At 46.4% G+C, this 230,686-nt stretch carries 182 protein-coding genes, 2 tRNA genes, 1 other RNA gene, 7 pseudogenes and 1 riboswitch (2 of these 193 cut by a window edge); of the genes and pseudogenes, 101 read left to right on the top strand and 91 right to left on the bottom strand.

What is annotated here, in order from left to right; all coding sequences use genetic code 11:
* From BBC0122_RS00785 to BBC0122_RS00820, 7 genes are all read left to right on the top strand, one after another.
* Positions 1-362, top strand: the 3' portion of a protein-coding gene (locus tag BBC0122_RS00785) for a response regulator transcription factor (RefSeq protein ID WP_077990411.1). 361 nt of this gene lie to the left of the window's left edge; only the last 362 of its 723 coding nucleotides appear in the window; its start codon lies off the left edge, out of view; the stop codon is at positions 360-362.
* Positions 363-503: 141 nt separating this feature from the next.
* A complete protein-coding gene (locus BBC0122_RS00790; RefSeq protein WP_077990412.1) occupies positions 504-2,291 on the top strand; it encodes a sensor histidine kinase in 1,788 nt (595 codons plus the stop codon).
* A gap of 29 nt (positions 2,292-2,320) precedes the next feature.
* Positions 2,321-2,788 carry an HPr kinase/phosphorylase gene (locus BBC0122_RS00795; protein ID WP_077990413.1) on the top strand — a complete coding sequence of 156 codons (468 nt, stop codon included), beginning with the start codon at positions 2,321-2,323 and terminating at the stop codon, positions 2,786-2,788.
* A 154-nt stretch (positions 2,789-2,942) separates the two neighbouring features.
* Positions 2,943-3,350 carry a PTS sugar transporter subunit IIA gene (locus BBC0122_RS00800; RefSeq protein ID WP_077990414.1) on the top strand — a complete coding sequence of 136 codons (408 nt, stop codon included), beginning with the start codon at positions 2,943-2,945 and terminating at the stop codon, positions 3,348-3,350.
* Positions 3,351-3,373: 23 nt separating this feature from the next.
* The gene (locus BBC0122_RS00805) at positions 3,374-3,652 is read left to right on the top strand and encodes an HPr family phosphocarrier protein (protein ID WP_077990415.1); all 279 of its coding nucleotides are present in this window, start codon (positions 3,374-3,376) and stop codon (positions 3,650-3,652) included.
* Positions 3,653-4,233: 581 nt separating this feature from the next.
* A complete protein-coding gene (locus BBC0122_RS00815; protein ID WP_077990418.1) occupies positions 4,234-4,857 on the top strand; it encodes a trimeric intracellular cation channel family protein in 624 nt (207 codons plus the stop codon).
* Between the two features lie 96 nt (positions 4,858-4,953).
* Entirely contained in the window at positions 4,954-5,973 is a 1,020-nt protein-coding gene (locus BBC0122_RS00820; RefSeq protein ID WP_077990420.1) for an NADP-dependent oxidoreductase, read from the top strand.
* A 78-nt stretch (positions 5,974-6,051) separates the two neighbouring features.
* Here the strand turns inward: BBC0122_RS00820 and BBC0122_RS00825 are convergent, their stop codons facing one another.
* The 5 genes from BBC0122_RS00825 to def form a co-directional block, all read right to left on the bottom strand.
* A complete protein-coding gene (locus tag BBC0122_RS00825; protein ID WP_077990422.1) occupies positions 6,052-6,921 on the bottom strand; it encodes a transporter substrate-binding domain-containing protein in 870 nt (289 codons plus the stop codon).
* 71 nt (positions 6,922-6,992) lie between these two features.
* Positions 6,993-7,925 (bottom strand): polyphosphate kinase 2, encoded by a 933-nt coding sequence (gene ppk2, locus BBC0122_RS00830; RefSeq protein ID WP_077990424.1) that lies wholly within the window; start codon positions 7,923-7,925, stop codon positions 6,993-6,995.
* A gap of 636 nt (positions 7,926-8,561) precedes the next feature.
* Complete coding sequence (gene truA / locus BBC0122_RS00845) at positions 8,562-9,305, bottom strand: tRNA pseudouridine(38-40) synthase TruA (protein WP_077994384.1); 744 nt, start codon at positions 9,303-9,305, stop codon at positions 8,562-8,564.
* 1 nt (position 9,306) lies between these two features.
* Complete coding sequence (gene fmt / locus BBC0122_RS00850; RefSeq protein ID WP_077990427.1) at positions 9,307-10,236, bottom strand: methionyl-tRNA formyltransferase; 930 nt, start codon at positions 10,234-10,236, stop codon at positions 9,307-9,309.
* Positions 10,236-10,766: a peptide deformylase gene (gene def / locus BBC0122_RS00855; RefSeq protein WP_077990428.1), complete on the bottom strand. Its 531-nt coding sequence runs from the start codon at positions 10,764-10,766 to the stop codon at positions 10,236-10,238. Before def ends, fmt begins: the two co-directional genes overlap by 1 nt.
* Positions 10,767-10,867: 101 nt before the next feature.
* Here def and BBC0122_RS00860 point away from each other — a divergent pair, with 101 nt between their 5' ends.
* Positions 10,868-12,058: a DNA recombination protein RmuC gene (locus tag BBC0122_RS00860; protein WP_077990430.1), complete on the top strand. Its 1,191-nt coding sequence runs from the start codon at positions 10,868-10,870 to the stop codon at positions 12,056-12,058.
* Between the two features lie 287 nt (positions 12,059-12,345).
* Here the strand turns inward: BBC0122_RS00860 and BBC0122_RS00865 are convergent, their stop codons facing one another.
* A complete protein-coding gene (locus BBC0122_RS00865; RefSeq protein ID WP_077990431.1) occupies positions 12,346-13,806 on the bottom strand; it encodes an autotransporter domain-containing protein in 1,461 nt (486 codons plus the stop codon).
* A gap of 47 nt (positions 13,807-13,853) precedes the next feature.
* Positions 13,854-14,840, bottom strand: coding sequence for a hypothetical protein (locus BBC0122_RS00870; protein ID WP_149866624.1), 987 nt, complete (start codon positions 14,838-14,840; stop codon positions 13,854-13,856).
* 249 nt (positions 14,841-15,089) lie between these two features.
* Between BBC0122_RS00870 and BBC0122_RS00875 the strand changes: the two genes are divergently transcribed.
* The gene (locus BBC0122_RS00875; protein ID WP_077990434.1) at positions 15,090-15,677 is read left to right on the top strand and encodes a transglycosylase SLT domain-containing protein; all 588 of its coding nucleotides are present in this window, start codon (positions 15,090-15,092) and stop codon (positions 15,675-15,677) included.
* 117 nt (positions 15,678-15,794) lie between these two features.
* Here BBC0122_RS00875 and BBC0122_RS00880 read toward each other — a convergent pair whose 3' ends face one another.
* A complete protein-coding gene (locus BBC0122_RS00880) occupies positions 15,795-16,412 on the bottom strand; it encodes a hypothetical protein (RefSeq protein WP_077990436.1) in 618 nt (205 codons plus the stop codon).
* 469 nt (positions 16,413-16,881) lie between these two features.
* Between BBC0122_RS00880 and BBC0122_RS00885 the strand changes: the two genes are divergently transcribed.
* The 4 genes from BBC0122_RS00885 to BBC0122_RS00900 all read left to right on the top strand — a co-directional run bounded on the left by BBC0122_RS00885 (position 16,882) and on the right by BBC0122_RS00900 (position 20,008).
* Entirely contained in the window at positions 16,882-17,802 is a 921-nt protein-coding gene (locus BBC0122_RS00885) for a DMT family transporter (protein WP_077990437.1), read from the top strand.
* 182 nt (positions 17,803-17,984) lie between these two features.
* Positions 17,985-18,569, top strand: a complete 585-nt coding sequence (locus BBC0122_RS00890) for a hypothetical protein (RefSeq protein ID WP_077990439.1) — start codon at positions 17,985-17,987, stop codon at positions 18,567-18,569.
* Between the two features lie 251 nt (positions 18,570-18,820).
* On the top strand, positions 18,821-19,414 hold the full coding sequence (locus BBC0122_RS00895; RefSeq protein ID WP_225868131.1) for a DUF992 domain-containing protein: 594 nt from the start codon (positions 18,821-18,823) through the stop codon (positions 19,412-19,414).
* 225 nt (positions 19,415-19,639) lie between these two features.
* A complete protein-coding gene (locus tag BBC0122_RS00900; RefSeq protein WP_077990441.1) occupies positions 19,640-20,008 on the top strand; it encodes a hypothetical protein in 369 nt (122 codons plus the stop codon).
* 8 nt (positions 20,009-20,016) lie between these two features.
* On the opposite strand, the gene BBC0122_RS00905 is transcribed toward BBC0122_RS00900, so the two are convergent.
* From BBC0122_RS00905 to BBC0122_RS00930, 6 genes are all read right to left on the bottom strand, one after another.
* Complete coding sequence (locus tag BBC0122_RS00905) at positions 20,017-21,387, bottom strand: hypothetical protein (protein ID WP_077990443.1); 1,371 nt, start codon at positions 21,385-21,387, stop codon at positions 20,017-20,019.
* 325 nt (positions 21,388-21,712) lie between these two features.
* Positions 21,713-23,071 carry a hypothetical protein gene (locus BBC0122_RS00910; protein ID WP_077990445.1) on the bottom strand — a complete coding sequence of 453 codons (1,359 nt, stop codon included), beginning with the start codon at positions 23,069-23,071 and terminating at the stop codon, positions 21,713-21,715.
* 222 nt (positions 23,072-23,293) lie between these two features.
* Positions 23,294-23,779: a hypothetical protein gene (locus BBC0122_RS00915; protein WP_077990446.1), complete on the bottom strand. Its 486-nt coding sequence runs from the start codon at positions 23,777-23,779 to the stop codon at positions 23,294-23,296.
* A 34-nt stretch (positions 23,780-23,813) separates the two neighbouring features.
* Entirely contained in the window at positions 23,814-24,275 is a 462-nt protein-coding gene (locus tag BBC0122_RS00920; protein WP_077990448.1) for a hypothetical protein, read from the bottom strand.
* A 753-nt stretch (positions 24,276-25,028) separates the two neighbouring features.
* A complete protein-coding gene (locus BBC0122_RS00925; protein ID WP_077990449.1) occupies positions 25,029-25,277 on the bottom strand; it encodes a BQ00720 family protein in 249 nt (82 codons plus the stop codon).
* Between the two features lie 17 nt (positions 25,278-25,294).
* A complete protein-coding gene (locus tag BBC0122_RS00930; RefSeq protein WP_077994386.1) occupies positions 25,295-25,723 on the bottom strand; it encodes an Hsp20 family protein in 429 nt (142 codons plus the stop codon).
* Between the two features lie 116 nt (positions 25,724-25,839).
* Here BBC0122_RS00930 and nth point away from each other — a divergent pair, with 116 nt between their 5' ends.
* The 10 genes from nth (at position 25,840) to glpK (ending at position 37,847) form a co-directional block, all read left to right on the top strand.
* A complete protein-coding gene (gene nth / locus BBC0122_RS00935; protein ID WP_077990451.1) occupies positions 25,840-26,580 on the top strand; it encodes an endonuclease III in 741 nt (246 codons plus the stop codon).
* Between the two features lie 210 nt (positions 26,581-26,790).
* Positions 26,791-27,843 (top strand): bifunctional transcriptional activator/DNA repair enzyme AdaA, encoded by a 1,053-nt coding sequence (locus tag BBC0122_RS00940; RefSeq protein ID WP_077994387.1) that lies wholly within the window; start codon positions 26,791-26,793, stop codon positions 27,841-27,843.
* A gap of 137 nt (positions 27,844-27,980) precedes the next feature.
* The gene (gene rpmI / locus BBC0122_RS00945; RefSeq protein WP_075869939.1) at positions 27,981-28,184 is read left to right on the top strand and encodes a 50S ribosomal protein L35; all 204 of its coding nucleotides are present in this window, start codon (positions 27,981-27,983) and stop codon (positions 28,182-28,184) included.
* Between the two features lie 26 nt (positions 28,185-28,210).
* The gene (gene rplT, locus BBC0122_RS00950; protein ID WP_075869652.1) at positions 28,211-28,612 is read left to right on the top strand and encodes a 50S ribosomal protein L20; all 402 of its coding nucleotides are present in this window, start codon (positions 28,211-28,213) and stop codon (positions 28,610-28,612) included.
* 87 nt (positions 28,613-28,699) lie between these two features.
* Entirely contained in the window at positions 28,700-29,521 is an 822-nt protein-coding gene (locus BBC0122_RS00955) for a BUD32 family EKC/KEOPS complex subunit (RefSeq protein WP_077990453.1), read from the top strand.
* Positions 29,522-29,536: 15 nt separating this feature from the next.
* On the top strand, positions 29,537-30,622 hold the full coding sequence (gene pheS, locus BBC0122_RS00960; protein WP_077990454.1) for a phenylalanine--tRNA ligase subunit alpha: 1,086 nt from the start codon (positions 29,537-29,539) through the stop codon (positions 30,620-30,622).
* Between the two features lie 42 nt (positions 30,623-30,664).
* Positions 30,665-33,079 carry a phenylalanine--tRNA ligase subunit beta gene (gene pheT, locus BBC0122_RS00965; RefSeq protein WP_077990455.1) on the top strand — a complete coding sequence of 805 codons (2,415 nt, stop codon included), beginning with the start codon at positions 30,665-30,667 and terminating at the stop codon, positions 33,077-33,079.
* An 845-nt stretch (positions 33,080-33,924) separates the two neighbouring features.
* Positions 33,925-35,427, top strand: a complete 1,503-nt coding sequence (gene glpD, locus BBC0122_RS00970; RefSeq protein WP_077990456.1) for a glycerol-3-phosphate dehydrogenase — start codon at positions 33,925-33,927, stop codon at positions 35,425-35,427.
* 56 nt (positions 35,428-35,483) lie between these two features.
* The gene (locus BBC0122_RS00975; protein ID WP_077990457.1) at positions 35,484-36,245 is read left to right on the top strand and encodes an MIP/aquaporin family protein; all 762 of its coding nucleotides are present in this window, start codon (positions 35,484-35,486) and stop codon (positions 36,243-36,245) included.
* A 93-nt stretch (positions 36,246-36,338) separates the two neighbouring features.
* A complete protein-coding gene (gene glpK / locus BBC0122_RS00980; RefSeq protein ID WP_077990458.1) occupies positions 36,339-37,847 on the top strand; it encodes a glycerol kinase GlpK in 1,509 nt (502 codons plus the stop codon).
* A 769-nt stretch (positions 37,848-38,616) separates the two neighbouring features.
* On the opposite strand, the gene BBC0122_RS00985 is transcribed toward glpK, so the two are convergent.
* From BBC0122_RS00985 to BBC0122_RS01020, 8 genes are all read right to left on the bottom strand, one after another.
* Positions 38,617-38,898, bottom strand: a complete 282-nt coding sequence (locus BBC0122_RS00985) for a hypothetical protein (RefSeq protein WP_077990459.1) — start codon at positions 38,896-38,898, stop codon at positions 38,617-38,619.
* A 557-nt stretch (positions 38,899-39,455) separates the two neighbouring features.
* Positions 39,456-40,475 (bottom strand): complex I NDUFA9 subunit family protein, encoded by a 1,020-nt coding sequence (locus BBC0122_RS00990; protein ID WP_077990460.1) that lies wholly within the window; start codon positions 40,473-40,475, stop codon positions 39,456-39,458.
* A gap of 115 nt (positions 40,476-40,590) precedes the next feature.
* The gene (locus BBC0122_RS00995; RefSeq protein WP_077990461.1) at positions 40,591-41,910 is read right to left on the bottom strand and encodes a bifunctional folylpolyglutamate synthase/dihydrofolate synthase; all 1,320 of its coding nucleotides are present in this window, start codon (positions 41,908-41,910) and stop codon (positions 40,591-40,593) included.
* 11 nt (positions 41,911-41,921) lie between these two features.
* The gene (gene accD, locus BBC0122_RS01000; RefSeq protein ID WP_077990462.1) at positions 41,922-42,818 is read right to left on the bottom strand and encodes an acetyl-CoA carboxylase, carboxyltransferase subunit beta; all 897 of its coding nucleotides are present in this window, start codon (positions 42,816-42,818) and stop codon (positions 41,922-41,924) included.
* Positions 42,819-42,856: 38 nt separating this feature from the next.
* Entirely contained in the window at positions 42,857-43,687 is an 831-nt protein-coding gene (gene trpA / locus BBC0122_RS01005) for a tryptophan synthase subunit alpha (protein WP_077990463.1), read from the bottom strand.
* Between the two features lie 16 nt (positions 43,688-43,703).
* The gene (trpB, locus tag BBC0122_RS01010) at positions 43,704-44,870 is read right to left on the bottom strand and encodes a tryptophan synthase subunit beta (protein ID WP_077994388.1); all 1,167 of its coding nucleotides are present in this window, start codon (positions 44,868-44,870) and stop codon (positions 43,704-43,706) included.
* Between the two features lie 64 nt (positions 44,871-44,934).
* Positions 44,935-45,585, bottom strand: a complete 651-nt coding sequence (locus tag BBC0122_RS01015) for a phosphoribosylanthranilate isomerase (protein ID WP_077990465.1) — start codon at positions 45,583-45,585, stop codon at positions 44,935-44,937.
* Between the two features lie 59 nt (positions 45,586-45,644).
* On the bottom strand, positions 45,645-46,358 hold the full coding sequence (locus BBC0122_RS01020; protein ID WP_077990467.1) for a sulfate transporter family protein: 714 nt from the start codon (positions 46,356-46,358) through the stop codon (positions 45,645-45,647).
* A gap of 111 nt (positions 46,359-46,469) precedes the next feature.
* Between BBC0122_RS01020 and BBC0122_RS01025 the strand changes: the two genes are divergently transcribed.
* Entirely contained in the window at positions 46,470-47,474 is a 1,005-nt protein-coding gene (locus tag BBC0122_RS01025) for an adenosine kinase (RefSeq protein ID WP_077990468.1), read from the top strand.
* 313 nt (positions 47,475-47,787) lie between these two features.
* Here BBC0122_RS01025 and BBC0122_RS01035 read toward each other — a convergent pair whose 3' ends face one another.
* Positions 47,788-49,092 (bottom strand): serine hydrolase domain-containing protein, encoded by a 1,305-nt coding sequence (locus BBC0122_RS01035; protein WP_188318058.1) that lies wholly within the window; start codon positions 49,090-49,092, stop codon positions 47,788-47,790.
* 152 nt (positions 49,093-49,244) lie between these two features.
* The gene (gene coaBC, locus BBC0122_RS01040; RefSeq protein WP_077990472.1) at positions 49,245-50,624 is read right to left on the bottom strand and encodes a bifunctional phosphopantothenoylcysteine decarboxylase/phosphopantothenate--cysteine ligase CoaBC; all 1,380 of its coding nucleotides are present in this window, start codon (positions 50,622-50,624) and stop codon (positions 49,245-49,247) included.
* Positions 50,625-50,896: 272 nt separating this feature from the next.
* On the opposite strand from coaBC, the gene BBC0122_RS01045 reads away from it, so the two are divergent.
* Positions 50,897-52,150: a trypsin-like peptidase domain-containing protein gene (locus BBC0122_RS01045; protein WP_077990475.1), complete on the top strand. Its 1,254-nt coding sequence runs from the start codon at positions 50,897-50,899 to the stop codon at positions 52,148-52,150.
* Positions 52,151-52,437: 287 nt separating this feature from the next.
* On the opposite strand, the gene ubiB is transcribed toward BBC0122_RS01045, so the two are convergent.
* The gene (gene ubiB / locus BBC0122_RS01050; RefSeq protein WP_077990476.1) at positions 52,438-54,018 is read right to left on the bottom strand and encodes a 2-polyprenylphenol 6-hydroxylase; all 1,581 of its coding nucleotides are present in this window, start codon (positions 54,016-54,018) and stop codon (positions 52,438-52,440) included.
* Positions 54,019-54,801, bottom strand: a complete 783-nt coding sequence (ubiE, locus tag BBC0122_RS01055) for a bifunctional demethylmenaquinone methyltransferase/2-methoxy-6-polyprenyl-1,4-benzoquinol methylase UbiE (protein WP_077990478.1) — start codon at positions 54,799-54,801, stop codon at positions 54,019-54,021.
* A gap of 162 nt (positions 54,802-54,963) precedes the next feature.
* Here ubiE and upp point away from each other — a divergent pair, with 162 nt between their 5' ends.
* The 3 genes from upp to BBC0122_RS01065 all read left to right on the top strand — a co-directional run bounded on the left by upp (position 54,964) and on the right by BBC0122_RS01065 (position 56,520).
* A complete protein-coding gene (gene upp, locus BBC0122_RS01060; RefSeq protein WP_077990479.1) occupies positions 54,964-55,590 on the top strand; it encodes a uracil phosphoribosyltransferase in 627 nt (208 codons plus the stop codon).
* Between the two features lie 169 nt (positions 55,591-55,759).
* Positions 55,760-55,891 (top strand): hypothetical protein, encoded by a 132-nt coding sequence (locus tag BBC0122_RS13280; protein ID WP_257788080.1) that lies wholly within the window; start codon positions 55,760-55,762, stop codon positions 55,889-55,891.
* Between the two features lie 356 nt (positions 55,892-56,247).
* Positions 56,248-56,520, top strand: coding sequence for a PepSY domain-containing protein (locus BBC0122_RS01065; protein ID WP_077990480.1), 273 nt, complete (start codon positions 56,248-56,250; stop codon positions 56,518-56,520).
* On the opposite strand, the gene BBC0122_RS01070 is transcribed toward BBC0122_RS01065, so the two are convergent.
* Positions 56,521-57,039: a Fur family transcriptional regulator gene (locus BBC0122_RS01070; RefSeq protein ID WP_077990482.1), complete on the bottom strand. Its 519-nt coding sequence runs from the start codon at positions 57,037-57,039 to the stop codon at positions 56,521-56,523.
* Positions 57,040-57,198: 159 nt separating this feature from the next.
* Here BBC0122_RS01070 and BBC0122_RS01075 point away from each other — a divergent pair, with 159 nt between their 5' ends.
* From BBC0122_RS01075 to BBC0122_RS01095, 5 genes are read left to right on the top strand one after another with little or no spacing between them, the layout of a single operon-like run.
* Positions 57,199-58,119 carry a metal ABC transporter substrate-binding protein gene (locus tag BBC0122_RS01075; protein WP_077994392.1) on the top strand — a complete coding sequence of 307 codons (921 nt, stop codon included), beginning with the start codon at positions 57,199-57,201 and terminating at the stop codon, positions 58,117-58,119.
* Complete coding sequence (locus tag BBC0122_RS01080; protein ID WP_077990483.1) at positions 58,116-58,937, top strand: manganese/iron ABC transporter ATP-binding protein; 822 nt, start codon at positions 58,116-58,118, stop codon at positions 58,935-58,937. Before BBC0122_RS01075 ends, BBC0122_RS01080 begins: the two co-directional genes overlap by 4 nt.
* A gap of 5 nt (positions 58,938-58,942) precedes the next feature.
* Positions 58,943-59,794: a metal ABC transporter permease gene (locus BBC0122_RS01085; RefSeq protein WP_077990485.1), complete on the top strand. Its 852-nt coding sequence runs from the start codon at positions 58,943-58,945 to the stop codon at positions 59,792-59,794.
* Positions 59,791-60,699 (top strand): metal ABC transporter permease, encoded by a 909-nt coding sequence (locus BBC0122_RS01090; protein WP_077990487.1) that lies wholly within the window; start codon positions 59,791-59,793, stop codon positions 60,697-60,699. Before BBC0122_RS01085 ends, BBC0122_RS01090 begins: the two co-directional genes overlap by 4 nt.
* A gap of 60 nt (positions 60,700-60,759) precedes the next feature.
* Positions 60,760-61,536, top strand: coding sequence for a glycosyltransferase family 25 protein (locus tag BBC0122_RS01095; protein WP_077990489.1), 777 nt, complete (start codon positions 60,760-60,762; stop codon positions 61,534-61,536).
* A 42-nt stretch (positions 61,537-61,578) separates the two neighbouring features.
* On the opposite strand, the gene BBC0122_RS01100 is transcribed toward BBC0122_RS01095, so the two are convergent.
* Positions 61,579-61,890 (bottom strand): hypothetical protein, encoded by a 312-nt coding sequence (locus BBC0122_RS01100; RefSeq protein WP_077990491.1) that lies wholly within the window; start codon positions 61,888-61,890, stop codon positions 61,579-61,581.
* A gap of 553 nt (positions 61,891-62,443) precedes the next feature.
* On the opposite strand from BBC0122_RS01100, the gene BBC0122_RS01105 reads away from it, so the two are divergent.
* Positions 62,444-63,064: a L,D-transpeptidase gene (locus BBC0122_RS01105; protein WP_077990492.1), complete on the top strand. Its 621-nt coding sequence runs from the start codon at positions 62,444-62,446 to the stop codon at positions 63,062-63,064.
* A 340-nt stretch (positions 63,065-63,404) separates the two neighbouring features.
* Here the strand turns inward: BBC0122_RS01105 and BBC0122_RS01110 are convergent, their stop codons facing one another.
* Positions 63,405-63,788 (bottom strand): YbaN family protein, encoded by a 384-nt coding sequence (locus BBC0122_RS01110; RefSeq protein ID WP_077990493.1) that lies wholly within the window; start codon positions 63,786-63,788, stop codon positions 63,405-63,407.
* 293 nt (positions 63,789-64,081) lie between these two features.
* On the opposite strand from BBC0122_RS01110, the pseudogene BBC0122_RS01115 reads away from it, so the two are divergent.
* Positions 64,082-64,357 (top strand): annotated as a pseudogene (locus BBC0122_RS01115) (septal ring lytic transglycosylase RlpA family protein); the annotation flags it as partial.
* Between the two features lie 52 nt (positions 64,358-64,409).
* Here the strand turns inward: BBC0122_RS01115 and BBC0122_RS01120 are convergent.
* Positions 64,410-64,982, bottom strand: coding sequence for an HdeD family acid-resistance protein (locus BBC0122_RS01120; protein ID WP_077990497.1), 573 nt, complete (start codon positions 64,980-64,982; stop codon positions 64,410-64,412).
* A 190-nt stretch (positions 64,983-65,172) separates the two neighbouring features.
* On the opposite strand from BBC0122_RS01120, the gene BBC0122_RS01125 reads away from it, so the two are divergent.
* On the top strand, positions 65,173-66,633 hold the full coding sequence (locus BBC0122_RS01125) for a phospholipase D-like domain-containing protein (RefSeq protein ID WP_077990498.1): 1,461 nt from the start codon (positions 65,173-65,175) through the stop codon (positions 66,631-66,633).
* A 211-nt stretch (positions 66,634-66,844) separates the two neighbouring features.
* Here the strand turns inward: BBC0122_RS01125 and BBC0122_RS01130 are convergent, their stop codons facing one another.
* On the bottom strand, positions 66,845-67,732 hold the full coding sequence (locus BBC0122_RS01130) for an endonuclease/exonuclease/phosphatase family protein (RefSeq protein ID WP_077990499.1): 888 nt from the start codon (positions 67,730-67,732) through the stop codon (positions 66,845-66,847).
* Between the two features lie 292 nt (positions 67,733-68,024).
* On the opposite strand from BBC0122_RS01130, the pseudogene BBC0122_RS01135 reads away from it, so the two are divergent.
* A pseudogene (locus tag BBC0122_RS01135) lies at positions 68,025-68,315 on the top strand (DUF2794 domain-containing protein); the annotation flags it as partial.
* A gap of 177 nt (positions 68,316-68,492) precedes the next feature.
* On the opposite strand, the gene BBC0122_RS01140 reads toward BBC0122_RS01135, so the two are convergent.
* The 3 genes from BBC0122_RS01140 to BBC0122_RS01150 all read right to left on the bottom strand — a co-directional run bounded on the left by BBC0122_RS01140 (position 68,493) and on the right by BBC0122_RS01150 (position 72,666).
* The gene (locus BBC0122_RS01140) at positions 68,493-69,263 is read right to left on the bottom strand and encodes a Bax inhibitor-1/YccA family protein (protein WP_077990500.1); all 771 of its coding nucleotides are present in this window, start codon (positions 69,261-69,263) and stop codon (positions 68,493-68,495) included.
* A 167-nt stretch (positions 69,264-69,430) separates the two neighbouring features.
* Positions 69,431-71,980, bottom strand: coding sequence for an ABC transporter permease (locus tag BBC0122_RS01145; RefSeq protein ID WP_077990502.1), 2,550 nt, complete (start codon positions 71,978-71,980; stop codon positions 69,431-69,433).
* Complete coding sequence (locus tag BBC0122_RS01150; RefSeq protein ID WP_077990504.1) at positions 71,977-72,666, bottom strand: ABC transporter ATP-binding protein; 690 nt, start codon at positions 72,664-72,666, stop codon at positions 71,977-71,979. Before BBC0122_RS01150 ends, BBC0122_RS01145 begins: the two co-directional genes overlap by 4 nt.
* A 70-nt stretch (positions 72,667-72,736) precedes the next feature.
* Between BBC0122_RS01150 and BBC0122_RS01155 the strand changes: the two genes are divergently transcribed.
* Positions 72,737-73,456 carry an arylesterase gene (locus BBC0122_RS01155; RefSeq protein WP_077990505.1) on the top strand — a complete coding sequence of 240 codons (720 nt, stop codon included), beginning with the start codon at positions 72,737-72,739 and terminating at the stop codon, positions 73,454-73,456.
* A 133-nt stretch (positions 73,457-73,589) separates the two neighbouring features.
* The gene (locus BBC0122_RS01160; RefSeq protein WP_077990507.1) at positions 73,590-74,093 is read left to right on the top strand and encodes an MmcB family DNA repair protein; all 504 of its coding nucleotides are present in this window, start codon (positions 73,590-73,592) and stop codon (positions 74,091-74,093) included.
* 183 nt (positions 74,094-74,276) lie between these two features.
* Here BBC0122_RS01160 and BBC0122_RS01165 read toward each other — a convergent pair whose 3' ends face one another.
* The 3 genes from BBC0122_RS01165 to hrpB all read right to left on the bottom strand — a co-directional run bounded on the left by BBC0122_RS01165 (position 74,277) and on the right by hrpB (position 78,790).
* Positions 74,277-74,837: an ActR/PrrA/RegA family redox response regulator transcription factor gene (locus BBC0122_RS01165; RefSeq protein ID WP_077990508.1), complete on the bottom strand. Its 561-nt coding sequence runs from the start codon at positions 74,835-74,837 to the stop codon at positions 74,277-74,279.
* 72 nt (positions 74,838-74,909) lie between these two features.
* The gene (locus tag BBC0122_RS01170) at positions 74,910-76,211 is read right to left on the bottom strand and encodes an ActS/PrrB/RegB family redox-sensitive histidine kinase (RefSeq protein WP_077990510.1); all 1,302 of its coding nucleotides are present in this window, start codon (positions 76,209-76,211) and stop codon (positions 74,910-74,912) included.
* Positions 76,212-76,306: 95 nt separating this feature from the next.
* Entirely contained in the window at positions 76,307-78,790 is a 2,484-nt protein-coding gene (hrpB, locus tag BBC0122_RS01175; protein WP_077990512.1) for an ATP-dependent helicase HrpB, read from the bottom strand.
* Positions 78,791-78,910: 120 nt separating this feature from the next.
* Here hrpB and BBC0122_RS01180 point away from each other — a divergent pair, with 120 nt between their 5' ends.
* Positions 78,911-79,255: a RidA family protein gene (locus BBC0122_RS01180; RefSeq protein ID WP_077990513.1), complete on the top strand. Its 345-nt coding sequence runs from the start codon at positions 78,911-78,913 to the stop codon at positions 79,253-79,255.
* Positions 79,256-79,726: 471 nt separating this feature from the next.
* Positions 79,727-82,156, top strand: a complete 2,430-nt coding sequence (gene gyrB, locus BBC0122_RS01190; RefSeq protein WP_077990516.1) for a DNA topoisomerase (ATP-hydrolyzing) subunit B — start codon at positions 79,727-79,729, stop codon at positions 82,154-82,156.
* Positions 82,157-83,316: 1,160 nt separating this feature from the next.
* Here the strand turns inward: gyrB and pncB are convergent.
* The 3 genes from pncB to BBC0122_RS01210 all read right to left on the bottom strand — a co-directional run bounded on the left by pncB (position 83,317) and on the right by BBC0122_RS01210 (position 95,960).
* On the bottom strand, positions 83,317-84,621 hold the full coding sequence (gene pncB, locus BBC0122_RS01200) for a nicotinate phosphoribosyltransferase (RefSeq protein WP_077990519.1): 1,305 nt from the start codon (positions 84,619-84,621) through the stop codon (positions 83,317-83,319).
* 116 nt (positions 84,622-84,737) lie between these two features.
* Complete coding sequence (locus BBC0122_RS01205) at positions 84,738-93,332, bottom strand: glycoside hydrolase family 94 protein (protein ID WP_077990521.1); 8,595 nt, start codon at positions 93,330-93,332, stop codon at positions 84,738-84,740.
* A 333-nt stretch (positions 93,333-93,665) separates the two neighbouring features.
* Positions 93,666-95,960: an NADP-dependent malic enzyme gene (locus tag BBC0122_RS01210; protein ID WP_077990522.1), complete on the bottom strand. Its 2,295-nt coding sequence runs from the start codon at positions 95,958-95,960 to the stop codon at positions 93,666-93,668.
* A gap of 301 nt (positions 95,961-96,261) precedes the next feature.
* Between BBC0122_RS01210 and mutS the strand changes: the two genes are divergently transcribed.
* Entirely contained in the window at positions 96,262-98,973 is a 2,712-nt protein-coding gene (gene mutS, locus BBC0122_RS01215; RefSeq protein ID WP_077990524.1) for a DNA mismatch repair protein MutS, read from the top strand.
* 323 nt (positions 98,974-99,296) lie between these two features.
* Here the strand turns inward: mutS and BBC0122_RS01220 are convergent, their stop codons facing one another.
* From BBC0122_RS01220 to BBC0122_RS01255, 8 genes are all read right to left on the bottom strand, one after another.
* Positions 99,297-100,469 (bottom strand): thiolase family protein, encoded by a 1,173-nt coding sequence (locus BBC0122_RS01220; RefSeq protein WP_077990525.1) that lies wholly within the window; start codon positions 100,467-100,469, stop codon positions 99,297-99,299.
* A 2-nt stretch (positions 100,470-100,471) separates the two neighbouring features.
* Positions 100,472-102,067, bottom strand: a complete 1,596-nt coding sequence (locus BBC0122_RS01225) for an AMP-binding protein (RefSeq protein ID WP_077990527.1) — start codon at positions 102,065-102,067, stop codon at positions 100,472-100,474.
* Positions 102,068-102,216: 149 nt separating this feature from the next.
* A complete protein-coding gene (ilvD, locus tag BBC0122_RS01230; RefSeq protein WP_077990528.1) occupies positions 102,217-104,055 on the bottom strand; it encodes a dihydroxy-acid dehydratase in 1,839 nt (612 codons plus the stop codon).
* A gap of 143 nt (positions 104,056-104,198) precedes the next feature.
* Positions 104,199-104,834: a 5,6-dimethylbenzimidazole synthase gene (gene bluB / locus BBC0122_RS01235; RefSeq protein WP_077990530.1), complete on the bottom strand. Its 636-nt coding sequence runs from the start codon at positions 104,832-104,834 to the stop codon at positions 104,199-104,201.
* Positions 104,835-105,092: 258 nt separating this feature from the next.
* Entirely contained in the window at positions 105,093-106,073 is a 981-nt protein-coding gene (locus tag BBC0122_RS01240; RefSeq protein ID WP_210188145.1) for an AvaI/BsoBI family type II restriction endonuclease, read from the bottom strand.
* Complete coding sequence (locus BBC0122_RS01245; RefSeq protein ID WP_077990534.1) at positions 106,058-107,506, bottom strand: DNA methyltransferase; 1,449 nt, start codon at positions 107,504-107,506, stop codon at positions 106,058-106,060. The genes BBC0122_RS01240 and BBC0122_RS01245 overlap by 16 nt, the downstream gene beginning before the upstream one ends.
* A 187-nt stretch (positions 107,507-107,693) precedes the next feature.
* Positions 107,694-107,769: transfer RNA gene (locus tag BBC0122_RS01250), tRNA-Ala, on the bottom strand.
* 138 nt (positions 107,770-107,907) lie between these two features.
* Positions 107,908-108,309, bottom strand: a complete 402-nt coding sequence (locus tag BBC0122_RS01255) for a TIGR02300 family protein (RefSeq protein WP_077990535.1) — start codon at positions 108,307-108,309, stop codon at positions 107,908-107,910.
* Positions 108,310-108,610: 301 nt separating this feature from the next.
* Between BBC0122_RS01255 and aroA the strand changes: the two genes are divergently transcribed.
* The 3 genes from aroA to rpsA all read left to right on the top strand — a co-directional run bounded on the left by aroA (position 108,611) and on the right by rpsA (position 112,432).
* Positions 108,611-109,939, top strand: coding sequence for a 3-phosphoshikimate 1-carboxyvinyltransferase (gene aroA, locus BBC0122_RS01260; RefSeq protein ID WP_077990537.1), 1,329 nt, complete (start codon positions 108,611-108,613; stop codon positions 109,937-109,939).
* Entirely contained in the window at positions 109,936-110,583 is a 648-nt protein-coding gene (gene cmk / locus BBC0122_RS01265; RefSeq protein ID WP_077990539.1) for a (d)CMP kinase, read from the top strand. The genes aroA and cmk overlap by 4 nt, the downstream gene beginning before the upstream one ends.
* Before the next feature lie 148 nt (positions 110,584-110,731).
* Positions 110,732-112,432, top strand: coding sequence for a 30S ribosomal protein S1 (rpsA, locus tag BBC0122_RS01270; protein WP_077990540.1), 1,701 nt, complete (start codon positions 110,732-110,734; stop codon positions 112,430-112,432).
* A 677-nt stretch (positions 112,433-113,109) separates the two neighbouring features.
* Here the strand turns inward: rpsA and secB are convergent.
* A complete protein-coding gene (gene secB / locus BBC0122_RS01275) occupies positions 113,110-113,589 on the bottom strand; it encodes a protein-export chaperone SecB (protein WP_077990542.1) in 480 nt (159 codons plus the stop codon).
* Positions 113,590-113,714: 125 nt separating this feature from the next.
* Positions 113,715-114,236, bottom strand: coding sequence for an FxsA family protein (locus BBC0122_RS01280; protein WP_077990544.1), 522 nt, complete (start codon positions 114,234-114,236; stop codon positions 113,715-113,717).
* 184 nt (positions 114,237-114,420) lie between these two features.
* Here BBC0122_RS01280 and BBC0122_RS01285 point away from each other — a divergent pair, with 184 nt between their 5' ends.
* Together BBC0122_RS01285 and BBC0122_RS01290 are read left to right on the top strand one after the other, a co-directional pair.
* Positions 114,421-115,110: a Tim44/TimA family putative adaptor protein gene (locus tag BBC0122_RS01285; RefSeq protein ID WP_077990545.1), complete on the top strand. Its 690-nt coding sequence runs from the start codon at positions 114,421-114,423 to the stop codon at positions 115,108-115,110.
* Positions 115,111-115,173: 63 nt separating this feature from the next.
* On the top strand, positions 115,174-115,731 hold the full coding sequence (locus BBC0122_RS01290) for a Smr/MutS family protein (protein WP_077990546.1): 558 nt from the start codon (positions 115,174-115,176) through the stop codon (positions 115,729-115,731).
* Between the two features lie 467 nt (positions 115,732-116,198).
* Here the strand turns inward: BBC0122_RS01290 and BBC0122_RS01295 are convergent, their stop codons facing one another.
* The 5 genes from BBC0122_RS01295 to BBC0122_RS01320 form a co-directional block, all read right to left on the bottom strand.
* Positions 116,199-117,164 (bottom strand): DUF1402 family protein, encoded by a 966-nt coding sequence (locus BBC0122_RS01295; protein WP_077990547.1) that lies wholly within the window; start codon positions 117,162-117,164, stop codon positions 116,199-116,201.
* A 128-nt stretch (positions 117,165-117,292) separates the two neighbouring features.
* Positions 117,293-119,365: a transglycosylase domain-containing protein gene (locus tag BBC0122_RS01300; protein WP_077990549.1), complete on the bottom strand. Its 2,073-nt coding sequence runs from the start codon at positions 119,363-119,365 to the stop codon at positions 117,293-117,295.
* A gap of 517 nt (positions 119,366-119,882) precedes the next feature.
* Entirely contained in the window at positions 119,883-120,908 is a 1,026-nt protein-coding gene (locus tag BBC0122_RS01310; RefSeq protein WP_077994394.1) for an Hsp33 family molecular chaperone, read from the bottom strand.
* A gap of 195 nt (positions 120,909-121,103) precedes the next feature.
* On the bottom strand, positions 121,104-122,027 hold the full coding sequence (gene argF / locus BBC0122_RS01315; RefSeq protein ID WP_077994395.1) for an ornithine carbamoyltransferase: 924 nt from the start codon (positions 122,025-122,027) through the stop codon (positions 121,104-121,106).
* 10 nt (positions 122,028-122,037) lie between these two features.
* A complete protein-coding gene (locus tag BBC0122_RS01320; RefSeq protein ID WP_077990552.1) occupies positions 122,038-123,237 on the bottom strand; it encodes an aspartate aminotransferase family protein in 1,200 nt (399 codons plus the stop codon).
* Between the two features lie 561 nt (positions 123,238-123,798).
* On the opposite strand from BBC0122_RS01320, the gene BBC0122_RS01330 reads away from it, so the two are divergent.
* Both BBC0122_RS01330 and BBC0122_RS01335 read left to right on the top strand, forming a co-directional pair.
* On the top strand, positions 123,799-124,362 hold the full coding sequence (locus tag BBC0122_RS01330; protein WP_077994396.1) for a GcrA family cell cycle regulator: 564 nt from the start codon (positions 123,799-123,801) through the stop codon (positions 124,360-124,362).
* 157 nt (positions 124,363-124,519) lie between these two features.
* Positions 124,520-125,626 carry a PLP-dependent cysteine synthase family protein gene (locus tag BBC0122_RS01335; protein ID WP_418214876.1) on the top strand — a complete coding sequence of 369 codons (1,107 nt, stop codon included), beginning with the start codon at positions 124,520-124,522 and terminating at the stop codon, positions 125,624-125,626.
* Between the two features lie 519 nt (positions 125,627-126,145).
* Here BBC0122_RS01335 and BBC0122_RS01340 read toward each other — a convergent pair.
* Positions 126,146-126,757, bottom strand: coding sequence for a transglutaminase-like cysteine peptidase (locus BBC0122_RS01340; protein ID WP_077990559.1), 612 nt, complete (start codon positions 126,755-126,757; stop codon positions 126,146-126,148).
* A gap of 360 nt (positions 126,758-127,117) precedes the next feature.
* Between BBC0122_RS01340 and BBC0122_RS01345 the strand changes: the two genes are divergently transcribed.
* Positions 127,118-128,218, top strand: coding sequence for a GNAT family N-acetyltransferase/peptidase C39 family protein (locus BBC0122_RS01345; protein WP_077990564.1), 1,101 nt, complete (start codon positions 127,118-127,120; stop codon positions 128,216-128,218).
* A 6-nt stretch (positions 128,219-128,224) separates the two neighbouring features.
* Positions 128,225-129,700, top strand: a complete 1,476-nt coding sequence (locus BBC0122_RS01350; RefSeq protein WP_077990567.1) for a RimK family protein — start codon at positions 128,225-128,227, stop codon at positions 129,698-129,700.
* A 378-nt stretch (positions 129,701-130,078) separates the two neighbouring features.
* On the opposite strand, the gene BBC0122_RS01360 is transcribed toward BBC0122_RS01350, so the two are convergent.
* From BBC0122_RS01360 to ccmA, 5 genes are all read right to left on the bottom strand, one after another.
* Positions 130,079-130,684, bottom strand: a complete 606-nt coding sequence (locus BBC0122_RS01360; RefSeq protein ID WP_077990571.1) for a DsbE family thiol:disulfide interchange protein — start codon at positions 130,682-130,684, stop codon at positions 130,079-130,081.
* A 5-nt stretch (positions 130,685-130,689) separates the two neighbouring features.
* Positions 130,690-130,905, bottom strand: coding sequence for a heme exporter protein CcmD (gene ccmD, locus BBC0122_RS01365; protein ID WP_077990572.1), 216 nt, complete (start codon positions 130,903-130,905; stop codon positions 130,690-130,692).
* Positions 130,902-131,672 (bottom strand): heme ABC transporter permease, encoded by a 771-nt coding sequence (locus BBC0122_RS01370; protein WP_077990574.1) that lies wholly within the window; start codon positions 131,670-131,672, stop codon positions 130,902-130,904. The genes ccmD and BBC0122_RS01370 overlap by 4 nt, the downstream gene beginning before the upstream one ends.
* A gap of 91 nt (positions 131,673-131,763) precedes the next feature.
* Complete coding sequence (gene ccmB, locus BBC0122_RS01375) at positions 131,764-132,429, bottom strand: heme exporter protein CcmB (protein WP_077990576.1); 666 nt, start codon at positions 132,427-132,429, stop codon at positions 131,764-131,766.
* Positions 132,429-133,052, bottom strand: a complete 624-nt coding sequence (gene ccmA, locus BBC0122_RS01380) for a heme ABC exporter ATP-binding protein CcmA (protein ID WP_077990578.1) — start codon at positions 133,050-133,052, stop codon at positions 132,429-132,431. The genes ccmB and ccmA overlap by 1 nt, the downstream gene beginning before the upstream one ends.
* 298 nt (positions 133,053-133,350) lie before the next feature.
* Between ccmA and acnA the strand changes: the two genes are divergently transcribed.
* From acnA to cyoD, 10 genes are all read left to right on the top strand, one after another.
* Positions 133,351-136,044 (top strand): aconitate hydratase AcnA, encoded by a 2,694-nt coding sequence (gene acnA / locus BBC0122_RS01385; protein ID WP_077990582.1) that lies wholly within the window; start codon positions 133,351-133,353, stop codon positions 136,042-136,044.
* Positions 136,045-136,235: 191 nt separating this feature from the next.
* A complete protein-coding gene (rpsT, locus tag BBC0122_RS01390) occupies positions 136,236-136,502 on the top strand; it encodes a 30S ribosomal protein S20 (protein ID WP_077990583.1) in 267 nt (88 codons plus the stop codon).
* Between the two features lie 946 nt (positions 136,503-137,448).
* Complete coding sequence (dnaA, locus tag BBC0122_RS01400) at positions 137,449-138,909, top strand: chromosomal replication initiator protein DnaA (RefSeq protein WP_369805686.1); 1,461 nt, start codon at positions 137,449-137,451, stop codon at positions 138,907-138,909.
* Positions 138,910-139,100: 191 nt separating this feature from the next.
* Complete coding sequence (dnaN, locus tag BBC0122_RS01405; RefSeq protein WP_077990591.1) at positions 139,101-140,219, top strand: DNA polymerase III subunit beta; 1,119 nt, start codon at positions 139,101-139,103, stop codon at positions 140,217-140,219.
* Between the two features lie 6 nt (positions 140,220-140,225).
* Complete coding sequence (locus BBC0122_RS01410; protein WP_077990595.1) at positions 140,226-141,533, top strand: DNA replication/repair protein RecF; 1,308 nt, start codon at positions 140,226-140,228, stop codon at positions 141,531-141,533.
* Between the two features lie 29 nt (positions 141,534-141,562).
* Positions 141,563-142,000, top strand: a complete 438-nt coding sequence (gene aroQ, locus BBC0122_RS01415) for a type II 3-dehydroquinate dehydratase (RefSeq protein ID WP_077994398.1) — start codon at positions 141,563-141,565, stop codon at positions 141,998-142,000.
* A gap of 271 nt (positions 142,001-142,271) precedes the next feature.
* Positions 142,272-143,252 (top strand): ubiquinol oxidase subunit II, encoded by a 981-nt coding sequence (gene cyoA / locus BBC0122_RS01425; protein WP_077990602.1) that lies wholly within the window; start codon positions 142,272-142,274, stop codon positions 143,250-143,252.
* A gap of 79 nt (positions 143,253-143,331) precedes the next feature.
* Positions 143,332-145,350 carry a cytochrome o ubiquinol oxidase subunit I gene (cyoB, locus tag BBC0122_RS01430; protein ID WP_077990604.1) on the top strand — a complete coding sequence of 673 codons (2,019 nt, stop codon included), beginning with the start codon at positions 143,332-143,334 and terminating at the stop codon, positions 145,348-145,350.
* Positions 145,347-146,036: a cytochrome (ubi)quinol oxidase subunit III gene (locus BBC0122_RS01435; RefSeq protein WP_077990608.1), complete on the top strand. Its 690-nt coding sequence runs from the start codon at positions 145,347-145,349 to the stop codon at positions 146,034-146,036. The genes cyoB and BBC0122_RS01435 overlap by 4 nt, the downstream gene beginning before the upstream one ends.
* Positions 146,036-146,470, top strand: a complete 435-nt coding sequence (gene cyoD / locus BBC0122_RS01440; RefSeq protein ID WP_077990611.1) for a cytochrome o ubiquinol oxidase subunit IV — start codon at positions 146,036-146,038, stop codon at positions 146,468-146,470. Before BBC0122_RS01435 ends, cyoD begins: the two co-directional genes overlap by 1 nt.
* A gap of 652 nt (positions 146,471-147,122) precedes the next feature.
* Here the strand turns inward: cyoD and dps are convergent.
* Entirely contained in the window at positions 147,123-147,611 is a 489-nt protein-coding gene (dps, locus tag BBC0122_RS01450; protein WP_077990620.1) for a DNA starvation/stationary phase protection protein Dps, read from the bottom strand.
* A gap of 742 nt (positions 147,612-148,353) precedes the next feature.
* On the opposite strand from dps, the gene tsaB reads away from it, so the two are divergent.
* From tsaB to truB, 16 genes and pseudogenes are all read left to right on the top strand, one after another.
* Positions 148,354-149,022 (top strand): tRNA (adenosine(37)-N6)-threonylcarbamoyltransferase complex dimerization subunit type 1 TsaB, encoded by a 669-nt coding sequence (gene tsaB / locus BBC0122_RS01455; RefSeq protein ID WP_077990623.1) that lies wholly within the window; start codon positions 148,354-148,356, stop codon positions 149,020-149,022.
* Positions 149,019-149,513 carry a ribosomal protein S18-alanine N-acetyltransferase gene (rimI, locus tag BBC0122_RS01460; protein WP_077990626.1) on the top strand — a complete coding sequence of 165 codons (495 nt, stop codon included), beginning with the start codon at positions 149,019-149,021 and terminating at the stop codon, positions 149,511-149,513. The genes tsaB and rimI overlap by 4 nt, the downstream gene beginning before the upstream one ends.
* A 230-nt stretch (positions 149,514-149,743) precedes the next feature.
* Entirely contained in the window at positions 149,744-151,108 is a 1,365-nt protein-coding gene (gene miaB / locus BBC0122_RS01465; RefSeq protein WP_077990628.1) for a tRNA (N6-isopentenyl adenosine(37)-C2)-methylthiotransferase MiaB, read from the top strand.
* Positions 151,109-151,266: 158 nt separating this feature from the next.
* Positions 151,267-152,346, top strand: coding sequence for a PhoH family protein (locus BBC0122_RS01470; RefSeq protein WP_077994400.1), 1,080 nt, complete (start codon positions 151,267-151,269; stop codon positions 152,344-152,346).
* Entirely contained in the window at positions 152,343-152,816 is a 474-nt protein-coding gene (gene ybeY / locus BBC0122_RS01475) for an rRNA maturation RNase YbeY (RefSeq protein WP_077990631.1), read from the top strand. Before BBC0122_RS01470 ends, ybeY begins: the two co-directional genes overlap by 4 nt.
* Before the next feature lie 118 nt (positions 152,817-152,934).
* A pseudogene (locus BBC0122_RS01480) lies at positions 152,935-153,941 on the top strand (hemolysin family protein).
* A 144-nt stretch (positions 153,942-154,085) separates the two neighbouring features.
* Positions 154,086-155,696, top strand: a complete 1,611-nt coding sequence (gene lnt / locus BBC0122_RS01485; protein WP_077990634.1) for an apolipoprotein N-acyltransferase — start codon at positions 154,086-154,088, stop codon at positions 155,694-155,696.
* 132 nt (positions 155,697-155,828) lie between these two features.
* Positions 155,829-156,242: a helix-turn-helix domain-containing protein gene (locus BBC0122_RS01490; protein ID WP_077990636.1), complete on the top strand. Its 414-nt coding sequence runs from the start codon at positions 155,829-155,831 to the stop codon at positions 156,240-156,242.
* Positions 156,243-156,564: 322 nt separating this feature from the next.
* On the top strand, positions 156,565-157,830 hold the full coding sequence (metK, locus tag BBC0122_RS01495; RefSeq protein ID WP_077990637.1) for a methionine adenosyltransferase: 1,266 nt from the start codon (positions 156,565-156,567) through the stop codon (positions 157,828-157,830).
* The gene (trmB, locus tag BBC0122_RS01500) at positions 157,830-158,546 is read left to right on the top strand and encodes a tRNA (guanine(46)-N(7))-methyltransferase TrmB (protein ID WP_077990639.1); all 717 of its coding nucleotides are present in this window, start codon (positions 157,830-157,832) and stop codon (positions 158,544-158,546) included. The genes metK and trmB overlap by 1 nt, the downstream gene beginning before the upstream one ends.
* A gap of 195 nt (positions 158,547-158,741) precedes the next feature.
* Positions 158,742-159,365, top strand: a pseudogene (rimP, locus tag BBC0122_RS01505) (ribosome maturation factor RimP); the annotation flags it as partial.
* Between the two features lie 117 nt (positions 159,366-159,482).
* A complete protein-coding gene (nusA, locus tag BBC0122_RS01510) occupies positions 159,483-161,114 on the top strand; it encodes a transcription termination factor NusA (RefSeq protein ID WP_077990643.1) in 1,632 nt (543 codons plus the stop codon).
* A 17-nt stretch (positions 161,115-161,131) separates the two neighbouring features.
* A pseudogene (locus BBC0122_RS01515) lies at positions 161,132-161,765 on the top strand (RNA-binding protein).
* Positions 161,762-164,410 (top strand): translation initiation factor IF-2, encoded by a 2,649-nt coding sequence (gene infB / locus BBC0122_RS01520; protein WP_077990644.1) that lies wholly within the window; start codon positions 161,762-161,764, stop codon positions 164,408-164,410. Before BBC0122_RS01515 ends, infB begins: the two are co-directional and overlap by 4 nt.
* Before the next feature lie 184 nt (positions 164,411-164,594).
* A complete protein-coding gene (rbfA, locus tag BBC0122_RS01525; protein ID WP_077990645.1) occupies positions 164,595-164,993 on the top strand; it encodes a 30S ribosome-binding factor RbfA in 399 nt (132 codons plus the stop codon).
* 6 nt (positions 164,994-164,999) lie between these two features.
* Positions 165,000-165,962, top strand: a complete 963-nt coding sequence (gene truB / locus BBC0122_RS01530) for a tRNA pseudouridine(55) synthase TruB (protein WP_077990647.1) — start codon at positions 165,000-165,002, stop codon at positions 165,960-165,962.
* Positions 165,963-166,570: 608 nt separating this feature from the next.
* Here the strand turns inward: truB and BBC0122_RS01535 are convergent.
* Positions 166,571-168,202 carry an MFS transporter gene (locus BBC0122_RS01535; protein ID WP_077990648.1) on the bottom strand — a complete coding sequence of 544 codons (1,632 nt, stop codon included), beginning with the start codon at positions 168,200-168,202 and terminating at the stop codon, positions 166,571-166,573.
* A 504-nt stretch (positions 168,203-168,706) separates the two neighbouring features.
* On the opposite strand from BBC0122_RS01535, the gene rpsO reads away from it, so the two are divergent.
* The 3 genes and pseudogenes from rpsO (at position 168,707) to BBC0122_RS01555 (ending at position 172,930) form a co-directional block, all read left to right on the top strand.
* Positions 168,707-168,976: a 30S ribosomal protein S15 gene (gene rpsO, locus BBC0122_RS01540; RefSeq protein WP_077990649.1), complete on the top strand. Its 270-nt coding sequence runs from the start codon at positions 168,707-168,709 to the stop codon at positions 168,974-168,976.
* A gap of 209 nt (positions 168,977-169,185) precedes the next feature.
* Positions 169,186-171,321 (top strand): annotated as a pseudogene (gene pnp / locus BBC0122_RS01545) (polyribonucleotide nucleotidyltransferase); the annotation flags it as partial.
* Between the two features lie 607 nt (positions 171,322-171,928).
* Positions 171,929-172,930, top strand: coding sequence for a class I SAM-dependent methyltransferase (locus BBC0122_RS01555; protein ID WP_077990651.1), 1,002 nt, complete (start codon positions 171,929-171,931; stop codon positions 172,928-172,930).
* A gap of 527 nt (positions 172,931-173,457) precedes the next feature.
* Here BBC0122_RS01555 and fabI read toward each other — a convergent pair.
* From fabI to fabA, 3 genes are all read right to left on the bottom strand, one after another.
* Positions 173,458-174,276 (bottom strand): enoyl-ACP reductase FabI, encoded by an 819-nt coding sequence (fabI, locus tag BBC0122_RS01560; protein ID WP_077990653.1) that lies wholly within the window; start codon positions 174,274-174,276, stop codon positions 173,458-173,460.
* A gap of 47 nt (positions 174,277-174,323) precedes the next feature.
* A complete protein-coding gene (fabB, locus tag BBC0122_RS01565) occupies positions 174,324-175,544 on the bottom strand; it encodes a beta-ketoacyl-ACP synthase I (protein ID WP_077990654.1) in 1,221 nt (406 codons plus the stop codon).
* A gap of 77 nt (positions 175,545-175,621) precedes the next feature.
* Positions 175,622-176,131 (bottom strand): 3-hydroxyacyl-[acyl-carrier-protein] dehydratase FabA, encoded by a 510-nt coding sequence (gene fabA / locus BBC0122_RS01570; protein ID WP_077990655.1) that lies wholly within the window; start codon positions 176,129-176,131, stop codon positions 175,622-175,624.
* Between the two features lie 284 nt (positions 176,132-176,415).
* Here fabA and irrA point away from each other — a divergent pair, with 284 nt between their 5' ends.
* A complete protein-coding gene (irrA, locus tag BBC0122_RS01575; protein ID WP_149866625.1) occupies positions 176,416-176,844 on the top strand; it encodes an iron response transcriptional regulator IrrA in 429 nt (142 codons plus the stop codon).
* A gap of 321 nt (positions 176,845-177,165) precedes the next feature.
* Here irrA and BBC0122_RS01580 read toward each other — a convergent pair whose 3' ends face one another.
* From BBC0122_RS01580 to ffs, 6 genes are all read right to left on the bottom strand, one after another.
* The gene (locus tag BBC0122_RS01580; RefSeq protein ID WP_077990656.1) at positions 177,166-178,143 is read right to left on the bottom strand and encodes a cation diffusion facilitator family transporter; all 978 of its coding nucleotides are present in this window, start codon (positions 178,141-178,143) and stop codon (positions 177,166-177,168) included.
* Positions 178,144-179,388 carry a lytic murein transglycosylase gene (locus tag BBC0122_RS01585; RefSeq protein WP_077990657.1) on the bottom strand — a complete coding sequence of 415 codons (1,245 nt, stop codon included), beginning with the start codon at positions 179,386-179,388 and terminating at the stop codon, positions 178,144-178,146.
* Positions 179,389-179,391: 3 nt separating this feature from the next.
* Entirely contained in the window at positions 179,392-179,997 is a 606-nt protein-coding gene (gene recR / locus BBC0122_RS01590) for a recombination mediator RecR (protein ID WP_077990658.1), read from the bottom strand.
* A 496-nt stretch (positions 179,998-180,493) separates the two neighbouring features.
* Positions 180,494-180,817, bottom strand: coding sequence for a YbaB/EbfC family nucleoid-associated protein (locus BBC0122_RS01595; RefSeq protein ID WP_077990659.1), 324 nt, complete (start codon positions 180,815-180,817; stop codon positions 180,494-180,496).
* A gap of 5 nt (positions 180,818-180,822) precedes the next feature.
* The gene (locus tag BBC0122_RS01600) at positions 180,823-182,823 is read right to left on the bottom strand and encodes a DNA polymerase III subunit gamma/tau (RefSeq protein ID WP_077990660.1); all 2,001 of its coding nucleotides are present in this window, start codon (positions 182,821-182,823) and stop codon (positions 180,823-180,825) included.
* Positions 182,824-183,013: 190 nt separating this feature from the next.
* Positions 183,014-183,111, bottom strand: an RNA gene (gene ffs / locus BBC0122_RS01605) — signal recognition particle sRNA small type.
* A 68-nt stretch (positions 183,112-183,179) separates the two neighbouring features.
* Here ffs and BBC0122_RS01610 point away from each other — a divergent pair.
* Complete coding sequence (locus BBC0122_RS01610) at positions 183,180-183,590, top strand: HIT family protein (protein WP_077994405.1); 411 nt, start codon at positions 183,180-183,182, stop codon at positions 183,588-183,590.
* Positions 183,591-183,608: 18 nt separating this feature from the next.
* Entirely contained in the window at positions 183,609-184,523 is a 915-nt protein-coding gene (nudC, locus tag BBC0122_RS01615; protein WP_077990661.1) for an NAD(+) diphosphatase, read from the top strand.
* A gap of 384 nt (positions 184,524-184,907) precedes the next feature.
* On the opposite strand, the gene BBC0122_RS01620 is transcribed toward nudC, so the two are convergent.
* Together BBC0122_RS01620 and BBC0122_RS01625 are read right to left on the bottom strand one after the other, a co-directional pair.
* A complete protein-coding gene (locus BBC0122_RS01620) occupies positions 184,908-185,768 on the bottom strand; it encodes a prephenate dehydratase (protein WP_077990662.1) in 861 nt (286 codons plus the stop codon).
* The gene (locus BBC0122_RS01625) at positions 185,765-186,505 is read right to left on the bottom strand and encodes a 3-deoxy-manno-octulosonate cytidylyltransferase (protein ID WP_077990664.1); all 741 of its coding nucleotides are present in this window, start codon (positions 186,503-186,505) and stop codon (positions 185,765-185,767) included. The genes BBC0122_RS01620 and BBC0122_RS01625 overlap by 4 nt, the downstream gene beginning before the upstream one ends.
* A 118-nt stretch (positions 186,506-186,623) precedes the next feature.
* On the opposite strand from BBC0122_RS01625, the gene BBC0122_RS01630 reads away from it, so the two are divergent.
* From BBC0122_RS01630 to BBC0122_RS01655, 6 genes are all read left to right on the top strand, one after another.
* Positions 186,624-187,169 (top strand): c-type cytochrome, encoded by a 546-nt coding sequence (locus BBC0122_RS01630; RefSeq protein ID WP_077990665.1) that lies wholly within the window; start codon positions 186,624-186,626, stop codon positions 187,167-187,169.
* 59 nt (positions 187,170-187,228) lie between these two features.
* Positions 187,229-189,052 carry an extracellular solute-binding protein gene (locus BBC0122_RS01635; protein WP_077990668.1) on the top strand — a complete coding sequence of 608 codons (1,824 nt, stop codon included), beginning with the start codon at positions 187,229-187,231 and terminating at the stop codon, positions 189,050-189,052.
* A 168-nt stretch (positions 189,053-189,220) separates the two neighbouring features.
* Positions 189,221-190,327: a microcin C ABC transporter permease YejB gene (locus BBC0122_RS01640; RefSeq protein ID WP_075869757.1), complete on the top strand. Its 1,107-nt coding sequence runs from the start codon at positions 189,221-189,223 to the stop codon at positions 190,325-190,327.
* Positions 190,327-191,487 carry an ABC transporter permease gene (locus tag BBC0122_RS01645; RefSeq protein ID WP_077990670.1) on the top strand — a complete coding sequence of 387 codons (1,161 nt, stop codon included), beginning with the start codon at positions 190,327-190,329 and terminating at the stop codon, positions 191,485-191,487. The genes BBC0122_RS01640 and BBC0122_RS01645 overlap by 1 nt, the downstream gene beginning before the upstream one ends.
* On the top strand, positions 191,484-193,109 hold the full coding sequence (locus BBC0122_RS01650) for an ABC transporter ATP-binding protein (RefSeq protein WP_077990672.1): 1,626 nt from the start codon (positions 191,484-191,486) through the stop codon (positions 193,107-193,109). Before BBC0122_RS01645 ends, BBC0122_RS01650 begins: the two co-directional genes overlap by 4 nt.
* Before the next feature lie 549 nt (positions 193,110-193,658).
* Positions 193,659-193,892 (top strand): hypothetical protein, encoded by a 234-nt coding sequence (locus BBC0122_RS01655; RefSeq protein WP_077990674.1) that lies wholly within the window; start codon positions 193,659-193,661, stop codon positions 193,890-193,892.
* A gap of 162 nt (positions 193,893-194,054) precedes the next feature.
* Here the strand turns inward: BBC0122_RS01655 and BBC0122_RS01660 are convergent, their stop codons facing one another.
* Positions 194,055-194,822, bottom strand: coding sequence for a molybdopterin-synthase adenylyltransferase MoeB (locus BBC0122_RS01660; protein ID WP_077990682.1), 768 nt, complete (start codon positions 194,820-194,822; stop codon positions 194,055-194,057).
* An 85-nt stretch (positions 194,823-194,907) separates the two neighbouring features.
* Between BBC0122_RS01660 and gshB the strand changes: the two genes are divergently transcribed.
* The 7 genes and pseudogenes from gshB to BBC0122_RS13375 all read left to right on the top strand — a co-directional run.
* Positions 194,908-195,846, top strand: coding sequence for a glutathione synthase (gshB, locus tag BBC0122_RS01665; protein ID WP_077990687.1), 939 nt, complete (start codon positions 194,908-194,910; stop codon positions 195,844-195,846).
* Positions 195,847-195,987: 141 nt separating this feature from the next.
* Positions 195,988-197,037: a PstS family phosphate ABC transporter substrate-binding protein gene (locus BBC0122_RS01670; protein ID WP_077994407.1), complete on the top strand. Its 1,050-nt coding sequence runs from the start codon at positions 195,988-195,990 to the stop codon at positions 197,035-197,037.
* Positions 197,038-197,093: 56 nt separating this feature from the next.
* The gene (pstC, locus tag BBC0122_RS01675; protein ID WP_077990688.1) at positions 197,094-198,578 is read left to right on the top strand and encodes a phosphate ABC transporter permease subunit PstC; all 1,485 of its coding nucleotides are present in this window, start codon (positions 197,094-197,096) and stop codon (positions 198,576-198,578) included.
* Positions 198,575-199,867: a phosphate ABC transporter permease PstA gene (gene pstA / locus BBC0122_RS01680; protein WP_077990689.1), complete on the top strand. Its 1,293-nt coding sequence runs from the start codon at positions 198,575-198,577 to the stop codon at positions 199,865-199,867. The genes pstC and pstA overlap by 4 nt, the downstream gene beginning before the upstream one ends.
* A gap of 68 nt (positions 199,868-199,935) precedes the next feature.
* Positions 199,936-200,694, top strand: a complete 759-nt coding sequence (gene pstB / locus BBC0122_RS01685) for a phosphate ABC transporter ATP-binding protein PstB (RefSeq protein ID WP_077990690.1) — start codon at positions 199,936-199,938, stop codon at positions 200,692-200,694.
* A gap of 17 nt (positions 200,695-200,711) precedes the next feature.
* Positions 200,712-201,434, top strand: coding sequence for a phosphate signaling complex protein PhoU (gene phoU, locus BBC0122_RS01690; RefSeq protein WP_077990691.1), 723 nt, complete (start codon positions 200,712-200,714; stop codon positions 201,432-201,434).
* Positions 201,435-202,500: 1,066 nt separating this feature from the next.
* Positions 202,501-203,076 (top strand): annotated as a pseudogene (locus BBC0122_RS13375) (cell wall hydrolase); the annotation flags it as partial.
* Between the two features lie 957 nt (positions 203,077-204,033).
* On the opposite strand, the gene BBC0122_RS01705 reads toward BBC0122_RS13375, so the two are convergent.
* From BBC0122_RS01705 to BBC0122_RS01715, 3 genes are all read right to left on the bottom strand, one after another.
* A complete protein-coding gene (locus BBC0122_RS01705) occupies positions 204,034-206,403 on the bottom strand; it encodes a membrane-bound PQQ-dependent dehydrogenase, glucose/quinate/shikimate family (protein WP_077994410.1) in 2,370 nt (789 codons plus the stop codon).
* A 409-nt stretch (positions 206,404-206,812) separates the two neighbouring features.
* A tRNA-Gly gene (locus tag BBC0122_RS01710) sits at positions 206,813-206,886 on the bottom strand.
* 55 nt (positions 206,887-206,941) lie between these two features.
* A complete protein-coding gene (locus BBC0122_RS01715; protein WP_077990703.1) occupies positions 206,942-208,036 on the bottom strand; it encodes a 2'-deoxycytidine 5'-triphosphate deaminase in 1,095 nt (364 codons plus the stop codon).
* Positions 208,037-208,115: 79 nt separating this feature from the next.
* Positions 208,116-208,181: riboswitch (SAM riboswitch) on the top strand.
* A 148-nt stretch (positions 208,182-208,329) separates the two neighbouring features.
* Here BBC0122_RS01715 and BBC0122_RS01720 point away from each other — a divergent pair.
* The 3 genes from BBC0122_RS01720 to BBC0122_RS01730 all read left to right on the top strand — a co-directional run bounded on the left by BBC0122_RS01720 (position 208,330) and on the right by BBC0122_RS01730 (position 212,355).
* Positions 208,330-209,523 (top strand): O-succinylhomoserine sulfhydrylase, encoded by a 1,194-nt coding sequence (locus BBC0122_RS01720; protein WP_077990704.1) that lies wholly within the window; start codon positions 208,330-208,332, stop codon positions 209,521-209,523.
* Between the two features lie 155 nt (positions 209,524-209,678).
* Positions 209,679-211,544, top strand: a complete 1,866-nt coding sequence (mutL, locus tag BBC0122_RS01725; RefSeq protein WP_077990706.1) for a DNA mismatch repair endonuclease MutL — start codon at positions 209,679-209,681, stop codon at positions 211,542-211,544.
* Between the two features lie 571 nt (positions 211,545-212,115).
* A complete protein-coding gene (locus BBC0122_RS01730; protein ID WP_075869960.1) occupies positions 212,116-212,355 on the top strand; it encodes a DUF2093 domain-containing protein in 240 nt (79 codons plus the stop codon).
* A 63-nt stretch (positions 212,356-212,418) separates the two neighbouring features.
* Here BBC0122_RS01730 and lpxK read toward each other — a convergent pair whose 3' ends face one another.
* From lpxK to BBC0122_RS01780, 10 genes are all read right to left on the bottom strand, one after another.
* Complete coding sequence (gene lpxK / locus BBC0122_RS01735; protein WP_077990707.1) at positions 212,419-213,441, bottom strand: tetraacyldisaccharide 4'-kinase; 1,023 nt, start codon at positions 213,439-213,441, stop codon at positions 212,419-212,421.
* Positions 213,431-214,753 carry a lipid IV(A) 3-deoxy-D-manno-octulosonic acid transferase gene (waaA, locus tag BBC0122_RS01740; RefSeq protein WP_077990709.1) on the bottom strand — a complete coding sequence of 441 codons (1,323 nt, stop codon included), beginning with the start codon at positions 214,751-214,753 and terminating at the stop codon, positions 213,431-213,433. The genes lpxK and waaA overlap by 11 nt, the downstream gene beginning before the upstream one ends.
* An 11-nt stretch (positions 214,754-214,764) precedes the next feature.
* Entirely contained in the window at positions 214,765-215,520 is a 756-nt protein-coding gene (locus BBC0122_RS01745; RefSeq protein ID WP_077990714.1) for a lysophospholipid acyltransferase family protein, read from the bottom strand.
* A gap of 225 nt (positions 215,521-215,745) precedes the next feature.
* A complete protein-coding gene (locus tag BBC0122_RS01750) occupies positions 215,746-215,991 on the bottom strand; it encodes a DUF4170 domain-containing protein (RefSeq protein ID WP_077990715.1) in 246 nt (81 codons plus the stop codon).
* A 46-nt stretch (positions 215,992-216,037) separates the two neighbouring features.
* A complete protein-coding gene (locus BBC0122_RS01755) occupies positions 216,038-216,838 on the bottom strand; it encodes a 3'(2'),5'-bisphosphate nucleotidase CysQ (protein ID WP_077990717.1) in 801 nt (266 codons plus the stop codon).
* Positions 216,825-218,156: a TldD/PmbA family protein gene (locus BBC0122_RS01760; protein ID WP_077990720.1), complete on the bottom strand. Its 1,332-nt coding sequence runs from the start codon at positions 218,154-218,156 to the stop codon at positions 216,825-216,827. The genes BBC0122_RS01755 and BBC0122_RS01760 overlap by 14 nt, the downstream gene beginning before the upstream one ends.
* A gap of 433 nt (positions 218,157-218,589) precedes the next feature.
* The gene (locus tag BBC0122_RS01765) at positions 218,590-219,918 is read right to left on the bottom strand and encodes a M16 family metallopeptidase (protein ID WP_188318061.1); all 1,329 of its coding nucleotides are present in this window, start codon (positions 219,916-219,918) and stop codon (positions 218,590-218,592) included.
* An 8-nt stretch (positions 219,919-219,926) separates the two neighbouring features.
* A complete protein-coding gene (locus tag BBC0122_RS01770) occupies positions 219,927-221,279 on the bottom strand; it encodes a M16 family metallopeptidase (protein WP_225868134.1) in 1,353 nt (450 codons plus the stop codon).
* 146 nt (positions 221,280-221,425) lie between these two features.
* Positions 221,426-221,983: a 16S rRNA (guanine(966)-N(2))-methyltransferase RsmD gene (rsmD, locus tag BBC0122_RS01775; protein ID WP_236823791.1), complete on the bottom strand. Its 558-nt coding sequence runs from the start codon at positions 221,981-221,983 to the stop codon at positions 221,426-221,428.
* Positions 221,964-223,892: a pseudouridine synthase gene (locus tag BBC0122_RS01780; protein ID WP_077990725.1), complete on the bottom strand. Its 1,929-nt coding sequence runs from the start codon at positions 223,890-223,892 to the stop codon at positions 221,964-221,966. The genes rsmD and BBC0122_RS01780 overlap by 20 nt, the downstream gene beginning before the upstream one ends.
* Positions 223,893-224,067: 175 nt before the next feature.
* On the opposite strand from BBC0122_RS01780, the gene BBC0122_RS01785 reads away from it, so the two are divergent.
* Positions 224,068-224,517: a nucleoside deaminase gene (locus BBC0122_RS01785; RefSeq protein ID WP_077990726.1), complete on the top strand. Its 450-nt coding sequence runs from the start codon at positions 224,068-224,070 to the stop codon at positions 224,515-224,517.
* Positions 224,517-225,350 carry an aldo/keto reductase gene (locus BBC0122_RS01790; protein ID WP_077994414.1) on the top strand — a complete coding sequence of 278 codons (834 nt, stop codon included), beginning with the start codon at positions 224,517-224,519 and terminating at the stop codon, positions 225,348-225,350. Before BBC0122_RS01785 ends, BBC0122_RS01790 begins: the two co-directional genes overlap by 1 nt.
* 874 nt (positions 225,351-226,224) lie before the next feature.
* On the opposite strand, the gene BBC0122_RS01795 is transcribed toward BBC0122_RS01790, so the two are convergent.
* From BBC0122_RS01795 to BBC0122_RS01805, 3 genes are all read right to left on the bottom strand, one after another.
* Complete coding sequence (locus tag BBC0122_RS01795) at positions 226,225-226,854, bottom strand: hypothetical protein (RefSeq protein ID WP_077994415.1); 630 nt, start codon at positions 226,852-226,854, stop codon at positions 226,225-226,227.
* A 261-nt stretch (positions 226,855-227,115) separates the two neighbouring features.
* On the bottom strand, positions 227,116-230,031 hold the full coding sequence (ileS, locus tag BBC0122_RS01800; protein WP_077990728.1) for an isoleucine--tRNA ligase: 2,916 nt from the start codon (positions 230,029-230,031) through the stop codon (positions 227,116-227,118).
* A gap of 242 nt (positions 230,032-230,273) precedes the next feature.
* On the bottom strand, positions 230,274-230,686 hold the 3' portion of the coding sequence (locus BBC0122_RS01805; RefSeq protein WP_077990730.1) for an outer membrane protein. It continues 328 nt past the right edge of the window; 413 of the gene's 741 nt are visible here — the last part of the coding sequence; its start codon lies beyond the right edge, outside the window; the stop codon is at positions 230,274-230,276.

Raw genomic sequence — 230,686 nt, forward strand, 5'->3', positions numbered from 1 at the left:
CGGTTCTAAGACGTGCGGCGGCTCGCGGCGAACCGGTCAAGGCCAATACCCAGGCCGCTACTTCGATTGAACGCGGCGATCTTGTTATGGATCAGGAGCGCCACACGTGCACATGGAAAGGTGAACCGGTTATTTTGACGGTTACCGAGTTTCTTATTTTGCAGGCACTTGCACAGCGCCCAGGAGTGGTTAAAAGCCGGGATTCGCTCATGGATGCTGCTTATGACGATCAGGTTTATGTCGACGATCGCACCATTGACAGCCATATCAAAAGGTTGCGCAAAAAGTTCAAGCAGGTTGATAACGATTTTGAAATGATTGAAACTCTTTACGGAGTTGGCTACCGGTTTCGTGAGGTATAAAGCCGGTAATGAGATATAACGATTGTCCCGCCGATCAAAACCGGTTTATTTGGTGATTGGCGGGATCGTTACGGTTATTAACAGTCGGCAAAAGCATGTGTTCCGGCATATGCCTTTGCTCTGAAAGGTGCGGGCGACCGGATGGTTTCCGAGGAAGCAACAGCGGGTAAAGACGAAAAAGCAGAACAGGTAAAGCGTTCTCGCAAGACCTCCCGTTTCGGGCGCTTGCGCAGGCGTGGCCATTATCTTTTCGAGCAACTTCTCTTTTCAAGTCTGACACGTCGTATCGTTATTCTCAACCTTGCAGCACTTTGTGTGCTTGTTGTCGGCATTATGTATCTTAATCAATTCCGTGATGGGTTGATTGATGCAAAAATAGAATCCTTACGCACACAAGGGAAAATTATTGCCGGTGCCATTGCCGCTTCGGCAACGGTTGACACCAATTCTATTCTGATTGATCCGGAAAAGCTGATGGAGTTGCAGGCAGGCGAAAGTATAACGCCGAAAGCGGAATCGACAGAAAATTGGGATTTTCCGATCAATCCGGAACGTGTTGCACCATTATTGCGCAATGTCATTTCGCCAGAGACAACGCGTGCCCGCATTTATGATAGAGATGCCAACCTGCTTCTTGATTCAATGGTGCTCTATTCGAGCGGTCAGGTTTTAAGTTATAATCTTCCTCCCATTGCAGAAGACAAACCCGGTATTCTGGAACGGTTCAGAAATTGGCTCACCAATACGATTTATGGAAACGATATTGTTGTCGATAAAGATCAGTTGGGTGGAAATGGCGCGGTCTATCCGGAAGTTGTCAAAGCAATGAACGGAATTCTGGCAACCGCACAACGGCGCAACTCGCAAGGTGAACTGGTTGTTTCCGTTGCCGTACCGGTGCAACGCTATCATTCTGTGGTCGGTGTCTTGTTATTGTCGACAGCGGGATCCGATATTGACAATATTGTAACGGCGGAACGGCTTGCAATTTTCAAAGTTTTTGCGGTTGTTGCGGCTGTGCTTCTCGTTCTCTCGCTGTTTCTTGCATATACGATTGCAAATCCCTTGCGCAAATTGTCGGCGGCGGCTGACCGTGTTCGTCATGGCACCAACAAACGTGTTGAAATTCCGGATTTTTCCGACAGGCAAGATGAAGTCGGGCATCTGTCAACATCAATCCGCGATATGACCGATGCGCTCTACACTCGTATCGAGGCAATCGAACAATTTGCAGCCGATGTCAGCCACGAATTGAAAAATCCGCTCACGTCGCTTAGAAGTGCAGTGGAAACCTTGCCACTTGCCAAAACGCATGAGGCGCGCGAACGGTTGTTCGATATTATCCAGCAGGATGTGCGCCGTCTTGATCGTCTCATTACCGATATTTCGGATGCATCGCGGCTTGATGCGGAACTTGCACGCGAGACATCCGATAAAGTGGATATGGTTGCTTTGCTTGATAATATTGTAAGAGCATCGAGAGAAGTGCGTCGCAACAAGGTTTCGGCAACCATCGAACTCGAAATAAAGCCGCGTAATGGAGGCAAAAAATATATCGTCGCAGGCCATGATCTCCGTTTGGGGCAGGTGGTATCCAATCTGATTGAAAATGCACGTTCTTTTATTCCTCCCGAAAACGGAAAAATAAAACTTGCTATGCATGCCGAAGGTTCAAAACTGATATTGACGGTGGAAGATAATGGTCCGGGAATTCGTGCCGAAAAAATCGACCGGATTTTTGAACGCTTTTATACAGATCGTCCGGGTGCCGAGTCATTCGGTAAAAATTCGGGGCTTGGACTTTCGATAAGTCGCCAGATTATTGAAGCGCATAATGGGACTTTGACAGCGGAAAATATCTATTCCGACAAAGACCCTGATAAAAAACTGGGCGCACGTTTTATTATCGTCTTGCCACTCGAAAAATAATAATTCCCTTTTAAAACAAGGAACAGATTGTGTCCGAAAGCGCTGAACATCCCCTCACACTTCACGCAAATTGTCTTATCCTTGGGGAGAAAGGTGTTTTACTTACCGGAGCTTCCGCATCCGGTAAATCGGCACTTACTCTCGCTTTGATTGAACGCGCCTCATGGGCGGGGCATAATGGCTGTCTTGTCAGTGATGATTATACGCGATTATTCCCGCAAGACGGAAAGCTTTACGGACAAGTGCCGGAAGAACTTGCCGGTGGCATAGAAATCAGGGGAGCCGGTCTTTATCAAATGCCTTTCCGCAGAGAAACGGCAATAGACTTCATAGTTTTATTATCAAATGATGGCGAGCGCTATCCTTCGGGTAAGACAATAACCTATTGTGGTATAAAACGCCCGCTTTATACTCTTCCGACTTTCGATCGTGCAGATGCGATCACCATTTGTCAGGCGATTGAAGCATTTTGTTTCAAAACAGCTTGGAAGAAATGAATTTAGCCAGTTAAATCATGTTGAAAAACAATATTTTTCTTGCGTGGATAAAGATTTTTCTTGGCAGGGAAGAAAACCCCTGCCACAATAAAGAACTTACTGTTGATTTCCAAGTGACAAAACAGTTGGGGCGCTGGTGACAGGAGCATTGTGAATGATCGGACTCGTGCTTGTAACGCACGGCAGATTGGCTGAAGAATTTTTACATGCGGTCGAGCATGTTGTAGGTCCTCAGGAGAAATTTGCCACCGTGTGTATTGGCCCTGATGATGATATGGATCAACGTCGAAATGATATTGTAGAAGCTGTCGCCTCGGTCGATGGTGGACAAGGTGTCATCATTCTGACTGATATGTTTGGTGGAACGCCTTCCAATCTTGCTATTTCAATCATGCAGGAAGGCAAGATTGAAGTGATTGCCGGTGTCAATTTGCCAATGCTTATCAAACTCACATCAGTGCGCCAATGTAATGATATTGAATTGATCGACGCATTGAAAGCCGCTCAGGATGCCGGAAGAAAATATATCAATGTTCCAAGCATGTTGTTATCGGACGAATAGATAAACAGTTCTGTGCGGGAAAAATGGACATTTCTTTCAAAAGACAATTGGTTATCTCTAACAAACGCGGTCTTCATGCGCGTGCATCGGCAAAGTTTGTCCAGACCGTCGATGCATTTGATGCTGTTGTGGAAGTCGAAAAAGACGGGCAGACAGTCGGCGGCAATTCGATCATGGGGTTAATGATGTTGGCTGCTTCTCAAGGCAGTCATATTGACGTTACAACCCATGGTAAGGAAGCCGTCGAAGTGCTTGATGCACTTGAAAAACTCGTGAATGACAAATTCGGCGAAGAGAGCTGAAAATTTTGGTTCAACGTTTGGAAATCGGATCATTGATGTAAAATCCGGCGAATGGACATATCGTGGCGGTCAAAACATTTTCATCAGTTCACTTGCTTATATAAAACAGGCCGAATGCTTATATATTTTGTTTCCTGAATTTATTTTCTGGTAGATCAAAACATTCACGTAAAAACATTCATTTCAAAAAAACTACTTCGACATTTCTATTCTGCTCCGGTCGTGGCTGGTTCTTTGTGAAAATTTCATGACGCCCCGATCTCCAATTTCCATGTTGGGGGGAAGAGAATTTATCTTTCAGGATATATTCGGGGTTAATTAAACACAGTCATGATAACGGGTGACCGTTTGGCAGATTTGGGCAGAAAATTCTCCAACTCTTGTTAGCGAGTGCCGGCAATAGAAGGGGTAAGAATTTTCGGGGTCATGACCTTCGTTTGAAGCTTTGGTTATCAATCATGGGGCCTCTTGCATGAAACGGAAAAGGCGGGGAAATTGCTACCAATCAGGCGAATGTGCATTAAATGGAAATCGTTATAAGATAACTTAAAACAGCAATGCGATTTTTAAAAGGTTGACGGATGCTCCTTCATTCAATTGATGTTATCGGCACTTTTGTTTTTGCGTTGAGTGGTACCAGTGCCGGTATCCGGCGAGGTTTCGATTTTTTTGGTGTTTTTGTCGTTGCAATGGCTACCGCTTGCGGTGGTGGAATCATGCGCGATTTGTGTCTGGGGGCAACACCACCTGTCGGACTGACCGATGTCGAATATCTGCTCGCAATTATCGGTGCAGTATTGCTCGGCATTTTTTGTCAGGAACTGATTATGCGTATGGAAAAACCCACTCTTTGGCTTGATGCTTTGGGTCTCGGTTTTTTTGCCGCATTCGGTTCGGACAAAGCCTATCAGATAACCGGCAATATCCAGATAGCAATCATTCTCGGATGTGCGAGTGCTGTAGGAGGGGGGTGTGTACGCGATATTTTGACCGGTCGCACACCGATAATTTTTAGCAAGGAAATTTATGCAAGCGCCGCGATTGTCGGCTCGACTATTGTTCTTTTAGGGTCGGCAAGGCTTATATCGCCAACCATTGCCATATGGGCAGCAATTGCGGTTTGTACCTTTATCCGCATTATATCAATGCATTATCAGATCAATCTTCCACCGATTACATTGAAAACGCCAAATCGCCCGAAATAGACTGCATGTCGTGGACAGATTCCAACTTGACGTTTGTTGACAGCCGGCTTTCCGAAGTCCATCTTTTGATTGGAAAATACGAAAGGAAAATCAGTAATGGAAGAAATCCGTTCAACACGCATTGTGCTCTCGTCCCGTCCGCACGGACTCCCTGTTAAAGACAATTTTGCTTTTGAAACAGTCAAGCTTCCGGAACCGAAGAGTGGCGAAGTGTTGATAAAGATCATTTATCTTTCACTGGATCCTTATATGCGCCAACGTATGTCGGATGAGCCTTCCTATGATAAGCCGGTTGCTATCGGTGATGTCATGATCGGTGGTACTGTGGGGGAAGTTGTCATTTCCAACCACAAAGATTTCAAGAAAGGCGACAAGGTTCTCTCGGCAAGCGGCTGGCAGAGTTACAGCATAGAAAAAGGTGAAAACTTAAAAAAACTCGACAATTTTGACGCGCCACTATCAACCGCTTTGGGTATTCTTGGTATGCCGGGTTTTACAGCCTATGCCGGAATGCGTAACATCGGTAAACCGAAAAAGGGCGAGACGGTGGTTGTTGCCGCAGCAACCGGAACTGTCGGGTCCATGGTCGGGCAACTCGCGAAAATCGCTGGTGCCAAGGCAGTCGGCATTGCCGGTGGTCCGGAAAAATGTGCTTTTGGCCATGATGTGTTGGGTTTTGATGTCATGCTCGACCACAAAAGCAGCGATTTTGCCGAACGTCTCGCCAAGGCCTGCCCGGAAGGTATTGACGTTTACTATGAAAATGTCGGCGGAAAGGTGTGGGACGCAGTGTTTCCCCTTTTAAATCCTTTTGCCCGTATACCTGTTTGTGGTTTGATCGCCCAATATAACGGCGTCAAGAATGCGAGCCACGATGTTGACCGCTTACCGGAATTGATGAGAACGATTCTTATAAAAAGCTTGCTTGTTCGCGGTTTTATCGAGCGGGAATTCGAGCAGCAAAGACCTGAATTCATTGTTCAGGCACAAGAATGGTTGAAAAAGGGTCACCTTAAATATCGTGAAGATATTACTGAAGGTTTGGAAAACGCACCGGAAGCATTTATCGGCCTTCTTCAGGGTAAAAATTTCGGTAAAGTCATCATCCGTTTATAGTAGCGCTTGAAGCTTGATAATGGTGCTGCCAGATAGCACCATTATTCGGGGACTTTTCAAAATCCTTTTGAAGAGCCTTCAATAGAAACCGATCGGGAAATAACGCAGATAAAGTTCGGTGAGCTTTCCTTTGCGCTCCAGTGATTTCAACGCATAATTCAACGCTTCGGCAAGTTGCGGATTATTTTTTTGAACCGCTATTCTAAGGCCGCTTTGTAAAAATTGCGGAGCAATATAAGCGCCTCCAACAAATTGGCAGCAATTTTCCGATTGAGGGTCATTCAACCATTGCGAGAATGCCATACCGTCGCCGAATGCAAGATCAATGCTTTTGGCTTTCAAAGCAGCTTGCAGGCTTTCATTATTTACGAATGTTTGCCATTTAACTCCGGGAAAATAGGCAGCAAAAAGTGCTTCGTGAGCGCTCTTTTCCACGATACCGATTTTGTATTTTTTTAAGCTTTTTCCTACCGGTTCGGTAAGACTTACATTTCCGGAGCCAATAAAACGGGCAGGAAAACGCAAATAACTTTGGGTAAAAATCAGGCTTTTGGCTGTTTCAGGTGTTTCGTTCATGCCGGCGATAATGGCTTCCCCCCCATTGTTATTGATATGGGGGATAAGTTCGTCCCAAGGCACAGCCTCTACTTCGCAAACCTGTTCGAGCTTCAATTCCGTGCAAATGGCACGAAAAAGATCAATATTATATCCGGAGAGTCGCCCCGTTTTATCAACAAAATTGAACGGCGGAAAATCGACAGTTGTAAGAAATCTAAGGCGCGGAAGTGTGCCAAGATCAGGGTGATTGAGCCGTTCCTGAGCATCAAAAAAATGTGGCAAGGCCACGCTATCGGCAGCTTCCCCCGTTGTCGAGAAAACAACGAGACACAAAAAACCGAACATTGCGGATAATGACTTTTTATGATGCAGCATAGTGATTATCCGCATAACATAAATATTCCGGCATCAATATGAAAAAATAGGCATTGTTGCCGTCAATGCCTATTCTGTTTCATTCTTCAGATGAGATTTTCACTGGCGTGGCGCAAAAAATCCGGACCGACGCCAATAATTTTTTCATCCTCCGGACCGATTGCCGAAATATTACGATCAGCATAAGGGATAGAGAGAAGAACACGGCGGATCACCGCAAGGCGTGCACGTCTTTTATCGTTGGATTTGACAATTGTCCAAGGAGCCATGGCGGAATGGGTACGTTCTATCATGCGGTCGGCAGCTTTTCCGTATTCATCCCAAAGCGTAATCCCCGCTTCGTCCATTTTCGAGAACTTCCAGTGTTTTAGCGGGCTATGGCGGCGTTCATGGAAACGTTTCAATTGCATTTCCTGCCCGATGTCGAGCCAGATTTTGAAAAATCTTATACCGTCCGAAACAATCAATTTTTCAAAGGTCGGGGCTTCGGCAAGAAATGTTTCAACCTGGGCGGGGCTGGCAAATTTCATCACCGATTCGACACCGGCGCGGTTATACCATGAACGGTCGAATGTGACGAATTCTCCGTGTGTCGGAAAATGACGTACGTAACGCTGGAAATACCACTGACCACTTTCTGTTTCGTCGGGTTTCGGCAAAGCGACGTTGCGCGCAGTACGGGGGTTCATATATTGGCGGAGTGTAAAAATTGTACCGCCTTTACCGGCAGCATCACGCCCTTCAAACAGAGCAACCACCCGCTCGCCGGTTTCAAGAAGCCAGGACTGCAATTTGACAAGTTCGATTTGTAAAGCTTGCAGTGTTTCTTCATATTCCTTACGGGGCATTTTTTTGTCGTAAGGATAGTTGCCTGATGTCAAAGCATTTTTTTCAATCCATTCGGGAAGCTTCGGTTCGTTAACATCGAAGACGCGCTTTTTTCCCGCAACTGTTAATTTGATGCCCGCATCATCTTTTTCGTGTTTTGACTGGTCTGTTTTTTTCGATTTCTGAGCCACAATAATTCCCTTATTAATAGACAACCGTTTCCGAACAGAAAGTTGAAAAACAATTATTGAAACCGGTTGGAAGCCTTGTACAAAATAAAAATCCCTCTGAGCGAAATGTGCCGGGCACAAAAAAACACCCAATGGAAGGACTATAAAACTTCATATTCAAAAAAGAAAATGCCTTTTGGTCTTTTTGTTGAAAAATATAGACTGTTTTCACAGATTGCGGTTAAAGTCGCCTGAGGAGGTAAAAACTATACTGGAAATGTTATGTTATTTTCTTGGAAGAAGTGGCTGTTTTTTTCAAAATTGCTTCAAAATAATCGGCTATCGTCGATTGAATGCTATGTGGGTGAGGCGGCTATTTGAAGAAAACTATTTTTGGCAAGCGTTCCGGTCAATGAATGATCGGCACCGACAGGTGAAAGATCAGCACCGACATATGATAATTTCGGGAAACAAAATTTTCGAGGCCGCCATTTTCGCTCATAAAAAGAGTTTTTCGCCTGAAAACCGGAGGCTCTTTTTTAAAAAAATATTGTGACAGGTATTTCTGTTGAACAAACGAAAAATTTTACCGGATTTGATTTTTTAAAAACACATATGATTATCTGGCAATCTTGTAAAAACCGCCTTCTGTTGAAATCAATAATCCACTTTCGTCAGATAAAGGCCGGAAGGTGGAGCAACCATGCCGCAGCGGCTGCGATCTTTGGCATTCAATGCATCTTCAAGGTCATCTGCCGTCCAACGGCCAACGCCCACTTCCATCAAACTTCCGGCAAAAGATCGTATCTGGTTATGAAGGAATGAACGTGCGCTTGCATAAATATGGATTTCATCGCCAATGCGTTTGACATCAAGCTGATCCAGCGTTTTGACCGGACTCTTGGCCTGACATTCGCTTGAACGAAATGTGGTGAAGTCGTGAAGTCCCAGAAGCCGTTTTGCCGCCTCGTCCATTTTTTCCGCATCCAGTTTTTTAGGAAACCACCAGACCCGGTTTGCTTCAAGAACTGCGGGTGCGCGCCGGTTCAAAATGATGAAATGATAATGGCGTTTTCGGGCAGAAAAACGTGCATCGAAATCCTGACTTGCACTTTCCGATTTTAAAATCGCGACATTTTCCTTGTTTAGCGTCAAATGTGCATTGATGGCATCCCGCACCCTGTCGGGTCTCAAATCTTTTTCAAGATCGACATGGGCAACCTGACCGGTTGCATGAACGCCCGCATCGGTGCGTCCGGCTCCAAAAACGGTTACCTTTTCTCCGGAAAAAGCAAAAACAGCCTCTTCAATGGCGGCTTGAACAGTTCTTAAGCCATCCTGTCTTTGCCACCCGCAATAATTGGTTCCATCATATTCGATTGTTAATTTGTAGCGCGCCATATCAATAAACTTGAGTGACATGAAAGCCATGCAAGAAAGTACCGGCATCCATGGCTTTTCCGCCGGATTTTTGCAAGCGTGTAATTTGTAAACGTCCCTCGCCACAATGGATTGTCAAGGTTTCAGGGTCGACATGGCCGACACCAAGAGAAGAACCATCAACAAGTTTAGCTTTTAATAACTTGACGCGTTCTTTTTTGCCGGAAAATTCCATTTCGCACCAGCTTCCCGGAAAAGGCGATAGCCCGCATATACGTTTTTGCAGCTCTTTTGCCGGTTTTGACCAGTCAATGCGGGTTTCATCCTTGGTGATTTTTTTGGCATAAGTCGCCCCTTCCGATTTCTGGGGGGTCAATGCGAGATCACCTTGTTCCAGTTTTTCCATGGCTTCAACCATGAGAGGAGCGGCAATTTTTTCCAACTCGTCATAGAGTTCGCCTGCAGTCATATCGGGGGCAATGTCGATTGATTTGGAAAGTGCAACCGGGCCGGTATCAAGGCCTTCATCCATTTTCATAATCATCATACCGGTTTTTTTATCACCGGCCATAATTGCGCGCTGGATGGGAGCAGCACCACGCCAACGTGGCAAAAGTGAAGCATGTCCGTTAAAACAGCCAAAGCGCGGCGCTTCAAGAATGGCTTTTGGCAATAAAAGTCCATAAGCCACAACAATTGCTGCATCCAGCTTGAATGACGAAAAACGTTCCTGTTCTTGCCGGTCTTTCAAACTTTTGGGAGTGAGAACCTCAATGCCGAGTTTTTCGGCAGCAGAGGCAACCGGTGTAGGGGTAAGCTCCAATCCGCGCCGGCCTGCCGGACGCGGCGGCTGACTATAGACAGCCACAATCTCGTGGCCTGCTTTATGAAGAGCTTCAAGGACAGGAACCGAAAATTCCGGCGTTCCCATAAAGGCAAGCCGCAAAGACATTACAATCGCGCTCCGCTTTGTGCCTTTTCTTTGGCCAGTTTTTTAAATTTGCGAATGACCATATCACGTTTCAATCTGGATATATGGTCGATAAACAGAACGCCATTGAGGTGGTCAATTTCGTGTTGCAAACAGGTTGCGAGCAATCCGTCCGCCTCGATTTCATTCTCTTGACCCTCGCGATCAAGATAGCTTACGCGCACACGTTTCGGCCGCTCCACTTCCGCATAATAGTCGGGAATGGAAAGGCAGCCTTCTTCATAAACATTCGGCTCGTCGGAGCGCCACAAAATTTCCGGATTTATGAAGACTTGTGGTGCCTTGGGTTCATCTTTACCGGCAACATCAATCACCAATAAACGTAACGGTTCACCAATCTGGATTGCTGCCAATCCGATGCCGGGCGCTTCATACATTGTTTCCAACATATCATCGGCCAATTTTTGCAACGGCTTATCGACGCGCTCGACCGGTTTGGAAACCTTGCGCAAAATAGGATCAGGGAGAATAACTAAAGGTTTTATCGACATAAAGAAGAGGTAATCAATCACATTTCATACGTCAATGTGATATTGTTGATTTTCTCAGCCTTTTGATCGCTTTGTGACCGGAAAACCGCTAATCTTGAAAAATGTTTGATTCGACTTCACAACCTTTAATCACAATTGCAGGTTTTGCTTTTAATCTGATGGATAGCCTGCTTGTGATCCTTGCTGCCATTCTCGTTATTCTGGTTATTACAATTATTGGCGCTAACAGGCGGCGATCGGTTCTTGATACACAGGTTGCAGAACGGGCAAGAGACGCCGAAATCCACATGAACGAACTGTTGAAAACACAAGCCGAAATGCAAGGACGCATGCAAACAATGGCAGAGATCTTCGGCCGCCGTCAGGCCGAACTCAACCAGTCGATTCGTGAACAATTGACCGGCATGAGCAATAATCTCGGCCAGACAATCAATGCCCAGACAAAATCGACACACGAAAATCTTGCCAGATTACAGGAAAGATTGGCCGTTATTGACACGGCGCAAAACAACATCCAGTCGCTTGCCGGTCAGGTTGTGCAGTTGCAGGCGATTTTGAGTAACAAACAAACCCGCGGAGCATTCGGGCAGGGCAGGATGGAAGCCATTATTTCCGATGCTTTGCCCCCCAATGCCTATGCTTTTCAAGCAACGCTTTCCAATGGCACACGGCCGGATTGTCTGGTTTTTATGCCAAATCATGCCCCGTCATTGGTTATTGACGCAAAATTTCCGCTGGAAGCGTGGAACAATATGCGCGAGGCGCCGACGCCTCAGGAAAAACAGGCTGCCGAACGCCAGTTCCAGACCGATATGGATACGCATATAAAGGCTATTTCCGGAAAATATCTTATTTCCGGAGAAACGCAGGATACAGCCTTCATGTTTGTGCCTTCGGAATCAATCTTTGCAACAATTCATGAAGATTTTGAAGGAATCGTACAAAAGGCCAATCGTGCGCATGTCATTATTGTTTCACCATCTCTTCTGATGTTATCGATTCAGGTGGTACAAGCCATTATGAAAGATGCCCGTATGCGTGAACAAGCGCATTTGATACAAAAACAAGTCGGGAGCTTGATGGAAGAGGTTGTGCGGCTCGATGATCGGGTCACCAAATTGCAAGGTCACTTTAAAAACGCTTGCAAAGATGTCGAGGATATTCTCACGACAGCCGGAAAAATCAAAACTCGCGGAGACCGGATCGCACAACTCGATTTGAAAGAGCCGGATAAAACCGATATGCCATCAGCAGAGCCGGCTCCGCAACTGGGGCTCGATATTCAAAAATAGCTTTATCTTTCACGGCAATCTAGCGAAGCAAGCTGTTAGAACTCTATCAACAAAACTGCCAGAGTTTAAAAAAAATCAATATAGAGAGATTTCGCCCCGTTCGGCACTGACATATCGCCAGTGACATATCGGCACTGACATATCGGCACTGACATATCGACAATGACATATCGCCAGTGACGCGTATAGCGGCAATATTAAGAGGTCGCATTCAAAAGTTGCGGCATAGACAGTGATTATTCTGTGCCGCAACCTTGTATTTTATTCACGAACACCGGTTCTCAGTGTTACCAACGATAGCCAACACCGACTTTACCGGAAATTTCATCACGTTTGCCGGCAACGCCTTTGACACCGGCATTGGCAACCCAGCCCTGCATTCCCTGATTTTGCTCGTATTTGCCACCGACTTCAAAGACGGCACTTGCACCGCTGAAGTCGGGCTTGTCAACGCGATAACTGTCGAGTTTGCCTTCGATCTCGCCATCAAGTTCCTGTTCCCATGCCGCACCGGCATAAAGTTTTGCCTGTTGGGTAACACTATGGTCAACTCTCGCCCCCAGATGTGTGCGGACAGAGCGGGCACTGTCGAAGCCGAGATGTTCATGAGCTTTCGATACAGTAGAGAAATCCTCTATTTCGGTCCACAACAAACGACCATTCAAAGTCAGTTTATTATCGGTCGAAATTTCAAGCTCTTTACCGCCACCGATATGGAAGCCGTAATAGTTGGAACTTTTATCATCAAAGCCGCCATTCACGATGTCACCGCTCTTGAAATCCCGTTTGACACGTCCTGCGCGTCCCGAACCGTCGATAAACCAGCCATTATCCCACGTCTGTTTGGCATAAAGGCCACCACCGGTATAACTGAAATCGCCTTTGCCATGAATTTTTTGATGGTAGGTGTCAAAATCGCCATCGCCGTGTTCGATAAAGACAGTTGCAAGAAGATTGCCTTGATCTTCATGGTAACGGATGCCGCTGCCACCCATCAAATGATAACCTTCATTCTTGATATGGCTTCCGGTTTCGACTTTTTGCTTGAAACCGCTGCCTTGCAGGAAAACAACGCCTTCAACAGTCTGACCGAATTTTTTGACATCCATCGGTAGAACATAATCGTCAATCGAAGCAATCTGGTCAGCACCATAGTTTAGAGCGTTGAGTGCTGCCGCGTTGCTCTGGAAATAGGCGTTTGCTTTAGCGCGGTTAATTGTTACCGCACCATAGTCATCGGTATAAATATTACCTTTGCCATCATCTTTTCCGATAAGACTCGGACGGGGGGCATTGTTGCCTTTTCCATCGTTCGGATTGTTGCTATCAGGTTTGTTATTTTGGTTATTCGAGTTTTCGTTATTTGAACCGTTGTTGCCGGAACCGCTATCGGTGTGCTTATCGGTATCATTTTCTTTTCCGGAATTATTATCTTTACCCGAATCACTATTGTTTCCGGATTGGTCACTTAGTCCCGAATTATCCCCCTTACCCGTTTCGTCACCGGTATTTGTAGGAGATGTCGGCCCTTTCAGCGAGGCAATCAGATTTTCTCTCTGTGTGGCAATATCAAAGTTCCAATTTTTTGCACCATTTGAAACTGTCTGTTTTGTCGTTGACGAATTTCCAATAACGTCACCATCAATCAATCTGATCTGGTCACCAGGGTTCAAACGGCGCAAATCGGTGCCGGCAAGTCTGAGCGCAACCGCGGCATTATTGATTGAAACTTTGCCATCGCCTGTCATCTTCAATAAAGAATCGCCATTTTGAATGTTTTCAGGGAGATAGAAAATTAATTTAGGAGCTGAATCGTCTGGGGTCGGATCTTTTGAATTTGGATCTTTTGGTTTGAATCTAAAATCAGATCTTTGTTAATCCAAAATTTTGCAGGTTGAATAACAGCGCTGTCGTCTTCATCTTCGGTGCTTGGGCCCTCTACTTTATTTCCGATTGTCAATGACGAAATATCATATTCGCCATTTCCGGAAATTGTTACTTTGCGCCCCATACCGATTTTCAGATTGCCTAATTTGACGCCATAATTATTATTGTTTCCCGCTGCTTCGGTGTTAGTCAGATTTATAGTTGCATCGCCCTTTGTTGCGTCAAATTCCCCGGTTCTGAATAAGAGTTGTCCATCGTTGCGTTCAAGATTTATCTTCGCTTCTTTGTCCGCACCTACGATAATTTTATCCGTCCTAAAACGAACATTACCGCCATGGCTTTTTTGTTCACCAGAACCACCGGCACGGCCACTCGTCAGGCTTATAGTATCATTGATAGTAATTTTTCTATCGTCACCGTTCAGTATCACATCGCCGCCGTCTCCGCCGATGCCTAAAGCACCCGTTGTGTTGTCTTGGGCATGTCCCGGTTCGCCACCGTTACCGGCTTCAAGAATAATACTTTCAACTGTTATATCTTTTGATAACGTTGCAGTGATTGTTCCGCCTAGTCCGCCTTTGCCGTTATTGTCTTGATCATTTGAACCTTTTGTAGGGGAGGGCATTGTAACTCCGAGCGATTCAGTCTCTTCCGGAGTCAGATTGTTTTTTCCAGAAATGCTGTCAGAACCGCCTAATCCACCTTTGCCGCCGGTTGTTCCGTTTCCGGAACCACCGTAATTTGGAGTGTCAGGTTTAGTAGAAGTGATAAGAGCACCCGCACCATTGCCACCAAGTCCCGTTAGCGACCCGCCGCCGCCACCACCACCGGAAAGATAAAGCGATTGTGCCATAACAGGTTGAATAGCTGTCAGGGAAAGAATGCTAATTCCCAAAGTTCCTGCGAGTGCCGTAGCCCCCAAACCATTCGTGTGAACTTTCAGATTGAAGCACTTCATGAGAAATGTCCTTAAATTGAGTAGAATTTTGGGACAATTCTCATTTTCAAGTCTAAATAAATAGTTGCAATGGGCGTCGGTGATGCTCGTTAACGGCGAGAAATCTGGAATTATAGTTAACAAACATCTTAACAATCTGTTAAGACGACCACTATATCCTCGTTAGTTAAAACAGAGGTATTTATCATGAAGCGCATAGTGTTTCTCGTGGCGCTCGTAACGGTGTTGGGTGGTTGCGCATCAAAAGTTCCCACGCACACAAGTAATGTTTGCGCCGTTTTTGACCAAAAGGACGGTTTTTTCAATAATTGGGAAAAATCGGCCAAAAAGGCAGAAAGCCGTTACGGTATACCGATGCCGATTATCATGGCAACGATGAATACCGAATCCGGCTACAAACATAATGCCCGTCCGCCGCGCAAAAAACTGTTCGGCTTTATTCCATGGAAGCGTCGGTCTTCAGCCTATGGATATTCACAAGCTCTTGACGGAACGTGGGAGCATTATATCCGTGCGACCGGCAATCGTGGAGCAAAGCGCACCAATTTTGCCGATGCTGCCGATTTTATCGGCTGGTATCATAGTCAAAGTGTAAGACTTAACGGCATCAACCCTAACAATGCTTATGCACTCTATCTCAATTATTATATGGGACATAGTGCTTATGCGCGGACCGGTGGTCGGGCAAGCGGAGCTATTTTGTCGGCGGCGGAGCGAACCGACCAGATGGCACGTCGTTATGACCAGCAATTGCGCCGGTGTGGCCGTCGCTGAAACCACTTCTTATATAATAAGACCGATCTTGGTAAACGGCTTTAAAAAATATGGCGCATGATGAACCGCAATCATGCGCCTTTTGGCATAAAGGAGAGAGAAAAAGACTTCAGAGATTTATTTATATTTTTTCATTTCCAGTTTATGGCGGGCAATTGCAGCATTGCGATATTTATCAAGTTCGTTAATTAATTTATCGCGATTGGTTTCAAGCCGGAAATTGAAGCCGGAAATCATCAATTTCTTTTTCGCTGTATCATAATACGAACCGCCGCGACATTTCGTGTTTTCTTCGGGCAAAAATTTATCGTCGATCAAAAATTCCATGTCGACTGCAATATTCATCGAATTGCTTTTTGAAGAGTTGATCTGGAAATCTGTTATACCGCGCCACGGAACAGGAGTTTTGAAGACTGTGGTTTCCAAACCCTCCGGTGTCAGCACCATATAGGGTATGCGTCGGCGTATCATTGTCCGGATGAGAATGATAAATAATAAAATTGCCAAAGCTCCCAGAATGACCATTGTCATCATTTTGCCTATTTGAAAATTCTGGTAGGCGGTGCCGATCAGGGCTATTCCCAGAACAAGAAATGCAAGCGGTATGAATACACCGCCTTCCCATACGGGTATTTGACCATTTGCCTCATTGATGATGGCTTTCAGGCTTTTTTCATCGTTGGGAAGTTTGACATCGCTTATAAGATGGGTTTCTTCGAGTTTTTTATCGGCCATTTTTTTCTCCCGATCTTGAAGCTGAAAATGATGCGATCATTGGTGGACGTTAAATGAAATGTTGGTTTATCATTTTATACGACGATGAGCATAAGTTTATAAAGCGATCTGTCATTATTTACTATAATTTTATAGGCTGGAGTGATTGATTATCCGGCCGTGTCTTCCGGAATTCATCATAAACGATAGCAGGACGTATAAATTTCCGATTTAAGCACTATATAGATTTCAGACGTTTCACCTTTTGACATTGTTATCTGTTTTGAAAAAATGTGATTAGGTCTACCGTGATTTATGAAGATTTATTTTGGTCAGGAAGCGCTGTTAAACAAGTTTCCGACATTCCGGTTTATAGTCTGCCTGCTTATTGTAAGCGGAGAAAATGCAATGGACAAAATTTTACTTATCTGTCAATTCTGCTTTCCGATCTGTGATTCCTTGAATGACTTATAATGCGTGAGACAATCCTATGAATTGGTTCAAAGCGGTGAAAATGTCCGATCACATTGTGCTTGTCGGCATATTATTGATGTTGTTGGGCGACTTCATGTTTGCTGCCAATGATGCCATGGGCAAGTGGCTGGTGGCGACATTTTCGGTGGGACAAGTTCTTTTATTACGCTCGATTGGCGCATTTCTGATTTTAGGGCCAATGCTTACGACCGTCTCGACGAACGATTTGTTCAAACCCAAAAAACCTTTTCTTATTTTTCTGCGTGTAATTTTCGCAACAATGGATACAGGGCTGTTTTACGCAGCCGTGGCTTATTTGCCGTTGGCAGACGTTGTTACGTTTTATATGGCAGGACCCATTTATGTGGCGGCGGTTTCGCACTTTTTCCTGAACGAGCGCATTGGATGGCGGCGTTGTCTTGCGATTTTTGTCGGTTTTATCGGGGTTATTATCGCTCTTCGTCCATCGTCAGCCATGCTTTCATGGCCATCAATTTTTGCGCTTCTCGGCAGTTTCGGTTTTTCGATGGTCATTGTTTTCAGCCGCGTGTTAAAAGATATTTCCGACACGGTGCTTGTTACCTGGCAAACTATAGGCGCTCTTATCGTCGGTCTGGTTCTGACGATCGCCCACTGGAGGGAACCGACAATGTTGCAATGGGGTGCTATGGCGCTCCTCGGCATTGTTTCCTGCTGTGGCCATCTTTTAATAGCAAGGTCGTTGAAGCTTGCTCCGGCTTCCGTATTGGCTCCGTTGCAATACACACTTTTGCTTTGGGGCATTATCTTCGGGATTATGTTTTTCAACAATTATCCGGATCGCTATATTATCATCGGAGCAGCTATTATCATTGTTGCGGGGCTGTTTATTTTCCATCGCAAGCAGGTGGTCGATCATAAAATACCGAAAGAAGATATTGCCCGAATCAAACAGTGAACCACATTTATGGTTTGGCAATGAAACGGGAAGTTTTTCCAACATTGCCAAGAATTAATGAAAGATCGTAGAGTTGCTCGATTTTTACCGTAATTTTGCCTTTTTGTGTGGCCAGATTATTGGTTAAGCAATATGTTTAATAACGGTAATTCTATTACTTGTTCTATAAAAGGGAGTGTAAAATGAAAAAATTACTGCTTGCTTCAGTAGTTGCTTCGTCATTGCTTGCACCTGCTGTCGTTTCTTCTGCTTTGGCAGAACCGACACCACCACCTCCGCATGGCCAACATAATCCTAAACCGCCCCATCATCCGAAGGGGCCAGATGATAAAGGGCCAAAAGGACCTGAAAAAGGGCCGGGGCATTTTAAAGGACCACATGCAGGCATGCATATGGCAGAAAAGCTTTCCGCTATGGAAACGGCTGTCGGCATTCGTTCAAACCAGTTGGATGCTTGGCGCAAATACACATCAAGTCTGGTTGATCTTGTAGATGTCACTCCCCCGCCGCCACCCGCACCCGATGCAAAACCGGATCCCGATGCTGTAAAACCGATTTTTGGCGAACCGATTGCAGACAGAACACTTGATCGCGCTGAAAAAGCCAAGAAATTCAAAGCTGCCGCAGGTGAATTGCGTAAAGTTCTGGATGCTGACCAATTACAGAAACTGGAACGTTATGCTTTGCCTCATCCGGGTCCGAAAGAAGGTCCGGAAGGTCCGAAGGGGCCGGATGCACCGGAACCTCCGGCAGAGCCGCATCCTTGATAAATGGGCTAAACAGATTTTAGTCACAAAGATTGAAGAGTTCAGAAACCCCGCTCGCAAGGTCGGGGTTTTCTTTTTGCTCGTGCTCTCTCATCCTTGATTTTCCAGAAAAACGTTTATTTAAGTTCACACCTTTGTAATAATTTATTAAAACATTTCAGTTTCGGCGCGTGATGCCCTATATTTCAGTCGAAACTACGTTTTGTAATTTTCGTTGTTGAACGGATTTAGCGTTTTAGGAAGGAACGTAAATGATGAAACATCAGAAAACACTCTTGGCATCCTTGGCATTTGCAGCTACAGCGCTTTTATCTTTGCAAACACAAGCCGGTGCAACAGGTCTCGTTTCGGGCACACTCACTTGCGATAGCAAAGGCGGAATCGGGCAGTTTGTAAGCTCTTCAAAAGAGCTTAATTGCGAATTTATCCCGATTAGTGGCCATTCGATCAACGATCATTATGTCGGTCGTATTGAAAATTACGGTCTTGATCTTGGCGTAACAGGCCGCACGAAAATGACCTGGTGGGTTCTTGCAACTTCTCCCAATGCCCATTCCAATGGTTCGTTAGCAGGAAATTATGGTGGCGTCGGCTCAAGCATCAGTCTGGCAGCAGGTGCCGGCAGCCAGCTTCTCGGCTTTGGTCCAGCCAACGGACTTACGCTCCAGCCATTAAGTGTTGATGCACATGAAGGTTTGAACCTTGCTCTTGGCGTATCGAAATTGTCGCTGGCTCCTGCCTATACAGCGCAGCATGCAGTTTATCACCACAAGAAAGCAGTTGCCCATCATAAGAAGGCCAATGTTCATCACAAAAAGGCAAATGCTCATCACAAAAACCGCTGATAGAGGTGAAAGCCTTGCGAATTGCGAAGCGATAACAATATAGGTGCAACGCAGGAAAGGCTATTTCACGCTTTAGAATGTGAATTTTCTTTCATTTTTTAAAGATTTTTCAGCTTTTGATTTCGATTCGGCCGGTGAACTTCACCGGCCGTCTTTTTTATGATCCATCCTCGCACAAGTTTTGCCGTTTAAAAGAGCATTATAAATGCTGCGAGGTAGATAAAGATGGTCAAACTTGATCTTTATGAAAATGATAATTTTGGAAACCCGATTATTTATGACGATACGGATTCTTCCGCTATTCATCGTGAAAAGAAAGAAAACGCCGCTTGTTTAACGGCACTCGCTTTTTGCGTACCACTTTTCATGATTGCGGGACTCTACGGTTTGTCCGATTTGATTGTTTTTATCAAAACCGGAGTTTTCCATCTGACAACAATGGCCGAGATGTTCATGCTTACACAAGGACCGGTCAATGAAACCGGATGGGTGAGTGAAATACTGGGTAGATTGCCAGTCGCAATCATATTTTTTCTTTTAGGTGTTTTTGTACCGTTTGCAATTCTTGAACTTTTTTTCAAATTGGAAAAATAGGAATTTTGTCAATGTGATGCTGAAGGACAGTTGGCCATAACAAAACGGGCAGATTGTTTAAGCCCCGGCATATCGGAAAACTCGATATTGAAAATGCCGTTCAAAGCATCCGGTGCATTATCTCCTCTCAGAAATGGTGCGTCGACATGCCAATCTTGCAACGGATTTTTAGGAAGTTCGACCGTGTAAACCACGCGTCCATCGGATAAATTGGCTTGTAGATTGCTGATATTTACCGGCATTCCCCAGACATTCAATGTCGAGACAGTCTGCTGATATGTCTCGTAATTTTGAGCGCTGTAGCGCGTTGGGGCACTTATTTCCAAAAACGTCGTTTTATGACTGTCGCAATAAAGCCGTGCCGAAGTTTTTTTGTCATTGCTGGATGCAATCGCAACGAGCGCGTTATTTGTCGGGACGAGTTGCCATTGTCCGATAATGTCCGGTGAAAAATCAATATTATAGTTTTGTATTTCATCGCTTGAAAAAGCATGGGGATTGGCATTGTCCCAATTCAAAAATGCGATCAACGGGTTAAATCCCATTTCCTGGGAATAATCTGCAATATAGGCAATGTCGGCCAGTTGTTGTTGGCGCACACTGACTTCCTGACCCGAAGATGTACCAGCACCGTCAAGTGGCGGGCGATAGGTGCGCAATTCCAATTTTCCATTGCCTACATTTCGTGCCCGCCCGCCGAGAAAGGCCCAAACGCAAGCTTCACGGCAAATTCCTTCAACGCGTTCCGAGGTTGTTTTATTTTCGCTGTTTTCTTTAGCGGCATTGTTGTTATTGTTCTCGTTGTTTCCCGCATTGGCGGTACCATCCCCACTGTGGTTTTCGGCGGCTTTATCCTCAACCGGTTTTACAATCGTTTCGCCGATTGTTGTATCGAAATGATGTTTTCTGATCTCTCTTCCCAAAGCGATTGCCGCCAGAATATCCCCGCCGTCGGAATGAAAAGAAACCAACACATCATCAGGGTATGAAAGAGGATCGCCAAGACTGTTATCGTCAAGAAAACGGTTAAAAAGTGCAGGCGTATCGGGAACGATGTTCCCTTCGGCACTGATCCAGCGACATGTCGGACATTGACCATCAGCAATTTTGTGAAGTGTAAAAGCCATGGGCTTTCCCGGCGGCTCGGTCATTGTATTTTGTGTCGCAGATTGATTTTCAGTTGCCTGATTATTCTCGTCCTTCTGATTATTTTCGCTCTTTTGGTCGTTCCCGTTCTTTTGGTTATTCTCGCTGTTTATTGCTTCGGTTGTGCTTTCGGCGTGCGAGTTTGTCGGCTGGTCATTGTCGGGAACTGCCTGCCCATTGGCGAGCGAGCAAAAGGGAAGACAAAAAATGAACGCAGCCACAATAGGTTTCATAAACACCACTCCGCCCGGCAATTTTAATAATCTTGATGAATAACTTGATAATTTGTACCACCGGCAGCGGTGTTCTGCAATGTGCAGCAAGGATGAGACGCAAGCTTCATCGCCGAATAACCGGAATTATCACCAATTATGAAGTTAAACAGCCATTCATTCCCATTTCTGTGTCTTAACCGGTCAATTTGACCAATCAGTCAATTTCCCCAACCATTTGAATCAAGTCAGGCTGACGGTGGCATTTATCTGACAAGATTTGAAAATAAGGATCTGATGACGAGACGGGATTTTCTTTGTTGCCGGTTTAAACCGGTGCAAGTTTCTAACGATTTCCCGACGTGGTTACAATCTGTTTGCAGAGGCTCAAAACGTAAAATCCGAAGGCCGAACACGGCGCGAGAAGGAGCATGGACCAGTCGATAAAGTTAAAAATAATGCCGAAATTGACGCCAAGATAACTAATCGGCAAAAACAGGCTGCAAAGAGCACAAATGAAAGCTGCAAAAAATACCGAAGTGAAGTTGATTTGTTGCGAGATGAACGCGATCGCACCGACACAGCCGGAAAACACCAAACCTGCATTGATGTAGGCAAGCGGAAGGCTTGCGGTAAAAAACGAAATCGGTGGAAGTGAAAAGAGCAATGCGCGCCATAAAATTGTTCCCGATTGCCATACCGGCGGGGCACAGACAAAAAAGATGAAGAATACGAATATAGCAAAAAAGCTTCGGCTACCGTGATGGAAACGCGGTGAAGGTCGAACGATTGTCTGATAGCGTTTTCCATTAAATGGTACGCCCAGCAAATATAAAAGTCCGCCGCCAATGATCGTGAGACTGATGGCCGTTATAAGATAAACTGCCAAAACATAAAATCCGGTTTCCTGCCAATCGGATTTTGTCACGAAAATACTGTCGGTAATCCAGAAAATCAAAGAAATGGCGATTGTTACAATAAAAAGCCAACGCCATGTGAGCGAGCCTTGAAGGCGTAATCTGCGCACGCCGCAAAAGACAGTAAGGCTTACGAGCATGAGTCCGGCCGTATTGATTTCGCCCGAAACCGACCCGCGTGCTCCAAGATAGCTCAAACTGTCACCCGCCATAATCCATAATGTAATGATGATATAAAGTACGGGGCCATAGATGGCATAAACAATTGCAAGTTTCACCGCATCGACAAGGCGCGGACGTTCCATTTCCTTATAGCGACGGCTAAGGCCACTCGAATTCAGGATGAGCCAGAATACTAGACCGGCGAAAAACCAGGCTATCACCCAATAGAAAAACGATTCATTGGAAATGCCGACATTGGCGAGAAGTTCGGGGAAAAATGTCTTCATGGCGCGAATGGAACCGTCGAAAACAAGCGCCATGATTATCGAAGTGATTAAAGAAAAACGCAGAGAAATACTTCCCCAGCTTGCGCTTCTCAAAGCAAGGATGACAGCAATCATACAAGCGGTCATAAAACTTGGAAGATAAATTTGGTAAGGCCTGAAAAAAGCTACAGTTAATGAAAAACCGAATGTTTTAAACCAGCCACCAAAAAGCAGGAAAAAAAACGACCATGCTGTAGGTAAAATGATAATGGCCGCAACGCCCACAAGCAAAGACTGGAGAATGCGGGCTTGCAAAAAACCGACGGAATGGAAGTTTATGTCGGCTTTCTTACCAATCAAGATAAATATCCTTTTTTCTTCTTCCCGTTATCAGAGATAGCACAAGTTTTTCTACCCATTCGAGTTTTCTTTTTGGCAAGGTAACAGGAAAACGGCTTTTACGCGGTTTCCGGAGCCTCCGGTGTTCCAAATATTAGGGTGTCACTTTTGTCCCTGTCGATATGTGGGGCTATTATAAATCAATAACGGGTTTCTTATAAAGTATGGGCCGGTTGGCTCAAATCAATCAACAACAGGTTTATCAAGTCTGAAACCGGTTGCAAGAATCCAGCAAACCCAGCCGACAAAGATCCATTGGATAAAGCCATAAGAAAGGTTGCGAAGAATATTTTCACTCGTCATATGCTGCATATAGGGGCGGGACATAATAATGTAGAATATTTCAACGCAAAGACTGACCAGAATTGTACGCCAGATAGCAGACGAAAGAGAAAGACCTAATCCCCGTGAAGGCGGGAGAGAACAAAATACACCACTTAAAAACACCGACGGCATATAATAGGAATATCCGGCCAAAAGTTTCGGGCAGGCATCATCACTAAAAACATCGAAAATTTCGACAAGCAAATTTGAACCGCCTACCCAAGGATGAAGAAGATAAGTTCCTACTATTGTTTGAACGGCCGGTCCCAGCACCAGAAAAATTGTAATAATGCCAAACCCACGCATAGGGTAGCTATAAAGAGTTGATTTATTACGATCTGTCATAACGTTCACAAGTCATTGCTTTGATAAATGACTTTTAAGGTCTCGTTCCGGTGTGTGCAAGCCAATAAATACAATAGACAAGATAAGCAAAAAAGATCGGCAAAATTATATAGAGGAATGGTGTGAGCAACACATAGACAAGAATAGAGCCGAGCGGCAACGTAACACGTGCAAGATTAAGATAAAATGCAATCGAAATAGCACCCACCAGATAAATTGCCACGGAATAGGACAGAACAAAAACGAGCGGCAGCTTTTTCAACTGGTAAAGATAGACTGCCGGAAAAATTGAAAAAACAGCGGCAAACAATAGATTTTCAGCAAAGAACAGAGCGAACGCCACAACACCGTTGAAATTTTCCATCATCGCAAGGATGAAACGATCATTGAAAAACCGTGAATATAGAAAATAATTTGTCAAATAGCGACAAACGAATAATCCTATACCCCCGACGAGCGAAAAAATAAGAAAAGCTTTAATTGCCTGACTGCGCAAGACCGATCCCCCTGCTCGCATATGTGATGCTCATAAAGTACCTTTCTTATGAACATAAACGAGTAATATATTAAAAGTTGTTAACAACGATTATGCTTTCGTAATTTTTTACAATAAATCTATCAGTTAACGTCAAAACTCTTAATTTTTTTAAATTTAAACTATTTAATTAGATATTTAAAGTTAAAAAGAAATAGATAACATAAATTTAAATATTTATTGGCAAACCGGTTATAAATATAATTCTTGAAACCTAAATTTTAAATTTTGAACGATAGCGAAAAATTTATAGTTATTGAATTTACGAGAGATAAAATGTGCCAAAAATATTCATTATTAAGTTTGAAAATAGAAGGCATAAATTTTTAAAAAATATAAACATATTATTAATAATTTAAAATCGGCAGGTGAGACTGATAATGCAGTTACCGGCATTTTTATGCGCGCATTTAAAAACAAGCGGGTCTTTTAAATAATATATAATTGAAAACGTGTATCAAATATCGGATATATCGGTTTACTTGAGGTGGCAGCTTATCTTTTTAAAATTTCCTCACGAAAAGGAACACGAAAAGGAAAATGAAAACGGCTGCTCACCGACCCCGAAGAGAAGGCGATTTTAACTCGTCAACGCTGTTGAATAACACCCGCGCCCGTTCGGGGAATGGCAAATACCCCTTTTATCCGGTGGCTCCGGAAAAGGGATTAGCTCCGCATAGGACAAGTATCATATCCTCATGCGAAGCATTATGATTATTGTAATGTAACGGTTTTCAATTCCTGATCGTTAGCGCCTTCAAGGGCTTTGGCGCGAACATCGGAAAGAATAATGGGTTCACCGCCGGCACCGAACAGTCCCCAAAGAGAAATTCCCGGTGTCATTGGCGGCATATTCGGAAACTTTTTGCTTAATTCATCGGTCCGGATTTTGCGCAGATAAGCGATCTCGCCTTCTCCGAGTAAGGCAAATTCTTGCATAGACAAAGATTTTTCGTTTTTCATTTTGTTCTCCTGTCGCATTACTCGTCTTCAATGGCACTGATCGTAATGCGTTTGACGCGCTTCTCGGGGGCTGGTCGTTCAAGATCTATTGAAAGTAGACCATTTTTAAGCTCTGCGGCTCCCACCTTTATACCATCCGCCAGCACAAACGCCCGCTGGAATTGACGTGAAGCAATACCCCTATGCAGATATTCAAAATCCTCATCGTCGGTTTGCCGCCCGCGGATAATCAATTGATTATCTTCTACTGTTACATCAAGGTCTTCCGGCGTAAAACCGGCAACTGCCAATGTAATTCGCAGCCGTTCGTTTGGTTCCTCACCGGACAAACGCACAATGTTATAAGGAGGATAACCCTCGCCCGACTTGCTTAAACGGTCGAGCGTTTTTTCCATTGTTTCAAAGCCTAACAGCAACGGGTTGGAAAATGGTGTCATGCGTGTCATAAGGTAGCCCTCTTTGAAGCGACTATTAAACAGAAAACCCGTTTTGGCATTTTCTGTCATTAGCTATTATATGGAAAGTCGAACAACGAACTTCAAGATAGGGGCTTTAAAAGGTGATGACGGGCGCAAGGGCTAGAAACCGGAAAGCAGAAACAGTAAAGGGAAGCGCCTATACGGACGAAGAAATCGAAGAAATTTTTCGCCGGTTTTCGGTTCAGCGACCAAATCCCAGAAGCGATCTTATCTATGAAAGTCCGTTCACTTTGCTTGTGGCAGTGGTTTTGTCTGCACAAGCAACAGACGCAAGTGTAAACAAGGCAACAAAGCCGCTTTTTGCTGTTGCCGATACAGCAGAAAAGATGGAGGCTCTCGGAGAAGACGGCATCGCCCGCTATATCCGCACGATCGGTCTATGGCGGGCAAAAGCCAAAAATGTCTATGCGCTTTCAAAAATATTGAACGAAAAATATGCCGGTAAAGTGCCTGATACCAGAGAAGCTCTAATGGCACTTCCAGGTGTCGGACGCAAAACGGCAAATGTTGTGCTTAATGTTGCTTTCAACCAGCCGACAATGGCCGTCGACACCCATATTTTCCGGTTTTGTAACCGGACAGAACTGGCGCCGGGAAAAACGCCCGAAGAGGTAGAAAAGAAACTTGTCAAAATAATACCCGAAAAATATATGGCTCACGCCCATCATTGGCTGATTTTACATGGTCGTTACATCTGTAAAGCCCGTAAACCGGATTGTGTGCATTGTATTATTGCCGATATTTGCAAGGCAGCCATTAAGACAAGTTCTATTCCGGCACCGCTTGTTGAAGTGAAAGGCAATGGTGCTCCGGTTCCCCTTTAACGGAAAAAAGGTTAATCCTGTTTGCGGCAATCCGGATAGCCAATGAAATGAAAGACAAAAATTATACTTTGTCGGAATAGCAGGATCGGCATTGTTGGAAAGTCTAGTGAAATGACAGACAGCCCTGATCGGCTATGGGGGTAACTTTTATAAAAATGTGCGCCCGATTTTCGGCGCACAATTGTTTTTTTGGGGCTTATATAAATGGCCATGACACTTCTAACCAATAATACAGACCAGCTTTATGAAGCTCTGATAAACCGCGATCGCTCCTATGACGGGCATGTCTTTGTCTGCGTGACAACGACAGGTATTTTTTGTCGGCTGTCGTGTCCGGCGCGAAAGCCCAAGCGGGAAAATGTCTTTTTCTGTGACAGTGTGGCTGCATGTCTCGAAGAAGGCTATCGGCCTTGCCAGAAATGCCACCCGCTGGAAGCAGGCGGCCACGTTGATCCGCTTTTTCGTCATTTGATGGCAAGACTTGATGAAAATCCCGATCACATATGGTCGGAAGACGATATTGTACGACTGGGATTTGACCCTTCCACTGTGCGGCGCATTTTCAAGCGACGTATAGGCATGACATTTCTGGAATTGGCACGCTTGAAAAGAGCAAGCCGTGGTGCAGAGCTGCTTTCCCACGGTCAACCGGTGATTGAAGCACAACTTTCCGCCGGTTACGATTCCGGCAGCGGTTTTCGCGAGGCAATTCTCAAGCTCATTGGTCATCCACCAAAAGCCATACAAAACCGCACTCTTTTAAAAGCGGCATGGATTGAAACGCCGATCGGTGAAATGCTTGCCGTCAGTGATCAACATGTCTTGCATCTCTTGGAGTTTTTCGACCGCAAGGGGCTGTTGACAGAGCTCAAGAAATTGCAGGCAGTCACCCGCTCGTCTATCAGTTTTGAAAGAACCAGTGTCATCGACAAAGTAGAAGCCGAATTGGGCGATTATTATCAGGGAAAAAGCTGCCATTTTGAAACACCGCTTGCCAAAGTTGCAGGTGGTTTTGCCCCCCTTGTCTGGGAGGCTTTGCGTCAAATACCGGCAGGAGAAACACGCTCTTACAGTGAATTGGCGCGCGCATTGGATAGACCGACAGCAGTGCGGGCGGTGGCACGGGCTAACGGGCAAAACCAGATTGCCATTATTATCCCCTGTCATCGGGTGATCGGGGCGGATGGTACGCTTACCGGTTATGCTGGCGGTTTATGGCGCAAAGACTGGCTTTTACGCCATGAAAAAAAGTATTTTGCATAAAAGTCTGCTTGCTATTTTTGAGGCCGTGTTTTAAGAGAACCCAGTTCAAGCCGTCCGGCAGGGCATGCCGTGACGACTTTTATGCTTGTTCGCACTTTGGTCAGTGCGAACATCAATCACAACAATGGAGAAGCAAAATGCCCAAAATGAAGACCAAATCGGCTGCCAAAAAGCGGTTCAAAATTACCGCTACAGGCAAAATCAAGGCGGCTGCCGCAGGCAAGCAGCATGGCATGATCAAACGTTCCAACCAGTTTTTGCGTGATGCACGTGGCACCATGGTTCTTGGTGCACCCGACGCCAAGAAAATCATCAAAAACTATTTGCCGAACGGCCTTTGAAAGTTAGCTCTTAAGGAGATTATGACATGGCACGCGTAAAACGCGGCGTAACTGCACACGCCAAACACAAAAAAGTTATCAAACTTGCTGAAGGTTTTTACGGACGTCGTAAAAATACAATCCGTACAGCCAAAGCTGCTGTCGACCGTTCACGGCAATATGCCTATCGCGATCGCAAAAATCGCAAGCGCAGTTTCCGCGCATTGTGGATCCAGCGTATCAATGCCGCTGTCCGTCTTGAGGGCTTGACCTATGGCCGTTTCATTGACGGTCTTGCCAAGGCAGGAATCGAGATCGACCGCAAGGTTCTTTCAGATATTGCTATTCATGAGCCTGCAACATTCTCCAAGCTTGTTGCTTCGGCAAAAAAGGCATTGGAATATTTGAAGAAAACCACACCGAATGCTTTTGAAGGCGCCGTCAAGTAAGCCGGTCGCGTTCCTTTAAAAAACAGAACATTCTTTCGGAACCCGCACTGGTTAAAACCGGTTGCGGGTTTTTGTTTTCGAGGCGTTATGAGCGAGATAAATCCTTTGATATCCAAGCCATTGAGCGATTCTGACAAGAAGCTTTTTCAATCTTGTGAGGGTAAGCGCATTGCCAGCGTCATGCGTGAGGGCAAAAAGGTCTGGGTCAAACGGCAGGGAATCGAAAAGCGCCCGTGGGGCAAGCGGCTTCATAGCGGTTTATCGTTTTTATTACCGGCAGCTTTTATGAAATCTTCGCCTTTGCGTGATCCGCTTGCCATGAACGGGCAGGAAATACGCAAAATTGAAAAGTTCAGGAAGGCAGGTATCGCTGTTCCCGAAATTCTTGCTGTCGACGGACCTGCTTTGATGATTTCCGATGTCGGACAAACGGTGCAAAAACGCCTTGATTTTTTGAAAAAGAACGATGTTGACGCACACGAAAAATTATTGGTTCAATGCGGTGAAGCTTTGGGCAGAGTACATCACGCCGGACTTGTCCACGGCAGGCCGCATCCGCGTGATATGTTTATGGCAGGAAACGAGTTGGGGTTTTTCGATTTCGAGGAAGAGCCGGAAGCAGTGATGCCAATTGCCGCAGCTCAGGCGCGTGACGCGTGGTTGTTATTTTTTCAAGTGTCGGCACAATCACTTGAAAAAAACAAAACCGATAATGCGGCTTTTGACGCGTGGAAAAAACAGGTTTCTCCTGAAACCTTGAAACAACTTGAAAAAATTGTCCGGTTTTTTTCTATTTTTATTACTCCGTTAAAGTTGGCCAGGTTTATTTATCTTGGTGGCGATGGCAAACGTATGTTAAGCGCTATGGAGTTTCTTTCTTCCAATTTGAAAAACAGACATCCACTTTAAAGAACAGGCAAAGACATGAACGATATTGATAGTCTGGAAAAAGAAATCTGTGCGGCAATCGACGCTGCACAAGACGAGCAGGCACTGGAAGCAGTGCGTGTCGGTGCCCTCGGTAAAAAGGGTAATGTTTCGGAAAAACTTAAAAGCCTTGGTGGTATGAGCGCAGAAGAGCGCCAGAAAGCCGGACCGGTGATAAATGGTTTGAAAAATCGGGTTTTAGAGCTTCTGGGTGAAAAACGCACGGCACTGAAGCGTGCAGCAACGGAGGCGCGGCTTAAAAACGAAACAGTCGATGTTACATTGCCGGTTCGCCTTTCCCCCGAAGCGCGTGGTCGTATCCATCCTATTTCGCAGGTGATTGACGAGATCACCGCAATTTACGCCGATATGGGCTTTTCTATTGCCGAAGGGCCGGACATCGAGACCGATTATTATAACTTTACCGCACTCAACTTTCCGGAAGGCCATCCCGCCCGCGAAATGCATGATACTTTCTTTTTCAATCCCGACGGGAAAGGCGAAAAGCGGCTTTTGCGCACGCATACATCGCCTGTTCAGGTTCGTACGATGGAAAAGCAAAAACCGCCAATCCGCATTATCATTCCGGGGAAAACCTATCGTATGGATTCGGACGCCACCCATTCGCCGATGTTCCATCAGGTAGAAGGGCTGGTTGTCGATAAAAAGTCGACCATTGCCAATATTATGTGGGTGCATGAAGAATTTTGTAAGGCGTTTTTTGAAGTGCCTTCGTTGAAGATGCGTTTTCGCCCTTCGTTCTTTCCATTCACCGAACCTTCTATGGAAGTCGATATTCAATGTGACCGCTCCGGTACAGAAGTAAAATTCGGCGAGGGCAATGACTGGCTCGAAATATTGGGCTGCGGCATGGTGCACCCGAATGTGTTGAAAAATGTCGGTTTCGATCCTGATGAATATCAGGGCTTTGCCTGGGGAATGGGAATCGACCGTATCGCCATGTTGAAATATGGCATGCCGGATTTGCGGGCATTTTTTGATGCCGATATACGTTGGATCCAACATTACGGTTTCCGTCCGCTTGATGTGCCGACGCTTTTTGGCGGTCTCAGCAATTCATAAACTCACACCCGCGTCTTGCGTTTTGAAAAGAGGTTTTGAACAATGAAATTTACTTTGTCCTGGTTGAAAGATCATCTGGAGACAGACGCATCGCTCGGCGAGATTTGTGACCGGCTTACCGATATAGGCCTTGAGGTTGATAGCGTCGATGACCGCAAAAGCTTTGATGTTTTTGTAATTGCCAAAGTTTTGACAGCCAAAAAACATCCCGATTCAGATCATTTACAGATTTTGACTGTCGACACGGGTCAGGATAAGCCACTTCAGGTGGTTTGTGGTGCACCGAATGCAAAGGCCGGATTGATCGGGGTTTTTGCCCCTCCGGGAGCTTATATTCCGGGGCTTGATGTCACATTGTCGGTTGGAAAAATTCGCGGTGTTGAAAGTTTCGGCATGATGTGTTCGGAACGCGAGCTTGAACTTTCAAATGAACATAACGGTATTATCGAACTCGGCTCCGATGCACCGGTCGGCAAAGCATTTGCGGCCTATTATGGTCTCAACGATCCGCTTATTGATGTCGGCCTCACACCCAACCGGCCGGATTGTACGGGTGTTTATGGCATTGCCCGCGATCTTGCAGCAAGTGGCATTGGCAAATTGAAGCCGCTTGAAGTTCCTTCTATTTCCGGCGAAGGAGAGCCATCGGTAACCGTGTCGCTCGATTTTGGTGATACAGCACCTTTGTGTCCCGGCTTTTCGTGGCGGGAAATTCGTGATGTTAACAATGTGCAGTCGCCCAAATGGATGCAACGCCGTCTCACTGCTATCGGGTTGCGTCCAATCAATGCGCTTGTCGATATGACCAATTACATCACGGTCGATCTCGGCCGTCCGCTTCATGTTTTCGATGCCGATAAGGTTAAAGGAAAACTCACTGTCCGTCGTGGGCAAAAGGGAGATAAACTCCTTGCCCTTAACGGCAAAGAATATGATTTGGGGCCGGATAATTGCGTCATTGCCGATAATAATGGCGTCGAATCCATTGGTGGCATAATGGGCGGCGAAGCAACAGGATGCGATGAAAACACGAAAAATGTTATCATTGAATCGGCTTTGTGGGATCCGCGCAATGTTGCTGCAACGGGGCGCTCTCTCGGCATAGTTTCGGATGCACGTTATCGTTTTGAACGCGGTGTCGATCCGGAATTTATGGAACCGGGACTTGCCTTTGCCACCGAAATGGCCATGAAACTTTGTGGTGGCAAGCCTTCAAAAGCCCATACAATCGGGGCAAAGAGCATTGAACAAAAAATTATCCGCTTCCCGTTTGCCGAAATCAAGAGATTGACCGGTCTGGAATTAAGCCATGAAGCGGCAACAACCATATTGCAGCACCTCGGCTTTGTTGTGGAAGGCAAAGGTGATATTGTCACGGTAACAGTACCAACATGGCGACCCGATATTGATGGCAAGGCCGATCTCGTCGAAGAGGTTATGCGTATCCATGGGCTAAACAATATCAAGCCGGAACCTTTGGAAAGGCCGTCTTCTGTAAGCGGGCAAATTCTCACCACAATACAGATCAGGCAGCGTTCCGCACGTCGTGCTCTGGCTTGTCGGGGCTTGATGGAAGCAATCACATGGTCTTTCATTTCGGAAAAACAGGCCAAGGCATTTGGCGGCGGCAAGCCGGAGTTGAAGCTATTGAACCCGATTGCTGCCGATATGTCGGATATGCGTCCTTCACTGCTTCCGGGTTTGATTGCGGCTGCCCAGCGCAATGCCGATCGTGGTTTTCCCGATCTCGGCCTATTTGAAATTTCGGCAACCTTTGAAGGCAATACGCCCGAAACACAAAGACGCGTCGCCGGTGGTATCCGCCGTGGTACTTACAAGCTTGATGGTTCAGGCCGTTTTTGGGCCGGTTCTGCCAAACCGGTCGATGTCTTTGATGCCAAGGCCGATGCACTTTGTGTGCTTGATGCTTGCGGGCTTGATGCTTCAAAGGTGCAGATAGAGAAAGGCGCGCCGGAATGGTATCATCCGGGACGTTCGGGCGTTATCAAATTGGGGCCGAAGATCATTCTTGGAACCTTTGGCGAATTTCATCCCGATACCCTTGAGGAGCTCGATGTAACAGGACCATTGTGCGGTTTTGAAGTCTATATTGACCGTATTCCCGAACCACGCAAGAAGGCAACCAAAACACGCCCGCCTTTGGTACTGTCGCCATATCAGATGATACGGCGCGATTTCGCTTTTGTTATGGATAAATCGGTGAACGCTGCCACGGTTATTCGCGCGGCAAGCGGAGCCGATAAAAAGCTTATCCAATCTGTCGAAGTGTTCGATGTCTTCGAGGGTGCAAGCCTTGGTGAAGACAAAAAGTCGATTGCGATCGAAGTGGCAATCCAGCCCCATGAACGTACGTTGACAGATCAGGATATTGAAGCTCTGGCAAACAAGATTATCGAGAATGTCGCAAAATCGACCGGAGCAACATTGCGCCAGTAGTTTTCCTGATCTCAAGGGTCGGGAGAAGAATTTTGTAAAACGATTGAGGGGCAAAGTGGATTTGCCCCTTTATTTTATTTCCGTTCTTTTTTTCCGCAAAGCAGATCTGGCAGGACGAGACCGCTATTTTAATCTTGAATGGCCTTTCAGCTATAAAAAGTTGTCGCCAATTTTATTTCACCAAACTATTGGCGGATATTTTGTTTTTTCTAAATGATTCCGGATATTTGATGGAAAACACGAAAAAATGTAACTGCAACAACGCTCCGGTTGGTGCGGATTGATTGAAGAGTTGCGATTTTTCGACTTGGTTGACTTTCATGGCGGCACGCAAAAAAACGAAAAATCACGTGATTGATAATGATCTTTGCCGCCTCAGGAAATCGGGTGAAACTCGCCGGAAAAAATGTTTATGTTTGAAAAATAAGGGCGCATGCGCGAATTTTTTAAAAAGCAGATCGGGCATGAAATCCAGTGAGACTCCGGCTTTATTTTGATACATGTGTTTTGGAGAATAAGCGGGATAAAGCGTTAGCTGGCGAAAAATGATGGTATTTTTATGCCTTTTTTAAAACCCTGCTTGTTTATCCGTTCTTTGCGACACGCGAAAGCCGTTCGATGTTCCCGTTCTTATGTTTTTGATTTCAGAAAAGCCTTGGCAAAAATCAATATCCGATAAATAGCGTATCTCCGGTATTATATTTTGTTTTTTATTTTCAATCAGAAACCGGTTTCGCGGAAACTCCCGACAGAGGGTGTTTTTTTTCGCTTTGCAGTTGACATTTGATTTCTTCCATATTCTATCCTTTAAGGAACGAAAACCATCCTTGTCGAAAGTCGATTAAATGAAAAACGAAAAACACTATGATCTTTTTGTTATAGGTGGTGGCGTCAACGGTTGTGGTGTCGCCCGCGATGCTGTTGGCCGTGGCTATTCCGTCGGTCTGGCAGAAATGAATGACCTTGCGTCGGGCACATCCAGTGCTTCTACCAAGCTTATTCACGGTGGCTTGCGATACCTTGAACAATATGCCTTCCGTCTTGTCAGAGAAGCATTGATGGAACGCGAGGTGATCTGGCATATGGCACCTCATCTTGTTCGTCCTTTGCGCTTTATATTGCCTTATAATAAAGGGTTGCGTCCTGCATGGATGCTGCGTTTGGGCTTATTCATTTACGACCATCTGGGAAGTCGTCATCAGGAGCTTTGGCGCACCAAGGTGCTTGATCTGACCAAAGACTATAGCGAATCCCTGAAACCGGGTTTTGTCAAAGGGTTCGAGTATTCCGATGCCCGCGTTGACGATGCACGTCTGGTTGTTGCCAATGCCCGTCATGCGGCAAGACTTGGTGCGGATATTATGGTGCGCACCGAAGTTGTCTCGCTTAAAGCCGATGGCAAGAAATGGAAAATCGGCCTTAAAAACAAATTGAATGGTGAAGAGTGGACAGTCTCTGCCGACTATCTTGCAAATATGGCGGGGCCATGGATCAATCACGTCTTGCAGGATGCTTTGGGCTTTAAAGGTCACCCGCCGGTTCGTCTCGTTAAAGGGTCGCACATTGTTGTTCCAAAACTTTATCAACATGACCGCGCTTTTATTTTCCAGAACAAGGATGGCCGCATTGTTTTTGCTATTCCCTATCAGGAAGATTTCACGCTGATCGGAACAACCGATTGCGATTATAAAGGCGATCCGGCGAAGGTTCATATCAGCGATGAAGAGATTGATTATATCTGTTCGGCTGCAAGCGAATATTTCACCAAGCCGGTTGTGCGCGACTCCATCGTCTGGGCATATTCGGGTGTTCGCCCGCTTTATGACGATGGTGCATCAAAAGCACAGGAAGCAACGCGTGACTATGTTTTGAAAGAAATGCGGGAAAATGATGGTCCGATCATGCTGAATGCATTTGGCGGCAAAATCACCACTTTCCGTAAATTGTCGGAAGACGCTCTCGTCTTTATCGAAAAAGCCTTGGGTAAGCGCAAACCTGCATGGACTGCCGAAGTCAGCCTGCCGGGTGGCGATTTCCCGCATGATTCGCTTTCCGTTATGGAAGCGAGAGTTGCCAGCATTCTTCCCGATCTCGATGCAAAAACCCATCGTCGTCTGGCAAGAAATTATGGCACCGAAGCCCTCGAAATTTTTGACAATGGCAAAAAGGACAAAGGGCAACATTTTGGCCATGGCCTTTACGAGGCCGAGGTTCAATGGATGATGCGTGAAGAATGGGCAAAGGATGTTGACGATGTCTTGTGGCGTCGCTCGAAACTTGGCCTTTATTTTGATGACAAAGAAAAAGAAGCTTTAAGACAATACCTTGAAAAACATAAAACCATCTAAAAGGTTCGCCGTCTATTGAAGTAAAGCTCGTCAGACTGCAAACCAGGGGAGAAAACATGTCTGATATGAATACTTTACGTGATGAATGCATTGCGGAATTTACCGGCACATTTTTATTTCTGGCTATCGGAATGGGATGTGTGGCAGGATTAAAACTGGCCGGTGCCGCTTACGGACAATGGGAAATCAGCATTATTTGGGGGTTGGCTGTTGCACTTGCAGCCTATCTGACCGGAGGTGTTTCGGGGGCTCACCTCAATCCTTCGGTCACTTTTGCATTGGCTTTCTTTGCAAAATTTCCAAAACAAAAAATATTGCCTTATGTCATTTCGCAATTTCTGGGGGCATTTGTTGCTGCTGCCGTTGTCTATGGACTTTACTATAATCTCTTTACAGCAAAAACACTTGATACAGCCGGTGTTTTTACCACTTTTCCAAATCCTCACATCAGTCTCTTTCAAGCCTTTATGACCGAACTTTTTATCACTGCTGTCCTGGTCGCGGTGATTTTGGGATTAAGTGACGATGGCAACGGTTTACCTCGCGGTGCGCTGGTTGCGTTTCTTGTCGGGGTTCTGGTTGCCGTCATTGGAGGCGCTTTCGGCCCCCTGACGGGGTTTGCAATGAACGCTGCTCGTGATTTCGGCCCAAGACTCTTTGCTTATTTCGCCGGTTGGGACACGAGCGTCATGACGGGAAATAAAGATATACCCTATTTTCTCGTTCCGCTTATTGCACCGGTTATCGGGGGATGTTTAGGGGCTGCTTTCTATACAAAGTTGATCGGCGAACCTCTTGCCCGCAGACAATCAAGATAATTGCCAAGATAATTGGCAAGATAATTGGCAAGATAACGGGCAGGACAATTGGCAAGATAATTGGCCATTTTTCCATAGAACAGGGAGGCTTTCATGGCCGAAAAAAAATATATCGTCGCATTGGATCAGGGCACAACAAGTTCGCGCACATTGGTTCTTGACCATGATGCCAACATCGTCAGTGTCGCCCAACGGGAATTTACCCAGATTTACCCTCGCCCCGGCTGGGTCGAACATGACGCACGCGAGATATGGGCAACGCAAAGTTCGACTTTGACAGAAGCTCTTGCAAAATCGGGTATCAGTTCGGACGAGATTGCAGCAATCGGAATCACCAATCAGCGTGAAACAACGGTGGTTTGGGAAAAAGCCACCGGCAAACCGGTTTATAATGCCATTGTCTGGCAGTGTCGGCGTACCACCGATATTTGTGCGAGACTTAAAAAAGAAGGGCTTGAGGATTATATCAAGGAAAATACCGGTCTTGTCATCGACCCTTATTTTTCAGGAACAAAAATCGCCTGGATATTGGAAAATGTAGAAGGCGCACGAGAAAAGGCCGATAAAGGCGAACTGCTTTTTGGCACGATTGATACCTGGCTTATATGGAATATGACGCAAGGGCGCGTTCACGTTACCGAATATACCAATGCCTCGCGTACCATGCTCTTCAATATCCATAAACTGGACTGGGACGAAACAATGTTGAAAGCATTGAATATTCCCCGCTCCATGCTGCCGGAAGTCAAAGCATCTTCCGAAATCTACGGACAAACCAATATTGGCGGGCGTGGGGGTACACGCATTCCCATTGCCGGAGCTGCCGGTGACCAGCAGGCGGCATTGTTCGGTCATATCTGTGTAGAAGAGGGGCAGGCCAAAAACACCTACGGAACCGGTTGTTTTATGTTGATGAACACCGGCAAAAAAGCTGTCAAATCAACCCATGGTCTGGTCACAACATTAAGCTGCGATGCTCAAGGAAAACCGGCTTATGCTTTGGAAGGATCTATTTTTGTGGCGGGTGCTGCCATCCAGTGGCTTCGTGATGAATTGAAGTTTTTTACTGATTCAGAAGATTCAGAATATTTTGCAGAAAAAGTAGGTACGGCCAACGGAGTTTATGTCGTACCGGCATTTACCGGCCTCGGCGCGCCTTATTGGGACCCGTTTGCCCGTGGCGCGATTTTGGGACTGACACGGGGCGTGAACCGTAATCATATTACCCGTGCAACGCTCGAATCAATTGCTTATCAAACCAAAGATGTTCTCACTGCTATGTTGGCAGATGCACAGACAGACCTGAAAACATTGCGTGTTGATGGCGGTGCTGTCGCCAACAACTTTCTTATGCAGTTCCAATCCGACATTTTGCAAAAGCCGGTCGAACGCCCGCATATATTGGAAGTGACAGCGTTCGGCTCGGCTTATCTTGCCGGTCTTGCGGTCGGCTATTGGTCGAGTCTTGATGAATTGCGCAAAGTTGCAACTGTTGAACGGGTGTTCAAACCTTCCAAAGATGTGGCAAAACAAGAAAAACGTTATGCCGGCTGGCGAAAGGCTGTCGAGCGGGCATGTTCATGGGATTCGGTTTTTGAATGAAAGCCGCAAGCAACAAACAAGGCTAGTCTAAAAAGCTTTTTAAAGAACCCGAACACATAAAAATGGAAGGCACATAGAGAGTTTATGTGCCTTTCAATTATCCATTTGGAAAAGATACTGTAAAACCGGATTGATCGGCTGTTGTCGCTTTACACGTTTACGACAAAGAAAGATGAAAACTTGTAATTTCGATCAAGTAACAAATCGCTAAGCGTTTCGCGTTGCCAATTGCTGAAAATAGGCCTTTCAGGAGCCCGTTACTTTTATAACCTGTTTGAAGTAGCGATTTGAAAACAGTGTATTGCAGTTAGAAAGCCATGTCCTATTTCGCACCGGAGATAAAATTTCAGATAATTCCGGCAGAAATATTTTTACAAATTCTCTACAAGTTTTGAGCGCTTGGGACAGTGATAGGTTTACTTCAACCTTACCTTACATTCGGAGCAGCCTTGGTTTTTCTCTGATAGCGGCTTCACTTTGATAGCGATATAAAATTTCAAACTTGAATCGGCTTCAGATTTTCCGAAAGTTGTCGCTCTTAAGAATTATTGTTCTGGCAATTCGTATTGTCCGGAGTGGGTTAAGATGTTACGGCTCACCAATTAATTATAGAAAATTCGTTTTAATTACACTTGTCGGATAACGAGTAGAATTAATTGCCAGAAATATTTTATACATAATGGAAAAATTATAAACACATTAAATAAAATTATAAAAAGAAAGGCACGTAACATAATTACGTGCCTTCCAAAGTTATACAAAGTCTAAATTATCTGCAGCGTGCTTCAAATACCTTGCCGTTACGATCACGATAATGGCAGTAACGAACGTGATTCTTGGTGCGTGAATAGCCGATCAAGCCACCGGCAACAGCACCAATAGCAGCACCAGCGGCAACAGCCTTGCCACCTTTACCGAATGCAGCACCACCCAAAGCACCGAGTGCAGCACCACCAGCGCCCCATTTCGCAACTGTCTTTTCGTTCTGAGTACAAGCTACAGTTGAAAAAGCAAACATCAAAACGATGAATAAAGAACACAATTTTTTCATGGTTTAACTCCAAAACCCTCAATGTGTGTCTATATAGCACAGTCTAAATCGCGCCGCTCTAAAAATAGTTAATAGTCTATTAAAAATCGTTGTTTTCATTGCAGATATGCAACAGATGCGACTATTGGAGAGCGACGAGGAGAGAAATACAAAAAAATTGGCGAACAAATTTTGCAACTATAATAATAAAAACAACCTTAAGTTTAAAAATATTTCCTTTGTGAGGAAAAAGATATTTCCTTTGTGAGGAATTTTTAAGGATGGTGTCAGGCTTTATAGCTTAAAGATTCAATGAATGGCGTCAAAATATTCATTAAGAAGAGCAGTTTGTTGAAACAACAGAACGCGTATTATTGAAACGACAGAACCGGTATTATTGAAATAACGGAACAAGTGTTATTGGAACGACCGAAATCCCGTCATTGAAACGAAATAATTCAGGATGACAGATTGCAAGCAATCTTTAGAGCTTGCGCGAATAGAGAATGCAAAATAAAGGGCGCTATTTTGACCTGCGCCCGTTTTATTTGCGAATTTCAAACAGAAAAATTCTGTTTTCAGATTTTTACATCTTTTTTGTAATTCTTTGTATTTTTGGCAAATTGCCCATGGGGGCGGAAGCGCCACAAATAGGAAGGTAATACTGCCTCCATTGCTCTTGGTGAAATGCCGACACCTTCCAATGTCCTCCCTTCAAGCTTTGCTTCTTCCGAAACAATGCAGTCTTTTTTGAGCATTTTGATCTGCTCGGATGTTGTCACAGTCGGGATCATCGGTATTTTTCCAAGGAGTCCGAAAATTCCGCCGATAAGGCTTCCAATTCCGAAGGGTACAGAAACCAGCGCTTTTTTACGCATGATAACTTTAAGCATTTCCTCGATAGCGTGACGATAGGTGAGTACTTCTTTGCCGCCCAGTTCATAAATCTTGCCCGTCGGAACATGTCCTTCGATAGAAGCAACAACAAAATCGGCAATATCGCCGACATAAACCGGTTGAAGCTTTGTCTCGCCGCCGCCAAACATCGGCAACATCCATGTGAAGCGTGACATATCGGCGAGTTTGTTAAAGAAAGAATCTTCCTGACCGAAAATAACCGAAGGGCGCATAATAATGGCACTTTTATGAGCTTTCTGAACAGCCTGTTCGCCAAGCGCTTTGGTTTTCGGATAGGAAAGGTTGGAATTGATATCGGCATTCAAAGCCGACATGTGAATGAGAGGAATACCGGCACTCGCTGCAAGTTCGGCAACATTTTTTGCACCTTCAACCTGCACATTTTTGTAATTGTTTTTGCCTTGCGCATAAAGAAGGCCGGGTAGAAACACGGCTGCATCGGCATCAATCAGCGCACGCGCAACAGATTCACGATTGCGTACATTGGTCTTGAGCATCTGGGTTTGACCGACTTCACCCATTTGCAGCATATAATAAGCCACTTCAGGCCGACGCACGGCAATGCGAACGCGATAGCCACGTTTTGTCAATGTCTCGACCACATGGCGACCAACGAAACCTGAACCACCAAAAACGGTAATAAGCTTGGGATGTTGGTAAAGTTCGGTACTGAGCGTCATAGGGTGCACTCCTCAAAAATCGTCAATCTCTGCCTTTGTATGGTTTAACTTGTTTTGTCCTGAACGCAAGTCTTTAGAACTATTCTCTTTAAATGTTGAACGGATTCACGGAATTTTATTGAGGCGGTGTGCCATTTTTCTTCAAAAAATCACCGGCCATATAAAGTGAACCTGCAACAAGAACAGTTCTTTGAGGTGTTGTGCCTGCAATTTTTTGGAAAGCGTCTTCAATAGATGAGGTGGTTTGTGCTTTCAAACCGGCTGAAAGCACAACTTTAGCCAATTCTTCAGGCGCTACACCGCTATCGCTCGACAAAACCGGCACAGTATAAACTTGGTCGACAAGCCCGTTTAGTTCTTTGAAATAGTGGAAAGAATCTTTCGTATTAATCATACCGGCGACCATTGTCACCGGTCCCGCTCCTTTTTCTTTCCAGTGCCTGATTTCTTGTGCAATGACTTTCGCACCTGCCGGATTATGCCCGCCATCGAGAAAAACTGTCATCGTTTCCGGTAAAGAATCAATCAGTTTGCCGTGCCTGATACGCTGCATTCGCGCGGGCCAGACAATATTTTGCATGGCTTTGGCAATATTTTGATCGGTCAATTTGAAACCGGCATGGAGAACAGCTTCAATGGCGCTCGCTGCATTGCTGATTTGGTGGTCACCGCGAAGCGAGGGAAGCGGAAGCTCTATCAAACCGTTTTCATTTTGGAAAACCATATGCCCATGGTCATTATAGGCTTGGAAATCTTGACCATAAACAACAAACGGTGCGTGGCGTTCTTGCGCGATGGTTGTCAAAACGTCGATAGCACCATCGCTTTCCTGCTTGCCAATGACAAGCGGAACCTCTTCTTTGATAATGCCGCCTTTTTCAAAAGCGATTTTTTCAACCGTATTACCGAGTAAAGCAACATGATCGAGCGATATGGGCATAATGAGAGAAACGGCGGGCTTTTTAATGACGTTGGTTGCGTCAAAACGCCCGCCCAGCCCCACTTCAAGAATGACAGCATCAGCCGGATGTTCGGAAAAAAGCAGAAAGGCAACAGCCGTCAATAACTCGAAAACCGTAATCGGTTCATCATGATTGGCTTTTGTTACCCGTTCTATTGCATCGGCAAGAGTGTCATTATCGACAAATTTGCCACCACCTTTTCGACCTATCCGGTAGCGCTCGTTCCAATGAACAAGATGGGGAGATGTATGGACATGAACACTATATCCGGCACTTTCAAGAAGCGCACGGCAAGTTGCTGCTGCCGACCCTTTTCCATTGGTGCCCGCAATATGGATTATCGGAGGCAATTTCAAATGCGGATTGCCGAGATTTTCCAAGAGCCGCGAGATGCGTTCGAGCGAAAGGTCAAACCCTTTCGGATAGCGCTTGAGAAGGCTATTGATAAGCGTGTCTACCCGATTTTCGGTCATTTTATTTCATTTCAAGCGGCTTTATTACCGTGATGTTTGCCCGCATGATGTTCAGGAGCCGGCAATTTCATCATCAAGCGTAAAAGCTTTGCAATGGTCGACTTCAGTTCAAGTCGTGAGACCACCATATCAACCATACCATGTTTGAGGAGATATTCGGCACTCTGAAAACCTTCCGGCAACTTTTCGCGAATGGTTTGTTCAATCACGCGAGGACCGGCAAAACCGATCATGGCACCGGGTTCGGCTATATGAACATCGCCCAGCATGGCATAAGAAGCAGTAACACCACCTGTCGTCGGATTGGTTAAAACAACAATATAAGGAAGCTTTGCATCCTTCATCATTTCAACCGCAACAGTGGTGCGTGGCATTTGCATGAGTGAAAGTGTGCCTTCCTGCATACGGGCGCCGCCAGAGGCCACAAACAGCACCAAAGGCCGTTTTTCCTGAATGGCTGTTTCAAATGCCTTGATAATGGCTTCACCTGCCGCCATACCGAGAGAACCACCCATAAAGGCAAAATCCTGCACAGTGGCTATAATAGGGAGGCCTTCAATGGTGCCACGTGCATTCAGAATATCGTCGTCAACACCGAGTTTCGAGCGATAATCTTTCAAACGGTCAATATAGCGCTTTTCATCGCGGAATTTCAGCGGGTCGATGACAACCTTCGGATTTTCTAAAAGTTCATAGGCGCCATCGTCGAAAAAGCTTTCCAGACGGGCTTTTGCAGGCATACGCATATGATAGCCCGAATTCGGAACGACATATTGGTTTTTTTCGAGATCTTTATGAAATACCATTTCACCGCTGGCAGGGTCTTTGACCCATAAATTTTCTGGCATCTCACGACGACCAAACATCGAGTTGATCTTCGGACGAACATAATTGGTAATCCAGTTCATCTATGTCACCTTATCCTGTTTGTTGGCAAAGCTTCAATTCAGCCTTTTCTGGCTTCCGATACACCTGCACTCAATTGCTTTACAAGGTCGCTTGCCGCTTTTGCCGCATCACCCTTCGGGTGGCCATTTTCATCAAGAGTAGAAGCAATGGCATTGACAATTGCACTTCCGACCACAACACCATCAGCAGCGCGACCGATTTTTGCTGCCTGTTCTCCGGTTTTGATACCGAAACCGACAGCAATCGGCAAAGACGTGTGTTTCTTAATATTTTCCACCGCTTTCGCTACAATATCGGTGTCGGGCAAGGCTTGACCGGTAATGCCCGTCATCGAGACATAATAGACAAAGCCGGAGGTATTTTCCAGTACTTTCGGCAGCCGTTTATCATCGGTTGTCGGCGTTGCCAGACGAATGAAATTGATGCCCGCTTTGACGGCAGGTAAGCAAAGTTCATTATCCATTTCCGGTGGCAAATCAACAACAATCAAACCGTCAAGATCGGCTTTTTTGGCGTCGACCAGAAATTGATCCACCCCATGCACATAGATCGGGTTATAATATCCCATCAGCACAATCGGCGTGGTCTGGTCGGTTTTGCGGAATTCACTAACGAGTTTTAAAGTTTTATTGAGTGTCTGTCCGGCTTTCAAAGCGCGGATACCCGCGGCTTGAATCGTCGGGCCATCCGCCATCGGGTCGGAAAAGGGCATTCCAAGCTCGATAATATCGCTACCGGCTCTCGGAAGTGCTTTCATAATTTCAAGTGACGTGTCAAAATCCGGATCACCCGCCATCATATAGGTTACAAGAGCCGGACGATTGTTATTCTTGGCTTTTTGAAATGTTTCTTTGATACGTGTTGTCATAGCCGTTCTCTCAAACTCACATATTCATGCCAAGAAGTGTTCCGACTGTGTGAACATCCTTGTCACCACGACCGGAAAGATTGACAATGATAATCTGTTCTTTATCCATCTTCGGCGCTTCCTTGATGGCTTGCGCAACCGCATGCGAGGATTCAAGCGCCGGTATGATGCCTTCAAGGCGCGTCAAAAGCTGGAAGGCTTCCAGTGCTTCTGTATCAAGAATCGGCACATATTCAACGCGGCCTTTGTCTTTGAGCCATGAATGTTCCGGCCCCACACCCGGATAATCAAGGCCTGCCGAAATCGAATGGCCTTCCAGAATCTGGCCATCGTCATTCTGGATAAGATAGGTACGATTGCCGTGCAAAACCCCCGGACTTCCGGCAGTCATCGAAGCACAATGCTCGTTGCCTTTAAGGCCACGACCACCTGCTTCAACACCGATAATTCTGACAGTTTTATCGTCAAGGAAGGGATAAAACAGGCCGATCGAATTTGAACCGCCGCCAACGGCAGCAATCAGCAGATCGGGAAGGCGGCCTTCGCGTTCGAGGATTTGTTCTCTTGCTTCTTTGCCGATGACAGATTGGAAATCCCGAACCATTTCCGGATAGGGGTGCGGGCCTGCAGCAGTGCCGATAAGATAATAGGTGTCGCGGACATTGCTCACCCAATCGCGCAAAGCTTCATTCATGGCGTCTTTCAATGTGCCGTTTCCGGCTTTGATCGGATTGACCTTGGCACCTAGAAGTTCCATGCGGAAAACATTGGGTTTTTGCCGCTCGACATCGGTGGCGCCCATATAGACAACACAAGGCAGGCCGAAACGCGCGCATACGGTGGCTGCTGCAACGCCGTGTTGTCCGGCGCCGGTTTCGGCAATGATACGGGTTTTGCCCATGCGACGCGCAAGCAGAATTTGTCCCAGACAATTGTTGATTTTGTGGCTGCCGGTGTGGTTCAGATCTTCCCGTTTCAAATAGATTTTTGCACCGCCAAGATGCTTGCTCAAACGCTCGGCATAATAGAGTTTTGACGGACGGCCCGCATAATTGGTGGAAAGATTTTTCAGTTCGATGTTGAAAGCCGGGTCATCCTTGGCCTCGTTATATGCTTTCTCCAATTCCAGAATAAGCGGCATCAATGTTTCGGCAACAAAACGCCCGCCATAAATACCGAACATCCCCGCTTCATCGGGGCCTGTCTTGAAGGAATTGATTTCAGCCGACTTTTCCACGTCAGTCTCCTTAATTTTTTACGGCTTTTTTGACAGAATCAAAAAAACCTTCAATCAATTTTGTGTCCTTAACACCGGGGGCACTTTCAACGCCACTTGAAACATCAAGAATGTCGGGAGAAGCAGTCCTTATCGCTTCTTCCACATTTTGCGCATTCAACCCACCGGAAAGCACGGTTTGACTATCTTCGTCAAGCGACTTTAACAGCGACCAGTCAAAAGACACACCATTACCTCCCGGCAATTGTGAGCCTTTTGGAGCTTTGGCGTCAAATAAAAACATATCGGCTATACCACGATAGGCAGAAACCTGATCGAAATCCGATTGCTCACGGATAGAAAAAGCTTTGATAACGGGTAATCCATAAGTCGTTGCAAGCTGTTTCACGCGTTCGGGTGTTTCGTGGCCATGAAGCTGGAGAATATCCGGTTTGACATGAGAAACAATGTTTGAAATCAGGTCATCATCGGCATCGACAGTAACGGCAACAAGCTTGACCGGCTTTTTGACAAGCGGGCGCAATAGCTCTGCCTCTTCAATTGAAAGATGGCGCGGGCTTTTGGCAAAAAAGATAAAGCCGATATAATGCGCACCGTTGTCGATGGCAGCTTTAATTGCTTCAGGTGTTTTCAACCCGCATATTTTTACAAGAGGCTTCATGATCTCTTGTTGTCACAAAAGTCGGATAAAGTCGAGAACATGTTGAAATTGTCCCTGATCTATTGTGACAAGGACTTCTTTTTTATCGACAGGCTTTTATGAAGATAGGTCATCAGTGCCGCAGCAAACAGCGGCGTCAACAAGTTCAGCACCGGCACAGAAACAAAAAGTGCAATGATAAGGCCGCCACAAAATACGTAAAGCGCATTCTGTTTATAGAATTGGTGGGCGTCAAGTTCTGTGCGATGGCGGCAGGCGGCAAATTCAAAATATTCGCGCCCGAACAGATAGCCGTTGATTGCATAAAAAGCGACAAGATTGACGCCGGGGAAGAAATAGAGAATCAAGGCAATGATATTGCCGACAATGCTCAAAGCCAGAAATTTCAGCGATATGACAAGCGAACGGCCGAGCGGCATTGCGCGTCCCGCCGGATCGTCGGGATAATCTGTTTTTTCGATGATTTCGGCTGCATCATCCATAAAATAACCGCCGATCAGCGATGTGATTGGCGCAATTAACAGTGCCATAAGCAGAGCAAGCCCCACCGAAAAGACAATGACGGCAACAAATCCGAGCCAGCCAGCCCAATCGGGAAAATCGGGCATATATTGTTGCAGCCACGGCCAAACATAATAAAGGAATAATTCGCGCAAGCTGAACCATAAAATTGCCAATAAAAGCAATGTGACGCCCAATGCTTTCCATAGCATTGAACGGAAGGGCGGGGTAAATAGGCGCGAAAAAGCGCGATAGGCTGCATCAAAAATCATGGGGATATAAATAGAAAGCGGTCGAAAAGAAACAAGAGGGACTTTAGCTTTCCTGCCTTTTGTGCTCTGAACTGGTAATGAGCGGAGGATAATAAAAATACGGAGAATGAGATGGCACAATATGATGTTTTGACGATTGGTAATGCAATTGTCGACGTAATTGCCCGGACGGACGAAGATTTTCTGGTCAATAACGGTATCATCAAAGGGGCGATGAATTTGATTGATGCAAAACGTGCCGAACTTCTCTATTCACGTATGGGGCAAGCTATCGAAACATCGGGCGGCAGTGCGAGCAATACGGCCGCGGCACTTGCAAATCTCGGTGGAAAGGCCGCTTTTATGGGGAAAGTTGCCGCCGATCATTTGGGGCAGGTCTTTGCCCATGATCTGCGTGGCCAAGGTGTTGTCTATGATACGCGGCCTCTGGAAGGCCGTGCGTCGACCGCACGTTGCATGATTTTCAACACACCCGACGGCGAACGCTCTATGAACACCTATCTTGGCGCTTGTGTCGAATTCGGACCTGAAGATGTCGAAGCAACGAAAGTTGCCAATTCCAAAGTGATTTATTTTGAAGGTTATCTGTGGGACCCGCCACGAGCAAAACAGGCTATGCGGCTGGCTGCAAAAATAGCCCATGAAAACGGAAGACAGATGGCGATCACACTTTCTGATTCTTTCTGTGTAGACCGTTATCGGGATGAATTTCTCGAACTTATCCGCACAGGCACGGTCGATATTGTCTTTTCAAACGAATCGGAACTGCTTTCACTTTATGAAACATCGTCATTCGATATGGCAATTACCGCTATTCGTAACGACGTTCGCGGCTTTGCCTGCGTCACACGCAATGCCAAAGGCTCTATCATTACATCACGGCAAGAAACATTTACGGCCGGTATCTATCCGGTTGAACGGGTTGTCGACCAGACAGGCGCCGGCGACGTTTACGCTGCCGGTTTTCTCTATGGTTATACCAATGATATGTCGTTTATGGATAGCGCACGGCTTGGCGCACTTTGTGCCAGTGCCATTATCCAGCAAACCGGCCCGCGTGCACAATTTTCACTCAGAGATTTTGCAACACAGGCCGGACTGATTCAGGCCGGATAACGAGTATCCGGATAACAACTATATCGACTTTTATTGACCGGCACGCCGTCAGGTGATCGGAAGCGGGCTGAAGGCGCAATCGATTCGAGCTTTCGCCCGCCTCGAATTGTTTTCGGCAATTGTTCATTCCGGCAATTGTTTATTCCGGAAACTAATTGTGTTCGATCAGCCTTACTTATTGATGACCGCAAAGGATAGTTTCAAATCTATAAACCGCCAAAACGGATTGGCAACAAAGGTTCCGGTTCAGCCTGAAACATCCGCTTCAGGCTGGAACACATGTTGCCTTGGTGCTATCGGCTTTTGTGAACGTCTATTCCTTAAGCCGGTTGGTAATTGCATTGAACATGAGTGATGTTTCAAGAGGTTCTGCCAAAGGAGATGGTGTGGCTTTATCCCACGATGACCACTGGACAAACACCATATTCTCTTGTTGGTTGACAACCAGCATCTGCCCGAAAATTCCCATACCCCACATTGTTTCGGAATTGCTCAGGCCAAGTTTGGGTGAAACATTATTGGCAGAATCCGGCACAGCATTGTTCCACCATGCATAGCCGTAACTTCCATCCGGATGCCTCTCATTGACCGAATTTTTGGCTTTGCTCCATGTGCGGGCGTCAACAACCCAATGATCGGGCAGGATGGTTTTGCCATCAGGAACAAAACCGTTATAAAGAACAAACTGGCCGAATTTTCCCCAATCTTCCAACGTCGCATTAAAACCATGGGCGCCGCTATCGTGTTTACCTTTTACATAGCTTTGCCATACGCCATCGCTAACCATGCCGTACGGTTTCCAGATCTTCTCCTCCAAATATTTCGAGATAGGCATTTTTACAGCCTTTTCCAACGTATCTCCGAGAAGCCATGCACCACCTGATGAATATGCCCAAACTTTTCCCGGTGTTGTCTTTATTCCACGTTTTTTGTTGATGACGAGATCATGAACACAAGAATAGGATTCTTCCAATGCTTCGCATTGGGTGAGTTTGGAAAAGTCGGAATTATCATCTTCATAATTTTCATCCCATTCGACACCCGATGTATGTTGCAACAGTTCCCTCAAGGTCACATTTGCCCACACCGTGCCTTTGACATCGGGGTTGTAGCGGATAATTTTATCATCGAGAGATTTGATTTTTCCTTCTTTGATCGCTACGCCAACAAGAGTGGAAACAACAGATTTTCCAACCGAACGAGAAGTCCACAGGGTTTGGGGCGTATTGCCGTGAGAGTAAAACTCCAGCACTACAACACCATTTTTTATCGCCATCAGCGCAACGACCTTGTTGCGCTCTACATATTCCTGCAAATTGTAAGAATGACCGTCAACCGTATAGCTGACGCTCGACATATCGTGTATCTGGCGCGTGAGAGGACGCGGCGTCCCATGTTTGAAAACATCAGCCGGATAAGAGCGGTAGCTATTACGAAAGCCGATAATCCGATCCCTCGAATTCCATTTTAACATGTCTTTGACATCGGGTAATGTTTCATCAATCGGTGTAGGACATTGTGTCAACTCCGGCACGCCGCACGGGGAGTTGGCATAAGTGTTTGGAATTGCACTAAATCCCGCCAATATAATGCTCAAGCCAAATAATTTTATATTCATCGATTTCAATGTCCTTAATTTAATGATCTATGAAATATTCAAGTTTTAAATACCCTAATACTCTTAAGGACTTAATGATATAATAATTTGGAATAAAGCGTTATGTGAATTTCAAATATAAATTTATCGGCGTTGAAAGATTAAAGGGCGGTTTATTTGCCAAAAAAGGTTGCGATTTTTTTAGCAATATGTTGTGCAACTTCATCCTTGCTCATTTTCGGCCATGTTTCGACATTTTCCCGGCTCACACATGAAATCCGGTTATAGTCGCCACCCATAATACTTGTACCATCTTTGGCAATGGCAACATCATTAGCCAAAATGAAATCGGCGCCCTTTTTATCAAGTTTCTTGCGGGCATTTTCGATAAGGTCGTTGGTCTCGGCGGCAAAGCCGATAACGAGTTTCGGCCGGTTCGGGGCATGGCCGATAGTGGCAAGAATATCGGGATTTTCGACCATTTTCAATGTCGGGGCAGATTGGCCTGATTGTTTCTTGATTTTTTGCGTGGCACTTTCGGCGCTGCGCCAATCGGCAACAGCCGCAACAAATATAGCAGCATCGGCAGGCAAGGCATGTTTGACCGCATCGAGCATTTCTATTGCCGTTTCAACATGGTTTGTTTCAACACCATCCGGATCCGGAATGCTGACGGGGCCTGAAACGAGCGTAACACGGGCGCCAAGATGGTGAAGTGCGGCGGCAATTGCATGTCCCTGTTTGCCTGAAGAGCGGTTGGCAAGATAGCGCACAGGATCTATCGGCTCATGGGTCGGCCCCGACGTAACAATGATATGTTTTCCGGAGAGGGGTTTTTCTCCACAATCAAGCATGGATTCGACAGCCGCAACAATCGCGAGCGGTTCACTCATACGACCGCGTCCTGCCTCACCGCGTTCAGCCATTTCGCCGATTTCCGGCCCGATCGTTCTGACACCATCCGTCATGAGAGTGCTGATATTGCGTTGTGTTGCCGGATGTTTCCACATTGCCGGATTCATCGCCGGCGCAATAAGAATCGGTGAATTGGCCGCAAGAAGAATAGCTCCCGCAAGATCATCGGCAATGCCATTTGCCATTTTTGCAATCCGGTCGGCCGTTGCGGGGGCTACAACAATCAGATCGGCTGATCGGGCGAGCCTGATATGTCCAATATCATGTTCATCCTGGCGTTGAAAAAGATCGGTAAAAACATGGCCGCCTGAAAGGCTGCCCGCAGCAAGCGGCGTTACAAATTCTGTCGCAGCTTTGGTCATCACCACAGTAACATTTGCTCCCCGCTCTTGTAATCGGCGAATGAGATCAAGCGCTTTATAAGCCGCAACTCCGCCAGTTATAATCAAAACTATCGACTTTGATTTCAATGATTGCATTTCTTTGGCGCTCGCCGCAGATGGAAAGATTTCGGCACTATGACCGGAGATCAATAAAAGCCGTGCTTCTTCTTCCATAGAACGTTTATTTTTTGCAGCGTTGAGACGAAGTTTTTCCTTCGCTTCATCCGGTAAATTGCGGATTGTAATACTGGCCATGGAAAACCTCCCGAACAATCAAAATAAGCAATCAATGCAATCAAAATATAATCCGGTTTATCTTTTTCAAACCATCACGGCAAGCCGGTCAAACAAATTTATCACTTTTCTCTGTCTGTCACGGGCGAAAAGTTTTCAATAGGCGAACGAAAGTTCATTCACTATAAATTATAAATATTTTTTTAAATTTTTGAATGCGGTCTAATTCTTGATATAAAAATTCACCTCTTATAATAGTATCATAGAAGAAATCGGCTATGTGGAGAAAATATATGCGTTTTTTCTTTCCATGTTTGCTTTCATTTTTATTGTTATTGGATATTTTTGGCGGAGCAACATGGGCTGAAGAGCCGTCTTCGAGCGGGAGCGGTTTTGCTGTTACCGATGATGGCTGGATTTTGACCAATGCACACGTTGTTAGAGGATGCCAACGCGTCGAAATCGGCAATACGGGGGAAGCAGTTGACCTTCGCATGGATTCCCATGACGATCTTGCGCTGATAAAAGCATCGGCTGGTGTGCAAACACGGCCATTGGCATTAAGGCATGATGTTATTCGGTTGGGTGAAGATATTATTGCGCTCGGATTTCCGCTAAACGGGATTTTATCGGATTCGATCAAAATGACGACCGGCAATGTCAACGCCCTTTCGGGCCTTGAAAATGATGCGCGTTACTTACAAATCTCGACGCCGGTTCAACCGGGAAATTCTGGTGGTCCGGTGATCGACAGATATGGTCATGTGATTGGCATTACTACATTGCAATTATCAAAGAGCTTTGAAGATAAGACCGGAATTATGCCACAAAATGTCAACTTCGCAATCAGAGCAGGCGTTGCGGCACTGTTTATGGAAGCACAAGGTTTTAAAGTCTCTTATGCCGATGATGATAAGGGTGCACCTGTTCCTTCCACTGCCGATATTACCGAAAAAACAACGCCTTCGGTTTATAAAATTTTGTGTTATGCCGCGACGCCGACCATCGAGGCCAATCAGACATTAAAGCAGCCATTGCCTCCCTCCAATCCGCCTACCGGCGTTCAGGGCAATGTTAACCTACCACCCGTTAATCAGCCTACCGTAACGTTCATTAATCAAAATAATTACGATGCCATCGGGTTTGATTACCGTTCTGTAAAACATGTGAGTTTCGATAATTGCTTGCAAATGTGCGAAAATGACGGGCGTTGTCAGGCACTTACCTACCACAAACGTCTCCATGCCTGTATGCTGAAATATGATGTTGTTGCCCTTATTCGCAATAAAGACGCCGCTGCATCCTTTATCTCAAGCAAAAGGAATAGCGTTAAAATAACCGATTTTATGGCGATGAGTAATGTCGATATTACCGGTGGCGATTACTCTTATATAGAACAAACCGATTATTTTACCTGCTTCATAGGATGTGTTTCCGACCAGCGGTGTATTGCTTTTTCGTTCATCCCCAGAAGAAAGCAATGCTGGCTCAAAGATCGTATGGGAACGCCAAGGGCAAAAAAAGGCGTTGAACTCGGCGTAAAATGACAATTTCGGGTTAAGTGTGGACTCTGTTTTATTGATCTCGTGAAAGAGCACAATGCCGCCGCAAAAAGAGAGGCAGCTTTGAACTTTTATAGCGTCTGCTTTGTCTCACTTTAACTGCGATCAACGATATTCAGGATCAAGCGGGAGCTTGTCATGTCGAATTGCGGAAATTTTGGCTCTGTGACATTAAACGCCATCCATTATTTTGGATCAAGCGGGAAGCCGCCAGCCGCAATACGGTTTAAAGCCACATAACAAACTTGTCGGGTTGACCAGATTTGTTATCATCAAATGACGAGCTTATAAGTGATAATCACCATACAAACAGCGATCAAAACCATAGCATAGCGACCAAAACGGTTTTGTTTTGCCTGCATCAGGGCAAATCTCTTCAGTGTATCATCATCAAGATGAAGTCCATCCTGCGCCATTTTATCAGCACCTTTCTGGATGCGTTCAACGCTTCTGACAAGTTCTGGCGTTCTACGGGCAAAAGTAAGGAGCGATTGCGCCCCCTCGGTCAAGTCTTTCGCCATGCCGATAGGCCCCAAATTTTTTGTAATCCATTCTTTTACAACCGGTTCGGCGGCTTTCCACATGTTGAAATGCGGATTAAGCGAACGGGAAACACCTTCTACAACCACCATGGTTTTTTGTAACAGCAAGAGTTCCGGCCGTGTTTGCATGTCGAAAAGTTCGGTCACTTCAAAAAGCAGGGTCAACAATTTGGCCATCGAAATTGTTTCAGCCGATTGACCGTGGATCGGTTCGCCTATGGCGCGATTGGCCTGTGCAAAGCTTTCCATATTTTGATGGGGAGGCACATAACCGGCTTCAAAGTGCACATTGGCGACACGCCGGTAATCGCGGGTAATAAAGCCATATAAAATTTCGGCAAGAAAACGTTTTTCCTGTTTGCCGAGCCTTCCGGTAATGCCCAAATCGACAGCGACAATACAACCGTCTTTATCGACAAAGAGATTTCCCGGATGCATATCCGCGTGGAAAAAACCGTCTCGCAATGTGTGTTTCAGGAAGGATTGCATGAGCGTGACAGCAAGTGCATCGAGATCGAAACCGGCGGCTTTAAGCCCGTCAATATCCGACATTTTGATGCCGTCAATCCATTCCATGGTCAGAACATCACGTCCTGTGCGCTCCCAATCGACTGCGGGAACACGAAAACCTTTATCATTTCTGGTATTTTCGGCAATTTCAGAGAGTGCCGCCGCCTCAAGGCGTAAATCCATTTCAATTTTAGTGGTTTGTGCAAGCGTGTCGACAACGCTGACCGGTTTTAACCGTCGTGTCGCCGGAACATAGCGTTCCTGCATTTCCGCAGCCAGATAAAATCCCTCAAGATCTTTTGCGAATCGTCGTCTCACGCCGGGGCGGATAACCTTGACTGCGACTTTACGCAGACTCCCGTCAGGATTGCGCACGGTTGCGGGGTGAACTTGCGCCATCGAGGCGGCCGCAATTGCCGGACCGAATTCGACAAAAAGATCATCTATCTTGCGGCCGAGTGAACCTTCGATTTGTGCCACAGCCTGTTCATGCGGAAAGGTATCGACGTGATCCTGAAGGCTCGACAGGTCTTTTGCAACTTCCGATCCGACAATATCAGGGCGTGTTGCAAGAAATTGGCCAAGCTTGATATAGGATGGGCCAAGCTTGTTCATTGCCCGCGACATATTTTCGGAGCGGTTGGTTTTTTTACTTCTTTTTCTGGCAAACCAGCCGGCGAAACGATGGAAAAATGCAAGTGTAGCAGGTAATCCATCGCTTGGAAGTGCGCTTAACACACCTTCACGTGCCAGAATGAATCCGACACGCATAAGACGGAAGGATGCGGTAAGTTTCGACATTCAGATCTTCCAGCCAGAGTGCATTGCGGCAATGCCACCGGTCAGATTGCGGTAGCTGACATGTGAAAAACCGGCTGCCCGTATCATTGCAGCAAAATCTTCCTGCTTGGGAAATTTGCGGATAGATTCGATAAGATAACGATAAGATTCTTTGTCACCGGCAATCATTTGTCCAACGCGCGGTATGCCCTGGAACGACCAGATGTCGTAAAGCTTGTCAAGAATCGGCATTTGTACTTCCGAAAATTCCAGACACATAAACCGACCGCCCGGCTTCAAAACGCGGTAAGCTTCCGACAGTGCTTTGGCAATGTGGGGAACATTACGGATACCGAATGCAATTGTATAAGCATCGAATGTATTATCTTCAAAGGGGAGTTTTTCGGCGTTCGCCTCGACAAAATCAAGATAAGGAAGGAGCCCGTTTTTCTTTGCTCTTTCGCGCCCCACTTCCAGCATGGAACTGTTGATGTCAAGAACCGTTGCATGGGCATGGCGACCGGAAGCTTCGACAATACGAAACGCAATGTCGCCTGTACCACCGGCCACATCGAGAACTTTATACCCGTCGAGATGCGAAGGGTGAAGCCATGCAACAAATGCATCTTTCCACAAACGGTGCATACCTACCGACATGACATCATTCATAATGTCATATTTTTTGGCCACAGAATGGAAAACTCCGTTGACCATCGACTGTTTTTCCGATTCGTCGACTTTCTTGAAACCGAATGTTTCTTCCATCCCGCCTTTTGCGCCGACGCGCTCTGTCTCAGCAGTCATATTTGTGACCTTTCAAATTTATTCCGACTTTTTTCTAACCTAACTTGTCCGTTTAGGGAATGGGTTCTGACGAAAAAGTAGAGCCGGGGGCGCTTCACCCTTTTCATTCCACATGAATGGTTTTATACGACATATAGAATGCTGTAATGAGGAGAAAAGTCTATGGGTTTAACAATTGTTTCCCACCCTCTTGTCCAACACAAATTGACAATGATGCGCCGCAAAGAAACATCGACTGCTGAGTTTCGCCAACTTGTGCGGGAAACAGCATTTTTGCTCGGCTATGAAGTCACGCGCGATCTGGAGCTTGAAACCGTTCACATCGAGACGCCGATGGAAGAGATGGAAGCCCCGATGCTTAAGGGCAAGAAACTCGTTCTTGCCTCGATTTTGAGGGCAGGCGAGGGGTTGCTTTTCGGTATGCTTGATCTTTTGCCTTCTGCGCGCGTTTGTCATATCGGCCTTTACCGCGATCATAATACACTTGAAGCTGTCGAATATTATTTCAAAGCTCCCGAAGATATTTCCGAGCGTCTGGTTATTGTGGTCGATCCGATGCTTGCAACAGGAAATTCTGCTGTCAAAGCCATAGACCAATTGAAAAAACACGGTGCCAAACAGATAAGGTTTGTGTGCATATTAAGTGTTGAACAGGGCATCAAACAGTTGCAAAAGGCCCATCCCGATGTTGATATTTTTACGGCCTCGGTTGATCGTGCGCTTGATCCGGCATCCTACATTCTTCCCGGCTTGGGCGATGCAGGCGACCGTATGTTTGGCACAAAATAATAACGCATAAAATTATAATAATTCAGACGGATGAGTTAAAAAAACGGCGTGTCCGGAACATGGATAGAGCGGAATAATTGCTTGTTTTATGTTCTCCAACCGGTGGCATGATCGGCTAATTTTTCGCCTTTCCGATTTTTTCTGCTTTGAAATTTTTTGAGGCAAATTTATGGGGGGTGCAAAGCTAGGTGACCGGCTTTTACCCATAAAACCCGATTGGGCATTCGTCATTGGCCGTTTTGTTATCGACCATTTTGTAATTGGAAGTTTTGTGGGGCTTGAAACAAAGGCTGACAAATAAAAATTGACCGGCCAACGTCCATTTTTCGGGCTTGTTTTTTAAGGATTTATGAAGTGTGGATGAAAGGGAGGGAAAGCGATTGGCCGTTTCCGTTTCCCTTGGTTTTAAACGCGGTTAAGGTCATGCGGTGTTTTGAACAGACAAATTTGCGCTAAAACCGGTAGATGTTTGCAATGTTCATTGATTAAAAATTGCATTTTGACGGATTGGCCGTCCGAAAAACCGGACCTTTGCAACGGAAGCGGATGTCGCTCTTGTATCGAATATAATAAAAACCATATGCATTAAACGGGTAACAGAAACTTTGACGGTTCTCGTGGCTTGGCAGATCAACAATACAAATGGAGGATTACGAGATGATATTGAAGACTGTGCGCATGATTGCACTGGCAGCAGCTACCGCGACGATTGCCCTTTCCGGTTTTGCAAGCTCTGCTTTTGCAGAACAAAATGCACGCATCAGTTGGTCGGCGTTGACCACAAAACTGGAGCAAAGCGGCTATAAAATTCACGAACTTGATGAAAAGCATGAAGGCTGGAAAGCGGAAGTTATCGACAAAAACAATCAACGCCTCAAGCTTTATATAGATCGTCAGGGCAATATAACGCGCCAAAAAATCGACCATTGATTATCGTGCGTGAATAGTGTCGGATTTTGTAACCGGTATTACGGACGTGTTCCGGATACCGGTTTTTTTGACGAGATGGATGGCAATATCAATATGGCTTACTTCATAACCTTCGGGTGGAAGAGGGAGCTTTTGCACATCCGGATTGTGACCATAAAGCGCAATGACTTCACCGCTTTCATAGTGAAAAAAACTGCTGTTACGGCAATTTGCCATAAAGAAAGATTTTTGCCCTGAAGACGCAACGGGCCTTACCAGTCCGGCTTTGGTAAAGTGATGCAGGGTGTTGTAGATTGTTGCCAGTGAAATATCATTACCGGCACAAACAATATCTTGATGAAGCTTGTTGGCATCTATCAGGTTTGTTTTTCTATCGAGAATATATTTCGCGACAATCAATCTTTGGCGCGTTACACGAAGTCCGCAATTTTCCAATATGTCATAAACGATGTCACGCACCGGACTTTTATTTTTCGTCTTCTCGACGATCGGTCGGATGTGTCGTGTGTAATCCAACATAAACGCTCCTTATCGCCAAATGTCGGCTTGAAAATGAACAAATCCATTTCTCGTTTTTGCAAATAGTTTGCAGTTGCAATTATTAAGAAGGTCTGTTACGCAATAAAGAAATTGCAAATGATTTGCAATAAGAAAAAACAAGTGAGAGGATTTTTGGAAATGAAGCCTGCTTTTTTGCAACAGGTCGGTCTCAAAACATTCATAGCCGCAATCGCAGTTCTGGCTTTGAGTTTCTTTTCGATTGTGGATGGTCATGCCGCTCAAAAATTCAAGGCGGTAACGACATTTACGGTTATTGCCGATATGGCACAAAATGTTGCCGGTGACGCAGCCGAGGTTCAGTCAATAACCAAGCCGGGGGCAGAAATTCATGAATATCAGCCGACACCGCAAGATTTGATGCGGGCACAAGGAGCCAATCTCATTTTGTGGAACGGATTGAATCTGGAATTATGGTTCGAGAAATTTTTCGATAATATTCACGATGTTCCGGGTGTTGTTGTTTCAACCGGCGTCGAACCTATGAGCATCAATGAAGGGCCGTATAACGGTAAACCGAACCCCCATGCATGGATGTCGCCCACATCTGCTTTGATCTATGTCGACAATATCCGCGATGCATTTGTCAAATATGATCCGCAGAATGCGGAAACCTACAAGCAAAATGCAGAAATATACAAAGCCAAGATCAGGGCAACGATTGATCCGATCAAGGAAGAACTTTCAGGCTTGCCGGAAGAGCGGCGCTGGTTGGTGACAAGTGAAGGAGCCTTCAGCTATCTTGCCCGTGATTTCAATTTGAAAGAGCTTTATCTGTGGCCGATCAATGCCGATCAGCAAGGCACGCCCCAACAAGTCAAACATGTTATTGATGCCGTGAACAAATATAACATTCCGGTTGTTTTCTCGGAAAGCACAATTTCGGATGCACCGGCAAAACAGGTCGCCCGTGAAACCGGTGCCAAATATGGTGGCGTGCTTTACGTTGACTCGCTTTCCGAAGCTGACGGCGTTGTTCCCACTTACATTGATCTTCTGAAAGTCACAAGCTCCACCATTGCCAAAGGACTAGCCAAATGAACACAGTGGGGATTTCGGCGTCGCACATTACAGTGACCTACCGTAACGGCCATACAGCCCTTCGCGATTCGAGCTTTGAGACGCCGACCGGTTCTATTACGGCATTGGTCGGTATCAACGGTTCCGGCAAGTCGACGCTTTTCAAAGCCATTATGGGATTTGTGCGTTTGTCTCGCGGCAGCATTACTATTTTCAATATGCCGGTGCGCAATGCATTAAAGAAAAATCTTGTCGCTTATGTGCCGCAATCGGAAGATGTCGATTGGAATTTTCCGGTTCTTGTCGAAGATGTTGTCATGATGGGCCGTTATGGCCACATGAACTTTTTGCGTCAGCCCAAAGATGTCGATTATGCCGCCGTGACAGATGCATTACAGCGGGTAAATATGCTTTCCTTTCGCAAGCGCCAGATCGGTGAATTGTCCGGTGGGCAAAAAAAGCGCGTTTTTCTTGCGCGCGCTATAGCGCAGGAAGCAAAGGTCATTTTGCTTGATGAACCGTTTACCGGAGTAGATGTCAAAACCGAAGACCAGATTATCGCATTGCTTAAAGAAATGCGCAAAAGCGGTGCGGTTATGCTGGTTTCCACACATAATCTTGGTTCTGTACCCGAATTTTGCGACCGCACCGTTTTGATAAAAGGGACGGTTCTGGGTTATGGGCCGACATCCGAAATTTTCACCGAAGAAAACCTCACCGAGACCTTTGGCGGTGCGTTGCGTCACCATATGGTTAAACCTTCGGATATGACCAATGGCGCAGACGTTGTCAGCGATGATGAAAGCCCGCTTATTCTTTATCCCCGACAGAAAAAGTGACTGTGATGATAGACTGGCTTGTCGAACCGTTTTCTTATGATTTCATGATAAATGCAATGTGGGTTTCCGCATTGGTTGGTTGTGTTTGCGCATTCCTGTCGGCATTTTTGATGCTCAAAGGCTGGTCGCTGATCGGCGATGCGCTTTCCCATTCGATTGTGCCCGGTGTTGCGGGAGCCTATATGTTGGGGCTGCCTTTTTCGCTAGGCGCTTTTTTTTCGGGAGGCCTCGCCGCCTCTGCCATGTTGTTTTTCAACGAGCGGACGAAATTGAAAGAAGACACCATCATAGGCCTTATTTTTTCGTCCTTTTTTGCGCTCGGATTGTTTATGAAATCATTGAGGCCGATGGCTGTCAGCATCGACACGATTGTACTTGGTAATATTCTGGCGGTGAGCCCCGCAGATATTTTCCAGCTTGCTCTGATCGGCGTTGTCTCGCTCGTTATACTTTTCATTAAATGGAAAGATATGATGGTGACTTTCTTTGACGAAAATCATGCCCGTTCAATCGGAATAAACACCAAGGGATTGAAAATTCTGTTTTTTGCGTTGCTTGCGGCTTCAACAGTGGCGGCCATGCAGACAGTGGGTGCTTTTCTGGTTATCAGTCTTGTCGTCACACCGGGTGCAACCGCTTATCTGATAACCGATCGTTTCCAGCGTTTGATTGTTCTTTCGGTCCTGATCGGCATTCTCACAAGTGTAGTCGGCGTTTATTTAAGTTATCTGATCCACGCCCAGACCGGCGGCGTGATTGTATTGTTGCAGGCACTATTATTTGCTTTGAGTTTTATCTTTGCGCCCAAACACGGTTTCATTGCGGCACGGCTGCGTGCACGGAAAGTACAATCATGATAGATACGCTTTTGTTTCCCTTCCAATTTCCTTTCATGATCCGGGGAATGCTGATTACAATGATTGTTGGCGTGCCGATGGCAATGCTATCCTGTTTTTTGATTTTGAAAGGTTGGTCGCTTTTGGGGGATGCAATCTCGCACGCCGTTTTTCCGGGTGTCGTCGCCGGTTATATGATGACGCCGGCAGCACTATTTGTTTTGGGGCTTATCCCCTTTATCGGTGCCGAGGCAATCAACCGGTCCGATGTGACCATGGCAATGATGGCCTTCGGTGCATTTCTGGCTGGCATGGTATGTGCGGTTCTCACCGGTTTTTTGGGGGCAAATAGCCGCATCAAGCAAGACACGGTCATGGGGGTTGTGTTTTCTTCAATGTTCGGTTTGGGACTTGTTCTGGCAACCAGTATAGAAAGCGAACTTCATCTCAATCACATTCTGTTTGGCCATTTATTGGGCGTAAACCGGATTGATATTTTTGAAACTCTCTTCATCTCGGTTTTGGTGGCCGTTACCCTTGGTGCAAAATGGCGCGATTTTCTGCTTTTTACGTTTGATCCCATTCAGGCAAAAGCTGTAGGGCTCAATGAACGGTTTTTGCATTATGCTTTATTGACAATGATTTCGCTGACAATCGTTGCGGCATTGAAAGCCGTCGGGATAATATTGGCTATTTCATTGCTCATTGCGCCTGGTGCCATTGCCTATCTTGTAACAAAACGTTTCTCATTAATGATTGTTATCGCGATCGCCATTGCGGTTATAAGCAGCTTTCTCGGCGTTTATTCAAGCGCGTTTATCGGTTCTGATGCGGCATCGACAATTGTATTGATAATGACCGTTCTTTTTATCGTTGCGTTCGGCTTTATATCAATTGCAGCACATATCCGTTCATCAGCAACTTGAGTGTTGACCCCGTTTAATGATAGAAGCTGAGGCGTAATTTGTCACCGAGGCCTAAGCTCTATGAAATGCTATGTGATTAATCTTGATCGCTCTGAAGAGAGGTTAACCCATATAAGAAGCGTATTTACCAAAGAAGGCCTCGATTTTATCCGCGTCAAAGCTGTTGATGGCCGTTCTTTGTCTGATGAGCAATTCGAGGAGCTGACACGCGTTCGCAATTGGCCTAAAAAACTGGCAAGAGCGGAAGTCGGCTGTTTTCTCAGTCATCTTGAATGCTGGCGGTTGATTGCCGAAGGAGATGATCTCTATGGAGCCGTGTTCGAGGATGACATAAAACTTTCGCCCCATGCCCATTTGTTTTTGAAAAACTATGATTGGGTGCCTGAAGGGTGTGACATTGTTAAACTAGATACCGCACGAATCGTTTGTGTTTTAAAAAAATTCGACACCGAACTTGCCGACCATTACAAATTGGGACGACTTGTTAGCAAACATTATTGTTCCGGTGGTTACATCATGTCGAAAGCTTGCGCCAGACGGCTATATGACGAAATCAAACTTGTCACGGCACCGATTGATGAAATCATGTATAATCCGGAATGCGGCGTTTGCCGTTCCCTCAATATCGAGCAGATGTTTCCGGCTATCGCTATCCAGATCGGGCTTTCCAGCACGATTCTTGCAGATCGAAAGAAGGTCAAATCTGTTAAACGAGTGAAGCGCCCGATCTCGCAAAGAATACGGCGTGAGTTAAATCGTTTAAAAAAACGGTACGTGAAACCCTGGTTTTTGAAAACATTTCGCGGCTTTTATTGGGGCATTGTCCCGTTTCGTTAATCGTAACTTTTTGAAAACAAAGGTTTTTTAAATGCATATCAGCTATGCATAATTGTGGGTTGTTGTTTGGGGTCTCATGCAATATCTTTCCTCTTGCTGGATTACTCCTCCTCCCAAATCCAGCAAGTTGAATGCAGCACCTCCTCCTCCCATAGCTGCATTCGGAATCAAAGGCTGCGCATCTCCTCCCGCGCGGCCTTTTTCTTTTCTTGAAAAATATCTGGCAATCTCCAATTCTTGCCACCTGATTACAACACCCGCTATTTCATATTCATCAACCGCCTGATCGTTCACCATTTTGCCGGATGAAAATTCACCATTTGGCTTAATGATAACCAAGAGCCAAAATGGCAATCTGGAACCTTCGCAACAATTTCCATCAATATCCTGATAAGGATGTTAAGGTCTAAAGGCGTTTTCTCCTAATAAAAACAAGTTTTGTTGAATCACAAATACGAGATCAGCAATAAAAAAATCCTTATGCCGAAAACAACAATTTAAATCCGGAATTGAATATGGGGAATTGTCGACTTTGAAGTTCTCAACCGGTGATTTATTTTTTCATTACTTTTTAAAGTAACTTATAGCCCGTAAACGTGCCTATAGTTCGGTGAACAGCCAATTCATACGGGATTTCTTTTCAGGTTTCTGTGATTAGTCGAGTTATTATAGAACTTCAAAAAGCCTGTTCCGTTAAAGGTGTTTTTTGGGAAAAACCGGCTGCGATTTCTATGCGGGTATTTTCCGGCTGGAATTTTGATGTAAAAAATTTTTTAATCGAAATCACGGAAACTGTATAAGGTTAACATTCTGTTAATTATCACGTATTTAATTGGGTTACACGAAGCTGATTCGTTTTAACTGCCTTGATTGAAACAATCTCGATTGAAACAATGAAGAGGGGAATATGCGCGTAAAAACTATTCTGGTTGCTGCCAGCCTTTTGGCTAGTGCAACACTTGCCGGTTGTACAACCACGGGAGGCTCGTCATCGACGCTTGCGGCCTATTCTCAGGTCAATGATGGCGGATTTATTATTCCCGCAATCAAGGCAAACGAGATCAAACCGGAATTTCGCCGGCAGATTGTAGCCTATCCGACAGATGAAAAGCCGGGAACAATTATTATTGATACTGCCAACAAGCACCTTTATTACATCATGCCGGATGGCAAGGCCATGCGTTATGGCATTGGCGTGGGGCGTGACGGATTCCGTTGGACGGGGAATGCAACAATTGGACGTAAGGCGGAATGGCCAGCCTGGGTTCCGCCACAGCGTATGTTGGTACGCCAGCCGGAATTGAAAGAATTTGCCGGTGGAATGAAACCGGGCTTGCAAAACCCGCTTGGTGCGCGTGCGCTCTATCTTTATAAAGATGGCAAGGACAGCATGTTCAGACTGCATGGCACGCCTGAATGGTGGACGATTGGTACCAATGTGTCATCCGGATGCATCCGCCTTATCAATCAGGATATTATAGATCTTTATAATCGTGCGGAAGTCGGCGCAAAGGTTATCGTAAAATAATCGGGGGTTATCGTAAAATAATCGGGGTTACGCTCGTTAAATAGGGAACAAAGTTTTCCCCTTTATTGAAGCGCGGATTTTCTCCGCGCTTTTTATTTTTCAATATTGTTTTCCGGCTGCATTATTTTTGGCTTGTTCAAGAAAGGGAAGTTCCCGACTTTTATCACTTGTCAGGTTTTTTCAAGTCGATGCAACAGAAAAGACAGATAAAATCCGCTCAATTCTTTCGCTAAATGCCGGTCTCAACGGCATATTCGGGTCATTCAGTTATTCCGGTCATTCATATATTCCGCTCAAGCAATGGTCGAATTATTTTCAATCGTCAGGGGCGGCACGCTCTTTAACGGGACGGCCGCGTCAGGATATAAATCGAAATCACAATCAAAATGCAAATTGTTGCGAGCGCCAGCCATAGAACCGGCTGTGCTATCAACATAAACGAGCAAAATCCTATAGCCATCCCTCCGACGGCCAGAAATTTGATAAAAGGCGATATGACCCCGCGTTCTTCCCATTGCTTGATAGGAGGGCCGAAAATTTTATGATGATGAAGCCAATTGTGAAAACGCGGAGATGACCTTGCGAAACACCAGGATGCGACAAGCAAAAACGGCACCGTCGGCATAATGGGCAAAACAGCTCCGATAATGCCCAGAACGACCATAAGACAGCCTATAACCAGATAAACTATACGCAATGGTGCAGGAGTATTGAACTCTTTCATCGTCTGATATCTACACTTTTTAAAAACTCATAGTTGTACAATAATTTGTCCAAAAATAGGGCAAATAATTGATAATAATGGCAAAAATGCCTTTTCACAGCCATGTGAACAACACAACCATCGGTTAAGAAACCTCATTCGCTTAATCCCCCGAAACTCTAACCGGTTAGCAGGATATGTGTTTTTTGACCGATAAAAAAAGACTTCTATCGTTCCTGACAGCAATTTTTGTTGTCTGTTTTTCCAGTTTTGGTAACGCGGCGCTCAGTCATGGTCATATCAATCATGGTGGGCAATGCGGTGGTGCATCCTGGTATGCATTGCATTCCAAAACAGCTTCAGGCGAAAAGATGAATCCCTTCGCTATGACAGCCGCGCATAAGACATTACCGCTTGGAAGCAAAATCAGAGTGACCAACAAGTTCAATGGAAAATCGATTATTGTGCGTATCAATGATCGCGGCCCATTTATTGCCGGTCGGATTCTGGATTTGTCCAAAGGGGCAGCCAATCAACTCGGTTTTGTCCAAAACGGGTTAACCAATGTTTGTTATGAACGGTTAAGCTGAAAGCAATAGAGAAAAAGGGGAAGCACTGTCTTCCCCCTTTTATTTTGGCATATTATTTGCCAAAATTTTTGAGTGACCGCAAGCCGATTGCAAAACCGATCCAGCCCCAGCCCTGAAAGATAAGGTCGATCGACAGAAACAGGCCGAGAACCCAAAGTGTGTTGGCAGGCCAACCGGTTGTGATAACGAGACCGGCAATAGCGGTAATAATACCGGCTGCAATAATCCACCCATGGCCTTTGAGTTCGCGGCTCTGGAAGCCGATAACAACACGGATAACACCGGCTACAACAAGCAGGAAGCCGAGCAGGAATGTAAACACGGCAGCCGCCAGAATTGGCTGGATAAGGCAGACAATGCCACCGAACGTATAAAGAATACCTGCGAGCAGCCAGTAGAAAAAACGTCCCCAGCTTTTAACGCCGAATGCATGAATGAGCTGCACAATACCACCCACCAGCATCATAAGTCCGATATAGATAGCGACGGCTTCTGTTGCGAATGGCAAAGTAAATGCTGCAACAATGCCGACAAGCAGCAGGATAATTCCAAGAACCAAAAACCACCCCCACTTCGCCGATAGCTCGCTTGCACCATCCAGGGGATTCCAATTATTTGAACTCACGACGGTTTTTCCTTTTCAAAATGACTGTTTCAGAAGAATGCGTTTTATGGCATTGCTATTTGACATGGGCAATACCATTTTCGCGTTACCGTTATCATAGAATATAAAAAGAAATAACATAGAAAAAAAGAAGGTTCATCATTATCGCGGTTATCGACCTTTATGAAGACCAATGAAAGTAAAGTAACCAATGCATGTGTTTATTGAAAATTATTGGCCGCATATCCTAGCCTTATTGTCGTTTTTTCTGGGGCTTGGTGCTGCAATCCATGCCACTATGACAAAGCAGGAGGTTCGCACCGCTATCGGGTGGGTTGGTGTCATTATGCTTTCGCCCGTTTTGGGTGCTGTCATCTATGGTATTTTCGGTATCAACCGCATTCATAACAATGTTGTTTATAAACGGCACCGGCACGCCGGCAGCAAAGGTCATGCGCGTGCCGATAAGTATGATTGTTCGGATAGTTATATTCTGAACCGGTTCGGGCGTCTTGCTGCGCCCATGAAAAAACTTGGCGATCATGTAAGCCTTGGCCGGATGACGCGCGGCAATCATTTAACAGTTCTTGATAATGGCGATGAAGCTTATAGTGCTATGTTAAGCGCAATCGGTGCGGCCAAGCGTTGTTTGATTCTCGAATGTTACATTTTTGACCGCGACGGTATGGGGGAGCTTTTTGTTGAAGCTTTGTCTGCTGCTGTTCGCCGCGGTGTCGAGGTGCGTGTTCTTATTGATGCGGTCGGTGCGCGCTATTCAATCCCTTCGATTGTCCGTGATTTACGGCGTGAAAAAGTCCCCGTCGCGGTTTTTAACGGCAATATTATTATCGGTTTACGTCTGCCTTATGCCAATTTGCGCACGCACAGAAAAATTCTCGTTGTCGACGGGAGTGTTGCTTTTACTGGCGGGATGAATATCCGTGCCGGTTTTTCACAGACATTCAGCGGTGAAAAAACCGCCGACGATACCCATTTTCGCGTGGAAGGGCCGGCTGTTGCCGATATTTTTTCGGTCGCAGCCAATGATTGGGCTTTTGCCAAAGGGGAAAATCTCGACACCAAAATCTGGGCTATTCCGGCAATCAAGGAAAAATCCGACGAAGGTGTCTGCGTCCGCGTCGTGCCAACCGGTCCCGACCGTTTGATCGAAACAAACCAACGCATGTTGATCGGTGCATTCTCGCTTGCCGAAAAGCATATTCGTATCATGACACCCTATCTTTTACCCGACAGGGAATTGATTAGCGCGCTGGTAACAGCCGCCCGTCGCGGTGTCGACGTTGATATTGTCGTGCCGGGAAATAACAATTTGAAACTTGTCGACCGGGCCATGCGTGCCCAATTCGATCAGCTTTTGCGTGACGGGTGCCGTATATGGCGTGCAAAAGGGCCTTTCAATCATTCAAAACTCATGGAGATCGACGATCGCTGGAGCTATGTCGGTTCATCCAATCTTGACTCGCGTTCATTAAGACTGAATTTCGAGATCGATATGGAAATATTCGACGAAACACTTGCCCGCTATCTTTCGGAAAAAATACAGCATGAGCAGGAAGATGCGCGTGAAGTCAGAATGGAAGATCTTGTAAATCGGCCATTTCTTTCGCGTTTGATTGACAGGGTTATCTGGCTAGGTTCGCCCTATCTTTGATATTTTTCCAAGCTGTCGATTGCGCTGTCGCGACATGGGGCTATTGCCGTTATAAAAGTTCTTTATCTACCGGAAAATCGGCCTCTATTGACGAAAACCGAGTGCCTGAAACTGATAGGCTCGATGTGTTTCGAGCCTCTCGAAACAGGGGAGCGCCGTTTAAACAATCGTTTTCCGGCTTCAACCTGTTTTTCCGGCTTTATAAACGGAATTATTCCGTAAATTTTTCTGTTTCACGTTTCGCCCGTTCCTTGAGCAGTTTGGTTGCTCCCTCAAGGTCGATTTCCGCTTTGATAGGCAAATGGTCGGAAGCAAGCCGTGCAAGCGGCGAGTTATGGATTTCTATATTGGAAACGAGTTCATGCGGATAGGCAAAAACACGGTCAAGCGCCAAAACAGGAAAGCGCGAAGGAAAACTCGGCAATGTTCCCAAGCGCAAATCAAAAAACGGAGCAAGGCTTTTGAGAGACGATGTTCTGCCCAATCGCCATTCGTTCAAATCGCCGATCATGATTGTCGGCATGATGTCACGTTTTTTCAGAATAGACAAAATAAGCTTTGCCTGTTGAATCCTTGAATGGTGCAAGAGACCGAAATGGGCGGCAACAATGCGGATAAGCCCGACCGGCATATCGAGTTCGACGATGAGCGCACCACGCGGTTCAACACCGGGCAGTTTCAGTTGGACAATATCTTTGACTTTCCCATTGCGCATGAAAAGAGCATTGCCATGCCAGCCTAATCCGCGTGGGGACATTGTATTGATTGGTACACGCTCCAAACCGGTTTCCGATTTCAGAAGTTCCGGATCAAGCAAACCTATTCTTTCGCCGAAACGCTTGTCAGCTTCCTGAAAAGCCATAATATCGGGATTGAGTTCGGCAACGACATGCACAATCCTCTCCGGATCGAACACATTGTCGACACCGACACATTTATGAATATTGTATGAGCCGACGACCATATCGTAAGTGTCACGATCGGCATCTTTCGGACGGTGTCCATGACGATTGCGGACAGCCTGCAATAATCTTGTCTGGAGGGCTTTTTGACTTAATTGGCTTGGCCAATGGAACTTTTTATTTTTAAGGATGTCCATGATTTTTTCTGAAAGCAGATTTGCCCCGCTCGAAAGCTTTGATTATTATATGAAGTGACAGCTATAAAACTACAAGCTTTGTCGCTTGAAATTGAAGACTATTACCACCTATTTTTTCACCAAAATATGATAAAAGATTTAATTGCCGCGAGACAGGTTGCATAACCATTTAAAATGGGACACCAACGCCTGCAAAAAATGGAAGATAAACACCATGGTTGATATGAGCGACGATCAAGCAATTATAATCGAAGCTTTTTCACAAAACAGTTTCAAAAAACATTCCGGCCCTGTTGCCTTTAACCGTATCGAATTGAATGCGATATTACGTGTCTATGGACAAATGGTGGCTGCCGGCGAATGGCGCGATTACGCGATTGACCATCTGGATGACAAAGCGGTGTTTTCCATTTTTCGCCGAACCGCTGAAATACCGCTTTATCGTGTCGAGAAAAACCCGAAATTGGCAAACCGTCAAGGTGCTTACAGTGTCATTGCAGCAAGCGGATTGATCCTGAAACGCGGCAAGGAACTCCGCAATGTTCTGAAAGTTTTTGACAAGAAGCTCTTCAAAATTGTCTGAGCTTGTCATTGAAGGTGTTGTTGCGGAAAGCAGCACTGATGTTTGCCAATTTTTAAACAGGCGAACAAGAACTTTTTTGAAGAGACGAATAAGAATTCAAGAAAAAGAAAAATCGTTAAAAAGAAAACCCCGCCTTTAAAAAAGACGGGGTTTAAAGAACGGTTTTGTTTGAATTCTTTATGAATTGCGATTCTGTCCGAGGAATTGCAACAGGAAGACAAACATATTGATGAAATCGAGATAGAGTGTCAAAGCACCCATCACAACCTTGCGGCCACGTGTTTCGGCTTCATCACCTTCATAATACATAACTTTGATTGTCTGGGTGTCATAAGCGGTAAGACCGGCAAAAATGAGAACACCGATAATCGAGATGGCAAATTGCAGTGCATTCGACCCCAGAAAAAGATTGACAACCATGGCCAACAGAAGGCCGATCAACCCCATAAACAGGAACGACCCCATACCTGTCAGATCACGCTTTGTCGTATAACCGTAAAGCGACAGGGAACCGAAAGCGGCCGCTGAAATGAAGAATGTTTGTGTAATGCTTGCAGGTGTGTAGCGCAGAATAATGGATGAAAGCGACAATCCTACGAGTGCTGCATAAACAAAAAACAGCATACGTGCCGAGCTTGTGCTCAACGACCCGATTTTGAAGCTCAAAAAGAACACTGCAATGAGCGGAGCAAACATCACAACATAAGCAAACGGTGAAGTATAGAAAGTAACACCGAATGATGTCAGATAAACGCCGTTTGGCAACATGTAAGGTGTCGGGTCACTCGATGTTGCAAGTGAAGCGATAACAAATGCTGCAATACCCGTAATAACAAGCCCGATTGCCATTGCATTGTAAACGCCAAGCATATAACTGCGCAGTCCCATGTCGATGGAAGCATCGGCCTGAGTTGCAGTTGTCGGACGAAAGTTTCTAAAATCAGCCATATAAATAATCCTTTAGCTTGTGTTCCGGACGGTGTCGGGCAAAATGGTTCAAAAAAAGTGATTCCCCCATTCTAATCCCAGGCGCCGCTGGCGGAACCCCAGCATGCCTAACTGATATTATGGGCATTAATTTGAAAAAATACAAGTCTCGCATCATCCGGAATAGATTACAATTCTTTTAGAAAACGTGACGGTTTTTCACTCAATATATGCCAGGTTCCGATAAGGCCGAAGCCGATGGTCAGAATAAGTGCCGTGCAAATGACGGCAATACCGGAAGTGAATGAAAAATGGATGTTGATTATTTCCATTTTGTATCGGCCAATCAAGGAGCCGGCAACCGTTCCGGCAACAAACGCAAATATTGCTGTTGCCAAGCCGACAATTGCATATTCTGCAAAATAGGCTTTAAAGAGCATTTTGCGGGTTGCTCCCAAAGTTTTCAAGATAACGGCATCATGAATGCGCGACTGGTTGGTCGAAGAAAGTATGCCGATCAGGACAAGGATTGCAGCCATAATGGCTATTGTCGAGGATGCACGAATAGCTATGCCGATTTCATCAACTATTTTTCTTGCGTCATCAAGTACCTGATGAACCGGAACCACCGTAATTGAAGGGAAACGGCTGGCGATTTCACGCATTAATCCGGCTTCGTTAACCGGATGATTGCCCCCTTCTTTGAAAGTTGCGAGAAAAACATGTGGCGCGCCTTTCAAGGCTTCCGGCGAAAAAATCATGACAAAATTCATGGCGAACGAGTCCCAGTCGACACGACGAAGACTGGTGATGCGGGCGGTTATTTCCCGCCCCGATATATTGACAGTTATCGTATCGCCAAGTTTCAGAAAAAGCCCTTTTGCTTCCCGATCGGAAACCGATACTTCTATGGCTTTGTTACTGTCATTTTTCCACCATTGGCCTTCGGAAAGAACGGTGTTTTCGGGCATGGTTTCAGAATAGGTTATATTGCGGTCACCGCGTAAGACCCATTCACTCTCTTCTTTTACTTTTCTGTTCTTTACCGGTTCACCGTTTATTTTTGTAATACGGGCGCGCAATGTCGGCATCATCCTGAAGGTTCCGGAAGGATCGTATTGTTTCAGAAAATTTGAAAAATCCTCGGCATCGCTTTTCAGAATATCCATGAAAAAGAAATCGGGCGCTTTTTCAGGGACAGAGCCGGAAAGTTCGGCTCTTAAATTATTATCGATTGTCGAAAGCGTAACAAGCAATGTCAGACCAAGACCAAGTGCCAGAACAACCGAAGGTGTAATGGAGCGCGGGCGATAAATATTGCCGATAGCAACGCGCAAGATCGTTGAGCGCATATGGGCACATTTGCGTGCAGCAAAAGTAATGGCCGAAGCAACGCCTCTCAATACGAGGAAGACGACGATGACAGCGATGATGAAGATAAAGGCCAATCGTTTGTCAGATGCGGTTAAAATTGCGAGAGTAGCTGTTACAAGCAATAATATTGCGGTCAACAACCATCCGGATTTGTCGGATTTTTTAAGCTCTTCCCCGCCAAAAGGATGAAGAAGCGTTGTTACGGACGTAAAGCGCGAACGCGATAGAGGCAGAATGGCAAAAGCTGCTGTCGTCAACAATGCAAAGATAATTGCAAGTACCAGACTGATCGGTGAAAAATGCGCTTCTCCGAAAAAAGGTAGATATTGGCGGATGATAAGGCTTGCCGCAAAGGGAATGATCGTCGCAAAAACAAGACCTATTATAATTCCGATCAGCGCGATGAGCATAATTTGTGAAAAATAAATTTCGATAATCAAGCGCGAACGTGCACCAAGGGCTTTGAATATGGCAATAACCTTGCGTTTTTTGTCCATATAGGCGTTGACAGAATTTGCAATTCCTACGCCGCCGACAATGAGTGCTGTCAGTCCTATGAGAGTAAGAAAACTGGTAAAACGTTCAATGTTTTTTTGCAAAACCGGAGCGGCATCAACGCGACTGCGGATAGACCAACCATTATCCGAGAACTGTTTTTCATGATTGTGTTGGAGGTCGTGCAGGAAACTGTCGGAGCTATTGTCGAGCGCAATTTTATAGACAAAATTGCGCAAGCTTCCCGGAACCAGCAATCCCGTTTCACGTAACGCATCAATCGACATGAAAAGCCGTGGGCCAAGCTGGAAACCTTCCGACAAAAGATCGGGTTCTTCGTCGAGAACAGCGCGAATTGTAAAATCACGATCGCCAATTTTAATTTTGTCGCCGATATGAAGTTGAAGCCGCTCCATGAGAAGTTTCTGGGCAACAACACCAAATCCCTTATCGTCTTTTTTGAACAGATCTTCGTTTCCCGCCGGTGGCAGGGTCTTTAAGGTACCATAAAGCGGATAGAAGCTGTCGACAGCCTTTATTTCGACCAATGTGCTGTCACTTGTATCGGCGCGCCGCGCCATGGAACGCATAAGAATGCTTTCGGATACTTTGCCATTGGCTTTGAAAAATGCCAATTCCTGTTCGTTTGCTTCGCGCTGGGTCAGGCCGAAACGTATATCACCGGCAAGGATAAGCTGCCCCTGATCGTTAATTTCGCGGGAAATATTTCGCGAAACACCGTCGACACCACCAATGGCTGCAACACCCAATATAATAAGACACAGGAAAATATAAAACCCGTTCAAGCCACTGCGCATTTCTCGCAAACAAAACCGCCAAGCGAGGCGAAGTTCCTGAAACAGGCTCATACTGCCGCTCCACTGTCTTTTTCAATCAAACCGTTGCGTACATAAATCTGACGCCCGCATCGCGCGGCAAGGCTTCTGTCATGGGTAACAAGAACGGTTGTCAATCCATGCTCTGCGGCACGTTTGAAAATGAGATCTGCTATGGTTTTACCGGTATCGGTGTCGAGATTGCCGGTGGGTTCGTCGGCAATCAATATGCGGGGATTGGGCGAGAGTGCACGTGCAATGGCGACGCGCTGCTGCTCGCCACCCGATAATGTCGCGGGGTAATGATCGAGACGTTCGCCAAGTCCCACATGTTCAAGTTCCTGTTTTGCAATATCGAAAGCATCGGCATTTCCCGAAAGTTCAAGCGGAACAGCGGCGTTTTCCCAAGCTGTCATATTTGGAATAAGCTGGAATGATTGAAAAACAATGCCGATATTCTGCCCGCGAAAAAGTGCTGCTTCATCTTCATTCATCTTATCAATACGCGTATCGGCAATGAATATTTCGCCACTGTCAATTTTCTCTAGCCCTGCAAGCACCATAAGCAATGTTGATTTGCCGGAACCGGATGGGCCAACAATACCGACAGTTTCACCGCGATGTATCTCCAGTGACAGATTCTTTAAAACGTGAACGCGAGAACTACCTTCACCAAGAGTAAGATCAATATTTTTGAGTTCAACCAAAGCTCTTGCCACAAATAACTCCTGTTCTTATGTCACAAACTGATCTAGGATTATAACGATACTTCACGCCGAGGGGTAAAAAATGTTGCGGCCTTTTATTTGTGCATTCATCGGGCTTTTTCTAGGCAGCATTGCGGTTTTTCCTGCATCCGCCCAACAAGCCGGTCAAATTGACGAACCGGCGCGCGAAGACAGTGAAACACCGGTTCTCGATGATGACTTGGCCCCGCCACGCCCTTTCCAGATTGTCGGTTTCGGCGATAGCCTGATGGCAGGTTACAGGCTCCCCGTCGACAAGTCGTTTACTGCTGTCCTTGAAGCTGCATTGCAGGCGAAAAATTACAACATATCGGTAATCAATGCCGGCGTTTCAGGTGATACAACAACCGGTGGCAGGGAGCGCATCGACTGGTCGGTGCCGGATCAGACCGGCCTCGTCATTCTAGAACTCGGTGCCAATGATATGTTGCGCGGCATCGACCCCAAGGTAACCGAGGATAATCTCGATTTTATGTTGTCGCGGCTGAAAGATCGCAAAATCCCCGTCATACTGGTCGGCATGAAAAGTGCCCCTAATTATGGCAAGGACAAAGCCGGACAATTTGAAGCCATTTACCCGCGCCTTGCCGACAAATATCATACCGCTTTTTATCCTTTCTTTTTGGAAGGCGTAGCAGGGCATCAGGATTTGCAGCTTGATGACGGGAAACATCCAAACGATAAAGGCGTTACTGTTATTGTTGAAAAAATGTTGCCGATGATTGAAAAAACGTTGAACGGATTAGGAGTAAACCACCAATAAGCGGGTGGCAGTCAATTTTTGCCGATCACGTTTATTGCGACCATCCGTTCTGGAACCTTGTCGATAAAAAGTTACTAAATAAAACCAATTCCCGTTATACGGGATTTGAAAGGAAAAATCCGAATATCCTGTTATGCCGATTATCAATCTCCATAAAGAACATCCTCTTGATGACGGGCGACAATCCGAAAAAGCTTTAATGGTGCGTCATGGCGTACAAAGGCTTTTTTTGCGGCTTGGCATTCCGGTTTTAAGCGAGTTGCCACTTGCCGACGGAAGGCGCGCCGATCTCGTTGGAATAGGGCGCAAGGGTGAAGTGATTATTGTCGAGATCAAATCATCAATCGGAGATTTGAAGGCAGATCATAAATGGCAGGATTATCGCGCCCATTGTGACAGACTTTATTTCGCAAGCCACGCCGAAGTCCCAATGGAACTGTTTCCGGAAAGTTGCGGGTTTATTCTGGCCGACGGGTTTGACGGCTATATCATGCGCGACGCCCCCGAACACCGTATGTCGGCAGCAACACGTAAATCGGTCATGTTGCGTTTTTCAAGGGTTGCAGCAAGAAGACTGACGAAAGCCGAGCTTGATGGATTTGATCTTGCTGTTGATAGCGATGAAAAATCCGATTGATTGCGCATTTGACAATAAACCGGAAAGGGCAAGCTTTTCGCGTTTCACTTTTGGCTGCCAATGAGCAATTTCGAGCGAGCGCTACTTCAGAATATGTTATTATTTAACGGCTTGCTATGTCCGGATTGTTGCTCTTGTCACTTTCGTTCGCGTCGCTTTTATTCCGGCCGGAAGAATATCATTTCACCTTGGCGCGCGTTTTGCCAGAATGCGTTGCAAGGTGCGCCGGTGCATGTTCAATCTGCGGGCAGTTTCTGAAACGTTACGATCACACATTTCATAAACGCGCTGGATGTGTTCCCAGCGTACACGATCAGCCGACATGGGGTTTTCCGGAACCGGAGCTTTTTCGCCAGCGTGGCGGGTAAGAGCACCGAATATATCGTCGGCATCGGCAGGTTTCGAGAGATAATCGATTGCACCGAGCTTTACAGCATTAACCGCCGAAGCAATATTGCCATAACCGGTCAATACAATCATATGGGTATCGGAACGGCATTTACGAATTTCCTCGATGACATCAAGTCCGTTGCCATCCCCCAATTTGAGGTCTACCACCGCATAAGCGGGTGGATTATGACGCACATTGGCGATTCCGTCCTGCACTGATTCGGCCATGGTCACACTGAAGCCACGTGCTTCCATGGCACGTGCGAGACGGTGGAGAAACGGCTTGTCATCGTCAACCAGAAGCAATGAAGTATCGGCTCCAATCGCGTCCTGATTATGTGCAGTATCAGTCATGCATTGTCCTTTATCCGGTAGGTCCAAATGTATCGTTTGGCTGTCAACATTAGCCTTGACTGCGACAAAATGTCAAATCGTCTTGGTCTTGGTCAGGCTCTTTCGACTCCATGCCAGATAAACTTCTGCACCATATTCTTTTTTCGGACTATTCCTGAAACGCAAAAGCGCACCGGATCTTTCGAGAAGTGTTTTGGCAATAAACAATCCAAGTCCCAATCCCCCGCCCTGACTGTCGGCATGGCGGCTTGTCGTATAAGGCTCGCCGATGCGATCAAGAATTGACGGGTCATAACCATGTCCATCATCAATAATAGTCAAGGCAACATATTTTTCATTCCATTTATACTGGATAATGATTTTGCTGCGCGCAAAATCGACTGCATTTTCCAAAAGATTGCCGAGGCCATACAAAATACCGGGATTGCGCGGAAAAACCGGTTCGTCACCGACCGTTTCGCCCTTTTCGATAATAATGTCGATACCGAATTCACGTAACGGTTCGGAAACTTCCTGAAGAAGCTCCAGAAGGCTCAAATGTGAAAGATGGTCTTCACCCTGGCTTGAAAGTGTCGTCAAACGTTTCAATATGTTTCTGCAACGTTCTGTCTGGCTTAAAAGAAGGCTTAAATCGTCGCCGATTGCAGGATCATCCTTCAATCCGTTGTACATTTCTTTGACAACAAGCTGGATTGTTGCAAGCGGTGTTCCAAGTTCATGCGCCGCGGCGGCAGCCAGACCATCGAGTTCGGACAGGTGTTTTTCATGCTGCATGATGAGTTCGGTGGCACTGAGCGCATCGGCCAGACTTCTGGTTTCTTCCGCCACTCTGTAACCATAGGCTGTCGTGAAGATGAGGAACGAAACAATTGCCGTCCATATACCGTCGACAAGAAGCCGTGGTGTCTCGATTGTCCGCCCCGGATACCAGGGCAAAGGTTCCGAATAGGTTGAAAGAATGCTGGCAAAAATGATAACCAGAAGATTGAGAAAAATGATATGTTTGCGCGGAAGAGACGTTGCAGATATTACGGCGGGTGCAATTAACAAAACCGAAAACGGATTTTGCAAACCGCCTGTCAAATAAAGCAAAGCCGCATATTGCAGAATATCGACGCCCAGTATTGTAGTTGCAACATTGGATGACAAGCGGTCATTGATGGAATAAAAAAAGGTCAGAAAAATATTGAGCCAGATGGATGCGGCAATCAATATTGTGCATGGAATGATGGGAAACTTAAATCCGAGATAAACAGAAACAAAAGCAATTGTAATTGTCTGGCTGAAAATCGCAAGCCAACGGATACGCACAAGTGTCGTCGAACGCAAACGGCGCGAATAGGTGGAGGTGCGTTGAAAAAATTCCTTTTCCATCATTTTACCTTTGCGACGTTACCCGCATTTTATTCAAGGGAAGTTCGACGGGCTAATCCCGTATGATGTGTTTAAAGCCGATTATTGTCCGGATTTCAACCGGTTCGAGGTTTTGCCCGTCGCGTCGGGAGTGCGGAAAGCGGATCTTCCGGCCACGGGTGTTTGGGATAACGGCCGCGCATGTCGGCTCTTACATCGTTCCATGAACCACGCCAGAAGCCCGGCAAATCCCGCGTGATCTGTATTGGCCGGTGCGAGGGGGAAAGGAGTTCCAGAACAAGTGGTATATGCCCGTCGGCAATGGAAGGATGTTGACTTAGCCCGAATAATTCCTGAACACGAACAGAGATGAGAGGTGCTTCCCCTTCATAATTGATCGCAATATCAGAGCCGGTCGGTACTGTAAAATGCGTTGGCGCTTTTTTATCTATTTCATTTTGCAGTTGATAAGGAACAAGCGAAACAAGACCGTTATAAATGCTATTGTCTCTTATTCTATCAAGCTGCGGTTCGCCTGTCAGGAAGGGTAAAAGCCAGTCATCGAGCTTCTCTAAAAGTTCTTTATCCGACATTTCGGGCCACGGTTCTCCAAGCCCCTGATGCAACCACTGAAGCCGTTGTCTTAAAGCAATGGTCTCTTTTGTCCACGGGAGAATGTTCAGCCCATAACGGCGGATAGCCATAATAACAGCCTGATCGGCTTTTTCACCTTTTGGCAGCGGAAGTGTTTTTTCACCAAGAACAACCGCCCCGATTTTTTGAATTTCTCGCGCACGCAAGGAATGCGATTGCGCGTCAAAAGAAATTTCTGTGCGGCCTTCTATCTCGGCGTTCAAAACAGTGCGGATTGTTTCTTCGTCGATTTTTGTGGCTGTAATGATACGCGCCTCTTCGGCTTTTCCCATCATATCGGCAACCACGAGATAATCTGTTTTGAAAAACGGCGATAATTCGTCGGCGACAACGCCTCTTCCATTGGCTGTTAAAAAACGCCCGTTATTGCCTCTTGCTTTGGCAACACGGTCAGGCCAAGCAAAAAGCAGAAGCCGCCCCGCCTGGTCGGCGGAAAGGAGGGGTAAATTATCAATATCATCACTGCTATCAGGATATTGTTGTTTGACAAGACGCTTGACCAGTAAACGCGCTTTTTTTGCTCTGTCCGATTTGTCTACACGGAAATTTTCAATTCTGCGTTCAATATCATCGTCGTTGCCGCCAAGTCCGCGCTCTGTCAAAATAACTGCAATTTCGCTTGCCAAATGCATTTCTTCAATGGTTTTTGTTTTGATAAGCATGGCGGATAAGCGTACCGGCAATGCGGTTTTGCGCATTTTTTCGCCTATGGCGGTGATGCGTCCATTTTTATCAATGGCATCGAGATTTTTTAACAGTTCGCGTGCTTCATTCAATTGCGGTTTTGACGGCGGGTCAAGAAAAACAAGTTGCGATATATCGGTGATGCCAAAGGCTGCGCTATCAAGCAAAAGGCCGGAAAGATCGGCGGTCAATATTTCTGGGGTTTGATAATCGGGAAGTGAAGATGTTTGCCCTTCATGCCAAAGACGCACGGCAATGCCATGCGAAGTTCTTCCGGCGCGGCCGGCGCGCTGGTCAACGGAAGCACGCGAAGCCCGAACCGTTTCCAGCCTTGTTATTCCGGTTGCAGGCTCAAAAAGCGGAACCCGCGAAAGCCCGCTATCAATAACAACGCCGACGCCCTCGATTGTCAGCGAGCTTTCGGCAATGGAGGTTGCAAGAACAATTTTACGCTTGCCCCGTTCCGCCGGTTTGATTGCCAAATCCTGTTCTTTACTATCCATTGCACCGTAAAGAGGAGCAATAATGGTATTTTTATCAACCATATCGGCAAGCAAACGTGCAGTTTTGTTTATTTCCCTTTGTCCGGGCAAAAAGGCCAGAATATTTTCCGGTTGTGACGACAACCAGTGATAGATGGTTTTTGCCATAGATTCTTCGAGATTGTCCCCGACCTTTCGGGGTTGGTAGACGATGTCGACAGGAAAGCTCCGCCCCTTGGATTCTATCAAAGGAGCCGATTGAAGAATTTTGGAAATTCTCGCCCCGTCAAGTGTTGCCGACATCACAAGAATTCTCAAATCGGGCCTTAACCCGCCCTGAATATCAAGCGTCAGTGCCAAGCCGAAATCGGCATCAAGACTGCGTTCATGAAATTCGTCGAATAAAACTGCTGCTACCTCCGATAATTCCGGATCGTCAAGAACCATGCGCGAATAAACCCCCTCGGTCACCACAACAATGCGCGTGCTTTTGGAAATTTTTTTATCAAAGCGCATGATATAGCCGACAGTTTCACCGACTTTTTCTCCTAGTCGCATTGCCATTTGGCGGGCAGCCGCACGAGCCGCAAGGCGCCTCGGTTCGAGCAGAATGAATTTTTTATCCCTGCACCAATCCTGTTTTAGCAAATGGAGCGGCACAAGGGTGGTTTTTCCGGCACCCGGCGGGGCAACAAGAATGGCTTTATTATTGTTTTGAAGCGCTTGATCGAGCGCAGGAAGTGCTTCGTTAACAGGAAGATTTTGTTTGTCTTGGTTCATACAGGCTTTGTGAATAACTATTGGAACATCTTTATGGCACGCAAAAGAAATAGACTTTCGCCCGTCAAATGCCAATAAATAAACAGCCTGACAATGCAGGATTAATCAAGGGAAAATATTATGACGATAAAACGTATTGATGCCAATAAACGGATGAGTGAAGCCGTTATTTATAATGGTATGGTTTTTCTTTCAGGGCAAGTTGGCAGCCCCGGAAAAACCACCAAAGAACAAACAGTAGAAGCACTTGCTGCAATCGACCGCCTCTTGAAACAGGCAGGAACCGATAAATCGCGCATTTTATCAGCAACAATCTGGCTTGCCGATATGGTTGATTTTGACGTTATGAACGAGGTTTGGGAAGCGTGGCTTGAAAAAGATTCAGCTCCCGCACGTGCAACTTGTGAAGCGCAGCTCGCCTCTCCTCTTTATCGGGTAGAAATCATTGTAACAGCCGCTCTCTAACGTGTTGGTGCCCGAAATTTTATAACCGGCGGTTTCATCATTTCGTTAAAGAAAACTGGAAAAAACTGTCTGAAAATATTGAAACGGGATGATCCCGTTTCAACAAATGGGCTGCGCTTATGAAAGCGCGGTAGCAGGTCAAAGGGATGATTTTGTTTAATTTCGATTGTGACATTCATATCGTTTTACGTAGAGTGGCATAATTTGAAGAGTGAACAAGTCGTTTGTTCAGTTTTTGAAATTGGATAACCGGTTAATTTTTCATTTTTTCAAAAACGTTCATATTTCGGGATACTGCCGAACGGGCTTTAAAAACCGCTTCGGTAAAGGGTTTGACCGCCCACTATCCACGGGAAAGATACTGAAAAAACTTGGTAAATAAAGGCTCATGGCGTATAAATAACGAGCTTGTCCGCCTTGATTCGTAAGGCGGTTTAACACGATGTTTTTAAAGCAGAAATGGACTGACTTATGAGTGACCAAACAACGCAGCATCACGAAGGCGATTATGATGCCGAATCCATTAAGGTTCTTAAAGGCCTTGATGCCGTGCGCAAACGTCCGGGTATGTATATTGGTGATACCGATGACGGTTCAGGTTTGCACCATATGGTCTATGAGGTCGTCGACAATGCGATTGATGAAGCGCTGGCCGGTTATGCAACCCTTATCACAGTCACACTGAATGCCGATGGCTCCTGCACTGTCACTGATAATGGACGCGGCATTCCGACAGAAATTCACCCGACAGAAGGGGTGTCGGCCGCAGAAGTCATCATGACTCAGCTTCATGCAGGTGGTAAATTTGACCAGAATTCCTATAAAGTTTCCGGTGGTCTTCACGGTGTTGGCGTTTCGGTTGTCAACGCGCTGTCGGTCTGGTTGAAATTACGTATCAAACGTAAAGGTAAAATCCACGAAATGAGCTTCACCCATGGTGAAGCAGATGCGCCGCTTAAGGTTGTTGGCGAATGTGGTGATGAAACCGGTACTGAAGTTACATTTCTTCCAAGTACCGAAACCTTTACGATGGTCGAGTTCGATTTTGATACATTGGAGCGGCGTCTTCGGGAACTCGCTTTTCTGAATTCGGGTGTGCGAATCCGTTTGACAGATCGCAGACATGCCGACGTGCGTGAAGAGACATTGCATTATGAAGGCGGGCTTGTCGAATTTGTCAAATATATCGACCAGTCAAAAAAGCCGCTCATTGCCGAACCTATCTATATTAACGGCGAAAAAGACGGCATGAATGTCGAAGTGGCAATGTGGTGGAATGATTCCTACCATGAAAAAGTTTTGTGCTTTACCAATAACATACCTCAACGCGATGGCGGCACGCATTTGGCCGGTTTTCGTGGTGCATTGACACGTCAGGTCAACGGCTATGCGGAAACATCCGGCATTGCCAAAAAAGAAAAAGTCACTTTGACAGGGGATGATTGTCGTGAGGGTTTAACGGCAATTTTGTCAGTAAAAGTACCAGATCCGAAATTTTCATCACAAACCAAGGACAAACTTGTTTCATCCGAAGTGCGGCCGGTGGTTGAAAATCTTGTTAATGAAGGGCTTTCCAACTGGCTTGAAGAACATCCCGCTGAAGCAAAAATTCTGATCGGCAAGGTTGTTGAAGCTGCTGCTGCACGTGAAGCTGCACGCAAAGCGCGTGAATTGACCCGCCGTAAAGGTGCTCTGGATATTTCGTCGCTTCCGGGTAAACTCGCCGATTGTCAGGAACGCGATCCGGCGAAATCGGAGATTTTTATCGTGGAAGGTGATTCCGCTGGTGGTTCGGCCAAAAGCGGAAGAGCGCGCCAAAATCAGGCTATTTTGCCTTTACGCGGCAAGATTTTGAATGTTGAACGCGCCCGTTTTGACCGGATGTTGTCTTCGGATATGATCGGTACGTTGATTACCGCACTTGGCACGTCAATCGGCAAGGATGAATTCAATCCCGATAAATTGCGTTACCACAAAATCATTATCATGACCGATGCGGATGTCGATGGAGCGCATATTCGTACTCTGTTACTGACTTTCTTTTTCCGTCAAATGCCGGAATTGATTGAACGCGGTTATGTCTATATTGCCCAGCCACCGCTTTACAAAGTAACGCGTGGCAAATCTTCCCAATATATCAAGAACGAAACGGCGTTTGAGGAATCGTTGATCGAAGCAGGGCTTGAAGGCAGTGTGCTTGAACTTGCCAATGGTGAAATGCGCGCCGGTGCAGATTTGCACCAATTGGTTGAAGATGCACGTGTGATAAGAAATATGCTTCATGGTTTAAACACCAGATATAATCGTACCGTTGTCGAGCAGGCGGCAATTGCCGGTGCACTTAATCCGGAAGCTCTGTCGACAAAGGAAAAAGCGCAGGAAACGGCTGATCGCGTAGCGGCACGGCTGGATATGATCGCCGAAGATATGGAACGCGGTTGGACCGGCCATGTGAATGACGACGGTGGTCTCCGTTTCGAGCGCGTTTTGCGCGGTGTAAAAGATGTTGTCGTTCTTGATATGGGATTGATTGCTTCGACCGATGCCAAGCGGATCGACAATATGTCCCATCATCTTGATGAAATTTATGGAAAACTTCCGGTTTTTCGTCGTAAAGATACAACGGAAACGATTTCTGGCCCGATTGCTCTTCTTGATACCATTTTTGCCAATGGCAAAAAGGGGCTGACGATGCAGCGTTATAAAGGTCTGGGCGAGATGAATGCCGAGCAACTTTGGGAAACAACACTTGATCCCAATGCCCGTTCACTGTTGCAGGTCAAAATTGGCGATGCACAGGATGCAGACGCGGTTTTTGCCAAATTGATGGGCGATGAAGTGGAACCCCGCCGTGAATTCATTCAGGAAAACGCGCTTAACGTCTCGAATCTCGACGTTTGACGGAATTTCATTGTGCCGGATGATACAAATGTTTGCGGAAAACATCCGGCGCAGAAGCTGTGTTCGTTAAAGCCGTGTTCTTTAAATCAGTGTTCTTTAAATCCGGCACGGCTCTTTTATCCTTCCCGCTTTATTTGAACAGACCGGCCTTGTTTAAAGGCCGGTTTTTATCAGGCTTTTGATCTCCCGAAATTTGTTTAACAAAGCCGATTTTTTTAAGACAGATTTTTCCACGTGTGACGGGATGTGTTCTAACAATCATTCGTCAATTCAAGATTTACGATGTCAGGCGTTTCTGCGACGGGTTAATAAACATAGTGCAATTGTCTTGCACTATTTTGCAAAAGTCCGACTATGACACTTTGAATTTATAGCCTGTCGATTTCAATTATATGCGACTGCGAATTTATATCCCGATGAGCTTTTCGCTCTTCTGTTTACCCCTGTCGCTTCCCGGCAAAAATGGCAAAGATGGATAATGCTGCCGGTTTTCAATAATAAAATTCCGGTTTTCCGGATGAACAACACCACTCTATCCGGAGTCCCGCCAGAAATCGGTTCGGCGAAACCGGATAAATCCAACCATGATAAAATTGGCATTTTTTAAATCAGGATGGAAATTGACCTTCAGGAAAGGCATATCAAATCTTGAAAACAATTGCGGTTTTTTCCGAATTTCCTTTCCCGTGGGGCAAAGATAATGTGTTTTCAGCGATATTGATGCCAACAATAAGAAAATTGGCAGCCTATGGCAGAGAGAAACAAAATCGACGTAATAAAACAGGCTATAGGATAAAACAGGTTAAATGGACTTTTACGACAAAATATTGGCGAACGAAAACTGTTCACCCCGATAAGCTATGAGATGTCGGGAACATAATTATATCGGGAATTTTGAAATTGTTTTAGTCGAAACGGCAAATGAAAGGCCGGTTCCCGCCAAGACAATTACCAATAACAGATAAAAGTTGACGGCAGGCAAGCGGTTTGAAATTCGCGCTAGTTAAAACACGAAGCCCATCAAATGCACTGATAACGGTGTGATTAACTCTAAACTGAAAATTATTGGCGGCCAATAAAGCTTTATCTGAACGTTATTGGCCGCCAATGGAACATAGAGGTAAATCCTGAGAACAGGCTAAACCGGAAACGGAATGCTCTTACACCCTTACCGGCTTTGCCACGCGCTCTTCATTGCCGAAAAATTGCAAGTACCGGCGAATTTCACTTGGCTCGCCAATAGCTTTTTCAGGATTATCCGAAAGTTTCACAGCCGGTCTGCCATTGGCATGGGTAACCTTGCAAACAAGTGAAATTGCATCAAGTTCTTTGATGTCTTTGGGAGCACAACCGACAAAATCATTGGTCAGATTTGTTCCCCAACCGAAGCTCATGCGAACACGCCCTTGAAAATGCTTGTAGGTTTCCTCGATTGTATCGACATCCAATGCATCGGAAAAAACAATAAGTTTTTCACGCGGGTCCTTGCCGTGGTCTTTCCACCACTTGATAATGCGTTCGCCCCCTTCGATCGGCGGTGCACTATCCGGACGGAAGCCTGTCCAGTCTGCCACCCATTGAGGTGCATTGCGTAAAAATGCCGCCGTACCGAAAGCGTCAGGCAGTGCAACCAGAAGATTACCGCCATAATAACGGTTCCAATCCTGCATAATCCGGTAAGGAGCTGTGCGCAATTCCTCGTCATTATTGGCAAGGGCCGCAACAACCATCGGCAGTTCATGTGCATTGGTGCCGATTGCTTCCAAATCGTTGTTCATGGCAAGAAGAACATTGGAAGTACCGGTAAATGAATTCCCGATTCCCTCTTTTAAAGCCTCGACACACCAGCGTTGCCACAAAAACGAATGGCGCCGGCGTGTACCGAAATCGGAAATACGAATATCCGGATATTTTTTAAGCCGCTCGACCTTGCTCCACATTTTCGCTTTTGCGCGCGCATAGAGAATATCGAGTGCGAACCGTCCGAGATTGCGCATTGCCGCGCGCGAACGCAATTCATTGATAATCGAGAGTGCAGGTATTTCCCACATTGTGGTGTGTGTCCACGGCCCCTCGAAATTCAAAATATATTGCCCGTCTTTACGTGTCAGCTCGTAATCAGGCAATTGGAAACCCTGAAGCCAATGGAGAAAATCCGGTGTAAAAATTTGCTTGCGGCCATAAAATGTATTACCGGCAAGCCAAATCATTTCCTTTTTGGTGAATTTCAAAGTACGGGCATGATCGAGCTGTGCCCGTAATTCCGATTCATCAATTTCATCTGCCAGCCGAACCGTTTTTGTCCGGTTAATCAGTGAAAAAGTCACATCGACATCCGAATAAAGTCCCCAAATCATCTGTAACATCAGGAACTTATAGAAATCGGTATCAAGCAGCGATCTTATAATAGGATCAAGCTTCCATGTGTGATTATATACACGTTCTGCAATATCGGTTTGCGCCATAACACTTTCAATCTGTTTGTTGACTCTACCTTACAAGAAAAGGTTACCTTGATAAAAGAACAAAGGAAAGTAAAGCCTTCGCGAGGTGCTTCAAGGAGTCTTTAGACTCCTTGAAGTCATTTATCGATCGTCAGATTGATTTCATGATGTCCTGTCTTTTTCAGACCGATGCCGTTTTCAGGTTTATCGACCGTCTTCTCATCAACGGTCAAAGCGGGCGTTTTACCGCGATTAACCTTGATAACATAGGTTGCATTATCAAATTTGACAGTCGCTTCGTAACCCGGCCAATCTTTTGGCAGACATGGTTCGAGATAAAGTTTGGAACCCTTGCGGTTAATGCCGAGAATAGTTTCTGTCGCCGCACGATAGAACCAGCCGGCCGAACCCGTATACCAGGTCCATCCGCCCTGACCGCGCCGTGGCTCGACAGAGTATATATCGGCAGAAATCACATAAGGTTCGACACGATAGACATGAGGATTTTTCCCGTGCGAAATCGGGTTAATCATCGAAAAGACCTGATAAGCCTTATCGTTCTCCTCAAGTTTGGCAAGTGCCAGAATGCTCCAGATTGCGCCATGGGTATATTGACCGCCATTTTCGCGAATACCCGCCGGATAGCCCTTGATATATCCGGGTTCAAGCTCGGTCTTGTCGAATGGTGGCCAGAACAGGCGTATAAGTTGACCTTTCTCGTCCAGCAATTGGTCAAGCATGGATTGCATGGCTTGTTTTTGGTGTTCTTCCGTTCCCATGCCGGAAATAACACTCCATGATTGGGCAATTGTATCAATCTGGCATTCATCATTGGTGTGTGAACCCAAAGGTTCTCCATTATCGAAATAACCACGACGATACCATTTTCCATCCCACCCGCTGGTTTCAAGTGCTTTGGTCAGTGTTTCGAGGTGATGCGTCCATGTCTTGACGCGCTTTTCATCCTTGCGTTCTTCGGCAATCGGAATGAAAGCTTGTAAAGCCGTGCCAAGGAACCAGCCGAGCCAGACACTTTCGCCTTTCCCTTCTATGCCGACAAGATTCATTCCGTCATTCCAGTCACCGCCCAGCATTAACGGCAAGCCGTGTTCGCCGGTACGTTTGACTGCAAGGTCAAGGGCGAGTGCGCAATGCTCGTAAAGTGTTGCGGTTTTTGGCGAAACGGCTGGCTGGAAATAGCTGTCATGCTGACCTTCCTTGAGCTTGTCGCCATCAATAAAAGCAATGTCTGTATCAAGAAACGCATGATCGCCCGTGCTATTGACATAAAGCGCAGTACCATAACCGAGCCATGCCACGTCATCGGAAATCAATGTTCTGACACCGGCGCCGCTATCGGGCAGCCACCAATGTTGTACATCGCCTTCCGGAAACTGGCGTGATGCGGCATTGATGATCTGTTCGCGGGCGAGTTCCGGCTTGAGCAGCAAGAGTGACAAAGTATCCTGCAACTGGTCGCGGAAACCGAACGCCCCGCTTGCCTGATAGAATGCAGCGCGCGCCATGATGCGGCATGCATAGGTTTGATAGGGAAGCCAGTTGTTGACCATGAGATCGAATGAACGGTCATTTGTTTTGACCTGTAGGCCGGAAACAAAATCGGTCCATTGTTTTTTCTCTTTTTCAAGAACAGAGGTGAAAGTCTCTTTGCGTATGCTATCAAGCAATTTTTCGGCTTCAACTCTATTCCGTGCATTACCGAGATAGAAGATGATCTCTTTCTTTTCACCGGCTTTCAATTCAATATCAAAAGCAAGTGCGGAGCATGGATCACGTCCGGCTTCAACCGTGTTGGAAAGCGCCTCTCCTTGACGGATTGCTTGCGGATGTTTGACAGTGCCGATCGAGCCGATGAACTCCGTTCTGTCGGCTGTGTAACTTGAAGGTGTGCTGTTAGCCGCAATGAAGCTGACTTCTTCGGACTTTTCCGTATGATAAGGATTGCGAACAAAAAGCGCACCGCGTTTTTTGTCATAATCGGGAATGATGAAGGGAGCAGCTTTTGCCCTGACTGTGCCCAATACCCATTCGACATAATCGTAAAGTCTCAGACTTCTTGAACTCTTGTCATCGTTTTTGATAACAAGACGCGAAAGCCTGATCGGGCGTTTATTATCGACGGTATGGGTCAATTCCAGACTTATCGCTCCGTGTTTCGACGTGAATGTCGAATAGCCAAGGCCGTGGCGCGCTTCGTAAAGTGCCGTGTCATCACATTCGACAACCGATACCGGCGAGAAACGTTTTAACGAGTGGCGGTCAACGATATAAAGAGCCTCACCCGGACGATTGACAACAGGGTCGTTCGCCCACGGTGTCAATTGGTAATCGCGGCTATTGCCCGACCAGGTAAAGCTCGACCCTTCTGCCGAAACATGGAAACCGAAATGTTCGTTTGAAATAACGTTAATCCATGGATTTGGCGTTGCATTTCTTCCCGAAAGACGAATAACGTAGCTATTATCCTTGTCGAAGCCGCCATAGCCATTCCAATAAGCAAGGTCTTTGCCATCAGGAAGCGGGCAGGATTTATGCTGGTCGCCAATGATACCGATAGATGTAAATTGGCCTTGTTCAAGTGGCATAACGATCTCTTCGTGTTTGCCGCTTTTGCGTTGGGCAGCTTTCCCATTGGTATGCGTCTTGGCAGATTGGGCAGCCTCGTCCTCCTTGTTGCGGTGGGAAAGGTCGGAATCAATATTTTCCATGCGCTGCATCTGTTCGGACAAGGAACCGTTTTGGGCTTGCAAAACAATGCGGGCGCTTGCAAGCAAAGTTTTAAAACTCTGCTCGTTCATCTGGTCACGACGGATGGTGAAAATATGTTGGCGTCCGTCTGCTTCAGCGGTGCGGTTGCGATAACCTTCGCACATCCATTCGATCGCGCGTTGGGTATCTTGCGCATAAGAAAATGCCCGTTCATTCAAAATGACAACATCGACAGTCAGTCCGCGCATCCGCCAATATTCATGGGCTTTCAAAAGCCCGCGCAAGACTTCCAGATCGGCTTCATTATCAAGTCTGAGAAGGAAGATCGGAAAGTCGCCCGATATTGACATCGGCCATAAATCCGATTGTTTGCCGAGGTTTTCAGCGAGTGCCTCCGAAGGCAAACGCCAAGTGCGGTCGGGATAGATAAGCGAGGTCGCGTATTTCTGGTAAACGACCGATTCTTTCGGCTTGATACCAAGCTGATAAAGCGACACTTGCGAACGGGTCCAGGCGAGCGAAAACTCGCGCTCGAAGACATTCGGTTGACGGTAATATTCAACTTGTGAGGCGAGCTTTTCTTTTGAATTTGCCGCAAATGTCCAGAATATCAAAGCCGCCTTTTTGCGTGCCGGAACCCGCACACGACATCTTATTGCTGCGATAGGATCAAGCACACATCCCTCTGTTCCGGTCAATGTCGCACCACGGTCAAAAGCGGCCGGACGGCGGATAGAACGACCGCGACCGATAAAGACGCGCCGGTCGGTTTCTGCTTCTGCATCACGAATGGCACCGGATGTATCGGTGACAAAATGGGCCACATGGACTTCCGGATCTTTCGGGTCGCGTTTACGACGTTTGGCATAAATTGTTCCGCCCTGATCGGCAATTTCTGTTTCCACAAACATGCGTGAAAAGATAGTATGCGCCGCATCCGTTTCGGGTGTTGTCAATACCAGCTCGGCATAGGAAGTAATTTCAAGAATGCGGTCTTTCGAGGTGGTGTTGATAAGCTCGATACGTCGTCCTTCACCATCACCTTCGGATGCAACAATACATTCCACAGTCGATTTTATACCATCGACGGTTTTTGTGTATTCTGCCTTTTCATCGGTGAAAACGGTTGAAGCTTCTTCATCGGCAACGCGCGTTGGTTCACCCGTTGCCGACCACCAGCGGCCGGAAGCAGGGTCACGTAAAAAGATGAAAGTACCTTGCTGGTCTTCGGCTGCATCGGGCATGAAACGGGTAACAGCAATATTGTTCCAGCGGCTATAACCCGAACCTTTACCGGTCAACATCACTGAATAGCTGCCATTTGACAAAAGCACTGTCGAACGCGGCTTGGTGAGCGGAGTTTTGATGACGCGAACCGGGGCATCTTCAAAACCGCCGGCATCACTGCGCATCGGATTTGCCGTTTTTGCATGAACCATAGGAATTTCGCGGGGTGCTTTTTCCTGCAACAGAAGCTGTGCAGCTTCGATCACCGGATCGCTATGGAAACGATCCCGCATGCGACCATCGAAAATGACATTGTCAATTGCAAGAATAGACATGCCGTGGTGGTGCGCATAATAATTCTTGACGACGGCGTATTTTTCACCTTCACGCACACGCGCCGGTGTGAAATCGACCGAGTCATGAAAACCGTATTCGCCAAGCGCACCGAGTTTGCGCAAGCGTGCAAGATTGGCAACCGCCTCTGTCGGCATATATTGGGAAGCCAGAATGCTTGCATAAGGCGCAATAACAGCATTGCGCGAAAGCCCGCGTTGAAGGCCGAGACTGGGAACACCAAAGTTGGAATATTGGTAGTTCATCTGTTGGTCACGGGCATTAAAGGCTGCTTCCGAAATACCCCATGGCAATCCGCGTTCATTGGCATATTGGATTTGTCTACGAACGACAAGCCGGTTTGTCTGGTCAAGGAGTGACCCCAAAGGCTCACGCATGACAAGCGGTGGCATTAAATATTCGAACATCGAACCCGACCAGGAAAGCAGAGCACCTTTCCAGCCGACCGGAACCAGCATACGACCGAGACGGAACCAATGCTCGACCTTGACATCGCCTTTGGCAATGGCAAACAGGCTCGAAAGACGGGCTTCCGAAGCAAGCAGATCATAGCAACTTTCGTCAAGCTCGTTTTCCTGAACACGATAGCCGATTGACATCAACCGCCGTTCCTGACGTTCGAGGAAATCGAACTTCATATCGAAAGCAAACTGGCGGGCTTTCGCCGAAAGATCATTCAAAGTTTTCCGGAGAGCTTCTGTGTCATGATCGGCTGTGGCATCATGGGTATGGGCTTCGCAGGTCTCGATCAGGCATTCGGCCCACGAAACAGCATGACGTGATTCATCGCTGCCGATTTCGCCGTCAAGCTCGCTCGTAAGGCGTCCTATGTCATTTGCCGCAGTTGTCAGATTTGCTGTGCGGAATGTTGCCGTTTCCGGTTCATCCATAATCGAGCGGACGGCTCTCCGGAAATTGGCGATGCGCTCTTCAATTCTTCTGCGAAGCGGGCGCAGAATGCGACGGTCATCGGGGATGAGGTTTAATGTTTCCTGCAAAATGTCATTGACATCAAGAAGGCCTGCAAGATCACCTTGTAAGAATACCGATGGTGCTTCACCCCATTCTTTCAAGGCGGCGGCCAGTGTTACAAGATGGCCGGCAAGATTGCCCGAGTCGACAGTCGAGACATAACTCGGTACCAATGGCCGCAATGTATCTGTTTCATACCAGTTGAAAAAGTGGCCGCGGAATCTTTCCATCTTATCCATTGTATCGAGTGTGCGTTCGATACGCTGGATAGCGTCATCAAAACTGACCCAGCCGAAATCACGTGCTGCGACTGTTGATAGCAGATAAACGCCGATATTGGTTGGAGAGGTTCTGCGTGCCAGAACCGGTACGGGATCTTCCTGATAATTGTCGGGAGGAAGAAAGTGGTTATCGGCATTGGCGAATGTTTCGTAATAATGCCAGGTGCGGCGCGCAATACGGCGCAATTCATTTTTGTCGGATGGCCGGATTTCAAGTGAGTCCTGAAAGGCTGCCGAACGGCTCACAATCCACGCAATAAGCGGTGAAAAAAACCAGGCAAGGCCAAAAGGAAGAGCCACAAAAACTGCCGAATTATGAAGTGCGGCAGGTAACGCAATGGAAACGATGCCAATTAACGAAGCCGGCCACATTGTTGTGATGTAATAGGAAAGCGTGTTGGGAGACGAACGCGTTGCTGCCGATGTTTTCCATTCAAGCAGATGTTTATGTGAAACAAACATGCGATAGAGCGTGCGAATAATTGCATCAACCATATAGAATGCCGAATAGGCTAGGAAGGTCGTGCGCAATGCTACATCTGCCGTGCTTGTCGCAATATTCGTCAACACCGACTGGAAGTGGCCGCGCAAGGAATTATCCATGCTTGTCGGCATAATATTGCGCAGAACACCAAGTGTGGGGGCAATAAACATGCCCAAAAGCAAGAATAATTGCCAGAACACAGCCGTATGAAGCGGCAATATGCACCAACCGAAAAGCGAGGCAATAATCCACATGAGCGGTGTCAGAGAACGCCGCAAATTATCCTGCATTTTCCAGCGGGTAATAAGGTTGATGTTGTGTCGGGTGAAAAGATAGGGCAGCAATTGCCAGTCGCCACGGATCCAGCGATGATGACGGGCAACATCGACATTATAAGCCGTCGGATAATCTTCAACCACTTCGACATCGCTCACAAAGCCGACACGTGCATAACCGCCTTCAAGAAGGTCGTGGCTCAAGACGCTGTTTTCGCGCACTTTGTCGGCAAGCGCTATTTCAAACGCATCAATGTCATAAAGGCCTTTGCCGGTATAGGTTCCTTCGCCCAAAAGGTCCTGATAGGTATCGGAGACGGCAAAAACATAAGGGTCAATGCCGCGATTGACCGAAAAAACACGCTGCAGGAATGATGCATCATCACCGGTGGTAAGCGAGGGGGTCACACGCGGCTGAAGAATACCATAGCCGCTTTTAACCGTATGTGTTTTAGGATCGATAACGGGGCGGTTTAACGGATGATTGAGTTTACCGACAAGGCGGGTGACCGCTTCGGGGGTGAGCTTGGTGTCGGAATCAAGTGTCATGACAAACCGGCAATCCATTGGCAGACGTGGGTCTGTCGGGAAGAAACTTGTGTCACGATCGCCGCGCAAAAGCAGGTTCAACTCGTGCAGCTTGCCGCGTTTGCGCTCCCAGCCCATATAGCAATCTTCACTAGGATTGAACAAACGGTGGCGATGTAAAATGAAAAATAACGGCTGCCCGTCACCGCGATAATAACGGTTGAGATCGGCAATACCTTTTTGCGCATATTCGAGGAGATCGCGATCGTCTGCCGTTTCTTCCTTTTTCGAGTCGGCCCAGTCAGTCACCAATGCAAAATAAATGGCTCCTTGCGGGTTCGAGAGATAGTGAACTTCGAGATTTCTTATCTGCTCGTCAATAGAATCGCGCGAGGTTATCATTGTCGGAACGACGACAAGTGTTTTGGCTTCTTCCGGAATACCGTCCTTATATTCATAACCGATCAGTCGCCGCGGTTCGACAGTCCAGGCAACCAGAGTATTGAAGAGCGCAAAAGCAGTATCCATTGTCGGGAAAAGTGCCAGTGCTGTGAAAGTTAGCGACAAAGCATGGCTCAAACCGGTTTCCCGCAGCAATGCATAAACTGCAATGAGAATGAGAATGGTCAGGACAGAAACCGGAACCGCAATGCTGAAAATTTTCATAGCGCGGAAGGCACGCATGAAACGCGTCGAGAACGGGCAATCATAATTGCAAGCCTGTTCAAAGGCTTCGCGTCCAGGCCCCACAAGATACCAGGCAACCGATGCACCAGTTGCGACACCGTCTTTTTTTGCATTCTCGACCATGTCGATTGCTTTTTTTGTCACTTCCAGTTCGGTTAACGGCGAGCGGCGGGCAATTTTTTCGATGATGACGCGATAGGTATTGCGTGATGGAAAATCGATTTCGCCGAAATCGCTGTTTTCGCGCAACAGAAAATCGACATGGCTGACCGTTTCAAACCAATATGTCCAATCAACGTCATCAATGGCTTTCAGGCCACGAATGATATTGCCCATTGTCACACCGCCGGTTGATTGGCGCGAATGTTCTTCGGCAGTTGCCGTTTCAGGGTCGCTGCCATGACGATGTAACTGCTCTTCAAGCCAGTTCAAGGCAGTCGTTGAATCAACAGAAGCGCCACGCAAACGATAGAGAAGATGGGCAGCGAAAGTCGGGTCGGCAACAAGTGCCTCGTAAGTTGAAAAAATGCTTTGAAGTGCATTGTCATTTTCAGCCAGAGCCATTTGGTCAGCGGCCTGATTTGCAAATCGCCGCATCCGGCGGGCTTTTTCGATGCGCATGGAAAGCCGGCGCGCGTTTTCGATGAGAACCATACGGACAGCCGAAGGCAAAGCCCATAATTCGCCAATCTGGAAGTCGGCAACCTGTTGGTAGCCGTTGACCATAGCCGTTAAAGTTTTAAGCGAAAAACTGCTGTCGGTATGGGCAACATAAAGCCAGGCTAGAGCGAAAATTCTCGGCAGTTCATTTTCGCCTTTATAAGGGGGAAGCTGTTTGACAAATGCACGCGGAAAGTCACGCCGCGCCTGCTGGATGGTTTTATCAATCGTATAATGGTTATCGAGCAGCCATTGGGCAGCCGGTGTAATGGTTTCATTATTGCGAGCGGCAGCATCGGTCGAACGGAAGGTATGCAAAATGAGCTTGGAATTTTCGGTGAGACGTTCTCTGAAATCGAATGGCGTATATTCCGGCAAAACAATTTTTTTACCTTCGGCCATTTCATGCGCAAGTTGCTGCAACTCGTCTTCCGATTTGAAGGTCGAGCGGATTGGAAAAGCTGTATCAGGAAGGTAGCGTATTTCCGTTTGTTGAGAAAGAAGCCATTTAATTGATGATGCAGTTTCCGCCATATTATTTGATCCTTGCCTTTAAAAAGCTCATGCGACAGAATTTAGCCTGTTTTTTAAAAGATAAACTATATCTTTTTTATTAAACTCGAATTTCGATTTTTTTGGTAAACGCCAAACACTTTATATTACACGTCGATAAAAATAGGACATAGTGTTAAAAATTGCATTAAATAGCGCTGCTACAAGGGGAAAAATTCAGCAAATCAGGGCATTTATTTAATAAAACAGTTCCCCGACATATTCGTTAAACAGCTATCAAGTTCAAGAATTTATTTATAAAGCAATCAACTAAAGCCCCGTTAGAGAAAACGGGGCTTTAAAATCCGGATGGGTCTATTTTGTCGAATTATAGGCAGCCAGAGCTGCCATTGTGACAATGTCGGAATCGCGCGCCCCCAGTGGCACAATCTGGGCCGATTTTTCGAGTCCTAAAAGAATTGGCCCGATCAGTGTTGCGCCCCCAAGTTCTTGCAACATTTTACTGGCAATCGAGGCCGAATGATAGCCCGGCATAACCAGAACATTGGCCGGTTCGCTCAATCCCATAAACGGATATTGCTGCATCATTTTGGCGTTAAGTGCAACGTCGGCACTCATTTCACCGTCAAACTCGAAATCGACATTGCGCGCGCGAAGCAATTTGACCGCTTCCTGAATGCGTTGGGCGCCTTCACCCTTCATGTGACCGAAAGTAGAATATGCCAGAAGTGCAACGCGTGGCTTGTAACTCATATCTTGGGCAAAATTTGCCGCTTGTTCGGCAATATCGGCCAATTCTTCCGGATTCGGGTGTTCGGAAATAGCCGTGTCGGCAATAAAAACGGTGCGACCGCGGCAAATTGCCATTGAAACACCGACAACCCGTTCATCGGCCTTTACGTCGATAACGCGCAGGACATCTGCAAGTCCGGTTTCATAATTACGTGTTACGCCGGTAATCATCGCATCGGCGTCGCCCAATGCCAACATGCAAGCAGCAAAATGGTTGCGATCATTATTGATATAACGGTGGCAATCTCTCAACAACCAACCTTTGCGTTGCATTTTGCTATAGAGGTAATCTGCATAGGCATCTTTCCGATCGGACAGGCGGGCATTGGCAATTTTTATTCCGGATCTGTTAAGGTCGATACCGGCGGCCTTCGCTCTTTTCTCGATAACATCTTCATGTCCAACCAGAATGGCACTACCGAGCTTTTGATTGACGTAAGAAACGGCTGCCCGCATGACCTGTTCTTCTTCACCTTCGGCAAAGACAATCCGTTTCGGATTCTGGCGCACACGGTTGTAAACGCCGCGCATTGTTGCGGCTATCGGGTCACGCCGCGCAGCCAAATCCCGCGCATAGGCTTCAAGATCGGCAATCGGCTTGCCGGCAACGCCGCTTTCCATTGCTGCTTTTGCAACAGCAGTCGGAATAGCCGACAATAAGCGCGAGTCAAACGGTACCGGAATAATATATTGCGGCCCGAATTTAAGTCTGCTGCCGCGATAGGCATCCGCCACATCATCGGGTACTTCTTCGCGGGCAAGCTGGGCTATGGCTTTGGCCGCAGCAATTGTCATTGCCTCATTGATCGTGCTGGCACGCACATCAAGTGCGCCACGGAAAATATAAGGGAAGCATAAAACATTGTTTATCTGGTTAGGGTAATCCGAACGCCCTGTTGCCATAATGGCATCGTCGCGTACTTTGGCAACTTCTTCCGGTGTAATTTCAGGGTCGGGATTGGCCATAGCAAAGATGATCGGCTTTGGTGCCATGGATTTCACCATTTCAGGTGTCAAAACCCCTTTGGCCGAAACGCCGAAGAAAACATCTGCCCCCTCAAGAGCTTCCGCAAGCGTGCGTTTGTCGGTCTTGACGGCATGGGCAGCCTTCCACTGGTTCATATTTTCCTGACGGCCTTCATAAACGACGCCTTTGGTGTCGCACAATATGACATTTTCCGACTTGAAACCCATGGCTTTTATGAGTTCAATGCAGGCAATACCGGCAGAACCGGCACCGTTGCACACAAGGCGTGTGTGCTTCATATCACGTCCGGTAAGATAAAGCGCATTGATAAGACCGGCTGTAGCAATAATGGCGGTTCCATGTTGATCGTCATGAAAAACCGGAATGTTCATCAATTCTTTCAATCGGCTTTCAATGATAAAACAGTCGGGAGCTTTGATGTCTTCAAGGTTGATGCCGCCGAAGGAAGGCCCCAGATAGCGAACCGCATTGATAAAAGCTTCAACATCGGTGGTATCAACTTCCAGATCAATCGAATCAACATCGGCAAAGCGTTTGAACAATACGGCCTTGCCTTCCATCACAGGTTTGGAGGCGAGAGCGCCAAGATGTCCGAGGCCTAAAATGGCTGTACCGTTTGAAATAACAGCAACGAGATTGCCTTTATCTGTGTAATCAAAGGCTAAAGCGGGATCTTTTGCGATTGCTTTTACCGGAACGGCCACGCCGGGCGAATAAGCCAAAGCCAAATCATGCTGTGTTGACATCGGTTTTGTTGGGACAATTTCCAGTTTTCCGGGGCGTCCGCGACTGTGAAAATCCAGTGCTTCCTGTTCTAAAGAACTGTAAGTTTTTGTTTTATCTGTGTTTTCTTTATTTTTTTTGCTCATTTTTCTATCATTTTCTGGTGTAGCGAATATGATCGCTGCATTCAAGCCGGTCTAAATGCGATAATAATTCAAAATTATGGATTATCTTTAAACAATAGTCCAAGTTTTTTTCTCGTTTCCAAATATATTGTTCGGGAGTTTTCGGCAATAAATTGTAAAATTGCATTGGTCGGAAAGAGTTCTGTATGAAACCGGATTTTGAATGGTACGGCGTTCAAATTGAATGTAGCTTATGGAACCTCATAGAACATAAAATGAAAGGCTGTTTGGTGGCGAGCCAAAAGGCAAGGGTAGAAAAAGTATGACAGAAGGCGCAACCGGAGAAAAGCAGAATAGCTCGCAAGAGCGTATCACGCCGATGATGGAACAATATATCGAAATAAAAGCGGCAAATAGCGATTATTTGCTGTTTTACCGTATGGGCGATTTTTACGAGCTTTTTTTTGACGACGCAATCGAAGCTTCCAAGGCATTGGGTATTGCTCTTACCAAACGTGGCAAACATCTGGGGGAAGATATACCAATGTGCGGCGTTCCGGTTCACGCCGCTGATGATTATTTGCAAAAACTCATAGCCTGCGGTTATCGCGTGGCTGTTTGCGAGCAGATGGAAGACCCCGCTGAAGCCAGAAAACGGGGTGGCAAATCGGTTGTGCGACGCAATGTTATCCGCCTTGTCACACCGGGAACTCTGACAGAAGATAAACTGCTTGATCCGGCGCGAGCCAATTATCTTATGGCGCTTTCACGCATCAAGTCGGGCAAGGATCAGGAATTTGCGATTGCATGGATTGATATTTCAACCGGAATTTTCAAAGTAAGCCGTGCCCATGCCGACCGGTTGCTTGCCGATATTATGCGCATCGACCCGCAAGAGCTGATTGTTGCCGATAGTGTTTTCCATGACGAGGCATTGAAACCGTTATTCAACATTCTAGGTCGTATCGTTACACCACAAGCGGCAAGCCTCTTTGATAGCAATATGGCCGAACGCAATATTTGCGACTATTTCAAACTGGCAACGTTGGAAGGGCTGGGGCACTATGATCGAGCTGAACTTTCGGCAATTTCTGCGGCCATCGGCTATGTTGAAAAAACACAAATCAATGAACGTCCGCCCCTCATGCGTCCTCAAAGGGAAGACGAAAATGCCTCTTTGTTTATTGATCCGGCAACCCGCAACAATCTGGAATTGACACGAACACTTTCAGGTCAGCGCGATGGCAGCTTGATGAAAGCGATTGACCGGACAGTGACGGGCGGCGGTGCAAGACTTTTGAGCGAACGCCTGATGGCACCGTTGATTGCACCGGTTGCAATCAACGAGAGGCTTGATTCGGTTGCCTATTTTCTTAATGATATGCGGCTTGCCGAAGGCTTGCAGGCTATTTTGAAAAGCGCGCCGGATATGCCACGGGCACTTTCACGCCTTGTTCTTGGTCGCGGTGGCCCGCGTGATATGGCTGCAATCCAGCGTGGCTTTGCTGTTATTTGCGATGTGAAAAACCTGTTTGCGGGTCAACTTCTGCCGCAAGAATTGGGCGATGCTTTTGCAATCCTTGAAAAATTACCCGTTGATTTGCACAGTCACCTTGATCGCATTCTCGCCGATGATCTGCCCTTGTTGAAGCGGGACGGGGGATTTGTTCGCGAAAATTATAATCAGGAACTTGATGAACTGAGAACCCTAAGGGACGAATCGCGCCGCTTCATTGCCGAATTGCAAAGCCGTTATGCCGAAGAAACGGGCGTTAAAGCACTTAAAATCCGCCATAACAATATTCTTGGTTATTATATCGAAGTCACCTCGCTTCAGGCACCGGCATTGACGGAAACGGATGAAGCAAAAAGTCGTTTCATCCATCGCCAGACAATGGCGAATGCCATGCGTTTTACCACAACAGAACTTGCCGATCTTGAAAGCCGCATTGCCAATGCAGCCGATCGCGCTTTGACAATAGAGCTTGAATTGTTTGACAAGCTGGTTGAAGAAATTACAGACCAAGCCGATTTCATCCGGCAAGCTGCTATGGCACTTGCTGTTTTTGATGTTTCGGCCTCCAATGCTTTTCTCGCCGAAGAGCAAGGCTATTGTCGCCCGATTGTCGACCAGTCGCTTGATTTCGAGATTGTAGCGGGGCGCCATCCGGTGGTTGAACAGGCATTGAGAAAGCAGGCCAAAGAACCGTTTGTTGCCAATAATTGTGATCTTTCTCCTAAAAATGGTGCGAAATATGGTGCGATTTGGCTACTGACCGGCCCCAATATGGGCGGTAAATCAACGTTTTTGCGTCAAAACGCCCTGATTGCCATTATGGCGCAAATGGGGTCGTTTGTTCCTGCCGGTTCTGCCCATATCGGTGTTGTCGACAGGCTTTTCAGCCGCGTTGGTGCAGCCGATGATCTTGCCCATGGGAGGTCAACCTTTATGGTTGAAATGGTGGAAACAGCAACAATTCTCAATCAGGCAGGCGAGCGTTCATTGGTTATTCTTGATGAAATCGGCCGCGGAACCTCGACATTTGACGGGCTTTCGATTGCCTGGGCAGCCATTGAATATCTTCATGAGGTCAATCATTGTCGTGCAATTTTTGCGACCCATTTCCATGAAATGACAGCACTCACCGAAAAACTTGATCGCCTTCATAATGTGACGATGAAAGTCAAAGAATGGAATGGCGATGTTGTTTTTCTTCACGAGGTGGGAAATGGCGCGGCAGACCGTTCCTATGGGGTGCAGGTGGCAAAACTTGCAGGCCTTCCGGCGGCCGTTTTGTCGCGGGCGAAAGATGTTCTCCATCAGTTGGAAAAAGGCGAAGTCGCCGGTAAAGCCACAAAATTGATAGATGATCTTCCACTTTTTTCCGTTGCTTTGGCGCGCGAAGCTGAAAACAGCCATCACACGTCAAAAATCGAAGAAGCCCTGAAGGCAATCAATCCTGACGAGCTTTCTCCTAAGCAAGCCTTGGAAGAACTCTATCGTTTGAAACAGCTTTCTTTGGCTGAAAATTAACGGCAAGGTTGAAGACTTGACGCCCCCGATTGAAAAAACCAATTGGCGGGAATGCGTGTTTTTTAAAGCACTTGAAGAGCGGGCAAGGCTTGTCTTTGTTTAATAAGAACGGGATGGTTCAACAGGAACGGGATGATGTTAAACGGAGATATATCTAACAACCATCCGGAGGCTTTCAATTCACATTGACCAATGCTGTTATTGATCGCATTGGTTTTGTATTATTCGCGCCTTTGCTGACGAAAAAAGAAGGCCGGTATGTTAAACAAGCCGGTTTTCGCGAGAAATATTACAATTTTGCTTCCGCTCAAGAGAATTGATGTTTAGCCGTTATGGTAAGGTCGGAATGCTGCACTTATTCCCATCCCTCCGCCAATTCCCATTGTCGCAAGACCGAGCGCATTATCTGCCAGATTTTTCATTTGGGAAAAAAGCCGTATCGTCAGAAAAGTGCCCGACGCGCCGAAAGGATGTCCAAGGGCGATTGCGCCACCTTCACGGTTGATTTGTTCCGCCGATATATTTAACTCGTCAATGGCGGCAAGCACTTGTGCGGCAAAGGCTTCATTGAATTCGATGACTTTGAAATCCGAACAATTGTCGAGCTTCATTCTTTGTAACAATTTCTTTGTCGAGGGGACTGGCCCCATACCGGCAAGATTGGGGTCAACACCGCTTACAGCACTATCAATAAAAATAATTCCGTATTGAATGCCCAATTGTTTGGCTTTTTCGAGAGATGTCACCAGAACCAGAGCTGCCCCGTCATTCAAAGGGCAGGAATTTCCGGCAGTGACTGTTCCATTTTGTTCAAAAACCGGTCGCAAATGAGCCAAAGTTTCCACGGTCAAACCCGATCTTGGGCAATCGTCAGCGGAAAATAGACCTTTTGCAGTTTGAAGGGGTATGATTTCATCGTCAAAACGATGGTCAGCTTGAGCTTTCAAAGCTCGTTGATGGCTTTGAAGCGCAAAATGATCTTGCCTTTCTCTCGATATACCAAAATGTCGGGCAATATTTTCAGCCATGTTTCCCATATCGGGGTCACCGATGCCATCCGGCGAAAAACGGGCACGAGAAAAAAATTGCGGCAATTCGCGCGGCGTTTTCGGGCGTTTTATGCGCCACGGCGCAGTTGATACGCTCTCTGCACCACCGGCGAGATAAATTTCACCCGCACCCGCTTCAACAAGTCTGCATGCCATAACAACAGCTTCAAGTCCCGAGCCGCATTGCCGATCAAGCGTTACACCCGGAATTTCGACCGGCAGTCCGGCAGTCAAAGCGGCAAGGCGTGCGAGATTACCCCCGCCGCCCGCGGCATTGCCGATCATAACATCGTCAATTCCGGTTTTTTCGATCTTTGTGCGTTCGACGAGTGCCTGAATGAGCGGGCTTAGAAGATATTCCACGTCAATGGATGAAAGTGCACCATTTGCACGCGCTATAGCTGTTCTTGCTGCCGCAATAATAACAGGTGTTCTACTCTCTTCCATTTTTAAAGCCTTGTTACTTCGGGGGCACCCTCTTCAACCATTCTTTTGACTATCACGCGCGCAATTTTTCCGCTCCACGTCATTGGCCAGTGATTGATTAAATAGAAATCTTTCGGAATTTTGAATTTTTCCATTAACGGGCGGCAAAATTCACGCAATTCATCTGCGGTTAACGAGGAATCTTTGAATGAAACAACGCTGACAAGACGGTCTCCATAAACGTCATCAGCAATGCCGAAAGCAATTGCTTCACCGACATTCGGGATGGTTTTCAATGCCGTTTCTATTTCGGCAAGATAAATATTGTTGCCGCCCGAAATAATCATGCCACCGGCACGTCCCATCACATAAAGTTCGCCATTTTTGTCCATCATGCCGAGGTCGCCAACAGTAGCGCCATATTGGTTACGGACAAATGATTTGCCATTGTCACCCCATAAATATCCATCCGAGATCAAATCGCTTTCGACAAAAATAGTACCGATTTTATCCGGCGCGAGTGGTAACAAATTTTCATCCCGAATTGTGACTTTGACACCGGGAAACGGTTTTCCCACCGGTGACATGGAGGTTTCATGTGAAAGCGTTCGGGGTGTCATTTTGTTGACTGCAACAAAACTTAATTCCGATGCACCATAATATTGTAAAATTTCCGCATTCGGAAAAAGCGCGCGGGCGTCGTTATAATGCTGACGATCGAATTTTGAAGCTCCGGTAACAAGTTGCTTCATTTCTTTAAAAACCAACTGTTTCTCACCCGCCCGTTGTCTCAATTCGTTGAGCATGGTTGGCACGCCGACAAAACGATCGGCGGTCTTCAGAAGCTCCAATACTTCGTCGACATTGAATTTTCGGACACTTTCAAATGTCTGGCCGCTATCCAAGGTTTCGATAAGCGCATAAAGGCTCACGCCGTGCGCCATGGGACCGGGAGCAACCGCTTTATGTAATTTGTCGAGGCCGAAGAACTTTCGTCCGGTCACAAGCGAGTTTCGCCAACTTTGGCGGTTTCTGATAAAAGCTTTTGGAAGCCCCGTTGTGCCGGACGTAAAACCGATGAAAAACGGCCCAAGCGGTAGATCGTCTATCTTTTTATTGGGAACAATTCCTTCCAGAAAACGGTCATTAGTTGCCAGAAAATGGTCATTAGTTGCCAGAAAACGGTCATAAGTTAATTGAGTGTCGGTATCTTTTTCAACATAAAGTGCGGGCAAATCAAGAGTGCGGGCAATTTCTGCAATGATGCAATCTTTGTTCTCGCAAATAACAATGTCGGGATTAAGCCGACGCATGATTTCTTCAATCTGTTTTGGGGGCGTGGCAACAGAAAGAACTGCAACGCAATGCGGACTTGCCGAACCGCCGACAAAAATTTCACCAAAGCGGAAATGGTTTGGAAGTGCGAGCAGAACCAGCCGACCTTCATCCGGTAAACCGAAATGATCGGGGTGGCGTTTTTCAAATTTAAAAAGATTGCGCCTGAAAGCTTCAGCTCGTTGGTAGAGTGTTTTATAGGTGATTTCATTTCCGGCGATCGAAATCGCAATTCTGTCAGGTGTCAAACTGGCAAGTTTTGCCAATACATCAATAACCGGCATTCGTTCCCCTAACGGTTCGGAAATAATTTCAGGCCGACTTCATGTTTCAAAGTCGCGGTATATTAAAAAATGACAATATATTTTTAAAAACGATCATAAAACTCTCCCGTTACAATTTACCAATCATAACGGGAGAGAAAATTTTAAAATCAGATTTGGCGAACAGCACCCTTGGCTGCCGATGTTGTCATGGCTGCATAAGCGCGTAAAGCTTTGGAAACTTTGCGTTTGCGAACCTCTTCCGGCTTCCAGGCTTTGTCGCCTTTCTGTTCCATCTCCTTGTGACGTTTGGCAAGTGTAGCGTCATCGACATCAAGATGGATTTTGCGATTTGGTATGTCGATTTCGATTGTATCGCCTTCTTCAACAAGACCGATTGTGCCACCTTCGGCAGCTTCCGGTGAAACATGGCCGATGGAAAGCCCCGACGAACCACCGGAAAAACGGCCATCGGTGATGAGAGCACAGGCTTTTCCCAAACCTTTCGATTTCAGATAGCTTGTCGGATAAAGCATTTCCTGCATTCCGGGGCCACCGCGCGGACCTTCATAACGGATAAGCACAATGTCTCCCGGTTTGATTTTGCCGTTCAAAATAGCAACCACGGCCGAATCCTGACTTTCAAAAATCCGTGCCGGACCTTTGAATTTCAAAATCGAGTCGTCAACACCGGCGGTTTTGACAATGCACCCATCCTTGGCAAGGTTGCCGTAAAGAACGGCAAGGCCGCCATCCTTGGAATAGGCATGGTCGACATCGCGAATGACGCCTTTTTCTCGGTCAAGGTCGACTGTTTCATACCGCCGTGACTGGCTGAACGGTGTTTGGGTCGGAATGCCGCCCGGAGCAGCACGATAAAATTCGTGGACTTCCGGATTATTTGTCTGTTTGACATCCCACTTGCGCAAAGCATCCTTCAATGTCGGTTCATGAACAGTTGCAACTTCGCTGTGAATAAGACCTGCATGGTCAAGTTCGCCAAGAATTGCCATAACGCCACCGGCACGATGGACATCTTCCATATGCACATTGGCAACGGCAGGTGCAACTTTACAAATAACCGGAACGTGGCGTGAAAGCCGGTCGATGTCGGACATTGTAAAATCAACTTCGCCTTCTTGCGCGGCGGCTAATAAATGAAGAACCGTATTGGTTGAACCGCCCATTGAAATATCAAGCGTCATTGCATTTTCAAAAGATTTGAATGTTGCAATCGAGCGGGGAAGAACACTGTCATCATTCTGTTCATAATAACGCTTGGCCAGTTCAACAATAAGGTGGCCGGCTTTCTCGAAAAGATGTTTGCGGTCGGCATGGGTTGCAAGCATCGAACCGTTACCGGGAAGCGAAAGCCCCAGGGCTTCCGTCAGGCAGTTCATCGAATTTGCTGTAAACATGCCCGAACATGAACCGCATGTCGGGCAAGCTGCCCGTTCCATATTGGCAATTTCGGAATCGCTGTTATGGTCATCGGCTGCTGCAACCATGGCATCAATAAGGTCGACAGCAAGCTCTTTGCCTTTCCATTTGATTTTTCCTGCTTCCATCGGACCGCCGGAAACAAAAACCGTTGGAATATTGAGCCGTAAAGCCGCCATCAGCATTCCCGGTGTAATTTTATCGCAATTGGAAATACAGACCAGAGCATCCGCACAATGGGCATTGACCATATATTCGACCGAATCGGCAATGATCTCGCGAGAGGGAAGGGAATAGAGCATACCATCATGCCCCATTGCGATACCGTCATCGACGGCAATTGTATTGAACTCTTTTGCAACACCGCCCGCCTTTTCCACTTCGCGCGCCACAAGTTGTCCCAAATCTTTAAGATGTACGTGACCGGGCACAAATTGTGTAAAGGAATTGGCAATCGCAATAATCGGCTTACCAAAATCTCCGTCTTTCATTCCGGTGGCACGCCATAAGCCACGGGCACCGGCCATGTTGCGGCCATGAGTAGAAGTTCTTGAGCGATAGGGAGGCATTTTGAATTTCCTTGAATAATTCCAATGTAGCAACGGTTGTGCCGCACAGATCATATAAACGCAAGGATTTTAAGCGCATTTTGCACCAATGCTCAATCACAATTAGATTAGAATTAAAAAAAATTCGGTATTATTGCGCAATATTATTGCGCGTTCTTGGGCCACTCTTCGTGGTAAACAAGGCTTTCGAGCGGTACGCGTTTACGCCATCCTTTTTGTTCGAGTTCGGGGCTGTCGTAAAAGTGGCTGACATAGCCGATACACAAATAGGCAATAATGTCTATTTCGGGAGGAATCTTCAGCAATTCCTTCAGCTCGTCATCATGATAGATCGAAACCCAGCCGACGCCGATATTTTCAGCCCGTGCTGCAAGCCACAAATTTTCGACCGCACAAACGCAACTATAGGCCGACATTTGCGGATGATGAAAACGCCCAAGGCCGGTGCGGCCATCGCGCGAGCGGTCACATGTGACAACCAGATTAAGAGGTGCTTTGACAATACCCTGTAATTTCAGGCGGTTATAAAGTTCTCGCCTTTCGTCGTTAAAAATTTTTGCTTCTTCGGCGCTCGCACGGTCAAAAATTTCTTTGACCTGTGTTTTGCGCTTTTTGTCGCGGATAAGGAGGAAATTCCATGGCTGCTGGAAGCCCACCGAAGGCGCTGAATGAGCCGCTTCAAGAAGCCTTGTGATAACAGCCTCATCAAGCGGTTGAGGTAAAAATTCGTCGCGCACATCGCGCCGTTCATGGATAACTTTATAGATATCTTCCAACATAAGATTCAGTGTTTGGCTCCCGACTATTATAAGTATTAAAACGAAAATTGTCCTATTAATGGCATAAGGCCGCCATGTGATCACGTCGATACCAATTTATGTGTCAATTAAACAAATGTTGGATTTAACTAGTGAATGCGGAAGATAATTAAAAATTTTTGATTCAATACGAATATTAAATATAATTAAATAATTTTAATTTATTGTTTATTATTTTTTATATAAAAATATAAATATATATTATTTGCTAAAATAGAACTAAATATTTATAAGCCAATTACATATTGATACAATATGTTCTTCTTTTGTTAAATTTGCTACATTGTCTAAAATGCCACTTTGCAAATATTGATACATTTCCTCTGCCATTGACAATTCAATCGCAGCTCCAACGAAAAAAATGTACGGTGAAAAACCACCTTTAGTAAATGCATTTCGGATTCTGTTTAGTGCGGATACTGCTGTCTTCCAGTGTTCATCTGCTCCAGCAGGATCTATTCCTCCTTTAAGCTCACCCAAAGCTAAAAAGTTTTCAGGACAATACTGGCATGACGATGATGAATAATTATACATATTATAGTTATTATCAAAAAGACATAAATCAACATTTTTCTTTACAATTGGAACATTAAGATTATAAAGTAAAGTTCTTGATCTACCGTCAGTTAACCAGTGAAGGCCTTTCATATTCAACTCAATATCTGAATCATCTGGACTTTGCTCGATCCATTTTCTTGACTTTGAATGGAGCCATTCATAATTTCGCCCTTCTAATGTCAAAGCTGATAATATACCACGGCTTAATTTTCTTTCACCTAAAGATCCAGCAAGATTTCTCATGCTTCCACCCAGTGTATCACCGCGAGTGAGAAGGAAACGGAACACAAGTTCGTCAACGAAATTTGTTCCTGCAGGTTCGAGAAAATTATCAATTAAACCTTTGATCGCTTCAATCCTATCGGTTTCATTGAGATGCTTAGCAGCTTTATCGGAAATGCCTGCCGCCGTTAATAAAGAGTTTCGTATGCTATTAACACCTAGTAGATCAGATGGCTTATTGGCCTTCAAAGCCGTTATCTTTAAAAATTTCGCTTCTTCTATGAAAGGTGTCGCTTTACGATTTTTTTCCAACGCTAATGATATAAAACCAGCGCGTGTAGCTTCATGTGATGTAATGAGACTTTTGGCTCCATCTATATGATCTGTGTATTGATATGCATTCATCAATGCTTTTCCCAAATATATACGCCTTTTCTTAAATCCTCTTTACCATGCTGTGCCATTTGCTGACTACTGTTCCCCTTATGCTGAGGAAGCACCAATATTTGGCTTACGGTAAATCCTAATTCTTCTGCTATTTTCGATAAAATTAAATCCACTGAAATGCACGTACCCGCGTATCTTACATTATCATTCACCATTATAAAACGGCCATTAGTTTTCAAAACTCGATAGCATTCTTGAATAACGCAAGCCATTTCATAAAAATACCCCTTAACCATCCGTGATATGCCATTATTGTTGAGCTGTCTTAATTTTTTTTTCTCTTCGAGCTGTTCAATTATCGCTTGCAATAATTGTAGATTATCGCATACGCCTATTGCTTTCTTCCATTCCGGGCTAAACGAAAGAAGTTCTTTGGCTCTGTTTTCCACCGTACAGCTTAGCATATTTTGACGTAAGTCAACTAATTGACGTTCATCGACACCGAGCATTGCAAGCTCCAAGGCATAAGTGCGGGTATAGTCATACCGATTACAATAAGGGGGTGATGTTATTATTGCTTCAAAATTTTCATTAGGCAACGATGGAAGTATATTTAAACAAGACTCATTAATTATATCAATAGAACCTGGATGATTAGAATTTCTATTACTAAATAAATCGTTGTTATGAAATTCATCGTCAATATCTTCAATAATATCGCTAAATTTTTTCAATATAGCGGTATCAAAATCTAAAATATTGCCTTTGTTAAATTCATTTTTACCTTTCCGTCTATTGGAACGATAATCCCATCTCAGGTATTGCCCATCTTTTCTAGTAAAACTTATAGATTCCAAAATACATAATAGGACGAATTTTAAGAATGTTTGTATATCCTCATCTTCTTTCGATACACATTTCAAATATTTTTGAATACTATTTAAAGTTTCGTCTGAATAAGCACCCTGTGTTATTCGTAAAACATTAAATGGGATTCTTTCAGTAACACGTTTCCACGGTTTCGTTTCTTTCCACGTGCGTAATAAATTTAATATATCATATTTATTTGGTCCATAACCGATTAGTTTTGAAATTGTAATTTCATAGCCAATCGGGAGTAATTCAATTCCAACCGCGTTAAATCCCATTTCTGACGCTTTAAATAACGTGGTACCTGCTCCAGAAAAAGGATCTAGCACTTTCCCAGTCTTTACATTTAAATCGCTCAAAAATCGTTTGACTAAAGTAGACGAAAAAGCTTCTTTATACTTATACCACCTATAGGTAGGCTTAACTTTATTTGCCTGAAAACTAACCATCTGGCGTGTCAGGCTGCTGTCTACGCGCATCGCAGCTTTAAAATGATTTTTTAGTGTCTCATCTAAAACAGCAACTGTATCTTTTTCAGGAAGACAACTCAGAGATTCGCAGTCATTGGCAGTTATCTTTCGGACGGAAAAAACCAAATAAACCTCGCTACGAAAACATCAGACACAATTCTAGCATAAGCTGCATAATCTGTTTTATGCCATATTATTTCATATTTATGCCCATGTTTCAGTTATCGACTTCTTTGTGGCCAGTATATAAAAATCTAACATAGAAGTAAAAAATCTTCCCAATTTTTTTATAATAGTTAGATAAAGTTTTTATTGGTGGAGCTAAGCGGGATCGAACCGCTGACCTCTTGCATGCCATGCAAGCGCTCTCCCAGCTGAGCTATAGCCCCATTCAGGATGGGAAGGTCACGTTGTGACCTTCAGGGATCAAGACAAAATGTCTGAGCGGCTTCTTAAATTGACTGGCGCCAAAGATCAAGAGGGAAATTGCAAACTTTATAAAAGAAAACAATTTCCCTTTGTCCCCGTTAAATGTCGTCGTCTTTATGAACTTTATTGCCACCGGTGATAATACCGCTTACGTCGTCATCCTCGTCGTCTTCATCATCCGGCAAGAATGCGTCGTCATCATCGTCACCAAGGTCGACATCCTCATCGTCGCCAATATCGGGTATGTCTTCGCCACCCTTTGTTTCATCATCAGCATCTTCAAGCGAGATGAATTCAGGCTTTTCTAATGCCGTGTCAAGGTCCTCCGTCTCAGTCTCCTCTTCCTCATCCTCGCCCTTAGCGTCGGCTGTGGCGTCGAAATAGGATCTGGGGTAGGAGATCCCAGTATAAGGTGAAATAATCGGGTCACGATTAAGATCATAGAATTTCTTGCCCGTTTCCGGGTCTATTCGTTTGGTTCCAAGTTCAGGTTTTGCCATGGACCGAGCCTCTTTTGGTTGGTCGTGCTGTTTCTATTTGCCTCATGCTTATAAAAATAGACACGCGCCTTTGTTTGAAAGCACTTTAACCGGACGCGAGCATTTACGCGCCCATAAAATGCCGTTAAGATTAATCAAAAAATTCGCTCACGGTGCTTAAGCGCAAAAATATGCTTTTGTCAAAGATAAACAATAAGACCCGTGTTCAATTTCCTTGAAGCGATGTATTTTTTCATGACGTATGAAACTGCTTATGTTAGAAGCATGCTTTTCCTATATATAAAGAAGAAACACATTTGCTATGTCTGAACCACTTCCCGCTTCGTCAAAAAAATCTGCCAATCTTTCCGGACATATCCGGATACCGGGAGATAAATCCATTTCCCACCGTTCCCTGATGTTCGGTGCTCTGGCAAGTGGAGAAACCCGCATTTCCGGTCTTTTGGAAGGTGACGATGTTATTCACACTGCCAATGCCATGCGGGCAATGGGTGCAAAAATAACCAAGGATAACGGTGTTTATGTCATCCACGGAACGGGAAACGGCTGTCTTCTTGAACCAGAACAACCACTTGATTTCGGCAATGCCGGAACCGGTGCGAGATTGACGATGGGGCTTGTCGGTACTTATGCAATGAAGACCCGTTTTATCGGTGACGCATCTTTGTCAAAACGGCCTATGGGGCGCATCCTTGATCCATTACGGCTGATGGGTGTGCAGGTGGAAGCCTCGGAAGGTGACAGATTGCCATTGACATTGTGGGGCGCAGTCACACCCAACCCGATTACCTATCGCGTTCCCATGGCATCGGCTCAGGTGAAATCGGCCGTTTTGCTTGCCGGTCTCAATACTCCCGGTATTACCACTGTCATCGAACCGGTCATGACACGTGACCACACCGAAAAGATGCTTGTGGGCTTTGGTGCCGATCTTGAGGTCGAGACAGATAATGACGGTGTGCGCTATATCCATTTAGAGGGGCAGGGAGAATTATACGGTCAGGTTATAACCGTTCCCGGCGATCCGTCTTCGGCAGCATTTCCGATTGTGGCAGCGTTGATTACCGAAGGCTCGGATATAACAATAGAAAATGTGTTGTTAAATCCCACCCGCACCGGATTAATCACCACGCTTTTGGAAATGGGAGCTGATATTAGCTTTGAAAACAAACGCCAGACGGGCGGGGAAGAGGTGGCCGATATTCGTGTGCGTTCCTCCCGATTAAAGGGGATAAAAGTGCCAAAAGAGCGCGCACCGTCAATGATCGATGAATACCCTGTTCTTGCAGTTGCGGCCGTTTTTGCCGAGGGAAAAACAGTTATGGAAGGGCTTGCAGAACTGAGGGTCAAAGAATCGGACCGGCTTTCAGCCGTCGCCAACGGTTTGAAAAAAAATGGTGTTGATTGTGAAGAGGGAAAAGATTTCCTTATCGTGACTGGTGAGCCTTCGGCAAAAAACATTGGTGGCGGAACTGTCACAACACATCTCGACCACCGTATTGCCATGAGCTTTCTGGTTCTTGGTCTTGGAGCCGGAAAGCCGGTAACAATTGACGACAAACGCATGATTGCAACAAGTTTTCCGGAATTTATGGGGCTGATGGCCAAATTGGGAGCGCATATCGAATGAACCCGAACAAGCCGTTTATTATTGCAATTGATGGGCCGGCCGCTTCAGGAAAGGGCACATTGGCGCGCAAACTTGCCTCCCATTATAAATTTTCCTATCTCGATACCGGTTTGACCTATCGTGCGGTTGCCGATGAGCTTTTAAAACGCCATTTGCCGCTGGATAATGAAGATATTGCAGTAAAAACCGCTTCGTTGATTGATTTTGGTTCACTTGATCGGGCGCATTTATCCGAACATGAAATCGGTGAAGCAGCCTCGAAGGTGGCGGTGATGGGGCGTTTGCGAAAAGCATTGGTCGACATGCAGAAAGCTTTTGCCGAACAAAGTAATGGGGCAGTTCTTGACGGGCGTGATATTGGAACAGTTGTTTGTCCCGATGCCGATGTCAAGCTCTATATCGTTGCAGCCCCCGAAGTTCGAGCCGAACGGCGCTATAATGAAATGATGGAGAAAGGCGAGAAAGCCGATTATAATGCTATTCTTGTCGATCTCAAACGGCGCGACGAACGCGATATGAAGCGCACCGAAAGCCCGTTGAAACCTGCAAAAGATGCGCACTTGCTTGATACAACAAAATTGAGTATAGAAGGCGCGTTTACTGCCGCTTGTGCTATAATTGATCCAATTTTGGCAAAACGGTAGAAGAGTTTAAGAGAAATGTTATTTCCGGCCATGCGCCAAACTACCCCGCAAAGAACGGGCGGCAGGAAAATAACATCGTTTTAACACTAACCCGGCGCTCGTGCCTTAATTCATTATTATTTCAAAAGGCACTTCTTCAGGAGTTTCTATGTCACAATACAATCCCACAAAAGCGGATTTTGAAGCCCTTTTGGCTGAATCCCTCCAGACCAATGATCTCGTCGAGGGTTCGGTTGTCAAAGGCCGCATCATTGCAATTGAAAAAGATATGGCAATCATTGATGCCGGTCTTAAAGTAGAAGGCCGTGTTCCGTTAAAGGAATTCGGTGCCAAGGGTAAAGACGGTTCGCTCAAGCCCGGCGATGAAGTCGAGGTTTATGTCGAGCGTATCGAAAACGCTATGGGTGAAGCTGTTCTTTCACGCGAAAAAGCCCGCCGTGAAGAGAGCTGGGTTCGTCTGGAAGAAAAATTCAACGCCGGTGAACGCGTTGAAGGCGTTATCTTCAGTCAGGTCAAAGGTGGTTTCACGGTTGATCTCGATGGAGCAGTTGCTTTCTTGCCGCGCAGTCAGGTCGATATTCGTCCGATTCGCGATGTAACGCCGTTGATGCATAATCCGCAGCCTTTTGAAATTTTGAAAATGGACCGTCGTCGTGGCAATATTGTTGTTTCACGCCGTACAGTTCTTGAAGAAAGCCGCGCCGAACAGCGTTCTGAAATCGTACAGAACCTTGAAGAAGGTCAGGTTGTTGAAGGTGTCGTCAAGAACATCACCGATTACGGTGCATTCGTCGATCTCGGCGGCATTGATGGCCTCTTGCACGTTACCGATATGGCATGGCGCCGTGTCAACCATCCGTCTGAAATCCTGTCGATCGGTCAGACTGTAAAAGTACAGATCATCCGTATCAATCAGGATACACATCGTATTTCCTTGGGCATGAAGCAGCTCGAAAGCGACCCGTGGGAAGGCATCAGCGAGAAATATCCGGTTGGCAAGAAGATCAAGGGCACAGTTACCAACATTACCGATTATGGTGCTTTTGTCGAAATCGAACCGGGCATCGAAGGCCTTATCCACGTTTCCGAAATGAGCTGGACAAAGAAGAATGTTCACCCCGGAAAGATTCTTTCGACATCTCAGGAAGTCGAAGTTGTTGTTCTGGAAGTGGATCCGGCAAAGCGCCGCATTTCTTTGGGGCTCAAGCAGACATTTGAAAACCCGTGGACAGCTTTTGCCAACAAATTCCCTGTTGGTTCTGTTGTTGAAGGTGAAGTCAAGAACAAAACCGAATTCGGCCTCTTCATTGGTCTTGAAGGCGATGTTGACGGTATGGTTCACCTCTCCGATCTCGACTGGAACCGTCCTGGCGAGCAGGTTATCGAGGAATACAACAAGGGCGATGTCGTCAAGGCTGTTGTTCTTGATGTTGATGTCGACAAAGAACGTATTTCACTCGGTATCAAACAGCTTTCCGGCGACAAGGTCGGTGAAGCCGTTGCTTCCGGTGAATTGCGCAAAGGTGCTGTTGTAACTTGCGAAGTAACTGCAATCCACGACAATGGCATTGATGTAAAACTGGTCGACCATGATCTTGAAACAACGATCCGTCGTTCGGATCTGTCGCTTGATCGTGACGAACAACGTCCGGAACGCTTTACAGTCGGCCAGAAGGTTGATGCACGCGTTACCGCATTCGACAAAAAGACCCGCAAAATCACAGTTTCAATCAAGGCTTTGGAAATTGCCGAAGAAAAAGAAGCTGTTGCACAATATGGTTCGTCGGATGCCGGTGCTTCACTCGGCGATATTCTCGGTGCTGCATTGAAAAAGCAGGAACAGGAATAATCATTCCGCTCCTGTTGTCGCAGGTGACTGCGATGGCTTTTAAAAAATCGGGAAACCCGCCTTAAAAGGCGGGTTTTTTTATATACAATAGTTTTTTCCGGTTTTTAATTGAATTGCCGTTTTTCATTCTAAAGCGGGAAAGCGCCGTTACTGAAGCTTCACCCGTGCGACAGGTAAAGCGGGCTGAATAAAGATTTCCAAAATAGCAGTATTTTTAAAAATCCATATAGGTTAAAGCAACGATCAGCTTATTTTGCGGCGATAAGAATGGGGAGGTTTCTTCCGCTTTTGAAAAAAAAGTCGGGCAGGTGCTTCTTGCCAATAATCACCTCGTATCACTCATCACTGGAGCTGGGCGCTTATAATCCGGTTTGACAAGGCGACTGCGGTTGTCCTGTCTATTCTAGAAAAGCAAGGGTGAACGGATTTTTTATGCTTTGAACAAGCAATAGAGTTCCGTTTTGCAACCGACTGGGCAGAATGCGCTTTGGTCAGTTTTTTAAACCTATTTTATTTCAAAAATTAAATAACAAAAGATGGAAGCATTCGTCGATTTGTTTATCTTTGGCGAGCCACTTTATTCCGTTGTCAATGTCTGGCGAGGGGATAGGGAAGGGACAAAAAACTTCCCGCGAATTTCGCGGGAATAATGGAATAGTCACAGATTTTTCAAGTTTTTACGAAGGATTGGATTTCTGTGCTTTTGCCTGTTCTTCTGCAATGCGCTTCTGGAACAGTCCTGCAAAGTCGATCGGGTCGATCATCAAAGGAGGGAAGCCGCCATTACGTGTTGCGTCGGCAACGATCTGGCGCGCGAAAGGAAAGAGCAAACGCGGGCATTCAATGAAAACCAATGGCATAACATGTTCTTGAGGAATGTTTTTTACACGGAAAACACCACCATAGACCAATTCGACGTTGAACAGCATATCCTTGCCTTCGCCAGCTTTGGCTGTGAGCGAAAGAACAACGTCATAATTGTCATCTTCCATCGGATTGGCATTGACGTTGATACCGATATTGATTTCGGGTGCTTTTTCGCGTGGTCTCAATGCCTGAGGAGCATTCGGGCTTTCAAATGAAAAATCCTTGAGATATTGCGTTAGAACCGTGAATACGGGAGCTTCGCCATTTTTATTTGCTTCGCCTTCGGCCATAATAAAAACCTTCTATTATTAGCGCCAAATTGCGCCATGAGGGGTTAGAGATAATACGGGCTAGCATGTCGCGGACATTGTTGCAATAAAAGCGAAACCGCCTTTCACTATTTTTCGCTTTATTATCAATTTAAACGCTTGTTATCGTCATCTTTACGCCATGGAGAATGTTCGGGATCGGATGAATGATAATCCTCGGCGTCAAGATCAATCGTTTGCGAATGGTTATTATCGTAACTGTTTTCTCTAAAACCGGATGAAAAACTGGCGCGGACTGTCATTTTTTTTGACACCCACTTCCATAAGAGATCACGGATTTGCGGAATAAAGAGTAAAAGTCCGATAATATCGGTGACAAAACCCGGAATGATTAACAGAATAGCAGCCAGAATAAGCAACGCGCCGTGAGCAAGTTCGCGGTCAGGTATGCGGCCGGCAGAAAGTTCATGCTGCATTTTGGCAAGAAGTGTAATTCCCTGAATACGCAGAAGAATAAATCCGACAAACATAGACAGAATGATGAGCGCCAATGTTGCAAGAACACCTATCTCTTTTCCAACAATGATGAAACCTGCAATCTCGATAAAAATTGCGACAAGCAAAAATAGGCCGGCAATATTGGGTGTATTACGGTAGATATTTCTCACCAATGTTGTCCTTTCCGGATTTTTTAAGGCATAATGATCGCAGCAATATAATTCCTTCTTTAAATAGGGATTAAAAAGCCATATTTGAATGATGACTTTTGCTGTTCTATATATTTAAATCTACGATTATCATTGCATTCTTGTAGTGATACCCATTTTTCGAGTTTGGAGATCGGCCGCGCAGATGGATTTCGACATTGTATTGGTTATTGCCCTGATTATTGCTGTAGTGGTTTTTTTGCAGCTACGGAGTGTATTGGGAAAACGCACAGGTTTTGAAAGGCCGCCTTTCGACCCTTATTCGCGGCAAGCGGAAAAAGCGGAAGAGAAGGAGTCCGATAACGTTATCGCGTTACCAAAACCGGAAGCAAGAGCAGCCGACGATTTTTCCGATATTGATAAAATTGCACCTGAAAACAGCGACCTCAACAAGGAATTGCGCGCTATCCGCAAGGAAGACCCGACATTTTCACCCAATTCGTTTCTGGATGGTGCAAGAGTGGCCTATGAAATGGTCGTAACAGCATTTGCCAAAGGGGATAAGAAAACACTGAAATCGCTGTTATCCGACGAGGTTTATGCGGGATTTTCGGCAGCTATTGATGAACGCGATAAAAAAGGTGAAAACGTCCAGTTCACATTTGTCGGTATTGATAAGATAGAGATAATCAATGCCGCCTGTCAGGCGGACATTGCGCAATTGACAATAGAGGTTGCCAGCGAGATTATTTCCGCGACTTACGATGACAGCCGGAAACTTATAGATGGTGACCCCCAAACAATAGCTGAAATCAAAGACATCTGGACGTTTGCACGGAATGTCAAATCGCGCGATCCGAACTGGAAAATTATCGGCACGGAAGATGGCGAGTAATTTTCTTTAGAAACGCTAGGTTCAACCGATGACGTCGGTCGTATACTTGAAGGTTGAATGACGATGGCTCGTGACAATAATCGGGAAAAGATTGACCGGCTGAAACCTGAAGATCGCATTTTATGGGATCAAGTAAGAAGAACCGCAATTCCGTTAGCAAAGTCCGCGATTCTTTCAGTCGAAATGAAAGATATGCCTGCTTTTTTCTCGATGGAACTTATAAGACAGGCCAGATTAAAAAATGTGAAGGATGACAATAGCGATCGGCAAAAGACACTGCCGAAGCTCTTTGCCTTTGATAAACCGACCTATCGTAAAATATCGCGCGGGCGCGTTGAAATCGAGGGACGCGTCGACCTTCACGGACTTTATCGCGATGAAGCTTACTCGCTGCTTCTCAACTTCTTGCAGTCTGCACGCCATCGCGGCTTGCGCCACGTTCTTGTCATTACCGGAAAAGGTTTGTCACATGGCAGTGAAGGCGTTTTGCGGCAAGCCGTTCCTCATTGGTTGGAAACGGCTCCATTCCGCCAGATTGTATCTTCATTTGATGATGCACCGAGAAATCATGGCGGAAAAGGTGCACTCTATGTCCGGTTGCGGCGGCAAGCAAAAATCTGATTACGAAAATCTGATTATATGACAAGCGGAATAGGCAATGTAACAATTTCAACAAGCCTGTTTTAAACAATTTCCGATGATCGTAAGTCGATCGTTTTGCCTGTTTTGAAGATGAAACATAGGAAACAAAATCTTTAAACACGTTCAATCTGTGCGGGTTACCTCTCTCATATAAGTTACCCGTTCCAGATGGTTTGTGTTGCTTTTATAGCGACCTGTTGATTTTCTATTTTTCCTGTTGTTTGGGTGCGAGTTGATCTTGTGCGTTGGCAAAGAGACCGGCATATGCGCTGTTAAAATATCGCAAAGCCCGTGAAAAGGTTTTTATCACTTTCTCGGTGACATCTTAATCAAGCAATGGCGATGTTTTAAAAAGCGCATCAAGCAATCCTACGAGCCGACGATGAAAATCCGTCCGTAAGATCAAAAAAAGCGTTAGCCCCACCAATGCAGGAAAGGCCAAGCCCTTAAAACAGTTTCTCAAGATCGCCGATTTTGCTGTTTACAAACCAGCCATAATAATTTTCTTGTGGCAATTTCGGTTTCTCGCCGCGTGCAAGTGCGCGCTTGTTTTCTTCCGCCAATGCCCGCGCCCGCGCTTCTGCACCTCCCGTATTATAGAGTGTGGCGGTCAAACCGGGGTTTTGTGAAATGTCAAAGTCGGCAATCTGGCGGTAAGCATCAATCGATTGGCGGATTGTTGCAGCAATATAGGGAATGGTCTGGTCGGGATCCATAATGGTTTTATAGACTTGCCCGCCATTTTCCGCAGAAAGCTTGGGCAAACCGGAAATCCGGTTAACTCTGTCCGACATCATCAAAGCTGTAAGCGGATTGACCTGTCCCAGACCGAAAGTCTGGCCGGCAAAAAATGGTTGGAAAAATACCGCACTAAAACGGTTATCAGGGTATTTTTTCCCTTCAACTGTTTTGCCGCGAAAATCCTTATCCCAGATATTTTCACGGCAAGTCCACAATCTATAACTATCCGACAAACCGTTACACGGGGAAAATTGCTCGCGTTTGACAAAATCGGTTACGTCCTCACCATTATAGGCAAATTGCACGCCCTGATTAAGATAGGACATGCCTTTCACATAATAGGTCTGTAACCGGTCATAAACGTCGACATTATAGGTATGTTCGCCGACAATTGCACCGGCGATATGGACAGGATTGATGCCGTAATCTTTTGCAACCGCGATAATGCGCGCTCTCAATTTGTTGTCATTCTTTAACAGATTATAGATTTTGGCATATTTTGCAGCATAACTTGTCGAAAGTTCGCGCGTGCGCTTTGCCGAGGCACCGGGAACCGGCGGTTGCACACTGTTACGGTTACCGGCAGGCACAACGGTAACGGCTCCGGCTTCAACAATCAGCGATAAAGCCAAAGGTATGATAAAACACAGCTTCTTGACGATTGTTGGCATGTGCTTACCCTATCTGAATTTTACAAATACCGAGTTCGTAAAAATACTTTTATCGTGTTGATGGCAAATTGCCAGAGACATAGAATATTTTTAACGCATGACTTGGCATATTTTTAACGTATTCCTTGTTACCGGCCACGTAAAAAATCAAAGAATGAACGTTTTTTGGTTTGTACCGGTTGGGTCTGCGCCCCGACATCGACCGCAGGGCGGGAAGCCCAATAATCGTCACCACTTCCCGGTTCAGGCGGCGGAGCCGGATAAGGCGTTGTCGACGGTTGTTCGCTTTCCGGCAAAATATCGTTCCCTCCTGGAACCGCATTTTGCAGGTTGTAATTGCCCGGAAGTGGCAAAACCGGCAACGATTTTTCGGCAACCGTCATATAGGATTTCCATGCGCGCACGGGAAGCGAACCGCCAGAAATTGTTTTCATCGGATGGCCATCGTCATTCCCGAACCATATGCCCGTTACATAATCTGTTGTATAGCCGATAAACCAGGCGTCACGAAAATCCTGACTTGTACCGGTTTTTCCGGCTGCCGGCCGGTCAATCGCGGCTTTTCGTGCTGTACCATTCTCGACAGTTTGTTCAAGCATTGCATTCATCATGCCGACAATATCCGGTTCAACAACGCGATTGGCAGTAATTTCGCCAAAATCATATATGGTTTTACCGTTTGTATCTTCTACTTTCGAGATCAGACGCAGTTGCGGCTTATAACCGCCATTGGCAAAAGGCACAAATGCGCCGGTCAATTCAAGCAAACTTACTTCCGATGTGCCAAGTGCGATAGAGGCATTGTCCGAAAGTGCCGAATGGATACCGAGACGGTGAGCCACTTCGATAACCTTGTCGGTACCGACTTCCATAATCAATTGGGCGGCAACCGAGTTCAGCGAATGCGATAGGGCGGTGGTTAATGTAACCTCTCCCATATATTTGCCGCCGTAATTTCTTGGCGTCCAGTTGCCAATTCTGACTGGTGCGTCATTGCGGATTGTATTGGGAGTACGACCGGCTTCAAGTGCTGCAAGATAGACAAAAGGTTTGAACGTCGAACCGGGTTGTCTTTTTGCATCGGTCGCGCGGTTGAACTGGCTTTGTGCATAGTCGACACCGCCAACCATGGCACGGATTGCTCCGCTTTTATCAATGGATACCAGTGCCCCCTGACTGACATTACGTTTGTCTCCATTTTCGGAAATTTGTGTGCGGATTGCTTCTTCGGCAGCCCTTTCGAGAGTCATATCAAGCGTGGTTTCGACGACAATATCCTTATCTGTCTCGCCGATCAGAAATGGTAATTGTTGAACAACCTGATCGGCGACATAATTTTCCGAACCTGTCCAATAGGATTGAGGACGTGCCATCGGCTCGGCTTCTGCCATCGCTACCTCTCTGTCATTCACCATGCCTTCTTCTTTCATGGCAGCGAGAACAAGTTTGGCGCGGTCATTGGCAGCTTTGGGGTCACGAGCGGGAGAAAGGCGCGAAGGGGCTTTTAATAGTCCCGCCAGAGTTGCTGCTTCCATCAAATCAACATCTTTTGCCGATTTTCCGAAATATCGCCTTGAGGCTGCCTCGACACCATAAGCACCCGAACCAAGATAAACGCGGTTCAAATACATCTCAAGAATCTGGTCCTTGGTGTATTTATGCTCAAGCCAGAGCGCAAGCAGCGCTTCCTGCACCTTTCTTTCCAATGTTCGATCGGGAGAAAGAAATAGATTCTTGGCCAATTGTTGGGTGAGCGTCGAGCCGCCCTGTTTGCTGCGGCTATGGATAATATTGGTTACCATTGCGCGCGCAATGCCGATAGGGTCGACACCATAATGGTCGTAAAAACGGCGGTCTTCGATTGCCACAACGGCCTTCGGTATCCACGGGCTCATTTCTTTCAGTGAAAGGGCTTCGCCACCTGTGGTTCCGCGATTGGCAATCAGAAATCCGTTACGGTCGATAATACGCACATTCGGCGGGCGTTGGGGAATGTCCCAGGTCGAGGCCTGCGGCATTCTGAGTGCGACATAACCCACATAACCGGCAACCGCAATCGCACCCCATATTGCTAAAACAAAGCACCATTTCACAAGCCGGAAAATGAAGCCGTGGCTTTTTCCGGTTTCTCTTGTTCTCCCCTTTTTGGAACGGGAACTTCGTTGCGGCGGCAATGCGCGGTCATCATCTGTCAAGCGCATTGGCACAAAGCTCCGTTTTTTTGAAATTGGGTTTTTTATTGAATATGGGCGACATGGGGCGAATTTGAAAGATTTTAAAGAAACTGCGCATTAAATCGAAAAGCCGATGAGGCATTCCGTTTTGTTAAAATAGCAGGATGATTCCGGCAATTTTAAGAGAAATGGCCTGCTCTATCCAATGATTTTATCAGCTTCAAGCACTTCCTCACTATTATTTATGATCTTTTATATTTTTCGCCTTCGAGAAGCAAATTATCGAGCTGCCAGAGATTTTCTCAAATCAAGAGACCGGTTTTTATATCGGATTTTTGTCTGTCCTGGTGGCTTGATTTTCGCGGGTTATCATTTTTCTCTAAAATTGTTTTTGACGAAAAGTCCGACACCCGATCAGCTTTTGATTTTGATTAAATACGATAAATCAGGTTCAAGGGATTGTAGCCGTTTGCATTCGAGGAATGAAATTCCATATGCCAATGAAGTCGAATAACAATGCAGCCGATTGGCTGCATTGCATTTATCAATTTTGTTTTGCCTTCAGATCGGCAACATCGTCTTGTGTTTTCCGGAATTCATCCGGATTGAAATTATAAACCGTTGAACAAAATTCGCATTTAACGGTGATTTTGCCATTTTCGACACTGGAATTTATTTCGTCCGCCGTGAAAGTATTCAAGACATTTTCTATTTTTTCACGCGAGCATGAACATTGATCCAGAATAGGTGTCGCATTGAAAACCCTGACACCATGTTCATGAAATAACCGGAACAATAGCCGTTCGGCCCCCACTTGCGGGTCGGTCATTTCCGAACTTTCGACAGTGTCCACAAGCGCTTTCACTTCTCTCCAGTGATCGAGACGGGCTTGTTTATCAATCTTTTGGTCTTTTTCTTCGCCGATTGAAGACTTTGGAAGATGTTGAACAAGCACACCGCCCGCCCGCCAGCTCTCTCTTGGTTGGCCGTTTTCATCACGATCAAAAAGTGTGGCAACGCCAAGCTTGACTTCGGTCGGAATCTGTTCCGATTGTTTGAAATAGTTACGCGCTATTTCTTCAAGGCTGGAGCCGTCAAGTGCAACAATACCCTGATAGCGTTGCATATGTTCACCCTGATCGATTGTTAAAGCCAGAGTTCCTTTGCCAAGAAGTTCTTCGGGGGCATCGTGGCCGGAAGCAACAGCCTCTTCAAGTTTCTTTTCATCAAATCTTGCATAGGCGCGCAGACTGGACGGGGTTTTAAAATCGCATACCAGAAGGTTGACCGGTCCGTCAGAACTGGTCTGGACAATAAATTTCCCTTCAAATTTCAATGATGTGCCGAGTAAAACGGTCAAAACCATAGCTTCGGCCAATAACCGCGCTACCGGTTCGGGATAATGGTGGCGCGACAAAATAGTGTTGACGGCAGTTCCCAATTGTACAGCGCGGCCACGCGCATCAAGGCCGTCCACTTCAAAGGGCACAACAGCATCATCGCCAGCAAAATTGAAATCACCAAGGGTACGGCTTTTTTTACCCTGAGCCGGTTGGTCGCTTACATTCATTTCTTTCGTCAAAACCGCGTTTCCTTAAAACTATGGAGCTTGTTTATCAAAACGGTTTTGACTGTTTTAGATGAATGGAAAGAAGTTTACTCCAAGCAGAATGAAGTTTTGAACAGAGTGTTCAAACAAATACTTCATAATGCCCGGAGTTGTTAAAACAGGAGAACCGTTCGTAATGAGCTTTATAGATAGGTATTATTTCAAAGCCTGCAAGCACCATTCAAGAACAGCTTTTTGCGCATGTAAGCGGTTTTCTGCTTCGTCAAAGACAACAGAATGAGGCCCGTCGATAACAGCATCGACAACTTCTTCACCACGGTGCGCAGGAAGACAATGCATAAACAAGGCATCCGGCTTTGCCAAATTCATCAATGCTTCATTGACTTGATAGGGCTGGAAAACATTGCGCCCACGGGCACGGAATTCCTGCCCCATGGATACCCATGTGTCGGTAACAATACAGTCTGCATTTTTGGCGGCTTCTTCAGCATTATTGGTGAGAACAATGTCTGCACCATGTTGACGAGCCCAATCAACATATTTCTGTTGCGGTTCGCTGCCTTTGGGTGTCGCAATTCTCAAATTGAATTTGAATAATGCGGATGCTTCGATCAGGGAATGTAACACATTGTTCCCGTCTCCCATCCAGGCAAAAGTTTTGCCTGCAATTGGCCCACGATGTTCTTCGTAAGTCATAATGTCGGCCAGAATCTGGCAGGGGTGGGTATCATCTGTCAATGCATTGATAACAGGTACATCGGAATGTTCGGCAAGTTCGAGCATTCTGGTATGGGCCGTCGTCCGGATCATGATGATGTCGACAAAGCGCGACAATACACGTGCTGTATCGGCAATTGTTTCGCTGTGGCCAAGCTGCATTTCCGAACCGGTAAGCATGATGGCCTCGCCCCCCAATTGGTGCATTCCGACATCGAACGACACACGGGTGCGGGTCGAGGGTTTCTCGAAAATCATGGCAAGCGTTTTGCCGATAAAGGGTTTTTCGGACTGTCCCTTTTTAAGGAGGTTTTTAACCGCCTTTGCGTGTTCGATAATTTTACGTGCTGTTTCAGGTGACAGAATGGAAAGATCAGTAAAGTGGCGAATATTCTTCGTCATAATATCAAGCCTATTTTTGTTTGTGGGCATTAGAAACGAGTTGGACAGCCTTTTCAATACGGTGAAGGCCATCACGGATTTCATCTTCGGTGACAGTCAAAGGCGGTAAAAGGCGGATAACATTATTTCCGGCTCCAACACCCAGCAATTTTTCATCCCGCATTGCGGCAATAACTTCAGTGTTTTTAACAACACATTTAAGCCCTGTTAAAAGCCCTACTCCACGAATTGACTCTACGACATCGGGAAACCGGTCAATAATGGATGCCAATCCCTGTTTGAACAGATTGGCCATAGCATTGACATGGTCGAGAAAGCCGTCGGCCAACATGACATCGAGCACAGCATTGGCTGCGGCCATTGCAAGAAGGTTGCCACCGAATGTCGAGCCATGGGTGCCGGGCGTCATGCCTTTTGCGGCCTCTTTGGTTGCAAGGCAGGCACCAATCGGGAAACCGCCGCCAAGACCTTTTGCAAGTGCCATAATATCGGGTTCTATGCCCGACCATTGATAGGCAAATAACTTGCCGGTACGGCCCATACCTGTTTGGACCTCGTCAACGATAAATAATAGGCCGTTTTCGTTGCAGATCTTGCGCAACAATTGCATGAATTCTTTCGGAACCGGACGCAGCCCGCTTTCACCTTGAATAGGCTCAATGAGAAGGGCAGCCGTCTTTTCGCCGATTGCAGCACGCAATGCTTTTTCATCGTCGAACGGAACTTGCACAAAACCTTGAGCTTTCGGGCCAAAACCTTCAAGATATTTTTCCTGCCCTCCGGCGGCAAGTGTCGCCAGCGTGCGGCCATGAAAAGCACCTTCAAAGGTAATAATTTCATAGCGTTCAGGATGCCCGCTCACATATTGATAACGTCTGGCTGTTTTAATGGCGCATTCTATCGCCTCGGCACCGGAATTGCAGAAAAACACTTTATCTGCAAAACTGTTTGCACAAAGCCGTTCAGCCACTTTCTCCTGTTCGGGAGATTGAAAAAGATTTGATACATGCCAAAGCTTGTGGGCCTGTTCTTCAATGGCTTTGACAAGTTTCGGATGATTATGTCCAAGCGCATTGACCGCAATACCGGACGTAAAATCAAGATAGCGTTCGCCATTGTCCGAGATGAGCCAGGCACCGTTTCCTCGTGTGAAGCGCAAACCGATACGTGCAAAAGTATCATAAAGCGGTTGCGCATTGTTTTGGGTCATTGCCTGGTCTCCTATCCATTATAATTTATGCCGGATGCCGAAAGCCGGTTCCGGATATAGCAAGAACGATAATATCGTTGTTTTTCTGAATGAAACGTTAGGTTTTTTGAAAAACAGCGTTTTTATCCAATATAAAACATTAACAGCGCCGTGTATCATCACGACGCTGAGAAAACTGTTGTTTTTACTATCCTGCCTGTCAGGGAAAAAGTCAATTGATGCCTTTGAAAGACCACATTCAAAAAATATCTTGAAAAAATCGCAATTTGCGAACCGGATTTTCGAGATTTGTAAAAAAAGTGATTCGCAAGTTGGGGAAAACGTCTGAAAACACTATATATGACTATGGAGACTCTTGTCATGGAGTCACAGCGTATAGTAGTAGTTAACGTAAAACTGGAACATTTCTGGTTCTGCCGGATAATTATCATAACAAGTAAGACTGTTTTGCGCTTTTTAGCGCATTGATGGATTCCGGCAATTAACGAGATGAAAAAGGAAATGGTCGTGCCACCTGCAAGTCCGGTGGCAATGATTGAAAATAAGAAACGGAGTGCCGGTATGAACTGGACAGATGAACGTGTTGAACTTTTGAAAAAGCTTTGGAGTGACGGGTTGAGTGCCAGCCAGATTGCTGCCCAGCTTGGCGGAGTTAGCAGGAATGCGGTCATCGGCAAAGTTCATCGATTGAAACTGTCGGGGCGCGGTAAAACCACAAAAACAACACCGCGTACGAAAAAACCGGCGGAAACCGTCGTTAATCCTGCTCCTCAGGCACCGCGTGCAACACGTACAACGCCGGTTCAGCCGGTTGCTGCCGCTGTCGCAGCTACTGCAAAGCCACAGCCTTCAAGCATCGGGGCCACAGCTTTGAAACTGGATTTCGTTGCCGACGCCGTTTCGGAAGTGGAAGAGAAACCATCAACCGATGTTGTTGTTCCGATGTCACGGCATTTGAGCCTTTTGCAGTTGAGCGAAAACACTTGCAAGTGGCCGGTCGGTGACCCTTTGTCGGATGATTTCTATTTCTGTGGTGCCGATGCCGGTGACTCCGGCCCCTATTGTGCTTTTCATGCAAAGCTTGCTTTCCAACCGGTGTCGGAACGCCGCCGCGTAAGAGCATAAAACATTATATCAAAGAGAATAATATTCTAATAAAATTCAAAACCTTGGAATGTTTATTCCAAGGTTTATTTATTTATTAGAAAAAATAAACTGTATTTTCTTCAAATTTAATAATCGGTTTTATAACCTCCAGATCTCTCCAAAAGGAAGATCAAAAGTGAATAAAATTGATTCAATCGCGAGCTATGATGCTCCGCATTCTTGCAGCCGTGAATGGCTGAAAAAAGCAATAGAAATCATCGAGGCGGAAATAAACCGCTCGGCCGATACCCATCTCATCCGTTATGATTTGCCAGCGTCATGCGGGATAACGCTTTATTTGAAAGATGAATCCTGTCATCCGACGGGTAGTTTGAAACACCGTTTGGCGCGTTCGCTTTTCCTTTACTCGCTCTGCAATGGTAAAATCGGGCCGAAGACAACGATTGTCGAGGCTTCGAGCGGTTCAACGGCTGTTTCGGAAGCCTATTTTGCCAAACTGATCGGCGTTCCTTTTGTGACAGTTATTCCGAGGACGACATCTCCCCAAAAAGTCGCTGCCATAGAAGCTTATGGCGGCCGTGTCCATTTTATCGACGATCCGAAGTCGGTTTATGTGACAGCACAAAACCTCGCTGATGAATTGGGGGGCTATTATATCGACCAGTTCACTTTTGCCGAACGGGCAACCGATTGGCGTGGCAACAATAATATTGCCGATTCAATTTTCTGCCAGATGGCGAAAGAACCGCATCCCGTTCCGGAGTGGATAATTGCAAGTGCCGGTACCGGTGGAACATCGGCAACCTTGGGACGATATATCCGGTATCGCAAATTTTCAACGAGACTTTGCGTGGCCGATCCGGAAGCTTCGGTTTTTCACCTTCACTATGCCGATCGTTCTATAAAGGAAATAGATTGTTGCCGTTCGGTTATCGAAGGAATTGGACGCGCACGTGTCGAGCCGTCTTTTATGCCGGATGTGATAGACCGCATGATTTCGGTTCCCGATCAGGCAAGTCTTGCAGCAATGCGTGTGATAAGTCGTCTCATCGGTCGCAGTTGCGGCGGCTCTACCGGAACAAACGTTTATGCGGCCGCAGAACTCATTTCCGATATGATTAAAAATCACCAACATGGCTCACTCGTGACATTGATTTGCGATAGTGGTGAACGTTACCGTTCGACCTATCTTGACGATCAATGGTTGGGAAAAAGAGGATTTGATATTTCCGGTGATATGAAACGTCTGGAGAGGCTGTTTCTGGAAGCAAAGCCTTTCTGACAGGAAACGCCTGAAAATTGTTACACCATAAATCCCGCACATACGCTTCAATAATTGTGTCGTGAAGGTTTCTCGTGTTTTTGTGTTCAAGCCGATTATCCGGCTTGGAACATATAAATCCGGCTTGAACATATAAATTACGAGGCCAACAAAGGATTGAACCGGAGCGCGGCACTGTCGATCTCATCGGAATGCATGATTTTTTCCGTTGGTTTTGCCGGATTTCGATCTTCACCCACCTGCCAAGACGGTTTAAATCTTATTTTGGAGATTAATCCGAAAGGGGAACTGGAGCGGGAGGGAGAATAGAACCCGAAAGTGCTGCTTTTGTCGGTCTATCGTGAAAGGCGCACATGAGTGGAAGAGACAATAAAATCCGAAAAGAACCCGAAAGTGCAGCTATTTTTTCGGGCTGCGACCATGCCTTGACCGGCTTTGTCGTTGCCGGATGTGTTGTTGAAGGTTCAGTCGAAAAGCTCCGGTTTTAAAAGGTTTGAAAAGACCGGAGCAGAACAGTTTCTAGTTTCCGTTATTGTTGACCGAACTGACAACAATATCATCACGCTGTTCAATGCTTACCCATTTTCCGGGCGATTGGGTCGATTGGCGCTTCAGATAAGTATATTCGGTATCTTTCCAGTTGAAGACTTCGTCATGCAGATTATCGAGTATAAAATCGCCCCGATCGGTTCGCACGGTTAGAACCGCATGGCCTTCGCCATCAGGTTTACGCACAACAGTAATAAGCAAGCTTGCAAGCGGAATGCCTTTGTCACGCAGTTCTTTCTGCTTTTCCAGAACATAGTCTTCGCAATCACCGGCATTTACCGGATAAGTCCAATATTCTTCCTTGCCATAAAGTTCCATGTCTGTAGCAGGAGTAATGCGGGCGTTAACACTGTGGTTGACGTCAATCAACATATCCCAGACATTTTGTGTCAATTTTACCGGTTGGAGTACAGTGTTGCGTATTTTACATTCACGGGGCAAACGCTCGCAAAATTCATAATGGCCGATAGGTTGTGAAGTCTGTCCGGTGACAATCATAAATTCGCTAGCAGCTTTTGCAGCAGTGGTCAGGCCGACGAGTGCCATAAACACCACCCCTAATATTCTGAACGCAAACACCATTTTTCTACTCGATTTAACCTGTCACGATAAAGATCGTTAACAAAAGGTTAAAGTCCAACTTTGGTTTCCAGTCAATGACCGGAATGCAACACTTGTTTAAGATTTAAATTATGGTTAAAAAATAAAAACAATATTTTTCAATGTGTTAGCGTTTTATTATGGTTAATGCAACAAGATCGGACAGTCGCAATGACGTGATTTGTCGATTTTCAGAAAAACCATGGGGGCACTTTGCGACATTTTTGAAAAAGCCGGAATATAACCTTATTCAAGTGCAAAAAATCACTTATATGAACTATGTTATATCTGATAGATAGAAGGCAGTTAGATAGCAGGCATTCGGAAATCGAGAGTATGTGAATGGGCGAATTGATAAAACGCAAAGCAACAGTAAATGATATAGATGCGTTGGTTGCTATTGAAGAGGCATGTTTTGACAGCGACAGAATTTCGCGGCGTTCCTTCCGTACTTTGATTGATCGTCCGACGGCCAGAACAATTGTTGCCGAACTTGATGGAACAATTATCGGCTATGCAATGATTTTGTTTCGTAAAGGCACGGCACTTGCGCGCCTTTACTCGCTTGCGGTCAAGCCGGTAGAAAAAATAAAAGGCGTCGGCTCTCAACTATTGGATGCAGCAGAGCAGGCGGCTTTTGATGAAGGGCGCATTTATATGCGCCTTGAAGTTCGCGAAGACAATGAACGGGCAATTCGTCTTTATGAACGCTTTCACTATCGACCGATCGGCCGTTATCTTGATTATTATGCCGATCATGCACCAGCCCTGCGTTATGAAAAAACCTTGCGCGGTGATACACCGGTTGAAACGTCTGTTCCCTATTATCAACAAACATCGGAATTTACTTGCGGTGCTGCCTGTTTGATGATGGCACTCAAATATTTCAATCCGCAATCACGCCTTGATCCTGTTTTCGAGCTTAGACTATGGCGGGGTGCGACAACGGTTTTCATGCTTTCGGGGCCGGGGGGATGCGAGCCGTTCGGGCTTGCCGTTCTTGCACATAATTATGGTCTCAAACCCACTATCATCGTGACAAGCTACGAATTTTTGTTTATCAATTCGGTGCGGGATCGCAAGAAACGCGAGATAATGGAAATTGCACAGACCGATTTTCGCGAGCAGGCTGATGCAGCCCACATTCCGGTGCGGATTGCTGCTTTTACTCTTGATGATATTCGTGCCGCGCTTGCACGCGGGGCGTTGGTGCTTGTGCTTATCAGTTTCTACCATATGTTCGGGGAAAAAATTCCCCATTGGGTATTGGTTCATGGTGATGACGGAAGTCATTTTCTTATTCATGACCCGTGGGTGGAGGAAGACGAAGGTGAAACAATTGCCGATTCTGCAAACCTGCCTTTGAATTATGAAGTATTCGATCATATTGCGCGCTTTGGAAAAGACGGTTTGCGCGCAGCCGTCATATTGGAGAAAAGCTAGTTTTCTATGACTATTTGTGTAATTCTTGCTGGACGAGTGTCTGACGTTGATAATGGTGCGACGACGCACAAAGTCATGACACATCGTGACTATTTGGCCAATCCTGCGCTATTTGCCGGTCAACGTCCCCGTATTATCAACCTGTCACGTTCTTACCGCTATCAAAGCCGCGCTTATTATTGTTCGCTGCTTGCCGAAGCGCGCGGCCATCGTGTGTTGCCCTCGGTCGAAACCATGATCGACCTGTCGGAACGACGGTTATATAAAAAATCCATTCCCGAACTTGAAGATTGTCTCAACAAAGCCCTGAAAGGAGACGGTACGCGCGCACCGGAAATCATCAGGGTATTTTTTGGTATTGCCGATAGTTCAGATGACATAAAGGGTGACCGTTTTGAAAAATTCGGCCACCTTTTGTTTGACTGGTATCGGGCTCCGGCATTGGAAGTTCACGTTATACCGGGTGAATGGGCACGCATTCATAAAATATGTTTTGCCAATTGGCAAAAGCTTGAAGGTGATAGCCGCGATGCTTTCTATAAGGCGATGGAAACTTATACAACACGGGCCTGGAAAGAAGCCCGCCACAAAGTTCCGCCGCGTTGGACATTTGCAGTTTTATGCAATCCGGAAGAAGAGTTGCCGCCGACAAACGTTGCCGATTTGAAACATTGGGCAAAAATTGCTGCCCGCCTTGGTGTGGAAGTCGAACCGATCGGTGCAAGAGACCTTGCCCGTCTTGCCAATTTTGATGCGCTTTTCATTCGCGAAACAACCAATATATCCAATCACACCTATCGTTTTGCCCGTCGCGCGGAGCAGGAAAATATGCCGGTTATCGACGACCCGATGTCGATGATCAGGTGTACGAACAAAGTCTATCTTGACGAGTTGATGCGCGCAAACGGTGTGCCGGTTCCCCCCACCGTGATGATCGGTGGCAATGATGATCTCGTCAGAGCGGCAGATACGCTCGGCTTCCCGATGGTGTTGAAAATTCCGGATTCGTCATTTTCACGCGGGGTGAAACGCGTTGGCTCGATGGAAGAATTGCGCCGCCTTGCCCATGAATGGCTTAAAGATAGCGATCTTTTACTGGCACAAAAATATTTACCGACCAAATTCGATTGGCGTGTCGGTGTATTGGGTGGCAAGCCGCTTTTTGTTTGCCAATATGAAATGGCACCCCACCATTGGCAAATCATCAAACACGATCCGAACGGTGGCGAACCGCTGGAAGGTGGTTTCAAAACCTATGCTATTCCCGATGCTCCGCCGGCAGTCGTCGAAATCGGGTTGAAGGCGGCCCGTTGTATCGGTGATGGCCTTTACGGTGTTGATATTAAAGAAACCGATGAAGGTATTGTGGTCATTGAAGTGAACGACAACCCCAATATCGAACATGGTGTCGAGGATCTGGCCGAAAAAGACGATGTCTGGATCAACCTCACACGCTGGTTTATCGAGCGCCTCGAACGTTGAACTAAAGGATGAACGTTGATTTGAAGGATGAACGCTGATTTGAAGGATGAACGTTGATTAAAAGTTCTAACGTTGTCTAAAAGCTCGAACGGCGATTAAAAGGCATAACGTTGATTTAAAGGCCTTAAAGAGAAAAACCGGCAATGGGTTGCCGGTTTTTTCATATTTCGTCAGAATTCTGTTTATCTCGTTACCAAGCGAAAACGGGTCTTGGGTCGTTTCCTGAAAACATCATTTTTGACAGAAGCATGAGTAGCCTTCATGTTTCCTTGTGTGTCACAAAAGCAAAAATGAAACCCCACAAAGGCCGGTGTGATTGGATTGCTGTTCTGGCACAAACGGCGCTCCTTCCATGATAAGGGAACCATGATAAAAAAGCTACCGGGAAGAAGAATGATCGGCCGAAGAAGTGTTGCTATCCAGCGCCTTTTCAATCTGTGGCAATGTTTCATCTTTAAAGATTTGCGGCGTTAATGGCCCGATATGTTTATAAACAATAATGCCTTCGCGGTTTAAAAGAAAAGTTTCCGGTGGTCCGTAAACACCCCAATCAATGGCAGCGCGGCCGCTTTGGTCAAAGCCGACGAGCTTGAAAGGATCTCCGAAATTATCAAGAAAGCGTATGGCATTTTCCTGATTGTCTTTGTAATTGACGCCGACAAGGTCAAAGCGGTTGTCTTTGGAAATTTCGATAAGGGTGGGGTGTTCGTCACGGCAGGGCGGGCACCATGACCCCCAGAAATTGACGAGTGTGACACGTCCCTTGAAGTCTTCAGGGTTAAAAGAACCGGTTTGACCAAGAAGTGGCAAGCGGGTTGCAGGAGCCGGTTTGCCGGAAAGTGCATTGGGAACAAGATTGGCCGTGTCCGGATTGGTCGTTTCCATATGGCTGAACATGATAACAACCAGAACAACAAACAGGATGAATGGCCCGAAAAGGGCAATCATCACCGGAACACTCATTTTTCTTTTAGGCGCGTCCATGATCGTCACGATTTTATTTTGTTGGCACGGATGGCGTTTGATTGTTCAAGTTTTTGCAGCCGGTTTTTTTGACGGCGGCCATCAAGGAAAATATATAAAACCAGCAGCAAAAGAATGGCAGCCGAGACAATATAGCTCAAGGTAACAATCTGGGTATGGTCGAACTGCCCCAGAAAGATGTCGATACGATCGGAAATACCGGTTGTATTTTCAATGGTCATTTTACATTTTCCTTCTGGCGCAGACGCCGCGCAGCCATTCTTTGCATTGTTTCCACACGCCGACGGGTAATCTCGGTACGCATTCTGGCAAGATAGAGGGCAAAAAATGCCAGTGTGAAACCGATAGCCATGGTAAAGAGCGGCCATAACATGGCGCTATCTATGGCCGAGCCACCTTTGCGAAGAATGGAGGCGGGTTGATGAAGTGTGTTCCACCATTCGACGGAAAACTTGATAATCGGTATGTTGATAAAGCCGACAAGTGTCAGGATAGCGGCAGCTTTCGCACCTTTTGTCGGATCGTCAAAGGCTCGTGAAAGCGCAATAATAGCGAGATAGATCAAAAACAACACGAGCACAGACGTGAGCCTTGCATCCCATTCCCACCATGTACCCCAAGTTGGCCGCCCCCAGAGAGAGCCGGTTATAAGGGCAAGTGCGGTAAAAGTCGCACCGATCGGAGCGGCACTTTTGAGTGATACATCGGCAAGCGGATGGCGCCAGACCAGAGTTCCGAGTGCCGAAACACTCATCAAAGTGTAACAGCACATGGAAAGCCATGCAAAAGGCACATGAAGATACATGATGCGCACCGTCATGCCTTGCTGATAATCGTCTGGCGAACGCATGACCATGAAAAGGCCACAGGCGAGAACAATAACAGCAACAAGGCCGAGCCACGGCAAAATTATACCGCTCAACTCCATGAAACGCGTCGGGTTGGCTAATGATTGCAGCCAGTTTGTCTTTTTTTGTATCAATTCCATGATGTCCCTTATTATCGGGTTTTGTTTTTGTCGCAATTATCTTTCTTCATAGAGACCAACATATGACACCAATCTGACAAAGATGTGATGTTTAGTCCGATAATGAAGCAAGTGTCAAAGCCGCAGCCAATGGGCCGAGGATCGAGAAAAACAGTGACAGTGCGATCAAAAACAATAACGGATTTATAAACGAGATTCCCGGAGCGGTGGTTGCATAAGCTGCGGATACCCCGAAAATCATAACCGGTACAGCAAGCGGCAGAACAATAACCGATATCAAGACGCCGCCACGCGGTAGCGAGGTTGCAAGCGCTGCTCCGACTGCACCAATCAGGGTAATGGCAGGTGTTCCGCATAAAAGTGTGAGCATAAGACCGCCTATTGCTGTTCCATCAAGACCGAGCATCAATCCAAGCACAGGAGTAAAAAGAATGAGCGGCAGAATAGTTCCACACCAGTGAGCCGAACATTTGGTAAAAACAACGAGACTCAAGCTTTTTCTATGTCGCGATAATATCAGTTGATCGAGGCTGCCATCGTCGCGGTCGGTCTGGAACATGCGGTCCAGTCCAAGAAGGATAGATAACAAGGCTCCGATCCACAGCATTCCGGGACCAATGCGGGATAAAATTTCCTGATCGGGGCCGATCGCAAACGGAGTTATAATGATAATTGCTGCAAAAAACAGAAGTCCTGTGAGCAAGGAGCTTCCCGGACCAAAAGCAATACGCAGATCGCGCAAGAAAAGAGCCTTCATCAGCTTTCCTCGAAATCGGGAAGATAATTATCAAGTAAGATATTATAATTTTCTTCTATGCCAAGAGGCAAATGGGTTGCGGCAATAATCATGCCCGAACGGTTTCTATGGTCTTCCATGATTTTTGCAAAGATCGAACTTGCATGTTTATCAAGCCCCGATGTCGGCTCGTCAAGGAGCCATAAAGGCTGATGGGATAATAACAATCGCGCAATGGCAACGCGTCTTTTCTGTCCGGTTGAAAGAACACCGAAGGGAAGATGCTCGATTCCTGAAAGTTCGACCTGATCGAGTGCTTCCATCGGCGACAACAATTGCGCTGAATCGAAATTTGACCAGAATTCGAGATTTTGTAAAACGCTCAGATGCGTTTTCATGGCGTTTTGACTGCCAAGATAATGACTGAGGAGAGCAACAGGAAAAATCTGCCCGTCTTCTTTTGCTTCTATAGTTCCTTCATTCGCTTGCAGAAAACCGGCAATGATTCGCAGCAAAGTTGACTTGCCGATGCCATTCGGGCCGGTAATCGTCATCACTTCTCTATCATGGATTGTAAAGCAGAGGTGCTGAAATAAGACCTCTTCACCCCTTTTTGCGCTGAGTTCGACTGCTTTTATTTCCATGTAACCACCGGATTTTGCTTGACCTTTCTTAGGATGGATGGCGCGTTCAAACAAGTAAACACATTTTTTTTAATGGATTACGTCTGGAACAGTTCCAGAAAAGGAACTATAAAAGAATTACCATACCAGCGGTCGGTGTGGAACAATTTTTGGGCCGGTCTCCAAATCTGCTTGTTCTGGCGGTTGAGGAACGGACAGCGGAAATGACTGCACCCGCACCGTAGCTGCGATCTTGACCCGCAGTTTGTGGCGTTCGTTCCAGGAGCTAAGGCTCGCACAGATATAAGGACGAACAGTCGTGTCTCAAATAGATAGTTTTAAGTGCCGCAAAACGCTCCATGTGAATGGCAAGGACTATATTTATTACAGTCTGACAGAGGCTGAAAAAAATGGTCTTACCGGTATTTCCCGTTTGCCATTTTCAATGAAGGTTCTCTTGGAGAATCTGTTACGTTTTGAAGACGGTCGCACGGTCAAGAAAGACGACATTTTAAATATCGCCAAATGGCTGAACGACAAAGGAAAAGCAGGCGCTGAAATCGCCTATCGCCCTTCACGCGTTTTGATGCAGGATTTTACAGGCGTTCCGGCGGTTGTAGATCTTGCTGCCATGCGTGACGCAATGGTGAAACTTGGTGAAAACCCGGAAAAAATCAATCCGTTGGTTCCGGTTGATCTGGTCATTGACCACTCGGTCATTGTTGATGATTTCGGCAATCCGCTCGCTTTCCAACACAATAAAGAACTTGAATATAAGCGTAATGGCGAACGTTATCGCTTTCTGAAATGGGGCCAACAAGCCTTCAAGAATTTTCGCGTGGTTCCTCCGGGGACAGGTATTTGCCATCAGGTCAATCTTGAATATCTTGCCCAATGTGTTTGGACAAAAGAAGAAAATGGCCACACAATAGCTTATCCCGACACTTGTGTCGGTACCGATTCCCACACCACTATGGTCAACGGTCTCGGTGTCCTCGGCTGGGGTGTTGGCGGTATTGAAGCTGAAGCTGCCATGCTTGGCCAACCGGTTTCCATGTTATTGCCGGAGGTTATCGGCTTCCGTCTGACAGGCAAACTCAAGGAAGGCATTACCGCAACCGATCTTGTTTTGACCGTAACGCAGATGTTGCGCAAAAAAGGCGTGGTTGGTAAATTTGTCGAATTCTTTGGCCCCGGTCTTGAGCATATGACTTTGGCCGATCGTGCGACAATCGGCAATATGAGCCCTGAATATGGCGCGACATGCGGCTTTTTCCCGATTGATCAGGAAACCATCCGTTACCTTAACATGACAGGTCGTAAAGAAGAGCGGATTGCACTTGTCGAAGCTTATACAAAAGCTCAGGGCATGTGGCATGATTCCCATACGGCCGATCCGGTGTTCACCGATACAATCGAACTTGATATGGGAACGGTTGTGCCCTCGATGGCCGGTCCGAAACGTCCGGAAGGGCGTTTGCCGCTTGAAGAAGTCGGTAAAAGTTTTGCGACAGCTCTTCACAACGAATATAAGAAAACAACCGGCGAAAAAACACGTTATCAGGTTGAAGGCGAGGATTTCGACATTGGTCACGGAGATGTCGCTATTGCAGCGATTACCTCTTGCACCAACACATCCAATCCGAGTGTTCTGATCGCGGCAGGTCTACTTGCCAGAAACGCGGTTGCCAAAGGCTTGAAATCCAAGCCGTGGGTTAAAACTTCGCTGGCTCCCGGCTCGCAGGTTGTTGAAGCCTATCTTGTCAATTCGGGACTGCAAAAAGACCTTGATGCTCTAGGTTTCAATCTTGTTGGTTTCGGTTGCACGACATGTATCGGCAATTCCGGTCCTCTGCCGCCGGCAATTTCAAAAACCATCAATGACAAGGGCTTGATTGTTGCGGCGGTGCTTTCGGGTAACCGTAACTTCGAGGGGCGTGTTTCGCCTGATGTTCAGGCTAACTACCTTGCTTCACCGCCACTTGTTGTTGCCCATGCTTTGGCTGGAACCATCACCAAGGATCTCACAAAAGAGCCTCTTGGAACCGGCAAGGATGGAAAACCGGTCTATCTGAAGGATATCTGGCCAACTTCGCAAGAAGTTCAGGAATTCATCGAAAAGAATGTTACCCGCAAGATTTTTGAATCGAAATATGCGGATGTCTTCAAGGGTGATGAAAACTGGCAGAAAGTTCAGGTTCCTGCAGGCGAGACTTATGCATGGGACGACAAGTCGACCTATGTTCGTAACCCGCCTTATTTTGAAAATATGCCGAAAGTACCTGCACCGCTCAAGAATATTGACGGAGCGCGTATCCTCGGACTTTTCGGGGACAAGATTACGACCGACCATATTTCGCCTGCCGGTTCTATCAAGGTTGATTCTCCGGCCGGTAAATATTTGATCGAACACGGTGTAAAACCCGCCGATTTCAACCAGTATGGTACCCGTCGTGGCAACCATGAGGTGATGATGCGCGGCACATTTGCCAATATCCGTATCCGTAACTTCATGCTTGGTGAAAATGGACGCGAAGGTGGTTACACCATTCACTATCCATCCAAGGAAGAAGAATCGATCTATGATGCTGCCATGCAGTATAAGAGCGAGCATGTGCCACTCGTTGTCTTTGCCGGTATCGAATATGGTAACGGCTCATCCCGCGACTGGGCGGCCAAGGGAACCAATCTTTTGGGCGTGCGTGCGGTGATAGCTCAATCTTTCGAGCGTATTCACCGTTCCAATCTCGTTGGTATGGGAATTGTTCCGTTTGTCTTCGAGGATGGACAGAGCTGGCGCTCTTTGGGGCTGAAAGGCGATGAAGTTATCACGATTGATGGTATCAACGATCTGAAGCCGCGCCAAAAAACTGTTGCCAGAGTTCAATTCAGTGACGGCACTGTCAAGGAAGTTCCGCTTCTTTGCCGGGTCGATACGGTCGATGAACTTGATTACCTCCATAATGGCGGCATTTTGCAGTATGTTCTGCGCAATTTGGCCAAAGAAGGCTGATTGACGGTTTTAAAAATTGATAAACGGGGTGTGGAATCGCACCCCGTTTATTTTTAAATGACAATTTGAGAGAATCTCATTGACGCGAGCGGCTGAATTAAGCTATAAGCCCGCCAAGATTAAGCGGCTACTGGCCGCAGTTTGTGTTTCTAGGCTTTAAAGCCGTTCAATAAGAAGAGAGAGATAGACTTATGGCGAATACACCTTCGTCCAGAAAAGCAGTGCGTAAGATTGCAGCACGCACAGAAGTTAATAAATCACGCCGTACACGTGTTCGTACATTTGTGCGCAAATTTGATGATGCGGTTGCTGCCGGTAATAAAGCCGCCGCTGAAGTTGCTTTCAAGGCAGTCGAGCCTGAATTGATGCGTGCTGTGACCAAAGGTGTTCTGCATAAAAATGCAGCATCGCGCAAAGTGTCACGTCTTGCTAAAAAGTTGAAAACTATTTCGGCCTGATTTTAAAAACTCTGGCGGCCAAAATGGGCCGCGTGTGTTTTATTCGTTTTGACTTCAAACCGGTATCTTCTGGATGCCGGTTTTTTGGCATTTGATCTGTGTCAGGAAGAAAAAAATTAACTGAAAAAAATGCTATTTTTAGAATAAATTATCGTTAAATTTTTTGGTTTAAAAAACGTTTAAAAACAGATAATTACCTGTTTTATCCACAAGCTGTCGCAAGCCCCGTTCGTCATAGTTTTTGTCAAGTAATTTTTTTAATTTTTTTTTAAGGGGTTTTATCTCGATGAGACTATCCGGAACATTTGAAAAAAAGCTTATTGAATCAAAGTAATTACGCTTCATTGCTAAAAGACGGCACAGTCAGGATCGGGTGTTTGGGACGATTTGGCACATTTTTCACCCCTTGCAATTATGGATAGCGTTTTTGTATGTTTAACGAAGGAAAGGATAGCTTTCCTAGCTGTTTCATGAGTCTTTCGCCAAATGCGGCGAAAGGGATAGACGAGAGCCGGAAGGGAATTTCTTTTGGCTGTTGTTCTGGCAAGACTGTCCGGTTCAAGCGGCTCCGTTGCTGCTTGAATAATGATGGGACGTTCGTTCTGCCGGTGAAACAGTTGATGAGGTATCGCTTGTTTCGGAAGTTGCCTGAAATAAGACACTGCGCTGGATGGTGCGTCTTGAAGCATGTTGGCAATGTCCGATCTCGCGAACGAAAATTTGTAGGGGCTTAACAGGGTTTGTCGGATAAAGCGGAAGTGTATCGGTTCAACAAGACTGAGCGAACACGAAGTCTGTTTTGTGCGAGTTGTTTTATTTTTAATAAAGACGAAAATCGTCGGTTGGCTTGAGGGTATCGTTACCGGTCGTTTTCCTTCGGTTGTTGTCAGAGAGAATGTTGCGTAAAATGTCAAATTTGAATGGGATAGTGTCAAGTGAAACCGGAATGGGTGAAGGTGCACACCATTTGGTAACACAAGGTGAAGGTGACGAACTTTTTGATCGGGTAATGGCCCAGTTGAAAGTCCATGTTGGCAATGAAGCTTATACAAGCTGGTTCGGGCGTTTGCAGCTCGACGAGTTTAATCGAAGCCAGGTGCGCCTTTCTGTTCCGACCGCTTTTCTGCGTTCCTGGATTACCAACCATTATGCAACAATTCTAACAGAGCTTTGGCGGCAGGAATGCCCGTCGCTCTTGCGTGTCGATGTCGTCGTGCGTGGCATGAATCGTGTAGTAAAACACGCCGCACCGCGCAAGGACGAAGAAAATCATGCACACGTTCAGCAAGAAAATTCTGTTCCGTCTTCTCTCCATAACCGGGCAGACCATTTTCCGGCCGAGGCGCAGCAAAGTGTTTTTGGCTCACCGCTCGATTCGCGTTACACCTTTGATACCTTTGTCGAAGGGCCATCCAATCGTGTAGCTCTCGCTGCAGCGCGGTCCATTGCGGAAAGTCATAAAAGTGCTCTGCGTTTCAATCCGCTTTTCATTCATGCCGCTGTCGGTCTGGGGAAAACTCATCTTTTACAGGCTATTGCGGCTGCAGCTTTGCAACGTCCGACGCCGGTTCGTGTCATCTATTTGACGGCAGAATATTTTATGTGGCGTTTTGCAACGGCAATTCGCGACAACAATGCATTGTCATTCAAAGAACAATTGCGTGACATTGATCTGCTCATCATTGACGATATGCAATTTTTGCAAGGCAAGTCGATTCAACACGAGTTCTGTCATTTGCTCAATATGTTGCTGGACAGTGCAAAGCAGGTTGTCGTTGCCGCCGACAGGGCACCTGCCGAGCTTGAGTCGCTTGACGTGCGTGTCCGCTCGCGGTTGCAGGGTGGAGTTTCATTGGAAATCGAGTCGCCGGATTTTGATATGCGGCTTGAAATGTTGCGCAAGCGTTTGAAGGCTGCCCAACATGATGATCCTTCAATTGCAATTCCGGATGAAGTTTTGTCGCATATTGCCAGAACTGTTTCCGGTTCGGGGCGTGATCTTGAAGGAGCTTTTAACCAGCTTTTATTCCGCCAGTCTTTTGAACCCGATTTGTCATTGAACCGCATTGACGAATTGCTGGATCATTTGACGCGCTCCGGTGAGCCGAAGCGGATTCGCATTGAAGAAATACAACGTGTTGTCGCCCGCCATTACAATGTTTCCAAGCAGGATTTGTTGTCGAACCGGCGGACCCGCACAATTGTGAAACCGCGTCAGGTTGCAATGTATCTCGCCAAGATGATGACACCGCGCTCTTTGCCGGAAATTGGCCGGCGTTTCGGCGGGCGTGACCATACAACCGTTCTCCATGCTGTGCGCAAGATCGAGGATATGGTCGGAGCCGATCAGCAATTGGCCAAAGAACTGGAATTGCTGAAACGTTTGATCGACGAACAGTCAGCCTGATGGGTTCATTTGCAAACCGAATACCGGATGTAATAATCAGGCGAAGACTTGCATTTCAGACAAGAATATTGCCATTCTGTTTTTAATTTGTTTTCTTGCAAGGTGATTCCTTGTCTTTAAAGGATCATTGCGTGTAATTTTACGGGCAAGAAATAGTTGAATGGCAGAATTAGTTATAGAGAGTGTCCAATATGCGCATCACAGTCGATCGTAGCCATCTGTTAAAATCTCTCGGTCGAGTACATCGTGTCGTCGAAAGACGAAATACGATTCCTATTCTGTCGAATGTCCTGATTAACGCAGTCAATTCCGGAGTTGAATTGCAGGCGACCGATCTTGATCTTGAAGTGACAGAAACGACTGCAGCCAATATTGAACAGTCAGGTTCGACAACGGTTCCGGCTCATCTTCTTTACGAAATTGTCCGCAAACTTCCCGAAGGTGGCGAGATAATGCTTTCGGTCGCAGATGACGGAAATGCCATGCTGGTTGTTTCCGGCCGGTCGAATTTCCGGTTGCAATGTTTGCCCAAGGAAGATTTTCCCGAACTCAATGCCGGTGACTTCAGCCATAGTTTTACATTGGCGGCATCCGCATTGAAGCGACTCATTGATTGCACCCAATTTGCTATTTCAACCGAAGAAACGCGCTATTATCTCAATGGTATCTATTTCCATGTGATAGATGATAAAGGGTTAAAACTGCGCACAGTTGCAACGGACGGTCACCGTCTGGCCGAAGCCGAAACCGATGCACCATCCGGTTCTGAAGGAATGCCGGGTGTTATCATTCCCCGAAAAGCCGTTGGCGAGTTGCAAAAGCTGTTGGGGGAAGAAGCCGAAAGCGAAATAAAAATAGAAGTTTCGGAAACGAAAATACGTTTCAGCATTGCTTCTGTTGTGCTGACCTCGAAATTGATCGACGGCACATTTCCTGATTATCAACGTGTTATTCCCTTGGGTAATGACAAGAAACTCACTATTAACCGTCAAAGCTTTGCTGCATCGGTCGATCGCGTTTCGACTATTTCGAGTGATCGCGGGCGGGCTGTCAAATTGACAATCGAAAATGGTCAATTAACACTCACAGTCAACAATCCTGATTCCGGCAGTGCGGAAGACCAGATCGTCGCCGATTATGAAGGCGAACCTTTGGAAATCGGTTTCAATTCAAAATATCTTCTTGATATTATGGCACAACTCAACGGTGAAAATGCGGTCTTCATGCTCGCCGATTCCGGGGCGCCGACGCTCATTCGGGATGGTGAAGATGCGAATGCACTTTATGTTTTGATGCCGATGCGTGTATAGAAACGAATGGTGGAAAAATATGGCGGACGAGCTGTAAAGGTGTTTGTCCGGCAACTGAAACTAACCAATTTTCGCAACTATCGGGGTTTTTCGGCCGATTTTTCCGATGGGCTTGTCGTCTTCACCGGTCACAATGGCGCGGGGAAAACCAATCTTCTTGAAGCCCTGTCGTTTCTTTCGCCCGGACGTGGTTTGCGTCGGGCGGCTTATGACAATGTTGTTAGTGCCGGTTCCAATCCGGTTTTCGGTCATGAAAGAGCATCCGGCGGTGCCGACGAAACCCGTCTTCAACAATTGGAAACTGCTGTTCAAGAAAAAATAACGGCGGGAGAGGGCGCCGACTTTCTTCAAAAGGGAGCAATCGATCAGAAGGGGGCTGATGGATTTGTTATTTTCGCACAATTACATTCTGCGCTTTACGGAGATGTGAATATCGGAACTGCAAGTGACATCGCATCCAGCGGGCGTAAAGTGCGGATAAACGGTGAAGGTGTAACTTCTGACCGATTGACCGAATATTGTCGTCTAAGCTGGCTTATTCCCTCGATGGATGGACTATTTACGGGGCCGGCAAGCGAGCGGCGGCGGTTTCTCGACCGTATGGTTCTGGCAATTGACCCTGCCCATGCGCGTCGTGTGGTGGATTTTGAAAAGGCAATGCGCGCGAGAAATCGCCTTTTGGCGGATGGAAGTAGCGATGAAGGTTGGTTCAATGCCTTGGAAATGCAGATGGCGGAACTCGCAATTGCAATTGCGGCGGCGCGTATGGATGTTGTGCGGCTCATCTCCGATATTGAAAATTTTGATAGCGAAAAATCGTTTCCAACGCCTGTTCTGGATATAGAGGGACTCGTGGAACGGGCACTTGCCCGTCAATCGGCGGTGGATGTCGAGGAAGAATACAGACAGCGTCTTCACGATAAACGGGAGCTTGACCGTAAAGCCGGTCGCACTCTTGAAGGCCCGCATAGAAGCGATCTGCTAATTTTTTATGGGGCTAAAAATATGCCGGCTGCACTTTGTTCGACAGGAGAACAAAAGGCATTGCTGATAGGGCTTGTTTTGGCTCATGCGCAATTAACGGCAGAAATATCGGGTATGACACCGATTCTCTTGCTCGACGAGATGGCCGCCCACCTTGACAAGAATCGTCGGGCGATCTTGTTCGATAGTCTTGATCGTCTTGGCGGACAGACATTCATGACCGGAACCGACAGGCAACTTTTTTCTGCATTGGACGGGCGCGCACAATTTTTTGAAATCTCGGACGGAAGCATTGCAGAGAGTCCGGAAATGTTGGATGACTTGGGTTGAACAGCTCGAACTAAGAGGGGCGAATGGCGATGGCAAAAAAGATTACAGTTTTAAATGGTCCGAATCTCAATTTTCTAGGTAAACGCGAACCGGCCATATATGGTCGCGAAACCTTGAATGATATAGAGGCTCTCGTTCACGAGTGCGCACGGTCGCACGGTTTCGACATCGAATTTTTACAGACCAATCATGAAGGCCAGCTCGTCAGTTTTATTCAGGATGCTATCGGGAAAAGTCATGCAATTATTATCAATCCGGCAGCTTATAGCCATACTTCGATTGCGATTCTCGATGCGCTGAAAATGTTTGAAGGACCGGTTGTAGAAGTGCATCTATCAAACATCCATAAAAGGGAGGCTTACCGCCACCACTCATTTGTGTCGGAACGGGCCGATGCTGTCATCGCGGGCTGCGGAAGTGCCGGATACCGCTTCGCAGTTGAATATATCGTTCAACGCGATTTGTGAATCCGAAATCGTCGGAAAAACCGCGCAATATTGACGCAGGGGGGGACAAAACCCTTGCGAATTTTCACCTAAAGAGTAAGACGTGCCTAGATGATGCCACAATTGTCTTTGTGGCAACGTCAGTCCAGATCGGGCTTCTATGTCTTTTTGGGACAATTAATCTGTCTGATGTGGAATACCGGAAGAGCGGGAAAATGCTGCTTTTTCGTGACGAATGAATAGAAATACCCTCGTGCAATAATATGCAATGCATATAAAGAGGCAGGTAGGAATGAAGAACTTTGGTAAACTAACAGGGCTGCTGGGCGTTTTAATATCCGCTTTGCTCTTGTCAGGTTGTGAATTTGATGTTCTCAACCCGGCGGGCTATGTGGCGCGCCATGAGCTATTTTTGATTGTTACGTGCGTTATCGTGATGGCGTGTATTGTTATTCCAGTAATGATCGCCGTCGTTGCTTTCGCAATTAAATATCGTGCTACCAACACCCAAGCAGAATATCTGCCGGATTGGGGGCACTCGAAAAAAGTGGAAACCTTCATGTGGGGGATTCCGATTCTTGTTATTATTATTTTGGGAAGTTTGACAGCATATTTCACATATAAGCTCGAACCTTCAAAGCCTCTCAGCGCAGATGCTGCCGGAACACAGGAGCCGCTCCAGATCGATGCTGTAGCACTCGACTGGAAATGGCTGTTTATCTATCCGCAATATGGCGTAGCTTCGATCAACGAAATCTATGCACCGGAAAACCGTCAGGTTCTCGTTCAGTTGACTTCTGAAAATTCGGTTAACGCTTTCTGGGTTCCACGTCTTGGGACAGTTCTATATGCAATGCCGCAAATGAATGCGAAGTTGCACCTTATTGCTGACCGTAAGGGTGTATTCAACGGATCTTCAGCCAATTACAGTGGCGACGGTTTCTCTGAAATGCACTTCAAGTGGAATTCTGTGGCTCAAGCCGACTTTGACAACTGGATTGCCAAAGCGCGTGAAAGCAAAGAAACGCTTGACCGTGCAGGCTACCGCCAGCTTTCCTTCTCACCGAAAATGGGTGATGTTGCAGGTAAGCAAAAAGACGCCGAGGTTCGCTATTTCTCGCAAGTTGAAAAAGGTCTATACTACCGCATCGTGAACCGTTGCGTTGATGAAGGCACCACTTGCAACGAAGATCAGATGAAACTAGCTGCAGCGAAATCTCTGTGGGGTGAACTCTGCTCCGTATTTGATCCCGGTGTGGTTCAGAAGAAATAAAATTATCGAGGAAGGGGCCTAACCTTATGAAAAGGCAGCGTCCCCTCCAAACCGAAATTCATTTAATATGGGTTGAAAAATGTTTGGAAGACTTACAGACCCTGTAGCCGGAGCGTTTCACGCGCTAACGAATGAGCCGATTGTCCTATACACCTGCCTTGTTGTGGTTGTATTGGCAGTCGTTGTTCTTGCCGCTATCACGCTGCTCGGCTGGTGGGGAATATTGTGGCGCAATTGGATCACATCTGTTGATCACAAGCGCGTCGGCATTATGTATATTGTCCTCGCAATTGTCATGCTTGTCCGTGGCTTTGCAGACGCTATCATGATGCGTACACACCAGGCGCTCGCGCTTGGATCGGAGAATGCGGGTTATTTGCCGCCTGATCACTTTGACCAGATTTTCTCGGCACACGGCACAATCATGATTTTCTTCATGGCAACGCCGCTATTGTTCGGTATTTTGAACTATGTTCTGCCGCTACAACTCGGTGCTCGCGATGTGGCTTTTCCATTTGCCAACAACCTCGGCTTCTGGATTACATGCGCCGGTGCAATTCTCATCAACATTTCACTCGGTATCGGTAATTTCGGCCGCGGTGGCTGGTTGATGTATCCTCCTTTCTCGGAATTGTTGAATAGTCCGGATACAGGTGTTGACTATTATTTGTGGTCACTGCAGCTATCCGGTATCGCGACGACAATGGGTGCGGTCAACTTTGTTGCCACCATTATCAAGTGCCGCGCTCCGGGAATGACAATGTGGAAAATGCCGGTATTCTGCTGGTGCGCATTGGTTTCAAACGTTCTTATCCTTATCATTTATCCGCCGTTGACAGTTGCTTATGCTCTGCTTGCTGGCGATCGTTATCTTGATATGAACTTCTTCACCAATACCGCCGGTGGTAACCCGATGGTCTGGATCAACTATGTATGGATTTTCGGTCACCCGGAAGTTTATGTTCTTGTTGTTCCTGCATTCGGTATCATTTCCGAAATCGTTCCGACATTCTCGTCAAAACGTCTTTTCGGCTACACCTCGATGGTTTGGGCTGTTCTCGTCATCCTGATCCTTTCGATCATTGTTTGGGGTCACCACTTCTTCACAATGGGTGGCGGTGAAGCTGTTAACACCTTCTTCGGTACAGCAACGATGATTATTGCTATTCCGACCGGTGTTAAGGTCTTCAACTGGCTCTTCACCATGTATAAAGGACGCATCCGTTTTGAACCTCCGATGTTGTGGTGCATGGGTATGATGTTCACCTTTGTTGGTGGCGGTCTTACCGGTGTTCTGCTCTCGATTGTTCCCTCTGACTGGCAGTTCCACAACTCCCTGTTCCTGGTTGCCCACTTCCACCACACAATTCTTGGTGGTGTTGTGTTCGCCTACCTCGGAGCCTTGGCGTTCTGGTTCCCGAAAGCTTTCGGTGTCAAGCCGAATCGTGCATTGGGTATTGCTTCGTTCTGGTGCTGGTTCATCGGCTTCTACGTCGCATTCTTCCCGATCTACGCAGTTGGTTTGATGGGTGCAACACGTCGTTTGCAACACTACATGGAACCAAGCTGGCAGCCATTGTTCATTACAGCTGCTGTAGGTGCGTTTATCATCCTTCTTGGTATCCTTTGCTTCGTTCTTCAGGTTTTGATCGCCATCTGGTATGGCATCAAGCATAAAGGCAAATTGCCGATTACCCAGAACGATCCATGGGGCGATGCTCGTACACTGGAATGGTCAATTTCTTGTCCTCCTCCTGCTTACAACTTCGCTACAGTCCCTGTCGTTCAAGCGGACGATGCCTATTGGGATATGAAACAACGTGGTGAGCATCGTAAAACATCAGGCTTCGAGAAGATTCACATGCCTTCCAACACGATTGCTGGCTTTATCTCCGGCATGTTGATGTTGGTGCTCGGTTTCGCTCTCGTATGGCACATCTGGTGGCTGGCTGTAATTACGTTCGTTGGCTTCATTGTAACCATTCTGCTTCATTCGCTTAATGGAAACCATGCAGGCTATTACATCTCGGCTGAGGAAGTACAGAAGACTGAAGACGAATTCAGCGCTGTTCTCAAAGCACAAGGAGTAAAAGCATGAGCGCTACAGCAGTAACAACCGCTCACGCGGAAAATCACCACGACGGCAGTTCGACAATGGTGTTCGGGTTCTGGGTTTATATCCTTTCCGACCTGATCCTGTTTGCAACTCTGTTCGCTACATTTGCAGTGTTCGCCTCCGCTTATGGCGGCGGCGCTGCCGGCAAAGACTTCATCGAGCTGCCTTATGTGCTTTGTGAAACAGCCTTGCTGCTGTTCTCGTCAATTACTTATGGCATGGCGATGGTGCAGGTTCATAAAGGTAACATCGGCGGTGTTAAAACATGGCTTGCTATTACCTTCATTCTCGGCCTTGCATTTATCGGAATGGAGTTGAATGAATTCCATAAGCTGCTTTGGGGCGTTATGGAAAACGGTGAACTGAAATCCGTTTTCTTCTTTGACCCTTCCGCTTATGCAGGTGTTGACCCTGAAACCGGTGTGCGGGTATTCGGCAAGGAAGTCCTTTCGGCTTACTGGTCGTCCTTCTTCATGCTGGTTGGCACACACGGTATTCACGTTACAACCGGTTTGATCTGGATGGCATTGATGTTTGTACATCTCGGCCGTCGCGGTCTGGATAGCGATAACAAGACACGTTTAAGCTGTCTGTCTATCTTCTGGCACTTCCTTGACATCGTCTGGGTAGGTGTCTTCACCGCCGTCTATCTTTTGGGAGCACTATAATGAGCGAACATGAAGAAGCACACGGTGTAACAACCGGTAAATACATGGTCGGTTTTATTCTGGCTGTTATTTTAACCCTCGCATCATTCATTCCTGTTATGCAAGGAATGCTTGATAACTGGGCAGTGAGCACCAAGGTTATCTACCTCATTGGTATGGCTCTCATCCAGATAGTCGTTCAGATTGTTTTCTTCCTCCACCTCAACGAAGGTCCGGATGCGAAGTGGATGGTCGGCTCAATGTGGTTCGGTGCACTCTGCGTATTCATCGTTATTGGTGGTACATGGTGGGCAATTTCCCACTTGAACTACAATATGATGGGTGGTTCGGGGCGTATTGTTCAGCCTGATATTATCGATCAGGTTCCCGGTGGTAGTCCGGTTGCACCTTCGACAGAAGCTGCACCTGAAACACCTGCTACACCTGCGCAATAATAGCAATTGTCTTGAATATAAACGAGTTTGGAAAGCCCCGCCTTCAAGCGGGGCTTTGCTTTTCTGCGGCGAATTTTCAATGCCGGAATTTTAAGGTGCCGGAATTTTAAGGTGCCGGAATTCTAAGGTGCCGGAATTTTAAGGTGCCGGAATTCTAAGGTGCCGGAATTTTATGGTGTTTGAAACATGTCGTTATCTCAAACACAGGTTTCGACACTTTTTTCGACACTTTGTTTTGCCGTTAAGCGAATGTGTTCCGGTTTCAAAATCGGTAAGTTACATACTTTCCCATCCGGTCGAGGGCATTTAAAATCGTAAAAGGATGGCGCACCGGAAACGCGAGCAGACAATATTCACAAAGCGCTTTTTCCTGGGTTGGCAACCGATGCTTTTTTCCCGGTTGGGAACCGATGCTTTTTCCCTCGGTTGGCAACCGATGCTTTTTTCGCGGTTGGCAACCGATCTGGCCAGGAGCTGTTTCCGTAACTCAAAAAACAATTTCGTTTTTGTATTTATTGACCGGTTAATTTCAATCGCTTTTATCGGGATTGAAGTGGCCTGAAATTTTTAAAAAAAATAAAAGGAAGCAACAGCGGCTGCTTCCTTTTTTTGATAACCGGTCAATCCGGTTCAACTATTTAAATGCTATTGCTCAGGCTTCTTGTACGTGTGATTCAAGGAACCAAAGGCTCTTGTCAAGTTCACGTGATGCAGCCGTAAAGATATCGGCAGTATCAGCATCACCAGCGTCATCTGCTTCGTCAATGGCTTTGCGCAAATCATTTGCAGCATCGCCGTAACGTTCAATAAGAGCCAAGAGGTGGTCGTGCACCTTGTAAATGTCGGTCGGATAAGCCTTGAGTTTCGATGCTCCTGCTACAGTCTGAACTGTACCAAGCGCTGTTCCACCCAACTGGGCGACACGCTCGGCAATAATGTCAACATGTTCATCAATGGCATCTCTGAAACCGTCCAACATTTCATGGACACCGATAAAATTTGAACCTTTGAGATTCCAGTGAGCCTGCTTGGTAATGAGTGCCAAATCAATCAGCGTTGCCAGATTTTTGTTCAACAATGCGATTGCAGTTGTTTTTGTGTTGGAAGGCATATCATTACGGGTTTTATGTGTTTTTAGCATATCGAATTAATCTCCGCTTGAACTGAATTGCGTAATTATAAAACGCACCAAACGCTAAAAAGTTCCGCTTGGAATTTCTACCATTGTCAAGCTGTCTCAACGGTAGTGCGGTGATGCATATATAGAATACTCCTTATCAATAATAATCCAATACAAAAATTCAAATTATTTTTGTATTATTTTTCATATATCGAACCGTTATGGAATAGATAAGTTTTTTTTATAAAATTATGTACCTATTTTTTGTCATTTTACTTTTTTAAAATTATTATATTTCTAAAAATAAACTCAATGATTGAAAAAACAAATCAACTTTATGTTGCAATTTTAAATATAAATATAAAAATTAAAACAAGTTATTAAATTTTATCGAATATTTTAGAGTAAAAATAAAATGGTAAAATATCCGTGAAAAAGTTTGCCTGTAATACGCCAGCGATTGTCAAGCAACAGGTTAAATATCATGAGACCCGAATTTTAAGGCTGCATCGGTATTTCGTGAAAAAGAAAAGGTGTTTTATCAACGATAATGAATCACATGCGCAATCTCCAAGATATTTTCATAGTTTTTTCAAATGATAATATTTTGCTTAACTTATCGGTTGATACGATGACGTCTGATTGGCGTGATGTAGTCTTTGCCTGACGATCTTTGATAGATTGTCGGTTAAGACTTCAAAATCGACTGATTCCACCCTATCTGTCCTTTTGTTTTCATTAACAATGATCTAATAAACATCGAATGATTATACTCGCCATAGATACAGCTTCTTCGATTTGTGCCGTCGCATTGATGGCAGATGGTTCACTTGTTGCACGGGTAAGTGACAAGATAGGAAAAGGGCATGCCGAAAAATTGATTGACCAGATTATTCTGGCTACGAAAGAAGCCGGACTTGATCTTGATAAGGTTGATCGTATTGCAGTCAATATCGGGCCGGGATCTTTCACAGGTGTGCGTATCGGTGTAGCCACGTCAAGAGGTTTGGCGCTGGCTCTTCAAAAACCGGCAATCGGCGTCAGTTCCCTTGAAGCAATAGCTTATGAAGCCCATCACCAATTTCCTGAAAAGCGCATTATCTCGCTCATTGATGCAGGGCGGGGTATGGTTTACCGGCAGGATTTTGATAAAAATTCAAAATCGCTTTCTCCTGCTAAGGTACAGGAGAAAGAAGATGTGGTTGCTACACTTGACGAAGATGCCATTCTCGCAGGGCCTTTTGCCGAAACAATCGGAAATTTGGCAAAAGTGAATGATAATGCAATTTTTTCTATAGATGCGCCGGATGTTGTGAGTTTTGCAATTCTTTCGCAGTCAAAATTGCCGGAAGGCTCCCCCAAGCCGCTTTATTTGCGCGATGCAGATGCAAAGCCGCAGATGGGATTTTCCTTGCCAAGGAAAGACAAATGAGTGGTTTTTTGTTTTCAAAAACCGAATTCGTTGTTAATCCGATTGCTGTCGACGATAGCGATGTTCTACATGAAATCCATAAAAAATCGTTTTATCACGCTTGGGACGATGCGACTTTTTCCGCGTTTTTAACTGACCCGCGAATCTTCGGTTTTACAGCCGGCCCCATTGGCAAACCCGCAAAAGTTGCGGGTTTCGTTCTTTGCCGGCTTGTTGTTGATGAGGCAGAAATTTTGACAATTGCTGTGCATCCCCGTTTCAGGGCAAAAGGCATAGGACACAAACTTATGGATGCAGTTTTCAGGTATCTTTATCAACAAAGGGCTAAAGAACTTTTTCTCGATGTTGACGAAAATAATCTTGCGGCACTTTCACTATATAAAAGTTTCGGTTTTGGTGAAGTCGGACGCAGGCCCGGCTATTATCAAACCGACAAAGGTCATAGTGATGCCTTGATAATGCGTAGAACCATTCAGCAACAAGCCGGTTAGCAAAAAGCGGATGGGTGAAGAATAGACCGGTAAAGTGCCCATCGGCAAAAAGCCCATGAATAAAAGCTTCCGGATAAAAGCCCGTGGGTAAAAAAACTGACTATAAGCGCCTTGAGAATAACCCCCTTGAATACCCCCCAGAAAATAACCTCTTGAGTGCAAAAACCTTATGTAAAAGACACACGAGTAAAAAGATTGAGATTTACCAGAAAACCGGATAAAAATGCGTTATGAGTGAAGCAAAAGAAAAAAACAGCAATATCCGCAAGGTCTATATCAAAACCTATGGCTGTCAGATGAATGTCTATGACAGCGAGCGCATGGGTGATAGTCTTGACGGCGAAGGCTATGTTGCCACACAGTCTCCCGAAGACGCGGATCTTATATTGCTCAATACCTGTCATATTCGCGAAAAAGCAGCCGAAAAGCTTTATTCGGATCTCGGACGTTTGCGCGTTATGCGCGAAGAGCGTGATCCTTCAAGACCGTTGACAATCGGTGTTACGGGCTGTGTTGCCCAAGCCGAAGGGGACGAGATTTTACGGCGTGCTCCGACAGTCGATCTCGTTGTAGGGCCGCAAACCTATCATCGCTTGCCGGAGCTGTTGCAAAAAGTACGTGAAGGCAAAAAGGTTGTTGAAACAGAATATGCAGTTGAAGACAAATTTGCCCATCTTCCGCATCATAACCGTCAGGCAGTAAGAAAACGCGGTGTCACGGCTTTTCTGACAGTTCAGGAAGGGTGCGATAAATTCTGTACATTCTGTGTAGTGCCCTATACGCGTGGCTCCGAAGTTTCGCGGCCGGTCGAACAGATTGTCGATGAAGCAAAAGAGCTTGTCGATGCGGGCGTAAAAGAAATCACTTTGCTTGGGCAAAACGTCAATGGCTGGCATGGCGTTTCACAAAACGGAAGTCAATGGCGATTGGGTGATCTTCTTTATCGACTTGCCGAGATAGACGGGTTGAAGCGCTTGCGCTATACGACGAGCCATCCGCGCGATATGGATGACAGTCTGATTGATGCTCATGGCAATCTTGAAATGTTGATGCCCTATTTGCATCTTCCTGTGCAATCCGGTTCCGACCGCATCCTCAAAGCCATGAACCGCCAGCATAAGGCTGAAGATTACCTGAAATTGATCGAACGTATTCGTAAAGCACGTCCCGATATTGCCTTTTCGGGAGATTTTATTGTCGGATTTCCGGGCGAAACCGACGAAGATTTTGAGGCGACAATAAAACTGGTTGAAGAAGTCGGTTATAGTTCTGCCTATTCATTCAAATATTCGCCACGTCCGGGGACACCGGGTGCGACGATGAAAGGCCATGTCGAGGAAAAGGTGAAAGATGAACGCCTGCAACGTTTACAGGCACTTATTCTTGACCAGCAACACCGGTTTCTGAAATCGAAAATTGGCAAACGGGTTAATGTGCTTATCGAAAAAGCCGGTCGTCATGATGGACAAATGGTCGGCCGTTCGCCGTGGTTGTTACCTGTTGCCGTTTTGACAAATGCAAAAATCGGCGAAATCATACCCGTCAATATTACAGAAGCTTCTTCTAACAGTCTTCTTGGCAATGCAGCAAATTGAAAACAGCAATTGCATTCATCATGTATAGAAGCATGAAAAGCATGTTTTCTTTTAGCTGGAATTTTATATATTTCTAACAGTGTCGGTTTTTTGAGGAGAAAAGGTTGAACGATTCAACCGGAAAGAAAAAAACGGTAAAAGTCGGAGAAGACGGAAAAATAAAAAAGTCCGGCAAAGACTTACATGTTCCTGTTCCAACCGGACTATCCGATACAGACCATATTGTGCTGGTCTTCGAGGATAACCGGCAGGCAAATGTTGTTTTTGGACAATTCGATGAAAATCTGGCCCGGATCGAGCAAAAATTGGGACTTGATATCCGCGCACAGGGAAATGAAGTATCAATTCGTGGCAATAAACAGGATATCGAGGTTGCCCGTCAGGCTCTGGATCAACTTTATGAACTGGCCAAGAGCGGTATGCAGCCGGGGTTGTCGGATGTGGACGGGGCTATCGCGATTGCCTCGTCGGCGGGTGATACCGGAGGTCACGAATTGGCCGGAAATGGCACGACCAACAAAGTAACGCCCGCCCATATTTCGACCCGCAAGAAAACAATTTACGCTCGCACGCCAACGCAAGACGCTTATATGCGAGCGCTGCAACGAGCCGAACTTGTTTTCGGAGTGGGGCCTGCAGGAACCGGAAAAACCTATCTTGCCGTTGCCTATGCAGCAATGTTGCTCGAACGCGGATTGGTGGAACGCATTATTCTCTCCCGCCCTGCTGTCGAGGCAGGTGAGCGGCTGGGTTTTTTACCCGGTGACATGAAGGAAAAAGTCGACCCCTATTTAAGGCCGCTTTACGATGCACTTTATGACATGATGCCGGCCGAAAAGATCGAGCGTGCAATAGCTGCCGATATAATCGAGATTGCCCCGCTTGCCTTTATGCGTGGACGTACGCTTTCGCATTCCGCAGTTATTCTTGATGAAGCGCAGAATACAACTTCAATGCAGATGAAAATGTTTTTGACACGGCTTGGTGAAGGCTCGCGTATGATCGTTACCGGCGATCCAAGCCAGATTGATTTACCTTTCGGACAAAAATCCGGTTTGACAGAGGCAATGCGCATCCTTGAACCTATTGAAGACATAAAGATCATACATTTCAGTCAAGCCGATGTTGTTCGCCATCCATTGGTAACGGCGATCGTTACGGCTTATGACCGTGATGCGCGAACGAATTTACAAAATCATAGTCAAAAAAATGATAGAATAAAGAATTTATCCAAATGACAGTGCGTTATGATGTAGCGATTAATGCTGAAGGTTGGCAAAACGAAGAGGCTTTGAGACGGATTGTCGATCCTCTCTTACAGGCGACATTGGTTGAACTCGGCTTCGGGAAGATTGAAAGTGAACTTAGTCTTGTCTTCACCGATGATAAGGACATTCGTGCAATAAACGGGCAATGGCGTCATATCGACAAGCCTACCAATGTTTTGTCATTTCCGGCTTTTCCGGTAAAACCGGGTCAACAACCGGGTCCCATTCTGGGCGACATTGTTCTTGCCTTTGAAACCGTCGAGCGCGAGGCACGCGAAGAAAATAAAAGTTTTGACGATCATCTTGGCCATCTTATTGTTCATGGGCTTCTTCACCTGATGGGGTACGATCATCAAACCGATGAAGAGGCTGAACAAATGGAAGGTTTGGAGATAAAAATATTATCGCAGATTGGTATTTCCAACCCTTACAGTGAATAAACAAGGAAGATGAACGTTGCTATTAACGAATCATACAGATATTGGAATAATATATTTCTTGGGTTAATATAAAAAATGAACCGATTTATTTTGAATAAAGAGATTTTTGTTAGGAACCATGACTGATAAAACGGATAATTCAATCGAGGAAGAGTCTTCCCGGTCATCAACAGGACAAAATTCTTCGCGCCAGCAAAACAACGAAAAAAATCGCTATTTGCCAATCTTTTTTCTTTTTTGCGCTCGCGCAATAATTCGACATTGCGTGAAGATCTGACAGATGCTCTTTCTGAAGATGAAGGAGAGGCAAACAGCCTTTTCTCTCCTGAAGAGCGTCTCATGTTGAACAATATCTTGCGGCTCAGGGAAACGCGCGTGGAAGATGTGATGATACCGCGTTCCGAAATAGAAGCGCTCGATATTACAACAACGCTTGCCGAAACATTGATCGAATTTGAAAAATCCGGCCATTCCCGTATGCCGGTCTATTCCGAAAGTCTCGATGATCCGCGCGGTATGCTGCATATTCGGGATGTGTTGAATTATATCACCCATAAAGCTCAAAATGGCGAAAAAGAGGGATGTCTTGATTTTTCCAAAGTGGATTTGTCGCAGCCTGTTGGCAACCTTGATCTGATACGCAGTGTGCTTTTTGTTCCCGGTTCCATGTTGGCAGGGCAACTTTTGACACGTATGCAAGCGACGCGAACCCAGATGGCGCTGATTATAGACGAATATGGTGGAACAGATGGTCTTGCTTCAATGGAAGATATTGTCGAGCTTGTTGTTGGCGATATTGAAGACGAGCATGACGATGTTGATATGTCTATTATCAAAGAGGCTGATAATAAATGGCTTGTTGACGCAAGTGCCGAGCTGGATGAGGTCGAAAAAGCATTGGGGCCGGATTTCAAAGTAGGAGAACATGGTGAGGATGTTGATACAATTGGCGGGTTGATTGTTTCGACATTGGACCGGATACCGGCAAAAGGCGAAGTTGTGGAAGCCGTTCCCGGCTATCAGTTCCGTATTCTGGAAGCCGACAAACGCCGTATCAAACGAATTAGAATTCAACCGTTGAATACGCACCAGAAGCTTGAAGGAGCCAATCTTCCATCTGAATGAATGTTATGATGCCCGTTTTTAACGGTTAAATTTCAGCTATTGACTAACGGGTTGGCGATAATTGCATGTGGTTTTCATGCTCTTCAAGTTGTTTCTATGTTTATCGCTTCAATGTCGATTATGACGAGATAGCGGGGAGGAACGATGCAAATTTTGGCAAAAGCCATTCTTTATATGAGAGGATTGCGCGGGTTCAAGCGGCAGATTCTCGGCTTTGCATCTGGTGGAATAACCGCATTTGCGCTGACGCCATTTTATCTCTTTCCTATTGCTTTTGCTACTTTTCCGGTTCTTGTCTTGCTGCTTGATGTAACAAGCGGTGAAGCGGACAGGAAAACACGTTTTAAAGCTGCTTTTTTGACCTGTTTCAGTTTCGGTTTCGGTTATTTTGTTTTCGGGCTCTGGTGGCTTGCAAGTGCTATGCTTGTAGACCCGCTCAGCTTTGCTTGGGCTATTCCTTTTGCAGTTTTAGGACTTCCCTTTTATTTAGCACTTTATTGGGGGCTGGCGGGTGGATGCGCAATTCTGTTCTGGAAAAAGGGGTTGTCACGTCTGTTCACTTTGGCTTTTGCGCTCGGCATTGCCGAATATTTACGTGCAACTTTGTTGACCGGTTTTCCGTGGAATGCGATCGGTTACACGATTATGCCAACACCGCTTTTTATGCAGTCCGACGCGGTAGTCGGGCTCTATGGCATGAATGCACTGGCGGTGCTTCTTTATACCTTGCCAGCCACTCTCTTCGACAAAAGCGGGCGGAAAATTGCATTGACAATCGGCGTCGGTCTTTTTGCCGCTCATACAGGTTTTGGTGCTATCCGCCTTTATAATGCTCTGCCGGTCGAGAGTTATGACAAAGCAGAGAAATGGGTAAGACTCGTTCAGCCGTCAATAAAGCAGGATGAAAAACTCGATAATGAAGTGCGTTATGCAATGTTTGAAGCGCATATGAAATTGAGTGAAGAGCCGTTTTCAAGCGGAGAACACGAATTGTCTTATATCGTTTGGCCGGAAACGGCTGTGCCGTATATTCTCGATTATGTTCCTGAAGCAAAAACGCGCATTGCATCTATACTGAGCCCGCAACAATGGGCGATTGTCGGCGCGGTTCGCAGCAGCGGTGCTCCCAACGACAAAAACAACAGATATTTCAATACGATTGAGACAATTGACGGGAATGGCAATATCCTTTCCTCTTCGGATAAAGTGCATCTCGTACCGTTCGGTGAATATCTGCCTTTCCAGAGTTTTTTTGACAAAATAGGGCTTCATGCGCTGGCGGTCATGGCGGGGGGGTATAGCAGCAATTCAATACGAAAAACTGTAAAAATGCCTGACGGGTTTGTTTATCTGCCGATGATTTGTTACGAGGTCATTTTTCCCGATGGTATGGGTTACAAAGGCGATAAACCGCAAGCAATTTTAAATGTTACCAATGACGGCTGGTTCGGTAATACACCGGGGCCATATCAGCATTTCGATCAGGCACGATTGCGTGCAGTCGAATTGGGAATTCCGCTTATCCGTGCGGCCAATAACGGAATTTCGGCCGTTGTTGACCCCTACGGGCGAATCGTTCGATCGTTGGAGTTGAATAATATCGGTGTGCTTGATTCACCAATTCCGCCGGCTATTGTTCCGATATGGGGCAAACAACCGAATTTTAATCAAGTTTTTATGCCATTTGTTATTATACTGATATTAAGTTTAATGTTTGGTTTTATAAAAAATGCGCGTTCGATTGACAAGTTCTAACCAATGGGATGTTATGTGAATGGAGAGTGGTTCCAGCGGGGGACCGATACTGCAACCCCTAAATAACAATAAACATCTGCATCGGTTCAAACTTGTGAAGATGGATCAGTTTTGACGCGAGAAAGTTAGATCATGTCCGCACCCAAAAAAATACCCGCCCCTACCGATGTTTATGTGGGAAGCCGCATCAGATTACGGCGCAATATGCTTGGGCTCAGTCAGGAAAAACTGGGGGAGCAACTCGGTATTACGTTCCAACAAATTCAAAAATATGAAAAAGGCACGAACCGCGTTGGAGCAAGCCGTCTTCAGGCGATTTCCGAAATTCTCGACGTTCCGGTATCCTATTTTTTTGAAGAAGCTCCCGGTGCCCGTTCATCCGAGGGTTTTCGCGAGGGTGACAATAATTTCATGGATTTCTGCTCAAGCAATGAAGGTATCCAGCTTTTGCGCGCATTTACCAATATAAAAGACCCGAAAGTTCGCCGTAAAATCATTGATTTGGCCAAAGCCCTTTCAGAAGACGAAACTTTAAATACGCTTTAGGCTGGTTTGTGATAAAAATCGGGGGAGGACAATTTTAATCAAAATTGCCCGTTTCATTATTGTTATTTCTGTGATGGAAGCAATTTGTTCACTCCGTGAAAAATCCGCTTTTATTGTTTTACTTCGTCTCTCACATGCCTGAACGATGTTTGAAAAAGACGTCAAATTTGTATGACCGATAAAGAATATCACATTTATTTCGCGATAGAGACCAAAACAGCATTGACGCAATTCGACAAGCTTGGCAAATAAAGCAACTGTCGTTTTTCTTTTCGGAGTATCCGGAGAGAATGTAAACGTCTTCTTTCTAGAGGGGTTTCCCGTGTCTCATCAAAATTATCTTTTTACCAGTGAATCGGTATCGGAAGGTCATCCCGACAAAGTTTGTGACCGTATTTCAGATGAAATTGTTGATATGATCTATAAGGAAGCAGCCAAATCAGGAGTTGATCCCTGGTCTGTTCGCGTTGCCTGCGAAACCTTGGCTACAACCAATCGTGTTGTTATTGCCGGCGAAGTCCGCGTGCCCGATACGCTTTTGAAAAAAGATAAAAATGGCAAGCTTGTCCACGATAAAAAGGGAAATCCGGTTATCAATCCTTCACGCTTCCGCTCGGCGGCTCGCCGTGCTATCCGCGCTATCGGTTACGAGCAGGAAGGTTTCCATTGGAAAACCGTGAAGATAGATGTTTTGTTACATTCCCAATCGGCGGATATTGCACAAGGTGTCGATAATGCATCCGATCGACAGGGCGAAGAAGGGGCCGGAGATCAGGGAATCATGTTCGGCTATGCTTGCCGTGAAACACCGGACTTGATGCCCGCACCTATTTATTATGCCCATAAAATCCTCGAAACATTGTCAATTGCACGCCATCTTGATGAAGGCGAGGCAAGCAAGCTCGGACCGGATGCAAAAAGTCAGGTGACTGTGCGTTATGAGAACGACAAACCGGTCGAGGTGGTTTCCATTGTTCTTTCGACACAGCATATCGACCCGACATGGGATTCCAAAAAAGTTCGTTCGGTTGTCGAACCCTATATCCGTCAGGCTCTGAGCGATATAAAAATTGCCGATAATTGTAATTGGTACATTAATCCGACAGGTAAATTTGTTATCGGTGGTCCGGATGGAGACGCAGGTCTTACCGGTCGCAAGATCATTGTTGATACTTATGGCGGTGCCGCTCCTCATGGTGGTGGTGCATTCTCCGGTAAAGATACCACAAAGGTCGACCGTTCTGCTGCCTATGCCGCGCGTTACCTTGCCAAAAATGTTGTGGCAGCAGGGCTTGCCGATCGCTGCACAATCCAGCTTTCTTACGCCATCGGTGTGGCTCAGCCCTTGTCTATTTATGTTAATCTCCACGGTACCGGCAAGGTTGATGAAGGTGCAGTCGAGGCAGCTATCCGCAAAGTTATGGATTTGTCGCCTTCGGGGATTCGCAAACATCTTGAGCTTAATAAAGCGATTTATGCCAAAACATCCGCTTATGGACATTTTGGTCGCAAGCCCGGCCGCGATGGTTCGTTCTCATGGGAGCGGACAAATCTCGGTAAAGCGCTGAAAGAGGCGATTAAGGCGTAATGGACGGCCATAAAGAACGGGCAAGTGAAGCTTTTTTTGGACGGCGTCGGGGTAAAGCCTTGCGCGCCGCCCAGATCAAGCGTGAAGAAACATTGCTTCCCCTTCTTAAACTGGATTTGAGCAAGCCTGCCCCTGAACAACTCGCCGAATTGTTTTTCAATGGTGACGCGCCCCATATTGGTGCAGATGTACGTATTGAAATCGGTTTTGGCGGCGGTGAACACCTTGTCCACGAAATGGATAGGTTTCCACAAACGGGCTTTATCGGCGTAGAACCATTTGTTAACGGCATGGCAAAATTGCTCGGCGCTTTGGAAGGCCAGAAGCAGAGATTGCAACACATCCGCCTCTATGATGACGATGCGACCGAATTGCTCGACTGGTTGCCATCATCTTCGATTGCAGGGGTAGATCTGTTCTATCCTGACCCGTGGCCAAAGAAAAAGCATTGGAAACGCCGGTTCGTCAACGAAAAAAATCTCGATCGTTTTGCTCGTGTGTTGAAAAAAGGTGCACCTTTCCGCTTTGCTTCCGATATTGATACTTATGTAAATTGGACGCTTTTCCATTGTGCACACCATCCGGATTTTATCTGGTCCGCATCGACGCCGGACGATTGGAAATTGCCGTTTCAAGAGTGGCCGGGAACGCGCTATGAAGAAAAGGCGATGAAAGCTGGGCGAACACCTGCCTATCTCACATTTGTCAGAAAATAACAGCAATAGAAAAATGATCGGACTGGAATGTTCTTTTCAAGAACTGTTTTCTACATTCAATAAGGTTCTACTTGAAAATAAAATTTAGCGGGTGTATATTGTAGAAAATTCTTGATCGTTTGATGAAGAGTGGGTTTTCCGAACCCGCTCTTTTTGTTACGGGAATGGTTCTGTCGGTATTTGGAAAAGTTGGGTATGAGCGAGAGCGGACAAACAGTTGATTTGGATGAACCGCGTCTTTTCGAGGAAAAAGGCGTTGAAGCGCGAGTGGTTGCAATTGTCGCTCCGGTGCTAAAACCTCTCGGTTACAGGATTGTGCGTGTACGTCTATCCGGACTTAATGGTCTTACTTTGCAAATTATGGCCGAACGTGGCGATGGCACAATGACAATCAAGGACTGTGAAGAAGTCAGCAGTGTCGTGTCTCCCATTCTGGATGTCGAAGATATTATCGAACGCAAATATCATCTGGAAATTTCTTCGCCGGGAATTGATCGTCCATTGGTCAGAAAATCCGATTTTTCGCGTTGGCAAGGCCATATTGCCAAAATTGAAACGTCGATCATGGTGGACGGGCGCAAAAAGTTTCGCGGAACAATCAGCAATGTCGACGAGAACGGTTTTGTTCTGACGACCGATAAAGCTGCCTATGGGGAATCATTGGCGGTTCAGCTTCCGTTTACAGATATTGCAGATGCGCATCTGGTTTTAACCGACGATCTTATTCGTGATGCGCTGGCAAAAGATAAAGCATTGCGTCAACAATCCATTCCCGATGATAACCTCGGGGCAGATGACAATTCTGCCAATGATAATCATCATGATGTGGAAAAAAATAATTCGAGCGGTAAGGACAAACGGAAACGGTCCAAACCGAAATCGGAAAAAAGATAACTTAGTCGATGCCGTAAAGCGGCACAAAAAAGGAGAGAATCAATGGCTGTGAGCGCTAATAGGCTTGAACTTCTGCAAATTGCAGATGCCGTTGCCCGCGAAAAGTCGATTGACCGTGAAATTGTCATTTCTGCAATGGCCGATGCTATCCAGAAAGCTGCCCGGTCACGTTATGGTCAGGAAACCAATATACGTGCAGACATCAATTCCAAAACCGGCGAAATCAAGTTGCAGCGTTTGTTGGAAGTTGTCGACAATGTCGAGGATGACGCAACCCAGATTTCTCTTGAAGATGCAAAAAAACGCAAACCCGATGCAGAAATCGGCGACTTTCTGTCAGATCCCCTGCCTCCGATGGAATTCGGCCGTATTGCTGCCCAGTCGGCCAAGCAGGTTATTGTCCAGAAAGTGCGCGAGGCCGAACGCGATCACCAGTATGAAGAATATAAAGACAAGGTCGGTGAAATTGTTTCTGGCACAGTCAAACGCGTAGAATATGGCAATGTCATTGTCGATCTTGGGCGTGGTGAAGCGATTGTCCGTCGTGATGAACTCATTCCGCGTGAGTCGTTCCGCTATGGCGATCGTATTCGTGCTTATGTCTATGATGTCCGGCGTGAACAACGCGGGCCGCAAATTTTCCTTTCTCGTACCCATCCGCAATTTATGGCGAAACTTTTCACCATGGAAGTGCCGGAAATTTATGACGGTATTATCGAGATCAAGTCGGTTGCCCGCGATCCCGGATCACGTGCGAAGATTGCTGTCGTCTCGCGCGATGGTTCGATTGATCCGGTCGGGGCATGCGTTGGTATGCGTGGTAGCCGTGTTCAGGCTGTTGTCAACGAACTTCAGGGCGAGAAGATCGATATTATTCCGTGGTCACCTGATGCTGCAACATTTATCGTCAATTCATTGCAGCCGGCAGAAGTTGCCAAGGTTGTTCTTGACGAAGACGCAGAACGTATCGAAGTCGTTGTGCCGGATGACCAGCTCAGCCTTGCAATCGGACGGCGCGGGCAAAATGTGCGTCTGGCTTCACAATTGACCGGCTGGGATATCGATATTCTTACGGAACAGGAAGAATCGGAAAACCGCCAGAAAGAATTTGCAAAACGCAGCAAGCTTTTCATGGAAGCTCTGGATGTCGATGAAATGGTCGCTCAGGTTCTTGCTTCCGAAGGTTTTGCTTCAATTGAAGAAATTGCTTATGTCGATCCGGAAGAAATCAGCTCGATTGAAGGTTTTGATGAAGAAACCGCTTCTGAAATCCAGCAGCGCGCCAAAGACTTTATCGATAAACAGGAAGCCGAGCTTGACAAAAAACGTAAAAAACTCGGCGTTTCTGATGAATTGCGTGAGTTGCCGGGCATGACAACCGCTATGATGGTGGCTGTCGGTGAAGACGGTGTCAAAACAATCGAAGATTTTGCCGGTTATGCCGTTGACGATCTTGCCGGTTGGCGCGAGCGCAAGGATGGTGAAACACAGAATTTTGCCGGTGTTTTGACACCATTCGACATCAGTCGTGCAGATGCCGAAGCAATGGTTGTTGCCGCCCGCTTGAAAGCAGGCTGGATGACCGAAGAAGATATTCATAACGAAGATCATCAAGAGGCCGATGAAGAAGCGAAAGCTGAAACACCGGACGAGACAGAAACACCGGCAGAATAGGAAAGACAGGTTGATTGATGAATGACCGTACATGCATCCTGACAAGAAAAAGTGGAGAGGCGCAAGAGCTTATCCGCTTTGTTGCCGGACCGGACGGTCATTTGGTACCCGATATAAAAGCCAATTTGCCGGGGCGGGGGGCATGGATTTCCGCTTCGCGATCGGTGCTTGAAGAAGCAATCAGGCGTAAGGCTTTTACACATAGCCTGAAGGCTGATATTATTGTAGATCAGGGGATTGCCGATCTTGTTGATAAACTTTTGGTCAAAGCAGCGCTCGGCCGTCTTGCTTTGGCACGGAAAGCCGGTGCGGTTGTCACCGGTGCGACAAAAGTAGAGCAGGCAATAAGGGCGGGTGAAGCATGCCTTGTTTTGCATTCAAAGGAAGCCGCTTTTGATGGCAAACGCAAGATTGAACAGGCAATTTACTCGGTCAGGCGACCGGATAGGCAAGATATTCCGGTTGTAACTTTGTTCGATAGTGATGAAATGGGTGTGGCTTTTGGTGATAATCCTGTGGTACATGCTGCATTATTGAATATAAAGCTTGCGCAGGGATTCATTAAAACGGTGCAAAAACTTGTCGCCTACCGCGATGGTAAGCACTAGGCCGGAAAAGAAGACGGTAGAAGCCGTGAAGGAAACGGAATGACGGAAAACAATAACGACAAGAAAACAGCCAAAAAAACGCTGACCTTAAAACGTCCGGGGATTGAAACCAGCACGGTCAAGCAAAATTTCAGTCATGGGCGTACAAAGGCGGTCGTCGTCGAAACGAAGCGGCGTAAAATTACCCGTCCGGACGAAAAGGTTGAAGTCAAACCGGTTGTGACCAAGCCGCGCGTTGCCCCGACTGTAAAACCGCGCACCGAAATGCCCCCGAAAGTTTCCTTGCAGCATCCGCACAGCAATCTTTCCTCGGCTGAAATGGAAGCCCGTATGCGTGCTCTTGAAGAGGCGCGTCTTCAAGCAGAAGAAGAACATAAACGCGAAGAAGAAGAGCATAAGCGCGCCGAAGAAGAAGCAAAACGTCGCCAATTGGAAGAGGCAAAACGCGCCAAAGAACGCGAAGAATTGTTGCGCAAGCAGGCTGAAGCAGATGCAAAAGCCCGCGCAGCCCATGAAGCGGAAAAGGACGAACCACACAAAGCCGACGTTAAAAAGCCGGAAGTCAGGAAGCCCGAGGTTCATAAAGCCAAAGAAAGTCATCGGCCTAAAACAGGTAAACAGGCTGCCAATCGCCCGATTGAACTTGACATTGCGCCCGTTACCAAACAACGCGCAGCCGCTCCTGTCACAAAACGCAATATTGTTGACGATGACGAGGACGAACATCGTTCACGTCGCGGTGGCGGCAATAAATCGGAAGTGCGTGTTCCAAAGGCCGTCAAAGGCGGAGACGAACGTCGCCGAAGCAAGCTCACGCTGAACAGCGCACTTGACGATGAAGGCAATTCGCGTGGCCGCTCAATGGCTGCGATGCGTCGGCGTCAGGAAAAATTCAAACGCTCGCAAATTCAGGAACCGCGTGAAAAGATTTCGCGCGAGGTGACAATTCCTGAAACCATTACCATTCAGGAACTTGCCCAACGTATGACCGAACGCTCTGTCGACGTTATCAAATACTTGATGAAACAAGGGCAGATGTTGAAACCCGGTGATGTGATTGATGCCGACATGGCGCAATTGATTGCCGAAGAATTCGGCCACACGGTAAAACGCGTTGCAGAATCGGATGTTGAAGAAGGTCTCTTCAATGTTCCGGATGATCCGGCAAAGCTGAAACCGCGTCCGCCTGTCGTTACCATTATGGGGCATGTTGACCACGGCAAGACATCGCTTCTTGATGCCATCCGTCATGCCAATGTTGTGGCCGGTGAAGCGGGTGGTATCACCCAGCATATCGGTGCTTATCAGGTCGAACAAAAGGGACAGAAGATCACCTTTATCGATACACCGGGACATGCGGCCTTTACAGCCATGCGCGCCCGCGGTGCGCAGGTGACCGACATTGCGGTTCTGGTGGTTGCAGCCGATGACAGTGTCATGCCGCAAACGATTGAATCCATTCACCATGCAAAAGCCGCCGGTGTGCCGATTATTGTTGCCATCAACAAGATTGATAAACCGGCTGCCGACCCGCAGAAAGTCAGAACAGAACTGCTTCAGCATGAAGTGTTCGTCGAAAGCATGGGTGGTGATACACTGGAAGTCGAGGTTTCGGCAAAAACCGGCAAGAATATCGACAAGCTTCTCGAAGCAATTCTGCTACAGGCTGAAATTCTTGACTTGAAGGCCGATCCCGATCGTACAGCCGAAGGTGTTGTTATTGAAGCACAGCTTGATCGTGGTCGCGGTGCTGTTGCAACGGTTCTCATCCAGAAGGGAACATTGCATCCTTCCGATATTATCGTTGCCGGTAACGAGTGGGGTCGTGTTCGTGCGCTCATCAATGATCGTGGTGCCCATATCAAAGCTGCAACCCCGTCAATGCCGGTAGAAGTGCTCGGCATGCAAGGCACGCCTCAGGCGGGTGACCGTTTTGCAGTCGTCGCCAATGAAGCACAGGCTCGCGAGATTGCCGAATATCGTCAACGTCTGGCTCGTGAAAAAGCGGTTGCACGGCAGGCAGGCTCGCGCGGTTCGCTCGAACAGATGATGAACCGGATGCAGACAAGCGGCATGAAAGAATTTCCGCTGGTCATCAAAGGGGATGTTCAGGGTTCTGTCGAAGCGATTACGTCGGCACTGGAAAAACTCGGCAATGACGAAGTGCGCGCCCATATTGTCCATGCCGCACCCGGTGGTATTACGGAAAGCGATGTATCATTGGCTGCAGCATCGAATGCTGCCATTATCGGCTTCAACGTTCGTGCGAACAGTCAGGCGCGTGACGCAGCCGAAGCCCAAGGCATCGAAATTCGCTATTACAATATCATTTATGATCTTGTTGACGATGTGAAGGCAGCAATGTCGGGCATGTTGACACCGGAACGGCGCGAAACTTTCCTTGGCAATGCAGAGATTATCGAAGTCTTCAACATTTCCAAGGTTGGCAAAGTGGCCGGATGTCGTGTTACCGAAGGCAAGATGGAACGCGGAGAGGGTGTCCGCCTTATTCGCGACCATGTTGTTGTCCATGAAGGCAAGCTCAAGACTTTGAAACGCTTCAAAGACGAAGTTGCAGAAGTTCCTGCCGGTCAGGAATGCGGTATGGCCTTCGAAAATTACGACGATATTCGCGTTGGAGATATTATCGAAGCATTCCGCGTTGAAACAATTAAACGCTCGCTCTAAATGATCTTATGTTTGGCCATATATTAAATGATATGGCCAAACGGAACATCCCGTCGGATGGACAAAAGTCGCGCCGGTTTTCAAGTGGTTGTTGGCCGCTTAATTCGATGCGAATTGATCGTTCGGAAAAATTTCGGGATATTTATCTAAAAAATATACGCCCGAAAAATCAAAGGTATTAGCTATGAAACATGCAGGCCCCTCTCAAAGGCAATTGCGTGTCGGCGAGCAGGTTCGCCACGCCCTTGCTTCCATCTTCCAGCGCGGAGTTATTCTGGATCCTGTGCTTGACGGCGTGGTTCTCAGTGCAACAGAAGTCAAAATGTCACCGGATTTGCGCGTTGCGACCTGCTTTGTTGCACCACTTGCCGATGCTGATGGCGAAGAAGTGGTAAAAGCACTCAATCACCATGCAAGATTTATTCGCGGCGAAGCGGCAAGAGATTTGCGGCAATTGAAATATATGCCGGAGTTCCGCTTCAAACCGGATACCAGTTTTGACAATTTTGCAAAGATCGACGCTCTGTTGCATTCGCCAGAGGTAGCGCGGGATCTTCATCACGATGACGAGGAAAAGGAATAGAATTTTATGGCGCGTCAGCGGAAGAAAAAAGGCCGTCCGGTTTCGGGGTGGGTAATTCTTGATAAGCCGAAAGGCATGGGGTCGACCGAGGCTGTCTCGAAAATCAAATGGCTGTTTCAAGCCGAAAAAGCCGGGCATGCCGGTACACTCGACCCGCTTGCGTCGGGTATGTTGCCGATTGCTCTGGGCGAAGCCACGAAAACTGTTCCCTATGTTGTTGACGGTACAAAGGTTTATCGTTTTACCGTTTCCTGGGGCGAAGAACACAATACCGATGATATGGAAGGTGAAGTCACAAAAACATCTACCAAGCGGCCAAACAAAGAAGAAATATTGGCGATATTGCCCAATTACACAGGCACAATTCTTCAAACCCCGCCGCAATTTTCCGCTATCAAGATTGATGGAAATCGCGCTTATGATCTGGCACGAGAAGGTGAAAAAATAGATATTCCACCGCGTGAAGTCGAAATTGACAGTCTTGAGCTTATCGAGATGACGCCGGAAGGGCATTCGGTCTTCGAGGTGGAGTGCGGTAAAGGAACTTATGTGCGCGCTCTCGCTCGCGATATGGGGAGAGAACTCGGATGTTATGGCTATATTGCCGATTTGCGTCGCATTGAAGTTTCACCTTTTGTAGAAGACGATTTTGTGAGCCTCGAAGAGCTGGAAGCTGTTGCACCCGAAAGAGGCGAGGCTGACGCCAATGGCATTTTTCCGCCGCGTGATTTTTCCGCTCTTGACGAACTTCTGATCGAAACCGGTGCGGCACTTGAATTTCTGCCGCAATATCCGTTAAGCGACGAGCAGGCCTACCGTGTGCGAATGGGGAATCCTGTTTTGTTACGCGGGCGTGATGCACCTGTTGACGAGGATGAGGTTTGTGTGACTCAAAAAGGCAAATTGCTTGCGATCGGTATGATTGAAAAAGGCCAGTTCAAACCAAAGCGTGTCTTCACGGTTAGCTGATATTCGGCGGGCAAAAAGCTTGTCTATCGAGAATATTCGGGACGGGATCGTGTGTTACTCAAGACAAAAAGCTTGAGGTAAAAGAACAGAGTTCAGCATTTTTTAGGTTCTGCGCCGGTTGTTGTACTGACATCAGCGATCCGGATATTCGCCTGCCAAAGGTCATGTTCATAAAATGATTGCGATTAGCCAATATAGTTATCAAATAAATAAAAACCTTCACGGGAAAGTATCGGCTTTATTTTCCTGAAAGCGAGTATTTCTCTCACATCTTTCATAATTGGCAAACAGTGTTTATTGTTGTTTGGAAGCGGGGAACTAAATTCTATTTTGTATAGATTCAATTTTAGTTGTTACTTTATTTCTTTTCGTAATATTAAAAATAATATATTATATATTTAATGAAAAATAAACTATCGAAACTTTAAATCTTTATAAAATTATTGATTAATTAACGGATATTTCTGGAAAAATATAGATATTTATATTGTTTATATGATATATTTTCTTGAAAATTTTTAATTTGTGCAAGAAAAGCTCTTCATAAGAGATATAGTCTTGATAAAATAACATTGACCGCAGGTTTTTTCACTTCCGGCTTTTATGTTTTAATGGAGATTATGGGCCGAATGTTTAACCTGTATCTGGTCGGCACCCGGTACAGTATGGCGTTCAATCATCCTGTGCACTCTCAAGCCATCGGGAATCTGGCTTAATTGGCGCAGTTTTTCCGTTACATCGGCATCGGCCTTTGTGCGGCGGCGATTGTGTCTTAGATAATCCACCCAGGTTGGCATATGATAGGTTTCAATCCACCGATTGGGGTGTTCGAGATCACGTAACAAGGTCCATTGTCTCGCCCCGTCACGCAATCTGATACGCCGCCTTAGCGACATTGTTTTGAGAAATTCTGCAAGATCTTCGTCTTTAATCTCGTAATCGATCATTATCATGATCGGGCCACTTCTTGCCTGAAGGTCAAGATGCAGTTCGGGTTCGCGGAATTGATCGAGCGGATCAAGATTGAGACCCGGTATTTCAAAGATTGTGAATTTGAACCCCATCAATGCGCCGATGACAAGAAATATTACACAGATATATAAAGCAACGACAGGCGAATAACTGTCGGCGAGGCTTCCCCATAGCCAGCTTCCGACCGCCATCCCCCCGAAAGAGGATGTTTGATAAAGTGCCAGAGCGCGTGAGACAACCCAGCGCGGCGTTGACAATTGCACCGAAACATTAAAGAGCGAGAGTGCCAGAACCCAGCACATACCTGCGGGGAAAAGAACAATATGGGCAATGATTGCCGAATTGCTCAAAGCAAGTAACAGACATGACAATGCGTAACCGATGAAAGAACCGGCAACAATAGCTTCCGAGGAAAAACGTTTTCTTATCTGCGAATTGATAATGCCGGCAGCTATAGCTCCTATGCCGAAAGAACCGAGTAATGTGCCGTAAATGAGAGCACCGCCGTCGAGTTTGTCATGCGCAATAACGGGCAGAAGTGCAAGAACCGAAATCGCACCCAATCCGAACATGAATGCGCGGGTCATAATGTTTAAAAGATGCGGTGACATCAAGACATAGCGCAAACCGTCCGACATTGCCTCGACAAGCCGTTCGCGTGGCAAACCATTATTGACATAGTCCGGTTTCCAGAAAAACAATGCACCGAGAAGCGGAATATAGCTGAATGCATTGAAAACAAATGCGGCTGCACCACCGAATGCGGCAACAATAGCCCCGCCGGTTGCAGGGCCGACACTGCGCATCAGATTGAAACCGACACTGTTCAATGTAACGGCAGCCGAAATATCCTCGCGCGGAACAATGTCACCGACAGTCGCTTGCCAGGGAGGATTATAAAGTGCCGAACCACAGCCGATCAGAAAGGTGAAAGCAAGCAACAGCCACGGGGTTAATAGACCGAGATAGGTGAGAACCGCAAGGAGAACCGAAACGGCCATCATCATCAATTGGGCGGTAATCATAATCTGGCGACGATTGAAATTATCGGCGAGTGCACCGGCCAACAGTGAAAAAATGACAACCGGTAAAGTGTTCGCCCCCTGAACAAGCCCTACCATTGAATGGGACGTGCTGATTAATGTCATGAGCCAGCCGGCACCGACTGTCTGGATGAGGCCACCCAGATTGGATACAAGCGTTGCCGCCCACAGGCTTCTGAACGCGTGACTTTTGAATGGTGCAAATGCTGAGCTTTTTTGTTGCATCGGTTCCCGTTATATGAATTTATTTGATTCAATCTAGGCGAGACCTATGAAAGCCGCAAGTCTCGATGCCAGGACTTGTTTATTTCGGGGTAAAAATCCACACACCTATTTTTGATAATATTGTCCGATTACAATTTTAAAAAAGAAAAAGATTGGATTGTCTTTTAATGTCACTTTGAAAGTTGATATTTTGAAATATATCGTCAGGTTAAGTTTTAAATTGCGAAAAATATATAAATTACAACCGGATTTATAAAGAACATTGTTATCGCCTTTAATCATTGGCTTGAATGACGTCTGTTTTTTAAAGGCGTTGAAAGAACGCTGAAGGAAAATTGGTCGAAAACCTTGGCAAATGATCGGCAGGGCTAGTAATGGCTGCGCATTTCCTATATATGAACCTGTCGTGCAGATGTTTTTGCATTTGCCGATTCATAGACCCTAGCTGGACGACATCCCGGCCGGGGCGTCTTCAATGTCCCATTTTTTTGAAAGGATGATACGATGTCGATTACTGCTGAACGTAAACAGGCTCTCATCAATGAATATGCAACCAAAGCAGGCGATACAGGTTCGCCGGAAGTACAGGTTGCTATTTTGTCAGAACGTATTGCCAATTTGACCGAGCATTTCAAATCCCACAAAAAGGATAACCATTCCCGTCGTGGCCTTTTGAAACTTGTTTCCCAACGTCGTCGTCTTCTCGATTACCTGAACGGTGTCGATGAAAAACGTTACCAGTCGTTGATTTCCAAGCTCGGCTTGCGTCGCTAAAACAATCAGGGCGGGAAATCACAAGGTTTCCCGCCTTTCAATTTCTACAACTTGAAAAAGTCGCAGAAATCGAGGAACCGTCATGGGGCAGGATTGCCAGCCGCACAGGAAAACAATCGTGTGCGTCTCGTTGTCTTGCCCATGACATGACAAAAGAACTAGGCCGTTTAAAGGGGAATATGCCTTTGACGGTTAATCAAGGACAAGAAATGTTTTTTAACACTCATAAAGTAGAGATTGACTGGGCAGGCCGCCCGCTAACTCTTGAAACAGGAAAAATTGCACGTCAGGCTGACGGTGCAGTTATGGCAACTTATGGCGAAACAATTGTTCTCGCCACCGTGGTTTCCGAAAAAGAACCCAAGCCCGGACAGGATTTTTTCCCGCTCACAGTCAATTATCAGGAAAAAACTTACGCAGCCGGTAAAATACCGGGTGGTTATTTCAAGCGTGAAGGCCGTCCGAGCGAAGGTGAAACATTGATTTCGCGTTTGATCGACCGTCCGATCCGCCCGCTTTTTGCTGAAGGCTACAAAAACGAAACACAGGTTATTATCACTGTTTTGCAGCATGACCTTGAAAACAATCCCGACATTTTGTCGATGATTGCCGCTTCTGCTGCTTTGACACTTTCGGGTGTTCCGTTCATGGGGCCGATTGGTGGCGCACGTGTCGGCTATATCAACGGCAAATATGTGTTGAACCCGAATATTGATGAAATGCCGGAATCAAAGCTTGATCTCGTCGTTGCCGGCACATCCGACGCGGTTTTGATGGTTGAATCGGAAGCGCAGGAACTGAGTGAAGATGTGATGCTCGGTGCTGTTGTTTTCGGTCATAACGGCTTCAAGCCGGTTATTGACGCGATTATCAAACTCGCTGAAGTTGCTGCCAAGGAACCGCGCGAATTTGCTCCCGAAGATTTGAGCGCTTTGGAAAAGAAAATGCTCAAATTTGCCGAAAAAGATCTGCGTAAAGCCTATCAGATTACCGACAAGCAAGAGCGTTATGCCGCTGTTGATGCAGTCAAAGCCAAGGTCGACGCAAAGTTCATGCCTGAAGGTGAAGACGAGCCGGAATATAATGCAGAAGAAATAGCGACAGTCTTCAAGCATTTGCAGGCAAAGATTGTTCGTTGGAACATTCTCGATACAGGCAGCCGCATTGACGGTCGCGATTTGAAAACAGTCCGCCCGATCTATACGGAAGTCGGCATTTTGCCACGCACGCACGGTTCGGCATTGTTTACCCGTGGTGAAACACAGGCCGTTGTTGTTGCAACTTTGGGAACAGGTGAAGACGAGCAATATATTGATTCGCTCACAGGAATGTACAAGGAAACATTCCTTCTCCATTATAACTTCCCGCCATTTTCGGTTGGTGAAACCGGCCGCATCGGCTCACCGGGGCGCCGTGAAATCGGTCATGGAAAGCTCGCATGGCGTGCAATCCATCCGATGCTTCCCTCGCAGGAAAGTTTCCCTTATACAATCCGCGCTGTTTCGGAAATTACCGAATCCAACGGGTCGTCATCCATGGCCACTGTTTGTGGTACATCTCTGGCATTGATGGATGCCGGTGTTCCGTTGCAGCATCCTGTTGCCGGTATTGCTATGGGGCTTATCAAGGAAGGCGAACGTTACGCCATCCTTTCCGATATTCTCGGTGATGAAGATCATCTTGGCGATATGGATTTCAAGGTTGCCGGTACAGAAAATGGTGTCACTGCTTTGCAGATGGACATTAAAATCAACGGCATTACCGAAGACATTATGAAAGTGGCACTCGGACAGGCCAAAGAAGGCCGCATCCATATTCTGGGTGAAATGGCAAAAGCTTTGACCGGCGCACGTTCCGAATTGGGTGAATATGCTCCACGTATCGAGATGATGAATATTCCTGTCGATAAAATCCGCGATGTTATCGGTTCCGGCGGCAAGGTTATCCGCGAGATTACCGAGCAAACCGGTGCCAAGATCAATATCGAGGATGATGGCACAATCAAGATTGCATCTTCCGATGCCAAAACAATCGAAGCTGCAAAACGCTGGATTCACTCCATCGTCGACGAGCCGGAAGTTGGGCAGATCTATCAGGGTACTGTTGTGAAGACAGCCGATTTTGGCGCTTTCGTCAATTTCTTCGGTCCCCGTGACGGTCTGGTTCACATTTCCCAATTGGCTCCCGAACGCGTCAACAAGACGACAGATGTCGTCAAGGAAGGCCAGAAAGTTTGGGTCAAACTTATGGGATTTGATGAACGTGGCAAAGTCCGCCTGTCGATGAAGGTTGTCGATCAGGAAACAGGGCAGGAAATTCCGCGCGAAGAAGCTCCGAAGTCTGAAGAATCCGACCATGCCGAAAAACATGGAAAGCATGAAAAGGCTGAAAAGCACCACGAAGACAATGGTGAAAAGGGCGAAAAGGGTGAGAGGGATGAAAAATCCGATAAGCCTGAAAAGAAACATCGTCGCAAAAAGAATGCTGATAAAGACAAAGAATAGTCTTTGAAACAACATTGAATGGAAAAAGCCGCTCTTCATGAGCGGCTTTTTTTTGGAGATGAAATCAAAGGCAGATCAAGGCAGATCAAGGCAGATCAAAGGGAATCGAAGGAAATCAAAGAAAATCAAAGGGAATCGAAGGAAATCAAACGGGATTTGGTTTTCTTTGGATAACGAGGTTGGAATAAAAGCAATCTACCGGAAAGTCCGGTTATTTTTTTAAGAATGGTTCGTTCAAAAGCGTTCATTGCATAAAGTGGGTTCTTGGATCCGACATATTGTCAAAAATTCCGGACAGAAAACAAATATCTATTGCCGCAAATCTTTGCGGGTAGATCATTGTTCCGGTTTTTGTTTTCAATTTTAAAATTGCGCCTTCTTCAGCATAACGATAAAGGAACAAAGATGCGGGCTTGTTAAAAAGCCGGTTTAAAAAAGCGAGTTCAAAATGTCGGTTTTTCTGCCTTTTAACCAGAATGTTATAGAACATCCACATCCGGAAAGTTTGTGGTGCGCATTCGGTTTGACAGAAAAACCGGAAAACGATTGGGTCAAATCACTCGAAATTATTCAACCTTGGCGGGCGGATTTTTTAACGTTTCAACAGTCGGGCTTTAAATGCTTGCCCGAATTACCCGATGAAACAAAAAAGTTTTCGGGTGGTCTCCTTGAGCTTAACAAGCATAAAAAACTCAACCAGAACCGGTTTCTCGCCCTTTTGCGTGTGGTGAAAGCCGGTGGCACAATTATTGTCAGTGGCGATAAATTGTCTGGTGCCCAATCCTTTTTGAAATGGGTCAATTCTATTGTTCCGGTTTTGGGGAAGCTCTCGAAAGCACATGGCATTGTTTTCTGGTTGACAGTACCGGAGGATATTCAGGAAAAAGAGCTGGAAACGCTTCAACAGCTTCCGCAAAGTTTTGAAAATGCCTTCACAACACAGGCAGGCATGTTTTCAAACGGGCGTATTGACCAAGGGTCAAACATGTTGGTCAAACATATGGAAAGAGTTGTGTTTGGTAAAACGGCCGATTTCGGTTCAGGCTGGGGCTATCTTTCCTATGAAGCGATCAAACAGGCAAAAAAGCTTACCGAGCTTGATCTTTATGAGGCCGATTATAATTCACTGGAGGCGGCGAAAACACATATAGGCAGCCTTCATGCTTCACTTCCGGTCGATTATTTATGGCAGGATATTACAAGCGAGCCGATAAATCGGATTTATGATACAATCCTGTCAAACCCGCCATTTCACGACGGGCGTGCGGCAGATGTCTCATTGGGACAAAAATTCATAAGTGTTGCAGCGCAAAGATTGAAACCCGGTGGTTGCTTTCTCATGGTGGCCAATCGGCAATTGCCCTATGAAACGACTTTGCAAAAATGTTTCCGGAAAGTACTGCTTCTTGAAGAGCAGAACGGCTTCAAAGTGATTGAAGCGCGCAAATGACGTTTATCAAAAGGCTATAAAGAGGCGGGTAAAGACAACACAAACGTGTTTGAATGTTTTGAAGACTATTCCGACTGATAATTGAGTGACCACAAGGAAAAAGATTATTTAATCTGTCATACGACGAAATGGCCAATAGAAACGCGTATCAAAAAACGTGAATTTGCCATCATTAACGTACCATCATTGACAGATTTGAAAACGAAGCCAAAGGACATTTGCTTTTTTCGGGAGCAAATCAATAGGATAGGCAATCGTGTTCTGCCGGATTTGTTTCCAAAACTATACTTTTATAAGCAGGTGAACGGTCTTGATGGAAAAGGCAGCAATCAATGCCGCTATATACGATGACAGGAGTGGCTCACCACAGTGGTGCGACAGCTTGCCTGTTCTGCTGAATTATTCTTGTCGAGTGAGGGGATTGAGCGGAACGGAAGCCTGATAAATGACTGAAGCCGCATGAATTGGGCAACAGTGCCAAAAGGAAATGCAGACAATCGCCCCCGAAATAAAAAACGCGGCGAAAATTATTCGCCGCGTGATTCGTCACTGTCTTTGAGTTCTTCCAGTATCGGCATGGACATAATATTATAGCCACAATCAACGTAATGGATGTCGCCGGTAACACCGGAAGCCAAATCGGATAACAGATAAAGTGCCGATTTGCCAATTTCATTAATATCAACCGTACGACGCAAAGGTGCATTGCGCTTCTGGTAAGAGAAAATCGCGCGCGCTGCACCAATACCATTACCGGCAAGTGTGCGAACGGGACCCGCTGAAATTGCATTGACACGGATATTTTGCGGTCCGAAATCAGCCGCCAAATAGCGCACCATCGCTTCAAGTGCGGCTTTTGCAACCCCCATAACGTTGTAATTGGGAACAACATGCTGGGATGCACCATAGGTCAATGTCAGCAATGCGCCACCGTTAGGCATCAGTTTTCCTGCACGCTGGGCAATTTCTGTAAAGGAAAATGCGGAAATGACCATTGTGCGACTGAAGTTTTCGCGTGTCGTCACATCGACATAACGTCCTTTGAGCTGCGATTTGTCCGAGAAACCGATCGCATGAACGACAAAATCAAGTGTACCCCATTCTTTTTCCAGCCGATTGAAAACAGCATCGACCGAAGCAATGTTTTCGACATCGCATTCAAGCAAAAGCTTGGAACCTAATTTTTCTGCCAAGGGTTGGACACGCTTTCCAAATGCATCTCCTTGATAGGTAAAAGCCAGTTCAGCCCCCGCTTTTGCGAGCTGACATGCTATTCCCCAGGCGATTGAATGGTCGTTCGCGACGCCCATTATGAGGCCGCGCTTGCCCTTCATCAAACCTTCCATCATATTCTCCGTAAGCCTGTGGCACTCTCTTAGCGAAAGTGTCCGGTTTATTCGTAACGCTGGAAAACCAGCGTTGCATTGGTTCCGCCAAAGCCGAAAGTATTTGACAGGACTGTGTTCAGTTTTTGGTTATCAAGACGTTTGCGTACAATCGGCATATCCGCAAACGCCGGATCAAGCTCATCAATATGAGCACTTTCACAGATGAAATCATTCTTCATCATAAGAAGTGAGTAAATGGCTTCCTGCACACCGGCAGCTCCGAGTGAATGGCCGGTTAGCGATTTGGTTGCCGAAATCGGCGGGCACGAATCACCCGAACCGAAAATCTTGCGAATGGCCTCTATTTCCGGAGGGTCACCCACAGGAGTGGATGTGGCATGGGGATTGATATAATCAATTTTATTTTTGACAGTTGATAAAGCCATGCGCATGCAGCGCTCTGCCCCTTCACCGGAGGGGGCTACCATATCATAGCCATCCGATGTCGCACCATATCCGACAATCTCTGCATAGATTTTTGCACCGCGTGCTTTGGCCACTTCCAGTTCTTCAAGAACCAGAACGCCCGCTCCCCCTGCGATAACAAAGCCGTCACGACCCGCATCATAGGCACGTGAGGCACTTTCAGGCGTTGCGTTGCGTTTACTCGACATAGCACCCATGGCATCGAACAATACCGATAAGGTCCAATCAAGGTCTTCGCACCCGCCTGCAAAAACACGGTCCTGCTTGCCGAACTGGATCAGCTCATATGCATTGCCGATACAGTGATTGGATGTCGCACAGGCTGAAGAAATCGAATAATTGACGCCTTTTATCTTGAAAAAGGTAGCCAGCGTTGCCGAAGCAGTCGAACTCATGGCTTTTGGTACGGCAAAAGGACCAACGCGTTTGGGGCCTTTTTGGCGTGCAATGTCGGCTGAATCGACGATTGTGCGTGTCGATGGCCCGCCGGAACCCATAATAATACCGGTTTCCGGATTTGAAACTTCGGCAGATGACAGCCCTGCATCGGCAATTGCCTGATCCATAGCGATATGATTCCAGGCAGTACCACGTCCGTGAAAACGCATGGCGCGACGATCAACCAGTGATTCAATGTCAATATGCGGCATGCCGTAAACCTGGCTGCGGAAGCCCAGATCTGCGTATTCTTGCGAAAAACTAATACCCGATTTTGCTTCACGCAAACTATTGAGGACGGCTTCAGGGTTATTCCCGATTGATGAGACAATTCCCATACCGGTTACAACTACTCGACGCATCAGTATCTCCTTGGTATCTCATAAACAAAGGTTCGCTCCCCCTGTCTATTTGCCACCCTGTCTATTTGAAAGAATACTTACTCTTCCTTGAATAAGGCTACACGCAAATCGGCTGCCTTATAAATTATTTCACCATCGGCTTTAACAAAACCGTCAGCAATGCCGAGCACAAGCCGGCCACGCATAACACGCTTGAAATCAATACCATATTCGATAAGCTTCGTCTTTGGCGTAACCATTCCGGAAAATTTCACTTCTCCTGTTGAGATGGCACGTCCCTTGCCGGGTTCACCAAGCCAACCGAGGAAAAAACCCGTGAGTTGCCATAATGCATCAAGCCCCAAACAACCGGGCATGACCGGATCGCCAATAAAATGGCAGGCGAAAAACCATAAATCCGGTGTGATGTCGAATTCGGCACGAATCAGTCCTTTGTTGTGTTCGCCACCATTTTCGCTGATTTCGGTAATACGGTTGAACATCAACATTGGCGGAGCCGGTAATTGTGCATTGCCTTTTCCGAACATTTCACCGCGTGCGCAGCTTAAAAGCTCTTCATACGTGTAGCTAGACTTTTGTTCAGCCATTGTTACTCCATCCGTCAGCACTTTATCACTCTTAGCGCCTTTTTACGACATACTCTTAGAGCATATTCAACAATGTTGAAACCGCTTTTCGACAGTTTTTGATGACAAAACACGTTCTTAATCAATTTTATTTGTGATAATTATGACCAGACGCCCGTATAAGTTGAGAAAAGCATAGCTCTAAAGGTGATGGTAACAATCAAGTATACTTGATTGCAAATGCTTTTCAGTATATACATTTTTTATTGGATTGGTGGAAAACATCAAATAACGCGGAAAAAATAGTGATTTATCATTCGCTTGGAGAATTGGAAAAACGCTTACGCGAAAAAGGCTTGCGCCCGACAAGGCAGCGCATGGCTCTGGCCGACTTGTTATTTTCCAAAGGAAACCGCCATATTGCGGCCGAAGAATTGCACGCAGAAGCAGTCAAAGCTGCTGTGCCGGTGTCACTTGCAACAGTCTATAACACTTTGCATCAATTCACCGAGGCAGGGTTGTTGCGCATCATTGCTGTAGAAGGCTCGAAAACCTGGTTCGACACCAACACATCCGATCACCATCATTTCTTCCTTGAAGGGGAAAATGAAATTGTCGATATTCCGTCAGGCCCGGAAGGCAAGCCGATTGTAGGCAATTTACCTGAGCCGCCAGATGGTATGGAAATTTCCCACGTCGATCTCATTGTCAGACTGCGTCCGAAAGACGAGTGAGAAAAAATCAAGCCGGAAACAACAGCATATTTTTTCAAAAACCATCTCTGGCAAAAATCATCTCTGGCAAAATTATCTCTGGCTAAAACCGTCTCTGGCGAGGGTTTTTAACGAGTCTGAACGTCTGGAATATTGCTTCTTTCCTGTCTGTCAACCGTATTTGTTGACGACACGATATGATGTCTTTCAGCGATTTTTGAATGAGAGCCGATTATAGCGCTGGTGAGGCTTAGAGTTTTTTTAACCGAAAAATCCAACCGGTTTGTTTTTTTAGAAATAAAGCTATCTATTGTCATTGAATAGAAATTTATCACTTATTTTCTATTCTTCATCATTGTCATTATTGTCTTCATGATTTGATTCTATTTTTTCCCGTCTTCTTGCCCAGATTCCGGCAGTTTGCGGTTTTACGAAAAAACCCACAACTTCCGGTCTTGCAATCGCCAGATTTTTTTCGATACGGAGCACACATTCTTCTATCTTTGGTGCAGTCAGTTTGTCCTCGAATTCGAGACTGACATTTACGACGACCTGATTGGGACCCATCTGCTGGGTGATGATTCCGTTGACCTTTTGCACATCGGGGTCGGCGGATACAATGTTGAAAATTGCCTTTTGCACTTCGGGAAGGGCAGCCTCGCCAAGCAGCAATCCTTTACATTCCCGTGCAAGAAAAATTGCCGTTACGGCCAGAATGACAGAAATTCCAAGCGAAGCGATACCATCGAAAATAAAATTACCAGTCAGAATCGAAGCGGTAATACCGGTTAGAGCAATTGCAATGCCTAAAAGTGCTGCACTGTCCTCGAAAAGAATGGAAAAAACGGTCGGGTCTTTGGAACGGTGGACAGCAGCAAGATAGCCGAGTTTACCTTTTGTCCGGCGGAAATGCCTCAAAGCCAGAAGCCATGAGGTTCCTTCAAAAAATACCGATAGCCCCAAAACAATATAGTTGACTGTTACATTATGAATTTCCGCAGGGGCGAGAACGTGCAAAACGCCTTCAAAAAACGATACACCGGCGCCCAATGCAAAGACCAGCAGGGCAACAATAAAACTCCAGAAATAAAGCTCCCGCCCGTGGCCGAAAGGGTGAACCCGATCGGGTGGAATGGAGGCACGCTTGAGACCGTGCAATAATAACAATTCATTGCCGGTGTCGACAATCGAATGCACACCTTCCGATAACATAGCCGACGAACCGGTAAATGATGCGGCAACAAATTTGGTAAGTGCAATCAGAAGATTGCCTGCGAGTGCTGCATAGATGACTACTTTGGAACCGGAATGTGATGCCATTTAGCGAATATCCGCAATTAAAGAACGACTGGGAAAACAGGTCGGCTTCTGTCCGTGTTTTTGTTGCCACAGTCCAATGGAACGGCGCGTTTTAAATCCTGCAAGACCGTCGGCTTTGCCTATATCATAACCTTGCGATTGCAATTTGTTCTGTAGATTTAAAACCTCGGACTGATAAAGCTCGTCGACTTTTTGCCAGGACTCGATAAAGCCGCGTTTTCCTTCAATCCCGTCCGCGACAGTGGCGATAAAAAGGCCATAAAGGTCGCTCATATTATAAGATTTCAACACATAGAAATTGTCGGTGACAAGAAAGGCCGGTCCAAGACGCCCCGCCGGCATAAGAAGATAAAGCGGGCGGCTTTTATCAATTTCGGGAAGGGCGTCGGAAGACTGCGGCAAAACACCGAGCTTTTGCCATTCACTTAACATTTTTCCTTGATCGGAACCTTCAAGAAAACAGCCGACAGTTTCTGGAACTTGGACTTCATAGCCCCAACCGGCATTTGCTTTGTAACCGTTAAGCTTGAGGTAGTTTGCAATAGAAGCGAGAGTATCCGGTGTTGATGTCCAGATATTGCGATGGCCATCACCATCAAAATCGACAGCATATTTCAAATAGGATGTTGGCATGAATTGCGGTTGACCTAATGCACCAGCCCACGAACTTTTCATGGAAGCCGCATCCATGTAATGATTCTGTACAATGGTCAAAGCGGCGATAAGCTCGGTTCTGAACATGTCTTTTCGTGTGCTCATAAACGCTTTGGTTGCAAGAACTTCAAAAGCATTATAGGGAATTTTGACATTGCCAAAATTGGATTCCCGCCCCCATATGGCAAGTGTAATCGAAGCGGGAACGCCATATTGTTTTTCTATTTTTTTCAAACGCCCACGGTTTTTGGAAAATTGCGCTTTCCCGTCACCAATAAGACGGGCCAATGTTTTTGCCGAAAAATAATTGGCCGGTGCGCTGAATTCCGCCTGATGTTGGCGCCTTTGCGCTTCCGGTTTTTCTCCCGGAATCACAAGGTCGGGTAATGCGAGATTGGGCGTGACTGTAGAAAGGGCTTCAGAAAATGTTCCGGCCGAAATTCCTGATTTGAGAGCCTCTTTATAAAAATCCTTGTTAAGCCAATCACTAAATTGGTTGTTGATCGCATCCCGATCAATGGCGGAGGCATTTGCCACCAAAGCGGCAAAGAGAAAGATAAATGCTGTAAAAAAACGGTAAGTTTTCAACATTCTTCAAAGACTCGTCCTTGCTCGTAACGCCGCAGCCAAAGTGCCATCGTCAAGATAATCCAGTTCTCCGCCAACCGGAACGCCATGTGCCAGACGGGTAATTTTCACCGGATAGGGATGAAGGAGGTCAGTGAGATAATGGGCTGTGGTCTGGCCTTCAATTGTCGCATTGACTGCCAGAATGACTTCTTTGACATTGCCTTCTGCCACGCGGTTCACAAGACCTGCAATGTTAAGATCATCCGGCCCTATGCCATCAAGCGGCGAAAGATGTCCACCCAGAACGTGGTATTTGACCTGCATTGTACCGGCTCTCTCCAGCGCCCATAGATCGGAGACATCTTCGACAACGATGATCGTTGATTGATCGCGCCGCGGGTCGGTGCAAATCGAACAGGGGTCGGATGTATCGACATTACCGCAGACCGAACAAATACGGATTTTTTCAGCGGCATCCTGCATAGCAAGACCCAGAGGTTTTAACAAAACTTCCTTTTTTTTAATCAGGAAAAGTGCAGCCCTTCTTGCCGAACGTGGCCCAAGACCTGGAACACGTGCAAGAAGCTGGATGAGCTTTTCTATTTCGGGACCCGCAAGATGCTTTGACATGGACGAACTCTTTTAAAAATATATATGCAAACTTCTGGAAAATGCCAGCTATTGAATTGAATCTAACGGATATACCGTCTTTTGATATGAAGATTATTTTCAGATAGTTACAACAAAAGCATGGAGTTTAAAAACCGATTGTTTTGAAATAACAATTGTTCCCGCCTTTTCATCACACGTCTTCATTACTCCGATTCTTTTTACAATCCGGCTTGATACCGGTTGTTGACCTGTTTTCATTATCACTATTTGCGAGCGGCAAAAGCCATATTTATCACGCTCCCATTATTCAAAGTGTAATTTTTATATCCGTGTAAGCGAATGCATGAAAACGGATTTATCGAGCTTTGAACAGAGCGGATAGGCATTTAGCCGAATTGTTGTTTAATGAAAAACAAAAGCCCTTGTGCTTCCACACAACGAGCTTTTTGAAACGTCTTTTGTTTCTTGTCTTCTCTACCGGTTTTAAAAGTCGGTAACCGAAGGAAAACACAAATCAGAATGGCAGTTTGAAGCCGGGAGGTATTGGTAGACCGGCGGTAATTTCCTTGGTTTTTTCAGCCATTGTGTTTTCAATTTTCGCTTTGGCTTCATTATGTGCGGCCATAATCAGGTCTTCAAGAATTTCAACTTCATCGGGTTTTACCAGTGAAGGATCAATCTTGACTGCAGAAATGGTTCCCTGACCGGTCAAAGTCACACTGACCAGACCACCGCCCGATGTCCCCGTTTCCTGAATATTTGCCATTTCATCCTGCATGGCCTGCATTTTTGCCTGCATTTCTTTGGCTTTTTTCATCATGCCCATCATGTCACGCATGGGGTTTATTCTCCTTGATCGTTTTCGTCGTCTTCATCAGTCATATCGTCATTATTGGTCAAATCAAGACTGTCGTCGGATCGGTTGACACGCACATCGACAATTTTTGAACCGGGGAAATATCTCAAAATTTTGGCAATATCGGGATCGGCTTCGGCGTCCGATAGAAGTGCCTGATGGGCTTTTTCATCCTCTTCACGCAAAGTCAATCCGCCGCCCTCGTTGACGACCGTCACAGTCCAGCGTTCGCCTGTCCATTCTCTAAGCATTTTCGCCATGTCATGGGCAAAAAAGCGAGGCATACCTTCAGCTGGTTCAAATTCGATACGGCCTTGGCGGAACGAAACGGGACGCACAAATTCCTTGACCAGAAGTTTGAATTGCATGTCATTATGCTTGTCGGCAAGATCGACAACATCCTGCAAGGAATGAAGAATAACCCTGCTTACTGCCGGTTCGCTGTTCTCTTCCGTTGTTTCGTTATTTCTTTCGAGGGGTTGCGAAACCTGCTCGTCCGGCTCCAATGCGGCCGAAGACGTGCTCACCAATTGCATGGTTGGTGCTTTTTGCGGGGAAGGGCTTTGCAAATTCTGCTGTTCCGCCACGGCGTTATTGCGAGAGCTATTATCAATCTCTGCACGGGCAGTTTCATGAGTTCCCGTTGAATAAGCATTGTCACTGCCGGTCGAATTACCCGCCAACACATTTTTTGTTGCGGATTGTTCTTCCATGATATTTTTTCCGGAATTGGCACTGCTTTTTTCGGAATTGCCGCTTACACCGCCCGAATCATCTTTGCCTTGTGCCCCATCGGAACTTGGTGGAAGTTTGATAGCAGGCTTTCCCTCGCCAAAGGCTTTCAGCGCCTCGTCAAGCGTTGGCAAGTCGGCCGCATGGGTGAGCCGGATCAAAAGCATTTCGGCAGCATCAATCGGACTTGCAGCCGAATCAACCTCCTGAGTACCTTTAAGAAGCATTTGCCAGGTACTTGAGAGAACGCGCACAGACAGCTTTTTGGAAAAATCAAGCCCGCGTTCCCGCTCTTCTTCAATGAGAGAAATATCATTGGCAATTTCGGGCGTAAAACGCAGTCTGGTCACCAGATGGTTGAAATCGGCAAGCTCGTTCAAAATGACAAGCGGGTCGGCTCCACCGTCATATTGATCGCGAAATTCTTTTAAAGCGCCGGCAACATCGCCTTTCATAATCATTTCAAAAAGGTCGATAATGCGCGTGCGGTCGGCAAGCCCCAACATGGTACGCACAGAATCAGCATCGACTTTGCCGCCACCATGGGCAATCGCCTGATCGAGTATTGAAAGCGCATCGCGAACAGAACCTTCTCCGGCACGGGCAATCAAAGCAAGAGCACTGTCTTCGGCCTCGATTTTTTCAAGATCGGAGATTTTTCTCAAATGAGCTGCCAGCACATTTGAATCAACGCGCCGCAAATTATAGCGTTGGCAACGCGACAAGACAGTCACCGGAACTTTGCGGATTTCTGTTGTGGCAAAAATGAATTTTACATGCGGGGGTGGTTCTTCCAGCGTTTTTAACAGGCCATTGAAGGCCTGCGTCGAAAGCATATGGACTTCGTCGATAATGTAGACTTTGAAACGGGCTGCAACCGGACGATAGCGCACCTGTTCAATAATTTCTCTTATATCATCAATACCGGTATGGGATGCCGCATCCATTTCGATCACGTCGACGTGCCGGCCTTCCATAATGGCTTTACAATGTTCGCCGAGCTTGTCCATATGGATTGTCGGTTTATCGATTGTGTCGGTCTTGTAATTGAGTGCACGCGCAAGGATGCGGGCTGTCGTGGTTTTTCCTACGCCACGAACGCCAGTCAACATCCATGCTTGCGGTATCCGTCCACTATCGAATGCGTTTGTAAGTGTGCGCACCATCGGCTCCTGACCGATAAGGTCGGAAAAATTTTGTGGCCGATATTTTCGGGCGAGAACGCGATAACCTGTCTCTGCCTCAGTGCTTTCCATGTGTTCTTCCAGTTTCCGAAATGTGATTTTCCTGAATGTGGACTTTGACGGCGTCTGCGTCAACCAATTGTGTTAAATATAGGATTTCAGGTGGGGATTTTCGACAGTTTAGGGAATTTTTCAAAACGCCATTGCCCGAATTTTCCGATAAACAAGACGTGACCTGAATAAGATGTGATTGGTATAATGAGTGGGAGGCTGGCACTGTGACCCGTGCCGAAGCTCGTTAGGGCTGCTTCCTTCCGGACCTGACCCGGTTGGCGAGTGGCTCGTCCACCACCAACCTCCCGGCGTTCATATCGCTAATTTGAAACAAAAAAGCAAGTCGTGAAACGAAAAACATGGAGATAAATACGTTGCAACAGCCATTTAAACTTGATCCACGTTTGGAAAAAGACAGTTTTTTCATTGTCGGGCTTGCCTTATCCGATGTCCGGCTCATGAATGATTCCCGCTGGCCATGGCTCATCGTCGTCCCCCGCATTGCCGGAGCGGAAGAAATACATCATCTTTCCGTTGACGATGAACAGGTTCTTATTGCCGAAATGAACGAGGTTGCTGTAGCACTTGAAGCCATCACCGGATGCGATAAAGTCAACACAGCCGCTATCGGCAATATCGTACGACAACTCCATGTGCACATTATTGCCCGTAACGAAGGCGATATAAATTGGCCGAAAACGGTCTGGGGATATGGAGAACCCGTTCCCTATAGCGATGAAGCCGCTCGCAAGCTTATTCGTAAGCTGCAACTGAGGCTCGATTGAATTAAGGCTGGATTGAATATGACATCTTCTGCAATTGCATTTATCGGAAACCCTATCAACCGGCAGCTTGAAAAGCGTACGGATACAATCGTAGCCGAGCAGAAAAACCATCATGCGCATTTTATTGTGCTCAACGGTTTTTCAATCGTCTATCGTAATGTTAAAGGGATAGCCGATCTCTATCTTGATGAAAAATCGTTAGAGCTGTTCAAGCCGCAATGGGAAGAAGCCTGCCTTCTTGGTTGGGAAGATGAAAATCCGGTTATTGCTTTGCCGGTTGAAGAATTTGCCGGTCAACCCCCTTCACCATTCAATCAGGTGGGGTTGAGGGAAGCTTATAGCCGCGCACTTTTCAGCCAGACGCAATCGGGCGTTCTCGCACAAGCCTATTCATTGCTCATGTGGCACAAAAATAACCGCTTTTGTTCGCGTTGCGGCAAGCCCAGCCGGATTGCGGCAGGCGGTGCAAAGCGCATCTGCACGGCTTGCGGGACCGAGCATTTTCCGAGAACAGATCCGGTTGCCATCATGCTTGTCCATTTTGGGGACAAGTGCCTTCTTGCCCGCACACCGAGCTTTGAAAAGGGGCGTTATTCCTGCCTTGCCGGTTTTGTCGAACAGGGGGAGACATTGGAAATGGCGGTGCGTCGCGAAACACGCGAGGAAATGGGAATACCGGTGGGCAAGGTGGTCTATATTGCTTCCCAACCTTGGCCGTTTCCGCATTCTTTGATGCTCGGTTGTCATGCCGAAGCGCTCGACGACAAGATTACCATCGGCTATGACGAGATGGAAGACGGGCGCTGGTTTACCCGTCAGGAAGTAGCACTCATGATGGCCGGTCGCCATGAACAAGGCCTGCATTTGCCACCCCGCGCAGCAATTGCTAATTTTTTGATAAGGGAATGGCTGGAAAAGAAGTTTATCGACTAGGATATGGCTTTTGGTGGCGGTGGTTTTTGTGAGTTTTGAAAAGCGCCGCTATATCATTTAACCGAGTGCCTCAAAATTATCCGCTTGTGGTATTTCGTGTTGAACAGCTTGTCTCATCCGTTCTGAACCCGATGCTTCGACCGGACGGAAAATACAAAAGCCACATGTGTTGATCTCAAGCCTTGAGAGCGGCCATTCTCTAACCTTCATCATTATGGCCGAAAAATTCTCATCCGATTGTTGTCAACCCTCAAATATTATCACTTGCCATAAGCAGGATAAAAGTCCGGGTAAAAATTCATGCTCGAAACGCACAAATAACAATCGGTACATTTCTGCCGATTTCTGTGATTTAAGAGCACCGTCCGGCTAAGCCGGTGAACCTCACCCATAAATTTTCGTGTCGCGGACAGGACTTGCCGGATAGACACCGACTATTCTGACCTTGGTCGAGAAGAAGCCCAATTCTTCCAAAGCAAGGCGCACCATCGGCTGATCGGGGTGGCCTTCAATATCGGCAAAAAATTGTGTCGCATTGAATGTGCCGCCAACCTGATAGCTTTCAAGCTTGGTCATGTTGACGCCATTGGTCGCAAAACCTCCCATGGCTTTATAAAGTGCTGCCGGAACGTTGCGCACACGGAAAAGAAAACTGGTCACGACCTTTTCGCCGTTTTCGGGTTTTGGTGCGCGTTTCTCTTCCCGTGAGAGGATGACAAAACGCGTTACATTATTTTCCGAGTCTTCGACATTTTCTTCAATGATATCCAAACCGTAAAGTTTGGCTGCAAGTTTTGGTGCAAGGGCTGCCTGTGTGCGGTCACCAGCCTGTTTGATAAATTTGGCAGCACCCGCCGTGTCGGATGATACGACCGCCTGCCAATGATTGTCGCGGATAATTTTGCGGCATTGTCCCAGTGCATGGATGTGGCTATGAACCGATTTTATCTCTTCACGTTTGACACCGGGCAGCACCATCAATTCAAAATGGATTGGTAAAAAATATTCGCCGATGATGAAGAGTTTTGTTTGCGGCAACAAATGGTGAATATCGGCAACACGTCCGGCAAGCGTATTTTCAATCGGAATCATGCCAAGATCGGCTTCTCCGCTCTCGACCGCATGCAAAGCATCTTCAAATGTCGTACAGGGCAAAGGCTCCATTTCGGGAAACATATTGCGACATGCTGTGTCGGAATTGGCGCCGTAATCACCTTGGAACGCTATTTTATTGGTTTTTGTCATTTTCCCGCCCCGATCATTTCTCTTGCGTGTTCGAGATCTTCAATTGTATCAACCCCTAAAGGCACAGTTTCGATAATTTCCGCATCAATGCGCATGCCTGCTTCAAGTGCACGCAATTGTTCAAGGCTTTCCCGCTTTTCAAGATAGGAAGGTTGTAACGAGACAAAACGTTGAAGTGCTTTACGTTTATAGGCATAAAGGCCGATATGGTGGTAAAGCGGCCCCTTGCCATAGGGTGCTGTCGCGCGGGTGAAATAGAGTGCGCGCAATCTGGTTTTTCCGATCGGCGAACCAACGATCTTCACCACATTCGGATTGAACTTTTCCTCTTCAACCGAAATTTCAGCTCCTAAAGTGGCAATATCCGTTTCAGGGTTTTCAAGTGGTTCCAATGCTGCGGCAATTTCATGCGGCGCAATTGTTGGCAAATCACCTTGCACATTGACAATGACATCAAAACGGTTATCCGGATCAAGAAGCGTTAATGCTTCATAGATACGGTCGGAACCCGATTGGTGGTCGGGACGTGTCATGACAGCTTCCATTCCATGCGCCTTGACAGCATTGGCAACGTCTTCATGGTCGGTTGCAACAACCACCCTGCCGAGATTTGCCTTATTGGCGCGTTCGGCAACATGTACAATCATCGGCTTTCCGGCAATATCGGCCAGAGGCTTTCCGGGAAGTCGTGTTGAAGACATGCGGGCAGGAATAAGTATAAGAGTAGAAAAAGCCATCATCATCGTCCTGAAGATTATTATCCCAGTTTATTCTATCCGATTTATAGATGTTGCGTTGATGACGCAAAAGACTTAAATTTTCAACATCTATAAAATTTAAGCGACCGAATTTTTTATGAAGGTATCCACTGTCAACGATCTTATTGCCGCCTGTCTTCTCTGGGCTGTTTTTCTTTTTCTAATCGTTTATGGCAGTGACCTTGTTTATGACCACCAGCAACCGGCAAAAATTGTTTATTCAATCAACGGTGAAGAAGCACCGGTTACCGAAAAGGCAGAGCCGAAACAACAAATATCATTGGCGGAAAGGCTTCAACAGGCCGATATTGAAAATGGCCGCAAGGTATTCGGCCAATGCGGTTTATGTCACACACCGGCAAAAAATGGCCCTGCACGCGTCGGCCCACCTTTATATGGAATAGTGGGAAGGCCATTTGCTTCCGCTTCCGAATATACTTATTCGCGCGCCATGCGGGCAGAAAATGGCAAGACATGGGACTTTGCAACGCTTGACACCTATCTTGCTTCCCCGCGTAAATATATTCCCGGAACTGCCATGGCTTTTAACGGTGTGAAAGACGAGAAAGACAGAGCCGATCTTATTCTTTATTTGCGTAGTCTTTCCGATGAGCCGGTTGAATTGCCACATTTAAACCCTTAAGAATAACAATCAATAAAATCTGTTTTCTATTGGCTATATTGAAATCGATTGGGGATTTGATGAAACTCGGATTGGCTTTTTGTCTCTTTTTCGCCCTTAATAGTATAGCTATCGCCGATCCCGAGTGGCGCACGAGCCTGTCTCTCGGAGTTGAACCCAAATATGGCGACAATTTTACCCATTATGATTATGTCAATGTGAATGCGCCCAAAGGCGGCACTTTTAACGATAGTCGCACCGGCACATTCAATAGTTTCAACCCCTATATTGTTACAGGTACACCTGCAGCGGGTTTTTCTTCCCGCGGTGGCGGGGAACAATATGATACACTGATGGCACCTTCGACCGAAGAAACGTCGGTCAACTATCCCCTTATTGCCGAGGCTGCACAATATCCGGACGATTTTTCGTGGGTAAAATTCCGCTTGAACAAAAAAGCCCGATGGCATGATGGTCGCCCCATTACAGTCGAGGATGTGGTGTGGAGCTTCAATGTTTTGAAAAGCAATTCGCCATTTTTCAACAATTATTATCATTCGGTCAAAAAAGCCGAAAAAACCGGTGAAAATGAAGTCACCTTTGTGTTTCAAGAAAAAGGCAATCGCGAACTCCCTTATGTGATGGGGCAAATGCCGGTTCTGCCTCAACATTGGTGGGAGGGGACCGATGAAACGGGTAAAAAAAGGGATATTACTGCACCAACTCTCGAAATACCTTTGGGGTCAGGGCCTTACGAGGTTGAAAGTTTTATAGCCGGAAAATCGATCACGTGGAAAAGGGTTAAAAATTATTGGGCAGCCGATCTTCCTGTCAATCGTGGGCGGTTCAATTTCGATAAAGAGCATTATAGCTATTTTCTTGATCCGAACGCTGCATGGGAAGCTTTCAAAAAAGGTAATCTCGTCGACTGGAATTTGGAAAACCGTATCCAGCGCTGGAACCAGAGCTATGATTTTCCTGCGGTCAAAAACGGGCAAGTTATCAGGCGCAGTTTCGCCTTTCACGGATCGGGACGTATGCAAGGATTTTTTATCAATACCCGCCGCCCGCAATTTGCCGACCGGCGCGTGCGTCAGGCACTCAACCTCGCTTTTGACTTCGAGTCTCTCAATAAATCGTTGTTTTTTAATGATTATCATCGGATCTCAAGCTATTTTGACGGGCTTGATCTGGCGGCAAAAGGTTTGCCTCAGGGGAAGGAACTTGAAATTCTTGAAACGGTCAAAGATGAAGTGCCGGCCGAAGTCTTTACCACACCCTTTTCCAACCCCGTTTATGACAAGCCCGATTCATCAAGGCGCTATCTGACAGAAGCCATGCGTTTGTTGAATGAAGCCGGTTGGCATCTGGAGCAGAACCGGCTTGTCAATAAAAAGGGTGAAGTTTTCACATTGGAAGTGATGCTAAGTGATATGGCATTCGAGCGCGCAACAGCACCTTTTATAGCCAATCTTCAACGTTTGGGAATCGATGCATCTATGCGCGTTGTCGACGCATCACAATATCAAAATCGCGAAGCGAATTTCGATTTCGATCTTGTCATCAAGGTTATCGGCCAAAGTGATTCACCCGGCAATGAACAATTGGAATATTGGGGCTCGAAAGCCGCTGACCGGCAGGGAAGCTATAATGTTGCGGGCATTAAAAATCCGGCTGTCGATAAACTCATCGAACGTGTCATCTATGCAAAAGATCGTGAGGAGCTTGTTGCTGCAACGCGTGCTCTCGACCGGGTTTTGTTGTGGAATTATTACGTTATCCCGCAATGGTATGCCGAACATCTCAATATTGCCTATTGGGACAAATTCGGCATCCCCGAACCGCAACCGGAAGCAAGCGGCGTTGATATTCCCTCATGGTGGGTGAAGAAAGACAAAAACTAGAACTGCGGTGGACTAGAGCGCCCATGAACCGGAATTGCTGTGAAATCAGCCGTTTGTCATTTGTTTACCATAAATGTTCCAGAATAGGGGTTCAATTGAACGCACCGGTTTGATTCGCATGTTGCGGGCGTAACAAAACTCATACCGGAAAAAGGATGAAAGAGAGATATGGCGGCCTATATAGCGCGGCGTTTGCTGCTGATTATACCGACATTGATCGGCATTTTAACGGTGACATTTGTCATTGTGCAATTTACTCCCGGTGGTCCTATCGAGAATATTATTGCACAATTGCAAGGGACCGGTGGCGATGCCATGGGGCGGGTTGCCGGCGGTGGTGGCGATCTGGGGCTTTCATCGGAGGTAACGTTTCAAGGTAGCGACGCGAGTGCAAAATATCGTGGTGCACGCGGCCTTGATCCGGAATTTATAGCAAAACTCGAAAAGCAATTCGGTTTTGATAAACCGCCGCTTGAACGTTATTTCACGATGTTGTGGAATTATATCCGTTTCGATTTCGGGGATTCCTATACGCAAGGGCGTTCTGTCGTCGATCTTATCAAAGGTGCCTTGCCGGTTTCGATTTCTTTAGGGCTATGGCAATTGTTGATTTCTTACGCAATTTCCATTCCTCTCGGTATCCGCAAGGCCGTCAAGGATGGCTCCACATTCGATATATGGACAAGTGCTGTTATCATTATTGGCTATGCAATACCGAGTTTCCTGTTCGGTATTCTGTTAATGGTGCTTTTTGCCGGAGGGTCATTCTTCGACTGGTTTCCATTGAGCCATTTGACATCGGAAAATTTTGATGAATTGTCGCTCGGCGGCAAAATTCTGGATTATTTCCACCATCTCGCTTTGCCACTCACAGCCATGGTTATTTCGGCTTTCGCCACGACAACATTGCTGACCAAAAACTGTTTTCTGGAAGAAATCAGAAAGCAATATGTGGTCACGGCACGGGCAAAAGGTTTAAGCGAACACGCAGTTCTTTACGGGCATGTCTTCCGCAACGCCATGCTGGTTGTCATTGCAAGTTTTCCGGCAGCTTTCATTGCGTCATTCTTCACCGGATCGCTGCTCATTGAAATGCTATATTCGTTAAACGGAATGGGGCTTTTAAGCTATACATCCATTGTCAATCGTGATTATCCGGTCGTGTTCGGTTCGCTCTATATTTTCTCGTTGATCGGTCTTGTTGTCAGCCTTATTTCCGATCTCACCTATATGCTTGTCGATCCGCGTATCGATTTCGAGAAGAGGGACGTTTGATGAGCGAGCAACCTTCCGGACAGACAATCGACGTGGCAAAGCCAGCAAAACCCCGCCGCAACAAAAGGCCGTTTTTGTCGCCGCTTAATGAACGGCGGTGGAGAAACTTCAAGAAAAACCGTCGCGGCTGGTGGTCGTTATGGATTTTCCTTATTCTTTGCCTGTTTTCTTTTGGCGCCAATTTTATTGCAAATGACCGACCGATTATCGCATCCTATAAAGGCGAACTGCTTTTTCCGGTGCTTTTCGACTATCCCGATTCCAAATTTGGCGGTGTCCTTGCAACGGTCGATTTCCGTGAAGATTATATCAAGAAAGAAATCAACGAACATGGCTGGGCAATATGGCCGCCGGTGCATTATTCCTATGATACAACAGTCGGCAACAAGCCTGTTGCGCTGGCTCCGCCATTCTGGCTCCAAAGTAAAGACGAACGGTGCAAGAATTACGCTCTCGGTGCAAAGGATCCCGAATGCACAATCGGAAACTGGAACTGGCTTGGTACAGATGACCAGACACGTGATGTTTTTGCGCGTGTGCTTTACGGCTTTCGTGTTTCCATATTGTTTACGGTTATCTTGACTGCGGTTTCTTCGATTATCGGCATTGCTGCCGGTGCCGTGCAGGGATATTTCGGCGGTTGGGTCGATCTCATTTTCCAGCGTTTCATCGAAATCTGGTCTTCGGTTCCCGCGCTTTATCTCATCATCATTATGGCGGCGGTTCTTGCCCAAGGCTTCTGGGTTCTACTGGGAATTATGTTGCTGTTCCAGTGGGTGGCGCTGGTTGGCGTCGTGCGTGCGGAATTTTTGCGGGCCAGAAATTTTGAATATGTCAATGCAGCAAGGGCGCTGGGTGTACCGAATATCACGATCATGATACGCCATCTTCTTCCCAATGCCATGGTTGCAGCTCTTACCTATTTGCCGTTTTTGTTGACGGCCGGTATCTCGACTTTGACCGCGCTTGACTATCTCGGTTTCGGTTTGCCTCCGGGGTCGGCCTCGCTTGGAGAACTCATGCGGCAGGCGGCTACCAATCTCAATGCTCCGTGGATTGGCATTACCGGCTTTGTTGCTATTGCGGTCATGTTGTCGCTTCTGGCTTTCATCGGTGAAGCCGCCCGTGATGCTTTCGATCCGAGGAAGACATTCCAATGACAGCTTTGCTCAGTGTTCGCGATCTTTCGGTGATGTTTCGTCAGGATGGCAAGGAAACACTTGCCGTCGATCACGTCTCGTTTGACATCAATTCCGGTGAAACACTCGCGCTTGTCGGCGAGTCAGGTTCGGGAAAGTCTGTAACCGCGCTTTCTATTCTGAAGCTTTTATCCTATCCGATGGCAAGCCACCCTTCAGGCGAAATCCTTTTTGACAATAAGGATTTGATGAAGCTTGATGAAAAATCTTTGCAGAAAGTTCGTGGTAAAGACATTGCAATGATTTTTCAGGAACCGATGACTTCGCTCAATCCGCTCCACACGGTCGAGCGGCAGGTAAGCGAGGTGATGAAAGTTCATGAAGGCATGTCGGATAAAGACGCTCGCCAACGCACGATCGAGCTTCTCACTCAAGTGGGAATCCGCGAGCCGGAAAAACGCTTGTCGTCATTTCCCCATCAATTATCTGGCGGCCAGCGCCAACGCGTTATGATTGCAATGGCACTTGCCAATAATCCGAAACTTCTTATCGCCGACGAGCCGACAACCGCACTTGATGTGACAGTGCAGGCGCAAATTCTCGAACTTCTTGAAAAGCTCAAGCAAGAGCGTTCGATGTCGATGCTCTTTATTACCCATAATCTCGGAATTGTGAGGAAATTTGCCGACCGTGTTTGTGTGATGACCGGCGGAAAAATTGTCGAGACGGGAAAAACCGCCGACATATTCAATCACCCGCAACATGACTATACCAAAAAACTGCTTGCCGCAGAGCCGAAAGGAAATCCGCCGAAAGCCGATAAAAATGCTCCTGTTGTTATGGAAGGGGAAAAGGTCAGAGTCTGGTTTCCGGTTAAAAAAGGTTTTTTCCGCCGCACGGTCGATTATATCAAGGCGGTTAATGATATTGACGTAACCATACGTGAAGGACAGACATTGGGCGTTGTCGGCGAATCCGGTTCGGGAAAAACCACACTGGGTCTCGCGCTCACCCGTATGATTTCTTCAAAAGGCCATATCCGTTTTAACGGGAAAGATATTGAACATTTTTCCTTCAAACAGATGCGACCTTTGCGCCGTCATATCCAGATTGTTTTTCAGGATCCGTTCGGCTCGCTGTCGCCAAGAATGTCGGTTGGTGAAATTATCGCCGAGGGGCTGCTCATTCACGAGAAAAACCTGAATTACGAAGAACGCGATGAACGTGTTGTCCGTGCGTTAGAAGAAGTCGATCTTGATCCTGAAACGCGCAATCGCTATCCGCACGAGTTTTCCGGTGGTCAACGCCAACGCATCGCGATAGCCCGCGCCATGGTTCTCAATCCGCGTTTTGTGATGCTCGATGAACCGACATCGGCTCTTGATATGAGCGTTCAGGCACAAGTGGTCGATTTGTTGCGCACTCTTCAACAAAAGCACAATCTCGCCTATCTCTTTATCAGCCATGATCTGAAAGTTGTCAAAGCATTGGCCAATGATCTTATTGTCATGAGAAATGGTCAAATGGTTGAACATGGACCGGCAGAAGAAGTGTTTTCATCACCGAAAACCGAATATACCAGAGCTTTGATGAATGCCGCTTTCGATTTAAGCGTCGATAAGAATGACATTGCCGACGCTTGATATTTATCAAGCTTGAATACAGCCAAGCAAAGCAAAAATGCAATTTCTGCTTATAAAAACTGGAGTGCAGTTTAAAAACTGAAGGGCAGTTTTTTGTTGTGCATTTTTAAGTCATCCAGATATTTGATTGGCCAAGTTTTTTGATTGGTCAAGTTTTTTGGTTAACCAGTTTTTGGGTCATCCGGCTTTTTGCTTGGAAAAGTTTTTTGGCCGGTCGAGTTTCTGCTTTCATATATTTTGAATTTTTCTTGTATTTTCTTTGAGTGAAATAAAAATCGTGGCGATAAACATCAGCAGAAACGCCGAGCCGATAGTGCATTACTTGGCTGGAATAGCTTCAGGAAATAACAATTATCAAAACTATTTTTTTGTTGAACAATGCGCATAAGCGAGGATTTCTCGGCTTTCAAAACCGGCAATCTTTGGAGTGGTTTTGCCGAAGTTATGAAAGAGCATCAGAGCCTGTGAGCGAAATAAAGCCTGAAGTCTTGAAAAGTTTTTGATCCGCTCAATGTCTTTTAGCTGTGAGACTTTCAGGAGAAAGACATTATGACAAAAGCACATAAAAATGGGCATAAGTCACCCGATCATAAAAACAAGCCAGAAAATAGACATGAGCGCCGTCACGAGACCATGCCGGATGGCAATGCCTATAAAACCAATGAAACGCTTCTCGATGCGGGTAATCTTGAAGATTATAATGGCCCATTATCGGATTCCGACAGTCCATTATTGGAAAAGAACATTACATCCGATAATTTGTCGACCGACAAACAGAAATAATCTTTTCAGAACAATTGATTCTGTTATTCAAAACGGCCCGACTTTATTAGAAAGACAGAGTTAGAAAGACAGAGTTAGAAAGACGGGGCTAAAAAATACGCGCTTCGAGAGGCATTGTTTTAAAAAAAACAAAGCGTTGTTTCAAAAGAACAAACTGCGTTTTTATTTTTGTGTCGACGTTCTTTTTTTATAGCGGATTGTCTCGAAACGGGCTGATAACCCGTCGTAAAGGAGCAGCCTTCCGATAAGCGGTTCACCGCAACCGGTGATGATTTTTATGGCTTCCATGGCTTCTAACGAACCGATAACACCGGGAAGAGCACCGATCACGCCGGCTTCTGCACATGTCGGTATAACCCCTTTGGGTGGCGGGGTCGGAAAGAGATCGCGATAGGAGGGGTGTTCGCCGCCGAGATAAGGCATGAGTACCGTTAAAGAGCCGTCAAAACGCCCGATTGCACCGCTGACAAGCGGTTTTTTCAAATTTTCGCAACTATCGGCGAGAAGATAACGGGTGGTAAAATTATCCGAACCATCAATGACAAGATCGAATTTGCCGATAATTTCAGCAGCATTTTCTTCCGTTAGTCTTATTGGATAAAGGTCGAGTTTGACATGCGGGTTGATCGCTTCGAGCGTTTCGGCAGCACTTTCAGTCTTTTTTTCGCCGATTGCCGAAGTTTTGTGGATAACCTGCCGTTGCAGGTTTGAAAGCGAAACCACATCATCGTCAATAATGCCGAGAGTGCCGACACCGGCGGCTGCAAGATAGGTTAAAACCGGCGCTCCAAGCCCGCCCGCACCGACAACCAGCACTTTCGCAGCTTTAAGTTTCTGTTGACCGGCACCACCGATTTCCGGCAAAAGAATGTGGCGTGCATAGCGCTCTATTTCTTCCTTGTTTAATTTTTCATCTGGTGCTTGCGTCATGTCTTAACCCTTGTCATATTTCATTCCTATCTAGTGACTCATGGTACGATTGACCAGCCCGCTTTGATTATATGAGGCAAATCTTATGAAAATAGCTATCCAGATGGATCATATCTCGACCATCCATATGAAGGGAGATACAACATTTGCTCTGGCATTGGAGGCGCAAAGGCGGGGACACGAACTGTTCCATTATACACCCGACCGGCTTTCCATGTTGAATGGAGAGGTGACCGCCCGTATCGAAGCATTAAAAGTGCGGGACGAGGAAAACAATTATTACGAATTGGGTGAGGCAAAGCGCACACCGCTTCAACAAATGGATGTTGTTTTGCTCAGGCAGGATCCACCATTCGATATGAATTATATTACGACCACGCATATTCTTGAACGGATAATGGATAAGACTTTGGTCGTGAATGATCCAAATTGGGTACGCAATAGCCCTGAAAAACTCTTTGTTACCGAATTTCCCGACCTGATGCCGGAGACGCTCATTACCCGTGATGTTGAAGAGGTCAATGATTTTCGCTCCGAATTCGGCGATATTATTATCAAGCCACTTTATGGAAATGGCGGGGCAGGGGTTTTCCTGTTGAAAAAGGACGACAAGAATCTCGGCTCGCTCCTTGAAATGTTCAACAAACTTTATCCTGAAGCTTTTGTCGTGCAACGTTATCTGAAAGATGTGAGTGCCGGTGACAAGCGCATCATATTGATTGACGGTGTGGCGGTGGGAGCCATCAATCGCGTTGCCGCCTCGACCGATGCCCGTTCCAATATGCATATTGGTGGCCGTGCAGAGAAAACGGAATTAACCCGCCGCGACCTTGAAATTTGCGAACGGATTGGCCCGTCATTGAAAAAACGCGGTCTTCTTCTCGTCGGAATCGATGTCATTGGCGATTATATGACGGAAATCAACGTCACTTCGCCAACCGGCATCCGCGAACTGAAACGTTTTGGTGGTGCCGATGCTGCAAAAATTTTCTGGAATCATGTGGAAAACAAAATAAAAGGTTGAAAAAGCCAATATAAAGATAGTCAAAAATCGCTTTAGACTGTATGAGGTATTCGTCAGAAACTGTAACAAGCATTATGAGAGAAATAACAATCCATTGTTAGTCTTGTTAAAAAAAGCTGCCGGTAGTCCATGGGTGCGTGGATGAGCAGATTGCTTCCAACAGTTGCGGGCCTGATACTGGTTACCGCCTGTTCTTGCAGCACCGCTAATGCGCGCGATTATATTCAAGTGTCCGGCTCATCGACAGTTTTGCCCTATGCCAAAATAGTTGCAGAAACATTCGGTGAAATTTTTACCAATTATCGTACACCTGTTATAGAATCAGGTGGTTCGGGTGCGGGAATCAAAGAATTTTGCCGCGGTATCAGTGAAAATACCATAGATATTGCCAATGCTTCCCGACCGATGAAAAAAACCGAATTGAAAGCCTGTTTTGACGCCGGTGTCACGGAAGTCGAAGAAGTTCGCATCGGCTATGACGGGATTGTTTTTGCAAGCGATATTCACGGGCCAAATCTCGATTTGACGCCTGTCGATATTTATAAGGCATTGGCATCAAAAATCGTTGTTGACGGGAAGCTTGTTGAAAATAAACATAAAAAATGGAGCGAGATTGACCCGAAATTGCCCGACTGGGAGATCAACGCATATATCCCCGGCGAAAAACATGGAACAAGAGAAGTTTTCGAGGAAAAATTGATGACTGAAGGCTGCAAACAAAGTGGTGCGGCCGAAAGCATGAAAACTCTTTCGATGGATGACAAGGCAGTTACCGCCGCTTGTATAAGCATTCGCAAGGATGGAAGGGCTATCGATATTGATGGCGATTATTCGGAAACCCTTGCCCGTGTTATGTCGAATAAAACAGGGATCGGGGTTTTCGGGCTGGCATTTTATGAAAATAATGCTGACAAGCTGAAAGTTGCGACCGTTAATGGTGTTACCCCCAATGTTGACACGATTTCGAGTGGAAAGTATCTGGTTTCCCGTCCGCTGTTTTTCTATGTCAAGAAAGCCCATTTGGGGGTCATTCCGGGTATGAGAGACTATGTCGAATTTTTCTTGTCTGACCAGATGATCGGGCCGGATGGTCCGCTTGCAGATTATGGCCTTATTCCCGCGCCTGATAGCGAACGGGAAGCGCAAAGGGCCGCATTCGAGAGTGGAACTGTCATGTCAATTGATAAATGAAGTGAGCAAACGCGGGAAATTCCCGCGTTATTTTTGAAATAAAACCGGAAAATGGAATGTCCATATCACTATTAATCTTGGTTATTTTTGCTCTTGGCATAGCCGGGTTTGTCATTTCGGGAAAGCGTGCCGCTTCAATCGAGAAACAAGGCAAAAAATTGCATTCGCGGCCATATTATTTTGGCTGGTGGACATTTTTGTTGACCGTCGTTCCTGCTTTTCTCGTTCTTATATTGTGGGAATTGGGAAGTGCTGTCTATCTTGAAGAACGTGCTTCGACCGGATTGACCGAAATTATAAAAAGCGGAGAGACGTTAAATCACAGTTTGGCATTAAGCACGGTTGACAGCCTTACCCGCGCTTTTTCAGCCGCCAAAACCGACATTGCAGATCTTGATCTTAATCATCCGGCATCCCCGCTCACTTATAAGACAATAAGCGATGATATGGCAAAGAAAGGCATCATGCTGCCAAGTGAAGGAGCAGATAGCCTTATTCCGGTTGCCATAGAATGGTATAAAGGGGCGACGAAATCCCATTTCTATTGTTTGATTGTCACATTGGTTATTGCAATCGTCGGCCTGTTTTGCGGGATTTTTGGTGTGGGCGAGAAAAAACGCGCCCGCAACAAAGTCGAGAAGATGGTGTTTGCCGGTCTCGTTATTGCCTCTATCGTGGCTATTCTTGCAACCATTGGCATTTTCTTTTCGATGCTGTTCCAAACGATCAGTTTTTTCAAAGTTGTGCCGTTGTCGAATTTCTTTTTCGGTACTGTTTGGGATCCGCGTTTCAGCGCAAGCGGTTCGGCCGGTGCTGTCGGGCAATTCGGTTTGCTGCCGCTTCTGGCCGGTACACTTTATATCGCATTGGTTTCAATGATTTTTGCGGTTCCTGTCGGGCTTTTTGCGGCAATATACATGTCGGAATATGCGTCCCGCCGTGTACGTGCAATTATCAAACCGTTATTGGAGGTTCTCGCCGGTATTCCGACAATTGTTTACGGGTTTTTCGCTCTGGTTACTGTCGGGCCGTTTTTACGTGATCTTTCAATTGCTATTGCCGGCGGACAAGGTTTCATTATGTCGCAAAGCATTTTGACTGCCGGTCTTGTCATGGGAATTATGTTGATACCTTTTGTATCCTCGCTTTCCGACGATATTATATCGGCAGTACCGCAGGCTTTGCGTGATGGTTCATACGGGCTTGGAGCCACACAGTCTGAAACCATTAAAAAGGTTGTTCTTCCGGCAGCATTGCCGGGGATTGTGGGTGCAGTGTTGCTGACCGCGTCACGGGCTATCGGCGAGACGATGATTGTGGTTCTTGCAGCCGGTGTTGCTGCAAATCTGACCCTTAATCCGTTCGAGGCCATGACAACGATGACAGTAAAAATCGTCAATCAGCTCACCGGCGACCTTGAATTCAATTCGCCGCAGACATTGGTTGCATTTGCCCTCGGTATGACACTCTTTGTACTGACACTGTTGATGAATGTTTTTGCGCTTTATATTGTGCGTAAATATAGGGAACAATATGAATGAGTAACGTTGTTCAAACGCCAAGACGCGACATCGGTTTAAAGCGCCGTTATCGGGCGGAACGGCGTTTCCGCGCCTATGGGCTTTTAGCAATCGGGGTCGGGCTTTTATTCCTCGTTATTCTTTTATGGTCGATTATCGCTCAAGGTTTGAGTGCCTTTCAGCAGACAACGATGACCTTGCCGGTCTATTTCGATGAACACATTATTGACCCGAAAGGCGAGCGGCTCACAAATCCCAAAGTTCTCATTACCGCAAATTATCCGCTTCTTGTGCGCAATACTCTGGCAGACAAGCTCGGCGTCGACAAGAATAACCATGGCGCAATGCGTGAACTCAACCGTATGATCTCAGGTGGTGTGCGTGTTGAAATACGTAAGCTTCTTGTCGAACATCCCGATTATATCGGCCAAACCCGCACTATTGATGTGTTAGCCGCCGCCGATATAGATTCAGCATTCAAAGGACAAATCGACCTTTCTGTTCCCGAACAAAATCGTAAAGTTACCGATCGCCAGATCGGGTGGATGGAAAAACTCGCTTCCGATGGCACGCTCCATAAAGCTTTCAATAAAGGGCTTTTTACATTCGGGGCTTCGAGCCGTCCGGAAACGTCAGGGCTTGGCGTTGCCATTATCGGTTCGGCTTATATGATGGCAATCGTATTGATATTGTCTTTGCCAATCGGGGTCGCAACTGCGATTTATCTTGAAGAATTTGCCCGCCGCAGCAGGTTCAATGATATCATAGAGGTCAACATCAATAATCTTGCGGCCGTGCCGTCTATTGTTTTTGGCTTGTTGGGGCTTTCCATTTTTATCAATTTCCTGCATCTGCCGCGCGCCTCGTCAATTGTCGGCGGGCTGGTATTAACGCTCATGACGCTGCCAACCATCATTATTGCAACGCGTGCTGCTTTGCGGGCGGTTCCGCCTTCAATCCGTGATGCAGCGTTGGGACTTGGAGCATCAAAAACGCAAACCGTTTTTGGTCATGTTTTGCCGCTTGCTTTGCCTGGAATTCTTACCGGTACAATTCTCGGTCTTGCAAGGGCTTTGGGAGAAACAGCGCCACTTTTGCTGATCGGCATGGTTGCCTTTGTTGCAAATTATCCGGCAACCCCGATGGAACCTGCAACAGCCTTGCCGGTACAAATTTACATGTGGGCAAATGAACCGGAACGTGCCTTTAATGAACGCACATTCGGAGCGATCATTATTTTGATGGCGTTTCTCGCTATCATGAATATAGCCGCAGTATTGCTGCGCCGTAAGTTCGAGCGGCGCTGGTAGAATAAAAGTTGAACATATTGATTTAGCGAGCCTGTTCTGGCTCAAGACGAAATAGGATTAGGTCGATAATGAAAATCAAGATGCGTGGTCAGGATGTCAAAGTGTTTTATGGCACCAAAGAAGCTTTGCATGGTGTCAGCCTTGATATTCCTGAACATCAGGTTATGGCACTGATTGGCCCGTCCGGTTGCGGGAAGTCAACGTTTCTGCGCTGTCTCAATCGTATGAACGATACAATTGACGGGGCAAAAGTCACCGGCCTTATCACTCTTGACGGGCAGGATATTTATGATCCCGACATTGACGTTGTCGAATTGCGCGCCCGTGTCGGCATGGTCTTTCAAAAGCCCAATCCTTTTCCGAAGTCCATATACGAGAATGTCGCCTATGGGCCGCGTATTCATGGACTTGCCAAATCACGCAAGGAACTTGATACGATTGTTGAACAAAGCCTTGTCAAGGCCGGTTTGTTCGATGAGGTCAAAGACCGTTTGAACGATGCCGGAACCGGTCTTTCAGGTGGCCAACAGCAACGCTTGTGCATTGCACGCGCCATTGCGGTCAGTCCGGAAGTTATCTTGATGGATGAACCCTGTTCCGCACTCGACCCGATTGCGACGGCGCGCATTGAAGAATTGATTGATGATTTGCGCGAGAATTTTACAATTGTTATCGTCACCCATTCAATGCAGCAGGCTGCACGCGTTTCGCAATATACGGCGATGTTCCATCTGGGAGATCTCGTTGAAGTGGGCGAAACCGAGATGATGTTCACATCGCCAAAAGAGCAACGTACACAAGATTATATTACCGGTCGTTTCGGTTAAATTCAGGGAGCACGCTTATGCCGATAAATCATACCGTCCGTTCATTCGATGAGGAATTGGGCTACCTTGAAGCAAAAATTGCGAAAATGGGAACTTTCGCCAGCGAGATGATCGAAGAAGCAGTCAATGCTGTCGTGAATAATGATCTGAACTTGGCTAAAAAGGTCATTTCCGATGATATGTTTCTTGATGAAACCGAACGCGAAATCGACGAAAAGTCGGTGGCGATTATTGCAAAACGCCAGCCAATGGCGGTGGATTTGCGTGAAATTATCGGTGCTATGCGCATTGCTGCCGATCTGGAACGCGTTGGCGATATGGGGAAAAACATTGCAAAAAGGGCAGCCGCTATTGTCGAAAGCCGACAACCGGCAAGCTTGTATCATGGCCTGCAATCATTCGCGACACTAACGCTCAACCAGCTCAAGGAAGTGTTGGACGCTTATGCCAGCCGCTCGCTTGAACGGATTGATGCCGTACGTAACCGGGATGAAGAGATTGACGCTATGTATACGTCGCTGTTTCGCGAGCTTCTCACTTATATGATGGAAGACCCGCGCAATATTACCGCTTGCACGCATTTACTATTTTGCGCCAAAAATATCGAGCGTATCGGCGATCACGCAACCAATATTGCAGAGACATTGCACTATATCATGACCGGCACTTATTTGAGCACGGATCGCCCGCGTGATGATATGACTTATAAAGTCGGAGCAGATGGAAAAGCCACGAAATAGTGGCTGGCATAATGGGCATTTCGTTATAGAAACGTAGCTTTTTCGCGTTTTCAAAAATATCGATATTCCAAGGTGATGAAATCTTCGCCTTTTGGAAGGTGAATCCGTTTGCCTTATGTAAACAGGCCATTTTTCCAGCGGCATGAAATAATCCTGATCGAATTACGGATTTTCGTTATTCGAATTATGTTTTTCATTTTGAAATTGACAATCGGAACACTTTGTTCCCTGTTGGTACTTTCCTCGTTGAAAATTGGCTGACCAATGCCCGCAGCTACGAAGTGCACAGATGTCATGAAGATTGATCTTCACGATTTTCCTTTCGCAAGACCGGCGTGAACAGAGCGGGCAAACAAAGTTTTCTCGACGACATTGGCTCATAAAGCCAACCGAAAAGGGTTAAGAGAAGAATGGTTACCTGTGATAAACAGAGGGCACAGAAAACGATAAACAGGTTGCCATAAAACGTTGGAAATTCGGCTCGGGACAAAAGCGTAAATTGAAAAAGCACGAATGAACCACGCGCAAATCGGCTATCAGACAAGTTCATGAAGGTTGAAAAAAACGAAAACAAAGGGCTGGTGAGACCTTGTGAAATCCTGCTCAAAAGGGTGGAAAAAGTGTTCACCGACGGGTGGCGCGGCCCGATTTTGCGACAAAATCCGTTTTATAGGCACAATTTGTCGTTTTAGCGTTAACAATTAGTGAACAGCTACAATGACATAGAAGCAGAAGAATAAGTCAGAATAGGCGATTGATCTTCCGTGGGCTGTCAGAACTGTAATATTTTACTTAATAAAAACAATGATTTAATTTTATGCTCCGAATTCATTCCGGCGGTTTTGAATTTGCAGCATGAACCGGCATGATCGGGCGTGAAAAGCGCGCGGAAAAACGCGGTTAATTATTTTTAAAAGGTTTAAAGCGATAGTCTTTTACAAGGATTTCGGTTCAATAAACCGGTTCGCGATGGAGGCGCAAAAAGCATTGCCTTCATTTGGCCTTTTTTTGCCTTTGTTTTTACGGGTGAGAGAGAAAACGAAACTTAAGAATGGTATTTGATAAGATGAAAAAACTCCGTTGGGCAAGTACCGCTGCAATTTTGCTTGCACCGTTCATCGTTACAGGCTGTGCATCGACCCATTTCGGTTTCGGGCATAAAAATAATAAACAGGCTTCTTTTCCCCTGACAGAGCGCACTTGCCTGATGCGGGCAATGTATTTTGAATCGAACCGTTCAAGCCGTGATGGTATGATTGCTGTAGGAACAGTGGTTATGAACCGTGTGAATTCGACAGCATATCCAAAGACAATTTGCGGCGTTGTCGGCCAGCCCAACCAATTCGCTCCCGGTGTTTTGACAAAACCGATGACAGAGCCTGCTGCAATGGCGAGAGCGGGTGAAGCGGCCGATGCAGTGTTACGCGGCGAAAGGGCGAAAAAGAGCAAGAATGCCATGTTTTTTCACACCGCCGGTTTGACATTCCCTTATAAAAATATCCATTATGTTCAGGTTGCTGGCGGTAACGCATTTTATGAAAAGCGTGGGCGTGACGGCGAATTGCAAGTTCCGACCAATGATGCGCCTTATGATGTCGCTTTTGCCTTTGCGCAGGAAAAGAACGGCAATGCACCGCAGTTCACAACTCCGGGGCGGGGTGCACAACCGGCGGCACCGAAAGCCGTTTCAGAACCGGCACCTGCACTTCCGGTCAAGACAGCGCCGACAAGCGAGCCGGTGATGATTGCCCAAGCTCAACCTGTACCGGTTGAAGCCAAGCCATTTTCATCACAGAAAAGCGTCGCTACTCATCAAACCAATACGGTTGTAGCCGATGCAAAACCGGCCGTTTCCCATGCAAAGCCGGTTGAAAAGGCTCAAGAACCTTATTTGCCATTCCAGACGGCTCCAACGCCTGCGCCAAAACAGGTTATGGTTGCCGATGCAAATTACAATTATGCTCCCAAACCTGCCGCCCGTTCGGTTGACCATACGCAGACAGGTTCGACAACAGTTGGCTATCCCGCACCATCAAAAGAGAAAATTGACGAAATTGGTGCTCTTTTGCAAAAACAGAATAAAAACAAACGGTTTTGATAAACTGTCTGTTTGATAAATTGTCTGAAATAGTCTGATTGAAGGCACATTTTGCAAGCAACCTCATGTAACAAGCCCGCAATGAATTGCGGGCTTTTCTCATGATTTTTCGGCTTCACACAATTTTTGCCGGTTTGTTTTCTAACCATTGCTGCGGTTTTTAATCAGCATATGTTCAAAACGCTTGCATTCACCAGTGAATTTTTAAGAATATTTTTCAATGAAAAAATAAAACAACAATATTCAACTTACCGTTTTTTTATAGAATTTATTAAATTCAAAAATAATAAACAAACCAAATAAAAATGTATGATGAATATTGTTTTTTTACATTTGATTTGAATTTAACGTGTTAATCTATGTTTTTATTTTAAAAAATAATACCGGAAAATGTTTAAGAAAAACCCGCCACGCAAATGTGCGGCGGGTTCTATTTTACACGGTTCCAACGCTGTTGATATTCAAAACACGCGGGAAACGGAAAATCTTAGCTTTTTATGCCTAATCTTTCAAAGTATAGGCAATGACATAGTCACCCCGTTTCGGATTTTGACGGGCACCACCTGCGGTAATGACAATATATTGTTTGCCGGTTTTTGGCGAAATATAGGTCATAGGGCCGCCCTGGCTGCCGACGGGCAAACGTGACTTCCAGATTTCTTTGCCTGTGCGGCTATCAAACGCACGCAAATAGAAATCCTGTGTTCCGGCAAAGAACACAAGGCCGGATTGTGTCGCTAAAGAGGGGCCGAGTGTCGGCATTCCGATAGGAACGGGCACGCCGAGTGCGATATTAAGCGGCCCCGTATCCTTGACAGTGCCAACCGGAACCTGCCACACAATTTTGCGGGTTTTGAGATCAATTGCCGACATTGTGCCAAAAGGTGGCTTTTGGCAGGGTACGCCAAGCGGCGAAAGAAAGCGCATGCGCATAGCGCCGAAAGGTGTTCCGGCCATGGGGACAATGCCCATTTCAATGCCGGAGGCGCTTTCGGGAATATCTTTGCGCTCGACAAGATAATTGGCAAGGCCGAGCCTCATATCATTGACGAAAACATAGTTCAATGTCGGATCAATCGAGACAGATCCCCAATTCATGCCGCCAAGTGACCCCGGCATTTGTAATGAATAATCAAGCCCCGGAGGGGTGAACACACCCTGATGACGCATTTTGGCAAATTCGATCCGGCATAAAAGCTTGTCGAATGGTGTCGTGCCCCACATATCGGCTTCCGTTAAAGTTGCATTGCCGAATGACGGCATCCCGACAGAGAAGCGCTGTGTGGGTGAATAACGTTCACCGGCAACATCACCCTGCGGTACCGGTTTTTCTTCAACATCCGCAATCGGTTCGCCGGTTTCACGGTTAAGCAGGAAGACTTCTCCCTGTTTGGTGACCTGAACGAGTGCCGGTACGATGTTTCCATCATCATCGGGTGCGTCAAGCAGGACAGGTTGTGCGGGCGTATCAAAATCCCAAATGTCATGATGGACAAATTGGTAATGCCAACGCACCTCGCCGGTTTTCACATCGACAGCCACAACGGAAGACGAGTATTTATCGTCTTCGGCTGTGCGATAGCCGGCCCAGAAATCGGGTGTCGAATTGCCTGTCGGTAAATAGACGAGTCCGAGTTTGTCGTCATATGACATTGCCGCCCAGACATTCGGTGTTCCACGTGTATAGGTTTGCCCTTCCGGCGGAAGTCCGTGAATATCTGGGTTACCGGGATCCCAAGCCCAGACGAGATGGCCATCTTTCACATCATAGGCTCTGACAACCCCTGGTGGTTCATCGGTCGAGAAATTGTCAGCGACGCGCCCGCCGACAATGACAACATCACCGGCAACAAGTGGTGTCGATGTTTGCTGGTAATAACCGGGTTTGACCTCACCCATGCCGACTTTAAGGTCGACAGTGCCTTTATCCCCGAACTCTTCGCAAGGTTTTCCGGTTGCCGCATCAAGTGCGATGAGTCTTGCGTCTCCCGTTGGCAAAAACAGACGTGCCTGACAAGCCGTATCAGCTTTCACACCTTTGACCGGTTGCGTTTCATGATAACCCAAGCCGCGGCAACGTTGCCAGTTCGGTCCCGTTCCGCGTGGGTCGAACATCCAGTTCTGTTTACCGCTATCAACGTCGAATGAAAGCACCTTGCCATAGGCTGTACAAACATAAAGATTGGTGCCGATCTGGAGCGGGGTATTCTGGTCTTCTGCCCCCGAACCGTTACTTTGGGGAATGTCACCGGTATGGGCAATCCAGGCCACATCAAGTTTTTTGATATTGGCAGGCGTTATCTGGTCAAGGGCTGCAAAGCGGCTGCCATGATCGTCATTGCCCCAGCTTTTCCAGTCTTTTTGTTCATTAGCCGGTTGCACCGGTAATGCAGGCTTGGCTTTTTCTGCCGTATGGATGACATTTTTCGGTATAAACGAACTGGCAATTGTTGCCGCCATACCGATAAAGACCAAGCCGGCCAAAACAAGAGATGCGGAGCCTGCGATTTTCCCCTGTTTTTTTGCCATTGGTCTATAGGCAAGCAACACCAGAAAAAAAGCCACAGACAAAGCAAAGAGGTTGGAAAATTGCTGCCAGTAATCAAGCCCCGCTTCATGATAAGACCATAATGCGCTCATCACATAGATAAAAGCGAAGATCCATACACTGAAACGGTTAAGCCGGATCATGAACAAACCCGACAGAAGCAACAGGATGCCGAGTGCCAGATAATACCATGTCCGGCTGCCGAGATAAATGAGATAGCCGCCAAGAAGAGTGAAATAAAGCCCCGCTGCCAATACCAGCAAGCTTAACAGAATAACCAGAAAAACGGTCATTCTCGAAGGGCCATTTTTGAACCTTATCATTTGAACTTCCCACTGATTGGAAATAAATTCGGGGTTTTTCAGATTTTTATTTTTGCAAATCTTTTGCATAAAGTTGAAACAGCGTCAATTCAGCACCCGTTCATATGAGTGTGATGAATGATATTTTTTGTAATATAAAATATGATAATATTTTATAGATCAAGTGGTTTTATTTAATTATTATTTAAAATTAAAATAATTTTAAAAATATGTTCATATAAATGAATTACATTGCAAAAATATAAAATTATAATCATTCAAAACAACGATATAAAATTTTTTGTTTTTGAAAAATTCAATGGATTATATTTATTTAAATTTAGCATAAATCCAAAAATATAAGAGGAGAACAAAAAATACTCTATAAACAGAAAATACTTTATAAAGGCTAGAGAAACAGCCAAAGAGCTGGAGCGGGTAGCGGGAATCGAACCCGCGCGTTCAGCTTGGGAAGCTGACAGGCTACCATTACATCATACCCGCAAAATGCGTGACACACGGATGCAATCTTTAATGCTTTTTGTCAAGCACCCTCTCATCAAAGTGGTTTAAAATGTTTTGACAGTTTCAATCCCTGTGCCTGATAATTCGAGCCGAGATCACGCCCGTAGAGGGATTTCGGATGCCTCAACATATGTTCATAAACGAGATGGCCGACGATTTGTCCGTGTTCGAGGATGAAGGGAACTTCATGGCTGCGCACTTCAAGAACGGCGCGTGAGCCTTTGCCACCCGCTTCATTATTGCCGAAACCGGGGTCGAAGAAACCGGCATAGTGAACACGAAATTCGCCGATCAACGGGTCAAACGGTGTCATTTCGGCAGCAAAGAGCGGCGGGACGTGAACCGCCTCACGCGAGACGAGAATATAAAACTCGTCCGGATCAAGGATAAGCGAATGGGAACCCCGATCATAAATCGGCTCCCAAAAATCGAGCACATCAGCCACGCCGCGCTTATCCACGTCGATAACGCCGGTATGATGTTTGCCGCGATAGCCGACAAGTCCGTTTGAATTTCCTGTAAGATCAATCGAAAGCCCGACACCGCTTGCGGTAATATTGGGGTGGTCATCGGAAACCAGCATTTCTTTTTTGTGAAGGGCCAAGAGTTCGCTTTCATTCAACCCGCTCTTTCCTTTACGGAAACGGATTTGCGACAATCTTGAACCGGTGCGGACAATAACAGGAAATGTACGCGGGCTTATTTCGAGGTAAAGTTGCCCATGATAACCACTGGTGACCTTATCAAATTCTTGTGCGTAATCGGTTATAATACGGGTAAAAATATCCAGTCGTCCGGTTGAACTTTTCGGATTGGCAGAGGCACTCAATTCGTCAGAAAGTGCGAGTGTCTCGATAAGCGGGACAATATAGACACACCCCGTTTCAAGCACCGCACCATTTTCGAGATCGAATTCATGAAGCTTGAATTGTTCAAGTTTATCAATCACTTGTTTTTCAGGGCCAGGCAGAAAAGAAGCACGGACACGATAGGCTTTTTTGCCCAATCGCAAATCGAGACTGGCCGGTTGTATCTGATCTTTGTCTAACGGGCGATCCGATTTCAAAATATTGTTTTCAAATAAACCCTGAATATCGCTATCTGCCAGAATGCCGCTTGAGCGTGCCATGATGACTACCTTTTCCTGTTTTCCATTCTCTCTTTAACCTGTTCACGGATTGACGCAAGCGGTTGAAGGGCATATGGAAGATTTATCCCGTGGTGATTTGGGCCGGCCGGCTTGCAGCCACGCTTGGGGTTATGGAATATAAACGCGTTCGGATGACAACGTAAAGTCTTCGGTGCCAATTCCATTCACCCCCTTGAAATGCTAAAAGGCCGTAAGATCAAGCGGACTTTTGGCATCTTGTTTTTCAATCTTTACCATGACGGCAAAGGTTTTTTGATGAAAGCAGGTGACTTATGACACTTAATCCGCATCGTAAATACCGTACCGCTACAGAAATGGTTCATGCGGGGGCTCAACGCTCTCCTTATGGAGAAGTCTGTGAAGCGATTTATTTAACCCAGGGCTTTACCTATCCGAGTGCCGAAGCGGCCGAAAGGCGTTTTGACGGAGAGGATCCGGGCTTTGTCTATTCACGTTATGCCAATCCGACCACAGATATGTTTGAAAAACGTATGTGTGCTTTGGAAGGGGCTGAAAGTGCGCGCGCACTTGCTTCGGGAATGGCCGCTGTTTCGACAGCTATTTTATGTTTTGTGAAAGCGGGCGACCATTTTGTTGCAGCCCGCTCCATGTTCGGTTCCTGCCGTTATATCATTGAAAAAGTTTTGCCCCGTTATGGCGTCGAGGTTTCAATCATTGACGGGCGTAAAATCGAAAATTGGGAAAAGGCAATTCGCCCCAATACACGCGGGATATTTTTTGAAACGCCTGCCAATCCGACTTTGGAAATGGTCGACATTAAAGCGGTTTCGGAACTTGCCCATAAAGTTGGCGCAACTGTGATTGTCGATAATGTATTCGCAACACCGCTTTATCAAAAGCCGCTCGAACTTGGTGCTGATGTCGTTGTCTATTCAACCACCAAACATATTGACGGGCATGGACGTTGTCTCGGTGGAATGATTTTATCGAGTGAAGAATGGATGACAGAAAATTTGCAGGACTTCTTCCGCCATACGGGACCCGGCATGAGTCCCTATGTCGCATGGCTTATGTTGAAAAGTCTTGAAACGCTCCCTCTTCGTGTCGAGGAAATGACACGCTCGGCAGCAAAACTTGCCGATTTTATCAGCGGGCATAAAGCGGTCGCAAAATGCATTTATCCGGGGCGTGATGACCACCCGCAAAGGGATATTGTAAAAAAACAGATGACCGGCGGTTCGACAATGATTGCCTTTGAATTGAAGGGTGGCAAAAAGGCTGCTTTTTCATTCTGCAACCATCTGACAATACCGCTTATTTCCAATAATCTTGGAGATACACGTTCTATCATGACCCATCCGGCAACCACAACGCACCAGAGCATCGGCCCCGAAGCACGTGCCGAACTTGGTATCAGTGACGGATTGTTGCGTTTTTCGGTTGGTCTCGAAGATGTCGACGATTTGTTGGAAGATGTCGAACAGGCATTGAACGCTACACTCTGATAAATCCATTTTCCGGATTATTCACAAATATGAGCGCGAGCTTTTTAAAAAGCTTGCGCTTTTTTAAATGGATTTATCTATTCAAGGGGGGATAATGCCGGAGCGAGAATGTGCTTTCGCTATACGCGGGTTTGTAAATCGGTTATAATGACTTCATGACAATACATCATCTCAGTGAAACCGTAATTAACCAGATTGCAGCGGGCGAAGTGATCGAGCGTCCGGCAAGTGTGGTCAAAGAACTCGTCGAAAATGCTATTGATGCCGGTGCGACACGGATAGAAATTGTAACGGCTGGTGGCGGAAAAAGCCTGATCCGCGTGTCGGATAACGGGTGCGGTATTGCAGAGGACGAACTTGAACTGGCAATATCGCGTCATTGCACCTCCAAACTCGACGATAATGTTCACGACATCCATTCACTCGGATTTCGTGGTGAAGCTTTGCCGTCAATCGGGTCGGTTTCAAAGTTGAAACTGGTGTCACGTAGAGCTTCTTCGGAACATGCGGCTGAAATCGTTGTCAATGCCGGACATGTTGATGGGCCGCGTCCCGCAGCCGGTAACGCGGGAACAATTGTCGAAGTGCGTGATCTTTTTTACGTCACACCGGCACGTCTCAAATTCATGAAAACAGACCGTGCCGAAACCAATGCGATAACCGATATTGTCAAACGGATTGCCATTGCATTTCCGAATGTCCGGTTTTCGCTTTCCGGTACAGATCGCTCGATGCTCGATTATCCCGCGACCGGTACAGGAGAAGAGGCACAATTACAGCGCATCACCCAGATTATGGGAAAAGATTTTGCCCCCAACGTTATTACTCTTGACGCGGTAAGAGAAGGGGTGGAGCTTAAAGGCTTTGCGGGCATACCGTCATTCAATCGGGGTAACAGTCTCCATCAGTTTGCTTATGTGAACGGCCGACCGGTGCGCGATAAATTGATATTGGGCGCTATTCGCGGGGCTTATGCCGATGCGATGGCGCGCGACCGCTATGCGGTTTGTGTGCTTTTCATCAATCTTCCTTCATCCGATGTCGATGTCAATGTCCATCCGGCAAAGGCGGATGTGCGTTTTCGCGATCAGAGTTTAGTGCGCGGGCTTATTGTTGGTGGCATTCGCGAAGCTTTAAGCCATGCCGGCATTCACCCCGCAACGACGGGGGCGGACGCAATGCTCAAAAGTTTCCGCCCTGATGGCATACCACTATCATCATCTGTTCCACCGCGCCCGACTTTTCTTAATAATAGAGCTTTTTCCTATAATTCTTTTTCAAGAGCGCCTGTGCCACCGGCCGCACAAATGGTCAACAAGCCGCTTTATACAACACCTTCATCAGGCTTCAATGAAGACTATGGAAATGTGTTGGGTGATCTCGATCAACCGACGACCGATAGCCGTCCGGCAATGGAAATTCCAACTGTCGAGGAACAGCGTTTTCCCCTTGGTGCTGCACGCGCCCAAATCCACAAAAACTATATTATCGCCCAAACTGAAGACAGCCTTATTATTGTCGATCAACATGCAGCACATGAGAGGCTGGTTTACGAGGCTTTGAAACAGGCGCTCTATTCCAAGCCTTTGCCATCCCAAATGTTGCTTATTCCGGAGATCGTGGAATTGCCGGAAGAAGATGCAACCCGGCTTTTGGCACATGCAGAGACATTGCAAAAATTCGGGTTGAAAATCGAAGCATTCGGCCCCGGTGCCGTCGCGGTTCGCGAAACACCGGCCATGCTTGGCGAGGTGGATGTCAAAGGCCTTATTGCCGATTTGGCCGATGAAGCTGCCGATTATGATACAACAAACGGTTTGAAAGCGATGCTCGATTATGTTGCGGCAACCATGGCCTGTCACGGCTCGGTGCGTTCCGGCCGCTTGTTGCGGGCGGAAGAAATGAATGCGCTTTTACGCCAGATGGAAGCAACTCCGGGTTCCGGAACTTGTAATCACGGACGCCCGACCTATGTCGAGTTGAAACTTACCGATATTGAAAGATTGTTCGGCCGCCGTTGATTGTTTTGATTTTGAAAGGCTTGCGGGTGTCTGTTCGTAACCGTCACTTAAGAACCGACGGTTCTGGATGAAAAAACCGGTTCGCGGCTTTGTCTGCCAATTTTATGCGCCCGAACAGGCTTTATGATGCGCCCGAAATTATGCGCCCGAAATTATGCGGCCGAACTTATGCAACCGGAATTATGTGGCCGAATTAAATCGGGAACGCTTCGGATGATCGGGGTCTCGTGTTTATTTCTAAAAAACAGCTTCGCCTTTCCGTTTACCGTGAAGTCATTTGTTGAAATTTACCGATGTGGTTCTCTTCTCTTAACAAAACCGTCCGGCTTCCGGTTTGGACAGTTCGTTGCGGATGAGTGCTGAAAGCCTGAATGACAAAAATCCTGAACGAAAACGAAAACCTCGTCGATGAGATAATGGTTAGAGGAGATAAAAAGTGAACCTCTCAAAATGACCGACAGGTTTGAACACTTATCAATAGTTTCGTGAGCGAAGGATTTAAGGCTTTTATAGTTTTACCCGACGCTTTATAATGATCGCCAATGAGCAATCTGAAAGGTTTAGAATAATGATGTTTCCCGGTGGTGAACGCGAGGCACAACTCCATTACCTGAGTGGCGATTATGAAGTTTTAACACACGGAACTTATGTTTTATGTGCAATTACAGGCGAGAAAATTCCGTTGGACGAACTGAGATACTGGAGTGCGCCCCGTCAGGAAGCTTATGCAAGTTGCGAAATTTCCTATCGCCGTGAACTTGAATGCGATCCCCGTTTACGTAAGCTTTTAGGCACAACACTTAAAAAATAAATGTTATTGCCGGTTTATGCATTGATTTCAATAAAAGCGCCTATTCGGGGCGCTTTTTGTTTTTTATTCTTCAAAAGTGCGGTTTTTGAACGCTTCGAGTGTTTCGTTTATCCGTTGCTTACAAAAATCCGCATCATCAAATTGAACCTCGACATCGAACACAACAAGATTTTCAAGCTTTTTGTCCTGCCCATCGGTTTTTAAACGGGCAAAATCCTTTGCGGTGGTAGCAATGGAAAGATGCTCTGCCTTGGCCGTGCCCCTAATGTCATCAAGATCGAAATCTGTATAAAAATGATGGTCGGCATAAATTCGCGTTTGTTCAACTTTGCCTTCCAATTCGCCAATTGAGCGGAAAAATTTTTGCGGATTTCCTATGCCTGCAAAGGCCAGAAATTTTTTGCCCGAAACAGTATCGCTGGCAGAGGGCAGAAGATGGGCAAAGTTCAACGGTTTTGCTGCACGGGCTGCCATATGGATAACTTCGTTACCTTTGTTCCCATTGCCGATCATCAGCACACCGTCGGTATAGGCAAGTTGGGTTACAAGCGGTGCACGGAGCGGCCCCGCCGGAAACACTGCATTGTTCCCCAAGCCCCTAAGGCCATCCACTACCATCAAAGCATAGTCAATGAAGAGACGACGACTTTGGAAGCCGTCATCCATCAAAATAAAATTGCAGCCTTGCTGTTTTAAAAGTTTTGCTGCTTCCAACCGGTCGGTGGCTACGGCAACAAGTGCATGTCGGGCAAGAAGCAATGGTTCGTCACCGACTTCGCGCGCTTTATCCATTTGCGCGTCGACCAGATGGGCACTGCGAATTTCACCACCATAACCACGCGAAACAATGCCCGGATTAAGACCAAGTTTTTTGGCCGCTTCTGCAAGGCTGATAACAACGGGCGTTTTTCCCGTTCCACCAAGCGTAAAATTGCCGACACATAAAACCGGAAGGTCAATCACCGGAACATTTTCCCGTTCCATTCTACGGCGGGCAAAAAAACCGTAAATCCATGAAACCGGAAGTAAAAGCCAACGCATGACTTTCTGTTCATTCCACCAGAAGTCCGGCGCTTCACCAACCATGATTGGTATCCTGATGATGAAGCTTGGCCTGCATAATCAAAGGATCAATAAACGGGCGTAACACTTTTAATGTGCGTTCCAGTGCTCCGCTCATATTGGTGGCCGTGTCATAGGCCGCCTCGATCATTTCATAGCGTAACGGTTCATGTGTTAAAAGTGTATTGAGCTGGACAGCCAATTGCGTGGCATCTTCAACGACTCTCGCCGCATTATTGGCAAAAAATACATCGAATGTATCTTTGAAATTTTCCACATGCGGGCCTGTCAGGATAGCTGACCCCAAAAGCGCCGGTTCAAGCGGATTGTGCCCTCCGGTTTCCGTTAAAGATTTGCCGATAAAGGATACTTTTGCAAGTTGCAAAAACACTCCCATTTCACCAATCGTATCAACGAGTATAATATCGGTATCCTCATCGGGCATCCGTTTTTCACTGTGTCGAATAACGTGAAGGGACTTCTTTTCAAGTTCTTCCATGATCGCGTCAGCCCGTTCGGGGTGACGGGGCACAATGATTGTCAAAAGATTGGGTAGCCGTGTTTTTAAAGCGATATGAACTTCGGCAGCAATATTTTCTTCACCCTCATGGGTGGAAATCGCCGCCCAAACCAGCCGGTTATGCAGACTTTCCCGATATTGCATTAACAGATTTTTGTCGGCTTCCGGTGCAATATCCGCTTTCAGATTTCCTGAAACCGCAACTGTTTTGACGCCGAGCGCATGATATTGTTCGGCATCACTTTCGCTTTGACCAATGGCAGCATCAATCTGCCTGAAAATATGCGAAGCGAGAGCCGGCCGTTTTTGCCATGAATGGAATGAACGAGCGGACATATGTGCATTCACCATAACTTGCGGGATATGACGGCGCGCAAGCCCGTTGATTCGTAAGGGCCAGATTTCGGATTCGCAGACAAGTGCCAGATCGGGTTTCCAATGGTCAAGAAATCTTCTGATTGCCGGTTTAACATCAAGTGGTGCAAACTGGTGGATAACGCGACTGCCAAAGCGGTTTTCAATGAGACTTGCAGATGTAACAGTGCCGGTTGTCAAAAGAACATTGATATGAAGCTGCAAAATACGCTCGATCAGAGGAACCAGTGCCAGCGTTTCCCCGACACTTGCCGCATGAAGCCAGATAAGCGGCCCTTCAGGGCGCTTTTTATTGGTACGCCCCATACGTTCGCGTTTGCGGTGCGGGTCTTCCTTGCCGCGTGCGGCCCTTATCGACAGATAGAACGGAACGAGTGGACTAATCAGGCCGCCTGCCATGCGATAAAGATATAGCGCTGTGCGAGCCTTGAATTCCTTCATAGTGCTCCCCCCTATTTTCTTTCTTTGAGGCGTTTTTCTGCCTCGTCGGTCAGACGGTTCATTATATCAGAAAGTTCGATGCGTTTTTGTTCCATAAGGTCTTCATCTGCATCTTCCGGCACATAGAACGCATCTCCCATAAGAAATATAGAATGTCCAAAAGGGAGCGGAATTACGGTTTTGTCCCATGTTTTTTCGAGAATTTTCACGTGTGAAAAAGAATATATATAGGGAATAATGGGGCGACCGGAAATTTTTGCCAGTAAAATAATGCCTTTTCCGGCTTCCCGCGCTTTTCCATGGGCAATATCGGCAATCATTGCCGCTGTTTTACCTTCTTGCAATGCACGTTTCAATGTAAGAAGTGCCCGTGCACCGCCTTTGTCGGTATTCTGGTGCTTGGATCGCCCGCCCGAACCGCGCACTGTTTCAAGTCCCAGTTTTTCGCCGACTCTTGCATTGATTTCGGCATCGGCAGAGCGGGAAAACATGGCAATGATATGTTCTTTTTTAGGGCGCAAGAACGGCCCCATAATATGGCGCCCGTGCCAGAAAGTGATGATAAAAGGATTGTAGGCATCATGGGCTTTTTGCGGGTCATCAGAACCTTTAAGCCGTGGATTGGTCCAATAAACCAGCCGCAAATAATTGGCCATCAGTGACACGACAATCGCTTTGGTGACGCGTGCATTCATCAAAGGATAGCGAATTTTGCGCCATAAGCGGTTTAAAATGCCCGATTTTTTCTTCTTTTTTTGCTCAGTCATTCAATTGTCGAACCGATCACTTTTAACACGGACGGTCGCAACCCTCTTGTTGGAAGACAAACACAGCCTGCAAAGGCGTTTCGAGAGCGCCTTTGCCTGATACGAGTGCATTGTCATACTCTCCTGTCAAGATCAAGAGAAGCCAACCGAATGCACTACCGAGAATATAAAAATGCTTCAAAAAGCGTTAAAATTATAGTGTTTCGTTTCAAAACTGGCAAATAGCTATTTGCTGTCGGAATGTTCAGGATCCAGCAAGCGGTGAAGGTGAACAATGAAATAACGTTGCAATGCATTATCGACGCTCGATTGGGCTTTTGCCCGCCATGCGGCCTCGGCCGACTTATAATCAGGAAAAATTCCTACAATATCTAGTTTATCGAGATCACGAAATTCATTGCTATCAAGGTTTTTTAATTCTCCACCAAAGACCAGATGCAATAATTGTTTCGGTTCACCTGTCGTGCTCATATATACCTCCTGTTATTGCCTTACCCGTATCCGGATTCCGGAAGGATTACCGCAATCGGGTTTTTCGGACAATATCTACCATGTTATCAAGCCGACCTTTGATACATGCAATCAAAAAATCGTGTTCATAGGGCAGATTTCCGTAAACGGGAGGCACGTTATTGAAGTCCTGTATCAAACCGCCACATTCCTGCAAAATAAGATCAGCAGCAGCAATATCCCAATCATGGCTCTCGGGCTTTATCAGGACGATGTCTATTTTGCCTTCGGCAGCAAGTGCAATACGATAGGCAAGAGAGGGGAGATAATGTGCAAAATTGACCTTTGATTTGAAGGTTTCCGGTAACTTTGCTTCAAATTTTCCGGTTGCAGAAACAACGAGTTTCCCCTCATGCCCTTCAAGAAGCGGAAGCTTATTGCCATTAAGACTGGCACCTTTGCCACGTTCCGCCTTGTAGACAGAACGGGTTGCAGGGCAATCAAGAACGCCGACTTGCGAAATTCCCTCTTCGATCACTGCCACCGATACACACCAATGATGGGAGCCGGAAAGAAAGCCGCGTGTTCCGTCAATCGGATCGACCACAAAATATCTTTGATAGTGCCTGTCCGGACGTTCGTCTTTGGTTTCTTCGGAAATCCAGCCATAATCGGGGCGGGCGGCCAATAAGAGTTCTTTGAGAACTTTATCGGCAGCAAAATCGGCTTCGCTTACCGGTGAATTTCCGGGTTTGATCCAGACTTTCGGATCCCGACCGAAATAGCTGAATGCTGTTTTCCCTGCTTGTCGAGCAGCATTGCTGATAAGCTCCAGATCTTCGGAATTGGTCGTATTATTTGCCTGCAAGGGTCATTCCTTCAATCAACAGAGTGGGGGCTGCCGTGCCATAGCGGCGGTCAATGTCGCTTGCCGGTGTCAGATGTGACAACATATCAATGAGATTGGAACCGAGAGTGACTTCACTTACCGGATAGGCAAGTTCACCATTTTCAATCCAGAACCCCGATGCACCACGGCTATATTGACCGGTCACAAGATCAACGCCATGGCCGAAGAGTTCGGTTACGTAAAAACCGGTTTTGATTGCCTTCATCATATCTTCAGGTGTCTGATTTCCCGGTTCAATTGCAAAATTGGTGCTTGCCGGTTGCACAGAAGAAGCCGAGCGTACCCCGTGCCCATTGGTTTGAAGGTGAAGTTCACGTGCGACGGATGATGATAGAAACCAGTGTTCGAGAACGCCATTCTCGATAATATTCAAGGCCATTCCTTCCACACCTTCCCCGTCAAAGGGGCGGGAAGCATTTCCGCGCTTTTTCAATGGCTGATCGGTTATGGTAATTGTCGGCTTCATAATTTGTTCGCCCATGCGATTTTGCAACAGGCTGGTTTTACGTGCAACAGCAGCACCATTCACCATTGAAGCAATGTGTCCGGCAATGCCGCGTGCCATTCTCGGCTCGAAAATAACATTGACAGTTCCGGTTTTCGGCTTTTGCGCATTCAATCGTCTCACCGCACGCTCGCCGGCATTTTTCCCGATTTTTGTTGTTTTATCTAGGTCTTCATGGTGAAGAGCTGTCGTGTAATCATAGTCACGTTCCATTGCCGTTCCTTCACCGGCAAGTGCGCTGCATGAATAAGAAAAACGGCTTGATTGATAGCTACCGCAAAATCCGTCGCTGGTGACAAGAACCAGTCCGCCGCTACCATAGGCAGATGTTGCACCACCGGAATTTGTAACACCCTTGACCGATAGGGAAGCATTTTCGATTTCGAGAGCTTCTTCTGTCAGACGTTCGCTATCCGGAACAAATGGATCATAAAGATCAAGATCTTTGGGATTTTTCACAAGGAGAGAGCGGTCAGCCAAACCTTCAAAAGGATTTTCAGGCGAAACTTTAGCCATGGCAACCGCACGTTCTGCGAGACTTGCCGGATCTGCCGAAAGATTGGCCGAAATGCTTGCAACTTTTTTGCCGACAAACACGCGCAATGAAAAGTCATCATTTTCGGAAGCTTCGGTTGCTTCCACTTTTCCAAGCCTTACCGATACACTAACCGAACGCGAGCGAATGATGACCGCATCAGCACTGTCGGCGCCGGCTTTGCGCGCAGCCTCTACAAGGGCAGACGCTTTATCAATTTGGCTGTTGTGAACCATAGAAGATTCCTCTTAATCATTTCGCTCAAGATTTATAAAAACTTGCGCAATAAAACTCAATTCTTTTCATAAAATATATATGAAGAAGTCTGCCGAGCCTATTTCAAGTGACAAAAATTGGAAAACGTTTTGAACAAACCCGTTTTTTCAACAAACAGGCATTAACCTTTTAGAGGGGCGGCGGTTTTTTCATAAAGCCCGCCGGTATTATTTAAAATTTCCGGTTTTGAACGGTTTTGCCGGTCGAAAGAAGGAAGCTTCTTCCATAAGCCGGAAGATAGAGCCTCTGACTGGTACAAGACCTTATACGGGAAGATATTTTGAAAATGGCGTCAAAGGCAGTGATGAATGATACGCGTTTGGATTGGAAAATATATTGCGGTTTTTGGGGATTCGATGTCGATTTTAAGAAACCGGCATCGAACAATTCATTTTAACCTTTGGATGGCCCGATCACCAATAAAGCAGGTTCCGGACGAAGCAGCTTTTCAGCAATCGCTTTTATTTGTTCACGCGTTACAGCATTGATAAGTGCCTGACGTTTTTCAATATAATCTATCGGCAAATTTTCATCCTGTAGGCCGACAAGTGTTGCGGCAATGTCGGAAGATGATCCCATATTCTGCACAGCATAGGAACCGATGACATAGCTCTTGGCATCTTCAAGTTCCTGTTCACTCACCCCGTCGTCGGCCATTTTTTTGACTTCATTGCGAATTGTAGCGAGCGTTTTTTGTGCCTCGCTTGAACGTGTGCCGGTCGAGACAGCCAAGGCTGCCGAATGTTCATAAAGCATGAGTGAAGAACCGACCGTGTAGGCAAGGCCGCGTTTTTCACGGACTTCCGAGAACAGACGCGATGTGAGCCCCGGCCCGCCCAGAATATAATTCATGAGATAAGCAGCAAAAAATTGAGGATCATTACGTTTGACACCGGGGTAAACAAGCATCAGGGATGTTTGCGGCAAATCATAATTGACATTGGCCATACCGCCGAGATTGAGCTTGGCTTCTTCTATTTTTTGAAGGTCTGCTTTTTCCGGCAGAGCACCGAATATTTTGTCGATTATTGTTGCCGCTTCTTCCGCCTTCACCGGCCCGACAATGCCGATATGAATATTGTCGCGGGCAAACATGGCATGATGTGCTTTAAGAAGATCGTCACGACTTATAGTGCCTAATGTTTCCGGTGTTCCTTCTCCCTTTTTTGAATAAGGATGTTTGCCATAAATCAATGTCAAAAGACGGTTCTGAGCAATGGTCTTCGGGTCTTTTTCGGAAGCTTTAAGCTCGGCAACCAGTTGTTCGCGGATACGCTCGATCGCTTCGTTATCAAAGCGCGGCTTTTGAACAGCAAGAGCCAGCAAATTGATAGCCTCGTTTCTTTTATCGGCGAGCATTTTCATGTTTCCGCGCATCCGGTCGCGATTAACCGAAAATGCCATTTCAGCACCGAGATCATCAAGACGCCCCTGAAATGCTTGTGAGTCGAGATCACCGGCACCTTCGTCAAAAAGGCCTGTCATCAAATTTGCCAAACCTTCTTTGCCTTCAGGATCCTGCGTTGTTCCCCCGCCAATAGAAAATTGTATGGAAACAACCGGTACAGTATTGTCTTCCACAAGCCAGCCGTGAAGGCCTTTTTTCGACGTTACATTTTCGATGTTCAACGCACCGGCAACGGATACGCCCAATCCGAGACTTAAAAATAGTGAAAAAGCAAGGATCGAGGCACGATGGAAAATATGCGGTTTCTTGTTCATAGCGACCCTCATTTGCTTTTCTTTTGTTGGTTTACGTCGTGTGGCAGGGCTTCGTGAACGGGCGGCAACAAATAGCTGGTTACGCTTTTGTCCGTATCAAGATAACGGTTGGCAACGGCTTTGATATCGTCTGTCGTCACTTCCTTCAGCCGCTCCGGCCAATGGGTAACATCATCAATATTCATGCCGACGGAAAGGGAACTTCCGTATATTTGTGCGAGACCGGCCGGACTATCGAGAGAGAATATCATATTCTTGATAAAACGATTGCGCGCCTGATCGAGCTCGGTTTTAGTGACGCCATTCTTGCGAATATCTGCAATTTCATCGGCAATTTGTTGTTGGACATCGTCGAGGCTTGCCTCGCCGCGAGGCATTCCATAGAGGTAAAACAAACCGTCATCAACAGCATTGCCGCTATAATTGGCACCGACAGATGCTGCCGACCCGTTTTTGACAACCAGCTTCTGGTAAAGCCGTCCCCGTGGTGCGCCTCCTAAAATTTCACCAAGCAAATCAAGTGCTTCGGCTTCATTTTTGACTTTTGTATTATGGTAGGAGGGAACCACCCACATTTTCTGGAAACTCGGTTCACTCACCCGCGGGTCATGCATTGTCACAGTGCGAAGTGTTCTTTTTTCCGGTTCTTGCGGGCGGATACGCGGGCCGATTTCAGAACGAACCGGCAATTTTCCGTAAATGTCGGAAGCCATTTCGCGCACTTTTTCCGCTGTAACATCGCCCGATATAATAAGCGTTGCGTTATTCGGGGTGTAATATTTATTGTAAAAATCAATCGCATCATCACGTGTCAACTTTTCCATTTCCTGTTTCCACCCGATAACAGGATTATGGTAGGGGCTGTTCATGAATAATGTTGCCCGCGTTTCTTCGGCAAGTATGGCATCAGGGCTGTTGTCGGTGCGCATCCGCCGTTCTTCGATAATAACATTTCTTTCAGGCGCGATCACGTCATCCGTTAAAACCAGATTTTCCATCCGGTCTGCTTCAAACTTCATAATTGTTTCGAGATAATCGGAAGCAACGCTTTGATAGTAACCGGTATAGTCATAGGACGTGAATGCATTTTCTTCCCCACCGATTCTGGCAATGAATTTGGAAAATTCACCGTCTTTATGGGTGGCAGTGCCTTTAAACATCAAATGTTCGAGAAAATGGGCAATACCGGTATGTCCCTTCGGCTCGTCGGCCGAACCGACATGATACCAGATCATCTGTGTAACAACCGGCGCCCGATGATTTTCGATCACAACAACTTGAAGTCCATTTTTCAAGGTAAAACTTTGCGTTGGACCGGATTTTGTAATTTCAGGAAGATCAGTTTTGTCTGAAGCTGTCATTTGTTGCTCCGTCGGATTTTTCCCGCTGGTCTCTTCGGCATAAAGGGGAAAAAGCGCGCTTGTAGACAAAAGAACGCCGAACGTCGCTTTTAAAACCGTTTTTCTCATCAATTCAGGCACAGGCAAAACCTCTCTCGGCTGTTTCATCACAATTGTAACATATAGATATAAATAATTGTGCCACCATAATGACGCTCATCGTCAAGCTTAAAAATTTCCGGTAAACGAATTGTGGCCTCTTTGGTCTCTTCAAGTACAAAAAGCGCACCATTTTTAACCCAGTGGCCATCAACAGCGGCAGAAAAAGCTTGTTCGCCGAGGCCACGGCCATAAGGCGGGTCGGCAAACACAATGTCGAACGGCTGCATCGTTCCGATCTGCCCCAAACGGGTCGCATCGCGGCGCAACAGGCGGGTAACACCCTGTAACCCGAAGGCTTCGATATTTTTATGGATTAATCCGCGCCCTTCAACCGATTGCTCGACAAAAGTGCAGGTTTCCGCACCACGCGAAAGCGCTTCAATGCCGAGCGCACCGGTTCCCGAAAACAGATCAAGCACGCGCTTGCCATTCCAGAAATTATCTTGACGCGATCCCAGAATATTGAACAGGCTTTCACGCGTGCGGTCGGTTGTCGGGCGGATTGCCTGACCGGCAGGCGTTGCAAGATGGCGTCCGGAAAATTTACCGCCGACGACCCGCACTCGCTCCTCCATCCGGTCGACCGGAACGTTGGCTGCCGGTACGCCCATTTCCTTTTGTGCCGCCCTTACGATCTAAAAATTTGCCGGTTTTTGCAGGCTTACCGGCAAAGGCTTTTTTAACGCCGCGGTCATTTTTGGAGGAAAATGGTCTTTCAGACCGATTTCCGGAAAAATGTGCCGAACTTCTTTGTTCTACCCCATCGGAATTTTCCGATTTGTAATGGCGGCGCGGAAAGCCGAAACCACCTTCGCTACTCTTTGAAGAACTGTGATATTTTCTTTCAGAGCGATCAAATTTTCTTTCCGGCCGATCAAAGTCCTGATTTTTAGAAAATTTCCGTTCCGTAAGATATTTTCTTGGTGGTCTTCCGGCAGCCGGGGAAGATTTATGGCGAAAGGATTTCTTTTCACCTGCAAATTCGTGATTGTGCCCGTGATCGGGGCTATCGTTTTCCGATCGTCTATAAGTTCCGGTTTTCGGATAATCCCTGTTGTTCCGATAGCCTGTCGGGCCTTCGGGGTCTTCCGACGAGCGCTCTTTACGGAATTTCCGTTTGAAATCGGGTTTGCGGGCCGATTTATCGAAATGTTTTTCACGGCGGTCAAAATGTGTGTCGCTCTCGCTTTGCGAAGCACGATGCGGATGACGGCGAGCGGCTCTCTCTTCAAAGCCGTTATCATTTCTTTCCTGTTCATCTCTCATCCGCCAGAATTTCTTATGCGCGGTTTGAGGGCGGGCGCCGGGAGCCATCCAGACATTGGAACTGCGCAATCGCTGAGGTTCGGCTTCGGGCTTTTTCTCGAAAGCTTTTTTAAAGGGTGCAGATTTACTGCCGAATTTACCGCCCCGTTTATTGAAACTGTCCGGCCTTGTTGAAAGCTGGTCGCGGCCACGTTCGGCAAAATCGGCTTTTTTCCAACGTTTGTAAAAACGGGGGGCTTCCGGTGTTGAAGAAATCCAGCCGTCATCCGAAACAGCCGGTTTTTCGCGCGGCTTTTGTTCACCAACGACAGGCGCATTGGAAAACGGTTTCAAAATCGGCAAATCGAAATCGGCATTAGCCTCTTCGATAAGGCGTTCGCCCAACTGGTCGCGCAATGTGCGGCCTTTGAGTTCCCGCACCGCACCTTCTTCAAGGTCGGCAAGCTGGAAGGGACCGAAAGAGATGCGGATAAGACGTGTGACGGTCAGTCCCAGAGCGCCCAGAATATTCTTGACCTCGCGGTTTTTACCTTCTCGTAAAGCCACTGTCAGCCAGACATTCGTTCCTTGTTCTCGTTCAAGGGTTGCTTCTACAGCCCCATAAAAAATACCGTCTATGGCAATACCGTCTTTCAATGTGTCAAGATCGGCTTGCGTGACTTTGCCGTGTGCACGAACACGATATTTGCGCACCCAACCGGTTGACGGTAATTCGAGAACACGGGCAAGCCCTCCGTCATTTGTGAGAAGCAGCAAGCCTTCTGTGTTAATATCGAGCCGTCCGACCGAAAGAACGCGCGGCATTCCCTCTGGCAAGCTGTCAAATACCGTAGGACGACCTTCCGGATCACGGTTGGTTGTCACCAGTCCGGCGCGTTTGTGGTAAAGCCAGACGCGGGTGCGCTCAATGGGGGGCAAGGGTTTGCCATCAACGGTAATCGCATCTGTGCGTTTGACATTGAATGCAGGCGTATCAAGAACTTTACCGTTAACCGCAATACGCCCTGCTGCAATCATGGTTTCAGCGTCACGCCGTGATGCAATTCCGGCGCGTGCCAATCTTTTGGCAATACGTTCGCTGCCATCGCTTTCTTCGGGGGTCTTTTCCCTTGACTGTTTGGGGGCTTTCTTTCCACGCGGGTCGAAATTATTTCTTGTATCCCCCCGGTCATTTTGCGGTTTCTTATTGCCGCGATCATATGTCATCTCACATTATCCTTTAGAAGCACCGGGGCGCATTGTTCATTTTTAACCGCTCTAGCTTATTTTTTTCTGATATGGAATCTCTTTCATCAGGTGTTTTCTGCTAAACTGTCATAAATGACATAAATGGTCGATAAAATCCAATTGTTCCGGAGCTTCAGGCGACTGAAAGGCAAAAATGACAAAAACGCCAATGGAAATAGCTTTTGATGAAGCCTTGATTGCAAATACCAACGACGAAGTGCCGGTCGGTGCTGTTATTACCAAAGCGGGTAAAATCATCGCCAAGGCTTCCAACCTGACGCATAGGAATTTCGATCCGACAGGTCATGCGGAGATACGGGTTATTCGTATGGCGTGCGAGGCGCTTCAAAGCGAGCGATTGATAGATTGCGATCTTTATGTGACTTTGGAGCCCTGTACAATGTGCGCGGCTGCCATATCTTTTGCACGTATAAGGCGACTTTATTTTGCCGCAGGCGACGAAAAAGGCGGCGCGGTTGAACATGGTGTGCGCTTTTATCATCAGGCAACTTGTCATCATCGGCCGGAGTTTTATTCCGGTTTGGGTGAAAGACGGGCGTCCCTGTTGCTCAAGAATTTTTTTGCAGGAAAAAGGGAAGAATGATGAAAACAGTAAAATTCCCGAACGGTTCGCTCGTGCCCGCTTTAGGACAGGGAACATGGGGTATGGGCGAGGGAATAGCCCCCGTCGAAGCGGAAGCCGATTCTTTGCGTGCCGGTCTTGATCTGGGATTGAGGCTTATTGATACGGCCGAAATGTATGGAAACGGCGGATCCGAAAGAGTGGTTGGTGAAGCTCTTGTCGGGCGACGTGACGATGCCTTTGTTGTTTCAAAAGTTTTGCCAAGTCATGCTTCACGGAAAGGGACGATTGCTGCGTGCGAACGCAGCCTTAAAAATTTAAAAATCGAAAAAATAGACCTTTATCTTCTTCATTGGCAAAGCAGTATTCCTTTGAGCGAAACGGTGGAAGCTTTTGAACAACTTGTCGAACAAGGAAAAATCGGTTCCTGGGGTGTTAGCAATTTCGATACCGCACTCATGCAGAAACTCGAAGCTGTTTCGCTGAAGGGTCACATTGCAACAGACCAGATACTTTATAATCTGTCGCGTCGCGGGCCGGAATTCGACCTTATACCGTGGTGTGAAAAACGTGATATTCCGGTTATGGCCTATGCGCCGATCGAACAGGGGCGCATCATGAAAAACCGTGATCTGATCGCGCTTGCGGCAGAACTCGATATTGCCCCGTCTGTTCTTGCTCTGGCGTGGGTAATCCGCAATCCGCTGATGATTGCTATCCCGAAAACCTCGTCAATTAAACATTTGCGTGAAAACGTCAAAGCACTTGATCTCGCACTCGACAGGAATGTTTTAGAGCGACTTGATAAAATATTTTTGCCACCATCACAGAAACACCCGCTTGAGGTTATCTGAGAAACGTAAAAAAACTCTGTTTGAAAGCCGAATGTTTGAAACAAGCGGGTGGTGAGCGTTCAGAAAGACTGGACAACAGGAATGGCTGTTTTTTTGGCCTCTTGAAGCGAAGAAGAAGGGAAAAATCGCGAAGTTGACGAGAGAAACACTTATTTTAGAAAGTCCAACCTGTTCCTGAACACTTTGTTTGCTTGCCGGTTGGTTTGGTTTCCGGTCGGCTTGGTTGCCGGTCGGTTTTGTTGCCGGTTGGTTTGCTTGCTGGTTGGTTTGCTTGCTGGCCGGCTTGGTTGCCGTTCGGTTTGCTTGATAGTCGGTTTGGAAGCTCCAAAAGAAATCCACATTGATTGAAAATTGACTTAACGGGCAATTGAAACAAGTGAATGAATTGAATAAAGAACGCTATTTTTATCTCGTGTGTCTCGAATAAAAATGAACGACGAGACCTTCGCCCAAGGCGAGTTTGGAGGTTGCCCGAATAGCCGCATTTATCGAGACAAACAAGTCATTATATACATAGATTGCTATAGCCGTTTGATAGGGCGAAAAGTTTCAATCCGGTACTGGCTCTACTATTGCGTACACGTTTGGAGCTTTTTCACATTGCCAATGCAACAGTCGATGTAACAGTCGATATAACCGTCGATCTAACATGTAACGGGTGAGGTCAATGTAAAATGCGTTGAAAGGAGCAATGGGGCATGTAACGGGAGGCTAAGACAGTATAAAAAAACGGAATGACTTGGCTGAAGCTACAGCCAGCGAACGGACAGTCTTCATACCTTTCAAGCAAAATCAAACTCTCGCCCTATCGGGAAAACCGGGGTGTTTTCACAAAAGAATAAACTGTTCAAGAACAGGAGCATTGCCTTGATATTTAGAAAGGCCACCAGCTCTTTTTGCCAGAAGTTTCCTTCATGGCTTTCTTTCTCTCGCGTTCTTTCTTCGCTTCGTCTTCACCTTTATCCCCAACTGGTGCCGATGCCGCCGGTTGGCGATAGCTTAACGGAGGTTCACTCAGATATTTGCGTGTGGTGGATGAACCGCCTTCATTTTCTTTTTTGCGGCGTAAATATTCGGCACGCTGTTCCTTGTCATTATTCACCTGCTCGTTACGGTGGATGCCGTTCAACCAATCACTCGAACCGGTCGATTTCGTTTCTTTGCCGCTATCGGGAACGATGGGTGAGACATAGTTCGGGTTATTCTGGTTGGCCGTTGCTTCATCGCGCAATCTCTGGCGTTTCTGTTCCGGCGATTCCGGCCAATCAGGTGTACCTGTCTGGGCAACATTGGTTTGTGGTTGGGGAAGAACGCCCTTTGTACCGGGGGCAGGGCGAACCAGTTCCGGACGGGGCTTTGTGTCAACCTGATTCCGGTTATTATTCGATCTGATTGATGCAATATTTGAAAAATCGTCGATCAACTGTTTTCCGGTTGATTTGTCCGTTCCATAGGTCGGGCTGGAAACACCGCACCCCGTCAGCATAAGACCGGCCGTAACCATACCCGTTACAATAATTGCTACTTCGCGTTTTTTCACTGCTAATCCGTCTTCCCGGCTGTGCCGCCAAAAATTGCTTTTACTATTCCACCCTCAGGCAGATCACGACCATTTTTTGTGCCACTTGTCGGCACTTATAAACCAAACCCTTATCATGAGATGTACCTTCACGGCAATCCCCAGCAACCAGGAAGTAGTGAAGTTCACTCAAGAGACAATCTTTACTGGCAAAGACGAAAACTTTGCCAGTATTTTTTCGTCAGATCAGATTTTGCCAAGTGCATGAAGTTCATGCAAAGCGGCAGCATCGCGCGCCGATACATCCGGATAATCGGGATCACTTCCGACATCTTGTGTGTAACGCCAGGAGCGTGCACATTTCGTCCCTTCGGCTTTATGAAATTCCACAGCAACACCCTTGACATCATCAAGCCTGAAAGCGTCTTTCGGGGCTTCGGCATTGGTAATGACAATATCGCTGGTTATAGAAATTTCAGCCATATCCATACCCTCTACCGCTTCCAGCAAGTCGAGATCCGAAATATAGACAACAGGGGCTGCTTCCAGAGAAGAGCCGATATGTTTTTCTGCCCGTTCAAGTTCCAATGCACCTGTGACAACTTTACGAACCTGACGGATTTTGCGCCAACGTTCATTCAGTTCATTGTCACACCAGCTATCGGGTGTCTTGCGGAATTGCTCGAAGTGAACCGATTTGCTTTCCGGATGACGTTCAAGCCAGGCTTCTTCCATTGTGAATGGCAGCATCGGCGCAAGCCATGTGACCATGCGTTCAAAAATTTCACGTACAACATGGATGGCGGATTTGCGTTTTATAGAAGAAGGCGCATCGCAATAAAGCGAATCTTTGCGAATATCGAAATAGAAGGCCGAGAGGTCAACGATCGAAAAATCAAGCAAAGCGCGGGTAATGCGTTTGAAATCAAACCCATCATAGGCATCATTAACGAGCCTGTCCAACTCGTAAAGGCGATGCAGCATGAACTTTTCAAGATCGGGCATGGCTTCATAAGCGATATTTTCGCCTTCGTCATAGGCGAGTGTGCCAAGCATCCAGCGGATAACATTGCGGAGTTTCCGATAGGAATCGACATTGGTCTGGATGATATTTCTTCCCAGACGCTGGTCTTCCCAATAGTCGGTTGTCATAACCCAAAGGCGCAAAATGTCGGCACCCGAACTATTGATGACATCCTGAGGTGCTACGGTGTTACCCAATGATTTCGACATTTTCTTGCCTTGTTCATCGAGCGTAAACCCGTGGGTTAGAACGGTATTATAAGGAGCTCTTCCGCGCGTTCCGCAGCTTTCAAGCATTGACGAGTGGAACCAGCCGCGGTGTTGATCCGAGCCTTCAAGATAAAGATCGGCAGGCCATTTCAAATCGGGGCGATCTTCAAGAGTAAACACATGCGTACAACCCGAATCGAACCAGACATCGAGAATGTCATGAACCGGTTGCCAATCCTCTTTGGCATGTTCACCCAGAAAACGCTCTCTCGCACCTTCCTTGAACCATGCGTCGGCACCTTCTTTTTCAAAAGCCTCGACAATACGCTTGTTAACCGCTTCGTCTTTGAGAATTTCACCATTTTCTTTAACGAAAATTGCAATGGGAACACCCCATGCACGTTGACGCGATAATACCCAGTCAGGGCGATCTTCCATCATTGCGCCGATACGGTTCTGTCCTGCCGGCGGAACGAAACGTGTATCGTGAACAGCTTTGAGGGCACGCTCGCGCAATGTTGTACCGTCAGAGAGTTTCTTGTCCATATAGACAAACCATTGCGGTGTGTTGCGGAAGATAACAGGTTTTTTCGACCGCCAGCTATGCGGGTAAGAGTGTTTGATACGCCCGCGGGCAAACAACATATCTTTTTCAATCAACAGGGCGATAACGGTTTTATTGGCGTCGCCATATTTACCATTATCATCAATGACGCGTGAAGCACCGCCTTCGCGATCGGGGCCGAAACCGGGAGCGTCTTTGGTATAATATCCGGCATCATCAACCGGAAAGGGGATGGATGAATCAATGCCGAGCGCTTCAATTTTTCCTTTATTGGCAATCCACGCTTCAAAGTCTTCGCGCCCATGGCTTGGTGCTGTATGAACAAAACCGGTACCGGAATCCGCCGTTACATGGTCCCCGTCAAGTAGCGGAACTTTGAAAGCGTAATCATTGGCAAAACCTTTGAGCGGATGCGAAAGCAGCATCGTATCAAGCTCGGAAGGATTCAAAGGGCGAAGTTTTCTGAAAGTCAGTTTTGCTTTTTTTGCACTTTCTTCAGCCAATGCCTCGGCAAAGATCAGTTTTTCACCGGGCTTGGGGCCATAATCGTTTTCGGCATCCACAACCTGATAAAGCCCATAAGGAATACGCGAAGAATAGGCAACAGCACGGTTACCGGGAATTGTCCACGGTGTGGTTGTCCAGATAACAACAAAAGCCCCTGATAAATCATCGGCCTTGGCTTTCAAAACCGGAAATTTGACCCAGATTGTATCGGATTCAACATCGTGATATTCGACCTCCGCTTCTGCCAAAGCGGTTCTTTCGACAACCGACCACATAACGGGTTTGGAACCGCGATAAAGCTGGTCAGACATGGCAAATTTCATCAATTCACCGGCAATGCGTGCCTCTGCATGGAAAGCCATCGTCGTATAAGGATTTTTGAAATCGCCGATAATGCCAAGCCGTTTGAATTCTTCCGACTGGATTTTAACCCAATGTTTGGCAAATTCCCGACATTCCTGACGGAATTCGTTAATCGGAACATCGTCTTTATTCTTGCCCTTTGCCCGATATTTTTCTTCGATCTTCCATTCGATCGGCAGGCCATGGCAATCCCAACCGGGTACATAATTGGCATTATAACCGCGCATCTGGAAAGAACGAACGATTGTATCTTTCAGAATTTTATTCAAAGCGTGCCCGATATGGATGTCTCCATTGGCATAGGGGGGGCCATCGTGCAACACGTAAAGCGGGCGATCAACCGCCTGTTTGCGTAGTGCATTATAGAGATCCATGTCTTCCCAGCGTTTGACAATTTCCGGTTCTTTTTGCGGCAGTCCCGCACGCATAGGAAAGTCTGTTTTAGGCAGATAAAGGGTTTTTGAATAATCCATGGCTTGGTCTTTATTTGACATATCGAAAATTCCCGTAGAACGTCACAGCTTTGAAATTACACTCTCCCGATCTTTCAAACCGTTGCACTTTTCAGGCAAGGGTAAAGATCGGGCTAATAATTCGCAACGTCCATAGGTCAGGATAACAATGACTCATGATGCATGGCTTTATCATGAGATGAAACAGAAAGAAAACTGAAAAATGGACAAAAAGAAAAGGCCCCGTAAAATACGGAGCCTTTCCAAAACAAAGTTCGTTTAAATTAGAACTTGTAAGCAACACCAACGCGGAAATCGTTGGTCTTGTAGTCAACATTGTACTTGACGTTGTTCTTGCTGTAGTCTTCGTCACCGAAGTCGGTGTAACGATATTCAGCACGAAGGATGATGTGGTCTGTCATAGCGTAGTCGAAACCAGCGCCGATTGTCCAACCGACGAGTGTGTCGCTATCGCTAGCCGAGTAACCAGGAATTACCTTGCCGTTAGAATCTTTTACACGGAAGTGCGAATCAACCTTGGCGTAAGCAACACCACCGGCGATGTAAGGCATCCAGCGGTCAACTGCATAACCGACACGAGCACGTGTAGAACCGGCCCACTGTTCTTTCAACTTGCCATTGAGGCTGAAAGCATTGTCGTTGTAAGAACGTTTGTCGTTCTCGTCCATGTCGCCCC

This window comes from Ditibartonella choladocola (genome assembly GCF_002007565.1).
GTDB lineage: Bacteria > Pseudomonadota > Alphaproteobacteria > Rhizobiales > Rhizobiaceae > Bartonella > Bartonella choladocola.

Excerpts from the sequence above, each read along its gene's own strand:
- BBC0122_RS01170 (WP_077990510.1), bottom strand. The coding sequence starts at position 76,211 with ATGGAAAAGGAATTTTTTCAACGCACCTCCACCTATTCGCGCCGTTTG.
- BBC0122_RS01165 (WP_077990508.1), bottom strand. The coding sequence starts at position 74,837 with ATGACTGATACTGCACATAATCAGGACGCGATTGGAGCCGATACTTCA.
- BBC0122_RS00975 (WP_077990457.1), top strand. The coding sequence starts at position 35,484 with ATGTCTGATATGAATACTTTACGTGATGAATGCATTGCGGAATTTACC.
- BBC0122_RS01350 (WP_077990567.1), top strand. The coding sequence starts at position 128,225 with ATGACTATTTGTGTAATTCTTGCTGGACGAGTGTCTGACGTTGATAAT.
- waaA (WP_077990709.1), bottom strand. The coding sequence starts at position 214,753 with ATGAAGGAATTCAAGGCTCGCACAGCGCTATATCTTTATCGCATGGCA.
- BBC0122_RS01370 (WP_077990574.1), bottom strand. The coding sequence starts at position 131,672 with ATGGAATTGATACAAAAAAAGACAAACTGGCTGCAATCATTAGCCAAC.
- ubiE (WP_077990478.1), bottom strand. The coding sequence starts at position 54,801 with ATGACTGCTGAGACAGAGCGCGTCGGCGCAAAAGGCGGGATGGAAGAA.
- infB (WP_077990644.1), top strand. The coding sequence starts at position 161,762 with ATGACGGAAAACAATAACGACAAGAAAACAGCCAAAAAAACGCTGACC.
- accD (WP_077990462.1), bottom strand. The coding sequence starts at position 42,818 with ATGAACTGGATTACCAATTATGTTCGTCCGAAGATCAACTCGATGTTT.
- fabA (WP_077990655.1), bottom strand. The coding sequence starts at position 176,131 with ATGGCTGAACAAAAGTCTAGCTACACGTATGAAGAGCTTTTAAGCTGC.
- nusA (WP_077990643.1), top strand. The coding sequence starts at position 159,483 with ATGGCTGTGAGCGCTAATAGGCTTGAACTTCTGCAAATTGCAGATGCC.
- BBC0122_RS01595 (WP_077990659.1), bottom strand. The coding sequence starts at position 180,817 with ATGCGTGACATGATGGGCATGATGAAAAAAGCCAAAGAAATGCAGGCA.
- BBC0122_RS01085 (WP_077990485.1), top strand. The coding sequence starts at position 58,943 with ATGATAGACTGGCTTGTCGAACCGTTTTCTTATGATTTCATGATAAAT.
- BBC0122_RS01555 (WP_077990651.1), top strand. The coding sequence starts at position 171,929 with ATGTCGGTTTTTCTGCCTTTTAACCAGAATGTTATAGAACATCCACAT.
- BBC0122_RS01095 (WP_077990489.1), top strand. The coding sequence starts at position 60,760 with ATGAAATGCTATGTGATTAATCTTGATCGCTCTGAAGAGAGGTTAACC.
- BBC0122_RS01125 (WP_077990498.1), top strand. The coding sequence starts at position 65,173 with ATGCATGTGTTTATTGAAAATTATTGGCCGCATATCCTAGCCTTATTG.
- BBC0122_RS01090 (WP_077990487.1), top strand. The coding sequence starts at position 59,791 with ATGATAGATACGCTTTTGTTTCCCTTCCAATTTCCTTTCATGATCCGG.
- pheS (WP_077990454.1), top strand. The coding sequence starts at position 29,537 with ATGAACGATATTGATAGTCTGGAAAAAGAAATCTGTGCGGCAATCGAC.
- mutS (WP_077990524.1), top strand. The coding sequence starts at position 96,262 with ATGACAGAAGGCGCAACCGGAGAAAAGCAGAATAGCTCGCAAGAGCGT.
- ccmD (WP_077990572.1), bottom strand. The coding sequence starts at position 130,905 with ATGACCATTGAAAATACAACCGGTATTTCCGATCGTATCGACATCTTT.
- BBC0122_RS01790 (WP_077994414.1), top strand. The coding sequence starts at position 224,517 with ATGAAAACAGTAAAATTCCCGAACGGTTCGCTCGTGCCCGCTTTAGGA.
- bluB (WP_077990530.1), bottom strand. The coding sequence starts at position 104,834 with ATGTTGGAAGATATCTATAAAGTTATCCATGAACGGCGCGATGTGCGC.
- BBC0122_RS01035 (WP_188318058.1), bottom strand. The coding sequence starts at position 49,092 with ATGAATATAAAATTATTTGGCTTGAGCATTATATTGGCGGGATTTAGT.
- BBC0122_RS01210 (WP_077990522.1), bottom strand. The coding sequence starts at position 95,960 with ATGAGCAAAAAAAATAAAGAAAACACAGATAAAACAAAAACTTACAGT.
- BBC0122_RS01655 (WP_077990674.1), top strand. The coding sequence starts at position 193,659 with ATGACAAAAGCACATAAAAATGGGCATAAGTCACCCGATCATAAAAAC.
- fabB (WP_077990654.1), bottom strand. The coding sequence starts at position 175,544 with ATGCGTCGAGTAGTTGTAACCGGTATGGGAATTGTCTCATCAATCGGG.
- BBC0122_RS01760 (WP_077990720.1), bottom strand. The coding sequence starts at position 218,156 with ATGGTTCACAACAGCCAAATTGATAAAGCGTCTGCCCTTGTAGAGGCT.
- BBC0122_RS01045 (WP_077990475.1), top strand. The coding sequence starts at position 50,897 with ATGCGTTTTTTCTTTCCATGTTTGCTTTCATTTTTATTGTTATTGGAT.
- BBC0122_RS00990 (WP_077990460.1), bottom strand. The coding sequence starts at position 40,475 with ATGACGCTCAGTACCGAACTTTACCAACATCCCAAGCTTATTACCGTT.
- tsaB (WP_077990623.1), top strand. The coding sequence starts at position 148,354 with ATGATTATACTCGCCATAGATACAGCTTCTTCGATTTGTGCCGTCGCA.
- glpK (WP_077990458.1), top strand. The coding sequence starts at position 36,339 with ATGGCCGAAAAAAAATATATCGTCGCATTGGATCAGGGCACAACAAGT.
- ccmB (WP_077990576.1), bottom strand. The coding sequence starts at position 132,429 with ATGAAGGCTCTTTTCTTGCGCGATCTGCGTATTGCTTTTGGTCCGGGA.
- BBC0122_RS00925 (WP_077990449.1), bottom strand. The coding sequence starts at position 25,277 with ATGAAAAACGAAAAATCTTTGTCTATGCAAGAATTTGCCTTACTCGGA.
- BBC0122_RS01345 (WP_077990564.1), top strand. The coding sequence starts at position 127,118 with ATGGGCGAATTGATAAAACGCAAAGCAACAGTAAATGATATAGATGCG.
- BBC0122_RS01745 (WP_077990714.1), bottom strand. The coding sequence starts at position 215,520 with ATGACTGAGCAAAAAAAGAAGAAAAAATCGGGCATTTTAAACCGCTTA.
- rbfA (WP_077990645.1), top strand. The coding sequence starts at position 164,595 with ATGAAACATGCAGGCCCCTCTCAAAGGCAATTGCGTGTCGGCGAGCAG.
- BBC0122_RS01020 (WP_077990467.1), bottom strand. The coding sequence starts at position 46,358 with ATGATTTTTGATGCAGCCTATCGCGCTTTTTCGCGCCTATTTACCCCG.
- BBC0122_RS01310 (WP_077994394.1), bottom strand. The coding sequence starts at position 120,908 with ATGAATGTAAGCGACCAACCGGCTCAGGGTAAAAAAAGCCGTACCCTT.
- truB (WP_077990647.1), top strand. The coding sequence starts at position 165,000 with ATGGCGCGTCAGCGGAAGAAAAAAGGCCGTCCGGTTTCGGGGTGGGTA.
- BBC0122_RS01600 (WP_077990660.1), bottom strand. The coding sequence starts at position 182,823 with ATGGAAAGCACTGAGGCAGAGACAGGTTATCGCGTTCTCGCCCGAAAA.
- pncB (WP_077990519.1), bottom strand. The coding sequence starts at position 84,621 with ATGGCGCAAACCGATATTGCAGAACGTGTATATAATCACACATGGAAG.
- fmt (WP_077990427.1), bottom strand. The coding sequence starts at position 10,236 with ATGTCTTTGCGGCTTGCCTTTATGGGAACGCCGGAATTTTCGGTTCCT.
- BBC0122_RS01225 (WP_077990527.1), bottom strand. The coding sequence starts at position 102,067 with ATGCCGGTTATTGATGTATTGGCAAAACTTGCCAGTTTGACACCTGAC.
- BBC0122_RS00865 (WP_077990431.1), bottom strand. The coding sequence starts at position 13,806 with ATGACAGGCGATGGCAAAGTTTCAATCAATAATGCCGCGGTTGCGCTC.
- BBC0122_RS01130 (WP_077990499.1), bottom strand. The coding sequence starts at position 67,732 with ATGGACATCCTTAAAAATAAAAAGTTCCATTGGCCAAGCCAATTAAGT.
- BBC0122_RS13280 (WP_257788080.1), top strand. The coding sequence starts at position 55,760 with ATGGGGGGTGCAAAGCTAGGTGACCGGCTTTTACCCATAAAACCCGAT.
- BBC0122_RS01340 (WP_077990559.1), bottom strand. The coding sequence starts at position 126,757 with ATGGTGTTTGCGTTCAGAATATTAGGGGTGGTGTTTATGGCACTCGTC.
- cyoD (WP_077990611.1), top strand. The coding sequence starts at position 146,036 with ATGAGCGAACATGAAGAAGCACACGGTGTAACAACCGGTAAATACATG.
- BBC0122_RS00825 (WP_077990422.1), bottom strand. The coding sequence starts at position 6,921 with ATGCGGATAATCACTATGCTGCATCATAAAAAGTCATTATCCGCAATG.
- BBC0122_RS01300 (WP_077990549.1), bottom strand. The coding sequence starts at position 119,365 with ATGCGCTTGACAGATGATGACCGCGCATTGCCGCCGCAACGAAGTTCC.
- lnt (WP_077990634.1), top strand. The coding sequence starts at position 154,086 with ATGCAAATTTTGGCAAAAGCCATTCTTTATATGAGAGGATTGCGCGGG.
- BBC0122_RS01535 (WP_077990648.1), bottom strand. The coding sequence starts at position 168,202 with ATGCAACAAAAAAGCTCAGCATTTGCACCATTCAAAAGTCACGCGTTC.
- BBC0122_RS01075 (WP_077994392.1), top strand. The coding sequence starts at position 57,199 with ATGAAGCCTGCTTTTTTGCAACAGGTCGGTCTCAAAACATTCATAGCC.
- gyrB (WP_077990516.1), top strand. The coding sequence starts at position 79,727 with ATGAGTGACCAAACAACGCAGCATCACGAAGGCGATTATGATGCCGAA.
- BBC0122_RS00915 (WP_077990446.1), bottom strand. The coding sequence starts at position 23,779 with ATGACAGATCGTAATAAATCAACTCTTTATAGCTACCCTATGCGTGGG.
- BBC0122_RS01410 (WP_077990595.1), top strand. The coding sequence starts at position 140,226 with ATGGTGGAAAAATATGGCGGACGAGCTGTAAAGGTGTTTGTCCGGCAA.
- aroA (WP_077990537.1), top strand. The coding sequence starts at position 108,611 with ATGTCTGAACCACTTCCCGCTTCGTCAAAAAAATCTGCCAATCTTTCC.
- BBC0122_RS01140 (WP_077990500.1), bottom strand. The coding sequence starts at position 69,263 with ATGGCTGATTTTAGAAACTTTCGTCCGACAACTGCAACTCAGGCCGAT.
- BBC0122_RS00875 (WP_077990434.1), top strand. The coding sequence starts at position 15,090 with ATGAAGCGCATAGTGTTTCTCGTGGCGCTCGTAACGGTGTTGGGTGGT.
- BBC0122_RS01290 (WP_077990546.1), top strand. The coding sequence starts at position 115,174 with ATGGCTCGTGACAATAATCGGGAAAAGATTGACCGGCTGAAACCTGAA.
- BBC0122_RS00900 (WP_077990441.1), top strand. The coding sequence starts at position 19,640 with ATGGTCAAACTTGATCTTTATGAAAATGATAATTTTGGAAACCCGATT.
- BBC0122_RS00880 (WP_077990436.1), bottom strand. The coding sequence starts at position 16,412 with ATGGCCGATAAAAAACTCGAAGAAACCCATCTTATAAGCGATGTCAAA.
- nudC (WP_077990661.1), top strand. The coding sequence starts at position 183,609 with ATGACATCTTCTGCAATTGCATTTATCGGAAACCCTATCAACCGGCAG.
- BBC0122_RS01160 (WP_077990507.1), top strand. The coding sequence starts at position 73,590 with ATGCCGATTATCAATCTCCATAAAGAACATCCTCTTGATGACGGGCGA.
- miaB (WP_077990628.1), top strand. The coding sequence starts at position 149,744 with ATGAGTGAAGCAAAAGAAAAAAACAGCAATATCCGCAAGGTCTATATC.
- upp (WP_077990479.1), top strand. The coding sequence starts at position 54,964 with ATGGGTTTAACAATTGTTTCCCACCCTCTTGTCCAACACAAATTGACA.
- trpA (WP_077990463.1), bottom strand. The coding sequence starts at position 43,687 with ATGACAACACGTATCAAAGAAACATTTCAAAAAGCCAAGAATAACAAT.
- phoU (WP_077990691.1), top strand. The coding sequence starts at position 200,712 with ATGCCGATAAATCATACCGTCCGTTCATTCGATGAGGAATTGGGCTAC.
- rplT (WP_075869652.1), top strand. The coding sequence starts at position 28,211 with ATGGCACGCGTAAAACGCGGCGTAACTGCACACGCCAAACACAAAAAA.
- BBC0122_RS01585 (WP_077990657.1), bottom strand. The coding sequence starts at position 179,388 with ATGTTGAAAACTTACCGTTTTTTTACAGCATTTATCTTTCTCTTTGCC.
- BBC0122_RS01650 (WP_077990672.1), top strand. The coding sequence starts at position 191,484 with ATGACAGCTTTGCTCAGTGTTCGCGATCTTTCGGTGATGTTTCGTCAG.
- BBC0122_RS01785 (WP_077990726.1), top strand. The coding sequence starts at position 224,068 with ATGACAAAAACGCCAATGGAAATAGCTTTTGATGAAGCCTTGATTGCA.
- rimI (WP_077990626.1), top strand. The coding sequence starts at position 149,019 with ATGAGTGGTTTTTTGTTTTCAAAAACCGAATTCGTTGTTAATCCGATT.
- secB (WP_077990542.1), bottom strand. The coding sequence starts at position 113,589 with ATGGCCGAAGGCGAAGCAAATAAAAATGGCGAAGCTCCCGTATTCACG.
- rpsO (WP_077990649.1), top strand. The coding sequence starts at position 168,707 with ATGTCGATTACTGCTGAACGTAAACAGGCTCTCATCAATGAATATGCA.
- recR (WP_077990658.1), bottom strand. The coding sequence starts at position 179,997 with ATGTCAAAGCATCTTGCGGGTCCCGAAATAGAAAAGCTCATCCAGCTT.
- BBC0122_RS01750 (WP_077990715.1), bottom strand. The coding sequence starts at position 215,991 with ATGAGCACGACAGGTGAACCGAAACAATTATTGCATCTGGTCTTTGGT.
- BBC0122_RS00800 (WP_077990414.1), top strand. The coding sequence starts at position 2,943 with ATGATCGGACTCGTGCTTGTAACGCACGGCAGATTGGCTGAAGAATTT.
- dps (WP_077990620.1), bottom strand. The coding sequence starts at position 147,611 with ATGCTAAAAACACATAAAACCCGTAATGATATGCCTTCCAACACAAAA.
- BBC0122_RS01255 (WP_077990535.1), bottom strand. The coding sequence starts at position 108,309 with ATGGCAAAACCTGAACTTGGAACCAAACGAATAGACCCGGAAACGGGC.
- pstB (WP_077990690.1), top strand. The coding sequence starts at position 199,936 with ATGAAAATCAAGATGCGTGGTCAGGATGTCAAAGTGTTTTATGGCACC.
- BBC0122_RS00885 (WP_077990437.1), top strand. The coding sequence starts at position 16,882 with ATGAATTGGTTCAAAGCGGTGAAAATGTCCGATCACATTGTGCTTGTC.
- BBC0122_RS00905 (WP_077990443.1), bottom strand. The coding sequence starts at position 21,387 with ATGAAACCTATTGTGGCTGCGTTCATTTTTTGTCTTCCCTTTTGCTCG.
- BBC0122_RS01770 (WP_225868134.1), bottom strand. The coding sequence starts at position 221,279 with ATGACAGCTTCAGACAAAACTGATCTTCCTGAAATTACAAAATCCGGT.
- BBC0122_RS00890 (WP_077990439.1), top strand. The coding sequence starts at position 17,985 with ATGAAAAAATTACTGCTTGCTTCAGTAGTTGCTTCGTCATTGCTTGCA.
- BBC0122_RS01065 (WP_077990480.1), top strand. The coding sequence starts at position 56,248 with ATGATATTGAAGACTGTGCGCATGATTGCACTGGCAGCAGCTACCGCG.
- truA (WP_077994384.1), bottom strand. The coding sequence starts at position 9,305 with ATGGCGCGCTACAAATTAACAATCGAATATGATGGAACCAATTATTGC.
- BBC0122_RS01205 (WP_077990521.1), bottom strand. The coding sequence starts at position 93,332 with ATGGCGGAAACTGCATCATCAATTAAATGGCTTCTTTCTCAACAAACG.
- BBC0122_RS00995 (WP_077990461.1), bottom strand. The coding sequence starts at position 41,910 with ATGACCGAAAATCGGGTAGACACGCTTATCAATAGCCTTCTCAAGCGC.
- BBC0122_RS01625 (WP_077990664.1), bottom strand. The coding sequence starts at position 186,505 with ATGGCTTTTTCTACTCTTATACTTATTCCTGCCCGCATGTCTTCAACA.
- BBC0122_RS00805 (WP_077990415.1), top strand. The coding sequence starts at position 3,374 with ATGGACATTTCTTTCAAAAGACAATTGGTTATCTCTAACAAACGCGGT.
- BBC0122_RS01155 (WP_077990505.1), top strand. The coding sequence starts at position 72,737 with ATGTTGCGGCCTTTTATTTGTGCATTCATCGGGCTTTTTCTAGGCAGC.
- dnaA (WP_369805686.1), top strand. The coding sequence starts at position 137,449 with ATGGGTGAAGGTGCACACCATTTGGTAACACAAGGTGAAGGTGACGAA.
- aroQ (WP_077994398.1), top strand. The coding sequence starts at position 141,563 with ATGGCAAAAAAGATTACAGTTTTAAATGGTCCGAATCTCAATTTTCTA.
- hrpB (WP_077990512.1), bottom strand. The coding sequence starts at position 78,790 with ATGAACCAAGACAAACAAAATCTTCCTGTTAACGAAGCACTTCCTGCG.
- BBC0122_RS01670 (WP_077994407.1), top strand. The coding sequence starts at position 195,988 with ATGAGCAGATTGCTTCCAACAGTTGCGGGCCTGATACTGGTTACCGCC.
- cyoA (WP_077990602.1), top strand. The coding sequence starts at position 142,272 with ATGAAGAACTTTGGTAAACTAACAGGGCTGCTGGGCGTTTTAATATCC.
- BBC0122_RS01705 (WP_077994410.1), bottom strand. The coding sequence starts at position 206,403 with ATGATAAGGTTCAAAAATGGCCCTTCGAGAATGACCGTTTTTCTGGTT.
- BBC0122_RS01360 (WP_077990571.1), bottom strand. The coding sequence starts at position 130,684 with ATGGACGCGCCTAAAAGAAAAATGAGTGTTCCGGTGATGATTGCCCTT.
- pstA (WP_077990689.1), top strand. The coding sequence starts at position 198,575 with ATGAGTAACGTTGTTCAAACGCCAAGACGCGACATCGGTTTAAAGCGC.
- BBC0122_RS01080 (WP_077990483.1), top strand. The coding sequence starts at position 58,116 with ATGAACACAGTGGGGATTTCGGCGTCGCACATTACAGTGACCTACCGT.
- BBC0122_RS01025 (WP_077990468.1), top strand. The coding sequence starts at position 46,470 with ATGGCACAATATGATGTTTTGACGATTGGTAATGCAATTGTCGACGTA.
- BBC0122_RS00955 (WP_077990453.1), top strand. The coding sequence starts at position 28,700 with ATGAGCGAGATAAATCCTTTGATATCCAAGCCATTGAGCGATTCTGAC.
- mutL (WP_077990706.1), top strand. The coding sequence starts at position 209,679 with ATGACAATACATCATCTCAGTGAAACCGTAATTAACCAGATTGCAGCG.
- rpsT (WP_077990583.1), top strand. The coding sequence starts at position 136,236 with ATGGCGAATACACCTTCGTCCAGAAAAGCAGTGCGTAAGATTGCAGCA.
- BBC0122_RS00895 (WP_225868131.1), top strand. The coding sequence starts at position 18,821 with ATGATGAAACATCAGAAAACACTCTTGGCATCCTTGGCATTTGCAGCT.
- ilvD (WP_077990528.1), bottom strand. The coding sequence starts at position 104,055 with ATGCCTCCCTATCGCTCAAGAACTTCTACTCATGGCCGCAACATGGCC.
- BBC0122_RS01435 (WP_077990608.1), top strand. The coding sequence starts at position 145,347 with ATGAGCGCTACAGCAGTAACAACCGCTCACGCGGAAAATCACCACGAC.
- BBC0122_RS01330 (WP_077994396.1), top strand. The coding sequence starts at position 123,799 with ATGAACTGGACAGATGAACGTGTTGAACTTTTGAAAAAGCTTTGGAGT.
- pheT (WP_077990455.1), top strand. The coding sequence starts at position 30,665 with ATGAAATTTACTTTGTCCTGGTTGAAAGATCATCTGGAGACAGACGCA.
- BBC0122_RS01765 (WP_188318061.1), bottom strand. The coding sequence starts at position 219,918 with ATGAACAAGAAACCGCATATTTTCCATCGTGCCTCGATCCTTGCTTTT.
- trmB (WP_077990639.1), top strand. The coding sequence starts at position 157,830 with ATGGACGGCCATAAAGAACGGGCAAGTGAAGCTTTTTTTGGACGGCGT.
- BBC0122_RS01795 (WP_077994415.1), bottom strand. The coding sequence starts at position 226,854 with ATGGTTACGGCCGGTCTTATGCTGACGGGGTGCGGTGTTTCCAGCCCG.
- BBC0122_RS01070 (WP_077990482.1), bottom strand. The coding sequence starts at position 57,039 with ATGTTGGATTACACACGACACATCCGACCGATCGTCGAGAAGACGAAA.
- BBC0122_RS01285 (WP_077990545.1), top strand. The coding sequence starts at position 114,421 with ATGGATTTCGACATTGTATTGGTTATTGCCCTGATTATTGCTGTAGTG.
- pstC (WP_077990688.1), top strand. The coding sequence starts at position 197,094 with ATGTCCATATCACTATTAATCTTGGTTATTTTTGCTCTTGGCATAGCC.
- BBC0122_RS01105 (WP_077990492.1), top strand. The coding sequence starts at position 62,444 with ATGCGCGTAAAAACTATTCTGGTTGCTGCCAGCCTTTTGGCTAGTGCA.
- def (WP_077990428.1), bottom strand. The coding sequence starts at position 10,766 with ATGTCGATAAAACCTTTAGTTATTCTCCCTGATCCTATTTTGCGCAAG.
- gshB (WP_077990687.1), top strand. The coding sequence starts at position 194,908 with ATGAAAATAGCTATCCAGATGGATCATATCTCGACCATCCATATGAAG.
- cmk (WP_077990539.1), top strand. The coding sequence starts at position 109,936 with ATGAACCCGAACAAGCCGTTTATTATTGCAATTGATGGGCCGGCCGCT.
- BBC0122_RS01640 (WP_075869757.1), top strand. The coding sequence starts at position 189,221 with ATGGCGGCCTATATAGCGCGGCGTTTGCTGCTGATTATACCGACATTG.
- BBC0122_RS01295 (WP_077990547.1), bottom strand. The coding sequence starts at position 117,164 with ATGCCAACAATCGTCAAGAAGCTGTGTTTTATCATACCTTTGGCTTTA.
- BBC0122_RS00930 (WP_077994386.1), bottom strand. The coding sequence starts at position 25,723 with ATGACACGCATGACACCATTTTCCAACCCGTTGCTGTTAGGCTTTGAA.
- cyoB (WP_077990604.1), top strand. The coding sequence starts at position 143,332 with ATGTTTGGAAGACTTACAGACCCTGTAGCCGGAGCGTTTCACGCGCTA.
- BBC0122_RS01730 (WP_075869960.1), top strand. The coding sequence starts at position 212,116 with ATGTTTCCCGGTGGTGAACGCGAGGCACAACTCCATTACCTGAGTGGC.
- BBC0122_RS01720 (WP_077990704.1), top strand. The coding sequence starts at position 208,330 with ATGACACTTAATCCGCATCGTAAATACCGTACCGCTACAGAAATGGTT.
- glpD (WP_077990456.1), top strand. The coding sequence starts at position 33,925 with ATGAAAAACGAAAAACACTATGATCTTTTTGTTATAGGTGGTGGCGTC.
- BBC0122_RS01630 (WP_077990665.1), top strand. The coding sequence starts at position 186,624 with ATGAAGGTATCCACTGTCAACGATCTTATTGCCGCCTGTCTTCTCTGG.
- BBC0122_RS01015 (WP_077990465.1), bottom strand. The coding sequence starts at position 45,585 with ATGAAGCCTCTTGTAAAAATATGCGGGTTGAAAACACCTGAAGCAATT.
- BBC0122_RS01645 (WP_077990670.1), top strand. The coding sequence starts at position 190,327 with ATGAGCGAGCAACCTTCCGGACAGACAATCGACGTGGCAAAGCCAGCA.
- BBC0122_RS01660 (WP_077990682.1), bottom strand. The coding sequence starts at position 194,822 with ATGACGCAAGCACCAGATGAAAAATTAAACAAGGAAGAAATAGAGCGC.
- rpmI (WP_075869939.1), top strand. The coding sequence starts at position 27,981 with ATGCCCAAAATGAAGACCAAATCGGCTGCCAAAAAGCGGTTCAAAATT.
- BBC0122_RS01110 (WP_077990493.1), bottom strand. The coding sequence starts at position 63,788 with ATGAAAGAGTTCAATACTCCTGCACCATTGCGTATAGTTTATCTGGTT.
- BBC0122_RS01320 (WP_077990552.1), bottom strand. The coding sequence starts at position 123,237 with ATGACCCAAAACAATGCGCAACCGCTTTATGATACTTTTGCACGTATC.
- ileS (WP_077990728.1), bottom strand. The coding sequence starts at position 230,031 with ATGTCAAATAAAGACCAAGCCATGGATTATTCAAAAACCCTTTATCTG.
- BBC0122_RS00985 (WP_077990459.1), bottom strand. The coding sequence starts at position 38,898 with ATGAAAAAATTGTGTTCTTTATTCATCGTTTTGATGTTTGCTTTTTCA.
- rpsA (WP_077990540.1), top strand. The coding sequence starts at position 110,732 with ATGTCACAATACAATCCCACAAAAGCGGATTTTGAAGCCCTTTTGGCT.
- nth (WP_077990451.1), top strand. The coding sequence starts at position 25,840 with ATGACGGGCGCAAGGGCTAGAAACCGGAAAGCAGAAACAGTAAAGGGA.
- BBC0122_RS01780 (WP_077990725.1), bottom strand. The coding sequence starts at position 223,892 with ATGACATATGATCGCGGCAATAAGAAACCGCAAAATGACCGGGGGGAT.
- BBC0122_RS00940 (WP_077994387.1), top strand. The coding sequence starts at position 26,791 with ATGACACTTCTAACCAATAATACAGACCAGCTTTATGAAGCTCTGATA.
- trpB (WP_077994388.1), bottom strand. The coding sequence starts at position 44,870 with ATGTTCGGTATTTATGGCGGGCGTTTTGTTGCCGAAACATTGATGCCG.
- BBC0122_RS01145 (WP_077990502.1), bottom strand. The coding sequence starts at position 71,980 with ATGAGCCTGTTTCAGGAACTTCGCCTCGCTTGGCGGTTTTGTTTGCGA.
- BBC0122_RS01580 (WP_077990656.1), bottom strand. The coding sequence starts at position 178,143 with ATGGCATCACATTCCGGTTCCAAAGTAGTCATCTATGCAGCACTCGCA.
- ubiB (WP_077990476.1), bottom strand. The coding sequence starts at position 54,018 with ATGTCGAAACTTACCGCATCCTTCCGTCTTATGCGTGTCGGATTCATT.
- BBC0122_RS00820 (WP_077990420.1), top strand. The coding sequence starts at position 4,954 with ATGGAAGAAATCCGTTCAACACGCATTGTGCTCTCGTCCCGTCCGCAC.
- ccmA (WP_077990578.1), bottom strand. The coding sequence starts at position 133,052 with ATGGAAATAAAAGCAGTCGAACTCAGCGCAAAAAGGGGTGAAGAGGTC.
- coaBC (WP_077990472.1), bottom strand. The coding sequence starts at position 50,624 with ATGGCCAGTATTACAATCCGCAATTTACCGGATGAAGCGAAGGAAAAA.
- ybeY (WP_077990631.1), top strand. The coding sequence starts at position 152,343 with ATGACAGTGCGTTATGATGTAGCGATTAATGCTGAAGGTTGGCAAAAC.
- BBC0122_RS01635 (WP_077990668.1), top strand. The coding sequence starts at position 187,229 with ATGAAACTCGGATTGGCTTTTTGTCTCTTTTTCGCCCTTAATAGTATA.
- BBC0122_RS01715 (WP_077990703.1), bottom strand. The coding sequence starts at position 208,036 with ATGGCACGCTCAAGCGGCATTCTGGCAGATAGCGATATTCAGGGTTTA.
- BBC0122_RS01490 (WP_077990636.1), top strand. The coding sequence starts at position 155,829 with ATGTCCGCACCCAAAAAAATACCCGCCCCTACCGATGTTTATGTGGGA.
- dnaN (WP_077990591.1), top strand. The coding sequence starts at position 139,101 with ATGCGCATCACAGTCGATCGTAGCCATCTGTTAAAATCTCTCGGTCGA.
- BBC0122_RS01180 (WP_077990513.1), top strand. The coding sequence starts at position 78,911 with ATGACGATAAAACGTATTGATGCCAATAAACGGATGAGTGAAGCCGTT.
- BBC0122_RS00815 (WP_077990418.1), top strand. The coding sequence starts at position 4,234 with ATGCTCCTTCATTCAATTGATGTTATCGGCACTTTTGTTTTTGCGTTG.
- BBC0122_RS00860 (WP_077990430.1), top strand. The coding sequence starts at position 10,868 with ATGTTTGATTCGACTTCACAACCTTTAATCACAATTGCAGGTTTTGCT.
- fabI (WP_077990653.1), bottom strand. The coding sequence starts at position 174,276 with ATGGAAGGTTTGATGAAGGGCAAGCGCGGCCTCATAATGGGCGTCGCG.
- argF (WP_077994395.1), bottom strand. The coding sequence starts at position 122,027 with ATGACGAAGAATATTCGCCACTTTACTGATCTTTCCATTCTGTCACCT.
- lpxK (WP_077990707.1), bottom strand. The coding sequence starts at position 213,441 with ATGGTTGGTGAAGCGCCGGACTTCTGGTGGAATGAACAGAAAGTCATG.
- BBC0122_RS01220 (WP_077990525.1), bottom strand. The coding sequence starts at position 100,469 with ATGGAAGAGAGTAGAACACCTGTTATTATTGCGGCAGCAAGAACAGCT.
- BBC0122_RS01620 (WP_077990662.1), bottom strand. The coding sequence starts at position 185,768 with ATGACAAAAACCAATAAAATAGCGTTCCAAGGTGATTACGGCGCCAAT.
- BBC0122_RS00790 (WP_077990412.1), top strand. The coding sequence starts at position 504 with ATGGTTTCCGAGGAAGCAACAGCGGGTAAAGACGAAAAAGCAGAACAG.